Raw genomic sequence first — 161,930 nt, 5'->3', positions numbered from 1 at the left:
CGTCGCGGCGTCGTGGTCGCAGGGCCTGGACCCGGCGTACGAGCTGACGGCCTCCGTACCGAGGGCCGGACTCTATCTGGTGCTGCGCACCCTCACCGCCCCGGCGCCGCCCCGGCGCCGCCCCGGCACCGTCACCGGCACCGCCGGTGGCCCCGGTGCCGGTGCCGTGCGCACGGCGTCGCCAGGCCGGCGGTCGTCTTCCGGCTCGTCGCCGCTCGGCCGTCTTCAGGCGGCCGAGCCGCGGCCGGTGTCGCGCGCGGCGCCCGGGCGGCCCCGCGCCGCCGAGGACGGGCGGTGTTCGTGACGCGGGTGGCGCTGCGGCAGCGGTGCTCGTGACGCGGACGGCGCTGCGGCGGGTCCGCGGCGCGGGCGGCGCCGTGCGGGAACTCGGGTACCTGCACCGGGCCTTGCCGGTGCGCTAGTCCTTCCGGACGGCCCTCAGCACGACGAACTTCGGGTCGCCGGCGACCAGTTCGCAGTTCCCGAACAGCCGCTTGAGCCTGATGTGGTAGCCGAGGTGCCGGTTGCCGACCACCCACAGCTCGCCGCCCGGCCGCAGCGCCCGCTTCGCCCCGGTGAACATCCGCCAGGACGTCGCGTCGGTCGTCGCCTGGTGGGAGTGGAACGGCGGGTTGTTCAGGACCAGGTCCACACTGCCCGGCGCCACTCCGGCCAGCCCGTCCCCGACGCGGAACTCGGCGTGCCCGGGCACCCCGTTCGCCTTGTACGTCGCCTCCGCCGAGGCCACCGCCTGGAACGACTCGTCCACGAACAGCACCTCGGCCGCCGGATCGGCCAGCGCCACCGCCGTACCGACCACGCCGTTGCCGCACCCGAGGTCCACCACGCGGGCCGCGCCCGGCCCGGGCAGGTGCCGCAGGAAGAAGCGGGTGCCGATGTCGAGCCGGTCCGCGCAGAAGACCCCCGCGTGATTGACGACCGTGCTCCCCGACACCGCCCCGACGTCCTCCGGGAGGGCGTATCCGTACGGCCACGGATTGGCGGGCCGCTTCAGCGCCGGATCGGGGGTGCAGAAGATCAGCCGGGCCTTCTGCCGCGCCAGCGAGGTCCGGGTCGGACCGAGGATCCGCTCGAACAGCCGGAGCGTGGAGGTGTGGATCTCCTTCACCATTCCGGTGCCGACGACGACCGTGCCCGCGTGCACGGCGGGCGCCAGCCGCAGCAGCTGGTCCTCCAGCAGCGCCAGGCTCTTGGGCACCCGCACGAGCAGCACGTCCATGCGCTCAGGAGGCGGATCCTGCGTGGTGAGGAGCCGTACGGCACCGGGCTCGACGCCGGCCCGCGCCAGGTTGGCCCGCGTCGCCTCCTGCGTCAGGAAGGAGTCGGTGATCTGCGTCGGCCCGTGCTCCGCGAGCGCCGTGACCAGGGCGCCCCACCGGTCCCCGACCACCACGACCGTCCCCTCGAGCGGCACCTGCTCCTCGGCCAGGTGGCGCAGCAGATACGCGTCGGAGGCGTCCCAGGCACGCAGCCGGTCGCGCGGATCCTCGGGGAAGCGGGTCAGCTCGACCTCGCCCCACGGTGTCGTCATAGGGTCGCTCATCGTGCGTCCAGGCTAGCGGAGCCGCAGATCAGGGGCGGTGAGGGAGGATGGGGGTGTGGACGCGGAGCTGTTTCCCAGGGAGCGCGCGGAGGTCGTGCCGGGCGCCGTGCACGTCCCGGACTGGCTGACCCCCGACCGGCAGCGCGAGCTGCTGGCCGCCTGCCGGGAATGGGCCCTGCCACCGGCCGGCCTGCGCACGGTCCGCACCCCGGGCGGCGGCACGATGACCGCGCGCCAGGTCTGCCTGGGCCGGCACTGGTACCCGTACGGCTATGCCCCCTCGGCCGTCGACGGCGACGGAGCGCCCGTGAAGCCGTTCCCGGCCTGGCTCGACGAGCTGGGCCGGGCCGCGGTGGCCGACGCGCTCGGCCCGCGGTTCGTTCCCGCCGACGCCTACGACATCGGGCTGATCAACTTCTACGACGGCGACGCCCGCATGGGCATGCACCGCGACGCCGACGAGCAGGCGGACGCCCCGGTCGTCTCGCTGAGCCTCGGGGACCGTTGTGTGTTCCGCTTCGGCAACACCGAGACGCGCACGAAGCCGTACACCGACGTGGAGCTGCGCAGCGGGGACCTCTTCGTCTTCGGCGGACCTTCCCGGCTCGCCTACCACGGCGTACCGCGCGTGCACCCGGCCACGGCCCCGCCCTGGCTGGGTCTCGCCGGCCGGTTGAACATCACGTTGCGGGTGAGCGGCCTGTAGCGGGTGGCGTCGGCTGTCAGGGCGTGCCGCGCGTGCGTCTGGGGATGGTCCGGCCCTGGCTTCTGGCCGGCCGGTCGAACGCCGCGTCGCGGGTGAGTGGCCTGTAGCGGGTGGCGTCGGCGGTCGGGGCGTGCCGCGCGTGTGTCCGGGGATGGTCGGGCCCTGGCTTCTGGCCGGCCGGTCGAACGTCGCGTTGCGGGTGAGCGGCCTGTAGCGGGTGGCGTCGGCGGTCGGGGCGTGCCGCGCGTGCACCCGGCCACGGCCCCGCCCTGGCTGGGTCTCGCCGGCCGGTCGAACATCACCTTGCGGGTCAGCGGCTGGTAGCCGGCGGTGCCGGCCACTACTGGTGCGGATCATGGGAGACTCGCTCTCATGAGCGGCGACGCGGATCCCCGGACGGCGGGGGAGAGGACCACTTCGAGACCCCGGCTGGACCGGGGGCGTGGTGCACTCGGGCCCGCGCTGGAGCTGGTGCACACCGGGCGGGCGCCGACCCGGGCCGTCCTCACCGCCGAACTCGGAGTCACCCGTGCCACGGCCGGCGCGGTGGCCGCCGAGCTGGAGGCGCTGGGCCTGATCCGGGTGGACGCCCGGCCGGGAGCCGCGGCCGGTTCCCAGGGCCGCCCCTCGCACCGGCTGGAGATCGCCGAGGACGGACCGGTTGCCCTGGCGGCCCAGGTGCACGCCGACGGTTTCCGGGCCGCACTGGTCGGCCTCGGCGGGCGGATCGTCGCGACGGCGCCCGGCTGCGAGACCGTCGACGCCGACCCGGCGAAGGTGCTCGGCTCGGTCGTCGAGGCGGGCGCCGACCTGCTGCGCACGACCGGCCGCAGGTGTGTCGGCGCCGGACTCGCCGTGCCGTCCGCCGTCGCCGAACCCGACGGCCTCGCCCTCAACCCCCTGCACCTGGCCTGGCCCGTCGGCGCCCCGGTCCGGCGGATCTTCGCGGAGTGCGTGCGCGCGGCGGGCATCACCGGCCCGGCCTTCGCGGCCAACGACGTCAACCTCGCGGCTCTCGCCGAACACCGGCACGGCGCCGGCCGGGGAGCCCGGGACCTGCTGTGCGTGGCCACCGGGCACCGCGGCGTCGGCGGCGCCCTGGTGCTGGACGGCCGCCTGCACACCGGCAGTTCGGGCCTCGCCCTGGAGGTCGGCCATCTCACGGTGAATCCCGAGGGCCGTCCCTGCCACTGTGGAAGCCGGGGCTGCCTGGACGTCGAGGCCGATCCGCTCGCCCTGCTGGTGGAGGCGGGCCGGGCGCCGGGTCCCGAGGTGTCCCTGCTCCAGCAGGCCAACGACCTGCTGCGCACGCAGTACGCCGACCCGGCCGTCCGGATCGCCGCCGAAGCCCTGATCGACCGCCTCGGCCTCGGCCTCGCGGGGCTGGTCAACATCCTGAACCCCGACCGCATCATCCTCGGCGGCCTGCACCGCACGCTCCTGGACGCCGACCCCGCCCGACTGCGGGCCGTCGTCGCCGACCGCAGTCTGTGGGGGCAGAGCGGCGGCGTTCCGATCCTGCCGTGCACCCTGGACCACAACAGCCTGGTCGGCGCGGCGGAGCTGGCCTGGCAGCCGGTACTGGACGACCCTCTGGGCGCGCTGCGTTGACGGTCCCTCAGGAGCGCCCGGCGTCTTCGAAGGCCCGCGTCTGGGCCGAGCTGCACCGCCTGGTCCTCGCCGACCATTTTCTCGCCTTCACCAGCATCGCCCGCACCCTCGTCTGCCACCGCCGACTTGCCAGATGAGATGACCCCTCAGGGTCCGCCGGCTTCCCAAGGGCCCTCCGGCTTCTCAGGGCTCCGGGCTTCCCAAGGCCGCCCGGCTTCTCAGGGCCCCGGCTTCCAGTGGCTCCTCGGCTTCCGAGGCGTCCGACCGAGGGGCCGGTTCACCACTGCCGGCCCCGGGGAATCCGCTCTCGGCCCGGCGCGGACAGGTGCAGCACCTCGAAGACATCTCCCGCGGCCTCGGGGGCGTCGTCCTCCCACAGTGAGAACCGGACCAGCTCCCAGCAGTGCGTGTCCACGGCCGCCGCGGCGAGCACGGCCCCGTCCGCACCGGCCAGCCGCTCCGTGTCACCGGCCGCGTCCTCCATCAGCGCGGACAGCTCGATCCCGTCCGGCAGCGGCTCCCGCTGCCGGACGGCGAACGCGGCGCGCGACGCCGTGCCCTCGGCGTAGGCGAGCCCGGTCCACTGCCGTACCGCGGGCCTGCCGAAGTCGTCCACCGGCCGCTGGAAGCCACCTCCCCACAGGAAACGGTTCATGCCCGCCAACGAGTTCCACAGGTAGAACGGCGCGTACTGGTTGACCGGGGACCCGTACCGGCCGCGTTCGCGCACCAGGTACGACTTCAGGCCGAGGCCGTCCCAGTCGTCGAGCAGATGCCCGACGCGGGCCACCCGCTCACGGATGATGCCCATGTCGTAGTCGGCGGGCAGGGTCATCTCGTACTGCATGGCTTGCATGAGGCAGTCCATCCTCGGTGAGCGGTGAGCGGTGAGCGGTGAGCGGTGGGCGGTGAGCGGTGAGCCGCGACCGGTCGGATCTGGCCGGGCGCTCGGCGGCCGCCCGTGGGCGTCCCAGTCGGTGGCCGTGCCGCCTTCCCCGGCCTCCATGACCGCGAGAGGGGGCACGAAGGTGACTGGCCCGGCGCCGTGCCGGTGGTGGCGCCAGTGCGGCTGACTCAGTTCTCCTTCGTCGGAGTCGGAGTCGGAGTCGGAGTCGGAGTCGGAGGCGCGAGCAGGGAGAGCAGACCGCGGACACCGGCGTCGAAGTCGGCGGGCGAACCGGACGCCCTGGCGAGGACATAGCCACCCTGCAGGGTCGCGAGTACGGCCGCGCCGATCTCCTCCCCGTCCAGGCTCTCGGTGAACTGCCCCTCCCGCTTGCCCTCTTCGACGATGCCGGCGATCAGCTGCCGGATCCGCGCGATCGTCTCGTCCACCGGTGCCCGCAGCTCGTCGCTCGCGGTCACGTCCGGGTCCATGGTCAGCCGGCCGACAGGGCAGCCGCGGAGCACGTCACGCTCGCGCAGGAGATAGGCCTCGATCCGCTCGTACGGCGTGCCCGGCCCGCTCAGGACGTGCTCGGCGGTGGTCCGCAGTTCCTCGGCCGTCCGCCGGATCGCCGCCAGGGCCAGGTCCTGCTTACCCCTGAAGTGGTGGTACATGCTGCCCTGCCCGGCGCCCGAGCGCTCGAGGATCGCCTTGGGGCTGGTGCCGACGTATCCGCGCTCCCACAGCAGCTCGCGGGTGGACTCGATCAGTCGTTCCGAGGTGCTCATCCACCTACTGTACATACGAGTAGTTACAGTCTGCCAGCCATCAGCCATCAGCCATCAGCCATCAGGCCATCAGCCGTCAGCCGTCGGCTGCCAACTGCCAGCCGCCAATTGCCAACTGGCAACCGCCAGCCGCCAACTGCCAGCCGCCCACCTCAGCCACCAGCGACCAGCCACAGCCACGCCAGCAGCCACCAGCTGTCAGCGGCCCGCGGCCTTCGGCCCGCAACTCCCCGCCGACTTGCCCGCGACTCCCCGCCCCGCAGCCCGCGGCCTTCGACTCCCAGCTCTCGGCTCGCTTCCAAGCACCCGCCGCGCCCCGGGAAGCAGGCCGATGTGCCCCGCGTACTCCGGGGGACGTACGCACACTGCCGCCGGCCGCACGACGACCCGGACCCCCTGCCGACGGCAGTCTCGGGACATCACCCGAAGACCGGAACCGATGACGGAGATGATCCGAGATGCAGACCCTTGCCGACTGGGACGGCGGACCCGGCCCCTGGATCCTGTTCCTCCCGCTGATCTGGGCGGCCGCCGTGGCCGGCGCCGTCACCCTCCTGCGCCGCACCGGGCGGCGCGGCCCCGGCGGCCCGTGGCGGCACTCGGACGGTGGCCACCCGGCGGGCGACTCCCCACTCGCGGTCCTCGGCCGCCGCTTCGCCTCCGGTGAGATCGACGAGGACGAGTACTGGCGCCGCCTGTCCGTCCTGGAGGAGCGGTTCGGCCGCATCGGCAAGGGCGGTGCCGCATGACCGCGCCGCCCGCAGCACGTATTGCGGCCCGCTTCGCAGACGGAGCGACGATCACCGGGGCGACGGGATGAGGATCACCGGCACACGCTGGACCGCGCCACCGGCTGGGGCGGCGCGGCGTGGGCGGGCCGCGGGCTGGGCCCGGTCAGCGGCGAACTGCCGGCCGGGCCGGAATCTGGACCCGTGCGGCGGCCGAAGCGGCTGCCGCTGCCACCGCCACCACAGGCGTCGAAGGCCCTGCCCCTGACTGTGACACGGAAGGCACGGAAGGCACGGAAGGCAACGAAGCCCCGGTCGGAGCGGGCGCCGCCAGACCGCCTGGAGTCCGTGCGCCGACCGCCCTTACGGCGCCGACCGGAGCCGGGGCAGAGGGCGAGGCCGGAGCCCCGGCGGCGACCGGAGGCGGAGCACCGGCGTCGGCCGAACTCCCGGTACCGGCCGGAGCGCCGGCCCCGACCGGAGTGGGGGTTCCCGCCCCGACCGGAGTGGGGGTTCCCGCCCCGACCGGAGTGGGCGTTCCCGCGCCTCCCGGAGCCCAAGCCCCGACCGGAGCCGGCGCTCCCGTCCCGACCGGAGCCGGCGCTCCCGTCCCGACCGGAGTCTCCGCCCCGACCCTGACCGGAGCTCCTGCACCGACCCCGACCCGAGTCCCCACCCCGACCGGCGCGGGTGCCGGTGCCGGTGTCGGGCGGGCTTCGGCCGGGCGGGCCGCCGCCGGCTGTCGTCGCGCCGCTCGGCGCGGTGTGCCGGCCGCGGAGCCGCGTACCACCGCCGGGGCGGGCAGCGTGAACCAGACGACCTTGCCGTTCTCGCCGTCCGGCCGCGCGCCCCAGCTCTCGCTGACCGCGGCGACCATCGCGAGCCCCCGGCCGCAGGTGGCCAACGGGCCGGCGTCCGTCGAGTCCTCGGCATCGGCCGGTACCGGAAGACGCGGGTCGTGATCACGCACCGACACCGTGAGCCGGTCGGGCAGCAACTCGATCTCGACGGTGCACGACTTGTCGGGCCTGGCGTGCCGGTGGACGTTGCTGAGCAGCTCCGTCACACCGAGCGCGGCCCGGTCGATCAAGGGGTCCATATGCCAGTAGCGCAACTGCGCAGATACGATTCTGCGGACCTGGCCGATCCGCGACGGCAGGGCTTGGAGCTCCACCGTGCAGTGCCTGCTTGGGTGACTGATCACGGCTGCGACTCCCCGATGTGAGGTCCGGAGGAACCGGAAGAACACGGAGAACAACGGATCCAGCAGGGTGCTTGCGTCCAAACGGCCGCCTGCTGTGTGGCCGGCGGGCTGGTTCGCAGCGTTATCGCCGGTAAACCCAGAGTGACGTGAGACCAGCGTGCCGCAGCGGATGCGCTCCCGCAACTCGCCGCGACGGGCCGCTGCCCACAGTCACCGACCGTGGATACGGCGGCGGCCGCGTCCGGCACGACCGTCAGCCGCCGCGTCCGGCCGCCCGGCGCACCGCCTCGATGAACCGCCGCGCCGCGGGCGGCCCCGGCTCGCCCGGCGCGGGGTCCTGCTCGCCCAGGGTCAGCAGGTACCGCTCGCCGTTGAGGTCGGCCAGCGCCCGGTCCTCAGGCGCGAACCACGGCTTGGAGGCCCGTACCGCCTGCACCGGCGCGCTGTCGATCTCGCTCCCGTAGCTGGTGAGCAACTCCACCCTGCCGTCGCTGATCCGGACCTGCCCGGCGCGGGTGAGTGAACGCAGCCGCTTGCCGATCCGCACGCCCGTGGCCGTGAACTCCGGCTCCGCCATCCTTCGCCGCCCCCTTGCGGGTCTTCCCGAGGTTCCGTGTTCCCAGGGTCCCGTGTTCCCGAGGCCCCGTGGTCCTGTGGTTCGTGGTCCGTGTGCGCCCCCGTCCGGGACGACCGTCCCGACTCGTGCAGTCTGCCTCCATGCCGCGTGGAGCACCAGTACGCGAGGGACTCCTGCGACAGGCGCCCGGAGCACTCCCGCCAATGCGCCCCCCACTTGCCTCGTACGCCCGTTCCCCAGGGCGCCTTTGGGTGGCTCAAAGATGCGTTTATGCAGGTGGGAAGCGGTCTGAAAGATGCCTATGCTCAAGATGTCGAGCGCGCGCAGCGCCGTCGGCGTCCAGCGTAAGGAGCACCGCCGTGAGCACCATCCCCCAGGCCCGGACCGGCGCCACCCTCGATGTCGACCGCAGCGACGCCCAGTACCGCAACTGGCTGAAAGACGCCGTCCGCAAGGTGCAGGCCGATGCCAACCGCTCGGCGGACACCCACCTCTTGCGCTTTCCGCTGCCCGAGCGGTGGGGCATCGACCTCTATCTGAAGGACGAGTCGACCCACCCCACCGGCAGCCTCAAGCACCGGCTCGCGCGTTCCCTGTTCCTCTACGGCCTCTGCAATGGCTGGATCCGCCCGGGCCGGCCCGTGATCGAGGCGTCCAGCGGTTCGACGGCCGTCTCCGAGGCGTACTTCGCGAAGCTGATCGGCGTGCCTTTCATCGCGGTCATGCCGCGCACGACGAGCGCCGAGAAGTGCCGCCTCATCGAGTTCCACGGCGGCCGGTGTCACTTCGTGGACGACTCCCGGAAGATGTACGAGGAGTCCGCCCGCCTCGCGGTGGAGACCGGCGGCCACTACATGGACCAGTTCACCTACGCCGAGCGGGCGACCGACTGGCGCGGCAACAACAACATCGCCGAATCGATCTTCCGCCAGCTGGAGTTGGAGCGGTTCCCGGAGCCGACGTGGATCGTCGCCACGGCCGGCACCGGCGGCACCTCGGCGACGCTCGCGCGCTATGTGCACTACATGCAGTACGACACCCGCATCTGTGTGGCCGACCCGGAGAACTCCTGCTTCTACGAGGGCTGGACCACCGGCGACCCGGACGTCACCTGCGACTGCGGTTCCCGGATCGAAGGCATCGGCCGGCCGCGCATGGAGCCGAGCTTCGTGCCCGGCGCGATCGACCGGATGATGAAGGTGCCGGACGCCGCCAGCGTGGCCGGCGTACGCGCCCTGGAGCGGGCCATCGGCCGCAAGGCGGGCGGCTCGACGGGCACCGGGCTGTGGAGCGCGCTCAAGATCGTGTCGGAGATGGTGGCCGAGGGGCGCCAGGGCAGTGTGGTCACCCTGCTGTGCGACCCCGGCGACCGGTACCTCGACAAGTACTACTCGGACACGTGGCTCGCGGAACAGGGCCTGGACATCGCGCCGTACACGACGGCGATCGAGACCCTGCTGACGACGGGCGCCTGGCCCGACTGAAGCCGGAGCCCCGGCCGGCACCGAAAGCCGAGCGGCACGGAAAGTCGGCCCGTACGGAGGGCCCAACAGCACGGAAAGCCGGCCGGGACGGAGGGCCCAACAGCACGGAAAGCCGGCCGGGACGGAAGGCCCAACAGCACGGAAAGCCGGTCACCTCGGCGCCGGCGGCATCGCACCCCGGCCGCCGCGAAGGAGCCGGCTACCGCAGCCGCCGGTCCAGTGCCGTGACCGCGTCCCGGAAGGCGCGGCCGACGCCCGGCCGGATCAGGCGGCACACCAGCAGGAACGCGGCCGTACCGTCGAGCGCGAAGGTCATCCGCACCCGGGTCCCGGTGCCGGCCGGCGCCAGCCGCCACTCCTCGACCCAGGCGCGCGCCCCCGGCATGTTGGTCACGTCGACCCGGTAGGCGTACAGCTCGGGAGCCCTGCCCGCCAGTACCGTCTCCTGGAAGCGGGTGCCACCCCGCAGCCGTATGTCGCGCCCGCCTTCCGTCGGCCGGGCCGAGGTCACCGCCGTGAACCACTCCGGCCAGCCCGCCACGTCCTCGGCCAGGGCGTGGAAGACCGACTCCGGCGCGGCGGCCATGTGCTGTGCGAACACCAGCCGTACGGGTGCGGTCCCGACGAATTCCGGACCGACCGGACGCAGACGCTGAGCCATGGCGGCGAACTCCTCGTGAAGTCACCTGCGGGAGCAGGGCGTTGCCCGCCAGCCTAATTGACGCCCCGTCAGATGTCCTCGTCGGCAAGCGGCTCCGGCTCCGGTTCCGGCTCACCCGCCACGATCAGCCGCGGCAGGTGCTCGGAGATCTCCGAGCGGGCGTCGGCGGGCAGTCCCGCGTCGGTGACGAGCGTGTCCACCTGCTCCAGCGTGGCGAAGGAACTCAGGCCCACCGTGCCCCACTTGGTGTGGTCGGCGACCACCACGACCCGGCGCGCGGAGTGCACCAGCCGCCGGTTGGTCTCCGCCTCCGCGAGGTTCGGCGTGGACAGTCCGGCCTCCGCCGATATGCCGTGCACCCCGAGGAAGAGCAGATCGAAGTGGAGTGCGGCGATCGCCTGGTCGGCCACCGGGCCCACCAGCGAGTCCGACGGCGTGCGCACCCCACCGGTCAGCACGACCGTGGCCGCGCCCTGCCGCTGCCCCGAGCTCCGCTGCGCCGCGTGGAAGACGTCCGCGACCCGCACCGAGTTCGTCACCACGGTCAGGTCGGGCACCTCCAGCAGATGCTGCGCGAGCGCGTACGTCGTCGTACCGCCCGACAGGGCGATCGCCGTACCCGGGGTGACCAGCCGCGCGGCGGCGCGTGCGATGTCCTCCTTGGCGGTCGGCTCCAGACCCGACTTCGCCTCGAACCCGGGCTCGTGGGTGCTGGGCTCGACCACCGGCACCGCACCGCCGTGGACCTTCTCCAGCACCCCCTGGCGGGCGAGCGCGTCCAGGTCGCGGCGCACGGTCATGTCCGACACACCGAGCTTGCGGGTCAGCTCGTTGACCCGCACACCACCGCGGCGCCGGACCTCGTCCAGGATCAGGGCGCGGCGCTGCTCCGCGAGGAGGTTCTGATTCTCGCTCACGTACGCTCCGGTCCTTTCGCCGCCGTCCGACACGCTCGGCGCACCTGCTCCGACCAGGATGTTCCTGCCTCACCAGATGCGCGGGCGCCCATCTTTTCACGGGTCGCCACCGGTTGCGCCACCGCCTGACACGAGGCGCATCCGCCCCTGTCGGCGCGGGCCGTCCGCCGTCCCCCGGATCGGGGAGATTCCGTGACGACGGATGCGCCCCGGCGCGGAACCGGCGACCCTGGAGCGCGCGCCGTCCAAGGCCTTCGGAGCGTCACGGGGGAGTGCGGGAACAGTGGAACGTGCACAGCAACGCCCGGCCGGCCGGGAACCGGTCCGGCCGGGGAACGAGCCCGAGACCGACCTGGAACTTCTCGTGCACGGGGTCGGCGGCAGCACACCCGGGAAGATGCTCGGCGACCCGCGCACGGTCCGGATCACCGGCGACGACATCGCCGCCGTGTTCCGGCGCGCCGAGGACGCCGAGGCCGGGAGCCGCCACCGCCAGGGGCCCGTCCGGGAGGCGTACGTCTGGTGCAACCTGACCTCCGGCGACGGCAGCCGTGCCCTGTGGCTGTTGCTGCTGCCGTTCATGGTGGTCAACCTCGCCCACTGGATGCGCCCCGCCGCTCCGGGCCGGCAGCGCACCGTCCGGCTCTACGGCCTCCTCGTGCGCCTGGCCGCCCTCACCCTGACCGTCCTGCTGGTGGCCGCCGCCTGCGAGGTGGCCCTGGACCTGGTGGCCTGGCAGTGCGCCGGTGTGCGTGCCTGCGCCCGCCGCCACTCCTGGCTCGGGTTCCTGGCACCCGGCCCGGCCGCGCACGGCTGGTGGACCGCGCCCGGCCGCCGGCTCGCCCTCGCCGCCCTGGTCCCGGCCGCGCTCACCGGCCTGCTGTGGTACCTCTCCCACCGCACCTGGAGCGCGTACGAGTCACACCTGCCGATGACCCCCGAGCCCGCACCGGCCACCGACGACAGCGCCCTGGCCCGGCCCGGGTTCTGGTACGGGCGCCGCCTGGTGGCCCGGCTGCGCGCCGCGCACACGGCGGCCGGCCTGCTGACCGTGGCCGCCGCCGTCGCCACCCCCGCGGTCCGCTTCGACCACCGCCCCGGCGGCCCCGCCGCCCTGGACGCCGCGGGCTGGCTGCTGACCGCGGCCCTGACGGCCTGCGCGGGGGCGGTGGCAGGCGTGGTCTGCCGCCGAGGCCGCAGCGAGAACCGCCTCGACCTGCGGCTCGAACGGCTCCTGGTACGGCACCTGTCGCTCGGCGCGCTCGCCCTGCTGATCCTCACCCTGGTGTACACCGGCTGGGCCCGGCCCGGCTGGCGGTCCACCGGCCGGCTGCCCGGGGACCCGGCCTTCGGCGCCCTGATGCTGGGCCAGGGGCTGCTCGTGCTCGCCCTCGCCGCCGTGGCGGCGGACCTGTACCGCCGTCGACCCGACCCGCGCGCGGGAATGCGCGGCCTCGGCGGTCCGGCCGTCGCACTGCTCGCCTGCGCGCTGGGCGGGGTGATCTCCGGCGGGGTCGCGCAACGCGTCGCCGACTGGCTGGACGGCACCCGCGCACTCCTGCCGGGCCCGCCCGTCCTGCTCACCTGGCAGGCGTCCGCCATCCCTCCCCTTCTCGCCGTCCTGCTGCTCCTGGCCGCCCGGCTCGCCCTGAGCACCTCCCGGCTCGCCCGCGCCGAACGCGAACGGGTCCGCCACGAGCACCCCGGCGAGCCCGAGGACCCGACCCGTACCCGGGCCATCGCCCACGCCCGCGCCACGGCCACCCTCACCGACCGGGCCCCGCTCGTCCTCGCCGTGCTCACCGCCACCACCCTGGTGCTGGGAGCCGCCGCGCTGGCCGGCGCCCTCGGCACCGAAAGGACACCCGACGGCGCGGCCCGGCACACCTACCCGGCCGTACAGGCCGTGGCCGAGACCTCGCAGGCGGTCGGGTCCTGGCTGATCGGCCTCGGTTTCCTGTTGTTCGTCACCTGGGGCCGACGCGCCTACAAGGACGCCTCGGCCCGCCGCACCATCGGCATCCTCTGGGACGTCGGCACCTTCTGGCCGCGCGCCGCCCACCCCTTCGCCCCGCCCTGCTACGCCGAGCGCGCGGTGCCGGACCTGACCTGGCGGATGGCGACGTGGACCCAGCGCACCGGAGGCCGCCTGGTCCTCTCCGGGCACTCCCAGGGCAGCGTCCTGGCCGCCGCCGCGGCCTGGCAGCTGGCGCCGCCGGTGCGCGGGCGGGTCGCCCTGCTGACCTACGGCTCCCCGCTGGAGCGCCTGTACGGCCGCTGGTTCCCCGCGCACTTCGGCCCGCCCGCGCTCGCCGCGCTGCACCGCGACGTGGCCTGCTGGCGCAACCTGCACCGCCTGACCGACCCGATCGGCGGCCCCGTACGCGCCCCCGACGACGACACCCCGCCCGTGGACCACGAACCCCTGCGGGATCCCCTCGCCTACGGCCGCACCGCCGACCACCCACTGCCGGCGCCGATCCTCGGCCACTCCGACTACCAGGCCGACCCGGTCTTCACCCGCGAACGAGCCCTGCTGCTGGCCCGCCTGTGCCCGGACCCGGACGTGCCGGGACAGCGCCCGGACCCGGACCCGCCGTTACAGGGCTCCGACCAGACCCTGCCGGTGCAGCGCCCCGACCAGGAACCGCCGGGACGGCCGGATTCGGGCGGCCCGGGATGAGAACACCGCCGGGCCCTGTGCCCGGCGCGCTCCGGGACCCCTGCGCTCGCGCCGCGGAGCGGGAGCCGGCCAGGCCCTTCAGCTCCTGCGGGAGGAACGCGCACCCACGCGCCGGTGCGTGACCCACCGGGGCGGACACCGCCGCCGGGCAGCTCACGGCAGTTCCGGCAGGTCCTCCGCGTACAGCAGGGTCAGTTCGTCGGTGGTCGGGTCGGCGACCTGGGCGACACGGCTCGCGTGCCGCTCCACCATCGCCTCGAACGTCTGCCGGGCGGTACGGCCGTTGCCGAAGGCCGCTCCCTTGGGGATCTCGGCGAAGTACTTGAGCAGTCCCTCGGACGCGCCCGGCGTCAGCCGGTACTCGTGCTCGTCGGCCTGCTGCTCCACGATCCGCAGCAACTGCTCGGGGCCGTAGTCGCCGAAGGTGATGGTGCGGGAGAAGCGGGAGGCGACACCCGGGTTGACGGAGAGAAAGCGTTCCATCTCCGCCGTGTAGCCGGCGACGATCACCACCACCGCGTCCCGGTGGTCCTCCATCAGCTTCACCAGCGTGTCGATGGCCTCCTTGCCGAAGTCGCGCCCGGCGTCCTCCGGCGACAGCGCGTACGCCTCGTCGATGAACAGCACACCGCCGCGCGCCCGTTCGAAGGCCTCCTGGGTGCGGATCGCGGTGGATCCGATGTGCTCACCCACCAGGTCGACCCGGGAGACCTCGACCAGATGGCCCTTCTCCAGCACGCCGAGCGAGGCGAGGATCTCGCCGTAGAGCCGGGCGACCGTCGTCTTCCCGGTGCCGGGCGAACCGGTGAAGACCAGATGCCGCTTGACGGAGGCCGCCTTCAGACCCGCCCGCTGCCGGCGCCTGCCCACCTCGATCATGTCGGTCAGCGCCCGCACCTCGCGCTTGACGCTCTCCAGGCCCACCAGCGCGTCGAGTTCCCCGAGCACGTCCTTCGACGTCCGCACCGGCTGCCCCGGCTCCGCGTCGGCGGCCGGCGGCTCCTGCTCGGCGGTGCGCTGCCCGGGGATCGAACCGAGCAGGCCGGGCGAGTGCGGCACCGTCTCCACGGCCGTCGCGCGCAGTGCCGGCTGCCGCGGGCCACCGCTCTCGTCGCTGGTGCAGTCCTCCACGACCGGGCCCGCCGCCGTCCCGGCGTCCGGCCCCGCGTCGGCGAACTCGTAACCACCGCGCGCACACCGCTCCGTACGGCACTTGCGCAGCGTCGTACGGCAGCCGTCGATCACATGGAAGCCGTAGCCGCCGCTGCCGCTGACCCGGCAGTTCGAAAAGCTGCCGCGGCCGCCCGCCGATACGTAGAAACCGGCCTCCGCGGGGGACTCGACCGTGCAGCGCTCGATGGTCGGGTCGGCGCCCTTGGTGACGATCACACCGGTCTGGGTGGTGTCCAGCGTGCAGTTGCTGAGCGTGCCGCCGCTGCCGTGGTCGCGGAACCACGCGCCGGTGGCCGCCTCCCTGATCCGGCAGTCGTCGAGCTGGGCGGTCGCCCCGTCGCTCACCGACACGGCCGTGTTGCGCACCTGGAACAGGTCGCTGTCCACCACGTCCGCGCGGGACCCCCGGTCCAGTACGAACAGGGCGTCCGGCACGTCGTGAACCCGGCAGGAGTCGAGGACGGCGGTCGCCCCGTCGCTCACCCACACCGCCGGGTAGTCGCCGGTGCTGTCGAAGATCTCGCACTGGTTGGCGTCCACGCGGGTGCCCGGGTCCCAGACCGACAGGCCGTTGCGCCCGAACTGCCGGACCGTCGTCCGGGTCAGCGTCAGCACCGACCGGGACCTCAGGTCGACCGCGTTCTCCGGGATGTCGTGGATGCGGCAGTCGGCCAGCGTGAGCACCGCGTCGGTGTCCAGCGTGACGCCGTCGGCCGTGGTGCGGTGCACATCGCAGTCCGTCAGGTGCGCCGTCGCCCGCTGGGTGACCTGGACGCCGGAGCCGCGCACCTCGTAGATCTCGCACCCCACGGCCTCCAGCGCGGAGTTCTCACCGGTCGCGGTGAGGCCGGTGCCGGAGGCGTGGTGCACCCGGCACCGCTCCAGACGCGGATGGGCCCCGCCACGGACCGCGACGCCCGCCTGCCCGGCCGCGACGACCTCGCACTCCTCGAACACCCCGCCCGCCCCGTCGAGTACGGCGATGCCGATGCCCGCCGGGTTGTCCACGGTGCACCGGCGCACGGTCGGACGGGCGCCACCGCGCACCTCGATGCCGCTGGCCGACCGCGTGACGATCCGCACGTCCATCAGCTCGGGCGCGCCCTGCTCGACCAGCAGGGCCGGCGCGGCCGCGTCCTGGCCCTCCACATGCAGGTCCTGCACCACCGCCGAGGCCCGCACGGTCAGCGGCACCCCGTCCACCGGCGCGATCCGCACCGATCCCGAGGAGCCCTCGGGCCCGCGAAGCGTCACCGCCCGCTGCACGACGAGGTTCTCCCGGTAGGTACCGGGGGCGATGGTGAGGACGTCGCCGTCCGCGGCGGCCTCCAGGGCGGCGGCGAGCGAAGCGTACTCACCCGTGCGGCGCCGCCACCGCGAAGTACCGGTGTGCGTCACCTGGACCGTGCCCTGTGCCATGGTGTTGCCGTGCCCCCACCTTGTCGTACTGATGGCTCGCTGCCGTCGGAGCGTGGCCCCGGTGCCCGTGAGCGTGCGGAATCCCCGTGACCTGAGCGTGTTCGCGTTCACGAGAAGCCGCACGCCCCTGGGTCTCGCTCACCCGCGGGTCGTCGCCGAAAGCGCTTCGGCCGGTCCACCGTAGCGTGTGCGTGCGCGGTGGGTTGACCAGAGCCGGAAAGGGCGTCAGCAGCCGGTGCCCGCCTTGCCCCAGTCCGGGCCCGCCCGCTCCCAGGCCTGGTCCCAGCGCGCGTACCGGCGCCGGACCATGCGCCAGACGGCCAGCCGCCGAGCGCTCTCCACCAGCGCCACGAGCACGAGGGCCGCGCCGGTCCCGGCGAGCACCGCGTGGGTCGTCGCCGTGGGGGCGTCCAGCGGCCGGGTCGTTATTCGGCCGTGCGGGTCGGTCCAGATCCGGAAGGGGTCCCCCGGATGCGGGGACTTGAGGCCGGCGAGGGCCATGCCGTACCGGCGGGTGCCGTCCGGAGCGGTCCAGCGGGCCAGGACCCGGCTGCGGACCTCGCGACCGGGGGTGATGTCGGGGTCGGTGTCCAGCGGGGCTTCGCCCAGGTCGCGCACCACGGTGGCCGTGACGAGGCGTCGGGTGTGCTGCTGCTGCCGCACGGCCCGCTGCAGCGAGTCCTGAGCGGCGGCACCCACCAGACAGCCGGTCACCGGAGCCGCCAGGGTGATCAGCACCAGCGCCACGAGGGCCACCCACGCCTCCGCCAGATCGGTCGCACGGCGCAGCGCATTGTGCCGCCAGCGCCACAAACCGCTCACTGCCCGCATCCCCACACCCCCCTCTTCGCACCGTCACAGCCCCGGGCGCGGACGCTCGCTCCCGGTCCGGGGCCAAGGGAGAGCGGCATCGCGTCCGCCGCGGCCGGCGACGGACGCGGCCTCTCACCGCATTCTCACGCCCTCCCAACGGCCGGGCCCCGCCCCCGGGTTCCCCGTCGCCGACACCGGTCCGGCCGCGAACGACCGGGGCGTGCCGGGGCTCGCCTACCGGTCGTGCAGCCGGACCGGGTCCCCGACCCTGATCGTGCCGGGCGACAGGGGCACCAGGTTCTGGCCGAAGACCGGTTTGCCGTCGATCCTGTGATGCCGTGCCAGGGTGCGCAGCGGTTCCCGGCCGCGTTCGGCGGTGTCCTGGTCGGTGGTGGTCACCACGCACCGCCCGCTGGGCTTCGCGGCCCGGAACACCACGTCTCCGACGGAGATCCGCGACCAGTGGTCCTCGGCCCAGGCATCGGTGCCCGCCACCACGATGTTGGGCCGGAAGCGGTTCATGGGCAGCGGGCCCTCGTGTGCGTGGTCGCCCGCGGCGATCAGGGAGTTCAGCGCGTCGAGGGAGGCCACGGTGGTGGCCAGCAGCGGGAAGCCGTCGGCGAAGCTCACCGTTTCGCCGGGCAGCGCGTACCGGGGATCGACGGGGCGGCGGCCGGCCGGATCGTCCATGTGCACCAGGCGGACCGCGGCCCGCAGATAGGAGCTGCACCAGTCGTGCGCGGCCGCCGCCGCAGGGACCGCATCGACCTTGGTCCCGAAGACGTCCGCCGGCACGGTCGCCGCCGGCTCGGGCACCGGGACCGTGAGCGGCGCCTGACCGGGCGCCGACAGACGAAGGCCGCCGCCGGGCAGAGGCTCGGCGGCGGCCAGCGCGAGACGCGGCTGCTCCCGCTGCGTGACGACCTTTCCCCCGTCGTCGATCAGTGCCCAGCGCCGGTCGCCGGCCAGGCCCCAGGGCTCCACCTCGGCTGCCCGGGGCGACAGGCGCCGGAACGCCTTGACCGGGTGGACGTGGATCGACTGCACTTCGGCGTTTCCCATGACGCCATCGTGCCAGGAGGCACCGATGCGCGGGCGGCGCCGGTCAGTATCCCCGGTACTGCTGGTTGTTGTACGGGTCCTGGTAGGAGGGCTGCACGGGCCGCGGGGCGGCCGGGCGCATGGCCTCGTACCCCGAACCCGCCGCCATGGGGCGCTGCTGCTGCGGGGCCTGCGGACCGGGGTACCCGCGCGGGGCGCTCGCCTGCTGCGGGATGTACGCCGCGGGCGCGTGCTGGAGCGGGGCGGGCTGCTGCATGTGCGGATAGCCGTAGGCGGGGGCTTGCGGGGACGGGGCCGCCGGGAGGGCGGGCAGTGCCGACGGCAGGGCGGGCAGGCTGCTGCCCGTGTCGTAGGCGGCGGGGACCCGGATCGGGGCGATCTGCGGAGTGCCTCGCTCGGCCACGAGGGAGTCGTAGATCGGGGTGTCCGGGAAGGAGGCGGAGTAGTAGCCGCCACCATAAGTGGAGCGGGGGGAGGTCATGGCACATAAGTTAAGCCCACGATGTGCTGGTTGGGGAGACCGATAAGAGGGTTGTTTTCCGTGTCGGCAGTGACCTGGCATCCCTAATCCGAGCGAACTCGGCAAAAAAGGACGCCAATCGACGTTTGGATCGTGTAAAGGGCGAGTTTCTGTCGGGTTACCGGCGGTTGACCGGTGATCTTCCGGTGCCGCTCGTGGGAGTTCGCCGGGCCGGGAATAGGTTGTGCGGGTAGGGATCGACCGGGCCGCCGGGACGCCGGGAAAGCGACACAGGATGGGGGCGGACATGCCAATGCCGAAGGGATCGAACGTGCCGGTGCCGACCACGACGCTGCGCGTCGAATTGGGCTGGCGCCCCGGGCCCGGCGTACCCGACGCCGACGCCTCGGCGCTCCTCCTGACCGCCGGAAAGGTCCGCTCCGACGGGGACTTCGTCTTCTACAACCAGCCCGCCCATGCCTCCGGCGCGGTCCGCCACGAGGGCAAGCGCACAGCCGGCGGACGCGTCACGGACACCCTTGCCGTCGACCTCGCGCGCGTGGAGAGCGCGATCGAACGGATCGTCCTCGCCGCCTCGGCGGACGGCGGCACGTTCGGACAGGTCCCAGGCCTCTACATCGAGGTGACCGACCCCGCGACCGGCCAGGTGGCAGCCCGCTTCGACGACCCCGGCGCCACCGTGGAGACGGCCTTCGTGCTCGGCGAGCTCTACCGCCGTCAGGGCGGCTGGAAGTTCCGCGCGGTCGGCCAGGGCTACGACAGTGGACTGGAGGGACTGGCCGAGGACTTCGGCATCACCGTGGACGAACCGCAGCACACCGCGCCGCCCACGACGCCCGCCCGGGCGGACGTGCCACCGCCCACCCCGGCCGCCCCTCCGAACGCGCCACCGGCTCCGGCCACCGCCCCTGTGCCGCCGCCCGGTGCGGCGCCCGGGACGCCGCCGCCCCCACCCGCGGCCCCTCCCGCCCCCGCCGCCCCGCCGGTCCGTCTCTCCAAGGTCACCCTCACCAAGGCGGCCCCCGCCGTCTCACTGGCCAAGCAGGGCGGTACCTCCGGCATCATGCGGGTGAACCTCAACTGGCAGATGCGCAAACAGTCCACGGGCCGGACCGGCCTGTGGGGCACCCGGCAGAGCGACGTCGACCTCGACCTGTGCGCCCTGTACGAACTCGCCGACGGCCGCAAGGGAGTCGTACAGGCACTCGGCAACGCCTTCGGATCGCTGCACCGGCCGCCGTACATCCACCTCGACGGCGACGACCGCACAGGCGCCGTGGCCGCCGGCGAGAACCTGACCGTCAACCTCGACCACGTCCGGGACTTCCGCCGCATCCTCGTCTTCGTCACCGTCTACGAAGGCGCCCGCTCCTTCGCCGACCTGCACGCCACCGTCACCCTCCAGCCGCAGTACGGCGCCCCCGTCGACTTCTCGCTCGACGAGTGCACCGTGCCCTCCACCGTGTGCGCGCTCGCCCTCATCACCAACACGGGCGGCGACCTCGTCGTCCAGCGCGAGGCGCGGTATCTGGTGCCGGAGCGCGGAGTGAGCCCGCAGCGGACCATGGACCGCGCCTACGGCTGGGGCATGAACTGGACGCCCGGCCGCAAGTGACCCGGCTCAGCCCTCCTCGGGCACGGCACCGGGACGGGCGTAGGTACGGCCCTTCCAGGCCGCCCCGCGCCCCCGGTAGTGCTGCACGGCCGAATCGACCGTCATCAGCAGGTACAGGAACGCGGTGAACGGCAGCAGCGGGGCGAGCCACGGCGACCGGCGGTAGTAACGGAGCATCGGCAGATACGTGCCCGCCATCACCGCCCACGCCAGCCCACCGAGGACGGCCGTCGGCACGCTGCCCCCGGCCGCGCCCACGGCCAGCGCGGCGGGCGGCACCAGATACACCAACGCGAGCCCGGCGACCGTACCGAGAAGCAGCAGCGGGTTGTGCCGCAACTGCGCGTAGGCGCTGCGCGAGACCATCCGCCACAGGTCGCGCAGCCGCGGGTACGGCCGCACGCTGTCCACCCGGTCGGCCAGCCCCAGCCACACACGGCCGCCCGAAGCCTTCACCGCGCGCGCGAGCGCCACGTCGTCGATGACGGCGTGCCGGATGGCGTCGGGGATGCGGGCCCGCTCGGCCGTCTCGGAGCGCAGCAGGACACAGCCGCCCGCCGCGGCCGCCGTACGCGATCCCTTCCGGCCGATCCTGCGGAAGGGATACAGCTGCGCGAAGAAGTACACGAACGCCGGCACCACGAGCCGCTCCCACCCGCTCTCCACGCGCAGCCGCGCCATCTGCGACACCACGTCGAAGCCCCCGGTGCGGGCCGCCGCCACCAGCGAGCGCAGGCTGTCAGGCGCGTGCGCGATGTCCGCGTCCGTCAGCAGCAGGTACTCGGGCTCACGCGCGCGTGCCAGGCCGATGCCGTACCGCACGGCCCACAGCTTGCCCGTCCAGCCCGCCGGCGGCTCCCCGGGCGAGCCCACGGTCAACGGCAGCCCGCCGTGGCGCCGGGACAGCTCGCGGGCCAGCTCCCCGGTGCCGTCCGTACTCCCGTCGTCCACGAGGAAGACCTCCGCCCGCCCCGGATAGTCCTGCGCCAGCAGCGAGGGCAGGCCGGCCGGCAGCACGGCGGCCTCGTCGCGCGCCGGTACGACCACGCAGACGGACGGCCACTCGCCCGGCTCCCGGCGCGGCGGCAGCCGGACGTCCGTGCGCCAGAAGAAGCCCTGGCACAGCAGCAGCCAGCACCAGGCGGCAAGAGACACGGCGGTGATCCACATGACGGCGCTCACGGCCGCAGTCTGCCCCACCCGAGCCGCTCACAAGAGCGCATCGTCTATCGTGGCCGGGTGAAGATCGCGCTCATGGACTCCGGAATCGGTCTGCTGGCGGCCACCGCCGCGGTACGGCGCCTGCGGCCCGACGCGGATCTCGTGCTCTCCCTCGACCCGGACGGCATGCCCTGGGGACCGCGTACCCCCGAGGACCTCACCCGGCGCGCGCTGGCCGTCGCCGAGGCCGCCGCGGCCCGCCGGCCCGAAGCGCTGATCGTCGGCTGCAACACGGCCACCGTGCACGCCCTGCCGGCCCTGCGCGCCCGCCTGGAGCCCGGCATCCCCGTCATCGGCACCGTCCCGGCGATCAAGCCGGCCGCGGCGGGCGGCGGCCGGATCGCCATCTGGGCGACCCCGGCCACCACCGGCAGCGCCTACCAGCGCGGTCTCATCGACGACTTCGCCGACGGTGTGCCGGTCACCGAGGTGCCCTGCTGGGGTCTCGCCGAGGCGGTCGAGCACGCGGACGAGGCGGCCATCGACGCGGCCGTCGGCGCGGCGGCCGCACTCACACCGGACGACGTGACGACCGTGGTCCTGGGCTGCACCCACTACGAGCTGGTGGCGGACCGTATCCGCGCCGCCCTCCAGCGTCCCGGCACCGCCCCGCTCGTCCTGCACGGCTCGGCCGGAGCGGTGGCCGCGCAGGCCCTGCGCCGCATCGGGGAGCTGCCGGCGCCCGACGCCCCGGCGGAGGGAACGCTCACGGTGCTGCTGAGCGGCCGCGAGGGCGACCTGCCCGCACCCGCCCTGCACTACGCCGAAGGACGGCTGCTGCCCGCCACCGGCCCACTCGCCGACCGCAGGTGACAGGGGCGCCCGCCGGCCGAGGGGCGCCGGGGCCGGTCGCTGACGCAGGAGGATGAGGAAGCCCACCCGACGCGCATGCGCGCGGGGCGCCGAGCCGGCCGCACGAGCCGGTGGTCGTCTGGGCCGCACGGAGCAGTCACCGTCCGCGAGCGGGTACCCGCGCAGCGAAACCTGAGTAACCTCGTGAACATGAGGGACCACCCCCACGCGGACGGCACCCCGTACCCGGACGTCTGGACCGGACGCGCCACCAACCGGGTCCAGTGGCTGCTGGCACTGGTCGGAGCGGCCTGCCTGGCGCTCGGCATCGAGCTGGCCGTGGACTCGGCCTGGACCAACGGTGTCGCCGCCCTGGCGATGTCGGTCGTCGGCTGCATCGCGGCCGGCCTGCTGGTCATCTTCGGCACGCTCGCCTTCGTGCACGTCGACCTCAGACTCGACAAGGAATGCCTCGAGGTGCGCTGCGGCCACATGGGACTGCCACGCCGCCGTATCCCGCTCTCCCACGTGGCGGGCGCCGACTTCACCGCCCTCGTCACCCCCCGGCACTGGGGCGGGTGGGGTTACCGCTGGCGCCCCGAGAAGGGCACGGCGGTCGTCGTACGCCGGGGCGAGGGCGTCGTGCTGCGCCTGTGGGACGGCCACACCTTCACGATCACCGTGGACAACGCGGAGACCGCCGTCCACGTCATCAGGGACCGGCTGCGGACGATCACACCGGGCTCCGGCCGCTGACGCCCGCACAGCGCTTCGGCCCGCCGAGGCGCACGGCCGCCGTCCCCTTTCCCTTTTTCCCTTCCTGTTTCCTGCCGGGTGCGGTCATGAGCGCACGAGGTGCGAGCGGTGTGCGGTCATGGCGGCGTGGAGTGTGTGCCGGGCACGGCGATGGGGGGGCGTGAGTGTGCCCGGGCACGGTGGCGGCGGTGCGTGGAGTGTGGGGAGGCCCAGACGTGGTGGTGCGGAGGGTGTGCCGGGCACAGTGACGCGAGGTGTGCGTCGGGCACGGTGGTGGCGGCGTGGGGGTGTGGGCACGCAGAGGCATGGTGGCGCGGAGTGCGTGCCTGGCGCTGACGGACAGCCGACCGTCGAAGCGGCGCGTCCGTACCGTCCCGGCGCCCCGGCCGGGGCGCCGGTTCACCATTCCGGTTGCGTGCCGTCACCCGCCCACGGCCGGGCCGTCGCCCACCCGGCCAGTAGACCCGCGCCCACGGTCACGGCGGTGAAGCTCAGCGCGTTGCCCGACATGGCCAGGACGGCCACGGCCGTCAGGGCCGCGCCGGCGGTGAGGGCCACCGGGGTCGGGCGCGCGGAGCGCCACAGCGCGTGCAGCACCCAGCAGAACGCCGCCGCCAGCAGGGTCACCCCGAGGAAGCCCTGCTCCGCCGCCTGCTGCAACAGCGCCGAATGCGGCTTGCCGTCGGACGGCAAGGCCTGCGGCGTCATGCCGCTCACCTCGCCGAACCGGCCGGGGCCGACGCCCAGGCCGCCGTCCCGGCCGGCCAGCCGTAGTGCCTCCCGCCAAAGCTGGAGGCGCTGCGGGGTGAACCGGCCCGCGAGCGCCCCGGCCAGGGCGTCGGGCAGCCCGTCCGCCGCGATCGCCCAGGTCGTCCCCGCGACCAGGGCCGCAGCGGCGGCGAGAGCGGCGAGGCCCGCGCCCCGGCCGGGCGTCGAACCGGCGGCGAGCGAGCACAGCAGGACGGCCGCGCTGACCGCGCACCCGGCCGGCGACCCCAGCGCCGCTCCGGCCGGCACGATCACGGCGGCCAGCGCCCGCAGCCCGAGGCGCAGCGCCGGCACGGGCGTCGCCCAGGCGGCACAGCACGCGGCACCGGTGGCCAGCGCCAGCACGGCGGCGGTGGCCCCGGCGCGCCCGAGAGGGGCGGCGTACGGGGCGCCGGGGGAGACGTCGGGCAGCGCCACCGCGAGCGCCAGCCCGGCCACCGCACCGGCGCAGGGCGCGGCCACCGGCAGCAGCGTCCCGGAGACCCGGCCCACGGCGTAGCCGGCGGCCACGGCGAGCACCGCCAGCAGCATGCCCTCGGGCCGCCCGTCATGGGCCGCAGCGGTGATCAGCGACCACCCCGCGCAGGCCCCGAGCAGGACCATGCCCGCACCATCAGAAACGTTTCGCCTGGCGTTCTCCGCGTCCGCACCGGTCGCAGACCTCGTCACCGTCGACCCCACCCGCAGCCCCTCGCACCCAGTCCCCCGACCTGTGGCAGGCCAAGGCCGCGCGCCGGGTCCGGCCGCACCGCCGAGGCTGGGCACACCGTAACGGCTGATGACCCGTTTGTGGACAAGATGCGGAGAATCGTCGCCACCGCGTCCGTGTTTCCCGAGGCCGGCCTGGCGCGGCGGTGCGGCCGCCGGGCGTGCGGGGCCGAGGGCTGCTGATGCCGGGTTGCGCCGTCGGGTGGTGCTGGTGGCCGGTCTGTATCGGTGGTGGTCCGTGCCGGGTGGTGCTGGTGGCCGGTCCGTGCTGTCGGTTTGTGGTCGTGCCGATGACGTCCATTTCTGCCGGAAAACCCGGCCCCAGCTGCCGGGCGCTGCCGTCCGCCCGTGCTGCTGCCCGTGGCCTCCCCCCGCCGTCGGCCGCGCGAGGCGACAGGGAGCGGTCCCGTGTGCGGCGTGGAGACTTTGCGGGCGGGGCCCGCGACGAACGGGCGACGGTCGGCCGAAGCGGGCTCCGACCAGCGGCAACCGTGGTCGGCGGGGGCGGCGCCGGGGTCCGGCCGAGCTGTCGGCGGTCGGACCGGGCGCCGTACACTCGCCCGGTGACCGTCACCGCAACTTCCGTGGACCAGCCGGATCGGCTCCGTCCGTCTCGCGCGCCCGGCGCGCTCGGCGGCCGGCTGCCGCGCCTGGTCCCGGCCGCCGCCTCCGCCCTCTGCGGAGTGCTGCTCTACGTCAGCTTCCCGCCGCGCACCCTGTGGTGGCTGGCCCTGCCCGCCTTCGCCGGCCTCGGCTGGGTGCTGCGCGGCCGTGGCTGGAAGGCGGCTCTCGGGCTCGGCTACCTCTTCGGGCTCGGCTTCCTGCTGCCCCTGCTGGTGTGGACCGGTGTGGAGGTCGGTCCCGGGCCCTGGCTCGCCCTGGTCGCCATCGAGGCCGTGTTCATCGCCCTGGTCGGCGTGGGCGTCGCCGCCGTCTCCAGGCTGCCGGCCTGGCCGGTGTGGGCGGCCGCCGTGTGGATCGCGGGTGAGGCGGTACGCGCACGCATGCCCTTCAGCGGCTTCCCCTGGGGCAAGATCGCCTTCGGCCAGGCGGGCGGTGCCTTCCTGCCGCTGGCCGCGGTCGGCGGTACTCCGGTGCTCGGCTTCGCGGTCGTGCTGTGCGGTTTCGGCCTGTACGAGGCCGGGCGGCTGATCGCCGAGGGGCGCCGTACCCGGGACGTGCGGCGCGGGGCGGCGGTTGCCGCGCTGCTGAGTGTGGCCGTACCGGTGGGGGGCGCGCTCGCAGCCCGCGTGCTGGTCAGCGACAAGGCCGAGGACGGCACCGCGACGGTGGCGGTCATCCAGGGCAACGTGCCGCGCGCCGGACTGGAGTTCAGCGCCCAGCGGCGCGCCGTCCTCGACCACCACGTGCGTGAGACGCTCCGGCTCGCCGCCGACATCAGGGCGGGGAAGGCCACGAGGCCCGACTACGTGCTGTGGCCGGAGAACTCCTCCGACATCGACCCCTTCACCAACCCCGACGCGGCCGCCGTCATCAGCGGTGCCGCCAAGGCGGTCGGCGTACCCGTCTCGGTCGGCGCGGTCGTCGAGAGGGACGGCAAGCTGCTCAACGAGCAGGTCCTGTGGGACCCGGTCAAGGGGCCCACGCAGACGTACGACAAACGGCAGATCCAGCCCTTCGGCGAGTACCTTCCGCTGCGCGGCCTCGTCGGCGCGATCAACAAGGAGTGGACCGGCATGGTCCGCCAGGACTTCAGCCGGGGCGGCAAGCCGGGGGTGTTCGACTTCGCGGGCGTCAAGGTCGGCCTCGCCACCTGCTACGAGGCGGCCTTCGACTGGGCCGTGCGGGACACGGTCACGCACGGGGCGGAGATGATCTCCGTACCGAGCAACAACGCGACCTTCGACCGCAGCGAGATGACCTACCAGCAGCTCGCCATGTCCCGGGTGCGCGCCGTCGAGCACAGCCGCACCGTGACCGTGCCGGTGACCAGCGGCGTCAGCGCGTTCATCATGCCGGACGGGAAGATCACCCAGAAGACGGGCATGTTCGTGCCCGCCTACCTCGTCCAGAAGGTGCCGCTGCGCGCATCCGAGACCCCGGCGACGAAGCTGGGCATCGCGCCGGAGATCGCCCTGGTGCTGGTCGCCGCCGGCGGCATCGCCTGGGCGATCGGCTCCGGTCTGCGCGGCCGGCGGGAGCTGGGCGGTCTGCGCGCCGGTGACGTGTAGCCGTACGACCGCCGTACACCCCCCGAACCCGCCCGGGTGCCGCGGGCTCGCCGGTTAGGGTCGGGTCATGGCTACTCCCGAATTCATCCGTACGCTCCGGTCCTCCATCGGCCACCAGCTGCTCTGGCTCCCCGGGATCACCGCGATCGTCTTCGACGACGAGGGCCGGGTGCTGCTCGGGCGGCGGTCCGACACCCGCAAGTGGTCGGTCATCGGCGGGATTCCGGAGCCGGGCGAGCAGCCCGCCGCCTGCGCGGTGCGGGAGGTCTTCGAGGAGACGGCGGTGCACTGCGTCGCCGAGCGGATCGTCCTCGTCCAGGCCCTGGGACCGATGGTCTACCCCAACGGGGATGCCTGCCAGTACATGGACATCACCATCCGCTGCCGTGCGGTGGGCGGCGAGGCGCGGGTCAACGACGACGAGTCGCTGGAGGTGGGCTGGTTCGCGATCGACGCACTGCCCGACCTGAACGAGTTCGGTCTCTTTCGGATCAAGCAGGCCATGTCCGAGGCACCCACATGGTTCGACCCTATGGCTGCCAGCTGAAGTATGGGTGGTCACCACATGGGGTGAGGGGTGGGTTCCGCTTAGGGTCAGCACATGACCTCGTCCACCCCCCAGCCCGGCCCGGGCCCCGGCCGCGACGCCCAGCCCCTCGCTCTCGACCTCGGCGGCCGCACCGCCCTCGTCACCGGTGCCGCCGGCGGCATCGGCCGCGCCTGCGCCCTGCGGTTGGCCGCCGCGGGCGCCGAGGTGCGGGCCGTCGACCGGGACGCGGCGGGCCTCGCCGAACTGTCCCGGCAGGCGGAGCGGGTGGGCGAGCTGCCGGGCCGCGTCGTACCGCACGTCGTGGACCTCACCGATCTCGACGCCGCCGAGCGCGCCGCCGCCGGAACCGACGTGCTGGTCAACAACGCCGGGCTGCAACTCGTACGCCCCATCGAGGAGTTCCCGCCCGAGGTCTTCCACACCGTGCTCACCGTCATGCTGGAGGCACCGTTCCGCCTCATCCGCGGTGCCCTCCCGCACATGTACGCCCAAGGCTGGGGGCGCATCGTCAATGTGTCCTCCGTCCATGGGCTGCGGGCCTCTGCCTTCAAGTCCGCCTATGTGGCGGCCAAACACGGTCTGGAGGGCCTGTCCAAGACGGCGGCCCTTGAGGGCGCGCCCCACGGTGTGACCTCGAACTGTGTGAACCCGGCCTATGTGCGCACCCCCCTGGTCGAGAAGCAGATCGCCGACCAGGCGCAGGCGCACGGCATCCCCGAGGAGCGGGTGCTCTCCGAGGTGCTGCTCAAGGACAGCGCGCTCAAGCGCCTCATCGAACCGGAGGAGGTCGCCGAGGCCGTGGCCTACCTGTGCAGCCCGCAGGCGTCCTTCCTCACCGGTGCCTCCCTCGCCCTCGACGGCGGATGGACGGCCCACTGACCGGCCCGCCCGTGTCCGGCCGTCCCCCGGCGGTACCGGGACTTTTCCACAGGCCTGACGGGCCGGGTGGCCGATACGGAATCCTGTGACCATGTCCCGCGATCATGTTCAGCCGGCACCCTGTGACGGCGCCGAGGCCGAGTACCTCGGGCTGCTGGCCCGCGACGCCTCCGTGGAGGCCTATGAGCAGCCCGTGCTGCTGGCCCGCGCCGAGGGCCGGTCCGCCGAACGGATAGCGGCGCTGGAACAGGCCAAGCTGCTGGCCCTGCGCGTCCGCGCGGAGCTGGAGGGCCGCCGGCGCCGCGAGGCGGAGCTGTCCGCGCTCTTCGAGACCGCCCACGACCTGGCCGGCCTCAGGGACGTGGACGCCGTCCTGCAGGCCATCGTGCAGCGGGCCCGCTCCCTGCTCGGCACGGACGTCGCCTACCTCACCCTGAACGACCCGGCCAGGGGTGACACCTACATGCGGGTGACGGAGGGCTCCGTCTCCGCCCGCTTCCAGCAACTGCGCCTCGGCATGGGGGAGGGGCTCGGCGGACTGGTCGCCCAGACCACACGGCCGTACGTCACCGACGACTACTTCAAGGACGCCCGGTTCCAGCACACGCTCACCATCGACTCCGGTGTCCGGGACGAGGGCCTGGTCGCCATCCTCGGGGTTCCCCTGATGCTCGGCCCGCACGTCATCGGCGTGCTCTTCGCCGCCGACCGCCGGGCCCGCGTCTTCGAGCGCGAACAGATCGCCCTGCTGGGCTCCTTCGCCGCCCTCGCCGCGGCGGCCATCGACGCCGCCAACCTGCTCACCGAGACGCGCGAGGCACTGTCCGGGCTGGAGCGGGCCAACGAGATCATCCGGGACCGCAGCGCCGTCATCGAGCGCGCCTCCGAGGTCCACGACCGGCTCGCCGAACTCGTCCTGCGCGGCGGTGGGGTGCACGACGTGGCCGGCGCCGTGTCCGAAGTGCTCGCCGGCACCGTCGAGTTCGCGGAGGCCGAGGCGGTGCCGGCCGAGCCGCTGGAGTCGTCACGCGCCGAAGGACATGCCGTACCGCACGGCGACGACTGGATCGCCGCGGTCACCGGGGGCGGCGAACTCCTCGGCGCCCTCGTCCTGCGCGGGCACCCGGCCCTGGACCCCGTGGACCAGCGCACGCTGGAACGCGCCGCCATGGTGACCTCGCTGCTCCTGCTCGCCCGCCGTTCCGCCGCCGAGGCCGAGCGGCGCGTGCGCGGCGAGTTGCTGGACGACCTGCTCGACGCCCGCGACCGCGACCCTCGGCTGCTGCGCGAACGTGCCACCCGGCTCCGTGCCGATCTGGACGCCACCCATGTCGTGCTCGCCGCCCGGCTCGACGGCCCGGCGGCCGACGCGGACGAGGAGGCGGCGGCCCGCCGACGGCTGTGGTCGGCCGCCTCCCACCTCGCCGCCACCCGGCACGGACTGGCCGCCGCCCGCGACGGCGGTACCGTCCTGCTGCTGCCGCTCGGCGGCGACACCGCCACCCAGGCGGCCCGCCGCACCGCCCGCCATCTGGGCACAGCCGTCCATCAGCCGGTCACGGTCGGCGCCTCCGCCCCCGTCACCGACCTCGCCGCCCATCCGGAGGCGGTCGCCGCGGCCTACGCCGAGGGCCGTCGCTGCCTGGACGCGCTGCATCTGCTGGGCCGGGCCGGAGACGGCGCCGCCGCCGAGGACTTCGGCTTCCTCGGCCTGCTCCTGGCGGGCGAACGGGACGTGACCGGCTTCGTCGACCGGACCATCGGCCCGGTCGCCTCGTACGACGAACGGCGCGGCACCGAACTGCTGCGCACCATGGACGCGTACTTCGCCTGCGGGATGAGCCCGGCCCGCACCAAGGACGCGCTGCACGTGCATGTGAACACCGTCGCCCAACGGCTGGAGCGCGTGGGCCGGCTGCTCGGCGAGGACTGGCAGGTACCCACCCGCGCCCTGGAGATCCAACTGGCCCTGCGCCTGCACCGGTTGGCGGCACCGGACAGAGACAGGGGATGACACCGGTGTTTTCCGGCGACCGGTTCGCCTCGTACCACCGTTTCCCTTCGAGGCACCGCTTCGGTTCGCGCCGCCGTGTCTCCTTGAGCCACGGTTTCGCTTCGCGCCTTCGACTTCCTTCGGGCCGCCGGGCCGCCGGGCCGCCGGGCCACCGGGCTTTCGGGCTTTCGGGCCGCCAGGCCTCCACCGGATGCCCGGTCTCCGCGAGGCGCCGGCCCGGCCCGGCCCGGCCCAGGAGGCGGCCCGAAAGGGCGTGCCGGACGGGCGGGCCGGGCCTGGTGCGCCGCTGGGGCCGTCGCGTCGCCCCTCAGACCGTCCGCGCCTCGGCGGTCGCGGGCGCGTCAGAGGGTTCGCCGTCGCCGCCCTCGACCCGGGCGAGGTCCCGGTGCCGCGTCTCCCGGGAGACGCCCACCGCGATCAGGGTCAGCACGGCGGCGGCGATCACGTACAGGGCGATCGGGGTGGCGGTGCCGTAGTCGGAGAGCAGTGCGGTCGCGATGAGCGGCGCGGGGGCACCGGCCGCCACGGAGGCGAACTGGGCTCCGATGGAAGCGCCCGAGTACCGCATCCGGGTGGCGAACATCTCGGCGAAGAAGGCGGCCTGGGGCGCGTACATGGCACCGTGGAACACGAGCCCGACGGTCACGGCCAGCACGAGCCGGCCGAACGACCCGGTGTCCACGAGCGAGAAGAACGGGAACATCCACAGGCCGATACCGGCCGCGCCGAACAGGTACACCGGCCGCCGTCCGACCCGGTCGGAGAGCGCGCCCCAGGCGGGGATGACCGCGAAGTGCACGGCGGAGCCGATGAGGACCGCGTTGAGCGCGGTCTGCTTGGAGACGCCGGCCGAGGTGGTGGCGTAGACGAGGATGAAGGCGGTGATGACGTAGTAGCTGATGTTCTCGGCCATGCGGGCGCCCATCGCCACCAGCACGTCGCGCCAGTGGTGCCGCAGCACGGCGACGAGCGGCGGCTTCTCCGCCTCGTCGGCCCGCCGGGACTCGCCCCGCTCCAGCGCCTCCTTGAACACCGGGGATTCGTCGACGGAAAGCCGGATCCACAGACCGACGAGCACGAGGACCCCGGAGAGCAGGAACGGAATCCGCCAGCCCCAGGTGCCGAAGGCGTCGTCGGACAGGACGGCGGTGAGCAGCGAGAGCACGCCCGTCGCGAGCAACTGCCCCGCCGGTGCGCCGGTCTGCGGCCACGAGGCCCAGAATCCACGCCGTCGTGCGTCACCGTGCTCGGACACCAGCAGCACGGCACCGCCCCACTCACCACCGAGCGCGAAACCCTGGACGAGCCGCAGCGCGGTGAGCAGTACCGGCGCGGCGGAGCCGACGGTGGCGTGCGTGGGCAGCAGTCCGATGGCGAAGGTGGCGCCGCCCATCAGCACCAGGCTGAGCACCAGAAGCCGCTTCCGGCCCAGCCGGTCCCCGTAATGCCCGAACACCAGGGCCCCCAGCGGACGGGCAGCGAACCCCACGGCGTACGTCAGGAACGACAGCAACGTCCCGACGAGCGGGTCGGAGTCCGGGAAGAACAACTTGTTGAACACGAGCGCGGCCGCGGAGCCGTAGAGAAAGAAGTCGTACCACTCGATGGTGGTCCCGATGAGGCTGGCGGCGACGATTCTGGGGAGGCTGGCGGGGGGTGGGGGAGCGGTGGTTCCGGAGGCCATGTGCGCCACTTCCTCGTGTGCGGTGGGGACGGGTACGTGTCGGCACACCGTAGGAAGATGCAGGTCAGGGGCACATGTGGTGGGGCACCATAGTTCGGGGGTTGGCTATGCGTGCGGCCACCATGCCGGCTCACGGAAGGGCGGTTCAGGGGGCGCGAGTGGTCGAAACGAGTGCTGTCCGGGACGCCTGGTTCTGGGGTGATGTGACGGTGCGGTGTCGACTCCCGTGCTGGTTCGGCGCTGACCCGAAGCCCACGTCATCGGCCTGAAGCGGATATGACCCGGCGCCGTCCAGGGAACGGCGGCGGGAGCTGGTCAGGGGAGTGCGGCATCACGGCCGGCGGCGCTGCGGGCAGAAGCCGCAGCGCCGTCGACCGTTCAGCCCCGGGGCGTGCCCGGATGCGTCCGTGAAGGGCCACCGGGCGGGCGGCGGAGGAGGCGTGCCGGTGGGGGACGCGGTGCTCGCGGAAGTCCGGCAGCAGCGTGGGCACCGCCGAGGGCCGGCTTGGCTCGTCGGTGACCGTCGGGTCCGGACAGGGTAGAGAGCAGCAGGGGTGCATCGGCTGTCGGCAGCGAGCCGGAGAGCGGAACAGCGCCCGGTGGGGAGCGGGACGACGTGATGAGGCGGCTCGGCGACGAGCTTGAGGAGGGGACGCGATGACGGCACCCGACGCACCTGGCACGGTTGATGCCGAGCAGGTCAACGCCGCGATGTGGGACACCTACGGAGCGCATCACCTCAAGCGGGCCGCGCCTCTTCCCGAGGTGGACGAGATTGTCTGGGGACCGGCGGGAACAGGGCCGGGAGACGCTGTCTTCGGCGACCTGAGGGGCCTGCGCGTATGCGACCTTGGTTGCGGTCCGGGCCGGCACGCCGCCCACCTCGCCCGTACCCATGGCGCCGCCGTGGACGCCGTCGATCTGTCACCGACCCAGATCGAGCGCGCACGGGCGCGTTACGGCGATCTGCCGGGCTTGCGGTTGGTCCAGGCCGACGCCGTCGGGCATCTGCGCACTTCGGCGCCGTACGACGTGATCTACTCCCTGTCCGCCGTCCACTTCATCGACCCGCACCGGCTGCTGCCCGCCCTGGCGGCGGCGCTCAGGCCCGGCGGACGGCTCTACTTCACCGTGCTGCACACCAACTCGTCCGGGAGCGGCCCTTCGTCGGAGGTGAAGTCTCGCCCGGAGATCCTGCGCCTGGCCGGCGGCGGCGAACTGATCGTGCACATGTGGGTGCTCACCACAAAGCTGTGGGCGGACCTGCTCGCGCAGCACGGGCTGCTCACCGAGGAGGTCACCGTGCTGGACGCGCCCGAGGAGGGCAACCATGCCTCCTACCGGCTCTTCCAGGTCCGCAGGCCGACCCGGGTCGCCTCTCGTCCCCGTAGGGCCCAACCGCCCGTCGCACACGCCGCGGCCGGGGTCGGCGCGGTGCTGGCCGGCCCGCGCGGTCTGCTGCTCGGCAGCCACCGACGAGGGACCGTCGAGCTGCCCGGCGGCACGGTGGAGCCGGGCGAGTCTCTGGAGGAGGCGGTCGTGCGCGAACTGGCCGAGGAGACCGGACTGCACACGGACCCGGCCGACGTGCGCTTGCTGGGCATGCTCCTGGACCAGGCCGCCGGCGTCGTCCGGATCACGTTCGGCGCGCTCGTCACGCGGTGGCGCGGCGAGCCCGCCGACCAGCCGGGCGAGCCGGTCGGTGACTGGAGGTGGTGGCCGCTGGACGCGCTCCCGTCCGGCCTGTTCGAATGCAGCGCCCAGATCCTCACCGCCTGGCGCCCCGAGCTCCCCATCGACCATCCGCCCGCCCACTTCACCCCCTTCGCCAAGCGGCACAACACGGGTCAGGACATTGCCGGTCCGCGTCGTCCGGGCTCTGCTGGCGCTGCGCGATGAGCAGGTGGAGCGGCCCGTGTGGCGGTGGACACCGTGGTGACTCCGCACCGCTGGCCGCACCACCGTCACGGAGGTCACGGGGCACGCGATCGAAAGCGACGTCTGGTACATCGCCAAAGCCCGATGGCTGCTGTACGGCCTCGCGGTCGATGAGACAGAGGCTCTGGCCGGGAACGTCGCCTCCCTCTGGGAAATCAAGATCCTGTTTTCCACACGCGACCTACAGTCCCGCACCGCGTCACGCCCAGCAGATCGCGGCCTCGCTTCCCAGACTCGACATCGTCACCTCACTCCCCAAGATCGATCTGCCCGTCGTCGCGTACCGCCCAAGCGCTCGTGAGCAAGTGGTCGAGGAAGACGCCGAGCAGGCAAGGGCCTCGGATGCCCCAGAGGCTCCTGAGGCCGAGACGGAGGAAGCACGAGCAGACGGTGACAGCGCGAGCGAGTGACCGGGCGGTCGCCCACACCGGCCCCGAGGGGGCGGGCTCCCGTCCCGGCTCGGGGAAGTCACGGAACGGGAGCCCTACGTCCATCTTCCTCGCCGTGCGGCCGTTCGCGCTCATCGGCCGGCTTCCGACCCGCGGTGCGGTCCGGGCCGCTGCGGGCGGTGCGCCTGCTGGTCGTCCTGATGCCCGGGGTGCGCCGGGTGCGCCGGGTGTGCCGCGCCGGCATCGTCCCGGTCGGCGTACCGGTCCATGGTGGCGCGGAGTCGTCGGGCCGCCTTGATGAACGCGTCCTGGAGGTGGCGCAGCCGCTCGGCCGTGAGATCGAGGGCTGCCACGTCCGTGCGTGACTCCGCGAGGCCCACAGCGCCATCAGGCCGATCGTCGAGGCCGCGAGAGTAGGCGAGCTGTGCGCTGCCGTCGGCCAAGCGGTACGGAGGGCCCGCCACGGCGGTCTGACCGGCGGCGACCTTGTCGGCGAGTACGCGGAAGCTGTCCCGCAGCAGGTCGACGGTGTGCCCACGTGTTCGGCCAGGATCTCCTCGGGCATGCGGGGCACGGCCGGACGAGCGGCAGCGGCGGACGAGCGGCAGCGGGCCGCGGTGGACGGACGCCGCGGTGCATGGTCCCGTCGGCGGGTCCCAGCGCAGTGGCCGGACGCGGCCGTCGGCGGGCGACGGCCGCCTGTGTGCGAAGGACCAGCCACTGTCGGCTCCGGATACGCGGGATCCGCCGGCGCTTTCCGCCGTATACGCGTGGCGGACCCGCACGGCGCCGAGCAGCGCTCCGTCACCGGGTGTCGCGCGGGCGGGGGGCCTACCGTGGGAGATGGTCCCGGTGTCGGCCCCGCCGACCGGCCGGTCGTTCACGCCGGGGGCGGAAGGAGGCACGAGATGTCCGATGCGATACGGGACACCACGGCCCGGCGCGTACGACATTTCGTCGACGCCGGACATCCCGACGCCGGGCCCGTCGAGGCGGCGGTGGAGGGAGCCGTCTACCGACTCGGGGACGGAACGGTGGCCAAGGTGTGGGAGCGCCGACGGGGCTCCGAACTGCGACGGATGCAGAGTTTCTACGCCGATGCCGGGGCGCACCTGCCGTTCGGCGCCCCGGAGATCCTCGCCGTCGAGGACATCGACGGTGTCCCGATGACCGTGGAGCGGGAGCTGACCGGCGCGCCCCTGGCGGCCAGGATCCGCACCGACGACCCGGACGAGGTCCTGCCCGAAGCGGTCGACTGCCTGGTCGGCGTGCTGCGCGCCCTCGCGGACGCCCATGACGTCGACGAGGTCAAGCAGCTTCCCGTGCTGGACGAGGAACGCCCGCTGTGGGAAGGCCACACCACTTTCGGATCCGCCCTGGCGGACCTGGTGGACCGGCGGGTCAGCCGGTGCGCGGACCGGCTCTCCACGGATGTCCGCGACTTCGACGACACGCGCGCCCGGCTGCTTCGGAAGCTGCGCGCGTTGCCCCGTACCGACGAGGCGGTCGTCCACGGTGACGTCTTCCCGGAGACCGTGCTGGTGGACGACGACCTGCGGCCGCTCGCCCTCGTGGACTACGGCTTCCTGTCCACGGGCGGGGATCCCCGCTTCGACGCCGCCGTGGCCGCGGCCATCTTCCCGGCGGGCACCGAGCACGCCCCGGAGATCACCCGGCGGCTCACCACGCGGTTCGCCGACGAGTTCGGCTACGCGGTCGACGACCTCCTGCTGTACCGGGCCGCCTATGCGATGGCCACGAGCGACGCCTTCGCGCCGGGCGGCGGTGACGAGCACTTCGCCTGGTGCGTCACCGTGCTGGAGGACCCGGCCGTCACCGAGTCCCTGCACCGGTGACGCACCGCGGGCAGCCGGGCAGGAAGTTCCGGTGACGGTGTGTGCGGTGCCCTATAGCGGCAAGCGCAAGATCCACGTCCGGCGCGATGAGGACGGCCGGATTGTCGGGGCCGGCGGCCAGAGTGGGGCGAGGACCAGGAGGACGGCACGCAGGCCGGGGCCGAAGCGGCGCTGCCGCACTTCTCCGGCCCGCGCAACGCGGCGACCATCGCGGCGTTCCGGCGAACCCGTGTCCACCGGACCGAGTCCCCGGTGCGGCCAGAGGGCTGCCAGGCCCTGCTCCGCCGGCGGAAGAAGAACGAGATCACCGGCCTCCACGCCGTGCCCTACGACATCGAAGTCGGGGTCACGAACGACTTCCCACCGGGGCGCCGAGTCCACCGGCAAAGGAAGGCGCTGCGGGCCCGGGAGCCGGAGGAACGACGCAAGACCCTGCTCGGCGTGCCGGAAGCCGGGACGGTGTGGGAGCCGGGCGGGGAAGCCTGGGAGAACAAGCTCACCGCGCTCCGCTCCTACCGGCGGGCCACCGGGCACCTCGCCCCGCGCCACGACGCGGTGTGGGGCGAGGGTGAGGCGATGGTGCCGGTGGGTGCAGCGACGGTATCGGGGGAGCGCCTTGCCATCGGTACCGGGCGAACGGCTGCCCGGCTGCCCGGGACGCTGTGCGCTTGAGTGACCTGATGGTGCGTACGGTGCTCACAAATCGGAGCCCGGCTGCTTTCCCCGGTCTCAACCGACCGAGTCCGCGGGGAGCCAGTCCGCGAAGACCTCCGGGAGGCGGCCCAGGTCCTCGGCCGTGAGGGTGACGAGACGCAGGCCGTGGAAGCGGGCCAGTTCCCGCTTGCGCGCGACCTTCGCCGCGTACGCCTCCCTCGTCATGAGGCCCAGGGCTTCGACGAACGTGCCGTCCGCCAGACGCCAGTCCGCCCGCAGGCCGGTCGTGTTGAGTTCCGGATGGCGCGGGTAGGCGGGCTCCGGCTCATGGGCCACGCCCCAGTGATGAAGGAAGTCGTCCACGTGCCGCTCGAACAGGGAGCGGCACGGATGCCCGTCCGTGGCCGTGGTCGCCGTACCCATCGAGGTGCGAACCCCGTCCGTGAGGAGCCCTGCGTGTCCCAGCCACTCCGTCCAGGTGCGAGCCGGGCGCGCCGGCCGCGCACTCGGCAACGCGGAACCGGGACGCGGCACCAGGAAACGGCAGAGCATCACCTCGTCGACCAGAGCGTGGTCCTCGAACGGGACGCGGACGCGCTCCAGCTGGGCGAGGGACGGCGGTCCGGAGAACTCGATCTCCGCGAGCCTGCGCAGCGCGTACACGATCGCCTCCGTCCACGCTCCGTCCACTCCCGTGTCCCGCAGCACCCCGTTCCCCGCGAGGACACAGCAGCCGTGGCAGTAGAAGAGCCCCGGGCGTGCCGACTGGGAGGAGCGCCCGCAGAGCCGGCACGGCTCTCGCTCGGCCAGGTCCACGGGGGCACCGAAGAGCGCCTCCAAAGCTCGCCGGTAGTACGGGTTTTCCGCCGCGTCGTCGATGAGCGGCGGCAGCAGGCTTCCCGCCTTCGCGGCACGCGCCTCCTCGTTGACGGGGTTATCGGGGTTGTCGGGTTTCGCGTTGAGCCAGCGGCGGTGGGGCTCCGGGATCAGCAGCTGCCCGGTGGTCGTCACTCGGCTGGAGCGGCCGACCGGACTGATCGCGGCCGGCGCCACCGCGGCACGGAGGTTGTGCCGCTCCACCTCCTCGCCCGGTGTGCCCCATGTCACGAGCAGCGGCCGCACGCCGTGCCGGCGCAGCAGCACCGTCACCGGCTCGGCGAGCGACGCGGCGTAGACGGTGAGCGTGCCCGAGTCCGGGTCGAACCAGCCGGCCTCGGGAAGCCCGCCCCGTGGGACCCCCGGCTTCGAGAGCCGGATCGACCACCTGTCTCCACCCGCGACGACCACCGCGTCCGGGAAGCCGCTGAGAGCCACCAGGTCCTCGGGTGTGTCCACGTCCACCCCGTGCGCGCGCAGCGCGACGAGTGCCTCGGCGCGCACCCGCTCGTCGACCAGGGTGAGCGGCCCGTCCGGCTGGTGGTACTGCCCGACCTCCACGCCGGATCCGTCCAGGACGAGGATCCGGGTGTGGTGGAAGACGGACCGGGTGACGGCACGCAGGTCGCGGAAACCGTGTGGCGAGCTCCGGTACGTCTCCCAGGCGCGCAGGAGCGGCTGAGCCTCGGCGTCCCGGCGCCGCCGTGCGCGGTCACGCTCGGTCTCCCGGCCCCAGGCCCCGCCGGCGGCGCGATGGCTCAGACCGGTCCGCAGCCCGATGGCGAGCCGTTCGGCGAGCGCCCGGCGCAGGCCCTGCTCGACACCGGCCGGGGCCGGCCCCTCCTCCGTGCACCGGTCGGCCTCCTGCCGACGAGCGGCCAGGTACGCGTCCACGAGGGCGCGCACGGTCTGACGCTCGGGCAGCAGGACCCGTACGGAGCCGACCGCGTACCCGAAGGCTTTCTGCTCCGCCCACGACACCAGCTCGTGGCGGCCGGGTTCCCAGTCCGTGTTGTCCTCGTCCCCACCGCCCTCGCCGTCCTCGTCGTCGTAGAAGCGGCCGTCGTCCGCGAGGTCGTGGAGCTCTATCCAGCCGTGGCAGCCGACGGGCATCCCGGTCTCCTCGGTGAGGTCGCGGATGCTCTGGCTCGTGACGTGCAGCGCGCTGCTGTACAGATAGCCCATGTGCCGGTCGAGAACGGACCCGCCGTGGCAGGGCGGGGCGGTGACCGACACGGCACGCGTGTCGTAGTCGTTGTCGGGCCGGGGGACCAGACCCACGCGTACGGGTATGACGGCACCGTCCTTCGTCCTGGGCGCCGCCGGCCTGATGTCCTCCTTCCGCAGCCGGTCCAGGAGGAACGCGCGCAGAGCGGGGACGGAGTCGTCGAAGACCGCGAACCCCGCGGAGACGTCCTTCGACGGATCGCCCGGGATCATGAGGAGACCCACGTCGGGGGCGTACTGGATCGTCTCGCGGCTCGACATGCGCGAAGTATGGCAAGGGCATATGCGCTTCCGTGACCCGGGGCAGGCGGCCCTGGACGGACGGTGGGCCCGAGCCCGGCCGCCGAGTGGCGTTCTCCCGGGATCCATCTCGAGGCGTACGCCTGGGCTGCCGCGCCGTCTCCGTCGCCAACCGGCCTTCCCGCAGGGATACATACCTCACATGTCAGCCGGCGATTGAGTGCTCGTTCGACACGCCCCGTTGACCTCGGTGACCGGCGCAGCAGATCGGTGAGTGAGGTTCACACACGTCGAAGACAGGTCCGCCCCACCGCAGGTGGTGTCCCCTCCCACCGCTGACCGCTGCCCGGCTCAGCCTCTCCCTCCGTCAAGTCAAGCACTGAGAACGGTCGCTTCATGGACTACTGCATTCCGTGCAACCGCACGCTCAACGGCGCCGTAACCTGCCCCGAGTGCGGGGCATACGACTCCGGCATCACACAGCTGAGCGAGCGGAGAGACGGTGCTCCGGCCGTCGGCGCGGCGATGCCCGAGGTCCGCTTCGACGAGGGGCCGGGCTCCTCCGAGTCCCCCCTCCCCGAGTCCCCCCTTCTCGGGTCACCGACTCCCTCCCCGGACCTGCCGGCAGTGCGGCCTGACCGTCCGTCGCGGCTGAGGAAGTACGCGGTCCACTCCCTCGCCGCAGCCGCCTTCACCATCCTCGGAGGCATGGCCACCGCGTCGGTGCTTCACCAGCCGGCAGCCCCACGAGCGGCTTCGACCCCGGAGTCGTCTTCCGCGGAGCCCGAGGTCGTCGTCACCGATTCACCGGCCTCACCGGAGCGAGTGCCCACGCGCCCGGCGCGAGAAGGCGTGGCGGACCGGAACGGTGACGGGAACCGGCGTCCTCTGCCGACGCCACCTCGCAGCAAGCCACCGGTCTCCCGGCCCTCCGCCACCACCAGTGCGCCACCACCGGTGAGGGAGAAGCCGACTCCCCGGCCCCCCAGCAGCCGCCGCCCCAGCACGCCCTCGCGGACGGCGACCCCTTCCACGCGGCCCTCCGCCAGTCCCTCCGGCAGCATCAGCGCCTCCCCCACGGCTAGCAGCTCACCGAGCAGCACAGGGAAAACCGGTGGCTGACCGCCCCGCCGGCCGGCCCGGAACGCCCCGCACCGGTAGGTCAGCCGGGCAGTGCCGACGGCTGGAACGCCCCGCACCGGTGGTGTCAGCCGGGCGGCGCCGACAGATGGATCAGGATGCCGCACACCTCGTCCACGATCTCCCGGGCCTCCGCGTCGTCCCCGCAATCGGCCAGTTCGCGCGCCGCCCCACCGATGACGGTGGTCAGCACGCTCACCCGGACCCGGCCGGCCCGTCGCCGCTCGTCCACCTCCAGGAGCCGGGCATTGCGCCGTACCCATGCGCGGTCCCACTGGCGGCGCAGCGCGTCGAAGCCCGTGGGACCGTCGTCCTCCGCGAGGAGTCTGCCGAGCCGGCGGTTCTCCCAGGCACCCTCCAGATACGCCTTGGCTCCCGCCACGAAGAGGGCGATGGGGTCGTCCTCACCACGGCTGCGCTCGGTGGTCAGCGTCGCAGCGGTCCGGCGTTCCTGCTCCTCCCGGAACTCCTCCCACAGGGCGAGGTAAAGCCCTCCCTTCCCGCCGTAGTGCTGGAAGATGCTGCCCATCGGGACGCCGGAACGCGTCGCGATCTCGGTGAGGCCGGCGTCGGTGTAACCACGCTCGGTGAACACCTCCAGCGCGGCGCCCAGCAGCGCGCGCCGGACCGTTCGGTCCTGCCCCTCGTGCTCCTCCGGCAGGCCGAGACGCCCCTGCCCGTCCGGCCGCTGACGCGCCGCCTCGGTCCCGGCGGACCCCACGATGCCGCTCACCGGCAATCCCCACCTTCCACGGCCTCGTCGCGGATGGCGAGGGCGACCAGCAGTTCCAGGAGGTCGGCGATCCGTCGCGGATTGCGGCCGGTGCGTTCCTCGATCCGGCGCAACCTGTAGTGCGCCGTGTTGTGGTGCACCCGCAGCCGGTCGGCGGCCAGCCGCAGATTGAGGTCCGCCTCCGCGAACGCCCGTATGGTGGCCGCCAGCGTGTCGCCGCGTCTGCGGTCCTCCTCCAGCAGCCCGCGCACGCGGGGATCGACCAGCTGGCGGGCGAGGTCGTCGGCGCGCAGCGCCAGGTAGTCGAACGGGGACAGCCGTGGCAACGCCGCCACCCCGCCCCCGCCCGGCACCAGGTCGAGCGCGGCCCGCGCCTCCTCGTACGCACGCGGCAGTTCGGACGCGCCCCGGGCGACCGTGCTGATGCCCATCGAGAGCATGGCTCCCTCCCGCGCGAGCCGCTCCCGCACCGCCTCGAAGTGGGCGCACACGTCCTCTGCGTCCATGCCGGCCCGGAGCACGGGCACGGCCACCACCTCGCCGTGGCGTACGACGACCAGGGTCCTGCCGGCCCAGGGCCCGGCCACGCTGATCGACGCGCTGGTGGCGTACCCGTGCTCGGCCGTGGTGATGTCCCCGGTGCGGATGTCGCCGACGCACATCGCCACCACCGCCATCATCGGTGAGCGCGGTCCGATGCCGTACGCCTGCGCCGCGGCGAGCAGCGGACCGCGCGTCGGGGCCACGCCGGCCAGCAGCTGGTCCAGGAGATCCCGGCGCTCCCGGTCCGCGTCGGCCACCACGTGCTGTTGGTACTCGACGTATGCCTGCGCGGCGTGGGTGCTGGCGTAGTCGACGTACCGCATCAGCGGGGTGACGAGGGACAGCGCGGCCTGCTGGGCCTCGGCGGACGTGCCCGCGCAGTCCAGCAGCGCGTCCCACAGCACCTGCCGGCCGACCCGGAAGGCGCTGATCCAGTCCTCCAGGGCGAACCCCGCGCGTGCCCTGCGCATGGCTGCCGCGCGGCTGAAGACCAGGTCCTCGGCAGCGATGTCGCGGTCGCCGGCCAGCGCCGCCAACTGCATCCGGTAGTGCTCCAGCACCTGATCCCGTACGTCCTCGAAGAATCGTTCGTCCTGCAGCGCGTACGACGGGATCTCCGCACGCATCACCTCGATCGCGTCCTCCGCCACCTCCTCGACCCGGTCGTGGACGGCGTGCAGGATCCGTCGCCGCTCCCGGCGGAGCGGTTCGGAGAGTGGGGGAGGGCCCAGGGCGGGACCGCGAGGCATGGCGCCGATCGTCGCCGTACGACTGGTGCTCCGTCAACAGCCCCGGCGTGAGACATCTCCCGGCACCTGTGCGCGGCGCACAGTCCGGCCCCCGGGAAGTTGGGTGCTCGCACCCAATGTGCGGCCGGACCGCCCCCACCTACTGTGACGCTCGCCCACCCCCCAGCACGTCGGAAGGGGCGTCACTCATGCTCGCGGTCGACGGTATCACCGTGCGCTTCGGCGGGATCACGGCACTGGACGGTGTCGCGTTCACCGTCGAGCCGGGCACCGCCGTAGGGCTCATCGGGCCGAACGGAGCCGGCAAGACCACCTTGTTCAACTGCCTCACCAGGCGCTGCACCCCCGACGGGGGAGAGGTGCGGTTCGAGGGCGAGGACCTCCTCGCCCTCCCCCCGCACGCCGTGGCCGGGCGCGGCATCGCCCGCACCTTCCAGAACCTGGGCCTGTTCCCACGGCTCACGGTCCGGGAGAACGTCATGGTCGGCGCCCACCGCCGGGGGCGCGCCGGACACCTCGCCGCGGCGCTCCGGTTGCCCCGCGTCCGACAGGAGGAGAGGGAACTACGTGAGCAGGCGGACGACTTGCTACGGCGGCTCGACCTGGCGGAGGTCGCCGGCCACCCCGCCTCCGGGCTGCCGTTCGGCACGCTCAAACGCGTCGAACTCGCCCGGGCACTCGCGGCACGGCCCCGGCTGCTGCTGCTCGACGAACCCGTCAACGGGCTCAGCCACGGCGAGGTCGGCCAATTCGCGGATCTGGTCCGCTCGTTGCGCGCGGAATTCGACCTCACACTCGTGGTGGTCGAACACCACATGGGTTTCGTGATGGGCCTGTGCGACAAGGTCGTGTGTCTCGACTTCGGGCGCAAGATCGCCGAGGGCTCACCCGAGGAGATCCAGCAGGACCGGGCCGTCGTCGAGGCGTACCTGGGGGTGGCGGCATGAGCGAGGCCACCTCCGACCGCGCCGGGGCCGCGGCGAGTGCGGAGCCGGACTTCCTGAAGGTGTCCGGCCTGCACGCCGGATACGGCCAGGCCCGCGTGCTCCAGGGCCTCGACCTCCGCGTCGCCCGCGGTGAGGTGTGCGCGATCCTCGGACCCAACGGGGCGGGCAAGACCACGGCGCTGCGGGCGCTGTGCGGCATGGTCCGGGGCCGCGGCTCGATCACCCTGAACGGTACGGAACTGCTGGGCCGTTCGCCCGAGCAGGCCGCCAGGCTCGGCGTGGCGCATGTGCCCGAGGGCAGGGGCACCTTCAACGACCTGACCGTCGAGGAGAACCTGCGCGTCGGCGCCCACCTGCGCACCGCTCGCCGGCGCCGGGGCCGCGCCGAGCGCGCGGCCGTCGCGGCCGACCTGGAACGGATCTACGGCTACTTCCCCAAGCTGCGCCAGCGGCTCCGTCAGGCCGCGGGCAGCCTCAGCGGCGGGGAGCAGCAGATGCTCGCCATCGGCAGGGCGCTGATGCTGCGGCCCGCGCTGCTGCTCCTGGACGAGCCGTCCCTCGGGCTCGCCCCGCTGGTCACCCGCGAGCTCTTCGAGATCGTCCGGGCCGTCAACGAGGAGGAACGCACCACCGTGGTCGTCGTCGAGCAGAACGCCCAGCTGGCGCTGGACATCGCGCACCGGGCGCACGTACTGGAGGCCGGCCGCCTGGTGCTGTCCGGACCCGCCGCACGGATCCGCGAGGACGGGCAGGTCGCCGAGGTGTACCTCGGTGTCTCCCTCCGCTCACGGAAGGCCGGGTGAACACCGTGACCGATCTTCTCCAGCAACTGGTGGAGGGTTTGGGCTCCGGTGCGGTGTACGCCAGCCTGGCGCTGGCCCTCGTGCTGATCCACCGGTTCACCGGGATCGTCAACTTCGCCCAGGGCGAGCTGGCCATGCTGTCCACGTACGTCGCATGGCAGCTGGTGGCGTCCGGGATGCCGTTCTGGCTCGCGCTCCCCGTCACCCTCGCGGTGTCCTTCGCCGGCGGCATGCTGGTCGAGCGGATCGTCATCCGCCCCGTGCAGGGCGCACCCGAGCTGACGGTGGTCATCGTCACCGTCGGCCTGTTCATCTTCGTCAACGCGCTGGCCGGCCTCGTCTGGTCGTTCACCGTGAAGGACTTCCCGCAGCCGTTCCCCGACGGCGGACTCGACCTGGCCGGGGTGCGCATGGACTGGTCGACACTCGGGATCCTCGGCGTGGTGGCCGTCGTGATGGGCCTGCTGTACCTGCTGTTCCAGCACACCTCCGTCGGCCTGGTGATGCGGGCGGTCGCCTGCAACCCCTCCTCCGCCCGCCTGTCGGGCATCCGGGTCAGCCGGGTGCTGATGCTCGGCTGGGGGCTGGCCGCGACGGTCGGCGCCGTGTCGGGCGTGCTCGTCGCCCCGGTGCTGTTCCTGGAGCCGAACATGATGGGCGGGGTGCTGATCTACGCGTTCGCCGCGGCCACCCTCGGCGGCTTCGACAGCCCGCTGGGTGCGGTCGTCGGCGGCCTGTTCGTGGGCGTCGCCGAGACGCTGACCGGGGCGTACGTCGACGTCGTCGGTGCGGATCTGAAGGTGGGCGTACCCCTGGTGATCATCCTGGCGGTGCTGCTGGTACGGCCCCAGGGTCTGTTCGGACGGGCGGCGGTGGAACGCCCATGAGCACGATCACGACCGTACTCGGCACGGACCGCGCCCGACGCCTGCGGGCCGCGCTCACCGTGCTGCTCGCGACGGCGGCCGCCGTCGGCGCACCCTTCTACTTCGCCCCCTTCCAGGTCTTCCAGCTGACCATGGTGCTCCTGTACGCCGTCGCGCTGGCGGGGCTGAACCTGCTGGTCGGCTTCGGCGGGCAGATCTCGCTCGGGCACGGCGCGTTCTTCGCGGCAGGGGCCTACACGGCGGCGGTCATGCTCGACCGGTACGACACCGGCCACCCGGCCACTCTGCCGGTCGCGGCCGCCGGATGCTTCCTGCTGGGCCTCGGGTTCGGAGTGCCCGCCCTGCGGCTGCGCGGGCTGTACCTGGCCCTGGTCACCCTCTCGTCCGCGGTGTTCCTGCCCCCCTTGCTCAAGCGGCTCGAACCGGTGACGGGCGGCTCCATGGGCCTGACCGTGGAAAAGCTGCAGCCGCCCACGTGGAGCGGGCTGGCCGAGGACCAGTGGATGTACTTCGTGGTGCTCACCGTCACCGCGGTGGCCCTGCTCCTCGCCCGCAATCTGCTGCGGTCCCGGGTCGGCCGGGCACTGCTCGCCGTGCGGGACAACGAGAGCGCCGCCGAGGTCATGGGCGTACGGCTGTCGCTGCACAAGACCCTCGCCTTCGCGTGCAGCGCGTCCTTCGCGGGCGTCGCCGGTTGCCTGTACACCTGGGTGATCGGCTTCGTCTCGCCCGACTCGTTCAGCTTCGTTCTGTCCATCACCCTGCTGGCCGGCCTGGTGGTCGGGGGGCTCGGCTCGCTGTACGGACCCCTGCTGGGCGCGGCGTTCATGGTGTACGTGCCGAGCGTGTCCCAGGACGTCAGCGAGGCGGCACCGGGCATGGTGTTCGGCCTGCTGATCATCGTGGTGATGTTCGTGGCCCCGACGGGACTGGCCGGCCTGCCGAACCGTGTCCTCGGCGCAGTCGCCCGTCGCCTGCCCCGCGCCACAGCCGTACCCGGCCGGACACCCGACGCCGATTCCGCGCCTGCTGCGGAGCCGACGTCGCGAGCCGTGTCCCCGCCGGATGCGGACCCGAGGTCCCAGGCTCCGTCCGAACCCTCCGCACCCCTCGCCCCGGCGGCCCCGGCGCCTGCCGATGCCGAACCCGTGGGCGCACCGCCCCGCACGGAAAAGGAATGAACGACATGCGCAAGACCACCGCTCTGCGGACGGCCGCCGCCGCCACCGCCGTTCTGCTCACCGCGTCCGCCTGCGGCGGCCGGCGAGGGCAGGACACCCAGGACAGTGCCGCCGGTGGCGCCTGCAAGGGCCAGCAGACCACCGGCATCACCGACAAGACCATCAAGCTGGGCGGGATCTACCCACTGTCGGGACCTGCCTCCGCGTACGGCACGATCAGCAAGGGCGTGGCCGCCTACTTCAAGTACGTCAACGACAAGGGCGGCATAGACGGCCGCAAGGTCGAGTTCGTCGTCCGCGACGACGGCTACCAGCCGCCCAAGGCGGTCGAGGAGGCCCGCAGACTGGTCGAGCAGGAGAAGGTCTTCGCCGTGTTCCAGACCCTGGGCACCCCGTCCACGGCGGCTGTGTGGGACTACCTCGACAAGCAGAAGGTGCCGCAGCCCTTCGTCGCCACGGGAGCCTCCCTCTGGGGCACGGACGACCGGCACCCCTGGACCATCGGCTGGCAGCCCAACTACGTGGCCGAGGCGCGGGTGTACGCCAAGTACCTCAAGGACGAGAAGCCGCACGCCGAGGTCGCGGTCCTCTACCAGAACGACGACTTCGGCAAGGACCTGCTCGGCGGGTTCAAGAAGGCCGTCGCCGGCAGCGGCGTCAAGGTGGTGGCCGCGGAGAGCTACGAGGTCACCGACCCCTCCGTGTCGGCACAGATGGCGAGCCTCGCCCGCTCCAAGGCGGACGTGCTGCTCGACGTCACCACGCCCAAGTTCGGCAGCCAGGCCCTCGCCGCCGACGCCAGGAACACCGGGTGGAACCCGCTGCACATCGTGAACAACGTGGCCTCGTCCGCCGCCGTGCTCCGGCCCGTCGGCTTCAAGAACGTCCAGGGCGTGGTCTCGGCGACCTACTTCAAGGACCCTGCCGACCCGCAGTGGGCGGACGACCCCGAGGTGAGGACGTACACGAACGCTCTGCACAGGTACGCCCCCGACGCCGACCCGGCCAACCAGTTCAACGCCTACGGCTGGGCCGTCGCCTCCAGCCTGCACCGGGCCCTCGACGCGATGAAGTGCCCGACCAGGGAAGGGCTGCGGGACGCGGTGCGCAATCTGAAGGACGTGAAGGTGGGCATGCTGCTGCCCGGCGTCACCCTGTCCACGGGCCACGGCGACGACTTCCCGATCGAGACGATGCAGCTGATGCGCTTCAAGGGCGAGCGGTGGCAGCTGTTCGGCAAGCCGGTGGACACCCGCAAGGAGTTCGGCCCGTTGACCGACTGACCATCTCAGTCGAGCGGACCTTCGCCAGGAGCGTCGGCCGCGCGACGCCGGTCTCGGGCCGCACGGGTGGGAGGACCCTCTGCCGTACGACGGCATGGGCCTCCGACGCACCGGGGCACGGACCCACCACCGTCCTCGGTGCCCGTGCGGCCCGCGGTGCCGGGTGGCGGGCCCGTCAGGCCGGTGGGGGGAAGCGGACGGCGAGCAGCGCCCGGTCGTCGGGGAACGCCGCCTCGGGCTGGTGGTGCAGGAACCGGTCGCACAGCTCGGTGATGTCCAGGCCGCTGGTGGTGCGGGCCAACTCGGTGAGCCGTTCCATCCCCGTGGCGAGGTCTTCGCGACGGCGCTCGATGAGCCCGTCGGTGTACAGCAGCAGCGTGTCGCTCTCGGCCACAGGGGCGTCGGCCTGTCGGTAGCGGACGTTCCGGACGGGGCCGAGAGGCGGTGAGGTGGCGCGGTCGAGGTAGCCGCTGGTGCCGTCGGCGTGGATGAGCAGCGGCGGCGGATGGCCGGCGCGGGCGTAGGTCAGGGTGCGCATCCGGCGGTCGAAGACCAGGTAGCAGGCGGTGGCCATGTGGTTCGGATGGTAGCGGCCCAGGAAGGTGTTGAGCTCGTCCAGGACGGCGGCCGGGTCGGTGCCGCGGCGCGGCACGATGTTGCGCAGGGCGGCGGTGATCTGAGCCATGACGGTCGCTTCGTGCAGTCCGTGGCCCGCGACGTCGCCGATGCTCAGGCCGATGTGATCGGCGTCCACGTCATAGACGTCGTACCAGTCGCCGCCGACCGAGAGCAGGTCACCGCCCGGGGCGTAGCAGGTGGCCGTCTCCAGACCGGGCAGGTGCGGCAGTTGGGGCAGCAGGCTGAGCTGCAGGCGTTCGGCGACCCGGTGCTCGTGCTCGTGCAGCCCCGCCCGGCGCAGCGCCTGGGCGATCTGCTGGGCCACAGCCGTCACATGCTCGGGAGCGGTGGAGCTGTGTGAGCCGTACACGAGCAGCACGCCCAGCTGGACACTGTCCGCCTCCAGCGACAGGGCGAGGGGAATCGCGTCCGCGGCTTCACCGGGAAGCGAGCCGCCCGAGGAAGACGGCCGGTCCAGGTCGGTCCAGCCCCCCGCGTCCGCCGGCAGACCGTTGTCCTCCGGCTGCAGGGGCGGCACCAGCCGCGCCGAGTGCAGATAGAGTTCCGCCGCGGTGGCCCCCAGAGCCGCCGGCGCCACCTCGCTGACGACCCGGGACACCTCCGCGAGGGTGATCGCACCGGTCAGGGCGGCGGTCAGGTCGTACAGGTGCTGCAACTGGGCACGGGCGGCCTGTTCCGCGGCCAGCAACCGGGCCCGGTCCACTTCCGTGGCCCGGCGGAAGGCCACCTCCCGGTTCAGCGCCTCCACCTGCTGGCTGAGCACGACGAACCGGTCGGACGTCCCGGCCCCCACGAGATGCAGCTGCACGGCCGGCTGCGGGCCGTCCCACCATGTGACCCGCGCCCCGTGACAGCGGAACCGCCGCATACGGCCGTCGGCGTCCTTGATCACCAGTGCGCCGGGCACGGGGCTGCCGCTGCGCAGCCATACCGCCAGCTGCCGGCGCAGCCACGGTGTGTCGTCGGGCCGTAGGTCGAACAGGCTGGCACCCGGGCGCAGCCGGTCGTCACAGCGGCTCGCCGCCGGATTGGCGGCCAGCACGCGGCCGTCGGCCCCGCAGAGCAGCACCGGGTGGGGCAGCGGTTTGGTGATGGCCCGGAAGAGGCCAAGGGTCATGGAGCCACAACCGGGTCGCCGAAGTACTCACGGCCGCTCGCCGTCTCGATGCCCACGTCGGGGACCAGGTGCACCACCACGCGGCAGCCCGCGTCGCCGCGCGCGATGGTCTCCGCCAGCTCCACCCGCGCATAGCCGAGGTTGCGGGCGGCTATGATGCCGAAGACGTTGGACGTCATCATGCACATCGACTCCCGGCCCATCACTTTCTCCGCGAACGGGCACACCCGGTTGCCCAGCACGATCTTCTTCTCGTCGTGCTCGACGACGTAGAAGTCACCGTTGATGCGCCGCTTGAGATCCACCAGTGCCTCGGCGACCTGCTCACCTGTGAGCCGGTCGGTTCCCAGCGCCTTGAGGTACATCTCGTCGATCTGCGTGCCGACGGCCTGCCCCACGAGGCTGACGTAGCCGGACGCCTCCTCCAGACCGATCACCGACTCCAGCGACGTCGCCAGCTCACGCACCAGAGTCCGCAGGAACACATCACGGTCCAGTGGGATCTCCGCATCCGAGACCTGTTCCATGCCGGCTCCCTCGCCTTCGGGCCACGGTGGCGGCGCGACCGGCGTGGCCTCATTTCCTGTGACGGGAGGTGATTCTGCCAGCACCCTCCAGCCCGCCACCACCAGGCCTGTCGACCTCGCGGCGGACGACCCGTCCCGAACCGGCCGTTCTCCTCGAACGCCGCTCCCCACGCTGGGGCGTCACCGTACGCCACCCCGGCAGAACGGTCCGGGCCGGACTCGGCCTCGCCCCGTGAGCGCGCCCGGACCGGGAACCCTCGCAGGGGCGGCAGGCGCGGACCGTCAACCGCGGGAGGACCGCGGGCGGCGTTCCTTCGCCGGACCGGACCGGGGTCCGCGGTGCCCGACCGGGTATCGTGCAGGGTGATCGATGTGGGCCGCGGTGCGGCCGAGCCCGGGGAACTGGGGGGCACGAGCATGGATGTCGCACCTGGCGTGGGCGGGTCCCACGTCGTGCCGCCACATGGCGCGGTACTGCGGATCGATCCGTGGCCTGACAGTTCGGGGCTGGGGGCGATCGGGGAGATCAGCATGAACACACGGACCGTTTGGCAGCAGGCGCTGAAGCAGCTGGTCCAGCGTCGCACGGATGTGCTGCACGTGGACCTGTCCCGGGTGCGGTTCGTGGACGTGGCCGGGGCGACGGACCTGGCGGTCACCGCCCAGCGTCTCCCCGAAGGGCAGCGGATCGTGCTCCACCGACCTCCGGCGCAGTTGCCCCGCATGCTCGAGCTTTTCTGGCCCGGGCTTGCCGCGATCGAGGTAGTCGCATGATCAGCACAGCCACCTCGCACGAGCCGTTCGTGCACCCGGCGCTCTTCTACCGCGGCGCGGACCAGTACACGGCGGGAACGGTTCCCTTCCTGCGGGAAGGTCTGGACGCCGGTGAGCCGGCAGCCGTCGCCGCTCCGCCGGACCGCCTGGAGCTGATCCGCGAGGGGCTGGGTGAGCGAGCGGCGGAGGTCCGTTTTATCGACATGACCCAGGCCGGCCGCAACCCCGGCCGCATCATCCCCGGCGTGCTGCGCAAGTTCGCGGACACCCAGCCGAGCGGCCGCCGGGTCCGCATCATCGGCGAGCCGATCTGGCAGGGCCGTTCCGCCGTCGAGTACCCGGCGTGCGTCCAGCACGAGGCGCTGATCAACGCCGCTTTCACCGGGCGCACGGTGACCATCCTGTGTCCCTACGATGCCGGGCAGCTGGAGATGCAGGTCCTCAGTGACGCCCTGGCCACCCACCCGGTCGTCATCGACGCCGACGGCGAGACGCGATCCACCGCCTACAGCCCAGAGCAGATCATCGCCCGCTACAACGAGCCCCTGCTCGCCCCACTCGGCGCCGCGGCCTGTGCCTTCGTCGCCCGGACACTGCCCGACACCCGCGACTTCGCCGTGGCCCAGGCGCGGTCCCTGGGCGTGTCCGGTGTGAGCCTGGGAGATCTGGAACTGACGGTGGCGGAGCTGACCACCAACAGCGTCGTCCACGGCGCCGGCTCGGGGACACTGCGGATCTGGGCCGAGAGCGACCGGCTCGTCTGCGAGGTCCACGACGGCGGACAGCTGACCGATCCCCTGGCCGGCCGACGCCCGCCGCATCCCACACAGCCCGGCGGCCGTGGACTGCTGCTCGTCCACCAACTCGCCGACCTCGTCCGCGTCCACACCGGCCCCGACGGCACCACCATCCGCTGCTACCTCCCCGGCTGACCAGGACACGGAGCGGCCCCCTCGCTCTCCCGGTGGGCCGCACCCGTTCTCGTCCCCGAACTGCGGGGCGCCGGGGAACCGGGCGGGCGAGGCCCCCCTTCGCCAGGTGGCGGCTCGGGGCAGCCGGGACGCGCGGGCCCCGTGCCCGGGACCGGGCGGCCCACCGGATCGGCCGGAGGGTCCCGGGCCCGGCGGCGTCGCCGGCCGGCGGCCGCAACAGGCCGCAGCGCGTGGCCGGGACCTTCGGTGACGATCACGCGCGGCGGGTCACGGGGCGGCCGGCCGGGTTCGAGCGCGCGGCGCAGCGCGGCGACGAACGTACGCAAAGCGCCCACGGCGCGGGCCGGCGGATCGGTCCACAGGTCGTCGATCGCGGCGGCGATCCAGGACCTGCCGGCCCGCTGAGCCTCCCGTTCAGCGGACCGGACGATCACTGACCGGCACACGCGCCCGACCGCCGTGCCGTGCGTCAGGATCCGGGGCCAGGGCGGGCTGCAGGGGCGGCGCCATGGCCGCTCGCACAGCCCGCCCCGCTGCCGTGCTCACTCGGCCGCGGCCAGCAGCCTTGCCTCGTTCTCCTCGTACAACCGCCGGTTCTCGCGGCTGACGGCGGCGCGGCGGCGGTGGTCCACGCGGCTGCCCAGCCAGCCCGCCAGATACCCGAACGGGATGGAGACCAGGCCGGTGGACTGCAGGGGGAACCAGTGGAAGTCCGCGTTCGGGAAGACGGCGGCCGGCGTGCCCGACACCGCCTTGGAGAAGACCATCAGCACCAGCGCGCAGGCCGTGCCGCCGTAGAGGGCGGCGAGCAGGCCGGTGCGGGTGAACCCTCGCCAGAACAGGGAGTACGTCAACGCGGGGGCAACGGCCGACGCCCCGATGCAGATCGCCAGCGTGGTCAGTACTCCGACGTCCCAGTTCTGGACCAGGACGGCGAGCAGGACCGCAACGCTCCCCACCGCCACGCTCGTCCACGCCGCCACGGTCATCTCCGTACGCGGCGCCGCCCGGTCCCGCCGCAGCGCATGGGCGAACAGATCGTGGGCGAGTGACGACGCCGCGGCCAGGGTCATCCCCGCCACGGAGGACAGCAGGGTGATGAACACCGTGCCCGCCATGGCCGCGTAGAGCACGGTCGTGCTCGCGGAGCCGGGGCCGCCGCCGAGCGCACGGGACAGCATGAGCACCGACGTCCTTCCGTGCGGATCGGTCGCGGTGATGTACTGCGATCCCACGAGGGCCGCCGCGCCCGTACCCATGATGATCACGAGCAGGCAGAACGTGGTGACCGTACCGACCGCCCATGACATGGAGCGGCGCACGGCGGGCACGTCCCGCGCGGAGTACAGCCGCATCGTGATGTGCGGCAGGCAGGCCGCGCCGAGGATCACGGTGATCTGGAGACTGGCGAAGTCGAGCCGTTGAGCTGCCGAGGTACCCAGCTGGAGGCCCTGCTGAAGGAAGGCCGGGCCCGTTCCGCTGCCGCGCTCGGCGGCCCGGAGCATCCCGGTGGGGCTCCAGTCGAAGCGGTTGAGGACCAGGGCGGCGACGGTGATGCTGGTGCCGAGCAGGAGCACGATCTTGATCATCTGGACGAGCGCGGTGCCCCGCATGCCCCCGATCGCCGCATAGATGATCATCAGGCTGCCGACGAGGACGATGCATGCGGTCCTGACGCCGGCCTCGTGCGACATGCCCAGGATGAAGGTGAGCAGCGACCCGGCCCCCGAGAGCTGGACGACCAGGAACGGGAGCGTCGCCGAGAGCGTCACCACGCAGGAGGCGATGCGGACGGCCCGCCCGGGCATGTTGCGGGCCAGGACGTCGCCCATGGTGAAGCTGCCGGCGTTGCGCAGTGGCTCGGCCAGCAGGAACATCAGCAGCACCAGCGCCAGGGCGGTGCTGACCGCCAGGACGTAACCGTCGTATCCGGCGAGCGCGATGATGCCGGTGGTGCTCAGCACCGTGGCCGCGGAGATGTAGTCGCCCGCGATCGCCAGGCCGTTCTTGAGGGGCGTGAGCGAGAGGTAGCCGGTGTAGAAGTTCGTCAGGTCGTCGCGGTCCGGCCCCGCCATCACGCACATCAGCAGCGTGAGGGTCACCAGGGCGCTGAACAGGACCAGGACGATCGCCTGCGTCCCTGAGCCGTAGTCGTTCATCCCGCCGCCACCCCGGCATCCCGTCTCGGCCGGTCCGTTCGCTCCCTGACGGCCCGCGCCAGCGGGTCCACCGAGTGCTGTGCGCTGCGCCCGTACCAGAGGACCGCCGCGAAGGTGACGAGGAGTTGGAGGATCCCCAGAGCCATTCCCAGGCTCAGCTCCCCGGCGATCTTGGCACCCATCAGGTCCGGCGCACAGCAGGACAGCACCACGTACACCACGAAGGAGCCGAGCGCGGTGAGCGTGGAGACCCGGCGGAGCACTCGGTAGGCCGACCGGAGGGCGGCGAGGTCGGCGCCGTGCGGAGGGGAGTCGTGCACGTGCGGGGGGCGTTGCCCGGCCTGCCCGAACGGGTCGTACGCGGGGGCGTCGTATCCGTACGAGGTGTCCTGCGGGACGTCGTGTCCGTACGACGCCTGCCATGGATCCTGCCCGTACGGCCCGCGCCGAGGAGCGAGGCCGTAAGGATCGGCCCGCGGCTGCGTCCATCCCGCCGGTGCTGGCGGCGGGTACCGGTTGTCGTCGGGGTGTGTCATCGCATGGCCTTCCGGTGCGGCGCGGATCCGTGGGAGGTGGCGGTGGGGCATCGGTGGACGGCGCACGATACCGACTGGTTGGAATGTGCGATAAGCCTGCCGACGATCACGATTTCGGCTCGATGCGGCATCCGGTCGGCGGGGTGGTCCGGCGGTGGCCGGACGCCCGGGACCCTAGATCCCCGGATGCGCGGATGATCTGTGGGGAATATCACGAGCCTGGACGTACCTACTGGTCGGTATGGTCACTGGAGGCAGCAACGACAGGAGGCGTGATGTCCCCGACCAACCGTCAGATCCGTCTGGCAGCCCGTCCCGTGGGCGAAGTGAAGCCCGAGGACTGGAGGCACTGTTCCGAACCGTACGCGGAGCCGGGCCCGGGCGAGTTCGCGGGCCGGACGCGTGTCATCTCGCTGGATCCGGCCATGCGGGGCTGGCTGGACGACCGTCCTTCCTACCTGCCGCCGGTGGGCATCGGAGAGGTGATGCGCGCGGGATCGGTCGTCGAGGTCACCGCCTCGAACCACCCCGGCTTCCAGCCCGGCGACCACGTGGTCGGCACGTTCGGCGTCCAGGAGTACGTGGTCTCCGACGGCCGGGGCGCCATGAAGATCGACACCTCCCTCGCCCCGCCCTCGACGTATCTGGGAGCGCTGGGCATGCCCGGCATGACCGCCTACTTCGGCCTGCTGGACGTCGGCGCGCTGCAGGACGGCGAGACCGTCGTGGTGTCCGGGGCAGCCGGCGCGGTCGGCACCATCGCGGGTCAGATCGCGAAGGCCAAGGGCTGCCGAGTCGTGGGCATCGCCGGCGGCCCGGAGAAGTGCGCCATGCTCACCGGCGAACTCGGATTCGACGCGGCGATCGACTACCGGGCCGAAGACGTCAAGAAGGCACTGCGCGAGCACGCTCCCCACGGCATCGACGTCTACTTCGACAACGTCGGAGGGGACATACTCGACACCGCCCTGACCCGGCTGGCGATGCACGCGCGCGTCGTGATCTGCGGCGCGATCAGCCAGTACAACAACGCCACGCCGGTCAAGGGCCCCGCCAACTACCTCTCCCTTCTGGTGCGTCGCGCCCGCATGGAGGGCTTCGTCGTCTTCGACTACGCCAAGCGCTACGCGGAGGCCGCGCAGGAGATCTCGGCCTTGATCGGCGCCGGCCGCATCAAGGTCAAGGAACACGTGGTCAGGGGCACGGTCGACGACTTCCCCGCGACCTTGCGGATGCTCTTCGACGGTGAGAACGTCGGCAAGCTCGTGCTGGAACTGGCATGACCGCCGGTGAGCGCGGGGCCGTCGCCCCGCTCCGGGGAAAGGTGGCGATCGTCACCGGCGGTGCCAGCGGACTGGGCCGGGCCTCGGCGCTGGTTCTGGCGAGGGCGGGCGCGCGCGTGGTCGTCGCCGACCGCGACGTGCAGGGCGGTCGGCAGGTGGCCGACCTGGTCGACGGCCACTTCCTCGCCTGCGACGTGTCCGACCTCGACGCCAACCGCGCTCTGGTGGAGTTCACCCAGGAGCGGTACGGCGGTGTGGACATCGCGCTGCTCAATGCCGGGGTGGCCACCGGATGCGGCGTCGGCGACGACTTCGACCCGGAACGCTACCGACGGGCGATGGGCGCGAACCTCGACGGCGTGGTCTTCGGCACCCACGCGGTGCTGCCCGCGCTGCGGGCACGCGGCGGAGGGTCGATCGTGGCGACCGCCTCCCTGGCGGGCCTGGCGGCGGTGCCGTTCGATCCGCTGTACGCGGCCAACAAGCACGCGGTCGTGGGACTCGCACGCTCCCTGGGACCGGCGCTCGCACCGGAGAACGTGCGTTTCAACGCCGTCTGCCCAGGGTTCGCCGAGTCGCGCATCATCGATCATCTGCGCGGCATGCTCTCCGAGCAGGGTCTGCCGGTCATCCCGGCCGAGGCCGTCGCGGACACGGTGCTGCGGATCGTGACCGGCGACGGTACCGGGGAGTGCTGGTTCGTGCAGGCCGGCCGCGCACCGGAGCCGTTCCGCTTCCGCAACGTCCCCGGCCCGGCCACGCCCGCCGGCGTCTGAGACGCTCCCGGGGGTGGGTCTTCGCGAAGGACAGGGCCCGCCCCCACCGTCATGCGGAACCGGCGCGAAAGGTTCTCCGGCCACGAGGGTGAGCTGGGAGCCGCACCCGGCGATGCCGTAGAACTCGTCGAAGCACCAGCGCCAGGGCGGTGCTGACCGCCAGGACGTATCCGTTCGCCGCCCGCGCTGCTGCGAGCGCGGCCTCGATCATCGTCACCCCGCAGCCCACCAGGGGACGCTCGACCGGCCTGCCGTCCCGTCGGCATGCGTCGCGTACGAGCCGCGTTCTGAAGCGATCAGCAAGGCCGTCGCGTCGCGGGCGTCAGGCCCCGGGGATGTCGTGACCCGCCTCGTGTCACCGGCCAAGGCGGTGGCGCTGTCCCGGTCGTGGGAGCCGCCGTGGCTCGCGATGCGCGCACCGTGGTCGTAGTGGCGTACGAGGCCGCTGGGGTGGTCGGCGGACCGGAGCGAGAGGCCTTGGCCGTTGTGGCCGGTCGCGCCGAGGTACCCGGCCCGACGGGGCCGAACGGCACTCACGGGGACCGTGAGGCCCATACCCGGCGGGTCTGCGGCGCGGCACGGTGAAAAGGCAAACGCAACCGGCTACTCGGAAGCGGAGGGCCGAACCATGCGGACACCGCGTGTTCCCGGCGACCGGCCCGCCTCCGGCCCGCTCGGTAAGCGGGCTCCGCGCCGGCCCGACGGCGCCCGGAGTCCCCTGGAACGGCCGGTGGACCGGCTGGAGCGCAGACTGCGCGTCTTCCTGACGGCCGTCGCCCTCGTGGTGCTGCCGCTGGTGGCGTGGGGTGCCGGACAGGCGGTATACGGCCACTACGTGCATGCTCAGCAGACGCAGATGGCGCGGCTGCACCCTGTCACCGCGGGCCTGCTGTCGGATGCGCGGCTGGCCGGCGACCACCCCGGTGCGCGGCCCGGTTTCCACGCGCTCGTGCGCTGGAGCGACCGGGAAGGCAGCCATACGGGCGTCGCGCCGGTGCGGGCCTGGCTCCACCGCGGGGCCACCACGACCGTGTGGCTGGACGCACGCGGAGCCGTCGCGGCGCCGCCCGAGGGCCGGGACTTCGCGGTCACCGCAGGTACAGCGACGGCCTTCGCGGCCGCCTGCGGCGGCGTGGCAACCGCCTACGGCGTATGGCGGGCCGTCACCAAGAGCATCGACCGCCGCCGCCTGGCCCAGTGGAACCGTGAGTGGGAACGCGTGGAGCCGGGGTGGGCGACGCGCTACGCGCGCTGACGGCGGCACCGTCGATCACGCCGGTGGATGCTCTTCTCCGGCGGTGCGGCGATGCGCGAGGTGATCGCCGAGGCGACGAGCGGCACGACCGCGACGAGGTCCGCGAACTGCGCGAGCAGACGACGCCACCATCAGCCGTGGCTCACGCCGGGCAGTTCATGGGGGCCGTAGCCTGCCGCTCGTCCGGTCGGCCCGAGACCGCGCGGGCCGCTCCTCATGGCGGCGAAGACATCGGGAACCGGGGGACCGGACCGGGGGAGAAGGGAGGGAGGATGCGGCGACGTCCGGTTGATGCCGGGGCGGCGCCGGTGCCGGGTCTGTGACGCCCGTCGGTGGGCCGCCCTGGTGTGGAGCGGCGGTCCCTTGCCGGGCCGATTCAGGACGCATGCGGGGCCCAGGCCTGCGAAGTCGGCCCTGGCGGCTCCTGCAGGACGCTCCAGGCGACCGGACCCAGCAGGTCGGCGAGCTTCCGGAAGACGTCGAGAAACAGGTCGTCGATCGTCAGCATGCCCACCACCCGGCCTGCGTCGAGAACCGGAAGTCGGCGGACTCCCGTGCGACGGAACGTCTGGTAGGCCACCTGAAGCTCGTCGCCGGCCTCGACCGTGACGACCTGGGGCGACATGACCGCGTCCACCCGGGCCTCCGCGTCGAGACCGCCACCCATGCCGCGTACAGCGAGGTCGCGGTCGGTGACGATGCCGCGCAGTGCTCCTCCGTCCTCGACCACGAGGACGGACCCGACGGCGTACTCGGCCATCCGCCGGGTCGTCCCGACCAGGGAGACGTCTGGTGCGACGCACACCGGCGGGGCGGTCATCACCTCGGAGACCTTCATGGTCCTCTTCCTCCCTGTCCGCGGTGCCCGCCGCGGACCTGCGGTGGCGCGGACGAGTGCCGCCGCCGACTCCATGGAAGGCTCCGGCACCGCCGGCCGACCAGGGGCCGTTGGTCCCCACGGCGGGCCTGCCGACCCTCTGCCGCACCGGGACCGGTCACCGGGCCGAGAGGGCTGAGGAGCACGATGCTCGGGGTGCATGCGGGCGGCAGCCGGCCGGCCGGACCCGGAGATGCCACAACGGTCCCGCACCGGAGGGGCCGTCGCGCCGTTGCACCAGGGCCGTTCGGCTCTAGGCGGGGAGCGGCGGAGAGAAAGACTGGAACGGTAGGCAACCCGACGTGGTCCGGAGGCCGCCGTGAACCAGCACGAGAACTTCTCCATGGGGGCAGAGGCCCGCCGGTCCCAGCCGTCCCGGCCCTGGCGTCCCGGGGACACCGCACGGCAGGACATGCTGGTGCGTTACCTGGGAGCCGTGGCCGTCGCCGCGGCCCGACACACGGGCATGCGAGAACCGCCGCCCGCCCCGGTGAGCGGTACACCCGGTCGGACCTCGCAGGCCGCACCGTCCTCGCGACGGACCGGCTCGGCGTCCGACGCCGGGTCGCCGCAGGTGCGGGACGTGATGGAGGTACCCGCTGTCTCCCTACGGGACGACCTGCCCTACCGGGAGATCGCCCGACTGCTCGCACGCGAGCAGATCGGTACGGTCCCGGTCGTGGACGCGGAGGACCGTGTGGTGGGGGTCGTCTCGGAGTCGGATCTGCTGGCGAAGGTCGCGTTCGAAGTCTCCGGTCACCGTCCCGGCCGCGTCGGCAGGCTGGCGGAGCGACGCCTGCACGGCAAGGCCCGGGGCGAGACCGCGGCCGATCTGATGACCAGCCCCGCGATCACGGTCCTGCCGGGCGCGACCGTCGCCGAGGCCGCCTGGCTCGCCGCGCTGTCCCGGCTGAAGCGGATCCCGGTCACCGACCACGAGGGCCGGTTGGTCGGCGTCGTAGGCCGCGACGCCCTGCTGCAGACGCTGATCAGGGACGACGCCGGGATCCAGGCGGAGGTGGAGGACAGGATGCTGGCCGTCTGCTCCCCGGGTGACCGGAAGGCCGTCGAGGTGACCGTGCACGACGGCATCGTCGAACTGACGGGACGGGTTCCGCCGGAGACCGGAGCCCGACTGGTGGCCGAGGTCGAGGACATCGCCGACGTGGTCGAGGTGAAGAACCTCCTCACCGTGGCCTGACCTGAGGCATCCTCAGCGCTTCGGACGCTCGCCGGAGTCGCGCGGCTCGAGATGGGACGCGAGGACCGCCGCCTGGACCCGGCGCTGTACGCCCAGTTTGGCCAGCAGCCGGGAGATGTGGTTCTTGACGGTCTTCTCGGACAGGTACAGCTTCTTGCCGATCTCCCGGTTGGTCAGGCCGTCGCCGATGAGGGCGAGGATGTCCCGTTCCCGGGGGGACAGGCCGGCCAGTTCGGGCGGCAGTGAGGGGGCCGCGGCGGGGTCGGCCCGCAGGGACCGCATGAGGCGTGCGGTCGTCGCGGGGTCCAGCATCGACTGCCCCGAGGCGACGGTGCGCACCGCCGAGATCAGCTCGGAGCCCTTGATCTGCTTCAGGACGTAGCCGGAGGCGCCGGCCATGATGGCGTCGAGCAGGGCTTCCTCGTCGTCGAAGGAGGTCAGCATCAGGCACGCCAGTCCGGGCATCCGGTCGCGCAGCTCGCGGCAGACCGTGATGCCGTCGCCGTCGGGGAGGCGGACGTCGAGTACGGCGACGTGCGGGCGCAGAGCGGGGCCCCGGGTCAGTGCGTGCTCGGCGGTGTCCGCGTCACCGATGACGGAGATGTCCGGTTCGCTGTCGAGCAGGTCGGTGAGACCGCGTCGTACGACCTCGTGGTCGTCCAGCAGGAACACACGGATCGGGTCCTGCTCCGTGAAGGTGCGTGTCTCGGTCATGACGACCTCTCGTTCCCCGGCGACGGACGGCTGCGGACCGCCCGTGAGGCCGATCATGACCTGTCGGCTTCGTACGTACTAGGGCCGTCCGGCCCCACTCATCCCATGGTCGTCGTGCGCGAGGTCGAACTGCACGTCCACCACGCCTTCGACGGCCCGCACCAGGCGGGCGGCCAGGGGGACCAGGGCGGTGTCGCGGATGCGGCCCGTGAGCGTGGCGACTCCGTCGTGGACCTCCACCTGGAGGGCCGATGCCGGCGGCGGGAAGAGGTGGGACACGATCTCGCGCCGGACCTCTTCGGCGATGTCCTCGTCGTCCCGCAGGAAGACCTTGAGCAGGTCGGCACGGCTGACGACCCCCGCCAGCAGCCCCGTACCGTCGACGACGGGCAGCCGTTTGACCCCGCCTCGTGCCATGATCCGTGCGGCCTCCGCCAGGCCGGCGTTCGCCCGGACGGTGAGGGCGGGAGAGGACATCAGGTCGCCGGCGGTGGCCGCCGCGGCCTTCGCCACGTCGACCGGCTGACGCAGCTGGAGGTAGGCCGCGTCGGGGCCGTCCCGGAGTTCCTCCTTGGGCAGGAGGTCGGCCTCGGAGACCACGCCGACCACCCGGCCCTCACCCTCGATCACCGGCAGTGCGCTGACCTGCCAGTCCTGCATCAGCTGCACGATCTCCTTGAAGGGGGCCCGCCTGCCGACGGCGGCGACCGTGTCGGTCATGACATCGCTGACGATGTGCCGGGTGCCGTGCATGATGACTCTCCACGAGGTCTGGACCGGTCCTGCCACTCCCAGCCTGTGCCGGTGCGGAGGGGGTCGCCAGGGGCCACCCGGCCCTCGGGTGGGCCGTGCGGTTTTCCGGCCGTCTCACCAGGAGGCGGTTCAGGGCGCACGACGGCAACCGTCGGCCGTCGCGCGTCCCGTCACCGAGTAGTGCGGCGGGGCGTCCGGCGCGACGCTGGAACGTGCCGCGCGCGGGTCGTCGGCAGGGGAAACCGTCGATGGGCCGGTCGGCCCCGTACAGGGACCTGCGGCCCCTGACCCGGCGACAGCGGTGTCACCACGCTGGAAACGGATCCCTCGCCCCGGAGGCGGAGAGCATGACCCGAACCATCACCGTGGGACTCGACGACTCACCCGAAAGCCGGGCCGCCGCGTCCCTGGCGGCAGAAGTTTCCCCACGTCGACGTGATCGAGGCGAGCCGCTGTGGCAGTCCGGCGCAGGCCCTCGTCGAGGCTTCCCCGGCCGTCGCCGGTCGGCGTGTCCGCACCAGCCCTGCCGGTGCCCGCATCGGCCATGTCGCCATGCCGTTCTGCACCACGTCGTCGCGCCGGTGGCCGTGGTCCCGCACGACCGACCCACTCGAATCGAGGAGGAGGACACATGAAGGCGGTAGCCGCGCGGAGGTTCCGGGAACCCCTGCTCATCGAGAAGCCCTTCGGCCTCGGAGCGGGGCGGTGAGCACGGTGGACCTCCCGATCGTCGTCGGCGTCGACGGCTCCGAGCCGAGCCTGCGGGCCGTCGACTGGGCGGCCGACGATGCCGCGCTGCGCGGCGCGCCGCTCCGGCTTGTGTACGCCTCGCTCTGGGAACGCTACGAAGGCGCCCTGCTCGCCCAGGAACTCGGCAAGCCGGCCGAGGAGGTGATGGCACAGGACGTCGTCGGCACCGCACGGCACTGTGCCGAGCGCCGCCAACCCGACCTGAAGGTCACCACCGACGTGCTGCCCGAGGAGCCGCAGTACGGGCTGGTACGAGAGAGCCGCACCGCCCTCGCCGTGGTACTGGGCTGCCGGGGCCGCAGCGGCGTGGCCGAGGCACTCCTCGGCTCCGTCAGTCTCACGGTTGCCGGGCACGCGCACTGCCCGGTGATCGTGCTGCGCGGCGGTCAGGACGACCAGGCCCGCTCCGGGACGCACGGGTGGATCGTGCTCGGCGTGGGCGAGAAACCGGCCGGCTCGGCCGCCGTACGGTTCGCGACCGAGGAGGCCGTGCTGCGTGCGGTGCCCCTGGAAGCCGTACGGGCCTGGCGGCGCCCCGCGCACACGACCACCGGTTCCCCGCTGATCGTCGGCGGCCCGGCGCGCATCGACGAGCAGCGGGCCGTCGACGCACTGGAGGAAGCCCTGCGGGACGCGCCGGCCGGTCTCGACGTGCGCCGCCGCACCGCCGAGGGCCATTCCCGCGACGTCCTGATCGCCGCCTCCCACGATGCCGACCTGCTCGTCCTCGGCGCTCGACGCCGGCACGGTCACCACGGACTCCCGCTCGGCCGTGTCGCCCACGGCGTGCTGCACCGCGCGGCGTGCCCGGTGGCCGTCGTCCCCGAACCCTCCTGACGAACCCGGCAGACCTTGCCGACGACCGATGACGAATCCGAGGTTCCGATGCCCGAGGCCGCCCACCAGGACGCCACCGCACTCACCGACGAGGAACTGCGCACCCTGGACGCGCACTGGCGCGCCGCCACCTACTTGGCCGTGGGTCAGATCTACCTCATGGCCAACCCGCTGCTGACCGAACCGCTCAGGCCCGAGCACGTCAAGCCGCGCCTGCTCGGCCACTGGGGCACCTCGCCCGGCCTGACCCTCGTGTACACCCATCTCAACCGCGTCATCAAGGCACGCGGCCTCGATGCCCTCTGTGTGTGGGGCCCCGGCCACGGGGGACCGGCGGTCCTCGCGGGCTCCTGGCTGGACGGCAGTTACAGCGAGACCTACCCGGACGTCTCCCGGGACGCGGCCGGGATGGAACGCCTCGTCCGGCAGTTCTCCTTCCCCGGCGGGGTGCCCAGCCACGTGGCGCCGGAGACCCCTGGCTCGATCCACGAGGGCGGCGAACTCGGCTACTCGCTCGCGCACGCCTACGGGGCCGCCTTCGACAACCCGGACCTGCTGGTCGCCTGCGTCATCGGCGACGGCGAGGCGGAGACCGGACCGCTGGCCGCCTCCTGGCACTCCAACAAGTTCCTCGACCCGGTGCACGACGGTGCGGTGCTGCCGATCCTGCACCTCAACGGCTACAAGATCGCCAACCCCACCGTGCTGTCCCGGCTTCCGGAGCAGGAGTTGGACGCGCTGTTGCGGGGATACGGGCACGAACCCCTCCACGTCACCGGCGACGATCCGGCCGCCGTCCACCGAGCACTGGCCGCGGCCTTCGACGAGGTACTGGACCGGATCGCCCTGATGCAGCGCACCGCTCGCGAAGAGGGCGTCGCCGAACGCGTGCACTGGCCGGTGATCGTGCTGCGCACCCCGAAGGGCTGGACCGGCCCGGCCGAGGTCGACGGCGTACCGGTCGAGGGCACCTGGCGCGCCCACCAGGTCCCCCTGGCCGGCGTCCGTGAAGACCCGGCGCGTCTCAGGCGGTTGGAACAGTGGCTGCGCTCGTACCGGCCCGAGGAGCTCTTCGCCCCCGACGGCCGTCCCGTCGCCGACGTCCTGGCCTGCGTGCCCGAGGGGACCAGGCGACTCGGGGCCACCCCGCACGCCAACGGTGGCCTCCTGGTGCGCGAACTGCCCATCCCGGCTCTCGACGTTCTCGCCGTACCGGTCGACAAGCCCGGTTCCACCCTGCACGAGCCCACCCGGGTCCTCGGCTCCCTGCTTGAACGGGTCATGGACGACACCAGGTTGCGGCGCGAATTCCGTCTCGTCGGCCCGGACGAGACCGCCTCCAACAGGCTCCAGGCCGTCCTCGACGCAAGTGGCAAGGCCTGGCAGGCCGAGATGCTCCCGGTCGACGAACACCTCGACCGGCACGGCCGTGTGATGGAGATCCTCTCCGAACACCTCTGCCAGGGCTGGCTGGAGGGCTACCTGCTCACCGGCCGGCACGGACTGTTCTCCTGCTACGAGGCGTTCGTGCACATCGTCGACTCCATGGTCAACCAGCACATCAAGTGGCTGAAGACCTCGCGCGAACTGTCCTGGCGGGCTCCGGTCCCCTCCCTCAACTACCTCCTCACCTCGCATGTGTGGCGCCAGGACCACAACGGCTTCTCCCACCAGGACCCGGGGTTCGTGGATCACGTCCTCAACAAGAGCCCCGAGGTGGTCCGCGTCTATCTGCCGCCGGACGCCAACACCCTCCTCTCCGTGGCCGATCACGTGCTGCGCAGCCGGGACTACGTGAATGTCGTCGTGGCGGGCAAGCAGCCCTGCTTCGACTGGCTGACCATGGACCAGGCCGAGGCGCACTGCGCGCGGGGGGCCGGGATCTGGGACTGGGCGGGCAACGAGAACGGCGGCGAACCCGATGTCGTGCTGGCCTGCGCAGGCGACGTGCCCACCCAGGAGGTGCTGGCCGCCGCCCAGTTGCTGCGCCGGTATCTGCCCGGTCTGGCGGTGCGTGTGGTCAACGTGGTCGACATGACCCGGCTGCTGCCGCACGAGGAACACCCGCACGGGATGACCGACTTCGAGTACGACGGGCTCTTCACCACCGACAAGCCGGTGATCTTCGCGTACCACGGTTATCCGTGGCTGGTCCACCGCCTCGCCTATCGCCGCACCGGGCACAGGAACCTGCACGTGCGCGGTTACAAGGAGTCCGGAACCACGACCACGCCCTTCGACATGGTCGTCCGCAACGACCTCGACCGCTACCGGCTCGTCATGGACGTCATCGACCGGGTCCCGGGTCTGGCCGTGCGTGCGGCCGCCGCCCGCCAGGCCATGGCCGACGCCCGCACCCGCCACCACGCCTGGATCCTCGAACACGGCACCGACCTGCCCGAGGTCGCCGAATGGAGCTGGAACAACTGACCGTCGGGGGTGGGGCGACCACCCCGTAACCCGTGCGGCCGGCAGCATGACGCTCGCTCCCGGCGCCGGGCGCTCCCCGGCGCCGGGAGCCGGCCGGCCGGACTCGGCAGCGACCTGCGGCGGGTGCCGCAGCGTGGGTCAGGCGGAGGCCCTGCGACGCACCGCTCGCCGTGAGGTCGAAGGGAGCGAGGCGGACGCCCTGGCGGTGCTGCGGCAAGGCGTCGACAGGCGGTCGCGATCCCACTGGAAGGGAACGGATCGCTCAGCGCCGAGATCGCCGTCGGCTTGGACGCGGAGGCGCACCGGGGGCTGGTGCCGCCCCTGCACGGGACGCTCAGGTGCCTGGCGTTCTCCACCGCCGCCTCGGTCACCGGCGACGACGTCGTCCAAGACGAGTCCCGCTGCCGGCGAAGTAGGCGCCTCTCCCCTGAGGGGCGGGGCTGCGGGGGGTAGCGTCTCGGGCCCATTCGGCCCATGACTCGGACGGCCGGAGGCCGCAGCCTGATAGTGGCCGATGTCGGCAGCCGAGCTTGGAGGACGCTATGAACGGCACTCCGACCGTCGTGAAAGACGTGATGACCCGCCGGGTCCTCGCCCTGCGCATCGGCGCGGCCTTCAAGGACATCGTCAAGGCCATGCACGGTTGGCCCGCCAGCGCCCTTCCCGTGCTGGACGACGCCGGAGTGGTCGTCGGCGTCGTCTCCGAGGCCGATCTGCTGCCCAAGGAGGAGTACGGCGACGGAGACATCGGGCGATACGGGCAGGTGTCGCACCTCGCTGAGGTCCGCAAGGCGGACGCGGTGACCGCGGGCGAGCTCATGACCGCCCCGGCCGTCACCGTGACACCCGAGGCCAGCCTTGCCCACGCCGCGCGCATCATGGCGCGCAACAGGGTCAAGCGGCTCCCGGTCGTCGGCCGCGACGGCACGCTGAAGGGCATCGTCAGCCGCTCCGACCTGCTGAAGGTCTTCCTGCGGGACGACAAGGACATCGCCGAGGAGGTGCGGCGCGAGGTCGTCGTACGGCTTTTCGGCACGCACCCCCGGGCGATCCGCGTCGAGGTGCACGACGGTGTCGTCACACTCGCCGGCCGGGTGCACACGACCGCCCTGATCCCGCTGGCCGCCCGGCTCGCCCGGTCCGTAGCGGGGGTGGTCGACGTGCACTGCGAGCTGGCCGGCCCGCCCCGTCACCCGGACCTCGATCCCGACCTCCCGGATGCCGACCGTGCGCACGGCTTGAGCCGGAGCCGTCGGCACCAGACGTGAGGGGGCGACGATGGCAGGGAATCCCCGGACGGCCTTCGCCCCGGTGAGGCTGTGGCACTGGCGACGCAACCCGCTGCGGCGGCACAGCGATGTCGTCGAGGGCTGGCTGGTGCTCGCCACCTGGCTGCTCGCGGTTGTCGCCGGAGTTCTCGCGGGCGTGCTGGCGGCACAGGCCGTCGACGCCGGCTTCTCGGCGCAGGCGGCTCGCGTGCACGCCGTGTCCGCTGTCCTCACCGACGACGCGGTGGAGACGCCGGCCACCGCCGGCGGATACGACGACGGGCGGGTGTGGGCCGCCGTGCGCTGGACGGACGCGGACGGCTCGGTGCACACGGGCCGGACCAAGGTCTTCCCGGGCGCTCCGGCGGCCACCGGCATAACGGTGTGGGTGGATCGGACCGACCGGGTGGCGTCCGCACCCGTCGGCGGGACGATGGCGACGCTGCAGGCGGCCCTGACCGGTGTCCTCGTCGCCCCACCGGTCGGTGCGGCGGTCTGGGGTGCCGGATGGGTGGTCCGCGCCCGGCTCATCCGGCGGCGCCTGGGTGAATGGGAGGCGGAGTGGAAGCAGATCGGCCCACAGTGGGGGAACCTGAGCGGAGGCAGAGGCTGAACACTCGGCATGTGCCGCCCTCGGCTGTCGCCGGCCGCGGAACACCTTCAGCAGATCCCCCTGGTGATCATCGCCCTTTCTGGGCCCGCGCGGGTAGGAGGGTCAGGGCATGAGAGGCCCCCGACGTCGGCCCGAGCCGACGCGCCATCCGGCGAGCGAGCCTGACGGCCCGGTTCCGGGGTGGGCAGGTGGTGCGCTGATCCGGCCAACGGCGACATGGTCGTGGCCGGGGCGAGCGCCGCTGGTCGTGCGAAGCGTGTGCCTGGTGGCCGGGAGGACGCCATGAAGCCGACGGAAACGGCCCTACAGCTGACGATCTTCATCGAAGAGTGCGACACCTGGCATCACCGGCCTCTGTCCGCGGCGATCGTCCATCGCGCTCACGAGGCCGGGTTGGCCGGCGCGACGGTGCTTCGCGGGCTGGAGGGATTCGGAGCCTCGTCCGTCATGCATGGCTTGCGGCTGCTGTCGCTCGAGCAGGACCTGCCGCTGGCGATCGTGATCGTCGACGAGGAGGAACGAGTGCGTCGCTTCCTCTCGACCCTGCGCGGGATGATCGACGGCGGACTGATGATCGTCGAACATGTCGAGGTCATGAAGTGCGCGGACCCTGATCCGGCGCAGAGTCGTGAGCGTGCCTGAGTGAGGGCGTTGTCCGACGGCCGGTGGCGCGGCCTAGCCGAATGCGGCCTGTGTGAGGGTCAGGCCGATGAACACGGCGCCCAGTCCGGCGATCACAGAGGCCACCACGTTGGCCGCGGCCAGGAAGCGCGCTCCGGCCTCGGACAGGTTCAGTGTCTCGTAGGAGAACGTGGAGTAGGTGGTCAGGGCGCCGCACAAGCCTGTGCCCAGCAGGAGCTGGATGTTCTGTGAGACGGCTCCTGAGAGGGCTGCTCCGGTCAGAACGCCCAAGATCATCGATCCGGTGACGTTGGCCGCGAAGGTGCCCCAGGGGAAGGCGGTGTCGTGGCGAGCCTGGACCGTCCGGTCGATCACGTACCGCAGCGGGGCGCCGACGGCACCGCCGAGAATGACAAGCAGAAACCTCATGTGCCGGCGGTTTCCCGTCCTTTGTAGTGGACCACCTCGACCTCCTGCGTGGTGATCAGGCCACTGATCGGCAGCTCCTCGAGCTGCGACATGAAGGCTCTGATCCGGTCCTCTTCGTCGATGATGATGATCGTCACCGGCAGGTCGTCGGCCATGGACAACAGACGCGTGGTGTGCACGATCGATGTCGCCCCGTAGCCCTCCAGCCCCCGGAAGACCGTCGCTCCGGCCAGCCCGAAGGCGTGGGCACGGTGCACGATCTCCGTGAACAGGGGCTTGTGGTGCCAGGTGTCGGTGTCGTCGATGAAGATCGTCAGGCGGAGCGCGCGTCCATCTAGCCTCATGGTCACATTCCTCTCCTCGCCAGGATGCGGCGGGTGGCCACCATGCCGATCTTCGCGGCGGCCAGCGCCACCAGTACGGTCGACGCCAGGTAGACGAGTGCGGCGCCGGCTCTATCGGCCCGCGCCAGACGTTCGATGTCGACGCAGTACGTGGAAAAGGTCGTGAAGCCACCGAGGACGCCGGTACCGAAGAACGGCCGGAGCAACCGGTGCACGGTGAACCCCTCCGTGATGGCCACCAGGAACACGCCGATGATCAGGCAGCCGACCGCGTTGACGCCCAAGGTCGTCCAGGGAAACGCGTCCTTGCCGGTCGGCCAGAGCAACGTTGCCGCGTAACGGGCACAAGCCCCCAGCGCTCCACCCACGGCGATGACCGCAAGCGTCTCAAAGTGCCTGACGTGGACCTCTCGACGCCGGCGCGCCTGTTCCGCCGTGGACGCTTCGACGGCTGCGGTCGCCACGGAGTGCCGCGAAGACCCATCACTCACATTGCCTCGCCCCATAAGCTCCGAGGCTATCCAGCCCAGGATGAGCACGAACTGCCGGTGGCCTGATGTTCCCGCAGTCCCTTCACCAGGCCGCTTCACCTATGAACCAACCCTAAGCCTTGATCCGGGCAGTGCCAGCAGGGACGCCGATCCGGCTTCCGCCGGCCGTTGCGGGCCCGCGAGAACATCACCCTGGGCCGGCCGCGCACCCACGAAGACGAGCGGTGCGGGACGCCGTCGACGCCTTCGGCATGCGCGAGGAGATCGAGAGACTGCCCCGCCGGCTCGACACCCTGCCGGCCCGGGAGCTGGTCGGCGGCGCCGAACCGCCGGGCGGCCAGTGGCCGCGCCTCGTGTGCGGCCGTGTGCTGCCGCCCGCTGCTACGGCGTGGGTGGCAGCTGCGGGGAGCGGAGCACGAGCAGGGTGATCTCGCTGGGGGCGAAGACGCGGAACGGCGGGCCCCAGAAGCCGGTCCCGCGGCTGGTGTAGAGGAGGGTGCGGCTGCCGTGGTGGCTGAGGCCGGCGAGGGCCGGCTGGTCGATGCGGACCAGGTGGTGGAAGGGCCAGATCTGGCCGCCGTGGGTGTGGCCGGAGAGCTGGAGGTCGATGCCCGCGGCCGCCGCCCGGTCGACGAACTTGGGCTGGTGTGCCAGGAGCAGGACGGGCAGGTCGGGGTCGGCGCCGTCCAGGGCTCCGGCGAGGTGGGCGCGGTGGCCGGCCAGTCCGGAGGACTCGGCGGTGACGTCGTCCACGCCGGCGACCACGAGGGTGTCACCGCCGCGTTCGAGCAGCAGATGGCGGTTGCGCAGCGGCTCCCAGCCCAGCTCGTCCATCAGGTCGACCCAGCCCTGGGCCTCGCTGTAGTACTCGTGGTTGCCGGTCACGTAGACCCGGGCCCGGGTGGCCCGCACGGTACCGAGCGGGACGGCCTGGGCGCGGCGGCGTTCGGCCGTGCCGTCCGCGATGTCGCCGGTGTGGCAGACCAGGTCTGCTTCCAGGGTGTTCACCGTCTCGCACACCCGTGCCGACCAGCGGGCGCGGTCGAGCGGGCCGTAGTGGGTGTCGGTGATGAGGGCGACGCGGATGCCGTCCAACCCGGCACCCAGCCGGGGGAGTTGCACGTCGAGTCGGCGCACGCGTGGCACACGGCGGGCTTCGGCGTACCCCCAGGTGAGCAGTACGGCGGTCACGCCGAGGACGGCCCAGGTGACGATCCGGGCCCGGTCCTGACTCCCGCCGACGCCGGCCACGGTCAGGGCGAGCCGCAACAGGACGCCGAGCACGACGGACCAGGTGAACAGCACCCAGCTGGTGCCCAGCAGGGTGTCACCGATGATCGCCGCCCCGTCCTGCTGGCGCCTGCCGTGGCCGCGCGCCATCGCGAGCGGCATACCGAAGAGGCCGAGGGCGAACAGGGCGGTGCCGACCAGCGTGACGGGCAGGGGCCAGTGCTGGCCCGTGTACACAAGCACCCCGCAGGGCACGGCCCACAACAGGACCGGGGCGATCAGGGGGAGGTAGCGCATCAGGCGGTGCAGTCGGCTATGCCGCGGTGTCTGCGCCTCACCCTCGGCGGGCCGGGTGCTGCTGGTGTCGGTCACGCTGCCCCTCTCTGACCATGCTGCCGTCTCGCGCACTGTATCCGGTCGTCCTCGGGCCGGCCGGAGGGCGTTCACGGGGTGCGGCCCCCTCGCGGCGAAGGGTTCGCTGCGGGACGGCACGACCCCGCCGTGGGCGCCTCCACCGGCACGAGCTGCCATCAGGGCGTTGTCCCGCGGGAGTTGCGTCCAAGGGAACTGTCGGCAGGACGTCCTCGCCTGACCTCGCGCCCCCGGACGCCGGGAGGCGTGCGTCCCGTCCTGGCGCCCGCACGCCCCCCTCCCGGCCGCCACGCTGGTGCGGGAACGCCTGCCCGGGCGGCCGGCCCGCCGCACGAAGGCCCTCTCCGGTGCGACATACTCTCCCGATGAGTCCACGCACTTCCCCGGTCAGCCAGCCGATCACCATACGGCGGGCCGTCGCGCGGGATGCCAGACGGCTCACACGGCTCGTGCGTGGCTCGGGCGCCTACCAGGGGAAGTACGCAGCCGCAGTCGCGGGCTACCGGGTCGGTCCTGATTACATCGAGGCCCACCGCGCCTTCGTCGCCGTCGGCGAGCAAGAGGGCCGGGTCCTCGGGTTCTACTCGCTCGTCCTCGCTCCACCGGAGCTCGACCTGCTGTTCGTCGCCGACGAGGCGCAGGGACGGGGTATCGGACGGCTGCTCGTGGCGCACATGCGGTCCGAGGCCCGTGCCGCCGGGCTCGACCGGGTCAGGGTCGTGTCGCACCTTCCCGCCGAGGACTTCTACCACCGCGTCGGTGCGGTGCGGATCGGGACCGCGCTCGCGAACCCGCCCGCCGTGCCGTGGGACCGTCCCGAGATGGAGTTTCGCATCCCCACCCTTCAAGGCGCGTCGAAAGTGTCCGGTGAGGATGGTGGCGAGGCTGTGCGTGATCCAGAATGACCGGATGGTCACGCTCGAGACTCCCCGTCTGATCCTGCGCCGCTGGCGCGAGGAAGACGTTGCGCCCATGGCTGCCGTCAACGCCGACCCCGAGGTCATGCGGTGGATCCGCGACGGCAGTGTCCGTGACGAACAGCAGACCCGCCGCGGGATCCAGGCGTGGGAGAGGGAGTGGGAGACACAGCGCTTCGGCCTGTTCGCCGTGGAGATCCGGTCCACCGGCGAGCTGGCCGGGTTCACCGGCCTCTCGGTGCCCCATTTCCTGCCGGAGGTACTGCCGGCCGTCGAGGTCGGCTGGCGGCTGGGACGATCCCACTGGGGGCAGGGCCTGGCCACCGAGGCCGCAGCGGCCGCCGTACGGTTCGCGTTCGAGGAACGGGGGCTGGAGCGGATCGTCAGCATCGCTCAAGTGGGCAACGACGCCTCCGAACGGATCATGACCAAACTGGGGATGCGTCCGGTCCGTGAGACCGTCAATCCCACCTCCGGTCGGCGAGTGCGCGTGTTCGAGTTGTCGTCGGACCGGTACGTCGCCGGCACCCGTTGACGGCGGACACGAGGACGGCGGACACGAGGACCGCGGCCCCGGAGCGGAACGGGAGTGTGTCCCGCCGCGCCGGCTCACGCGGCGACGGCGCGTCGATGCCGTCCTCGCGCAAGGTCCGCTCCGCCTGGGCCGGCAGGGCGGCTCGCGTTCTCCGTGGACGGCCGTCGTAGCGGCTCGGTGACCGCGGAGGGTGGCTCGGCCGCACCTCGGCCACCGTCCCGCAGGCATCCACATGTGCCGTGGCGCGCCAGGCCGCGATGAGCGCCACCGGAGAACCTGCGGGCCGCGCGGCGTCCTGCCTCCGACGCGCGGGACGACCGCATTCGCGAGACGCTGGGGGGAGGAGCGCGCCCGGACGCGGCGCCGCATCTCCAGCTGGAACCCGCACCGAGCCAAGAAGGCGGGCCGCGATGAACGACTCCGATACGAGCGCCAGGGGATGGAGCCAGGGCGAGACGGCCGGACTGTCGATGATCGAACTATGCGTCAACGATCAGGTGCGGCAGCTCGAGGTGGATCCGCGGACCTCGCTGCTCGACGCGCTGCGCGAACACCTGCGCCTGGGCGGAACCAAGAAGGGGTGCGACCACGGGCAGTGCGGAGCGTGCACCGTCCTGGTCAACGGCCGGCGGGTCAACTCCTGCCTGACACTGGCCGTCATGCACGAGGACGACGAGATCGTGACGATCGAGGGCCTGGGCGATCCCGATGCCCTGCACCCCGTGCAACGCGCCTTCGTCGAGAGCGACGGCTTCCAGTGCGGCTACTGCACGCCCGGCCAGATCTGTTCGGCCGTCGGCATGCTCGCCGAGGTGGAGGCGGGCTGGCCCAGTCACGCCACGGCTGACGTGTCCGCGCCGCAGGTCGCGTTGACCGACGAGGAGATCCGCGAGCGGATGAGCGGCAACATCTGCCGGTGCGCCGCCTATCCGAACATCGTCGCGGCCATCCGCAACACCGTGCACGGAGGCCCGGGATGAGGCCGTTCACCTACGAGCGGGCGACGGACGCCCGGACCGCCGTCGCCGCGGTGTCCCGAACCGGCGCGAAGTTCATCAGCGGCGGGACCAATCTGCTCGACCTGATGAAGCTCGACATCGAGCGGCCCAGCCATCTGGTCGACATCAGCCGGCTTCCGTTGCGGGACGTCGAGGAACTCCCGGACGGCGGGCTGCGCATCGGCGCCCAGGCGGCGAACTCGGACGTGGCCGCCGATGCCCGGGTGCGCACCCGCTATCCGGTGCTGTCGGAGGCGGTGGTGGCCGGCGCCTCCGGACAGTTGCGCAACAAGGCGTCCACCGGTGGAAATCTGTTGCAGCGCACTCGGTGCCCCTACTTCTACGACACCGCGGCGGGCTGCAACAAGCGTGATCCCGGGTCCGGATGCTCGGCCATCGGCGGGTTCAACCGGATACACGCGATCCTCGGCGCCAGCGAGTCCTGCATCGCCACCCACCCCTCGGACATGGCCGTCGCGCTGACCGCGCTGGGAGCGGAGGTCGAGCTGCTCGACGCCGATCAGGCGGTACGCCGCGTCGCCATCACGGACTTCTACCGGCTGCCGGGCGACACCCCGCACATCGAGACCGTGCTGCGGCCCGGCGAGATGATCACGAGCGTCGTCCTGCCCCCGCCTCCGCCGGGCCGGCAGAAGTACCGCAAGGTGCGCGACCGGGCGTCGTACGAGTTCGCGCTGGTCTCGGTCGCGGCCGTCGTCTCGGCCGATCAGGGAACGATCGGTGAGGCGCGGGTGGCGTTCGGCGGTGTCGCGCACAAGCCGTGGCGGTCGGTCGAGGCCGAGGCCGCGTTGACCGGACGCCCGGCCACGATGGCCACCTACCGCGCCGCCGCCGAGGCGGCGCTGGCCGACGCGGTCGGGCAGGGGCACAACGACTTCAAGATCGAGCTGGCCAGGCGCACGCTGTGCCGGACGCTGGCGCAGGTGGCCCCGGCACACTGAGGAGGCGGCATGATCGGGCAATCTCTGAACCGTGTCGACGGCCCCTCGAAGGTCACCGGCCGGGCCACCTACGCCTACGAGCAGTGGGAGGCCGGTCAGCCGCTCTACGGTTTCATCGTCGGCGCGACGATCGGCAAGGGCCGCATCACCCGGATCGACACGGAGAACGCCGAACACACGCCCGGCGTGTACATGGTGATGACCCATCTCAACGCCCCCGCGCAAGGCCTTCGCGACGAGTCCATCTTCTTCGAGTACTGGCGAGCCCAGCCGGTGCTGACGGGCCCCGACATCCACCATTACGGCGAGCCGGTGGCGCTCGTCGTCGCCACGGCCCTCGAGCAGGCTCGTGCGGCCGCCGATCTCGTCGAGGTCGAATACGTCGCCGGGCGGGGGCGTTTCGACTTCGCCGAGCAGCAAGACGAGGTGTACATCCCGAAGGTGGTCAACGCCGGCCTCCCCACCGACACCGCGGTGGGCGACTTCGATGCCGGGTTCGACGGCGCGGACGTCAGGATCGACCAGTACTACACGACGCCGTACGAGTTCTCCATGCCGATGGAACCCCACGCATGTCTGGTGGAACCGCGCGGCGAGGACCTCTTCGTCTACGTCAGCTGCCAGATCGTCGACGCGGCGCGGGCCTCGGTCGCCGGCACGCTGGGGATCGATCCGGCGCGGGTGCACATCGTCACGCCCTTCGTCGGCGGGGGATTCGGGTCCAAGCTGGGCATCCATGCCGAGACGATCCTGGCAGCGCTCGCCGCTCGCGCGCTGCGCCGACCGGTCAAGGTCGCCATGACCCGGCAGCAGATCTTCCAGCTCGTCGGCATGCGCCCCACGTCCAGCCAGCGGGTCCGGCTGGGAGCGGGGCAGGACGGACGGCTGGCCGCGATCGCCCATGACGTCACCATGCACACCAACCCCGACATGGAGTACGCCGAGCAGACCGCCGCCACCACCCGCAGCCTGTACGCGGCTCCCCACCGGCTGACCAGCCACCGGCTGGCGCCGCTCGACCTGCCGCGCGGGACGGACGTCCGCGCACCGGGCGAGGCGCCGGGCATGCTGGCGGTCGAGTCGGCGATGGACGAGCTGGCGCACACGCTCGACATGGACCCGGTCGAGCTGCGGATCCGCAACGAGCCCGCCGTCGACCCCGAGCGGGACGTGCCCTACAGCGACCGGCACCTGGTCGACTGTCTGCGCGAAGGTGCGCGCCGGTTCGGCTGGGAGCACCGTCACGCCACCCCGGCGAGCGTGCGCGACGGGCGATGGCTGGTCGGCTACGGCATGTCGGCCGCCATCCGCGGGCACTTCCAGGGGCCCACCGCGGTGCGCGTGCGGTGGGAGGCGGACGGCACCGCCGTCGTCCGTACGGACATGACGGACCTCGGTACCGGTACCTACACCATCCTGACCCAGGCCGCCGCAGACGGCCTCGGGCTCGCGCCGGATCAGGTGCGGATCGAGCTGGGACGGTCGGATTATCCGCCCAGCTGGGGGTCCGGGGGCTCGTGGGGCGCCACCAATTCGTGCACCGCGGTGGACCGGGCGTGTCTGGCCCTGCGCGAGAAGGTGCTGGTCGCGGCGGTCGGCGACAAGCGCTCTCCGCTGCACGGCCGCGACCCGGCGGACGCGGTGTTCTCCGACGGCACCGTGCGGATCGGCGGCGCGTCCGAGGCAGTGAGCCGGATCGTCGCACGCAACCACCCCGAAGGGGTGGAGGCGGAGGGCGTGACCCGCTTCATGGGCGACGACCCGAACTACACGGCCTACTCGATCAACACCTACGGGGCCCATTTCGCCGAGGTGGGGGTCGACGCGGACACCGCCGAGATCCGTCTGAGGCGGATGCTCGGCGTCTTCTCGGTGGGCCGCGTGCTCAACCCGAAGACGACCCGCTCGCAGCTGATCGGCGGCATGATCTGGGGAGTCGGCGCGGCCCTCGAGGAAGAGGCCGTCGTCGACCCGCGATCCGGTGCCTTCGTCAACCGCGACTTCGCGCAGTACCTGGTGCCGGTCCACGCCGACGTCCCCGATGTCGAGGCCGTCGTCCTCGACGGGTTCGACGACAAGGCCAACGTCCTCGGCGCGAAGGGCGTAGGTGAGCTGGGAATCTGCGGGGCCGGAGCGGCGGTCGCGAACGCGGTGTTCAACGCCACCGGTGTGCGGGTGCGCGACTTCCCCATCACCATCGAGAAGGTGCTGCCCGGGCTGCCACTGCTGGAGGCGTGAACCCGTGGCGAGCCCCTGACGGCGATGCCGACGCCGCCAGGCCGCCGCGGTCGGGGCGGACGGGTGACGGCATCAACTCGCGTGGTGGGCCAGGGGATCGCGCGGGTGGACGTCTGCTGGCCATGAGCGCGACCTGCCCCGCACAGGCCGCGGGACCCGGACCGGCACGCCGGACGTCACAGCAACGGACGCGGACCGGCACGCTGGAGGACACCGCAGCGGACCCGGACCGGCGGGTACGAGGTCAGAGCAACGGACCCGGACCGGCGGGTACGAGGTCAGAGCAACGGACCCGGACCGGCACGCCGGACGTCACAGCAGCGGACCCGGACCGGCACGCCGGAGGGCGCAGCAGCGGACGCGACCGGCACGCCCGAGGTCAGAGCATACGGCCGATCCTCTCGGCGTGTTCCCGGAGCACCGGCAGGAACTGCTCGCGCATGTCCTCCAGCGTGATGCGGGCCGTGAAGGCGCTGACGCTCAGCGCGGCCCGGGTGTTGCCCTGGGCGTCCTGCACGGGCGTGGCCATGGAACGCATACCGAGCTCCAGCTCCTCATCGGTGAAGGCGACCTGCTCGGTGCGTGCGTCGACGATGCGCCGCCGGATCTCCTCGAGGTCGACGACCGACTTCTCCGTGCGGCGCTCGGGCCGGCAGCCGTCCAGGTAGGCGTCCAACTCCGCGTCGGACAGCGCCGCGAGCAGGACGCGGCCCGTGGCGGTGCTGTAGGCGGGGAGCCGGACCCCGATGCGCACCCCCGCGGACACGATGCGCTCGGTCTCCGCGCGGGCCACGAACACCGCGTTCCCCTCGTCCAGAACGGCCAGCGAGATGGATTCCCCCAACTCCTGGCGTGCGGCGGCCAGTTGCGGCTGGGCGAGCCTGGGCAGCGGATCGGTACGGGTGTAGGAGCCGCCGAGGCGCGCCATGCGGGGAGTGGGGCGGAAGTACTTCCCGTCGTGTGTCAGGTAGCCGAGCTCGGTCAGGGTGAGCAGGCAGCGACGGGCCGTGGCCCGGGTCAGCCCGGTGGCCTGGGCCGCTTCCGAGACCGTGAGCTGCGGGTATGCCTGCCCGAACGTCTCGATCACCGCCAGTCCCTTGGCGAGCCCGGCCATGCCTTCCGGCGCCCGCGGGCGTGCGTCACTTCCGCCCGAAGTCTTGACACCTGTCTCCGGGCTCGGCTTATCTGTTCGCGTATCAGCCACTCGTTCGTTATACGAACAAATCGCGGATGTGTCAAGCCCCCGGCCTGAACTCCGCACCGAGCAGGACCGGCCCGCCGACGGCACCCGTCTGTCGCGGGACCGGGACGAAGGAGGAACCTTGCCGAGCATCCAGTCAGCGCGCTCCGCGGCGCCGCGGCAGAGCCACCCGGAGTGGCCCGAGGAGCTGACCCGCGTCCCGTACTGGGTCTTCCAGCGCAAGGACGTCTACCGCGGCGAGCAGGAGAACCTGTTCCGCGGTCCCTACTGGAGCTACCTCTGCCTGGAGGCGGAGGTCCCGGAACCCGGTGACTACCGCACCACGTTCGTGGGTGACACCCCGGTCGTCGTCACCCGCGACGAGGACGGCGAGCTGTACGGCTTCGAGAACCGCTGCGCCCACCGCGGCGCGCTGCTCGCCCTCGACGACGCCGGCAGCAACGCCAAGGACTTCACCTGCGTCTACCACGCCTGGAGCTACAGCCTCCAGGGAGACCTGACCGGCGTCGCCTTCAAGGACGGCATCAAGGGCCAGGGCGGCATGCCGAAGTACTTCTGCCTGGAGGACCACGGCCCGCGCAAACTGCGCCTGGCCGCCGTGCACGGCCTGGTCTTCGGCTCCTTCGACGAGGACGTGCCGGACATCGACGAGTACCTCGGCGAGGAGATCCTCGGCCGCATCGAGCGGGTCCTCGGCGGCCGCACCCCCGTCGTCCTCGGCCGCTTCACCCAGCTGCTTCCCAACAACTGGAAGCTCTACATGGAGAACGTGAAGGACTCCTACCACGCGAGCATCCTGCACCTGTTCTTCACGACGTTCGGCATCAACCGGCTGGGCCAGCGCGGCGGGATCATCGTGAGCGAGAGCGGTGCCCACCACGTCAGCTACTCCGCGATCGACCGTGCGGCGGAGCAGGAGGCCGGCTACTCGGAGCAGAACATCCGCTCCGACAGCGCCTACACGCTGGCCGACCCGTCCCTCCTGGAGGGGTTCGGCGAGTTCGGCGACGACATCACCCTGCAGATCCTCTCGGTGTTCCCCGGCTTCGTCCTGCAGCAGATCCAGAACTCGGTGGCGGTGCGTCAGATCCTGCCCAGGGGCGTCGAATCGACGCGGCTGAACTGGACGTACCTCGGCTTCGAGGAGGACACCCCGCAGCAGCGGACCGTCCGGCTCAAGCAGGCCAACCTGGTCGGCCCGGCCGGCTACATCTCGATGGAGGACGGCTGCGTCGGCGGGTTCGTGCAGCGCGGCATCGCGGGCGCCGGCGAGGAGGAAGCGGTCCTGGAGATGGGCGGCTCCTCCGCCGAGTCCGGCGACAGCCGCGTGACCGAGGCCTCGGTCCGGGGCTTCTGGAAGGCCTACCGCGAAGGCATGAACCTGCGACAGGAGAAGGACAAGTGACCGTGACAGTGGACGCCTTCCGGCTCATCAGCCGTGCCCAGGGCGAGTACGCCCGCTGCATCGACGGCGACCGGATCGAGGAGTGGCCCGACTTCTTCGAGGAGGACTGCCACTACCGCATCACCACGGCCGCCAATCACCGCGAGGGACTCGCCGCGGGTGTGGTCTGGGCCGACAACCGGCGCATGCTCGCCGACCGGGTCTCGGCCCTGCGGGAGGCCAACATCTACGAGGCGCACACCTACCGGCACATCCTCGGCCAGCCCGCCGTTCTGGAGGAGTCGGACGAGGGGGCGCGCAGCGAGACCGGCTTCCTGGTGGTGCGCGTGATGCGCGACGGCACGACGGACATCTTCGCCAGCGGGCGCTACCTCGACCGCTACCGGTTCACCGGCGACAGGGCGAGCATCGTCGAACGGATCGTGGTCTGTGACAGCTCGACGATCGACACCCTGCTGGCGCTGCCCCTATGAACGCATCCGGGAACCCGTCCCGGGCGGCCTCCCAAGGCCGCATCCTGCTGACCATCGGCGATCCCAACGGGGTGGGGCCGGAGGTCGCGGTGAAGGCGGTGGCCGTCCTGCACGACGAGCCGGATCTCCAGCCGGTGCTCGTCGGCGATCCCCTGGTCGTCCGGCACTACGCCGAGCGCGCCGGGCTCGCGGTCCGGGAGACCGACGGCACCGACGGTCCCCTGGCCGGCGCGGTCGACCTGCTCCCCGTCACGGCACTGAACCCCGGCGCCTTCCGGCCGGGTGCGGTGCACGCCGCCGCGGGCGCGGCGACCGTCGCCTACCTGGGCGAGGCGGTGCGCGCGGTGAAGCAGGGCCGGGCCCGCGGCATCGTCGGCTGCCCGCACTCGGAGACGGCGATCAACGCCGCCGGCATCGCCTTCTCGGGGTACCCCTCGCTCCTGGCGGGGCTCAGTGGCACCGAAGCGGACAAGGTGTTCCTGCTGCTGGTCGGCGGCGGCCTGCGGATCGTCCATGTGACGCTGCACGAGGCCCTGTCACACGCCCTCGCCCGGCTGACACCGGAACTGGTGGAGTCCGCGGTGCTGGCCGCCGCCGGCTTCCTCCGGGCCACGGGCGTCGGCTCACCGCGCATCGGCGTGTTCGGGATCAACCCGCACGCCGGTGAGGGCGGCCTGTTCGGCGACGACGACGCACGGATCACCGTCCCGGCCGTACGCCGACTGCGCGCGGCGGGCGTCGACGCCGACGGCCCGGTCGGCGCGGACGTACTGCTCGGCGACCGGGAAGGAACGACGCGGTACGACGCTTTCGCGGCGATGTACCACGACCAGGGCCACCTCCCGGTGAAACTGCTCGCCGGGCGTACCGCCGCGGCGCTGTCGGTCGGCGCGGGCCTGGCGTTCTCCAGCGTGGGGCACGGCACGGCCTTCGACATCGCGGGGCGGGGGATCGCCGACCCGGCCGCCGTGATCCAGGCCGTACGCGCCATCGGCTCGGCGACCGTCCACGCCCCCCACACCCCTCTCGCGGAGGAACGCTCATGACCTATCAGGTGGATGTCACGGGCACCGGCATCAGCTTCCCCTGTGAACCCGGCGAGACCGTGCTCGACGCCGCCGAACGGGCCGGGTACGCCATCCCGTACTCGTGCCGCAAGGGAGTCTGCTCGACCTGTGAAGGCGCGCTCACGTCCGGGCGTGCCGAGACACGCGGGCAGGGGACCGCCGAAGGCCCGGCCGAGGCCGTGCTGCTGTGCCAGGCGCGCCCCCGCTCCGACCTCGGCATCGCGCCCCGGCGCATCGCCCGGCGAGGCGCCCCCGAACGCCGGACGGTGACGGCGAAGGTCCAGCGCGTCACCCGTCCCGCCGCGGACGTGGTGGCGCTCCAGCTGCGGCTGCCGACCGGCCTGCGCGCGAAGTTCACGGCCGGCCAGTACCTGAAGGTGCTTCTGCCCGACGGCGACAGCCGCAACTACTCGATGGCCAACCCCCCGCACCAGAACGACAGCGTGCACCTGCACATCCGGGTCGTGCCGGGCGGCCGGTTCTCCGAAGGGGTGCTCGCGGCCCTCGGCAAGGGCGACCGGCTCACCGTCGAACTGCCCTACGGGGAGTTCTCCGTCGACCCCGCGTCCGACGTGCCCGCGATCCTGGTGGCCACCGGCACGGGCTTCGCCCCGGTCAAGTCGATCGTGGAGGACCAGGTGCGCAGGCGTCTCGACAGACCCGTGCACCTGTACTGGGGAGGCCGCCGCGAGGAGGACCTGTACCTGCGCGACCTCGCCGCGGGCTGGGCCGACCGCCTGCCGTGGTTCGGTTTCACGCCCGTCCTGTCGGAGCCCGGTCCCGGCTGGGCCGGGCGCACGGGCTGGGTCCACCGGGCCGTCCTGGAGGACCACCCCGACCTCACCCGGCACGAGGTGTACGCCTGCGGCAGTCCGATGATGACGGACGCGGCACGGAAGGACTTCGTGGACCTCGGGGGCCTGGCCCCGGAACGCTTCCACTGCGACGCCTTCGTGCCCTCGGGCGAGCCCGCTCCGGTGGCCTGACCGGCCGCCCCTCCCGCGACCTGCGCTGCGCCGACCCGCGCCGCAGCGCCCCGCATCGCATCGCACCCGCATTGCATCGCACCATCGCACCCGCACCGCCCGCCGCGCGGGCGGTCATGGCCGAAACGAGGCACCCATGTCTCAGCAACCCCTGCGACTGCATCTCCCGGACTTCGTAGACCAACGCCGCGTCTCCCCCTATCAGTTCGGGGTGGTCGCGCTGTGCGGTCTCGTCATGTTCATCGACGGCTTCGACACCCAGGCCATCAGTTACATGGCCCCCCACATCGCGGACGAGTGGGGGCTCTCCCAGAAAATGCTCGGACCGGTCTTCTCGGCCGCACTGGTCGGCCTCATGGTCGGCTACCTGGTCCTCTCTCCGCTGTCGGACCGGTTCGGGCACAGGCGCGTCGTCATCGCGGCCACGGCCGTCTTCGGCGTCACGACGCTGGCGGCCGTGTGGGCCGGCGACGTCGGCGAACTCGTCGTCCTGCGCTGCGTCACCGGCATGGGACTGGGGGCGGCCGCGCCGAGCGCGGTGGCTCTCACCGGCGAGTTCAGCCCCAAGCGGCTGCGGGCCACCTTCGTGCTGGCCATCTACTGCGGCTTCTCGGTCGGCTTCGTGGTGGCCGGCCTGGCCGCCGGCTGGCTGATTCCCGACCACGGCTGGCGTTCGCTGCTGTGGGTCGGCGCCGCCGTCCCCGTGCTCCTGATCCCCTTCCTCGTGCGCAGCCTGCCGGAGTCGCCGGCCTTCATGATCCGGCGGAACACGGACCCGCACCGCATCTACGCGGTGTTCCGCCGGATCGACGGCGAGCTGCCCCCGTCCGTGCCCGGCCACGGCGAACCCGTCTTCAGCGTCGAGGAGAACGACGGCGGCAACCGCGCCGCGCTCACCAGCCTGTTCACGCGCAGGTGGCTGTGGGGCACCGTCCTGCTGTGGTTCGTGTTCATGATCAACCTGGCCGAGTTCTACGCCCTGCAGAGCTGGCTCCCCACCATCGTGACCGACCTGGGTCACTCGATGAGCGTGGTCGTCGCCGCGACCACGCTGACCACGGTGGGCGGTATCGCCGCCGCCTTCGTCACCGGCCCGTCCATGGACCGGCTGGGCCCGTACCGGACACTGGCCGTCCTCTACCTGGTGGGGTGCGTCTGCGTGGCCCTGACCGGCACCGCGCTGCACGCGCCGTTGTGGGTGCTGATGACGGCGAACTTCCTCGCGGGCTGCTGCGTCAGCGGCGGCCAGAAGAGCCTGATCGCACTGGCCGCCGTCTTCTATCCGGCTCCGATGCGCTCCACCGGGGTGGGCTGGGCCCTGGGCATCGGCCGCGTGGGCGGCATCCTCGGACCGATCGTGGTGGGAACGGCGCTCGCCGCCGGCTGGTCACCGAGCACCGTGTTCTACGCGATGTCCGTGCCCATGCTCGCCGCCGGCCTGGCGGTCGTGCTGCTGGGCATGCGCTACGGCCGCTCGGCGGACGACTCGGCCCCCTCCGCCGGACCGCCGGACGCGCAGACGCCGGCGCCCGCCCTCGGCAACGGGCGGGCGGTGGGGCCGGACACCGTGATCTGATGCGCACGGGCGTGATCCGGGACGACGTACGGGCCCGGCGCGTCCCGTCGCCGGCAGCCGGACGTCCAGCGAGTGCGCGGACTCCGTGGTCGCCGACGACGCGAAGGCGGTCCACCGCGGATGCCGCTCGCCGCCCTCCGGCTCGGTGCCCCATAGCCGATGGCGCGGTCCGGCGGGCACGTGGTGCGGGTGCCGCGCGGGGTGTTGCGCAGTCCGGGATGTGCCACGGACGCAGGGCTTCCCCGGGCACCGGGACGAGGCCCGCGCCCGCGCTCCGGTGCCGGCCGCGCGGTTCGGGAAGTGGCTTCGGATCCCGGAGCCTGGATCCGCGGCAGCTGTCCTAGTCTCGTTCCGTGCCACTGCGACGGTGGTCCGGGCGTCCGGTCTCGGGTCTGTCGCAGTGGCCACGGTGCGCGCAAGGGAGCTCTGCGCACCAGCGGCCCGGCTCACTCCTCCGCCTGAGAGCCGGGCCGCTACCCCCGGTGAGATGCCCCGCTTGCCGGTGGCGGTCAGCCGGTGTGTTCCGCGGGACGCACGGACCGGTAGTACAGGTCCAGGCACATGAGCAGTTCGGTGCGTTCGACGCCCGGCAGGCTCCTGATCTCGGAGTCGATCAGCCGCATCACGTCGTGGGGACCGCGGCAGACGGCCTCGGCGAAGATGTCGAAGCGGCCCGCGCAGGCGACGACATAGGTGATGGACGGGATGCCGGTCAACGTCGTGGCCAGGTCCTCGATGCCCTGACCGGGCCGGCACCGGACGGCCACCCACACCTGTGTCTCGAAGCCGAGGCTGGCCGGGTCGGCGATGGCGGTGATGCGGATGTCGCGGTCGCCGACCATCCGCGTGACGCGCTTGCGGACCTGGGACTCCGAGATGCCGACGGTCTCCGCGACGGCGGCGAAGGGCAGTCGCCCGTCCCGGCTGAGTTCGGCGACGATTCTCCGGTCGACGGGGTCCAGCAGGGCGGTCCGGCCGGAGCGGGCCCCGGGGTTCTCGGGCGCCGGCCCGGCCACGGGCGCGGCCGCCTTGTACTGGGCCGAGTCCCAGGCCGGCTCCTGGTAGTGCAGCTGGAGGTAGGGGTGGATCTCGGCCGAGCCGACTCCGGGCATCCGGACCAGCGTGTCGTGCACGACGGACAGGAGCTCCGCCGGGTCCCGGCAGAGCACCTCGACGAGGGCGTCGTACCGTCCCGTCGTGATCACGGCGTAGTCGACGGCCGGTACCTCGGCGAGCGAGGCCATGAGCGGCCGTACCGGCTGCGTCCCGTCGAAGTGCAGGCCGACCAGGGCGACGACGGGGAAGCCCAGCAGGGCCGGATCCGTCACGGCGGTGATCTGGATGACGTTGTCGTCCAGCAACTGGTTGACCCGGCGGCGGATCGTCTTCTCGGGTACGCCGAGGTCGCGGGCCAGCGCGGCGAAGGACTGCCGGCCGTCGGCCTGGAGCATCCGGATGAGGTCACGGTCGAGCTCGGTCAGCTTCGGGTCCGTGTCGTCCTGGCCGCGGGCCGGCAGCAGGCCGTCGAGGAAGCCGGGGACGAGGTGGGCGGGTCCGCGCATGGGGATCATCGTATCCGCGCCGACTCGTGCACCAGACGGCCTGCCAGGTACACCTCGTCCACCCGCACGTCGAGCAGTTCGTCGGCCGTGCAGGCATAGGGGTCGCGGTCCAGGACGATGACGTCGGCGAGCTTGCCCGCTTCCAGCGAGCCGTACCGATCGCCCTCGCCGAGCGTGCGGGCGGCGTTGATGGTGTGCATGCGCAGGGCCTCGGTGAGGGTGACGCTCTGCCCGGGGTCGATGACGTCACCCTGGAAGGAGCGCCGGGCCAGGGCGCACCAGATGCCGAAGAACGGGTTGGTCGCGCCTTCCTCCGAACCGATCCACACGTCGGAACTGCCGGTGAGCGGCCAGCCCTCGTCGAGTAGGTCACGCAGGGGGAAGCGGCCCCGGAGTCCGTAGTCGCCGAGGTAGGCGGGGAAGAAGTCGCCGAAGGTGTACAGGAACACCGGTTGCGGGACGGGGATGATCCCGGCCTTGCGCCACAGCGCGGTCGCCTCCGGGTCGGGCAGGAAGTTCCCGGCGTGCTCGACCCGCGGGGCCGGGGCGCCCACGGGGGCGCCGCCCGCCGCGGCGATGGCCTCGCAGACCTCCTCCTGGGCGCGGTCGCCGTTGGCGTGGACCGCGAGCTGCAGCCCGGCGGCGGCCGTCGCGTGCAGTGCCTGGGCTATCCGGTCGGGGCTGAGCGCGACCGCGCCGCAGTGTCCGTGGCCGTGTACGGCGTCGTCGGTGACGTACGGCTGCTTCATCGCGGCGCTCGCCGCCGAATAGCCGCCGTCGGCGAACATCTTGACGCCGTGGACACGGATCAGGTCCTCGGACGCGCCCAGACCGAGCCAGTCGCGGTGCGTGCAGGCCTCCTCCAGCGAGGTCGTGCCGGGGACCCACAGGTACACGCGCAGCCGGGTGCCGAGCCGGCCGTCGCGATGCAGCCGGTCCAGGGCGCGCAGACCGTCCGGAGTCTCGGAGATCTCGCCCACGGTGGTGACGCCGTGCGCCGTGAAGAGGTCGTGCACCCCTTCCCGGAGAGCTTGCTCCAGGGCCTCTCCGCCGAGTTCGGGCAGGGGCAGGAGATTGTCCATCTCCTTGACCACGCCCGTGGGTTCGCCGGAGGCGTCCCGCAGCACGGTGGGCAGTCCGGTGATGCTGAAGTCGGCCTCCCGGTAGTCCCGGTCGATTCCGGCGAGTTCGAGGCCGCGGCTGTTGAGGACGGTGATGTGGCCGCCGGCCCGGACGGCGATGGCGACCTGCGTGCTCACCGAGTCCAGCTCGGCCCGCGTCGGCAGCCGCCGGTCGAGCAGCTTCTGGTCGAAGAAGAGGTTGGCCTGGCCGACCAGCCAGCCGTCGACGGCCTCGTCCAGGTGCTCGCGCAGGGTGTGCAGCACGTCGGCGACGGTGCGACAGCGCGGGGCCCGGCAGTCGACCGTCTGGTAGTGGGTCCGGGCGGCGACCTCCAGGTGGGCGTGGACGTCGACGAAGCCCGGCAGCACGGGGCGGCCGCCCACGTCGTGCACCCGGGTGCCGGGTCCCGTCCAGGCGGCGGCGTCCTCCTTGGGGCCGGTGGCGACGACGGTTCCACCACGGATGGCGACGAAACCGGGGGCCCCGGGCTCCGTCTCGTCGTCGGTCATCCGGATCAGCCGGTCGGTGACGAGGACCAGGTCGGCGCTGCCTTCGCTCATGTGCGTCTTCTCCTTGTCTCCGGCCGCAGGCGCGGCGTCTCCGGCCCGCAGGCGCGGCTTGGCGCGACTGAACGTATCCAGCCCGTTCGTGCCTAGTCAATGACCGATTCATTCCCTCTAGGCGGGCTGGCTAATGAAATCTGCCCCTCACGAAGTCTTGCAAGACTGATTCCGGTCGTGCACCGTGGTGGCAGATCGCGGCCGTCACCGTCTGTCGGGCCGCCGCCGCGGCACCGTTCGAGAGCGCCGCCCGCCCGGTCGGACACCTCTCGCCCCCGTCACCAGCACTTCATGGAGGCATCCATGTCATCGCAGACCCGTCACGCGGAGATCGCCGGCGCCGGACTGGCCGGTCTGGCCACCGCGGCGGCCCTCGCCCAGCGCGGCTGGAGCGTCCGGGTGCACGAACGCGGCCGCGAGCTGCGCGACATCGGCGCGGGCATCTTCATGTGGGAGAACGCCCTGCGGGTCCTGGAGGGCGTCGGCGCCTTCGACGAGGCCGTCCGCCGTGCCGAGCGCATCGAGAGCTGGCAGCTGTACGACGAGCGTGGCCGCCTCCTGCAGTCGGACTGGATGAAGGGCGGCGGCACCCGCCTCTACACCGTGCTCCGCCCCGACCTGCACAAGGCCCTGGAGCACGCCGCCATCGAGGCCGGTGTCGAGATCGTCACCGGCTCGCTGGTCGCGGGAGCCTCCCCGGAGGGCGAGCTGGTGCTGGAGTCCGGCGAGGTCCTCAAGGCGGACCTCGTCGTGGGTGCCGACGGCGTCGGCTCGCCCGTGCGCAACTCGGTCGGCCTCAACCTCGTCGTCCGCGACCTCCAGGACGGATGCATGCGCAGCCTGATCCCGAGGCTCCCGCACGACCCCGTCGACAGGGCCCTCGAGTACTGGAACGGCGGCCGGCGGGTGGGCGTCGTGCCCGTCACTCCGGAGCTGACCTATGTGTACACCTGCTGCCCGTCCGACGACCTGGCCGGCCGCCGGCGGCCGTTCGACAAGGAGTCGTGGACCGCGTCGTTCCCGCAGCTGCGCAGCGTCTTCGACCGCATCCCCGACGTCTCCCGCTGGGCGTCGTTCTCCGACGTGCGCTGCCACAGCTGGGTCAACGGCCGGGTCGCGGTCGTCGGCGATGCCGCCAGCGCCATGTCGCCGAACCTCGGACAGGCGGCCTGCCTGGCCATGACCAACGGCTACGCGCTCGCCCTGATGCTGGAGGGCCAGTCCGACGTGCGCAGCGGACTCCTCGCCTGGGAGGCGCGGCAGCGGCCGGTCACGGACGCCACCCAGCGCTACTCCCGGCTGTACGGCCGCGTCGGCACCCGGTGGCCGCGGCCCTTCGCCGACGTCCGCTCCGCCCTGGTCTGGGCCGCCGGCCGCTCCCGGCGCTGGCAGGAGCGGGTCAACGTCGCGGCGCACAAGGGGGCGCAGTCGGTGCGGCCGGACGGTACCGCCGCCGCCTGAGCCGCACCGAGCCCGTCCCGCACACCCCCGAAGAACAAGGATTGCTTTCGCGTCATGCGCAGACCTGGAGGACACACCCGTGGCACACATGGCTCCGCACGCCCTGATAGACGGCGTGGAAAGACGCTCCATCGACCACGTCCCCGCCACTGAGCGCCACGGCAAGGCCTGGCACCAGGGCCCGTTCTGGCTGACCGGCGGCTTCATGCTGCCGTCCCTGCTGGTGGGATTCCTCGGCCCGTCCATGGGCCTGGGCCTGGGCTGGTCGCTCACCGCCGTCATCTCGGGGATGGCGTTCGGCACCGTTTTCATGGCCCTGCACGCCAACCAGGGCCCGCGGCTCGGACTGCCCCAGATGATCCAGTCCCGGGCCCAGTTCGGCTCGCGCGGCGCCATCTTCCCGCTGGCCATGGCCGTCTTCATCTACGTCGGCTACAACGTCTTCCAGATGGTGCTGGCGGGCGACGCCCTGTCGATGTTCCTGCCGGGGCGCAAGATCTGGTACGTCGTCCTGGCGGTGCTCGCGGTCGTCATCGCGGTCGTCGGACACGACCTGCTGCACACCGTCCAGCGCTACTTCAGCTACGTCACCATGGCCGTCTTCGCGGTGGTCACGGTCGCCGCCGTCCTCCACTACCCGCTGGGGCACGTGGCGCCGGTGGCCACCGGTTTCTCCGGGGCCGCCTTCCTCGCGCAGTTCGCCGCGGCCGGCGGCTACCAGATCAGCTACAGCATCTACGTCTCGGACTACTCCCGTTACCTTCCCGAGGACGTCCCCGACGGCAAGCTCATCGGCTGGACCTTCCTCGGCGGGTTCACCGGAGCCGCCTGGCTCGGCAGTCTCGGCGCGATCTTCGCGTCGTACGTCCCGGCGCCGGACGCACTGCGCCAGCTGCACACCGTCGGTGACACCGTCTTCCCCGGTTTCGGCGCGGTGGCGGTCCTGGCGACGCTGCCCGCGCTGATCGGCACCTCGGGCGTCAACGCGTACGGGGCCATGCTCAGCGCCACCACGGTCATGGACGGCCTCCGGCGCGTCACCCCGACCCTGCGGCTGCGGGTCGCCGGTGTGCTGGTGACGGGCACGACGGGACTGGTCATCACGCTGGTGATGCCGGCCGACTACATGCACAGCTTCTCCACGTTCATCGCCGTCATGTGCTACCTGCTGGTGCCGTGGACGGCCGTCAACCTCGTGGACTTCTACGTGGTGCGGCGCGGCCACTACTCCATCGCCGACATCACCGACCCGCACGGGCGCTACGGCCACTGGGCCTGGCGCGGACTCACGGCCTACTTCGGCGGTTTCCTCGCCATGGTCCCGTTCGTCACGCTCAGCTTCTACGTGGGTCCGGTGACGAAGGCACTGGGCGGCGCCGACCTCGCGTTCGTCGTCGGACTGCTGGTCTCCGGCCTGCTCTACCACTTCCTCGCGCGCACCGGCCAGGACGGCTCCGTCCCGGCCGCCCGGAGGAGGGAGCACGCCGGGATGTCGTAGGCACTGTGCCGTACCCGCACGGAAGCCCCTGGCCCACCCCTCCGGGGGATGGGGCCAGGGGCTTCCACGCACCTGCGACGACAGGTGGCCGCACCGCGACCGGGCCCGGCAGGCGGGCTCTAGAGCTGGCCGCCGATCTCGCACGCCTGGCACGGCGGCCGGCCGCAGGTGCACTGCATGAGGGCATCGACGACGTCGAAGTCGTGGTAGAGGCACTTGTCCCGGCAGGTGTGGCGCGGAATGAACCCCGCGGGAATCTCGCCGGGCCACGGCTCGTGGCCGTCCCGGCAGCGGGCGAACCGGTCGGGATCGGCGGCGTGCAGGTCGTGCATCTTCGACCGCGCCTCGTCCTCGAGCCGGCGCACGCGCTCCGACAGACCCTTGAGCTCGGCCGCTATGTCGGAGTAGTGGTCGGTACCGGTCCGCACGTGTGCGGCCCGCAGTGCCATCGCGGCGTTGCCGAGAAACCTGCCGGCGTCCTGGAGGTCGGTCACGTGATGCATCTGGATGCCATTCACGCCTCGTACCCATACGGCGTCCATGCTGCTCACTGATCCACCTTTCCGGCGTACACCTTGGTCGTGTGCGAGACAGTATGCGCGGCGCCGGTGCCTGCGCACATAAGGAAAATCAAACTATTTCTCGACGCTAAACGGCGCGGATGTGCCCGTCCAGTGTTCTCGGGGTGAACCGGCTCACAGGCGGCGAACCGTCCGGCGGGTGAGCAATACGGTGGCGACCATTATCCATTTCCGGGAACGACCATGAACTTTCCGGGGGATGACCATGAATTCACCATGGGTGACGCGCCGGCCCGCCGGCTGCCGGGCCGCCCCGCGTCGGCGGATTTCGGCCCCCGGGGCGCCGGTGACATTCGTCGTCCGGTGATCGTGCGGAGTCCCTGCCGGCCGATCACGGCCTGGGCGAGTGCCAGTCCGGCGAAGACGGCACCGAGTCCGGCGATGACCGAGGCGATCACGTTCACCGCCGCGAGGAAGCGCACCCCGGCCCCGGCCGGTCTCGACGTCTCGCAGGAGAACGTGGAGTACGTGGTCGCCCGGCCGACCCGGCGGCCGGCGAGGACGCCGAGCGTCACGGCGGCGATCGCCCCTCCCGCGGTCGGCGCCAGGTACGCCAGGGCGACGCCGGCCACGCCCTCCCGCACCAGGACCGAGCCCTCGAGGCGGGATCAGTCCCCGGATTCCGGCCCGGGTTGCCGCGCCCCGGCCCGCGCGACCGAGCAGGACGGCGGACGTGCCCCGAATGCGTCCGACGGCCGCGGAGCACTCCCCTTATCGGCGGCCCTTTACGGGCGCGGGCGCTGCCCTGGAACGACCCTGATCCACTTGACATGAAGATTTCCCAGACGTCTCCTGGAAGAGAGGGGAAAACGTCGGAGGCCGTGATGGCAACCTATGAATACCGATGCGTTCGCTGCGGGACCTTCGATGTGAAGTTGCCGATCGGTACGGCACCCGAAGCCCGGGATTGCCCGGTGTGCGCGGGCGCCGCGAGGCGTGTGTTCTCCGCTCCGGGTATTGCGCGGACCTCGACGGCGGCGGCTGCTCTCCGTTCCCGGGAGGAGCAGTCCCGTGAGGCACCGGAAGTCGTCTCCCAGGTGCCGCCCGGCAGGACGGCGCCCAGGCAACCGCACCCCGCGCTCTCCCGGTTGCCGCGTCTTTGAGGGCGGTGGTCGGCACAGCTAGATCGTCTCTTGCGTCGACATCCGGACACGGACGTCCGCCCCATGCGGACTTAGGAGGTGCGTCCCGGTGGCAAACGCGGGATTGCTCTTCGTCGGTGCGGTCCTCTTCATGAACGGGCTGGTCCTCCTCAACAAGGTTGACGCCCGGTCAGGAGGAGTGTTCAACATCTTCATCGGTCTCCTCCAGGTGATCACGCCGACCTACCTCATCTTCACTGCGGACAACGACCCCACAAAGATTCTGGCGGCGTCCGGAATCTATCTTTTCGGCTTCACCTATCTTTACGTGGGCGTCTGCCTCCTCACCGGCATCGAAACCGACGGTGTAGGTTATTACTCGCTTTTCGTGGCAATAGCCGCCCTGGGGTATTCGTTCGCCAATTTCCACCTTCTGAAGGATTACCCGTTCGGAGTCATCTGGCTCTACTGGGCATTCCTGTGGTTCCTGTTCTTCCTGCTGCTCGGCCTCAGGATGGACAGGCTCCGCCCCTACGTCGGCTGGGTCACGGCGATCGAGGGCTGGGTCACCGGCGTGATACCCGCCGGTCTGCTGCTCTCCGGTTACTGGAAACACCCCGACGAGACCGCCATCGCACTGGGCGCCTTCGCCGTGGTGGTGTTCGGGGCGCTGTGGCCGCTCACCCGGGCAGCGCGAGATCGAGTCACCCCCACCCCCACCGCCCCGGCCGCACCGACGGCAGGCCCGGCCGCGTCCACGTGACCGAATCAGAACCAACGAGGTAGCTGTCATGCCTGAAGTGATCTTCAAAGTGGACCAGACCAAGTCCATGCGTGATCAGGACACCCCTGGACACAACAGGTGGCATCCGGACGTCCCCACCGCTGCCATGGTGAAGCCCGGGTCGGAGTTCCGCGTGGAGTGCCGTGACTGGACCGACTGCCAGATAGGCGACAACGACTCCGCCAACGACGTGCGCGACATCGACCTGACCATCCCCCACATGCTCAGCGGTCCGATCGGCGTGGAGGGCGCCGAACCGGGCGACCTGCTCGTCGTCGACATCCTCGACCTCGGCCCCGTGCCCCAGCAGACCGGCGACGCGGCCGGCCAGGGCTGGGGCTACACGGGCATCTTCGCCAAGGCCAACGGCGGAGGGTTCCTGACCGACTATTTCCCGGACGCCTACAAGGCGATATGGAACTTCCACGGCCAGCAGGCCGTCTCCCGTCACCTCCCCGGCATCCGGTTCACCGGAATCACCCACCCCGGACTGTTCGGAACCGCCCCTTCGGCCGAGATGCTCGCCCGCTGGAACGCCCGCGAGAAGGCTCTGATCGACACCGATCCGAACAGGGTCCCACCGCTCGCCGTACCGCCGGACGCCAGCCACGCGCTGGCCGGCACGGCCACCGGGGACCTCGCGCGGCACATCGGCGAGGAAGGCGCCCGCACGGTGCCGGCCCGTGAGAACGGGGGCAACCACGACATCAAGAACTTCACCCGGGGTTCCAGGGTCTTCTACCCCGTACATGTCAAGGACGCCAAGCTCTCCGGCGGCGACCTGCACTTCAGCCAGGGCGACGGGGAGATCACCTTCTGCGGTGCGATCGAGATGGGCGGCTTCATCGACTTCCACGTCGACCTCATCAAGGGCGGCATGGAGAAGTACGGCATCTCCACCAACCCGGTGTTCGTCCCGGGCAATGTCGAGCCGAGGTACACGGAGTTCCTCACCTTCATCGGAATCTCCGTCGACCACGACACCGACACGAACTACTACCTGGACGCGACGCTGGCGTACCGCAGGGCCTGCCTCAACGCCGTCGAGTACTTCAAGAAGTTCGGCTACAGCGGTGAGCAGGCCTACCTGTTGATCGGCGCCGCCCCGATAGAGGGGCGTATCAGCGGCATCGTCGACATCCCCAACGCGTGCTGCTCGCTGTACGTACCCACCGCCATCTTCGATTTCGACGTCCGCCCGAGCGACGCCGGGCCCATGATGGCCGAGCGCGGCAAGTGCGCGGTCTCCACCTGACCGGCACCGGTCGACCAGGACGACCAGGACGAGGAAGGCAGGTCGGTGGGGTCGGGGGCGCCGCGACGGGCGCCCCCGACCGCTGCGTGGGCACCGTCCCCGGCGCTGTCAGACCTCCGGGAGCCGCTGACGAATCGGGTCGGGTCCTCCGTCGACGGCTACGGCGGCCATGCCGAGCCGCACGTCCTCAGGACCCGTGCGCCGATTTCCGCGTCGCCGCGGGGGAGAGGTAGATCCGCCAGCCTTCCCGCCGGACCGAGGTCCAGGCGCGGGCGTAGGAGGGCGGTGCGCCCGTGCCGTCGGTGAGGACCACGACCGGTGTTCGCTGTGCCGTCCGGGCGAGGGCGGCAACCGTGGTGTTCGCGTTGTGGCCGCTGACATCGACGGAGGCGCAGCCGGCGTAGAAGGCGACCGGCACGTTGTAGTGACCGGTGACCAGGCACGGCGCCCGTACGCCCAGGCGGTGCAGCGTCTGCGCCGTACGCGTCCAGTCGCGGTGCCCGGCGTCGGCCCGGTCGACCGTGCGCTCCAGCACCACGAATTGGACGGCCAGATGGCCGGCGAGCCCGAGCGCCACCAGCGTCACGGTCACCGGGCGCCAGGTACGAGGCGCCGCGCCGACCAGGTTCGCCAGGGCGTCGGCGACCGGGATCGCCAGCATCGCGTAGGCCGGTAGCAGGAACCGGGGCGCGGCATAGCCGATCAGGAAGAGGTACGGGAAGGCGGCCGTGGCGGCGCAGGCGAGCGGCAGCAGCGTTCGGGCCGTACGCTCCGCCCGGATCGCGAACACCAGCGCGAGCGCCGCGAGCACCGGCAGTACGAACCACCAGGCGAACACCGCCGGCTGCGGCAGCGTACCGTCGCACGGGCGGCACAGCGTACGGCCGACCAGGCTCCGCAACTGGTCGTCCACCGCCAGGTGCCAGCCCAGGCCGCCCTCGATGGCGGAACCGTCGGCCAGCCGCTGTAGCGGACCGCCGTAACCGACGTACGCCTCGGCGACCCACTCGGCCGCCCCGGCGGCCAGCCCTCCCGCGAGCGCGGCGAGCAGCGGCCAGTGCCGCCACCGGCGCACGACGACCAGTGGGACCAGCAGCGGCACGCACACCCAGACCGCGTCCGTCGGCCGCGTCAGCGCCATCAGCGCCGCGCCCGCCGCCACGCCCCACACGGGAGCGCGGAGCGTCCGGTCCTCCTGGGCCCGCAGGAAACAGCCGACCGCGGCGAGCGCCGCGACCGCCACCCAGAGGTTGGGCATGGCCTGGGGGCCGTAGTAGAGCGTCACCCACAGCGAGGCGAACAGCGCGCCGCCGAGGGCGAGGACGCGGGCCGGGAACAGGCCGCGCCAGGCGCGCAGGGCGACGAACAACGCCAGGCCGGACAGCAGCGCCAGGTAGACGCGCAGCAGCGCGGTGGACGACGACCAGAGGGAGACCGGTGCCACCAGCAGCGAGACGCCGCGTGCCCGCGGTGCGCTGAAGAAGGCCGCCGGGGCGTGGGCGCTGACCTGGCTGACGTACACTGTCTCGTCCCAGCCCAGCCCCAAACCGGGCCGCACGAGCACGAGTTGGGCGACGGTGAAGGCTCCCGCCACCGCCGCCGGCCAGACGTCCCGCCGCCGGTCCCACCAGGGGTCTGCGACGGGCCGCGGCCCGCTCCCGGCTGTGCGTGCACGCTCCGCGTTCACGGTCCTGGTCATGTACGCCCCTCCGTCCCCACGGGCTGTAGGACACTGGTGAACCCTACAGCTTGTAGTGCATGAGTGAGCTGGGAGTTCAGATCATGGTCAAGCTAACCTCCGGCTCGCCGACGTGCAGCGCGGCGGAAGTGGACGAGGCCTCACTCCCCGTCGGCCGGTTACGGCCGCACGCCGCTCGTGCGCGTGGAGTCGTGTGGCTCGTACGGAGCGAGCGCGGTGGGTGCCGCACGGTGGCGGTCAGGATGCGTTCAGGTTCCCCCGGGCACGGTCGGCAAGCATGACCCGCGAAGCCTTCGGCCGACCGGCAGGGGCCACGCGACCGAAGTCGCCCCGCCGTGGGCTCCGGCTTTCGCCTCGCCGTGGGTCCCGGCTTCGCCCCGGCCGTGGGTTCCGGCTTTCGCCTCGCCGTGGGTCCCGGCTTCGCCCCGGCCGTGGGCTCCGGCTTTCGCCTCGGCCGGCCCCTCGTCGCCGCGCGGCGCCGGCGCCGTAGTACCCCGGTACCACCCGCCTGGCGGGGTTCAGCCCCTGGTACCACCGGATCCGGGGGCTCGCGGGCCTAGCGTTTCCCAGGAGGCGTCGGGCTGCCGGACGCCGCGGTCCGAGAGAGAGAAAGCGAATGATCGACGCACAGCAGCTCACCAAGAGGTACGGGGAGAAGACGGCCGTCGACGGTCTGGACTTCACCGTGAAGCCGGGCACGGTGACCGGTTTCCTCGGGCCGAACGGGGCCGGCAAGTCCACCACGATGCGCATGATCGTCGGGCTGGACGCGCCGACCAGCGGCTCCGTCACGGTGAACGGCCACCACTACGCCCGCCACCGGGCCCCGCTGCAGGAGGTCGGGGCGCTCCTGGAGGCCAAGTCGATCCACCCGGGCCGCTCGGCCTTCAACCACCTGCGGGCGCTCGCGCTCACCCACGGCATCCCGCGCCGCCGGGTCGACGAGGTCATCGAACTCGCCGGTCTCGGCACCGTCGCGAAGAAGCGGGCCGGCGCCTTCTCCCTCGGCATGGGGCAGCGGCTCGGCATAGCGGCCGCGCTGCTGGGCGATCCGCAGACCGTGATGCTGGACGAGCCGGTGAACGGACTGGACCCCGAGGGCGTGCTCTGGATCCGCAACCTGCTGACGTCGCTCGCGGCCGAGGGGCGGACCGTGTTCGTCTCCTCGCACCTGATGAGCGAGGTCGCGCTGGTGGCGGACCACCTGATCATCGTCGGCCGGGGCCGGCTGCTGGCCGACACCACCGTCCAGGAGCTGGTCCGGGAGGCGGGCGGCGACACCGTGCAGGTCGCGACGCAGGATCCCGCCCGGCTGCGGGACGTACTGGCCGGTCCGGGCGTGGAGGTCACCGGCCGGGTCGGCTCCGAGGAGCTGCAGGTGACCGGGATGTCCGCCCGCGAGATCGGGCTGAAGGCGGCCGAGCACGGCATCCCGCTGTTCGAGCTGAGCACGAAGGCGGTCTCCCTGGAGGACGCCTTCATGGAACTGACCAGGGACGCCGTGGAGTACCACGGCACCACGACCGGCACCGAGACCTCCGGGAGCGCGGCATGAGCACCCTCACGGCAGCACCCGAGACCCCCGAGGCCGCCCAGGCCGCTCCCGCCCGGCCTGCCTACCGGGTGACCGGACGGCGCGTGCTGGCCTCGGAGTGGGCCAAACTCTGGTCGCTGCGCTCCACCTGGATCACCCTCGGCCTGGCCCTGCTGTTCCTCGTGGCCTTCGGCGTCATCGCCGCGAGCCACTACCGGTCAGGTCTGGACTCCGGCCGCCACCTGGACCACGACTTCGCCTCCGCGACGGCCGTGAGCCTGTCCCTCTTCGGCACGCACTTCGCCCAGCTGGCCCTCGGCGTCCTCGGCGTACTGGTCACGGCGGGCGAGTACTCCACCGGCATGATCCGCTCCACCCTGGCCGCCGTGCCGCGCCGGCTCCCCGTGCTCTGGTCCAAGGCGGCGGTGTACGGGCTGGTCGCCCTGGTGGTCGCCACCGTCGGCGCGTTCGTCGCGTTCCTCGTCGGGAGCCGGATCGTGTCCGGGACGCCCGCCGCCATGGGGCTCGGCCACGCCGGCGTCATCCGCAGCCTGCTGGGAGCCGGGCTCTACCTCGGCCTCGTCGGCGTGATCGGCACCGCCCTCGGCGCGCTGCTGCGGTCCGTGGCCGGCGGCATCTCCGTCCTGGTCGCCGCCCTCATGCTCGTCCCCGGCCTGATCTCCCTGCTGCCCACGTCGTGGCAGGGCGACATCAGCCCCTACCTGCCGAGCAACGCGGGGGAGTCGGTCTTCGCGCTGACCCACGACGCCGCCACCCTGTCACCCGCCGCCGGGCTCCTGGTCTTCCTCGGCTGGACGGCGCTGGCGCTGGCCGGAGCGGCGTACCGGCTGCTGCGCAGCGACGTCTGAGCGGCGGCACCCGCATCATGGGCCGGTGAACTCCGTGACCACCGAAGACCTCGGCGCGATGGGCCCGCTGGTCGCCCGGCTCGGCCGGGCCGGCCAGCGGCTCCGGCATGCCGACCGGGCCCACCCCTGGGTGCTCGACACCGCCGTGGTGGTGCTGGTCTCCCTGCTGTTCTGCCTGCCCGACCTGCTGCACGCGGTCGGCGCGGGAGACGGCGACGGCCCGCGGCGCTTCCGGCTGGTGTTCACCCGGCTGCCCGCGGCGGCCGTGCTAGCCCTGCAGGCCGGGCTGGTGCTGCCGCTGCTGTGGCGGCGGCGGGCGCCCGCGGTGGCCTTCGGCACCATCGCGGCCGTGTTCGTCCTGCAGTGGTCCCTCGGTGCCGCGCTCCGGGCCGACGTCGCCCTCTTCGTCGCCCTGTACAGCCTGACCCTGCACGGGCGGCTACGGCAGCTGCCGTGGGCCTGTGCGGCCATGGTGGGCGCGCTCGGCCTGGTCGCGGCGCGGATCTCGGCGGCCGTGCCGGTCTGGGACGCGCTGTTCTTCCTGCTCAGCACGGCGACCGCGGCGCTCGCGCTCGGCCTGATGATCCGCATCCGGCGGGCCCAGCTGGCCGGGCTGCGGGATCGTGCGGCCCGGCTGGAGATCGAGCGCGACCAGCGTGGCAGGCTCGCGGTCGCCGCCGAACGCACACGGGTGGCCCGCGAGATGCACGACATCGTCGGCCACAACCTGTCCGTCATCATCACCCTCGCCGACGCCGGCGCCTATGCCACGGCCGTCGCTCCGGAACGCGGCGCGGAGGCCCTGAACCTCATCGGCGACACCGGCCGCCAGGCCCTGAGCGAACTGCGGCGCGTGCTCGGCGTGCTCCGTGAGGCGGACGGCCCGCGGGGCGCACCCGAGCTGAGCCCGCAGCCCGGTCTCGCGGACATCGACGCGCTGTGCGAGGGAGTGCGCGCCGCGGGGATGGAGGTCGTCTACCGTACCGGCGGTGACATCGACGCCCTCGACAGCGGGGTGCAGCTGACGGTCTACCGCATCGTGCAGGAGGCGCTGACGAACACCCTGAAACACGCGGGCGCCGGCGCCCGCGCGAATCTGGCGGTCATGGTCGAGGACACACGGCTGACCATCACGGTCCAGGACTCCGGCCCGGCCACCCCGGCCGGCCGTCCAGGCCCGGCGAACGAGGAAGGACACGGCCTGGTGGGCATGCGGGAACGAGCCGCTCTCTACGGCGGACAGGTCAGTGCCGGCCCCGCGGGCGCGGGATGGACCGTGCGCGCCGCACTCGACCTCGCTCCCCGGGACGGTGTCAGGTGACCACCGTCCTCGTCGTGGACGACCAGCCGCTCCAGCGGTACGGCTTCCGCATGCTCCTCGATTCCGTGCCCGGGACGGACGTGGTCGGCGAGGCGGCGCACGGGGCCGAAGCCGTGCGCAGGGCCGCCGAACTGCGCCCCGACGTCGTCCTGATGGACGTACGCATGCCGGGGATGGACGGCATCGAGGCCACGCGCCGGATCGTCGCCGCCGGCGACCGCTCCCGCGTCCTCGTCCTGACCACTTTCGATCTCGACGAGTACGTGCACGCGGCCCTGCGCGCGGGGGCCAGCGGCTTCCTCCTCAAGGACGCCCGCCCCGAGGAACTCCTGGCCGGCATCCGCGCGGTGGCCGTCGGCGACGCGGTGATCGCGCCCGCCCTCACCCGCCGTCTGCTGCACGAGTTCGCCCGGCTGGTGCCGCCGCGGGCCGACGGCAGCGCCGAGGACCCGAGGCTGAGCAGCCTCACCGAGCGCGAACGCGAGATCCTCGTCGCCATCGGCAAGGGCTGGACCAACGGCGAGATCGCCACCCGTTTCGTCGTGTCGGAGTCCACGGTGAAGACCCACGTCGGCCGCGTCCTCGCCAAGATCGGTGCCCGCGACCGCATCCAGGCGGTGATCTTCGCCTACGACCAGGGCCTCGCCCGGCCCCGGGCGGGGTGAGCCGCGGGGCGCGGCCGTGGCCGGCGCGGGCGGGGCGGCCGCCGCGGCGGGCGGAGGGTACTCGCCGGGGGAACCGTCGCGCCGGGGATCCCGTGGCACAGGAGCCGTAGCGCAGGGTTCCCGTGGCACAGGGGGCCGTAGCGCAGGGGAGCCCGTCGCACAGGGGGCCAGGGCAGGGGACCGGACCGCACGGCGCGGGCGGGGAGCCGCCGCCCGGGACGCCGTCACCTCTCCAGGCGGTAGCCGTGCCCCCTCAGCGTGGTGATGCGGGGCAGCCGGCTGGGGCCGGGGGCCGTCTCGGCGGCTTCGGCGAGACGGCGGCGCAGGGCGGCCATGGTGACGTCGAGCGTCTTGGTGGAACCGAACCAGTTCTCGTCCCAGACCTCCGCCATCAGCGTCTCGCGGGAGACGGCCTCGTCCGCGTGCCGCGCGAGCAGGGCGAGGAGTTCGAACTCCTTCGGCCGCAGCGGGACTTCCACGCCGTGCAGGTGGCAGCGGCGCGCCGCGGGGTCGATGACGAGGTCGCCGAGGGGGATCGGCTGCCTCTGGGCGGGTGCGGTGAGGGTCCGGCGGCGCAGGTGGGCGCGCAGGCGGGCCAGCAGGACGGTGAGGCTGAAGGGTTTGACCAGGTAGTCGTCGGCACCGGCGTCCAGGCCGGCGATGATGTCGATGTCGTCGGTGCGGGCTGTGAGGACCACGATCAGGAGGTCGCGGAAACGGCCGCGCAGGTTCCGGGCGACGTCGAGGCCGTCCATGTCGGGCAGACCGAGGTCCAGCAGCAGCGCGTCGTACGGGGTGGCGCGGGTGGCCTCGGTGAGGGCGGCGGCGCCGGTGCGTCTCCACGCCGTCGAGTAGCCGTTGCCGCGCAGGCCGGTCTCCAGGTGGTGGCCGATGACGTCGTCGTCCTCCACCACGAGGACACGGAAACGGCTGCTGTCCGGTGCGGCGGATGTGCCCATGGCCGACAGGGTAGAAGAGTCCCCGCCCGCGTGCCGGTTCACAGGTCGCGCAGTTCCTCGACGGCCGGGCGCCGGGCCCGGCGGATGCCGTTGAGGGCCGCCGCCAGCACGGCGATCAGGGCGGCCAGCGCGGTGAGCGCCAGATAGGAGCCGGGTACCGCCAGGGCGTCGGGCGGCGGATCGAAGACGCCGGTGAGGACCTTGACCAGCATCTCCGACAGGGCCCAGCCGATGAGGGCGCCGCCGGCCAGACCGGCGAAGGCCAGCAGAAGGGCCTCGGTGAGGACCATGCCGCGCAGCCGGCGGGGCCGGGCGCCGAGGACGGAGGCCAGGGCGAAGGTGCGGCGGCGCTCGGCCAGTCCGAGGGCGAGCAGGAGGCCGCCGGCCCCGGCGGCCAGCAGCACGGCGAAGGCCAGCTCGATACGGGTCAGGCCGGCCAGGTCGACGGAGGTCAGGCTGGTGCCGACGGTGCCACGGGTCTGGGTGAGGTCGCTGACCGTGGCGCCGGTGCCCACCTGCGCCCGCACCCGTGCGGCGATCTGCTGCTGGTCGGTCCCGCCGGTGTCGAGGAGGAAGGCGCCCACCGCGTCGCTGCCGGTCGCCCTGGCGATGTACGAGGCGTTGGCGACGAAGAAGCTGTCCTTGGGGGCGGTGGGGAACTCCTTGGCGATGCCGGCGTAGTGGAAGGGGACCGTGCGCAGCGCCTTGGTCCGGGCGTCCTGGATGCGCAGGTTGACGGTGTCGCCGGGGGAGAGCTGGAAGTCGCTGACGGTCTCCGCGCTGACCAGCAGGCTGTCGGGGCGCTGGGCGAGGCGCCGCATGAGCTGCTCGGCGGTGCCGCCCGCGAAGTAGGCGTCCTGCAGGGAGGTGGCCCGCGCGAGGGTGGCGGGGCGGACGCCGTACAGGTCCTGGAGGTCGGAGCCGACATAGGCGAAGCGGTGCTGGAGCGGTTCGACGTGCCGGACGCCGGAGACCCGCAGCGATGCTCCGGCGCCGGGCGGAACGCGGGCGCCGGGCGGTTCGGTGACGGTGACGTCGGCGCCGTTGGTCAGCCGGGCGTCGACCTCGGCCTGTTGCCGGTAGGTGGCGTTGAAGACGGCGGTCGACACCGCGAACGACACGGCGAGGGCGAGCAGGACCACCGAGCGGGCGAGCGGGCGGCGCCGCCGGGACAGGGTGGCGGCGGTGGTGCCGGCGAGGTTCGCGGTCAGCGGCCGGGCCAGCCGGGTGAGAGCGGGGCGGCCGTGGGCGAGGGCCAGCAGTGTGACCCGCCACAGGAGCAGGGCGGCGCCGATCCACAGCAGGGCGGGGCCGAGGAAGGCCCAGTACGACACCGAGATGCTGGGCACCCCTTCCGGGGCGAGGACCAGGGCGTACTGGTTGCCGGACGAGGCGCGGAAGACCAGCCACGAGCCGATCAGCAGGGCGAAGTCCAGGCCGTACCGCAGCCACCAGGGGTTGCGGGCGCCGCGCGCGCCGGACTCCTTGCGGGTCTCGGCGACGGTCACCGTGCGTAGATCGCGCAGCGCGGGGACGAGGACGGCGCCGGTGGCCACGGCCGCTCCGAGGACGAAGGCGACGCCGTACCAGACCGCCCAGCCGCCGGCGCTCGTCCCGAAGGACGCCGTACCGAAGGCGAGACGCCCGGTGAGCGCGGCGATGCCGAGTCCGGCCAGCCCGCCCAGCAGGCCGGTCAGCGCCGCCTCCGCACCGGCGAGGCCGATGATCTGGCCGGGACGCAGTCCGCGCAGCCGCAGCAGCCCCTGCTCCTGCCGGCGCCGTTCACCACCGGCGGAGGAGACCGCGACGGTCAGCGCGGCGGCCAGGACCGCGCCGGGGACACCGAGGAAGAGGAAGAGGATCTGGGCGTACAGCGCGTCCTGACGGGCGGAGTCGAGGGCGGCTCCGACGTTGTCGCCGACCAGCGCGGTACCGGCGGAGCGGGCCTCCAGGTTGTGGGCGGCACGGGTGACGGAGGTGAAGGCGGCCGCCGGATCGGAGGGCAGACGCGAGGTGTCGCGGGCCACGTGGATCTGCGTGGTCACTCCCGCGGCGCCGTGCGTGAGCGCGGCGAACCGGGCGGCGGGCAGCAGGACGACGTTGTCCGGGGGCGCGGCCGGCTGGGACTGGCTGGGGGCGCCCACCGTCTGGAAGAGGGAGTCGGCCTGCGGCAGGTCCACCACACCGTCCACCCTCACCTGCCGGACTCCGGCCCCCGGCAGCCGGACGCCGATGGTGTCGCCGGGGGCGGCATGCAGGTTGGAGGCGGTCTGCTGGGCCAGCAGGACGCCGGTCGGGGAGCCGGACAGCGTGCGGATCGCGTCGGGGAACCGGTCGCGGTAGCCGTCGGGCAGGCCGAGGGCCACGCCGGGGCCGGTGGTCTGGGTGGTGCCCTGCACCCGGGCGGTGAAACCGGTGGTGCGGGCGAAGCCGACGGGCACGGCGGCCGCGCTGCCGGTGGCCTTGCGCACCAGCGACAGCACGCTGTGCGGGTCGGCGCCGGGCTGCACCTGGACCTGCCAGTCGACGGCGACCGAGCGCAGGGCGCGCTGCGTCATGGTCGCCTTCGAGGCGGTGAGGAAGGACCCGAGCGCGGCGACGAGCGCGACCGCGAGCGCGATGCCGGCCAGTGCGGCCAGCAGCCGTCCGGCGCGGTGGCGGACCAGTCCGCGTGACCATGCGGTGATCACGACGCCTCCTCGGGGGCGAGCAGCCGGCCGTCGCGCATGGTGCGCCGGGTGGTGAGGCGCGCGGCGACGGCGGGATCGTGGCTGGTGACGACGAGGGCGGCACCGGTGTGGTCGGCGGCGGTCAGCAGGGCGTCCAGCACCCGGGCGCCCGTCGCGTGGTCCAGGCGGCCGGTCGGCTCGTCGGCGAGGATCAGGCGCGGCGCCTGGGCCAGGACCCGGGCGGCGGCCGCGCGCTGGGCCTGGCCGCCGGAGATCTCCTCGGGCAACCGGTCGGCCAGGTCGGTGGCGTCCACCAGGGCGAGCGCCGCGAGCGCGGCGGCCCGGGCCTCGGCCTCGGGCCGGTCGGCGAGGATCAGGGGCAGCGCGGTGTTCTCGGCCACGCTCAGGGCGGGGATCAGGCTGTCGCCCTGGAAGACCAGGCCGATGTCGTAGGGGCCGAGGGAGGCGGCCCGGGTGACGGTGCCGCTGGTGGGTTGCTCCAGCCCGGCCAGCAGGTGCAGCAGCGAGCTCTTGCCCGACCCGGAGGGGCCGACGACGGCGAGCCGGTCGCCCGCATGGATGTCCAGGTCGGCTCCGTGCACGGCCACGACCGCCTGCGGGCCCCGCCCGAAGGTGAGTGCCGCGTCGCGGCAGGCGACGAGGGTGTCACCGGGTGGCATCTCGCTCCTCCTGCCGTTCCGCCGCGGCGGCTACCGTCCTTCCGTCCGCCAGGCCGATCACCCGGTCGGCGACGCGGACGGCCGCCGCACTGTGCGTGACGACCAGCACCGCACAGCCCCGGGCGGCGTGCTCGCGCAGCAGGCCGAGCACGACCTGCTCCGTCTCGCCGTCGAGTTCGCCGGTCGGTTCGTCGGCCAGCAGCAGGCCGGGGGAGTTGGCCAGTGCCACCGCCAGCCCGGCCCGGGCCAGTTCCCCGCCGGACAGCTGCCGCGGCAGGGCCCGGGCCCGCTCGGCGAGTCCCACCTGGCCGAGCAGTTCCCGGGCGGAGACGGCGGCCCTGCCCCTGACGGCCCGCTGGGCCAGCCGGACATTGTCGCGGACGCTCACGTGCGGCAGCAGGTTGCGGCTCTGCAGCAGCACCCCGATGTGCCGGGCCCGCAACCGGGACCGCTCGGTCTCCGGCCGGTGGCTGATCCGCACCCCGTCCACGCGCACCTCACCGCCGGAGGGTTCGTCGAGCCCGGCCAGGCAGGCCAGCAGGGTCGACTTGCCCGACCCGGACGGCCCGACCACCGCGAGCGTCTCGCCGCGCCGCACCCGCAGGGACACCCCGCGCAGTGCGAGCGTCTCCTCCTCACCGGCCCGGTAGAAGCGGTACAGCTCCCGGGCGGCGAGGACGGTCTCGTCCGCCATGGCCGTCACCGCCACGCGAAGGAGTCGCTGATCGTGCGCCAGGGGTCCACGTTGTCGGCGCCGGCCGGCCCGGACAGGGTCAGGTCCACCTCGTGCCCGGAGCGCTGGAAGGCGTACCGCTCGAACGCGTCGCGCACCACCTTCCCGGTGACCGGGTCCTTCGACGAGTCCCCCCGGTAGGTCAGCAGGACGACGCGGCCGGCGTGCCGGGTCACCTCGGACACCCGGGGCGCGGCGAACTTCGGGACCTGTGACCGCAGCCGGGGCACGACGGTGTTCGTCACCGAGCCGACGGTGGGTGCGGCGGACGCGGCGGCCGTCTCGATCCGCACCGTGTTCAGCTTGTCCGTGAACACCGTCGCGCCGGCCCGCTGGGTGCGGGCCCACCCCTCGGGCACCTTCACCGTGAAGCCGGACCCGTGGAAGGCGACGTACGCCTGGTTGTCGGGGATGTCACCGGGCGGATTGGACTCGGTGGGCACCGCCTTGTCCTGCGCCACGCCCGACGAGGACGACCCCGCGGGCGCGGACCTCTCGGCGGCCGGTGAGCCGGTCCCCGAGCAGCCGGCGGTCACCGCCGCGGCGACCGCCATGCCCATGATCACGGACGTTCGTATGCGCGTTGCCATGTCCACTGCCCTCCAGCGAGCGCCGCACCGTTGTGCCGTCGACGCTACGAGCGGCCCGGTTAGCGCCCTGCTCGCCGAGGGTTAGACGACGGCAAAACGTGTGGCGCGCGCGGCCGGGGCCGCCGCCGGGACCGCATGATGAGGACATGAGACAGCGCGTGGTGCGAGTCGCCGTCGTCGCCGCCCTGGTCGCCGTCGTCCTCCTCGCCGTCCCCCTGGCCCTCGCCATCCGCTCGGCCCTGTACGCCGATCAGCGCGACACCCTGGAGCGGGCTGCCCTGGCCGGGGCCGTCCGCGTGAGCCCCGACTACGCGACCGGCGACCCCGTGGAACTGCCCGCGCCCCCGGCCGGCGGGCGTCTCGGCCTGTACGACCCCCAGGCGCGGCTGCGCGGGGGAGGCGGCCCCGCGACCGCCGACGCCCCGGTCCGCCGGGCACTCGGCGGTGCGGCCGTCCGGGGCCGGTCGGGCGGCGACCTGGTCGTCGCCGTGCCCGTCTCGCACGCCGAGCACGTGATCGGCGTCGTACGAGCGTCCTCTCCGGCCGCCGCCCTACGGGACCGGACCCTCATGGCATGGGCGGCCCTGCTGGGGGTGGCCGTGGTCGCGCTGGCCGTCGCCGTCCTCGTCGCCCGCCGGCAGGCACGGGCGCTGGCCGCGCCGCTGGAGGACCTCTCCCGCCACTGCCGAGCCGTCACCGAAGGACACCTGAGCGCCCGGGCCGCCCCCAGCAGCATCGCCGAGATCGACCAGGTCTCCCGCACCCACAACGAGATGCTGCACAGCCTGTCCGAACTCCTGCGCCGGGAGCACGACTTCGCCGCCAACGCCTCGCACCAGCTGCGTACGCCCCTGGCCGGCCTCCAGCTCACGCTGGAGTCCGGTCTGGAGCAGGGCGGCGACGTCCGGCTGCGCCCCGTCCTCGTCGAGGCCCTGGCGGCCACCCGCCGGCTGCACCGGACGGTGGAGGAGGTCCTGCGGCTGTCCACGACCGGCGCTCCGCCCGTGACCGGCACGGACGGCCGCCCCCTGGGCCGGGTGCTGCGGGCCACGGAGGAGCGCTGGCACGGCCCCTTCGCCCGGGTCGGCCGGCGTCTGGAGTGTTCCGCCCGGGGCGTGCCGGACGACGTCCCCGTCCCCGGGGGACCGGTCACGGAGATCCTCGACATCCTGCTGGACAACGCCCGGGTCCACGGACGCGGTACCGCCCGGCTGGCCGTACGCGACCTCGGCGACGCACTCGCCTTCGACGTCACCGACGAGGGCCGGGTGGACGGCCCGGCGGAGCGGCTCTTCGAGCGCGGGCACAGCGGCGGCGACCGCGGAACCGGCATCGGTCTCGCCCTCGCCCGGGATCTGGCGGTCTCCCTCGGCGGCCGGCTCTCCCTGACCGGTGGAGCTCCGACCGCCTTCACCCTGCTCGTCCCGGTCCACCACGAGGGCACGCCGGAGGAAACGGCCTGAGGACGCGGCCCCCGCGCAGCGCACGCTTACGCCGTGGCAGGCGGCCCGGCTCACGGACGGGGGCCGCGGCCACAGCCGGGTGGCGAGACGGATTTCCTCGGCGCCCGCGCCCGGGCGCCGAGGGACCGGCTCCCGGCCCGTCCGCGGGCGGCGCCCCCGGGCACCCCGGACGTCCCGCCGTCCGAAAGGGCAGGCACTCGCGACCTTCGGTACGTTTTGCGTATGGACGTCGACGTCGACGATTTCCTTCGGGGTCTGGCCCAGGAGCTCAGACCCCGGGCGGGCCCCTCGGCAGAACTGCTCTGGCAGCGGCTCCGCGGCGTCCTGCCCGACCTCTCGCAGTACCCGGACATCGCCGTCCTGGCACCACGGGAGACGGCGGCGCACGTCCTGACCTTCCTGGACGTGCTCGAGGGCCGGCTCGACGTGGCCGAGGTCGAAGCGCCTCCCGAGGCACTGGAGGTCGCGCGCGGGTTCGCCCGGCACGGCATACCGATCAGCACACTCCTGCGCGCCCACGGCCTGGGCCACATGATCATGCTTCAGCTGGTCCAGGGCGAGGCCGCGCAGCTCACCGGCGGCTCGGAACTGAACGGCGCCGTGGCGACGCGACTGGTCGCGGAGGCGTTCGAGTACGCCGACCGTGGTTCGCACCAGGTCGTCGCCGCCTACCAGGAGGAGCGGGAGAGCCGACTGCGCCGGTGCCCCCTGCCGACCGACGAGGCGGGTCGACGCATCGGAGCGACACTCGACGTCGCCGGCACCGCGCAGGAACTGGCCGACGTCGGCACCGACGACTTCGCCGACCTCGTCACCGTCGACCTCTTCGAGTCCCTCCTCCCGGACGGCGACCCGTGTCCGCCGACGTCGCAGACGGGTGGGCGCGTGCTGCGCCGGGTCGCCCAGCGGTCAGTCGCGGAGGACGGCCCCGGCGCCCCGGTCGCCACCGGCAGCACGCACACCTACCCGGCCGGCTCCGCACCGGACCGGGCACTGACGGCGGGTCAGCCACGCCTGCACCACATCACACCCACGGACGCGCACACGTGGCCGGAGGTGCACCCGGGGCCCGGCGGCGGCCCGCCGGTCGCCCGGTTCCAGACGGCCCTCCTGCTCCCCCTGAACGCCCGCGGAAACGCTCTCGGCCTCGCCCAGTTCTTCCGCCGCAGCGGCGCGCGCCCCTTCGACGAAGACGATCTGGCGCTGGCCCAGGAGATCACCGCCATAGCGGCGGTGCACATCGACAACGCCCGCCGGTACACGTGGGAGCGCGAAACGGCCCTCGCCCTCCAGCGGAGCCTGTTGCCGCAGCGCGTGGTGGAGCAGCCCGCCGTCGAGACGGCTTCGCGCTACCTGCCCAGCAGCGACCGGGCCGGCGTGGGCGGCGACTGGTACGACGTGATCGTGCTGTCGGGGGCGCGGGTCGCCCTCGTCGTCGGGGACGTCGTCGGCCGCGGCCTCGGGGCGGCGGTCACCATGGGCCGCCTGCGGACGGCCGTCCGCGCCTTCGCCGACATCGATCTGATGCCCGATGAACTTCTGACCCGTCTGGACGACGTCGTCATCCGCCTGCAGCGTGAGGAGACCACGGACGAGGGCGAGCTCAGCGCCACATGCCTGTACGCGGTCTACGACCCGGTGTCCCGCCGGTGTTCGGTGGCCAGTGCCGGCCATGTGCTGCCGGCGGTGGCGACTCCCTCGACCGTCGACGGCAGCCGCCCCGACGCCCGGTCCGCCGACTTCCTGGACATGCCGATCGGGCCGCCCCTGGGCCTGGGAGGGCTGCCTTTCGAGACGGCCCAGTTCGAGCCGGCCGAAGGCAGCCTGCTGGTCCTGTGGACCGACGGCCTCGTCCGGAGCCGTACCCGTGACGTGGACGACGGGCGCGCCGTGCTGCGCACCGTCCTCACCCAGGCGCCGGACGCACCGGAGCAGATCTGCGACCGGCTGCTGGCGGCCCTGCTGCCCGGCCGGCCCGACGACGACGTCGCCCTGCTGGTGGCACGCACCCTGGTACTCGGCCCCGAGCACGTCGCCACGCTCGACCTCCCGTCCGACCCGGCGGCCGTCGCCCGGGCCCGCCGCTTCACGACCGAGACCCTGGCCGCCTGGGGGCTGGAACACCTGTCCTTCGGCGCGGAGCTCATCGTCAGCGAACTGGTCACGAACGCGATCCGCTACGGCAAGGGTCCCATCCAGCTGCGGCTGATCCGTCATCACAGGCTCACCTGCGAGGTCTTCGACGCCGGCAGTGCCGCTCCGCACCTGCGCCGCGCCCGCACCTTCGACGAGGGCGGCCGTGGCCTGCTGCTGGTCGCGCAGCTTGCCGAGCGCTGGGGCACGCGCCCCACCCGCGAGGGCAAGGTCATCTGGGCGGAACTGACCCTCCCCACCGAGCGGAACCGGTGAGGCCCGCCCGGCGACCGCGCCGGCAGCGAGGCGTCGCCGAGCCCTCCACCGCGCCGATCTCCCGGGCCCGCTCCGCGCGAGCGCCGCCGGCGGCCGGCTCCACGCCGGAGGCGAGGGCCGCGAGCGCCAGGGGCGGCCGCCGCCACGACGGATGTGAGGGACCCGGTGTGCGCTGAAGCGTGAGGTGCGGCTCACCCGCAGCAACCGGCCGGCGCGCCGCCGGCACCCGGCGGCGCATGCTGGTACGACGGGACCTGCCGGAACCGCGGGACGCGACGTGGAGGACGTCATGACGAGGACACGCAGGCCCGGCTCCCCTGGGGGAGCGGGGGCGCGACTGCTCGCACGCTGTGCCGTGCTGGCAGTGATCGGAGTCGTGGCCGTGCCGCTGTTCGCGCTGGGCGGTGGCGGACTGCTGGTCCTCGCCGCCGGATTCCTCGGGGTGATCGTCGGCAGCGCGGGGATCTGGTGGTTCCTGGCGCACCACGGAGCCGTCCGGCTGCTCGGCGCACTGGTCGCGGTCGCCGCGCCCGTCGGCGTGCTCGTGTTCTACACGCAGGGCGGCCTGTGGCAGGACGCGCTGGTCCTCGGCGTGTGCTGGGGCACGGCTGTGCTGTGTGCCCGCGCCGCGCTGCGCAGGTCCCACCCCCGGCAGCCCATGCGGGCGGTGCCCGCGCCCCGGCCGCGGCGGCCCGTGCTCATCATGAACCCCAGGTCGGGCGGCGGAAAGGTGGGGCGCTTCGGGCTGGTCGAGCGGGCGGAGAAGCTCGGCGCGCGGGTGATCCTGCTCGACCCCTCCGTCCGGCTCGACGTGGCCACGCTGGCCCGGCAGGCGGTCGCCGAGGGCGCGGATCTGCTCGGCGTGGCGGGCGGCGACGGCACCCAGGCACAGGTCGCGATGGTCGCCGCCGAGCACGGTCTGCCGTTCCTGGTGGTCAGCGCCGGGACCCGCAACCACTTCGCCATGGATCTCGGCCTCGACCGGGCCGACCCGAGCCGCTGTCTCGACGCCCTGACCGACGGCGAGGAACTGACGGTCGATCTGGGCGAGGTGGCGGACCGGGTGTTCGTCAACACGGTGTCCTTCGGGGTGTACGCGGACGTCGTGCAGAGCCCCGAGTACCGCGACGACAAGGCCGGCACGACGCTGGACCTGATGCCCGATCTGTTGGTGGGGGAGGGGGCTCGACGCCCGGGTCGACGGCACCGCGCTCTCCTCCCAGCAGGCGCTCCTCGTGAGCAACAACCCGTACGTCTCGCCGGAGGAGTTCGGCGGCGCAGGTCGCCGCCCCCGGCTGGACGGCGGAGAGCTGGGCGTGCTGGGCATCCGGGTGGAGAGCGCCGCCCAGGCCGCGGATCTGGCCGTGCGTGGCCCGCAGTCCACCGGACTGACCGTCATGACCGCACGGTCGGTCGAGGTGACCGCGGACGCCGACGAGATCCCCGTCGCGGTGGACGGCGAGGCGCTGCACCTGCCCACCCCGGTGGTCTGCACGGTGCGGCCCGGCGCGCTGCGGGTCCTGGTGCCGCGAGAGCGTCCGGGCGTGGTGACCCCTCCCCCGCGCGTCGACTGGCGCCTGCTCCTCGCTCTCGCGCTCGGCCGCACCGAGCCCGACCCGGAAGGAGAGCCCCGTGCCTGACTCGCCCGAGGCCGAGACCATCGCGCCGGTGCGCCGGATCACGGCCGCCGTCCTCGGCGACCTGCGCGCGATCGACGGCGCCCTCTACGCGGCCGTGGCAGCGACCTCCACCCCCACGCTGGACCGTGTGCTGCGGCGGTTGTCGCGGGCGGCCGACCACTCGAAGATCTCGTTGACCGTGGCCGTGGCGCTCGCCGTCGTGCCGGGCCGTCCCCGCAACGCGGCGCTTGCCGGGGCCGGTTCGGTGGCGCTCGCCTCGGCGCTGGCGAACCTGGTGGGTAAGCGCGTGGTGCGCCGCAGGCGGCCCGACAGGGAGCAGGTGGTCGCCGGACGGTACGTACCCATGCCCCGGTCGGCGTCGTTCCCGTCCGGCCACACCGCGTCGGCCACCGCGTTCGCCACCGCCGTCGGCGTCGTACTGCCTCCTGCGGCGATTCCGCTCGGGGCGCTGGCGGTCGCCGTCGGCTACTCGCGCGTGCACACGGGTGTGCACTACCCCGGCGACGTGGTGGCGGGCGCGGTCCTCGGCTTCGCGGCCGCGGCGGCGTCCCTCGCGGTCGCGCACGTTCCGCCGACCTCCCTGCCACGGAGGTGAAGCGGTCGCCGGCCCGTATGCGGCGCCCGGCGACGACGCGGCTCCCGACGCGGACCCGGCTCCCGACGCGGACCCGGTGCCCGACGCGGACCCGGTGCCCGACGCGGACCCGGTGCCCGACGCGGGGGCGGACACCGGCGCACTGATCGACGGTCGGGCCGCCGGGCACTGCCGGACCGTACCGGCCCTCGGGAGCGTGCACGTCGGCTTCAGGTGCCGTGGCGTTCGGTGAGCGGACCGACGCCGAGGTCCTCGCGCATGAGCCTGCGCATCGTGGCGGCTGCCTTGCCGCGTTCCTCCCAGCGCGTGTGGTCGGCGGCACTCCTGACGGCAGTGCCGTCGATGTAGCCGTCGCGGATGCGTCGCAGGCAGTGGAAGACGTCGTCGGAGGCCTTGACGACGGGTTCGGGTGCGATGAGCCACATCCGTTCGGATGCGATGGCGATGCCCGATTCCCGGAAGGCTTCGCGCAGCGCGAGCGCCCGCTCGTCGTCGGAAGGGTGCTCTCGCGAGGCCAGGGCCCGCAGCGTCTCACCGAGGAGCTTCACCGCGGTGGTGTACTGCGTGTAGACGTCGAGCCGCAGCCGGAGGGCCTCTTTGTCGTCCTCGCGCTTCCACCGGTTCCGGTCCGCTATGAGCGTGGCGACGATGCCGATCGCGGCACCGGCCAGGGTGGACAGCAGTGACAACCAGTTCATGCGGGCCAGCTTGGGCCATCCCGTGGCGGCGGCACCAGGAGGACTTCGGGGCCGGGCTGTGCGGCCCGGCCGCGGCATGTGTCGACCTCGGCAACCGACCCGGGAAAGAGGGGGGAGCGGCCGGCCGGCCGGTTCCGGGATCCCCGGGCGGGGTGTGTGGTCGCACCGTCGCGCGGCCGTAGCAGGCGCAGCGGGGCGGTGCCGTCCCGGTGGTCCAGTCCCGCGACGGCACGCAGGAAGTCGAGATCCAGAACCGTAATGTCGGTGCGGATGTTCTCCACGTCGGTGCGGTAAGGAAGTCCCGGCGGAGCCGGCACCAGGACGCTGCCCGCGGGATACTCCGAGCCGCCGTGCCCGTACCGGACACCGAGGCATCCGTCCAGCACCTCCTGCACCAGGATCCGGTCGAGCGGCTCGACGTCCACCGCCACCGTCATGGGCAGGGCGACCCTGTCCAGGCACAGGCGACTCGCCGTCCGCCGTTCGTGCCGGAACGCCGAGTGGGGCGCCGACGGCCGGCCCATGCGCATCCCGGTGCCGTACATGGAGGCCAGGTAGGCGCCGCTTCGGTCCGGATCCGAGGTGCAGAACAGGGTCCGGTCCGTCTCGTTCCGCTGGTTGCTGGCTCTGACCACAACGCCTCGCACTCGTATTCGATTCCGTGGTGGCCGGGAGTGCCAGGAGACGCCGCTACGCCCGTGGACGGCCCCTCGCCCGTTCAGCCGTACGCCGGCGGCCGGCCCGGCAGGCCGGGGCCGGTCACCGTGGGCAAGGCGCTGACGGCCTCCGTGGGGGCGTCTCCGCGGTCGACGCCGCTCAGGTCCTGGTTTGAGCGCATGAGCCCGGTGGCACAGGGAAGGTCATGAATGCCGTGCCGAGCGCGGGCCGTCCCTCCCCTGGATCGACGACGCAGCCGGCGGACACCGCTGCGTCCGCGTGTGCCGTCGGCTCCCTGCCGCGGTCGAGACGCGCACGGGCGGCTCCGCCCGTCCGGTGTGCGGGACGATGACGTCGCCGCCGTCCGGTACGCAACGCCTGGTCCTGGTCGCCGATCCGGGCGTGCCCTCGGAGATCGCCCGGGCTCTGGCCCCGCGTCTGCCCTCCTACCTCAGCCGGGCCGTGGGCGGCCGGACACAGTGGGTGGTGGACAGCTTCACCGCTCCACTGGCCGGGGCCGAGCAGGCGGACGTCTCCGACATCGCGGAAGCGGTCAACCGCCACCTGCACGGCATCGAGTGGGACATCGCCGTCTTCATCACGGACCTCCCGCGGCGGGCGAGGCTGTATCCGATCAGCGTGGAAGTCGACAGCCAACACCGCGCCGCGGTGATCTCCCTGCCCGCCCTGGGGGTCCCCCGACTCCGCCGCCGGGTCCGGCAGGCGATCGTGGACATCGTCCGGCAGCTCGTCACGCAGGAAGACGTCCTGGAGCACCCGGAGGTCATCGGCCGCCGGCCTCACGAGGCGGGCGCCGGCGCCGATGCCGCTTCCGGCATGCCGAGGCGCTATGTGGTGCCTGGTCTGCGCGGACACGTGCGCCTCGTCGCCGGGATGGTGCACGCCAACCGTCCCTGGCGGCTGTTCGGCTCCCTGTCACGCGGGATGGCGGGTGTGTTCGCCACCGCGACGGTGCTGTTCATGAACACCGCCACCTGGAATCTCGCCACGGCGCTGGACTCCTGGCACCACGCGGTCATCACGGTGGTGGCGGCGTCGGCGCTGACCGCGTGGGTCATCATCGACCATGAACTGTGGGAGAGGGGCGGTGACCTGCCCGCCCGCCATCATCCGTTCTACCCCTACAACCTGGTCACCCTCATCACGGTCGCTCTCGCGGTCCTGGTTCTCGCCGTCGTTCTGTTCGGGGTTCTGGTCGCCGTCTCGTTCCTGTTGCTGGCCCCGTCCGTGCTGCACAAGTTCATCGGGCGCCCGGTGGGTGCCGACGACTACGCCTACCTGGCCTGGTTCATCACCGCCATCGCACTGGTCGGTGGTGCCTTCGGCAGCAGTCTGGAGACGGACGACCAGGTACGTGACGCGGCCTACGGACGACGCCAGCGCGCACGTCAGCGCCAGCTCAAGGAGACGCCGGCACGGTCGGACCAGGACACCTGCGGGCCACGGGCAGGCCCCGGCGGCCAGGCAGCCCCTGCCGCGGCCGGCGGCGCCGGCGCCGAAGGCCCGGGCCACGACGGCAGCGTCACGCGGTGAGGCCCGGTCGGCTTCCGGTGCTCTCTTCCGCGGCACGCGAAGCCGCTTCCCGCGGCCGGTGGGAAGCCGCTTCGCCCGGCCGGTGCGCCGGCGAACCGCCCGGCGGGGCGCCGCAGGCGAGGTGGGTCAGGAGGCCAGTGTCTGTGAGGGGAGTTCACCGAAACGGGCGCGGTAGTGCTGGGCGAACCGTCCCAGATGGCTGAAGCCCCACCGGTAGGCGATGTCGCCGACGGTCGTGTGGGCGGGGTCCGCCTCGGTCAGCTCCGCACGCACCCGTTCCATGCGGACCTCGCGCAGATACGCCATCGGTGACATGCCGACCTGCCTGCGGAAGCACTCCTGCAGCCAGCGCTCGCTGACCTGCGCGACACGGGCCAGCTCGGCGGCGGTGAACGGATGCTCCGGCCTGGCACGCACGGCGTCCATCACCTGCCGGACCGGCCGCTGCGCCTCGCCCCGCGCAGGCGGCCGGTCGAGTGCGTGCCGGTAGGGGTGGTCCGTGGCCAGAAGCAGACCGGTCAGCAGGGCTTCCTGCATCTGGACGGCGAGCAGCGGCTGCCGCAGCAGACTGCCCGCGTCACCCGCCTCGCTCATGACCATCTTGACCAGGCGTGCCCAGCTCCGGCCCGCCCCGGATGCCACGTCCATGCTGGGGCCCAGGTGGAACCCCGCGCGTACCGGCGTGCCCAGCATCCCTTCCAGATGGCGTGCGAGCAGTCGCGGCTCGATCTTCACCGCCAGCATCCGGCCCCGCTCCAGCCGCTCCAGTACCGTGCGCCCGTGGGGCCGGAACACCGCCGCGCGACCCGGTGCGGTCACCACGGGAACCATGCCGCTCTGGCGCCACGCCATGCCCCCCGACAAGGGGATGTCGACCTGATGGGCCCCGAGGTCCCCGAACCGCACTCGCACATCGGCCCCGAACCCGACTTCCCCGACCGTCAACGGCCCGAGTCTGACGACGTCGAAGGCGGCGCTGAAGGCCTGGCCCGAATCGAGCCGGTCGATGGAGTTGTCGTAGTACGTCTTGCCGAGGACGGACCGGGCCTCGTCGGGATCGACGGTGCTGAAAGAGACTTCATCGGAAGTCCCGGCCTTCTGCCCTTGCGCGCGGGCGTCAACGAGTGCCTTCATGCAAAGCATCTTGAGGTGCGCGGGGTCCGGTCAGTGGGAGAGCCTGCCGGAACTACTCCGCGAGGAGCTGGAGCGGGACAACAGTTCTATCGCACAGGTGATCCATAGTGCGCGAGTGCGACGGCGGGGCCCGGGCCACAGGTGCGCCGGGTACCGCGCCGCGCGCACCGCCTCACAGGGGGCTCCGCCCGTCCAGCAGGATCCCCCAGACGCGTGTCGCCACCTGGAGATTGAGCCGGGTGTCCACGTCCCCGAGGTCGCGGTCACTGATCTCGCGGATCCGCTGGAGCCGGTAGCGCAGCGTGCTGCGGTGGACGGCCAGTGCGCCGGCGGTCTCGTCGTAGTTGCCCCCGCAGTCGAAGTACAGCGCCAGCGTCTGCACCATGTCCGTGCCGTGCACCGCGTCGTACTCGAGGAGCGGGCCGAGCCATTCGCGCACGTACCCCTCCAGTTCCTCGCGGTCCTGCCCCGGCCCGAGCAGCCGGAACAGGCCCAGGTCGTCGTAGAAGGTCGTGCCGTGCTGCTGACGCGAGTGCCGGCGCACTTCCAGGGCCCGCTGCGCCTCCTCGTAGCAGCGGGGTATGGAGCGCGGCGTGGGGCAGCGGGTGCTCACGCCGATCGCCCCGCCGGACGTTCCCAGTTCCCGGACCAGTGCCGCATGCAGGGCCTCGCCATGAGGCTGCTCCTCGGTCAGCAGCACCATCCGGTCGCCGCGACGGGTCACCAGCGGCCGCATGCCGAGCGTCGCGGCCGCTCGTAGCAGGGCGCGGGCGAAGAAGTCGTCCGCCGGTCTCCCCGGCCAGTGCACGACGATGACGTGGTGGGGACGGTGCAGGTCATGGCCGACGGCCTCCGACCGGGCGTAGGCGCTGGCCTCGTCCGTGCCCTCCAGCAGGTCGTCGACCAGCTGGCGGCGCAGCCGCAGCTCGACCTCGGCGAGACGGCGCAGGTGCATCAGCTCCAGGGTGAGCGACTGCACCGCGTGCTCCAGGGCGAACACGTCACGCTCCTCGGCCCGACCGTCGGGGTCCACCAGGGCCAGCACGCCGAGGACCTCGCCGCGGGGCCGGGCCAGGGCGATCACCCGCTCCTTGATGCGTACCGGTTCGCCCGCGAGGGCCACCTGACGCAGCATGTCTCCCTGCCGTGTGGGCGCCGGCGCCGGATAGGGGTCCGGCCGGCCCGGACCCGCCCACGAGCGGAGGTTGCCGAAACGGTCCTCCACCAGCACCGGCAGTCCCGTGAGCTCGTAAAGCGCGTGGGTGATGCCGTCCTCGCCGCCACCCGAGGCCGCCACCTCGTCGAACACTCCGCACACGCGCCGCTGGTGGTCCAGCTCCGAACTCAGAGCACGCAACTCCCGGTACGTCGTGTCCTGTTCGCTGCGCAGCCGCTTCAGCTCATCGATGTCGGCGTGCCGGTGGCGCTGTGCCGAGGCCAGGGACAGGGCCGTCGAGGTGAACCCGACGAGTGTCATGAGCAGCGACTGGTCGTCCTCGGTGGGCACGGACGCGGACGACACCGCCAGCGCGCCCAGCAGGGTGCCGAACAGGCGCAGGCCGAACACCTCGCTCCACACCCGCCCGGTCAGGGCCACGGCACCCTCCGCCCCGTCGAGCTCCCGGACCTGGAGGTCCAGGTAGGCGCCGCTGCCGTCGGTGGCCTCCGGCGACGCCCGGGTGAGACGGTCCCCGACCATGAGGTAGCCGCCTTCGGCCCGGTACGGTCCCAGCCCGTCGAGGTGTGACATGGACAGGCGAAGGATCTCCTTCTCGTCCTCGGTGCCGAACAGGGTGCGGGACAGGGCCAGCAGCCCGGACGGATCCGCCGCGGTCCGGGCCGGAGCCGGTCCCGGACGGCAGCGGAGCTGCTGGCGGTGGTCGGGCGCGCCTCCCGCGTGACGGGCGCCTGCCTGATCGGGCAGGCAGCGGGACATCCGCCGCTTCGGACTGTCGGCCATGCGATCACTCCGTTTTCCACGGCCTTGGAGTGGCGATCGAGCGCGCCCTGGATACCCACACGGGAACGGGTCCCAAGTACCCATCCGGCCCCATCCGATTTACACGTTATGCCTCCTTTGTTCTGTCGGACCCATAGGGACTGACTCTTTTCGCCCCGCCAGGCGCAGACGGTGGGCCCGCGCGATCGCAAGGCTTGGGGATACAGGCATCGCTGGGCGCACCGCCGCATGGGAGGACTGGGCGATGAACGAGGAGCACCGCAGAACCATCGCTTCGTATCCGACCTACCAGGAGGCCGAACGCGTCGTCGACCACCTGGCGGACAAGGGTTTCCCGGTCGAGAAGGTCGCCATCATCGGTCAGGACGTCCAGCTCGTCGAACAGGTGATCGGGCGGATGGGATTCGGTGACGCCGCGTTGCGCGGCGCGGCGAGCGGCGCGCTGCCCGGCGTACTCATCGGGTGGGTCTTCGGGCTGCTGAACTGGGTGGACCCGCTGGTCTCCAGTCTGCTCCTCGCACTGTACGGACTGATCTTCGGAGCGATCGTCGGGGCCCTGCTCGGCCTGCTGCTGCACGCGGCGCAGGGCGGTCGCCGGGACTTCGCCTCGGTCCGATCCATGCAGCCCAGCCGGTACGACGTCGTCGTGGACGAGGACGTCGCCGAGGAGGCGGCCCGGCTGCTCTCGGAACTGGCCGGCGACGGCGCCGACGCGCGTACGCGAGACACCGCACGGCCGAGCGGCCCACCGCCCCACCACGGTCCGGCCTCCACCTGAAGGCGCGGGACCGGGCGGACGCGGGCCCGGAAGGCAAAGGGACGCCGACGGATGCGGATCGGCGGGATGGAAGGAGTTCCTCATCATGGCGAAGGCAGTCGGAATAGACCTGGGCACCACCAACTCGGTGATCGCCGCATGGGAAGGCGGTGAGCCGACGGTCGTGCCCAACAGCGAGGGCGCCCGCACCACACCGTCCGTGGTGGCCTTCACCGACACCGGCGAACGCCTGGTGGGTCAGCTGGCCCGGCGCCAGGCGATCCTCAACCCCAAGGGCACCATCTACTCGGCCAAACGGTTCATCGGCCGGCGCTTCGACGAGGTCTCCGAGGAGGCCAAGGCCGTCGCGTACGACGTCGTCGAGGGAGAGGGCGGCGCCGCCCGCTTCAAGGTCCGCGACAAGCTGTACTCGCCGGAGGAGATCAGCGCCCTGGTGCTGCGCAAGCTCGCCGACGACGCCGGCAAGCAACTGGGGGAGCGGGTCACGGAGGCCGTCATCACCGTGCCCGCCTACTTCAACGACGCTCAGCGCACCGCCACGAAGGACGCCGGCCGGATCGCGGGCCTGGAAGTGCTGCGCATCATCAACGAGCCGACGGCGGCCGCCCTGGCCTACGGCATGGACAAGAAGGAACACGAGACCGTGCTGGTCTTCGACCTCGGCGGCGGCACCTTCGACGTGAGCATCCTCGACGTCGGCGACGGCGTGGTCGAGGTGCGCTCCACGGCGGGCGACAGCCACCTCGGCGGCGACGACTTCGACCGCCGGCTGGTGGACCACCTGGCGGACGGCTTCCAGAAGGAGAACGGCATCGACCTGCGCAAGGACCCGCAGGCCCTGCAGCGCCTGTTCGAGGCCGCCGAGAAGGCGAAGACGGAACTGAGCTCGGTGACCCAGACGCAGGTGAGCCTGCCGTTCATCACCGCCGACGCCTCCGGGCCCAAGCACCTGACCACGACGATCATGCGCTCCACCTTCGAGCAGATCACTGCCGACCTGGTGGAACGCTGCCTCGGCCCGGTCCGGCAGGCCATGGGCGACGCCAAGGTCGGCGAGAACGACATCGACGAGGTCATCCTCGTCGGCGGCTCCACCCGCATCCCCGCCGTACAGGCCCTGGTACGCCGCCTGACCGGCGGCAAGGACCCCAACATGAGCGTCAACCCGGACGAGGTCGTGGCGATGGGCGCCGCGATCCAGGCCGGGGTCCTCAAGGGCGAGGTCAAGGACGTCCTGCTGCTCGACGTCATCCCGCTGTCGCTGGGCGTGGAGACCGCCGGCGGCGTGATGACGAAGATCATCGAGCGGAACACCACCATTCCGGTGCGCCGTACCGAGACCTTCACCACGGCCACCGACAACCAGCCCGCCGTCGACGTCGTCGTGCTCCAGGGCGAGCGGGAACTCGCCGCGGACAACCGCGTCCTCGGCCGCTTCCAGCTCACCGACATCCGCCCCGCGCCGCGTGGCGAACCCCAGATCGAGGTCACCTTCGACGTCGACGCCAACGGCATCCTCAACGTCACCGCTCGTGACAAGGACACCGGCAAGGAGCAGGGCATCACCATCAGTGACACCTCCAACCTCGACCGCAGCGAGGTCGAGCGCATGATCGAGGAGGCCGAGCGCAACCGCAACCAGGACCAGGCGATGCGCGAGGCCATCGACGCCCGCAACGAACTCGACGCCATCGCGTACCAGGTCGAGAAGCGCCTGAACGAGCTGGGCGACGACGCGCCCGCGCACGAGAAGGCCCGCGCCGAGATGCTGGTGGGCGAGGCCCGCGAGGCGGTCAAGAACGAGGCCGGGGTCGACAAGGTCCGGCCGCTCATCTCCGAGCTGCAGCAGGTCTACGCCGGTCTCGCCGCCCAGCGGCCCGGAGCGGCGGCGGGCGAGGAGGCGGACACCGGGACGTCGGACGGAACGGGTCCGGGCGGTGCCGCGCCGGGCGGTACGGGCGGTGACGACGACGTGATCGACGCCGAGTTCGACAAGAGCTGAGGAGTCCGTCATGCCGATCCCTCCCCAGGACCGCTCGCCGGATCCGCCGCCGGAAGGCGCCGTGACTCCACCGCGCGGGGGCATGCCCCAGGACGGTCCTCCGCGCGGGGACGCCCCCCAGCCCGGGCCCCCGCGCGGGGACCTGCCCCAGCCCGGACCGCCGACCGACCGGGCCGACCCGGGGCCCGACGCGGCGAGCGGCCCGGCCGCGGCCGACGACGAGTACGCGACCGCGCTCAAGGAGGTCGAGGACCGCTGGCGCCGTGCCCTGGCCGACCTCGACAACCTGCGCAAACGTCACGCCAAGGAACTCGACCGGGAGCGCGTGGCCGAACGCGCGCGTACGGTCACGGCCCTGCTGCCCGTCGTCGACAACCTGGAACTGGCCCTGAGCCACGCCGGCGCGGAGCCGGACGCGATCGTCGAGGGCGTGCGGGCGGTTCGGGACCAGGCGGTCATGATCCTCGACCGCCTCGGCTTCGAGCGCCACGCCGAGACCGGCGCCCCGTTCGACCCCGCCCGGCACGAGGTCGTCGGCGTGGTCCAGGACGCCGACGCCGAACCGAACACCGTGGTCCAGGTGCTGCGCCCCGGCTACGGATCGGGTGAACGTCAGTTGCGGCCGGCCGCCGTGACCGTGGCCAAGCGGGAGTGACCGTCGATGGCAACCGACTTCTACAAGGTCCTCGGCGTCCCGCGCACCGCCGACCGGGACGAGATCCAGCGGGCGTACCGCACCCTGGCCCGCAAGTACCACCCCGACGTCAACAAGGACCCCAGCGCCGAGGACCGCTTCAAGGAGATCAACGAGGCCTTCAGCGTCCTGTCCGACCCCGAGCAGCGGGCCAAGTACGACCGGTTCGGCGAGGACTTCCGGAAGGTCCCCGACGACTGGGAGGAGCGCGTCGGCGCCGGAGTGGGCCCCGGCGGCGGATTCCGCGGCGGCGGCGGTCCCCGGGTGCGGTACGCCAGCTCCGGATTCGGCGGCGAGGGCGTCGACATCGAGGACCTGTTCGGCTCCTTCTTCGGCGGCGCGGGACGGATGCGCACCCCCGGAGCCGACCAGGAGGCGGAACTGCCGCTCACCGTCGAGGAGGCCTACCGCGGGGGTCGTCGGACCGTCACCCTCACGGGGCCCTCCGGACAGCGCAGCTACGACGTCGACGTGCCGCCCGGCGTCGTCGACGGCCAGCGCATCCGGCTGGCGGGCGAAGGCGGCCGCGGCAGCGGCGATGCGCCGGCCGGAGACCTGTACCTGCGGGTGCGGATCCTGCCGCACCCGCAGTTCCGGCTCGAGGGCCGGGACGTCTACGTCCAGCTCCCGGTCACCCCCTGGGAAGCCGCGCTAGGCGCGACCGTGCCCGTGTCCACCCCCAGCGGCGCCACGGCGAAGGTCAACGTGCCCGCAGGCTCCTCCAGCGGCCGGCGGCTCCGGCTGCGCGGCGAGGGCATGCCCAACCCGCGCGGGAAGAACGGCGACCTGTACGCCGAGATCCGGATCATGACGCCGCCCCGGCTGACCGACCGGGAGCGCGAACTGTTCGAGGAACTCGCAGCCGTCTCCTCGTTCGACCCCAGGAGGACCCGATGACCGACCGACCGGCCGCTGCGCGACGCGCGCGTACTCAGACGGCTCCGGCGGGCATGCACGTCCAGTACGCCATCGTGCCCGTGCCGAGGCTGTCCCTGGACACCGTGGCGCGCCGCTCCGGCCTCCACCCGGACCTGGTCCGCCGGTTCGTGGCCCTCGGCCTGGTGGACGCCGACCGCGACCCCGCCGGGCGGCTCTCGTTCGCCCCCACGGCCCCGGCCGCACTCGCCCGCGTCCAGCGGCTGCGCACCGGGTTGTGCCTCAACTACGCATCCATCGGACTGGTGCTCGACCTGCTCGACCGCATCAGCCTGCTCGAAGCCGCGCTGCGCCGCACCGGTACGAGGAGTGATCTCCCACCATGGACATGAACCGCCTGACCCAGAAGTCCCAGGAAGCCCTACAGGAGGCCCAGAGCGCCGCCACCCGCATGGGGCAGACCGAGGTCGACGGCGAACACCTGCTGCTCGCCCTCCTCGACCAGGAGGACGGCCTGGTGCCTCGACTGGTGCAAATGGCCGGAGGCGAGCCCAAGGAACTGCGCGCCGCCGTGAAGGAGGAGCTCTCCCGGCGACCCAGGGTCACCGGACCCGGCGCGTCGCCCGGGCAGGTCTTCGTCACCCAGCGCCTGTCCCGTCTGCTGGACGCGGCCGAACGTGAGGCCAAACGCCTCAAGGACGAGTACGTGTCCGTGGAGCACCTGCTGCTCGCCCTCGCCGAGGAGGGCACGTCGACCGCCGCCGGACGGCTGCTCAAGGAGTTCGGCATCACCCGGGAGTCGTTCCTCGGCGCGCTCACCCAGGTCCGCGGCAACCAGCGCGTCACCTCCGCCAACCCCGAGGTCGCCTACGAGGCCCTGGAGAAGTACGGCCGGGACCTGGTGACCGAGGCGCGGACCGGACGGCTGGACCCCGTGATCGGCCGGGACTCCGAGATCCGCCGCGTCACCCAGATCCTCAGCCGCAAGACCAAGAACAACCCCGTCCTCATCGGCGACCCCGGCGTCGGCAAGACCGCCATCGTCGAGGGCCTGGCCCAGCGCATCGTGCGCGGGGACGTACCCGAAGGGCTGCGCGACAAGACCGTGTTCGCCCTCGACATGGGCTCGCTCGTGGCCGGCGCCAAGTACCGCGGCGAGTTCGAGGAGCGGCTCAAGGCCGTCCTGACCGAGGTCAAGGGCGCCCAGGGCCGGATCCTGCTCTTCGTCGACGAGTTGCACACCGTCGTCGGTGCCGGTGCCGCCGAGGGAGCGATGGACGCGGGCAACATGCTCAAGCCCATGCTGGCCCGCGGCGAGCTCCACATGATCGGCGCGACCACCCTGGACGAGTACCGGCTGCACATCGAGAAGGACGCCGCCCTCGAACGCCGCTTCCAGCAGGTGCTGGTCGACGAGCCCAGCGTGGAGGACACCATCTCCATCCTGCGCGGCCTGCGCGAACGCCTGGAGGTCTTCCACGGCGTGAAGATCCAGGACACCGCGCTGGTCGCCGCGGCCACCCTCTCCCACCGCTACATCACCGACCGGTTCCTGCCGGACAAGGCCATCGACCTCGTCGACGAGGCCTGCGCCCGGCTGCGCACCGAGATCGACTCCATGCCCGCCGAACTCGACGAGATCACCCGCCGGGTGACCCGTCTGGAGATCGAGGAAGCGGCCCTGTCCAAGGAGACGGACGCGGCCAGCAAGGCGCGTCTGGAGGAACTGCGCAAGGAACTGGCCGACCTGCGTGCCGAGGCCGACGCCAAACACGCCCAGTGGGAGGCCGAACGGCAGGCCATCCGCCGGGTGCAGCAACTGCGCCAGGAACTGGAGCAGGTCCGGCAGCAGGCGGAGGAGGCCGAGCGCGCCTACGACCTCAACCGGGCCGCCGAACTGCGGTACGGCAAGCTCCAGGAGCTGGAGCGCCGGCTGAAGGCGGAGGAGGAGCAACTGGCCGCCAAGCAGGGCCAGAACCGGCTGCTGCGCGAGGTGGTCACCGAGGAGGAGATCGCCGAGATCGTCGCCGCCTGGACCGGCATCCCCGTCGCCCGCCTCCAGGAGGGCGAGCGGGAGAAGCTGCTGCGGCTGGACGAGATCCTGCGCGAGCGGGTCATCGGCCAGGACGAGGCCGTCAAGCTCGTCGCCGACGCCATCATCCGGGCCCGCTCCGGCATCCGCGACCCCCGCAGGCCCATCGGCTCGTTCATCTTCCTCGGCCCCACCGGCGTCGGGAAGACCGAGCTGGCCAAGACCCTCGCGGCGGCTCTGTTCGACTCCGAGGAGAACATGATCCGCCTCGACATGAGCGAGTACCAGGAGCGGCACACCGTCAGCCGGCTGGTCGGCGCGCCGCCCGGATACGTCGGCTACGAGGAGGGCGGCCAGCTCACCGAGGCGGTGCGTCGCAAGCCGTACTCGGTGGTCCTGTTCGACGAGATCGAGAAGGCGCACACCGACGTCTTCAACACCCTGCTGCAGGTCCTCGACGACGGCCGGATCACCGACGCCCAGGGCCGCACGGTCGACTTCCGCAACACCGTGATCATCATGACGTCCAACATCGGCTCGCAGTACCTCCTCGACGGCGTCACCGCCGACGGCGAGATCAAGCCGGACGCCCGGGCGCTGGTGATGGGCGATCTGCGGGGCCACTTCCGGCCGGAGTTCCTCAACCGGGTCGACGACATCGTGCTGTTCAAGCCGCTCGGTGAGGCCCAGATCGAGAAGATCGTGGAGCTGCAGTTCGACGAGCTGCGCCGCCGGCTCGCCGAGCGCCGTATCAGCGTCGAACTCACGGAAGCGGCGAGGGAGTTCATCGCCCACCAGGGCTACGACCCGGTGTACGGGGCGCGGCCGCTGCGCCGCTACATCTCCCACGAGGTGGAGACCCTCATCGGGCGGGCCCTGCTGCGCGGCGACGTCCAGGACGGCGCCACCATCCGGGTCGACGCCCGGGACGGTGAACTGGTGGTCAGCTACGAACAGCCGCCGGCCACCGAGGAAGCGAGGGCGGCATGAGCACCATGCAGGCCACAACCGTCCGCTGCCCGCACTGCGGACGCGTCAACCGGGTGCCCGCGGCCGCCGAGGGCAGCCCGAGGTGCGGCAACTGCAAGAAGCCGCTGCCCTGGGTGGTCGACGCGGGCGACGACGACTTCTCCGAGGTGGTCGAGCAGTCGACCGTGCCCGTCGTGGTCGACCTGTGGGCGACCTGGTGCGGCCCCTGCCGCATGGTCAGCCCCGCCCTGGAGGAGGTCGCCACCGAGATGGCCGGACGGATCAAACTGGCCAAGGTCGACGTGGACAGCAACCCGCGGCTGGCCCGCCGGTTCGAGGTGCAGGCAGTGCCGACGCTGCTGGTCCTGGACCACGGCAAGACCGTCGCCCGGCAGGCGGGCGCCGCACCCGCACCCGCGCTGCGCCAGTGGGTGGAGCGGTCGATCGCCGGCCACGCACCGGCTCCGGAAGGATGATCAGCGATGACCCTACCCGCCGACCCCCACCTCGCCCTCGTACGGCCCGTCGCGCCACGCACTCCCGAGGGCTGTGAGGAGTGCCTGCAGCTCGGTTCCCCGTGGGTCCATCTCCGCCTCTGCCTGACCTGCGGTCACGTCGGCTGCTGCGACTCCTCGCCGAACCGGCACGCCCGGCGGCACGCCGCCGCCGACGCCCATCCCATCGCGGCTTCCCTGGAGCCCGGCGAGGACTGGCGCTGGTGCTTCGTCCACGAGGCGTTCGTGTGATGTCCGGCGACGAAGCCCGGCCGGACCCGGCACCCGCGATCGACGACGCGGACGAGGCCGTCCCGTTCGAGACCCCGGACGTCTACGGCGCGTATCCCCGCCTGAGCGACGACCAGATCGCCCGCCTCGCGGAACACGGCGAGCGCCGCTCCGTGAACGCCGGCGACGTGCTGATCCAGGAGGGGGAGCGCTGCGAGGCGTTCTACGTCGTTCTCAGCGGCTCCGTCGCCATCATCGAGGACTACGGGACACCGGAGGAACACCTGCTGCGCGTCCACGGCCCCGGCCGCTTCATCGGCGAACTCGGGCTTCTGCACGACCAGGTGGCCTTCTACACCGCCGTGGTCCGCGACCCCGGCGAGATCCTCGCCCTGTCCATGGACCAACTGCGCCGCCTGATCAACCGGGACTCCTCGCTCGGCGACGTGGTGCTGCGCGCCTGCCTGGGCCGCCGCGCCCTGCTGGTCGGACAGGGCGCGGGCTTCCGCATCATCGGCTCGCGCTACTCGCCGGACACCCGGCGGCTGCGCGAGTTCGCCACCCGCAACCGGCTGCCGCACCGCTGGATCGACCTGGAGACGGACCAGGAGGCCGAGGAACTGCTGCGCCGCTTCGGCGTCAGCCCGCAGGAGACGCCGCTGGTCATCTGGCGCGACACCACCCTGCTGCGCAACCCCAGCAACGCCGAACTGGCCCGGCTCATCGGCCTGCCGCCGCTGCCTGCCGAGAACGGCCGCGGCGACCTGCTGATCGTCGGTGCCGGCCCGGCCGGCCTCGCCGCCGCCGTGAACGCCGCCTCCGAGGGCCTGAACACGACCGTGGTCGAGTCCCTGGCCACCGGCGGCCAGGCCGGGACCACCTCCAGGATCGACAACTGCTTCGGCTTCCCCTCCGGGATCTCGGGCGCCGAACTCACCGAGCGCGGAGTGCTCCAGGCGAGCAAGTTCGGTGCCCGCTTCGGCGTTCCGGCGGAGGCCACCGGCATCGAGCCGCGTGACGACCACTACGCCGTCGCGTTCGCCGACGGCAGCGAGATCACCGCCCGTTCCGTCCTGCTGGCCACCGGCGCCCGCTACCGCCGCCTCCAGGTACCCGGCATCGAGCGCCTGGAGGGCACCAGCGTCCACTACTCGGCCACCGTCTACGAGGCCCAGCAGTGCCGCACCGATCCCGTGGCCGTGATCGGCGGCGGCAACTCCGCCGGCCAGGCGGTGCTGTTCCTCGCCGGCTACGCACCTCAGGTCAACCTCCTCGTGCGCGGCTCCTCCCTGGACGCGCACATGTCCCGCTACCTGATCGACCAGGTGGAACGCCATCCGAAGGTACGGGTGCTGCTGCACACCGAGGTGACGGAGGTGATCGGCGACGAGGTGCTGCAGGCGGTGGAGGTGGTCGACCACCGCACCGGCGAACACCACCGCATCGCCGTGCGGGCCCTGTTCGTCTTCACCGGAGCCGACCCGTACACCCAGTGGCTGTCGGGCACGCTCGCCCTCGACGCACGCGGATTCATCCTCACCGGAGCCGATGCCCAGGCCCGCTCGGGCCCCGGTCTCTGGCAGAGCCAGGGACGCGGCTGCATGACCCTGGAGACCAGCCTGCCCGGGGTCTTCGCGGCCGGCGACGTCCGCAGCGGCTCGGTCAAACGCGTGGCCTCCGCCGTCGGTGAGGGAGCGATGGCCGTCCACTTCATCCACCGCTACCTGGGCCACTCGGCCGCGCCCGGCGGCACGGACACCTCACCGCACACCCGGGCCAGGGAATCCGCATGGCTCGCCTGACGACCTGACAGAAGGAGGCCGATCCCAACCGAGCGATCACAACGCGAGCGATCACATCCGGGTAAGCACCAGGAGAAGGAGGCGATGGGCATGGCGATGCCCGTCGTGCGCCACCACGGTGGCGGAATGCAGCAGAAGCCCGTCGGCTGGGCACACAATCCGCTGGTCGAGTTCGACCAACTGCTCAACGAGATGAGCGGCTTGCTCGAATCCACCGTCGGCGGTGCGGCGCCCGCAGTCGCGTGGACCCCTCTCGCGGACGTCACGGAGTCCGACGACGCGTTCCACGTGGAGATCGAACTACCCGGCGTCAAGGCCAAGGACATCGACGTCGAGGCCGAAGGCCAGGAACTGGTCGTCACGGGAGAGATCAAGGAGAGGGAACGCAAGGGCGTCCTGCGCCGCAGCACCCGCCGGACCGGAGCCTTCGAGTACCGGCTGCGGTTGCCCGGAGACCTGGACACCGACAGGATCTCGGCCGACATGAAGAACGGCGTGCTCTCGATCACCGTCCCCAAGGCCGAGGCGGCGAGGCCCCACCGCATCCAGATCAGCGAGACGAGTGAAGGCGGCAGGAGCACCGACAGCGGCGCCGGCTGACACCGCCCGACCCCGGTGGGCCGGACGACGCCCGTCCGGCCCACCGGGTCCCCACGCGGCCCTGCGTGCCGTACCGCACCCGCGCCGGGACCGTCTCCCGGTCGTCGGCCCTCGCTCCGGGGCCGGGCTGTCGCGCCGGCTCCGCGCGGTGCGCGAAGTGGCTTCGGATTCCGGAGCGTTGTTCTCCGGACGTCGCCGTAGTCTCGTTCCATGCCGCTGAGATGGCGTTCCGGGCGTCAGGTCCCGGGGCCGTCGCCGGCGGCACGGTGCGCGCGGGAGCTCTGCGCACCTGGGGCCCGGCTCACTCCCACAGCCGAGCCGGGCCCCTTCATCTTCATCCCGGCGGACGGATCGCCAGAGCTGTTCTCCTCCCCAGCAATGCGAACAGTCGCTCCGGCAGGCGTGCGCCACTCGACCCCCTGAGGGCCGCGACAAGGCCGAGGGGCATGACCGGTCACCTCGTCCGTCGCCCGGCGCTATCCCGGGGACTCGGACAGGCGTACGGCGAGGGCGGCGATGTCGTCGTCCAGGCGGCCTCTGCTGAAGTGCAGGAGGTCGCGGTGGAGGGCCTCGAGCAGGTCGCGGGGTGGGACCGGAGGTACTCGGCGCATCCAGGCCGCCAGCGGGAAGAACTCACCGTCGCGGGCGCGGGCCTCCGCGACCCCGTCGGTGTACAGGAGCAGCAGGTCGCCCGGGGCGAACTCGAAGGAATCGATGCTGTACCGATCGCCGATCAGCTCCGCGAGGTTGAGCAGCGGCGACGGAGCGCTGGGCTCGAGGACACGCAGTTCCCCGCGGTTCAGCAGCAGCGGCGGCGGATGTCCGCAGTTGAGGATCCTGATAGAACCGCCCCCGTGCGGGATCTCGACCAGAAGGGCACTGGCGAAGCGCTCCATCGGCCCCTCGGGGGGGAACGCGGCGTTGTAACGGGTGCTGCTGGCCTCCAGTCGGCGTGCCAGGCTGACCATGTCGGCCTCGCCGTAGGCCGCCTCCCGGAAGGAGTTGACGATCGCCGCGGCAGCCCCCACCGCGGGCAGGCCCTTGCCCCGCACGTCGCCGATGAGCAGCCTCACTCCGTACCGGGTGTCGGCGACCTCGTAGAAGTCCCCGCCGATCCGGGCCTCCGCCGCGGCCGCGAGGTACAGCGACTCGATCTCGACGGCCCCGAAGCGGCGCGGCATCGGACTCAGCACCACCTGCTGCGCCGCGTCGGCGACCAGCCGCACCTGAAACAGGGTCCGTTCCCGCTGGAGCCGGACATGACTTCCGTAAGCGGCCGCGACGGTCACGGCGATGATCCCCGCAGCCGTCCACCACGTGCCCAGACCGGGGAACACCATGCTGAGGCCGATCATCAGGAAGAGGCAGACCGTCCCCAGCAGGATGGTGGGGAGCACCGGCCACATGGCGGCGGCGAGGGCCGGCGCCGCGGGAAGGAGGCGGCTGAAGGCCAGTTCCGGGGGAGTGGCGTAGGCCAGGCCGGCGATGACGACGGTCAGGATCACCGGCGACGACAGCACAAGCGGCCGCCTGCCGTGGCGACGAGGCAGCCGCAACCGTCCAGAATCGATCACATTTTACAGAATATCTACGCGGAGTGGACATGGCGCTCTGGCGGCTCCGACGCGGCCGCCCGCCCTGGACCGGCTCGCCGGCCTTGACGACGTACCGCACACGCTCCGCCTCCCCGCTGAGGAGGCCCGCCGCATCGAGGAACGGCGCCTCCGCACGCCGTGGCGTGCGGAGGCGCCGCCTTTCCTCGCTGCCTCACAGGCGGACCCGCAGGTGACGGGGGCCGCGCAGCATGGCGTTCTGCCGGTAGGGAGGGGGGTCCTCGAGCAGGTGTGCGGAGCCGAGGAGGGGGAGCAGTGCGCCCAGTGCGGCGTAGGCCTCCACGCGGGCCAGGGGCGCGCCGAAGCAGTAGTGGATGCCGCTGCAGAACCCCAGGTGTTCGTTGTCCGGACGGGTGGGGTCGAACCGGTCGGGTTCGTGGAAGCGCCGTGGGTCGCGGTTGCCCGAGGCGAGCGCCAGGATGACGGAGGTGCCCTTGGCGACCGGGACGCCGGCGATGTCCATGTCTTCGCGCGGGATGCGTTCGCGCATGTGCACCGGGGGTTCGAAGCGCAGGAGTTCCTCCACCGCCCGTGGCAGCAGGCCGGGCTCGCGGCGCAGGTGGTCCAGCTGCTCGGGTCGGCGCAGCAGGGTGAGCACGCCGTTGGTGATCAGGTTGACCGTGGTCTCGTGACCGGCGATGAGGAGGAGGATGGCGGTTTCCGCGAGTTCCTCCTGGGAGAGCCGCAGGTCCGGGTCCGGCTCGTTGACGAACGCGGAGAGCATGTCGTCGGCCGGCTTGCCGCGGCGCTGTTCGGCGAGGTTCAGCAGATAGCCGCCCATCTCCGTGCGCGCCCGGTCGGCGGACTCGTCGGGTTCGGTGGCGTCCGCGTCGGGCCTGACGTCGGCGGCCGCGACGAGAGCGTCGGACCAGGTCCGGAAGAGCGGCTCGTCCTGGCGTGGCACGCCGAGCAGGCGGCAGATCACGGTGACGGGCAGCGGGTAGGCGAAGTCGTCCACGACGTCGATCTCCCGGCCGGCCTCGAAGGAGCTCAGCAACTCCTTGGTGATCTGCTCGATCTCGCCGCGCATGCCGTCGACGCGCCCGGGGCAGTGCGGAGGGCCGAACGGCCGCATGGCCAGGGTGCGCAGCCGGTGGTGTTCCGGGTCGTCGAGCCGCAGGAACGGCGGCTTGCGGGTGACCGCCCCACCGGTGCGCGGATCGGCACTCATCCGTGGGTCGTGGAGCAGGGCGGCGACCTGGTGGTAGCCGCCGACGAGGTGACTTCCGTCGGCCTGCCGGACCACCGGACCGGCCTCGCGCAGTTCCGCGTACAGGGGGTAGGGGTCGGGGCGGCTGGCGTAGTCGGTGATCCGGGCCAGCAGGGTCTCGGAGTCCATGATGGCTCCTGGGGGAGTCGGGGGCGGGTCGCGGGTCAGCGCGTGGGCTGCGACACGGCCAGCCGGCGGTCGGGCAGATACCCGGTGAGCGCCACGGTGGGGCCGTGGGACAGCAGGGCCGGATCCGGCACGGCGGAGGGGACCGGGACGTCGGCCGCGAGCGCCCGGTCCTGCGCGCCGGGTGGGGGCGGGAACGCGGCGGCCGTCTCGATCAGGTGCCGGTAGTAGTCGGTCGCCTTGGCCATGTCGACGGTCACCGCGGCGGTGATCCGCCCCTGGTAGCCGTAGACCATGGCCAGCCGGCGGGCCTCCAGGGAGCCCTGGGCGATGACGACGTGGTCGGAGTAGGTGGGGACGCCCACCGACTTGATGTTGAGCCCGAACTGGGTCGACCAGAAGGACGGGACGGCCAGGTGCGGGCGACGCAACGGTCCCGGGTTGACCATGTTGTGGGCGGCCACCTCCGCCTGCTCCACGGCGTTGCCCCAGTGCTCGAGGGAGAGCATCTGGTAGCCGAACAGCGGGTGCGGGAAGCGGGAGACGTCCCCGGCCACGAAGATGTCGTCGGTGACGATCCCGTACATGGTGAAGGCCCGGCACCCGGCGTCGCAGGCGATGCCGCGCGGGCCCGCCGCGAGCCCGGAGTCCGCCAGCCACTCCACGTTGCGGATCGCGCCCAGCGCCACGACGCAGACGTCGGCGTCGACGCGGCTGCCGTCGGACAGCTGCGCACCGGTGAAACTCCCGTCGCCGTTCAGGGCGGTGACCGTCACCCCGGTGCGCAGGTCGACACCGTGGTTGCGCTGCATGACGGCCGCGAGCTTGGCCAGTGTGCCGCCCAGCGCGCCCACCAGGGGGGCGGGGCCCCGTTCGGCCACCGTGACCTCCAGCCCCCGCTCCCGGCACGCCGAGGCGATCTCCGAGCCGGTGAAACCGCCGCCGATCACCAGCACCCGCTCCGGCCCGGCGGCCAGCCGCTCGGCCAGCCCTGCGCCGTCCTCCCGGGTGCGCAGCGTGAACACCCCGTCCCGGGCGCCCTCTTCCGGGTCGGGCCAGGGCCGTGCCCGGGTCCCGGTGGCGATCAGCAGCCGGTCGTACGGCAGCGACTCGCCGTCCTCCAGCAGCACGCGCTTCGCCATCGGGTCCAGGCCGGTGGCGCGTACGCCGAGCCGCCAGTCGGCGTCCGGATCGCGGCGCATCGGCAGGTCGGTGGTGTCGGCCGTCGCCTGCCCGAGCAGCACCTGCTTGGACAGCGGTGGCCGGTCGTAGGGCGGATGGGGTTCGTCCCCGACCACGGTCAGCGAGCCGGTGAAGCCCTCGTCGCGCAGCGCCTCCGCGGCCCGCAGCCCGGCCAGTGACGCACCGACGATGACGATGCGGCCGTCCTTGAACTCACCGGACACCGGTGCTCACCTCTTCTCCGAGGAGGATGGCCTGGACCGGGCACGCGGCCGCTGCCTGCCGTACGCGTTCCTCCTGGTCTTCGGGGACGGACGTGGCGTACAGCAGTCCCTCCTCGCCGTGCAGCTCGAACATCTCCGGCGCCAGGAACACACACTGCGCGTAGCCCTCGCAGCGGGTGAGGTCGACAACGGTTCGCATGTTCACCACTTCCTCCGCCGTCACACCCCCCTCGTCTCCAGCATGAGGGGGGTTCCGGACCCGCGCACGGCCACGGTGAGGCGGGTGGCCCGTCCCACGGAGCGGCGTCGGCCGGGCCGGGGCACCGGCGGGGGCGGATGCCGGGACGAAGACAGCGATGGGGGGTGAACGCCCGGGTGGAACAAGCCAGTTGACCGCGCGGCCGCGGCGACCTTCCAGGCGCGGAGCACCGGCCGGCGGGACCGCTTCGAGGCGCCCTCCTCATTGTCGTACATCGTACGGCATAGCTGAGCCGCGCTTTCCCGTACGTCGCACGGCAACAGATGCGTCGGCAGCAGACGGGTGCACCTGGGGCATGGAGAAAATCTGCTCTCGGGAAGGTAGACATTGGCTCGTCGCAGGGCTACTGTTTCTTGCGTACTCAGGAAGTCGAAGTGGGTGCGGCAGACACGAACTGCCGTGCGAGCAGCACGAGAAGGACACGGCCTCTGGGGGCCGTGAGCAGAACCAGCGGTACCCAGCAGTACAACCGAGTAATCGAAGGTGAGGAGCAGAACGCCATCAGGATCGCCCGGGTGAACGCATTCCGCCCGGGTGCCGCAGGCCCCGGATTGGAAGGTGGTCCCCGGTCACGCATTCGCGATCCCCGCAACCCCGCCCCGCCCGGGCGGCACCGCGGAAGCAGTAGGTCGGCGCAGTAGGCCGGCAGATGGTGTTGCAAGCTCGGGGCCCGGGTGCCGACAGGCACCCGGGCCCCCCGACGCGTCCCCGAAAGAAGAGGTCTATGCCCCCTGCCGGTCCCCGTCCCGTCGACAACCTCGACGATGACGACTACCCCGCCTACACCATGGGCCGGGCCGCCGAGATGCTCGGCACCACCCCCGCGTTCCTGCGCGCACTCGGCGAGCACCGCCTGATAACGCCCCTACGCTCGCAGGGTGGCCACCGCCGCTACTCCCGCTACCAGCTGCGCATCGCGGCACGCGCCCGCGAACTCGTCGACCACGGCACCCCCATCGAGGCCGCCTGCCGCATCGTCATCCTCGAGGACCAGCTCGAAGAAGCCCAGCGCATCAACGAGCGGCTGCGCGTCCAAGGCGACCAGCCTCATCCCAGGACCTCGGCCTGATCACGGAGCCGGTCCACGGCTGGCCCTGACCACGAGCAGGCGAGAGCGACGCCCGGCCACGCCGCGGGACGAGGACGACGCCGCCGTGATGTGCCTGGGGCGGTACGGCCCGGTCGCGGCCACGCCGCCGGGCGAAGACGAGGCCGTTGTGACGTCCCTGCACCGGCACGGCCCCCAGCTGAATCGGCGACACGTCGGCTCCGGCGCGGACACGCGGCAAGCCTCGGCGCCCGCCACGAAGCGAGCCGCTGACCACGGACGCTCCGAAGAGAAACGGGCCTTCCCGCACCGCGTGCGGGAAGGCCCGTCGAGCAAGGCGGCGGGAGTGACCTCGGCGCCTCAGTGCTTGAACGCGTCCTTGGCCTTCTCCTTGGCCTCGCGGGCATCGCCGCTGCTCTTCTCCGCCTGGCCATCGACGGCCATGCGGTCGTTGCCGACGGCGTTTCCCGCGGCCTCCTTGACCTTGCCCTCGGCCTGTTCGGTCTTCGCCTTGGCCTTCTCGCCGGCAGTCATGGAATGCGCCTCCTCATAAGCGTGGATGCCACTTTCGCGGTAGCCCCCTCGTGCCCCGGCATCCCCTGTACAAACAAGGCAGAGTCAGGGAGTGAAGGAGTAATTGCGGGGCACACGGCGGCTCAGGAGGTAATAACCATGGTTCCCTTGCTGCTCGTTCTTCTTCTGGCCCTGATACTTTTCGGTGCCGGGTTCGCCCTCAAGATCCTGTGGTGGGTCGCGGTCGTCGTCCTGGTGGTGTGGCTGCTCGGCTTCGTCATGCGCTCCACCAACGCCGGTGGCGGCCGCGGCCGCTGGTACCGATGGTGACCTGACCCGCACCCGTCCAGCCACCTGTGCAGGGCCCGGCCGTCGTCTCGGCCGGGCCCTGCACGCATGGCACCCCCCGTGTGCGGCCGGCGCAGGCCCGGCGATCTGCCCCGCGATGCCGTCGTTCACCTCGTGTTATTCTCACTTGTTCGCGTGCGCGTGGCGGCCGGTGACACCGCCCTCGCGATGCCCCTGTCCCATCGGTCGCCGTTCCTGCCGGGCCTTCCTCGGTACGTTCCTCTGCGGAAGGCTCTTCATGAACCACCCCGGCCGCCCCGGCACCTCGGCCGACCCGGCCCAGCCGGTGACCGCCACCGCCACGATCCCCCCGGCCGCTTCCTTCGCCGCCCTGGACCTGCCGGCCGCGGTGTTGCGAACGCTCACCGAACTCGGCGTGCGCGAGCCCTTCCCGATCCAGGCGGCCACACTGCCCAGCGCCCTCGCGGGACGCGACGTCCTGGGGCGCGGGCGCACCGGATCGGGCAAGACACTCGCCTTCGGCCTCCCGCTGCTCACACGGACAGCCGGGCGGCGCGCGGAACCGAAGCAGCCCCTCGCGCTGGTACTGGTGCCCACCCGCGAGCTGGCCCAGCAGGTCACCGAGGCGCTCGCGCCGTTTGCCGACGCGCTCGGACTGCGGATGGCCACCGTCGTCGGCGGCATGTCGATCGGCCGGCAGGCCACTGCGCTGCGCCAGGGTGCCGAGGTCGTCGTCGCCACCCCCGGCCGTCTGCAGGACCTCGTCGAGCGCAAGGACTGCCGTCTGGGACGGGTGCGGATCACCGTCCTCGACGAGGCCGACCAGATGTGCGACATGGGCTTCCTGCCGCAGGTCACCGAGGTGCTCGACCAGGTGCACCCCGACGGTCAGCGCATGCTCTTCTCGGCCACCCTGGACCGCGACGTCGACCAGCTGGTCCGCCGTTACCTCCACGACCCGGTCGTCCACTCGGTCGATCCCTCCGCGGGTTCGGTCACGACGATGAACCACCATGTCCTGGTCGTCCACGGCCCCGACCGGTACGCCGTCACCACGGAGATCGCCGCCCGCGACGGCCGGGTGCTGCTGTTCCTGGACACCAAGCACGCCGTCGACCAGCTCACCCGCCATCTGCGGGCCAGCGGGGTGCACGCGGCGGCCCTGCACAGCGGCAAGTCCCAGCCGCAGCGCACCCGCACCCTCGCGCAGTTCAAGAACGGTCAGGTCACCGTGCTGGTGGCGACCAACGTCGCGGCTCGTGGCCTGCACGTCGACGACCTCGACCTCGTGGTCAACGTCGACCCGCCCACCGACCCCAAGGACTACGTGCACCGCGCGGGCCGCACCGCCCGAGCGGGTGAGTCCGGCAGCGTCATCACCTTGGCGCTGTCGGGTCAGCGCCGCGAACTCGGCCGGCTGATGGCCGAAGCCGGCGTCGAGCCGACGATCACCAAGGTGCGCTCGGGCGAGGCGGAGCTGAGCCGGATCACCGGAGCCAGGACGCCCTCCGGTACCCCGCTCGACGGCGGCCCCGCCGCACCCCGGCCCAAGAACACCAACGCCCCCTTCCGCGGCCTGGGCACCCGCAAGGACACCTCCCGCGGTACCGGCGGCAAGTCCTCCCGGAAGGCCGGCGAGGCCCGCAAGCTCGCCGAGGCCCGCAAGGCGGCCCAGACGCGCCGCGGCGGCTGACCGACGACGACCGGCGCACCGGATCTCCGGCTTCGCCACGGCGCACGTCGAGGTCCAGCGGGCCGGTCCGCGAGGATGGGCGGCCCCGGCAGCTGAGCGGGCCGGCGTACGCCGAGCCGGCCGCGCTCAACTCCGCGCGGCCACCGGACGAGTTGGCGCGAGCGGCGGCCCGCGTCGACCTGATCATCGGCCGGCGTCGTCACGGAACGCCCCCCGGCGGCTTCTCGGCGGCCCGCTTCCCCGGGCGCGGCGGAGTGCGCGCCCGGGAACGGCGGCGTCGGACGATCCCGGACCTGCCGCGGCAGCGGCCGGGGCGGACCGTCACCGTGCGCCGGGCCGCCCCGGCTTGCGGAGCGCAGTGGGCGCAGCGGGAGCGCCTGCCCGTGTGGCACCGCCCCGCACCGGAGTCCTCCAGGCCGCTTCACGCAGGAGCCGCAGGCCGTTGAGGCCGACGATGACGGTGGAGCCCTCGTGCCCGGCGACGCCCAGCGGCAGCGGCAGGCTTGCCACGAGGTCACAGGCCACCAGGGTGGCGATGAAGACGCCCGCGATCACGAGGTTCTGGACGACCAGGCGCCGCGCGGTCCGGGAGAGGGAGACGGCCGCGGGGACGGCGGCGAGTTCGTCGCGGACCACGACTGCGTCGGCGGTCTCCAGCGCGAGGTCGGAACCCGCCTCGCCCATGGCGATCCCCGTGTGCGCGGCGGCCAGCGCAGGGGCGTCGTTGACCCCGTCGCCGATCACGAGCACCCGGCGGCCTTCGCTGTCCCACTGCCGTACCGCGGCGACTTTGTCCTGGGGCAGCAGCCCGGCGCGGACGTCGGTGATGCCCACCTGGCCGGCCAGGTGTTTGGCGGCGCGTGCGTTGTCCCCGGTCAGCAGGACCGGAGACCGGCCGGTCAGTGCGGTCAGGGCGGCGACGGTGGCGGCGGCGTCCGGCCGCGGCCGGTCCGCGAGGCCGATCACCCCGGCCGGGGCGCCGTCGCACAGAACCAGCACCGCGGTCCGCCCGGCGTCCTCCAGCTCCGCCACCACCTCCGACGCGGGGCCGGCGGCAGGGGTGAGGAGCCGGGCCGGGGACCCCACCTGGACGACGTGACCGTCGACGCCGGCGCTCACGCCCCGCCCCGGCGCGGAGGCGAAGTCGAGCGCCTCGGCCAACGGCAGCCGGTGTTCGCGGGCGGCGTCGACGACGGCACGGGCGAGGGGGTGCTCGCTGGGGCGCTCGGCCGCGGCGGCCAGGGCCAGCAGCGCGTCCCCGGTCAGTCCGCTGCCGTCCAGCGGGCGGATGTCGGTGACGCGGGGGGTGCCTTCGGTGAGGGTGCCGGTCTTGTCCAGGGCGACCGCGTCGACCTGACCCAGCCGTTCCATCACGACGGCCGACTTCGCGAGGACCCCGTGCCGGCCGGCGTTGGCGATCGCGGAGAGCAGCGGCGGCATCGTGGAGAGCACCACCGCGCACGGGGAGGCCACGATCATGAAGGTCATCGCCCGCAGCAGGGCGGACTCGGGCGCCGAACCGAAGGCCATCGGGATCGCGAAGACGGCGAGGGTCGCGACGACCATGCCGATGGAGTACCGCTGTTCGACCTTCTCGATGAACAGCTGCGTGGGGGCCTTGGTCCCGGAGGCCTCCTCGACCATCCTCACGATCCTGGCGATCACCGAGTCCGCCGGGTCGCGCTCGACGCGGACGCGCAGGGCGCCCGTGCCGTTGACCGTGCCGGCGAACACCTCGTCTCCGGCCTCCTTGACCACCGGCAGGGGCTCGCCGGTGACGGTGGCCTGGTCGACGTCGCTCGCCCCGTCGACGACCCGGCCGTCGGCGCCGACCCGCTCGCCGGGCCGCACCAGGATCACGTCACCGGCCTTCAGCTCCTCGGCGGGTACGGTCTCCTCGCTGCCGCCGGGCAGCAACCGGGTCGCGGTCGCCGGCGCAAGGTCCAGCAGGCCGCGTACGGAGTCCGCGGTGCGGGCGGTCGCGACGGCCTCCAGGGCACCCGACGTGGCGAAGATGACGATCAGCAGCGCCCCGTCGAGGACCTGGCCGAGGGCGGCGGCGCCGAGGGCGGCGACGACCATCAGGAGGTCCACGTCCAGCGTCCTGTGCCCGAGGGCCCTCACACCCTCCCGCCCCGGTTCCCAGCCGCCTGTGACGTAGACGGCGGCGTACAGCGGGGCCCACAGCCAGGCCGGGGCGCCGAGGAGGTCGAGTGGCAGGGCGACCAGGAACAGGACCAGCGCGGCCAGCGCCCACCGGGCCTCCGGCAGCGCCAGCACCCGCGTACGCCGCCGGGGAGGGGCCGGGCGCGGTGCGGCGGCGGCCGGTGCGGCCCGCTGGTCGAGGACAGGAGGCATGGGGGACAACCCTTCGCGGGCGGACGGGCAACACCTTCACGATACATGAATGTCTGAATAGGTCTTCAGGTGTCGCCGCTATGATGGCCGCATGGGCCACGGAACCGACGACGCCAGGAGCGCCACCACCCGCGAGCGCCTCGACGCGGTCGGCACGGCCGATGTCGCCGCGACCCTCCAGGCGCTGGCCACACCCTCGCGGCTGCACATACTGGCCCGCCTCCAGGAAGGCCCCTGCTCGGTCGGCGACCTCGCCGAGGCGGTCGGCATGGAGGCCTCGGCCTGCTCCCACCAGCTCCGCCTGCTGCGCAACCTCGGGCTCGTCACGGGCGAACGCCACGGGCGTTCGATCGTGTACGCCCTCTACGACAACCACGTCGCCGAACTCCTCGACCAGGCCCTCTACCACGTGGAACACCTGCGCCTGGGAGTCCGGGACACCCCGTCCGCACCGCGCGGGCCCATCGCGTCCGGCTGAACACGGCGACCAGGGGGCCGGGAAGCCCGCACCTCGGTCCTGGGTGAAGCCACCGCCGTCGCGACGTCGTCGAACCGCGGTCCGCCCGCCGAGAGGCCACGGGACCGGCCCGCCGGGCATGCCGGTGCCCTTGGGTCGGGCATGCCGGTGCCCTTGGCGTGCCTCGACCGGCAGTCCTGCGCGGGCGGTCGTCCGGAATCGTGCTCGGCCGCCCGGGGGACCTGTTCAGCTCGGGACGGCCGCAGTAGGATCCCCACCGTGGTCAGAGGGAATGATCCACCTTCGTCCGAAATCGTCGAGCACGCAGCGCGATTCCACCTGGAGGACCTGACACACGTCCGCGAACTTCTGTCCGATTTCGACGGCACATGTCTGGATCCGGCTCGGCCGAAGTCCGCGTTCGGACCGGCGGAACAGTTCGCCGGCAACAGCATGCTGTTCACCACCGGATCCGCTCCGCGGGACGTGTGGGCTCATTCCGGACTGGGTGCGACGGTCGAGGCGACAGTGGTGGCGACGGACACTCCACTTACGCTCATCGACCTGTGCTCCATGACGGCGAACACGATCCTGGGCATCAACGACCCGTGGGTGAAGCTGAAGCAGGCGTCGTTCCTGGTCTCCTCCCAGCCGCACTACCTGACCGCTCGGATGGGGCACGACCTCACCTACCGGATAGCACGACGGATCCTCGGCTGCTTCGAAGGCCTCGGCGGCACCGACGACTACGTGGTCAACCTGCGGCAGTGCAACGGCTCCGACGCCGTCGAGCTCGCGCTCCACGCTGCGTGGAAGTCTGCCGCCCCGGCCCCCCATCGCCGCAAACTGGCGACCTTCCGAGGCTCGTACCACGGGGAGAGTCTGACCGCGAACTGGGTGAGCGAGCACCAGCCCGGCCGCCTGCTCGCCGACGCGCCCGACAACGTGGTCTTCTTCCCCACCCCCGAAACGGACGACGGCCAGGAGCTGAGCGCACGTACCCTGTCGACCCTCGAAACCCTCGAACGGGACGGCGACTCCTACTTCGCCGTGATCATCGAGCCCATCCAGTGGCGCAACTCGGTGCACACCGTGCCGCCGGAGTTTCTTCGCCGGCTGCGGGAGGTCTGCACACGGAAGTCGATCTGCCTGATCTTCGACGAGATGCAGACCGCGTTCGGATACACCGGTGCCATCAGCTATGCGCGGACATCCGGCGTCAGCCCCGACATCACCGCGATCAGCAAGGCCCTGACCTCGGGCCACGGCTCACTCGCCATCATCGTCGCGAGGCGCAGGTACCGGCAGGTGGAGACTCCGTTCGGGGCCAAGTCCAACTCCGGCAACATGCTGGCTCTCGTGGCTGTGGACGCCGTGCTGGACCGGCTGCTGGGCCTGGAGCAGCCGGAGGAGCGGACGCTGCCCGCCTGGCTGCCGTCGGGGCTGGCGGCCGAACTGAGGGTCGGCCTGCTCGCCTCCGCGTACCCGCGTGCCGTGGCCCTGGTCGACGAGTTGTTCGCCGAACTCCGCCGTCGCTTCCCGACTCTCCTCGGCCCGCCCCGCGGCGTGGGCCTCGTGCGAGGCCTGGTCCTGTTGGAGGCGGACGGTCAGCCGTCCACACGTCTCGCCGTGGCAACGGCCAAGCTCTGTCTGGCGCACGGGGTGTACGTCCGCCAGGCCGACACCGCCGTTCTCCTCAAGCCGTGCCTCGTGCTGACCCGCGCCGAGACGACGGTCGCCCTGGACGCACTGACGAAGACCTTCGACGACGTCCTGCGGCTTCGCGATGAAGGCTGACGCCGAACGACGCCCCGGCAACCCGGCCCCGTCGACCGTCACGGCGGCATATCCGTCGGAGACGCCGACGGTGAACTGCCTGGACCAGGTCCGCGTCTGGATCAGCTCCGACGGTCTCCCGGCGAAGCACCGCGCCCGGCTCACTCGCCTACGTGCGATGAACGGCGGCGGCCGGATCCTGCTCGTCGTCGCCGGCTCCGTCCTCGTGCCGGAGGCGAGGAGGGACGTGTACGCGTTCGCAGGTCGACTCGGCATCGACGTGTGCGACGTGAGGACGATCCCGGCCGCCGACGCGGACGAACGCGTCATCCTGGACCACATCCACGCCGAGATCGACGCCCACTTCTCCAGGCCCGAGGAGGCCAAGGGCAACCTTTCGGTGGTGTCGGACTACGCGCGGCTGCTCCGCTTCGTGATCGAGCGGGGCATGTGCACGGACATGGACGTCGAGTTCGCGCAGTCTCTCGGCTCGGCGGCGGCGCGTACGCCGTGCCCGCTGGGTATCCTCGCGCGGTTCAAGGACAACGGTTGCCTCAGCAATGACGTGACGGCCGGGTTCGCCGGGGCGGAACCGTTCCGGAGAGCCCGGCACCGGGCCGCGGCCCTGGTGACCACCTATCGCGAGGCCGCTTGCCGATACCTCGCCGCCGTCCACGGGGTGGTCGTCGATCCCGGCGAGGTCAGCGGTCATCCACGCTTCTTCGAGCTGCGCAACCTCCGGCATGATCCGTCGCTGATGGGAACCGCGCGGTTCAGCCTCGCCGGGGGACCCGACAACCTCGCGATCGCGTTCCACGAGGCAGGGCTGGTCTGCGGATACGAGGCCGGAGTCGAGCGTGGCATCGAAGCAGGCGAGCTCACGTCCGGCCACGTGCCGCACACCCTGGTGGGCGGCACCCCCGCCACCGGCCTCACCTACGAGCCGTTCGAGTTCGGGGCGCCCCCGTCCGCGCGTACGGAGGCGGAACAACGAGCGCGGCTGTGGCCCGACTCGTTGCCGGAGGTCGTCTGCCACTGGGACCACAGCTGGATCACCGGCCTCCACGACTGGCAACCGCTGACCTACCGCGAGCGGCTGCTGCTGGCCACGCTGGACGGAGAAGCGTGGCGTCGTGACGAGGCCGCGTCGATCGCCGGCAACCGTCCGCTCCGCCGCTGCCTCGTGGCCCCGACGGCCGCCACCGCCCATGAGCCCCCGGCGTTCCGGAGTCGTTCGGTGCTCTCCGCTCTCGCGCACGACCAGCCGCCCGCCCGACGGCAGGCTCGCGGGACTCCGCGGGGCGAGCCCACGGTGAGGCACCCGGGAGAGTCCGAGAAGGACCCTTTCCGGGACAACGGGATCGTCGCGGTCGACGGCCTCGTGGACGAACCCACCCTCCTCGGACTGCGTGACGGTTTCGAAGCCGAGGTCAGCAGGAAGGGCGGGACGACCTCTCTTCAGCAGCTCTCGTTCAACCTGGCCGTCGACGCATGTGCGCGTCGCACCGTCGAGATGATCAGGAATCTCGCCCACCTCCCGGAACTGACGGAGATCCTGGAGCGGTACTTCGACGGCCCGTCACGGTTCGTCTCGGCGCGGGGATACCGACAGGGCCCGTGCAAGCCGCTCCGGTACCGTGCCTGGGACTACCACCAGGACATGAAGACCAGAGGGCCGTTCGAGGAGCTGAAGGTCATGGTCCTGCTGACCGACGTGACGCCCGACGGCCAGGCCATGCGGTATGTGTGCGGGAGCCAGAAGGTCCCATGGAGGTTTCAGACGCAACGCGAGACGAAGTTCACGCTCGACGAAGCCCTCAGGTTCGGCAACGGCGGTCTGTTCCTCGGCCACGGAACGTCCGGGACCTGCGTCGTGTTCGACACGAACGGCATCCACTCGGGCCACCGCAACCTCTCGGAGACCCGGGACGTGTTCACCCTCAACTTCGCGCGTGAGTCGACCGGTTCCTTCTTCATGTTCTCCGATCCGGTCCTGGTGGGGCCGGCGCCCGGCGGCGCCGCCGGGCGCCGTGCCCGCTCCCTCTCCTGGCGCACTTCGGTCGTGGAAGAGGATCGCCTGGCCGCGATGCGTGCGCAGTACAGGTCGACTCCGGACCTGGCCGCGACGAAGCCCCGATGGTCCGGCGACGCGCTGGACCTGGTCGACGTCATGGCGGCAGATCTCAACGCGGACCTCGACCTGCGTCTGTCCGCACGGTTCGAGGACGACCGCGAGCGCGACATCGCCCTGGTGAAGATCCGTGACGCGGCCCTGGACGACGAGCAGTACACCGAAGTCATGTCGCGGCTCGACGTGGCGGAGGAGATCGGCACGTGCCTGTGGACGAACAGCAGTCCGCTGGCCGCCGCCGGTGAGATCGCCGAACACGCACACGGTGCGCTCTCTTCCGGCGGACGGGGGGAGGCGGCGGCGAACTGCTCCGCCCTGCTCGGCGACCTGTGCGACGCTCTCGGGCGCTGCGACGGAGTGCAGCGCCTCCGCACCACGGCGGCCTACCTGTACTTCACGTGCGCATGGGCTCACCGGCTGCTCGTGGCCTCGGGGGGCGAAGGCCTGGACGAGGGCTGCCGGCAGCTCCTCGACCTGTTCGCGCACGTGGTGGCCGAGGACAACCCACCGGAAGCAGGGGAGGCGATCGGGCGAGATGCATGACGCGCAGACGGCTGAGCAGTTCACGCCACCCGGCGACGCGCCGTTCCATCTTTCGAGCATCGCGTCGATCCGTCGGGCCGTCGCGGCACTTGAAGGCAGTTGCCTCGACCCCGCAGGGCGGCTGACCGACCTCACACCTCAGGAGCACCTGGCCGCCAACGCCACGCTCTTCACCGCGGGCGGCTCACTCGCGCGCGAGTTCTGGGCGGACACGGCGCTCGGCTCCCGGATCCAAGGCACCCTGGCCCGTACCGCGACACCCACGGAAATGGTCGATCTGTGCTCGATGACCTGCAACACGGTCCTGGGCGTCAACGATCCGTGGGTGAAGCTCAGGCAGGCGTCCTTCCTGCTCTCCGAGCAGCCCCACTACCTCCCGGCACGGATCGGCAGCGACCTGTTCTACCGCGTCGCTCATCGCATCCTGAACCGGCTGAGCCGCTTCGGGGCGCCCGACGACTTCGTCATCAACCTGCGCCAGTGCAACGGCTCGGACGCGGTGGAGCTCGCACTCCACGCTGCGTGGCTCGCAGCCCGTGGCGCACCGCGCCGACGCAGACTCGCGGCATTCCGGGGCTCGTACCACGGGGAGAGCGTCCTGGCCAGCCTCGTGTGCGAGGACGATCCCGCGTACGGCGCCGGGCGCGCACTGGTCGATCACGCCGACAACGTGGTGCACTTCCCCTCGCCCAGGTGTGAGGACGGCGTCGGCCTGAGTGCCGAGGCGCTGGCCACGCTCGACGCCCTGGAGCGCGACGGTGAGGAGTACTTCGCCGTGCTCATCGAGCCGATCCAGTGGCGCAACTCGGTGCACGCGGTGCCGCTGGAGTTTCTCCGACGGTTGCGCGACGTGTGCACGCGGAAGTCGATCTGTCTGGTCTTCGACGAGGTGCAGAACGCCTTCGGCTACACGGGGACCGTCTTCTTCGCGGAGAGCAGTGGGGTCTGCCCGGACGTCGTGGCCACGGGCAAGGCGCTGACCTCGGGGCACGGTGCGCTGGCCATCGTCGTCGCCCGGCGGCGATTCGCCGAGGTGGAGGCCCCGTTCGGTAGCAAGACCAACTCGGGGGACATGCTGTCGTTCGTCGCTGTCGACGCCGTGCTGGACCGCCTCACAGGTATGTTCCCGGAGGAGTTCGCGACCTTGCCCGCCTGGCTCCCGCCCGGTCTGGTCGCGGACTTGGGCGGCGGTCTTCTCGAGTCCGCCTACCCACGTGTGGTCGGGCTGCTGGAGGACTTCCTGGTCGATCTGCGGCACCGGTTCCCCTCGCTCGTCGGCCCCACGAGTGGCCTCGGGCTGGTGCGCGGAGTCGCCATGCTGGGCCCGGACGGCCGGCCGTCCGGGCACGTGGCCGGCAGCGTCGCGGATCTCTGCCTGAAGCACGGCGTCTACGTCCGCCGGGCGGGCCACTGCCTGTACGTCAAGCCCAGTCTGTCGACGAGCGAGAAGGACTTCGAACAGGCTGGGACCCGGTTGGCGGCCACCTTCCACGAGGTTCTGCACCGTAGCGCTCGCGAGGAGGCGAAATGAGTGGTGCCGCCGAGGACACGACGTCCGCGCCGGCCGCCGTGCGGGACCTCGAGCCGCTGACGACGGCGTTCCGGGGAACCGTGCTCGACCCCGCACGCCCACAGTACCGGCGGCCGGACGGACGTCCGTACGACCCGGAACCCGCGATGTTCACGCGCGGGTCGGCGCCGCGGCCCCTCAGCGCCGTCGCCGGTCGCGGAGCCACCCTCGAACTGGCCGACGGCTCCGAGCTCGTCGACCTGTGCTCGATGACCGAGAACACCGTGCTGGGTCTCAACGACCCGTGGGTGAAGCTCCGTCAGGTCTCGCACGTCCTGTCGGAACGACCGCATTACGTGACCGTCCGCTTCGGCAACGATCTCTACTACCGGGTGGCGAACAGGCTCTCAAGGCACTTCAACGAGACCGGGGGAGGCAAGGACTACGTCCTGAACCTGCGCGAGTGCACGGGGTCGGGGGCGGTCGAGCTGGCGCTCCACGCCGCGTGGAGGGCGGCGCGTACGTCCCCCGGGCGCCGCAAGGTGGCCTCCTTCGTGGGCGCGTTCCACGGGTCGAACCTCGGCGGTGTCCTCGTGAGCGACCACCAGCCCGAACGCGGCTCCGGCCGAGTCCTCCTGGACCGGGCCGACAACACCGAGCAGTTCCCGGTCCCCGAAACGGGCCCGGACGGACGGCTCAGTGCGGGCACCCTGGACGCGCTCGCGACCCTCGAACGTGACGGTGAGCAGTACTTCGCCGTGATCCTCGAACCGATTCCGTGGCGCAACGCCGTCCACGTCGTTCCGGTCGAGTTCCTCCGAAGGCTTCGGGAGATCTGCACCGCGAAGTCGATCTGCCTGATCTTCGACGAGGTGCAGAACGGGTTCGGATTCACGGGGAGCATCTGGTACGGGGAGGTGTCGGGTGTCCACCCCGACATTTCGGTGCTGGGAAAGGGGCTGACCTCCGGACACGGAGCGCTCTCCCTCATCGTCGCCGACCGTGCGTTCGGCACCGTCGAGTCACCCTTCGGGTTCAAGTCGAACTCGGCGAACATGCTGTCGCTCGTGGCGGTCGACGCGGTGCTCGACCGGTTGCTCGGCGTGGCAGGGCCCGATGCGGAGGCGCTTCCGCACTGGCTCCCCACCGGAATGGAACAGGACCTCAGAGCGGGCCTGCTGTCCACCACCTACGCCCGTACGGTCCGATTGGTCGACGAGATGCTCACCGTGCTGCGCCACCGCTTCCCGGCCATGGTGGGTCGGGCGGCGGGGACGGGACTGATGCGCGGGCTGGTGATGCTCGACGGCGACGGGGCTCCGTCCCCGGCGGTTGCGGGCGAGGTGGCGAGAGTGTGCACGGGTTACGGAGCCCATGTCAGGCAGGCCGGCACAGCCCTCTTCGTCAAGCCCTGCCTGGTGATCACTCGGCGGGAGGTGGAGCGGGCACTGGACGCACTGAGCAGGACGTTCGAGGCGGTGGCCGGCTCACGAGCCGGGTGAGGCCGGCGCACGCCCGTCGTTCCGGCTCTTGCCGGCCCGGCCGCGACGACTCGTGTCTACGGGCGTCCGGCGTCCAGCCGGACGGTTATGTGGCGGTGCAGTTCTTGCGCCACCTCCAGGGGACTCTTTTGGCAGTCGAGCACGAGCTTGTCCGGGCCCAGGGCCGGATCCCGACCGAAGTATTCGACGTGGGCGGACACATCTCGCTCGGCCTCGGCGATCGAGACCGGCCGGTCCGCCCTGCTGGAGTCGCAGGTGCGTCGGGCCAGGAGCACGTCTGCGGGCGCGACGAGAAGGACGTGCAGGTCGAACCGTGCGAGGACCTCTGGACGCTGTATGCGCGGATCAACTTCTCGGAGGTCGAGGTAGTGGAGATCGACGATGACGACGGTGTCGCGGTTCGCGAGCAGCCGTGACTCCAGCCGGTCGCTTGCCCGCGCACGGATCCGGGCCCGGTCCGCGGCGGGCAGCGACCGGAAGTCGGGAGGAAACCGGTCGCCGACGGAGAGGGTCTCGTAGTCGGGCCGTCGGTCCGCCAGCAGGCGCAGGGCCGTCGACTTTCCGATGCCCTGAGGGCCGCCGATCGCAACGCTCAGCCCGGACAACTGCTCGGCCTGCCCGGGCTCACGCGGATCTCGCCTCTTCACCGCGGCCCTGCGCCACCTGGGCCAGGGTGCGGGCAAGGCCGTCGAGCGCGAGGTCCGCCTCGGCCTGGCTGAGGACGAGGCTGGGTTTCACGAACAGGGCGGTGCCCGCCTGCCGCACGTAGACACCGTTGGTGAGGCAATTCCTGGCCACCATGGACGCGACCGCCTCGGACGGCCTGCCGTGTTCGTCCAGCATCACCAGCCCGCGCACCAGCCCCGTTCCGGTCGACGCACCGACAACACCGGGGAAACGGCGGCGCAGTTCGAGGAACAGCGATTCGACCAGAGCCACGGTGCGGTCGTAGGCGGTGTCCAGCAGGCCCACGCGAAGCTCCGTGGCCAGTTCGTCCGGCAACCACTCGGGCAGGGCGCCCACATCCTCGGGCTCCACTCCCAGGAGCCGGTCGAGCACCGCGTCGATCGCGACGAGGGACATCATGTCCGCGGCATTGGACTTCCCCGCGAACGGCCCGTCGACCGCACTGAAATTCCTCCTGGCCACCATGATCGCGAGGGATCCGTGGCCGGAGGTCAGTCCCTTGCTCATCGTGGCGATGTCCGGGCACACCCCGCTGTTCTCCGCGAAGCTGATGGTCCCTGTGTATCCGAAGCCGTTGTGGATCTCGTCGAAGATGAGGCAGATCGATTTGCGCGTACAGACGTCGCGCAGCCGCCGGAGGAATTCGAGCGGAACGGCGTGCACGGAATTGCGCCACTGGATCGGTTCGATGATCACGGCGAAGTACTCCTCGCCGTCACGCTCCAGGGCATCGAGCGTGGCCAGCGACTCGGCACTCGGAGAGCCGCCCTCCTCGCCTCCGGGGGAGGGGAAGAAGGTCACGTTGTCCGCGCTTTCGACAAGCAGCCGTCCGGAGCCGTGCTGAGGTTGGTGCTCGCTGATGAGGCTCGCCGTCAGGTTCTCGCCATGGTATGAACCCAGGAACGTCCCCAGCCTGCGTCGACCGGGCGACTCGCGTGCCGCGTTCCACGCCGCGTGCAGAGCCAGCTCGACCGCGTCCGACCCGTTGCACTGCCGCATGTTGACGACGTAGTCACCGGGTTCGCCCAGTTTGTCGAAGCACTTCAGAATCCGGCGGGCGACTCTGTAGTACATGTCGCATCCCAGACGGATCGTGACGTGGTGCGGGCTTCGGGACAACACGTAGGTCAACTGCTTGAGTTTCACCCACGGATCGTTGATCCCCAGCACGGTGAGAATGGTGCAGAGATCGATCAGCTTCTGCCCGTCCCCGGTGTCCACGAGGGTCGTGTCGAGCGTGGCCCCGAGTCCACCGGTGACCCACACGTCTCGTGGCCAGGAGCCGCCCTCGGTGAAGAGATCGGCGTTTCTCGCGATCAGTTCCCGGGGATTTCCCTCAGCATTCGGCAGATGGGGGTCAAGACAAGAGCCGCTGAATGCCTCGGCGAACCTGCGGATCGGGTTCAACGTCTCGAGATGGAACAACGAGCTCTCGTTGTCGGGCATGTGACGGTTCTAGCACATGCCCGCAGAACCGGCGAGAGGACTGGAAGCGCCACTCAGGTGTGCGCGGTACGGTACGGCCCGGCCCGGCACGTGGCGAGGTGTTCCGCCGTGTCCGGAGGTCTACCGGCCCTGGGTCGGTGGACGCAGGACCGCGGCGCTCGCCCGCAGGAGTGCGGACACGGGCTGCCCGATCCACCGGGAGAGGTCGCTCGGCAGCGCGGGGCCCACTTCGATGACCACCTTGACGTACCGGGTGTCCAGCGGCGTGACCTTGGTGGGGGTGGGTGTCGTGGTGTCCGGACGGCGCTGGAGCGCGGCCCGGTAGGTGTCCTTGCGCTGGTTCACACCGTGTCCTGACGTTTGATGAGTTCCTCCGCGAGGTCCATGTAGGCCGTGCCCCTCACCTCGACGGGACTTCCGAACGACTGGGCGTACAGGTCGAGCCGCGGGATGTGCGTGGACAGCACGTCGAAGCCCCGCTCGGTGAGCGCCTCACGGGCATCGGCGTCGGGGCCGGTACGCGTGGCGTCGGGACGGTTCGTGCGGTTCAGCAGGACGGCGGCGCGGGCGGGCTGGGCGCGCAGGGACTGCATGTCGCCCATCTCGCGGTCGATGGGCGCCATGCGGTCCAACTCGATCGGGGCCGGTGTCACCGGCACGATCCACTCGCTCGCGTACCGCATGATGCTCCGGGCGATGTGGGCGTGGTCCTCCAGTTGCGGGGCGTCGAAGACCACGGACTGCCGGTTGTCGAGGAAGTCGTTCACCCGCAGGTGCACGTCGCCGACCGGCAGGGCGAAGACGGGGAACGGGAATCCGCCCGCCAGTTCGCTCCAGCGCAGCGCGGAGGACGCGGGATCACTGTCCACGAGCAACGGAGAGAAGCCCGATGCGTGCAGTGCGTGGGCCAACCAGACGGCGCTGGTCGTCTTTCCCACTCCGGGTTTGAGGTTCACGAAGGCATAGCTCAGCGGCACAGGAGCCGACGCTAACGGTCGCGAGCCGATGCCTGCCGTCGGCGCGGAGCCGTCGTGTGTGGTTCACCCGGGGGCACCAGTGAATCAGTCCCTTGGGCTAGTCGGCCCGGCGTACCCGACCGCCCCGGCCGGCCATCGTGACCACGACGACCGGGGCCGTCGCCGGCCGTGGGTCTGTCCGTGTTGCGCGCGCCCGTCCACTCCACGTCCTCCGGCCTCCTCGCCGTCGGGGTCTGTGGCCGCCGGGGCTTCTCCACAAGACTTATCTGTCCGGATGTGGCCGGGGGCACGGCGCTGTCGGCGGATGGCGCCCCACGCACGGGTCGGCGAAATCCTTCCCTCCGCACGCCTCACGCACCGCAGAATGGCAACCACCGGTGATCTGCGGACAAGAGGACGTGGCAGCCATGAGTGAGGACCACGCGTACCGCTGGGAGCCGCGTTGCCCCGAAGAGGCGCAACTGAGGGACCTGCGGGCATCGGAGTTCTGGCGGCTGCCCGAACTCGAGGAGGAGGCGCGGCGGATCTGGGAGGAGCTCCTGCACCAGGAGGACCTGGACGCCGCCGGCTTCCTGATGCGGTACCTGGACGTGCTCGCCGAGTACGCGGGAGCCATGGCCGTACAGGAACGGTACCTGAGTGCTCGGCGGGACGGGCTGCGCGACGCCGTGGCGCGTCCCGTGCCGGGCGCGGCGCTGGAGCTCGATCATCGCAGCCCCCCACCGTCCACGACGGCGCCTGACGGTCCGGAGCCGACCTCGCAGCGCTTCCTCAACGTCGCCGTCGTATGGCCGCTCTCCCGGTCGACGGTGCCCGACGACCGGGTGCTCGCCCCGGGGCAGGTCTACGAACTCCGGGTGGACGTCGGCGCGCTGGCGGCCGACAGCCTGCTCGCTCCGCAGGCCACGCCCTTCCCCGACGGCCTGCTCGACCACAGCGACGACGGCGGGCGCGGCGACTGGCTCGAAGTCACCGTGCTCAGCGACGACTTCACGGTCGGCTCCCGGCGGCACGCGGTCTTCCTGCCCCGCGTCGGGAACAGCTGGGTCTGCCCCTGCGACCCGGCGGACCGGCACACCTGTGAGTGGGTGCACCGGGGCCGGCACCTGTACATCCCCTTCACCACGCCGGACGAACAGGGGCCGGCCCGGCTGCGGATGTTCGTGTCCCACCGCGGCAACCAGGTGCAGACGGCCACCCTCACCGCGCGCGTCGGCGCCCGGGAGGGCTCGGGCGGATTCACCACGGCGGCGGTCGACTACACGCTGACGGCCGGTTTCGCCGAACTCGGCGACCTGCCCGAGCGGACGGCGGCGATCTGTGTCGGCCGGGGACCGCACGAGATGATGAGCGTCGACGTCCACGGTCAGGGCGCGGTCACCACCTTCTGGCTGAGCGAGCACCAGGTGCTCGGCGCGCTGCGGCGCGCCCGCGACGCTCTGCTCGGCCTCCACGTCGTCCGGACCGGAAAGGCCGTACTGAACCGGCTCGACGGGAACAACGGCAAGCCCACCGGCGAACTCCTCGATGATCTGGCGACGCTCGCCCTGCTGGGCTGGGACCTCTTCCTCCTGCTCGCCCGCAGCCGGCCGGAACGCGAGGCGCTCAGACGCGTGCTGAGCAGGCCGGCCGAGATCCAGGTCTGCCGGCAGGAACTGCAGAACCTCGTCTACCCCTGGGGGCTGCTGTACGACATCCCCCTGGACAGCCAGGAACGACCGAGGCCCTGCCGCGCCGGCTGGGCAGAGGTCCAGCGCGACCCCATGGCCCGCTCCTGCCCCGCGGAGGACGGCCACACCCTCAACTCACTGTGCCCCTTCGGCTTCTGGGGGTTCCGCCACTTCATCGAGCAGCCTCCGTCGGTCAGGCCCGGGAAGCGCCTGCGGCTGTGGGCGGGCCGCAGGGGAGAGGCCCCCGCACTCACCGTGGGCCGCAGCCATTCCCTCGACCGTCCCCTGATGGACCGCCATCTGACGGCCCTGCGGGGCCACTTCGGGCACGGCGGGGTGCTCGAGTGCGACCGGCGCGACACTCTGCGCAAGGCCCTGACCGACACCGCCGGGGCCTGTGTGTACTTCTACGGCCATGGGCGCCGCCCGGATCCCGCGACGGAGGCCCCCGGCACCACCGTGCTGGAGATCGGCCACGGCGACCGCATCGCACCACGCGACCTCGCCGCCTGGGCCGACGACTGCGCCTGGGAGCGGCTGGAGAGTGCGGCCCCCCTCGTCTTCCTCAACGGGTGCCACACAGTGGACAGCGACCCCGCGTCCTGGCTGACGCTCGTCGAAGCCTTCAGCGGGTTCAGCGCCAGCGGGGTCGTCGGCACGGAGATCAGCGTCGACCAGGAACTGGCGAACGAGATCGGCGAGCGGTTCTGGGCACTCCTCCTGGCCGGGGAGGCGGTCGGCCCGGCCCTGCACCGGGTCAGGATGGCACTGCTGCGCAAGGGGAACGCCCTCGGTCTGGCGTACACGGCCTACTGCTCCGCGGCGTTGAGACTGCGCGCGGCGCCCTGAGCCGGGGGCGGGAGGCCGACGCTCACACGTCGCCCATCCAGTTCGCCGTCCGGTGCGTGGGGTTGCCGTCCGCCGCGGCCTCGGCGGGCGTCGCCGCGGCCTCTGCCTGGGCCGCGCTCTTCTTCCGCTCCGAGCGCTCCAACACGTAGGCCACGAGGAGATAGGCGAAGAACCCGGCCGCCAGTCCGATGCCGTAGGCGGCGAAGAGGTCCGGTTCGGCGAACCGGGCATTGACGACCGCGCCCCCGCCCAAGGCCGCGATCACCGTCACGAGATCGGCGAGCCGGGGCTTGTCGGCGGTCCGCCGCAACGTCCGGTAGGCGATCCATCCGATGACCAGACCGAACGCCCCTGAGCCCCAGAGACTGAGCGTCGTGACCGGCTGCATTCCCGCTCCCTCCCACCCCACCGCCGCCGCCTGAGACGGCACGCGACTCAAGGTACCGCCGATCGCGGGCCGGTCCGGGCCGCGCGGCGGATCCGTGCCGGCTTGCCCGCCGGAGTCGTGCCTGTGTGTCGGGGAGGCGCCGTACGTGCCCCGGGACTTCCGCCGCACACCGAACGAGGTGCGTTCGCCCTGCACGCTGCCGGTCCTCGCACCCGCCCGCCCGTCTGGAGAGCGCCCCGGCCCCCGCCCCGGTGGCGTGAGCCGGGGCCGGGCTCAGGACCGGAGCGCCGCCAGGACCCGGTCCCGGACGTCCGCGGTCAGGACCTCGTGCATCCCGCCGAGGTAGAAGTGCCCGCCGGGAAAGGAGCGGACCTCCGCCGTCGCCCGGGTGCACCGCTGCCACTCGTGCACGGCCGCCGCGGTGACCGCCGGGTCCTCCCGCCCGTAGTAGGCGACGATCGGGCAGTCCAGCGCTTCGTCACCGGCCAGCGGACGGTAGGTGTCGATGAGCCGGTAGTCCGCGCGGACGGCGGGCATGACGAGGGCGCGCAGCTCCTCGTCGGCCAGCACCTCCGGGTCGGTACCGCCCTGTTCGAGGAGGTGCGCCACCAGATCGGGCTCCTCCAGCAGGTGCCGGGTCCGCGCCGGAACGCGGTGCGGAGCCACCATGCCCGAGACGAACAGGCACACCGGCCGGACCCCGTACCGCGCATGGAGCAGGCGAGCGGCCTCGTAACCCACCACCGCGCCCATGCTGTGCCCGAACACCGCCAGCGGCCGGCCGGCCAGGGGCGCGAGGGCCGCACTCACCTCTTCGGCCAGCTCGGCCATGTCGGTCGCGGGAGGTTCGCCCAGCCGGTCCTGACGCCCCGGGTAGCACACCGACACCACGTCGAGCGTGGGAGACAGCAACCCGGGCCAGTCCCGGTAGAAGGCCGGCGCGCCGCCCGCGTGCGGAAGGCAGACCAACGTGGCCTCGGCCGCCGGCGGTTCCGGGCCGAGACGGCGCAGCCAGGCGCCCCGCCCCGCCGGCCTGGACGTAGGCCCGCTCACGAGGGACTCCCGCCGGTGCACGAGGGCCGCGCCCGGCGGTCGCCCGGCGGACTCGCCGCTTCCGGTCGGGTCCGCCGGCGGGCGAAGTGCACGAGCGGCGCCCCGCCGTCGTCCGTCCGCGCGTGGAGGACCCGGCCGACCGCCGGCGGGTGGTCGGCGAGGGGCACGTACCGGGTGACCTCGCACACGGCCCCGGCGACCGCCCCGGCGAGCGGCGGCGCACCGCATCGTCCGTCGTGGGCCACGCCGGCGAACCGCCGCGCCGCGGGCAGCCGCGCGAACCGGTCGGCCGGTGACCGCGGTTCCCGGGGCAGCACGCTGACGCCGAACCGGCCCGCGGTGCGGACACGGGCCGGCGTCCCGCCGTTTCCGGCCGGCGAGACGAGCAGGGCCGGCGGCCGGTCGGTCAGGGACGGCACGGCCGTGGCTGTACAGCCCACCGGGTCGCCGTCGGCGCAGGCGACGACCGTGACGCTGCCGGCGTAGCGGGTCGTCGTCTCGCGGAACACATCGGGAGGCACCGGATCGGCGGTCCCGGCCGCGGCGGCCGGGGGACCGTGGGTGATGGCTGTCATGAGTGGGTCTTCCTCCATACGGGTGGCGGCCTCATCGAGGGTGCCGGACGGACACCCCGGAAGATACGGGAGGCGGAAGCGGGACGGGCGCCGGCGGGGAGCGGCCGGGCGCAACGGAAGTGTCGGGGTGTCAGTGGGCGCGGTGGTCCGCTGTGCGGGCGGGCCGTTCCCCGGCGCCCCCACTCGGCGGTGGTCGCGCCGGCCGTCTCGCCCCCGTCGATGACCGGTTCCCGACCCGTGAGCCTGTCAAGTGGGAGACGGGTGGGAGGAGTTCGGACGGCGGGATCAGTGTGGGAGCCGGGCGCCGGCGGGGGAGGCGCGCGGGGTGGTCCCGCGCGGGTCGCTGCCGACGATCGCGCGCTTGAGTCGGCGGGTGGCCCCGTCGTGGGCGGCCCGCCGTTGCCGGGACGGCTGTGGGGCGGGCCTTCCGGGGCGCCTCGCACCTCGCGCACGTGTCAGGACGGGTGCGTGCCCACTCTCCACGTGGGGTCAGCCGGCGTGCACGTTCTCGCGCTCAAGCGCCCGGATGACACCGTAGTCCGCCTCGACGGCCGCGGGCTCCTCGCTGCTGAGGACGACCTCGGCGCACCCGGCCGCATCGGCGGTCCGGGCGTGGGCCGCCGGCTCCGGGCCGACCGCGACCACCGTCGGCAGCCGGCGCAGGACGTGCCCGAGACGCGGGTCCGCGGCGTCGCCGCTCCGGCGCAGGTGCACCCGGACGATCCGGTGACGGGCCGCGTCGGCGGCGAGCGGAACGGGCAGGGGCGGAAGCGAGGTGTCCAGCACGTCCGCCACGCGGTCGTAGCCGGTCGCCACGCGCAGCGCCTCGTCGGCCGCCGAGATCCCGGGCACCGCCAGCGCCGAGACGAGGAGCGGACCCCGGCGCTCGTCGTGGGCGACGCGAGCGGTCACGGGACCGCGGATCACCCCGAGAGAGTCGAGCACCCGCGACATGTACGCCGACAGGGCGCGCACCACCGGATTGTGACGGTTCATCAGATCCGTGCGGTCGAGCGACCGGTCGCCGGAGCGCGTCTCGGCCCACACGTCGGTGACGACGTGCTCCGGCTGCCCGTCCGGCCCCGGACGGCTGACACTGTTGACGACGAACTGCCGGGCGGGCAGCTGCTCGGTGAGGACCAGGTGGGCGTCGCCGGAGTGCCGGGCGGCCGCTTCCCTCATGACCGGCCAGGTGGTGTTGATCTGTCTCTCGCCGGCGCAGGCCACCGGCTCGACCGGTATGCCGGCCGCGGCGGGTGCCAGCAGATAGCCGGGGAGGGGGCAGGCCTCGGCCCAGGCCAGGACCTCGGCGAGATCCGTGCTGCGAACACCACGCGGTGCCGGTACGCCGACACGCGCCAGGGTGGCCGCCTGTGCCCCACGGTCGCTGCGCAACCGGGAGGTCTCGGGATCACCTTGGGGCAGGCCCAGATGCCAGGCGATCCGGTCCGCCAGCCCGACGCCCGCCGCGCTCCCGGCGACGACGGCCGACACGCCCAGCCCACGCAGCGCTTTCACCGTCTGCCGCAGCGATCCGCGATGCTCCACCGACTCCGCGGGGCCGCCGGCCCCGCGCCTCGGAGCGAACACCGAGGGATGGCGCCCGGCCTCCGGCTCGACGGTCACGGTGCGCCGGCCGTGCCGTGCGAAGGCTTCCGCCTGGGCGCGGCTGCCGGAGGGGGCGACGATCGCCACGGCACCGGCGTCGGCAGCCGGCCGGTGCGCGACGACGGGTGCGGCGGAGGTGAAGGCCATGAGAACGGGCTCCGGGGCGGGAAGAAGGGGCAGGGCGATGGATGGCCGTGGGTCCGGGCGTCGACCGGCTACGACCAGATGCGCGCTCTTCCCCGCCAGTCGGCCTGGGGGTCGGCCGGCCTGCCGGGTGGTGCCGTGAGTGGCGGCTTCGCGGGCGCAGCGGGAAGGCAGGGATCGGGCCACGGCGTGTGCCGCGTACCGGGCGCCGGTGCCGGGGGTGCCGTGAGCTCGTCCGGGCAGAGGCCGCCGGGGTGACCGGGCCGGCGCACGGCCGTGGCGGTCGACGCGGCGGAGGTGCCCCGGTCGACGAGTGCCGGCATGGCCGCCGGGGCGCCGACGCCTCCACCGAGGAGCACCGGCACGGCCGTCGTGGCGGGTGACGGGGTCTGGTTGCGTACGCACCGACGGCGGGAAGGAGGGGAAAGCGCCACGACGGCCTCCGGCATGAGGTGCTGGGAACTCCGGCGCGGGGCGTGCCGGCCCGGGCCCGCGAGAGCGGACGACGAGCGGCCCGTCCCGCGCCCGGCGTGCCGCTGCACGCTCTGGGAGCACCCGAGGGCTGGTTGTTCGGACTGTGGTGGTGCGGCGCCGGCCGCCGGCGCGAGGTGCGCGGAGACCGTCACACGGCGAGGGCTCCCGCCGTCCGGGGCGTCGCAGGGTCCGGCAGGCCCGTGCGGGCCCGGCTCGGCACCGACTTCGGCACGTGGTCGTTCATCCGCTGTCCTCCGCCCGTCCCCGTACGCCTCCCGGAGCACCCGAGTGCCCCCTCCCGGGGCCGGCCCCCGGTTCCCCGCGGGTGCCGCGGGGAAAGTGTCCGGCCGGGTGAGGCGGCATCACTATGTCTCTCTGAAAAGACAATTGCAACCCATGGATTCCCCTTCTCATCTCGCGAGAAGTTCTGGGTTGAACCTTCTCGCCGAGTGAGAAAAGGGCGGCCGTTTCTCACCTCGTGAGAAAGGTGTAGGAGGCAAGATGCCCAGGTCGGAGCCGTTGCGGGGATGCCCTAGCCTGTCGTCGTACACACACCCGTATCGATAGGAGCACCGTGCGCGCCATTGTCATGAGGGAATTCGGCGGCCCCGAGGTTCTGGAACTCGAGGACATTCCCGACCCCGAGCCCGGGCCCGGCCAGACTCTGCTGGACGTGCGGCTGGCGGGCGTCAACTACGCGGATGTCCATGTTCGCGGAAACACCTACCTCGCACCCGTCGAGCTGCCGTACGTCCCCGGCAACGAGGTCGTCGGCACCACCCCGGACGGCAGGCGTGTCGTCGCGCTGACCCAGGGTGGCGGCTACGCCCAGAAGGCGGCCGTCCACCGCAGACTGCAGTGGGAGGTCCCCGACGAGATCACCGACGAACAGGCGGTCCCGCTGGCCCTGCAGGGGAACAGCGCGTACCACCTGCTCTTCACGGTCGCCCACGTCACCAAGGGCCAGAGTGTCGTGATTCCCGCGGCGGCCGGCGGCGTCGGCTCGCTGGCCGTCCAACTGGCGCACCGGGCGGGCGCCCGGGTCATCGCGCTCGCCGGTACGGCCGAGAAGCGCCGGCTCGCCCTGGACCTCGGGGCGGCGGCGGCCGTCGACTCCTCCGACGAGGACGGTCTGACGGAGCGGATCCTCGACGCGGCGGGCGGACCCGTGGACGCCGCCCTGGAGATGACCGGCGGCAGGACACTGCTGCAGACCCTCGACGCGGTGGGCCCGCGCGGCCGCCTCGTCGTGTACGGGTTCGCCGGCGGGCACCTGGCCGACATCCCCGTGCACACCCTGCTCCAGAGGTCCGTCACCGTCTCCGGTTTCTGGCTCCCGCACCTGTACACCGACCGGACGCTCCCGCTGGCCGCCTCCATGAGGCAGCTCTTCGACGCCGTCGGCAACGGCTCGCTGAAGATCGTGACGGGCGGGACCTATCCGCTCGCCGACGCCGCAAAGGTGCACCATGTGCTCAACAGCCGTACGGGCATGGGCAAGTTCAGCCTCGATACCGCCACGTAATAATCTGACGCCTGACCGTACGCGGTGAGGCCAGCGCCGTGTACCCCCGTGCTCCAGGAGGAGACGCGGACACAGTGGAGGGGATACGGCTGATGAGTGGACAGCGTGGAACCGGGACCAGCTACGCAGACCGCTTCATGCGGGTGCAGCAGGCGTTCATCACGCTGGGCCCCGGTGCCCATCGGCTGTCCGAGATCGCCAAGACCGCAGACCTCGACGACTCCACCACCGGCCGCATGCTCACCGCCGGCACCTACAACAGCACCTTCGTCCGCGTCGACCGGGGCCTGTACCAACTCGGCAGTACCGTCGCCGACCTGGGCCTGCACGCCCTGTCCGAGGACAACCTCTCCGGCGGGGAGGCCGCCCACGTCCTGCAGGACCTGCGCACGGCGACCGACAGCGGCCTGGTCTTCCTGTACATGAGGGCCCCGTTCGGTACAGCGGGCAGGCAGTGCCTGGACATGGCGGTGGGGGATTCCGATCTCGTCGAGCTCGGGATGACGCCGCGCGACGTCCTCTCGGTCACCCGGTCGCTGCGCACCGGCGCCTCGGGCCGGACGATCCTCGCCTACCTTCCGGAACAGATCCAGCGGCGGGTGGCCGCCGATCCGGTCCCGGAGGAAGCCGGTCCCGGCGTGATGCGCGACGGCGACGAACTGCTCGCCTCCCTCGCCGACATCCGTGACCAGGGCTACGCCCTGGGCTACGAGGAGTGCATGGCGAAGTGGAACTCCATCGCCGCGCCCGTCATCTGGGACGGCGCGATATGGGGCGCGGTGCTGCTCCTCAAGCCCATGGACATCATGCCGGAGGCTCCCCGGCACTACGTCCACGCCACCATCACGGCGGCCGCCCGGCTGAGCCGGCTCGGCGGGGCCTGGCCCGCCGACTGACCGCGCACGGGGTGAGACGCACGGCGCGCTGATGGACGGCGGTTCTCGGCGGGCGGGAGTCCCCTGAGCGGGTGGCTTTGCACCGGCAGGCGGCGCCCCTCCGACAAGTGGCGCCTCCCGGTGGGGCGGTGACTGTGGGTCAGATCCGGTCGGCCCGGCCCGAGCGGCGTGTCAGGTGGCCGGCCGCTGCCGGTGACCAGCCCTTGTCGGGGGCCCTGTCGGGTGGGGAACTCCCGTCGGGTGGCGAGCCGCGGCGGCCGCAGCTCCCGGACAGCCGTACGTGCCGCGGCTCCGGCCGGCCCGCGACCGGCGTCCCGGCAGGCAGAAGGGTGGGCGCCCCCCTCCGCAGGAGCGCCCACCCGTGTTTCGCTTCGCGGGTATCAGTGCCCGGCGGACTCCTCGGGACGCGCGTGGCGTGGCAGGAGGAACGCGAGCAGGAAGGTCAGCGCGAGCATGCCGTCGACGGCCCACAGCACGGTCTTCATCACGGAGCCGAAACCGCTCCGGAAGGCCGACGACGCGGTGGCCCGCAGTGCGGCGGGAACCCGGGCCGCGTCCTCGGGCGAGGTCACGGCCGACCGTGTGTCCTTCTCCAGGCGTGTGCAGGAGGGCGGGGTCGCGGCGGGGTCCTTGGCGACGGCGCGGTCCGAGGTGCACGTGCGCAGGTCCGCCACGATCCGGTCCCGGGCGGCCGGCGCGACGTGCGCGGCGGCCAGCTTCCCCCGCAGGCCGCCCGCCTGGTGGTCGACGGCCGTGGCGATGCCGCCGCCCAGCAGACCGAAGAACACCGTGCCGAGGACGGCCACGCCGAAGGCACCGCCGAGCTGCTGTATCGCCGTCATCGTGCCGGAGGCCGAACCCGTCTCGTGCTGCTCGACGCTGGCGAGGACGATGTCGAAGAACGGCGCCATGAGCAGGCCCATCCCGACGCCGGTGACGAGCAGTGACGGCAGCAGCTGCCAGGGGCCGACGCCGCCCCCCACCGTGTCCAGGGTCAGCCACACACCGAACACCCCGACCGCCATGACCACGGCGCCCGTCTGCAGTACCGCCCGGCCGAACCTGGCGACTCCCTGAGCGATCCCGAACCCGACGATCATGCCGCCCGACCAGGGCACCATGACCAGTCCCGCCTTCAACGGCGAATAACCGAGGCCGATCTGGGTGTAGAGGTTGAAGACCAGCATGAAGCCCTGCATGGCCGAGAAGAAGACGAGTCCGAGGGTCATGCCGCCGCTGAATCCACGCTTGCGGAAGAGGCTGGGGACGACCAGCGGGTCCAGGCCCGCCTTGCTGCGGCGCGACTCGTAGGTGCCGAAGGCGACGAAGACCACCACCGAGGCGGCCATCATCACGAACGTCCACGCGGGCCAGTCGTACTCACGGCCCTGGACCAGCGGGAAGATGATGAGCAGCGCGGCCAGCGACACCATGAGCATGCCGGGGATGTCGAGGCGCGGCCTGGTGCCCGACCGGCCCCTCGGCAGGTAGCGCAGGGCGCCGAGGATGGCGGCCGCGCCCAGGGGCAGGTTGATCAGGAAGATCATCCGCCAGCCGGTGCCGAAGTAGTCGGCGTCCACGAGCCAGCCCGCGAGGATCGGACCGCACACCGCGGACAGTCCCATGACCGGACCGAACAGTCCGAAGGCCTTCTGCGACTCCTTCGGCGGGAACATCTCCTTGATCATGCCGAGGCCCTGAGGCAGCATCACCGCGCCGAACAGCCCCTGTACGACACGTGCGCCGATCAGCATCCCGGGCGACACGGATATCGCGCACAGCAGCGAACCCATGGTGAAGCCGGCGGCCCCTGTCAGGAACATCCGGCGGCGCCCGTGGATGTCCCCGAGCCGCCCGCCGGTCACCAGCCCGACGGCCATGGCGAGGGTGTAGGCGGCCGCGAGCCACTGCAGCGTGGAGGCGCCGCCGCCGAGGTCGGCCCGCATGGCCGGGCCGGCGATGTTCGTGACGACCGCGTCGAGGAGGTCCATCACCTCGGCCGCGAGGATCACGAAGAGCGCAGCCCAGCGCCACCGGTAGGGCGCTGGCGAGTCGGTGGGCGTCTCGGTGGACGCGACACCTGTGGTGGACATCGGAACTCCTCGCGAAGTGGCGCGCCGCGGTGCGACCCGGCGCGGTGGGACGGATGGATACGACGGCCCGGCCGGCCGGCCGGCCCGGGCATGGGCGGAACCGCGTGCCGGACGGCCGGACAGGAGAACAGTGTTCACCTTAACAGAACAGTGCTCACCGAGAGAACGACGTTCATCAAGATATAGCGCAAGGCGAACGCTTGGACAAGATATATCGCGAGTCGCGGCTGAACGCCGCTCGCTCGAGAAGAACGCTGTTCTTCCGCTGCCTAGACTGTCGGCATGACCGACGCGGCCGCCGACACCCCCACGCCCTCTCCGCCGTCCACCCCCGCCTCTCCTCCGCCGTCCCCCTGGGAGCGGGAGCGTCCTGCTCGCGGCCGCCTCGCGCCCACGCGCGAGCCGCTCTCACGGGAGCGTGTCGTGGAGGCCGCCTTCACCGTTCTGGATCAGCAGGGTCTCGACGGGCTGTCGATGCGCCGGGTCGCGGCCGAGCTGGGAGTCGCGGTCTCCGCCCTCTACGCCCACGTCCGTTCCAAGGACGACCTGCTGGAGCTGATGTACACCCGGCTGTTCGCCGGCTTCGAGAAGCCCGAACCCGATCCCGAGCGGTGGCGCGAGCAGGTGGGGGACTACGCCCGCTCCTGGCGGCAATGCCTGCGGGCCCACCGTGACATGGCACGGATCTCCATGGCCCACGTCCCCTTCACCGCGGAACTGCTGCCGCACGTCGAGGCGTTGCTCGCCGTCTTCCGAACCGCCGGGCTGCCCGACCGCATCGCGGCGGAGGCCGGCGACCTCATCTCCACGTACATCGACGGCTTCGTCCTGGAGGAGGGTATGTGGCTCGACCGGGCGGCTCGCCACGACAGCGACAGCTCCTCCCTCGCCCGCCCCGACTGGCGCGAGATGGCCGGTGAGATGCAGGACTACTTCGCGTCCCTGCCCGCGGCGGAATTCCCCCATCTGCGCGCCCTGGCCGGTGTGATGGTGTCGGACTCCTCCGACGAGAGGTTCGACATCGGTCTGGAGATCATCCTGCGCGGCCTGGCGAGCTACCTGCCGGACCCGGCACCCGGCACGCGTCCCGAGACCGGTCCGACTCCGGGCACCCCCTGATCCCCGGGACGTCCACCGCCTGGGAGCGCCCCCCACCCTCGGCCTTCGTGCCGGTCGGGTGTGTCCTCGGCCGGAGCGCCGATCAGCCGGAGGGCCGACGAGGGCGTTCCGGACCGTTGACGCGCAGCGGAGACGGGCTCTGCCTGCCGTCGCGCCGTACGACACGGAGGAGTCCTAGGTCCGACGACTGATCACAAAGTTTCGTACTTGCTGTTAGCGTGCAGCTGCATGCAACTCGCAATAACGTCGGAGGACGTTGGACATGGCGCTTTACACGCTCCCGGAGCTTCCCTACGACTACGCGGCGCTCGCCCCCGTGATCAGCCCCGAGATCATCGAGCTGCACCACGACAAGCACCACGCGGCGTACGTGAAGGGCGCGAACGACACCCTGGAGCAGCTCGCCGGGGCACGCGACAAGGGATCGTGGGGCTCGGTCAACGGCCTGGAGAAGAACCTGGCCTTCCACCTCTCCGGGCACATCCTGCACTCGATCTACTGGCAGAACATGACCGGCCCGAAGGACGGTGGCGGCGAGCCGCTGGCCGCCGACGGCGTGGGCGACCTGGCCGACGCGATCACCGAGTCCTTCGGCACCTTCGCCGGTTTCAAGGCCCAGCTGTCCAAGGCCGCGGCCACCACCCAGGGTTCGGGCTGGGGCGTCCTCGCCTACGAGCCGCTCAGCGGCCGCCTGATCGTGGAGCAGGTCTACGACCACCAGGGCAACGTGGGCCAGGGCTCCACCCCGATCCTGGTCTTCGACGCCTGGGAGCACGCCTTCTACCTGCAGTACAAGAACCAGAAGGTGGACTTCGTCGAGGCCATGTGGGGGGTCGTCAACTGGCAGGACGTGGCCAGGCGTTACGCCGCCGCCAAGGAGCGCGGCGACAGCCTCCTCCTGCGCCCCTGACGGCACGGTGACCCGGACGTCCTGCTCGTGACCGTCTTCCCACCCTTCGCGGCAGGTGCACGACGAGGGGCTCCCGACCGCGACCCGCCGTCGGGAGCCCCTCGTCGTGCGCCGGAGGCGAGGACCGGCGGCCGGCCCGGGCGCCGGGGGCCGGGCGGGCGGGCGCGGGGTTCCCGGGGGCG

Annotated in this window: 136 protein-coding genes and 6 pseudogenes; 83 read left to right on the top strand and 59 right to left on the bottom strand. The window is 72.4% G+C overall.

Features of this window, described 5'->3' with window-relative positions; all coding sequences use genetic code 11:
- Nucleotides 1–304, top strand: a pseudogene (locus ABVB68_RS17545) (hypothetical protein); the annotation flags it as partial.
- A 114-nt stretch (nt 305–418) separates the two neighbouring features.
- Here the strand turns inward: ABVB68_RS17545 and ABVB68_RS17540 are convergent.
- Nucleotides 419–1,552 (bottom strand): methyltransferase, encoded by a 1,134-nt coding sequence (locus tag ABVB68_RS17540; RefSeq protein WP_353601967.1) that lies wholly within the window; start codon nt 1,550–1,552, stop codon nt 419–421.
- A gap of 67 nt (nt 1,553–1,619) precedes the next feature.
- On the opposite strand from ABVB68_RS17540, the gene ABVB68_RS17535 reads away from it, so the two are divergent.
- From ABVB68_RS17535 to ABVB68_RS17520, 4 genes and pseudogenes are all read left to right on the top strand, one after another.
- A complete protein-coding gene (locus ABVB68_RS17535) occupies nt 1,620–2,270 on the top strand; it encodes an alpha-ketoglutarate-dependent dioxygenase AlkB family protein (protein WP_353601965.1) in 651 nt (216 codons plus the stop codon).
- Nucleotides 2,271–2,501: 231 nt separating this feature from the next.
- Nucleotides 2,502–2,594 (top strand): annotated as a pseudogene (locus ABVB68_RS17530) (alpha-ketoglutarate-dependent dioxygenase AlkB); the annotation flags it as partial.
- 48 nt (nt 2,595–2,642) lie between these two features.
- Complete coding sequence (locus tag ABVB68_RS17525; protein WP_353601964.1) at nt 2,643–3,881, top strand: ROK family protein; 1,239 nt, start codon at nt 2,643–2,645, stop codon at nt 3,879–3,881.
- Nucleotides 3,878–4,018, top strand: coding sequence for a hypothetical protein (locus ABVB68_RS17520; RefSeq protein WP_353601963.1), 141 nt, complete (start codon nt 3,878–3,880; stop codon nt 4,016–4,018). The genes ABVB68_RS17525 and ABVB68_RS17520 overlap by 4 nt, the downstream gene beginning before the upstream one ends.
- A gap of 140 nt (nt 4,019–4,158) precedes the next feature.
- On the opposite strand, the gene ABVB68_RS17515 is transcribed toward ABVB68_RS17520, so the two are convergent.
- Both ABVB68_RS17515 and ABVB68_RS17510 read right to left on the bottom strand, forming a co-directional pair.
- Nucleotides 4,159–4,737, bottom strand: a complete 579-nt coding sequence (locus ABVB68_RS17515) for a DUF4865 family protein (protein WP_353601962.1) — start codon at nt 4,735–4,737, stop codon at nt 4,159–4,161.
- A gap of 218 nt (nt 4,738–4,955) precedes the next feature.
- Nucleotides 4,956–5,555 carry a TetR/AcrR family transcriptional regulator gene (locus ABVB68_RS17510; RefSeq protein WP_353601961.1) on the bottom strand — a complete coding sequence of 200 codons (600 nt, stop codon included), beginning with the start codon at nt 5,553–5,555 and terminating at the stop codon, nt 4,956–4,958.
- Between the two features lie 458 nt (nt 5,556–6,013).
- Between ABVB68_RS17510 and ABVB68_RS17505 the strand changes: the two genes are divergently transcribed.
- Nucleotides 6,014–6,304, top strand: a complete 291-nt coding sequence (locus ABVB68_RS17505; protein WP_353601960.1) for an SHOCT domain-containing protein — start codon at nt 6,014–6,016, stop codon at nt 6,302–6,304.
- Nucleotides 6,305–6,965: 661 nt separating this feature from the next.
- Here the strand turns inward: ABVB68_RS17505 and ABVB68_RS17500 are convergent.
- Together ABVB68_RS17500 and ABVB68_RS17495 are read right to left on the bottom strand one after the other, a co-directional pair.
- A pseudogene (locus ABVB68_RS17500) lies at nt 6,966–7,487 on the bottom strand (ATP-binding protein); the annotation flags it as partial.
- Between the two features lie 253 nt (nt 7,488–7,740).
- On the bottom strand, nt 7,741–8,064 hold the full coding sequence (locus tag ABVB68_RS17495) for a hypothetical protein (RefSeq protein ID WP_353601958.1): 324 nt from the start codon (nt 8,062–8,064) through the stop codon (nt 7,741–7,743).
- A gap of 359 nt (nt 8,065–8,423) precedes the next feature.
- Between ABVB68_RS17495 and cds1 the strand changes: the two genes are divergently transcribed.
- A complete protein-coding gene (cds1, locus tag ABVB68_RS17490; RefSeq protein WP_353601957.1) occupies nt 8,424–9,548 on the top strand; it encodes an L-cysteine desulfhydrase Cds1 in 1,125 nt (374 codons plus the stop codon).
- Between the two features lie 199 nt (nt 9,549–9,747).
- On the opposite strand, the gene ABVB68_RS17485 is transcribed toward cds1, so the two are convergent.
- Together ABVB68_RS17485 and ABVB68_RS17480 are read right to left on the bottom strand one after the other, a co-directional pair.
- Nucleotides 9,748–10,209, bottom strand: coding sequence for an SRPBCC family protein (locus tag ABVB68_RS17485; RefSeq protein ID WP_353601956.1), 462 nt, complete (start codon nt 10,207–10,209; stop codon nt 9,748–9,750).
- A gap of 68 nt (nt 10,210–10,277) precedes the next feature.
- Nucleotides 10,278–11,126: a DeoR/GlpR family DNA-binding transcription regulator gene (locus ABVB68_RS17480; RefSeq protein ID WP_353601955.1), complete on the bottom strand. Its 849-nt coding sequence runs from the start codon at nt 11,124–11,126 to the stop codon at nt 10,278–10,280.
- 283 nt (nt 11,127–11,409) lie between these two features.
- Between ABVB68_RS17480 and ABVB68_RS17475 the strand changes: the two genes are divergently transcribed.
- Nucleotides 11,410–13,809, top strand: a complete 2,400-nt coding sequence (locus tag ABVB68_RS17475) for a hypothetical protein (RefSeq protein ID WP_503006149.1) — start codon at nt 11,410–11,412, stop codon at nt 13,807–13,809.
- 153 nt (nt 13,810–13,962) lie between these two features.
- On the opposite strand, the gene ABVB68_RS17470 is transcribed toward ABVB68_RS17475, so the two are convergent.
- From ABVB68_RS17470 to ABVB68_RS17455, 4 genes are all read right to left on the bottom strand, one after another.
- Entirely contained in the window at nt 13,963–16,401 is a 2,439-nt protein-coding gene (locus ABVB68_RS17470; protein ID WP_353601954.1) for a right-handed parallel beta-helix repeat-containing protein, read from the bottom strand.
- 225 nt (nt 16,402–16,626) lie between these two features.
- Complete coding sequence (locus ABVB68_RS17465; protein ID WP_353601953.1) at nt 16,627–17,232, bottom strand: Rv1733c family protein; 606 nt, start codon at nt 17,230–17,232, stop codon at nt 16,627–16,629.
- A gap of 216 nt (nt 17,233–17,448) precedes the next feature.
- Entirely contained in the window at nt 17,449–18,276 is an 828-nt protein-coding gene (locus tag ABVB68_RS17460; RefSeq protein ID WP_353601952.1) for an MOSC domain-containing protein, read from the bottom strand.
- 43 nt (nt 18,277–18,319) lie between these two features.
- Nucleotides 18,320–18,757, bottom strand: a complete 438-nt coding sequence (locus ABVB68_RS17455) for a DUF6643 family protein (RefSeq protein WP_353601951.1) — start codon at nt 18,755–18,757, stop codon at nt 18,320–18,322.
- A 292-nt stretch (nt 18,758–19,049) separates the two neighbouring features.
- On the opposite strand from ABVB68_RS17455, the gene ABVB68_RS17450 reads away from it, so the two are divergent.
- Nucleotides 19,050–20,372 (top strand): TerD family protein, encoded by a 1,323-nt coding sequence (locus ABVB68_RS17450; protein WP_353601978.1) that lies wholly within the window; start codon nt 19,050–19,052, stop codon nt 20,370–20,372.
- A gap of 6 nt (nt 20,373–20,378) precedes the next feature.
- Here ABVB68_RS17450 and ABVB68_RS17445 read toward each other — a convergent pair whose 3' ends face one another.
- Nucleotides 20,379–21,542 carry a glycosyltransferase gene (locus tag ABVB68_RS17445; RefSeq protein WP_353601977.1) on the bottom strand — a complete coding sequence of 388 codons (1,164 nt, stop codon included), beginning with the start codon at nt 21,540–21,542 and terminating at the stop codon, nt 20,379–20,381.
- Nucleotides 21,543–21,611: 69 nt separating this feature from the next.
- On the opposite strand from ABVB68_RS17445, the gene ABVB68_RS17440 reads away from it, so the two are divergent.
- Together ABVB68_RS17440 and ABVB68_RS17435 are read left to right on the top strand one after the other, a co-directional pair.
- A complete protein-coding gene (locus ABVB68_RS17440; RefSeq protein ID WP_503006148.1) occupies nt 21,612–22,406 on the top strand; it encodes a glutamate racemase in 795 nt (264 codons plus the stop codon).
- A 189-nt stretch (nt 22,407–22,595) separates the two neighbouring features.
- Nucleotides 22,596–23,141, top strand: a complete 546-nt coding sequence (locus tag ABVB68_RS17435) for a hypothetical protein (protein WP_353601950.1) — start codon at nt 22,596–22,598, stop codon at nt 23,139–23,141.
- Between the two features lie 399 nt (nt 23,142–23,540).
- Here ABVB68_RS17435 and ABVB68_RS17430 read toward each other — a convergent pair whose 3' ends face one another.
- Complete coding sequence (locus ABVB68_RS17430) at nt 23,541–24,512, bottom strand: O-antigen ligase family protein (RefSeq protein ID WP_353601949.1); 972 nt, start codon at nt 24,510–24,512, stop codon at nt 23,541–23,543.
- A gap of 668 nt (nt 24,513–25,180) precedes the next feature.
- Between ABVB68_RS17430 and lnt the strand changes: the two genes are divergently transcribed.
- From lnt to ABVB68_RS17410, 4 genes are all read left to right on the top strand, one after another.
- Nucleotides 25,181–26,809 carry an apolipoprotein N-acyltransferase gene (gene lnt / locus ABVB68_RS17425; RefSeq protein ID WP_353601948.1) on the top strand — a complete coding sequence of 543 codons (1,629 nt, stop codon included), beginning with the start codon at nt 25,181–25,183 and terminating at the stop codon, nt 26,807–26,809.
- A gap of 67 nt (nt 26,810–26,876) precedes the next feature.
- Nucleotides 26,877–27,356 (top strand): NUDIX hydrolase, encoded by a 480-nt coding sequence (locus ABVB68_RS17420; protein ID WP_353601947.1) that lies wholly within the window; start codon nt 26,877–26,879, stop codon nt 27,354–27,356.
- Nucleotides 27,357–27,410: 54 nt separating this feature from the next.
- Nucleotides 27,411–28,238 (top strand): 3-hydroxybutyrate dehydrogenase, encoded by an 828-nt coding sequence (locus ABVB68_RS17415; protein WP_353601946.1) that lies wholly within the window; start codon nt 27,411–27,413, stop codon nt 28,236–28,238.
- A gap of 91 nt (nt 28,239–28,329) precedes the next feature.
- Nucleotides 28,330–30,252 (top strand): helix-turn-helix domain-containing protein, encoded by a 1,923-nt coding sequence (locus ABVB68_RS17410; protein WP_353601945.1) that lies wholly within the window; start codon nt 28,330–28,332, stop codon nt 30,250–30,252.
- Between the two features lie 307 nt (nt 30,253–30,559).
- Here the strand turns inward: ABVB68_RS17410 and ABVB68_RS17405 are convergent, their stop codons facing one another.
- Nucleotides 30,560–31,936, bottom strand: a complete 1,377-nt coding sequence (locus ABVB68_RS17405; protein ID WP_353601944.1) for an MFS transporter — start codon at nt 31,934–31,936, stop codon at nt 30,560–30,562.
- A 657-nt stretch (nt 31,937–32,593) separates the two neighbouring features.
- Between ABVB68_RS17405 and ABVB68_RS17400 the strand changes: the two genes are divergently transcribed.
- The 4 genes and pseudogenes from ABVB68_RS17400 to ABVB68_RS17380 all read left to right on the top strand — a co-directional run.
- Nucleotides 32,594–33,835, top strand: a complete 1,242-nt coding sequence (locus ABVB68_RS17400) for a bifunctional class I SAM-dependent methyltransferase/NUDIX hydrolase (protein ID WP_353601943.1) — start codon at nt 32,594–32,596, stop codon at nt 33,833–33,835.
- A 583-nt stretch (nt 33,836–34,418) separates the two neighbouring features.
- A complete protein-coding gene (locus ABVB68_RS17395; protein WP_353601980.1) occupies nt 34,419–34,628 on the top strand; it encodes a hypothetical protein in 210 nt (69 codons plus the stop codon).
- A 543-nt stretch (nt 34,629–35,171) separates the two neighbouring features.
- Nucleotides 35,172–36,119, top strand: coding sequence for a phosphotransferase family protein (locus ABVB68_RS17385; RefSeq protein WP_353601942.1), 948 nt, complete (start codon nt 35,172–35,174; stop codon nt 36,117–36,119).
- A 55-nt stretch (nt 36,120–36,174) separates the two neighbouring features.
- Nucleotides 36,175–36,710, top strand: a pseudogene (locus ABVB68_RS17380) (DEAD/DEAH box helicase); the annotation flags it as partial.
- A gap of 138 nt (nt 36,711–36,848) precedes the next feature.
- On the opposite strand, the gene ABVB68_RS17375 reads toward ABVB68_RS17380, so the two are convergent.
- Nucleotides 36,849–39,137, bottom strand: a complete 2,289-nt coding sequence (locus ABVB68_RS17375; RefSeq protein WP_353601941.1) for a hypothetical protein — start codon at nt 39,135–39,137, stop codon at nt 36,849–36,851.
- Between the two features lie 375 nt (nt 39,138–39,512).
- Here ABVB68_RS17375 and ABVB68_RS36935 point away from each other — a divergent pair, with 375 nt between their 5' ends.
- Entirely contained in the window at nt 39,513–40,238 is a 726-nt protein-coding gene (locus ABVB68_RS36935; RefSeq protein WP_503006147.1) for an SCO2400 family protein, read from the top strand.
- An 85-nt stretch (nt 40,239–40,323) separates the two neighbouring features.
- Here ABVB68_RS36935 and ABVB68_RS17370 read toward each other — a convergent pair whose 3' ends face one another.
- Together ABVB68_RS17370 and ABVB68_RS17365 are read right to left on the bottom strand one after the other, a co-directional pair.
- Entirely contained in the window at nt 40,324–40,989 is a 666-nt protein-coding gene (locus ABVB68_RS17370) for a TetR/AcrR family transcriptional regulator (RefSeq protein ID WP_353601940.1), read from the bottom strand.
- A complete protein-coding gene (locus ABVB68_RS17365) occupies nt 40,986–42,281 on the bottom strand; it encodes a PucR family transcriptional regulator (RefSeq protein ID WP_353601939.1) in 1,296 nt (431 codons plus the stop codon). The genes ABVB68_RS17370 and ABVB68_RS17365 overlap by 4 nt, the downstream gene beginning before the upstream one ends.
- 188 nt (nt 42,282–42,469) lie before the next feature.
- On the opposite strand from ABVB68_RS17365, the gene ABVB68_RS17360 reads away from it, so the two are divergent.
- From ABVB68_RS17360 to ABVB68_RS17340, 5 genes are read left to right on the top strand one after another with little or no spacing between them, the layout of a single operon-like run.
- Nucleotides 42,470–43,228, top strand: a complete 759-nt coding sequence (locus ABVB68_RS17360) for an ABC transporter ATP-binding protein (protein WP_353601938.1) — start codon at nt 42,470–42,472, stop codon at nt 43,226–43,228.
- Nucleotides 43,225–44,031, top strand: a complete 807-nt coding sequence (locus tag ABVB68_RS17355) for an ABC transporter ATP-binding protein (RefSeq protein WP_353601937.1) — start codon at nt 43,225–43,227, stop codon at nt 44,029–44,031. Before ABVB68_RS17360 ends, ABVB68_RS17355 begins: the two co-directional genes overlap by 4 nt.
- A gap of 5 nt (nt 44,032–44,036) precedes the next feature.
- Nucleotides 44,037–44,918 carry a branched-chain amino acid ABC transporter permease gene (locus ABVB68_RS17350; protein WP_353601936.1) on the top strand — a complete coding sequence of 294 codons (882 nt, stop codon included), beginning with the start codon at nt 44,037–44,039 and terminating at the stop codon, nt 44,916–44,918.
- Nucleotides 44,915–46,099: a branched-chain amino acid ABC transporter permease gene (locus tag ABVB68_RS17345; RefSeq protein ID WP_353601935.1), complete on the top strand. Its 1,185-nt coding sequence runs from the start codon at nt 44,915–44,917 to the stop codon at nt 46,097–46,099. Before ABVB68_RS17350 ends, ABVB68_RS17345 begins: the two co-directional genes overlap by 4 nt.
- Nucleotides 46,100–46,104: 5 nt before the next feature.
- Nucleotides 46,105–47,382 (top strand): ABC transporter substrate-binding protein, encoded by a 1,278-nt coding sequence (locus ABVB68_RS17340; RefSeq protein WP_353601934.1) that lies wholly within the window; start codon nt 46,105–46,107, stop codon nt 47,380–47,382.
- Nucleotides 47,383–47,557: 175 nt separating this feature from the next.
- On the opposite strand, the gene ABVB68_RS17335 is transcribed toward ABVB68_RS17340, so the two are convergent.
- Complete coding sequence (locus ABVB68_RS17335) at nt 47,558–49,138, bottom strand: SpoIIE family protein phosphatase (protein WP_353601933.1); 1,581 nt, start codon at nt 49,136–49,138, stop codon at nt 47,558–47,560.
- On the bottom strand, nt 49,135–49,665 hold the full coding sequence (locus tag ABVB68_RS17330) for a methanogen output domain 1-containing protein (protein WP_353601932.1): 531 nt from the start codon (nt 49,663–49,665) through the stop codon (nt 49,135–49,137). Before ABVB68_RS17330 ends, ABVB68_RS17335 begins: the two co-directional genes overlap by 4 nt.
- A 417-nt stretch (nt 49,666–50,082) precedes the next feature.
- On the opposite strand from ABVB68_RS17330, the gene ABVB68_RS17325 reads away from it, so the two are divergent.
- Nucleotides 50,083–50,439 carry an STAS domain-containing protein gene (locus tag ABVB68_RS17325; protein ID WP_503006151.1) on the top strand — a complete coding sequence of 119 codons (357 nt, stop codon included), beginning with the start codon at nt 50,083–50,085 and terminating at the stop codon, nt 50,437–50,439.
- Complete coding sequence (locus ABVB68_RS17320; RefSeq protein WP_353601975.1) at nt 50,439–51,371, top strand: anti-sigma factor RsbA family regulatory protein; 933 nt, start codon at nt 50,439–50,441, stop codon at nt 51,369–51,371. The genes ABVB68_RS17325 and ABVB68_RS17320 overlap by 1 nt, the downstream gene beginning before the upstream one ends.
- Nucleotides 51,372–51,592: 221 nt before the next feature.
- Here ABVB68_RS17320 and ABVB68_RS36930 read toward each other — a convergent pair.
- The 3 genes and pseudogenes from ABVB68_RS36930 to ABVB68_RS17310 all read right to left on the bottom strand — a co-directional run.
- A pseudogene (locus tag ABVB68_RS36930) lies at nt 51,593–51,802 on the bottom strand (hypothetical protein); the annotation flags it as partial.
- A gap of 111 nt (nt 51,803–51,913) precedes the next feature.
- Nucleotides 51,914–53,530, bottom strand: a complete 1,617-nt coding sequence (locus tag ABVB68_RS17315; RefSeq protein WP_353601930.1) for a sodium/solute symporter — start codon at nt 53,528–53,530, stop codon at nt 51,914–51,916.
- The gene (locus ABVB68_RS17310; RefSeq protein WP_353601929.1) at nt 53,527–54,066 is read right to left on the bottom strand and encodes a DUF485 domain-containing protein; all 540 of its coding nucleotides are present in this window, start codon (nt 54,064–54,066) and stop codon (nt 53,527–53,529) included. The genes ABVB68_RS17315 and ABVB68_RS17310 overlap by 4 nt, the downstream gene beginning before the upstream one ends.
- A gap of 275 nt (nt 54,067–54,341) precedes the next feature.
- On the opposite strand from ABVB68_RS17310, the gene ABVB68_RS17305 reads away from it, so the two are divergent.
- From ABVB68_RS17305 to ABVB68_RS17295, 3 genes are all read left to right on the top strand, one after another.
- Nucleotides 54,342–55,349 carry an NADP-dependent oxidoreductase gene (locus ABVB68_RS17305; RefSeq protein ID WP_353601928.1) on the top strand — a complete coding sequence of 336 codons (1,008 nt, stop codon included), beginning with the start codon at nt 54,342–54,344 and terminating at the stop codon, nt 55,347–55,349.
- Entirely contained in the window at nt 55,346–56,125 is a 780-nt protein-coding gene (locus tag ABVB68_RS17300) for an SDR family oxidoreductase (RefSeq protein ID WP_353601927.1), read from the top strand. The genes ABVB68_RS17305 and ABVB68_RS17300 overlap by 4 nt, the downstream gene beginning before the upstream one ends.
- A 628-nt stretch (nt 56,126–56,753) precedes the next feature.
- Entirely contained in the window at nt 56,754–57,380 is a 627-nt protein-coding gene (locus ABVB68_RS17295) for an Rv1733c family protein (protein WP_353601926.1), read from the top strand.
- Between the two features lie 376 nt (nt 57,381–57,756).
- Here ABVB68_RS17295 and ABVB68_RS17290 read toward each other — a convergent pair whose 3' ends face one another.
- Entirely contained in the window at nt 57,757–58,218 is a 462-nt protein-coding gene (locus tag ABVB68_RS17290; RefSeq protein ID WP_353601925.1) for a CBS domain-containing protein, read from the bottom strand.
- Nucleotides 58,219–58,576: 358 nt separating this feature from the next.
- On the opposite strand from ABVB68_RS17290, the gene ABVB68_RS17285 reads away from it, so the two are divergent.
- Nucleotides 58,577–59,458 carry a CBS domain-containing protein gene (locus ABVB68_RS17285; RefSeq protein WP_353601924.1) on the top strand — a complete coding sequence of 294 codons (882 nt, stop codon included), beginning with the start codon at nt 58,577–58,579 and terminating at the stop codon, nt 59,456–59,458.
- A 12-nt stretch (nt 59,459–59,470) separates the two neighbouring features.
- On the opposite strand, the gene ABVB68_RS17280 is transcribed toward ABVB68_RS17285, so the two are convergent.
- Together ABVB68_RS17280 and ABVB68_RS17275 are read right to left on the bottom strand one after the other, a co-directional pair.
- The gene (locus tag ABVB68_RS17280) at nt 59,471–60,172 is read right to left on the bottom strand and encodes a response regulator (protein WP_353601923.1); all 702 of its coding nucleotides are present in this window, start codon (nt 60,170–60,172) and stop codon (nt 59,471–59,473) included.
- Between the two features lie 78 nt (nt 60,173–60,250).
- Complete coding sequence (locus ABVB68_RS17275; protein WP_353601922.1) at nt 60,251–60,925, bottom strand: CBS domain-containing protein; 675 nt, start codon at nt 60,923–60,925, stop codon at nt 60,251–60,253.
- A 714-nt stretch (nt 60,926–61,639) separates the two neighbouring features.
- Here ABVB68_RS17275 and ABVB68_RS17270 point away from each other — a divergent pair.
- From ABVB68_RS17270 to ABVB68_RS17250, 5 genes are all read left to right on the top strand, one after another.
- Complete coding sequence (locus ABVB68_RS17270; RefSeq protein WP_353601974.1) at nt 61,640–62,512, top strand: universal stress protein; 873 nt, start codon at nt 61,640–61,642, stop codon at nt 62,510–62,512.
- Between the two features lie 48 nt (nt 62,513–62,560).
- On the top strand, nt 62,561–64,942 hold the full coding sequence (locus ABVB68_RS17265) for a phosphoketolase family protein (protein ID WP_353601921.1): 2,382 nt from the start codon (nt 62,561–62,563) through the stop codon (nt 64,940–64,942).
- 542 nt (nt 64,943–65,484) lie between these two features.
- A complete protein-coding gene (locus ABVB68_RS17260; protein WP_353601920.1) occupies nt 65,485–66,210 on the top strand; it encodes a CBS domain-containing protein in 726 nt (241 codons plus the stop codon).
- A gap of 10 nt (nt 66,211–66,220) precedes the next feature.
- Entirely contained in the window at nt 66,221–66,823 is a 603-nt protein-coding gene (locus ABVB68_RS17255) for an Rv1733c family protein (protein WP_353601919.1), read from the top strand.
- A 282-nt stretch (nt 66,824–67,105) separates the two neighbouring features.
- Nucleotides 67,106–67,465, top strand: a complete 360-nt coding sequence (locus ABVB68_RS17250; protein WP_353601918.1) for a DUF190 domain-containing protein — start codon at nt 67,106–67,108, stop codon at nt 67,463–67,465.
- Between the two features lie 33 nt (nt 67,466–67,498).
- On the opposite strand, the gene crcB (ABVB68_RS17245) is transcribed toward ABVB68_RS17250, so the two are convergent.
- From crcB (ABVB68_RS17245) to ABVB68_RS17230, 4 genes are all read right to left on the bottom strand, one after another.
- Entirely contained in the window at nt 67,499–67,873 is a 375-nt protein-coding gene (crcB, locus tag ABVB68_RS17245; RefSeq protein WP_353601917.1) for a fluoride efflux transporter CrcB, read from the bottom strand.
- Nucleotides 67,870–68,217, bottom strand: a complete 348-nt coding sequence (locus tag ABVB68_RS17240; RefSeq protein WP_353601916.1) for a DUF190 domain-containing protein — start codon at nt 68,215–68,217, stop codon at nt 67,870–67,872. Before ABVB68_RS17240 ends, crcB (ABVB68_RS17245) begins: the two co-directional genes overlap by 4 nt.
- 2 nt (nt 68,218–68,219) lie before the next feature.
- Nucleotides 68,220–68,681, bottom strand: a complete 462-nt coding sequence (crcB, locus tag ABVB68_RS17235) for a fluoride efflux transporter CrcB (protein ID WP_503006144.1) — start codon at nt 68,679–68,681, stop codon at nt 68,220–68,222.
- Between the two features lie 408 nt (nt 68,682–69,089).
- Entirely contained in the window at nt 69,090–70,310 is a 1,221-nt protein-coding gene (locus tag ABVB68_RS17230; protein ID WP_353601915.1) for a metallophosphoesterase, read from the bottom strand.
- A gap of 365 nt (nt 70,311–70,675) precedes the next feature.
- Between ABVB68_RS17230 and ABVB68_RS17225 the strand changes: the two genes are divergently transcribed.
- The 5 genes from ABVB68_RS17225 to ABVB68_RS17205 all read left to right on the top strand — a co-directional run bounded on the left by ABVB68_RS17225 (nt 70,676) and on the right by ABVB68_RS17205 (nt 75,960).
- The gene (locus ABVB68_RS17225) at nt 70,676–71,215 is read left to right on the top strand and encodes a GNAT family N-acetyltransferase (RefSeq protein WP_353601914.1); all 540 of its coding nucleotides are present in this window, start codon (nt 70,676–70,678) and stop codon (nt 71,213–71,215) included.
- Between the two features lie 4 nt (nt 71,216–71,219).
- Nucleotides 71,220–71,762: a GNAT family N-acetyltransferase gene (locus ABVB68_RS17220; protein WP_353601913.1), complete on the top strand. Its 543-nt coding sequence runs from the start codon at nt 71,220–71,222 to the stop codon at nt 71,760–71,762.
- A 410-nt stretch (nt 71,763–72,172) separates the two neighbouring features.
- A complete protein-coding gene (locus ABVB68_RS17215) occupies nt 72,173–72,742 on the top strand; it encodes a 2Fe-2S iron-sulfur cluster-binding protein (RefSeq protein WP_503006143.1) in 570 nt (189 codons plus the stop codon).
- Nucleotides 72,739–73,722 (top strand): FAD binding domain-containing protein, encoded by a 984-nt coding sequence (locus tag ABVB68_RS17210; RefSeq protein WP_353601912.1) that lies wholly within the window; start codon nt 72,739–72,741, stop codon nt 73,720–73,722. The genes ABVB68_RS17215 and ABVB68_RS17210 overlap by 4 nt, the downstream gene beginning before the upstream one ends.
- A 9-nt stretch (nt 73,723–73,731) precedes the next feature.
- On the top strand, nt 73,732–75,960 hold the full coding sequence (locus ABVB68_RS17205) for a molybdopterin cofactor-binding domain-containing protein (protein ID WP_353601911.1): 2,229 nt from the start codon (nt 73,732–73,734) through the stop codon (nt 75,958–75,960).
- A 379-nt stretch (nt 75,961–76,339) separates the two neighbouring features.
- On the opposite strand, the gene ABVB68_RS17200 is transcribed toward ABVB68_RS17205, so the two are convergent.
- Nucleotides 76,340–77,074: an IclR family transcriptional regulator domain-containing protein gene (locus ABVB68_RS17200; protein ID WP_353601910.1), complete on the bottom strand. Its 735-nt coding sequence runs from the start codon at nt 77,072–77,074 to the stop codon at nt 76,340–76,342.
- A gap of 208 nt (nt 77,075–77,282) precedes the next feature.
- Here ABVB68_RS17200 and ABVB68_RS17195 point away from each other — a divergent pair, with 208 nt between their 5' ends.
- The 5 genes from ABVB68_RS17195 to ABVB68_RS17175 all read left to right on the top strand — a co-directional run bounded on the left by ABVB68_RS17195 (nt 77,283) and on the right by ABVB68_RS17175 (nt 82,668).
- The gene (locus ABVB68_RS17195) at nt 77,283–78,566 is read left to right on the top strand and encodes an aromatic ring-hydroxylating dioxygenase subunit alpha (protein ID WP_353601909.1); all 1,284 of its coding nucleotides are present in this window, start codon (nt 77,283–77,285) and stop codon (nt 78,564–78,566) included.
- On the top strand, nt 78,563–79,039 hold the full coding sequence (locus ABVB68_RS17190; protein ID WP_353601908.1) for an aromatic-ring-hydroxylating dioxygenase subunit beta: 477 nt from the start codon (nt 78,563–78,565) through the stop codon (nt 79,037–79,039). Before ABVB68_RS17195 ends, ABVB68_RS17190 begins: the two co-directional genes overlap by 4 nt.
- Nucleotides 79,036–80,085, top strand: coding sequence for a PdxA family dehydrogenase (locus ABVB68_RS17185; RefSeq protein WP_353601907.1), 1,050 nt, complete (start codon nt 79,036–79,038; stop codon nt 80,083–80,085). Before ABVB68_RS17190 ends, ABVB68_RS17185 begins: the two co-directional genes overlap by 4 nt.
- Nucleotides 80,082–81,092: a 2Fe-2S iron-sulfur cluster-binding protein gene (locus ABVB68_RS17180; protein WP_353601906.1), complete on the top strand. Its 1,011-nt coding sequence runs from the start codon at nt 80,082–80,084 to the stop codon at nt 81,090–81,092. Before ABVB68_RS17185 ends, ABVB68_RS17180 begins: the two co-directional genes overlap by 4 nt.
- A 136-nt stretch (nt 81,093–81,228) precedes the next feature.
- Complete coding sequence (locus ABVB68_RS17175) at nt 81,229–82,668, top strand: MFS transporter (protein ID WP_353601905.1); 1,440 nt, start codon at nt 81,229–81,231, stop codon at nt 82,666–82,668.
- Nucleotides 82,669–83,177: 509 nt separating this feature from the next.
- On the opposite strand, the gene ABVB68_RS17170 is transcribed toward ABVB68_RS17175, so the two are convergent.
- A complete protein-coding gene (locus tag ABVB68_RS17170; protein WP_353601904.1) occupies nt 83,178–84,230 on the bottom strand; it encodes an Lrp/AsnC family transcriptional regulator in 1,053 nt (350 codons plus the stop codon).
- Between the two features lie 5 nt (nt 84,231–84,235).
- The gene (locus ABVB68_RS17165) at nt 84,236–85,912 is read right to left on the bottom strand and encodes an amidohydrolase (RefSeq protein ID WP_353601903.1); all 1,677 of its coding nucleotides are present in this window, start codon (nt 85,910–85,912) and stop codon (nt 84,236–84,238) included.
- Between the two features lie 303 nt (nt 85,913–86,215).
- Here ABVB68_RS17165 and ABVB68_RS17160 point away from each other — a divergent pair, with 303 nt between their 5' ends.
- Together ABVB68_RS17160 and ABVB68_RS17155 are read left to right on the top strand one after the other, a co-directional pair.
- Nucleotides 86,216–87,373, top strand: coding sequence for an FAD-dependent oxidoreductase (locus ABVB68_RS17160; RefSeq protein WP_353601902.1), 1,158 nt, complete (start codon nt 86,216–86,218; stop codon nt 87,371–87,373).
- A gap of 88 nt (nt 87,374–87,461) precedes the next feature.
- Nucleotides 87,462–88,871: a purine-cytosine permease family protein gene (locus ABVB68_RS17155; RefSeq protein ID WP_353601971.1), complete on the top strand. Its 1,410-nt coding sequence runs from the start codon at nt 87,462–87,464 to the stop codon at nt 88,869–88,871.
- 119 nt (nt 88,872–88,990) lie between these two features.
- On the opposite strand, the gene ABVB68_RS17150 is transcribed toward ABVB68_RS17155, so the two are convergent.
- Together ABVB68_RS17150 and ABVB68_RS36925 are read right to left on the bottom strand one after the other, a co-directional pair.
- Entirely contained in the window at nt 88,991–89,413 is a 423-nt protein-coding gene (locus ABVB68_RS17150) for a hypothetical protein (protein WP_353601970.1), read from the bottom strand.
- Nucleotides 89,414–89,613: 200 nt separating this feature from the next.
- On the bottom strand, nt 89,614–90,024 hold the full coding sequence (locus ABVB68_RS36925) for a fluoride efflux transporter FluC (RefSeq protein WP_503006142.1): 411 nt from the start codon (nt 90,022–90,024) through the stop codon (nt 89,614–89,616).
- 198 nt (nt 90,025–90,222) lie between these two features.
- On the opposite strand from ABVB68_RS36925, the gene ABVB68_RS17140 reads away from it, so the two are divergent.
- From ABVB68_RS17140 to fmdA, 3 genes are all read left to right on the top strand, one after another.
- Nucleotides 90,223–90,555 carry an FmdB family zinc ribbon protein gene (locus ABVB68_RS17140; protein ID WP_353601901.1) on the top strand — a complete coding sequence of 111 codons (333 nt, stop codon included), beginning with the start codon at nt 90,223–90,225 and terminating at the stop codon, nt 90,553–90,555.
- Between the two features lie 88 nt (nt 90,556–90,643).
- Nucleotides 90,644–91,297 carry an AmiS/UreI family transporter gene (locus tag ABVB68_RS17135; RefSeq protein ID WP_353601900.1) on the top strand — a complete coding sequence of 218 codons (654 nt, stop codon included), beginning with the start codon at nt 90,644–90,646 and terminating at the stop codon, nt 91,295–91,297.
- A 28-nt stretch (nt 91,298–91,325) separates the two neighbouring features.
- Nucleotides 91,326–92,573 (top strand): formamidase, encoded by a 1,248-nt coding sequence (gene fmdA / locus ABVB68_RS17130; protein WP_353601899.1) that lies wholly within the window; start codon nt 91,326–91,328, stop codon nt 92,571–92,573.
- Nucleotides 92,574–92,760: 187 nt separating this feature from the next.
- On the opposite strand, the gene ABVB68_RS17125 is transcribed toward fmdA, so the two are convergent.
- Nucleotides 92,761–94,272, bottom strand: a complete 1,512-nt coding sequence (locus ABVB68_RS17125) for a hypothetical protein (RefSeq protein ID WP_353601898.1) — start codon at nt 94,270–94,272, stop codon at nt 92,761–92,763.
- A gap of 616 nt (nt 94,273–94,888) precedes the next feature.
- On the opposite strand from ABVB68_RS17125, the gene ABVB68_RS17120 reads away from it, so the two are divergent.
- From ABVB68_RS17120 to ABVB68_RS17105, 4 genes are read left to right on the top strand one after another with little or no spacing between them, the layout of a single operon-like run.
- Entirely contained in the window at nt 94,889–95,827 is a 939-nt protein-coding gene (locus ABVB68_RS17120; protein WP_353601897.1) for an ABC transporter ATP-binding protein, read from the top strand.
- Nucleotides 95,824–96,675 (top strand): ABC transporter permease, encoded by an 852-nt coding sequence (locus ABVB68_RS17115; protein ID WP_353601896.1) that lies wholly within the window; start codon nt 95,824–95,826, stop codon nt 96,673–96,675. The genes ABVB68_RS17120 and ABVB68_RS17115 overlap by 4 nt, the downstream gene beginning before the upstream one ends.
- Before the next feature lie 58 nt (nt 96,676–96,733).
- A complete protein-coding gene (locus tag ABVB68_RS17110) occupies nt 96,734–97,996 on the top strand; it encodes a sensor histidine kinase (protein ID WP_503006150.1) in 1,263 nt (420 codons plus the stop codon).
- Nucleotides 97,993–98,661, top strand: coding sequence for a response regulator (locus ABVB68_RS17105; protein WP_353601895.1), 669 nt, complete (start codon nt 97,993–97,995; stop codon nt 98,659–98,661). The genes ABVB68_RS17110 and ABVB68_RS17105 overlap by 4 nt, the downstream gene beginning before the upstream one ends.
- A 224-nt stretch (nt 98,662–98,885) precedes the next feature.
- Here the strand turns inward: ABVB68_RS17105 and ABVB68_RS17100 are convergent, their stop codons facing one another.
- Genes ABVB68_RS17100 through ABVB68_RS17080 form a run of 5 tightly spaced genes read right to left on the bottom strand, consistent with a single transcriptional unit; the run spans nt 98,886 to nt 104,292 of the window.
- Nucleotides 98,886–99,620 carry a response regulator transcription factor gene (locus ABVB68_RS17100; RefSeq protein WP_353601894.1) on the bottom strand — a complete coding sequence of 245 codons (735 nt, stop codon included), beginning with the start codon at nt 99,618–99,620 and terminating at the stop codon, nt 98,886–98,888.
- 38 nt (nt 99,621–99,658) lie between these two features.
- The gene (locus ABVB68_RS17095) at nt 99,659–102,310 is read right to left on the bottom strand and encodes an FtsX-like permease family protein (protein ID WP_353601893.1); all 2,652 of its coding nucleotides are present in this window, start codon (nt 102,308–102,310) and stop codon (nt 99,659–99,661) included.
- Complete coding sequence (locus ABVB68_RS17090) at nt 102,307–102,969, bottom strand: ABC transporter ATP-binding protein (protein WP_353601892.1); 663 nt, start codon at nt 102,967–102,969, stop codon at nt 102,307–102,309. The genes ABVB68_RS17095 and ABVB68_RS17090 overlap by 4 nt, the downstream gene beginning before the upstream one ends.
- Nucleotides 102,956–103,663, bottom strand: coding sequence for an ABC transporter ATP-binding protein (locus ABVB68_RS17085; RefSeq protein WP_353601891.1), 708 nt, complete (start codon nt 103,661–103,663; stop codon nt 102,956–102,958). The genes ABVB68_RS17090 and ABVB68_RS17085 overlap by 14 nt, the downstream gene beginning before the upstream one ends.
- Before the next feature lie 5 nt (nt 103,664–103,668).
- Nucleotides 103,669–104,292, bottom strand: a complete 624-nt coding sequence (locus tag ABVB68_RS17080) for a hypothetical protein (protein ID WP_353601890.1) — start codon at nt 104,290–104,292, stop codon at nt 103,669–103,671.
- Nucleotides 104,293–104,438: 146 nt separating this feature from the next.
- Between ABVB68_RS17080 and ABVB68_RS17075 the strand changes: the two genes are divergently transcribed.
- From ABVB68_RS17075 to ABVB68_RS17060, 4 genes and pseudogenes are all read left to right on the top strand, one after another.
- On the top strand, nt 104,439–105,755 hold the full coding sequence (locus ABVB68_RS17075; RefSeq protein ID WP_353601889.1) for a HAMP domain-containing sensor histidine kinase: 1,317 nt from the start codon (nt 104,439–104,441) through the stop codon (nt 105,753–105,755).
- Between the two features lie 222 nt (nt 105,756–105,977).
- Nucleotides 105,978–108,164 carry an ATP-binding SpoIIE family protein phosphatase gene (locus tag ABVB68_RS17070; RefSeq protein WP_353601888.1) on the top strand — a complete coding sequence of 729 codons (2,187 nt, stop codon included), beginning with the start codon at nt 105,978–105,980 and terminating at the stop codon, nt 108,162–108,164.
- Between the two features lie 289 nt (nt 108,165–108,453).
- Nucleotides 108,454–109,804 (top strand): annotated as a pseudogene (locus ABVB68_RS17065) (diacylglycerol/lipid kinase family protein).
- Nucleotides 109,797–110,399, top strand: coding sequence for a phosphatase PAP2 family protein (locus ABVB68_RS17060; protein WP_353601887.1), 603 nt, complete (start codon nt 109,797–109,799; stop codon nt 110,397–110,399). The pseudogene ABVB68_RS17065 and the gene ABVB68_RS17060 overlap by 8 nt, the downstream one beginning before the upstream one ends.
- Before the next feature lie 209 nt (nt 110,400–110,608).
- Here ABVB68_RS17060 and ABVB68_RS17055 read toward each other — a convergent pair whose 3' ends face one another.
- Complete coding sequence (locus ABVB68_RS17055; RefSeq protein ID WP_353601886.1) at nt 110,609–111,097, bottom strand: hypothetical protein; 489 nt, start codon at nt 111,095–111,097, stop codon at nt 110,609–110,611.
- The gene (locus ABVB68_RS17050) at nt 111,094–111,732 is read right to left on the bottom strand and encodes a hypothetical protein (protein ID WP_353601885.1); all 639 of its coding nucleotides are present in this window, start codon (nt 111,730–111,732) and stop codon (nt 111,094–111,096) included. The genes ABVB68_RS17055 and ABVB68_RS17050 overlap by 4 nt, the downstream gene beginning before the upstream one ends.
- Nucleotides 111,733–112,102: 370 nt before the next feature.
- Here ABVB68_RS17050 and ABVB68_RS17045 point away from each other — a divergent pair, with 370 nt between their 5' ends.
- The gene (locus ABVB68_RS17045) at nt 112,103–113,308 is read left to right on the top strand and encodes a hypothetical protein (protein WP_353601884.1); all 1,206 of its coding nucleotides are present in this window, start codon (nt 112,103–112,105) and stop codon (nt 113,306–113,308) included.
- Between the two features lie 126 nt (nt 113,309–113,434).
- Here ABVB68_RS17045 and ABVB68_RS17040 read toward each other — a convergent pair whose 3' ends face one another.
- On the bottom strand, nt 113,435–114,442 hold the full coding sequence (locus ABVB68_RS17040; RefSeq protein ID WP_353601883.1) for an AraC family transcriptional regulator: 1,008 nt from the start codon (nt 114,440–114,442) through the stop codon (nt 113,435–113,437).
- Nucleotides 114,443–114,614: 172 nt separating this feature from the next.
- Nucleotides 114,615–116,402, bottom strand: a complete 1,788-nt coding sequence (locus ABVB68_RS17035; RefSeq protein ID WP_353601882.1) for a PucR family transcriptional regulator — start codon at nt 116,400–116,402, stop codon at nt 114,615–114,617.
- A 244-nt stretch (nt 116,403–116,646) separates the two neighbouring features.
- On the opposite strand from ABVB68_RS17035, the gene ABVB68_RS17030 reads away from it, so the two are divergent.
- From ABVB68_RS17030 to ABVB68_RS16985, 10 genes are all read left to right on the top strand, one after another.
- Complete coding sequence (locus ABVB68_RS17030) at nt 116,647–117,180, top strand: YflT domain-containing protein (protein WP_353601881.1); 534 nt, start codon at nt 116,647–116,649, stop codon at nt 117,178–117,180.
- 85 nt (nt 117,181–117,265) lie between these two features.
- On the top strand, nt 117,266–119,182 hold the full coding sequence (dnaK, locus tag ABVB68_RS17025) for a molecular chaperone DnaK (RefSeq protein ID WP_353601880.1): 1,917 nt from the start codon (nt 117,266–117,268) through the stop codon (nt 119,180–119,182).
- A 10-nt stretch (nt 119,183–119,192) separates the two neighbouring features.
- Nucleotides 119,193–119,837: a nucleotide exchange factor GrpE gene (locus tag ABVB68_RS17020; RefSeq protein ID WP_353601879.1), complete on the top strand. Its 645-nt coding sequence runs from the start codon at nt 119,193–119,195 to the stop codon at nt 119,835–119,837.
- 6 nt (nt 119,838–119,843) lie between these two features.
- Nucleotides 119,844–120,773 carry a DnaJ C-terminal domain-containing protein gene (locus ABVB68_RS17015; protein ID WP_353601878.1) on the top strand — a complete coding sequence of 310 codons (930 nt, stop codon included), beginning with the start codon at nt 119,844–119,846 and terminating at the stop codon, nt 120,771–120,773.
- The gene (locus tag ABVB68_RS17010; protein WP_353601877.1) at nt 120,770–121,144 is read left to right on the top strand and encodes a chaperone modulator CbpM; all 375 of its coding nucleotides are present in this window, start codon (nt 120,770–120,772) and stop codon (nt 121,142–121,144) included. The genes ABVB68_RS17015 and ABVB68_RS17010 overlap by 4 nt, the downstream gene beginning before the upstream one ends.
- On the top strand, nt 121,135–123,774 hold the full coding sequence (gene clpB / locus ABVB68_RS17005) for an ATP-dependent chaperone ClpB (RefSeq protein WP_353601876.1): 2,640 nt from the start codon (nt 121,135–121,137) through the stop codon (nt 123,772–123,774). The genes ABVB68_RS17010 and clpB overlap by 10 nt, the downstream gene beginning before the upstream one ends.
- Nucleotides 123,771–124,229 (top strand): thioredoxin, encoded by a 459-nt coding sequence (gene trxA, locus ABVB68_RS17000; protein WP_353601875.1) that lies wholly within the window; start codon nt 123,771–123,773, stop codon nt 124,227–124,229. Before clpB ends, trxA begins: the two co-directional genes overlap by 4 nt.
- Nucleotides 124,230–124,235: 6 nt before the next feature.
- Entirely contained in the window at nt 124,236–124,499 is a 264-nt protein-coding gene (locus ABVB68_RS16995; RefSeq protein WP_353601874.1) for a UBP-type zinc finger domain-containing protein, read from the top strand.
- Nucleotides 124,499–126,280: an FAD-dependent oxidoreductase gene (locus tag ABVB68_RS16990; RefSeq protein WP_353601873.1), complete on the top strand. Its 1,782-nt coding sequence runs from the start codon at nt 124,499–124,501 to the stop codon at nt 126,278–126,280. The genes ABVB68_RS16995 and ABVB68_RS16990 overlap by 1 nt, the downstream gene beginning before the upstream one ends.
- Before the next feature lie 90 nt (nt 126,281–126,370).
- Nucleotides 126,371–126,880: an Hsp20/alpha crystallin family protein gene (locus ABVB68_RS16985; RefSeq protein WP_353601872.1), complete on the top strand. Its 510-nt coding sequence runs from the start codon at nt 126,371–126,373 to the stop codon at nt 126,878–126,880.
- 476 nt (nt 126,881–127,356) lie between these two features.
- On the opposite strand, the gene ABVB68_RS16980 is transcribed toward ABVB68_RS16985, so the two are convergent.
- From ABVB68_RS16980 to ABVB68_RS16965, 4 genes are all read right to left on the bottom strand, one after another.
- The gene (locus ABVB68_RS16980; protein ID WP_353601871.1) at nt 127,357–128,454 is read right to left on the bottom strand and encodes a PP2C family protein-serine/threonine phosphatase; all 1,098 of its coding nucleotides are present in this window, start codon (nt 128,452–128,454) and stop codon (nt 127,357–127,359) included.
- 193 nt (nt 128,455–128,647) lie between these two features.
- On the bottom strand, nt 128,648–129,832 hold the full coding sequence (locus tag ABVB68_RS16975) for a cytochrome P450 (protein ID WP_353601870.1): 1,185 nt from the start codon (nt 129,830–129,832) through the stop codon (nt 128,648–128,650).
- A 35-nt stretch (nt 129,833–129,867) separates the two neighbouring features.
- Nucleotides 129,868–131,235 carry an NAD(P)/FAD-dependent oxidoreductase gene (locus tag ABVB68_RS16970; protein WP_353601869.1) on the bottom strand — a complete coding sequence of 456 codons (1,368 nt, stop codon included), beginning with the start codon at nt 131,233–131,235 and terminating at the stop codon, nt 129,868–129,870.
- The gene (locus ABVB68_RS16965) at nt 131,225–131,434 is read right to left on the bottom strand and encodes a ferredoxin (RefSeq protein WP_353601868.1); all 210 of its coding nucleotides are present in this window, start codon (nt 131,432–131,434) and stop codon (nt 131,225–131,227) included. The genes ABVB68_RS16970 and ABVB68_RS16965 overlap by 11 nt, the downstream gene beginning before the upstream one ends.
- Nucleotides 131,435–132,218: 784 nt before the next feature.
- On the opposite strand from ABVB68_RS16965, the gene ABVB68_RS16960 reads away from it, so the two are divergent.
- The gene (locus ABVB68_RS16960) at nt 132,219–132,563 is read left to right on the top strand and encodes a MerR family transcriptional regulator (protein WP_353601867.1); all 345 of its coding nucleotides are present in this window, start codon (nt 132,219–132,221) and stop codon (nt 132,561–132,563) included.
- 339 nt (nt 132,564–132,902) lie between these two features.
- On the opposite strand, the gene ABVB68_RS16955 is transcribed toward ABVB68_RS16960, so the two are convergent.
- Entirely contained in the window at nt 132,903–133,076 is a 174-nt protein-coding gene (locus ABVB68_RS16955) for a CsbD family protein (RefSeq protein ID WP_353601866.1), read from the bottom strand.
- Between the two features lie 138 nt (nt 133,077–133,214).
- On the opposite strand from ABVB68_RS16955, the gene ABVB68_RS16950 reads away from it, so the two are divergent.
- Both ABVB68_RS16950 and ABVB68_RS16945 read left to right on the top strand, forming a co-directional pair.
- Entirely contained in the window at nt 133,215–133,385 is a 171-nt protein-coding gene (locus ABVB68_RS16950; RefSeq protein ID WP_353601865.1) for a hydrophobic protein, read from the top strand.
- A 256-nt stretch (nt 133,386–133,641) separates the two neighbouring features.
- Entirely contained in the window at nt 133,642–135,057 is a 1,416-nt protein-coding gene (locus ABVB68_RS16945; protein WP_353601864.1) for a DEAD/DEAH box helicase, read from the top strand.
- A 321-nt stretch (nt 135,058–135,378) separates the two neighbouring features.
- On the opposite strand, the gene ABVB68_RS16940 is transcribed toward ABVB68_RS16945, so the two are convergent.
- Entirely contained in the window at nt 135,379–137,415 is a 2,037-nt protein-coding gene (locus ABVB68_RS16940; protein WP_353601863.1) for a heavy metal translocating P-type ATPase, read from the bottom strand.
- 91 nt (nt 137,416–137,506) lie between these two features.
- On the opposite strand from ABVB68_RS16940, the gene ABVB68_RS16935 reads away from it, so the two are divergent.
- From ABVB68_RS16935 to ABVB68_RS16915, 5 genes are all read left to right on the top strand, one after another.
- Complete coding sequence (locus tag ABVB68_RS16935) at nt 137,507–137,893, top strand: ArsR/SmtB family transcription factor (protein ID WP_353601862.1); 387 nt, start codon at nt 137,507–137,509, stop codon at nt 137,891–137,893.
- Between the two features lie 258 nt (nt 137,894–138,151).
- Complete coding sequence (locus ABVB68_RS16930) at nt 138,152–139,669, top strand: aminotransferase class III-fold pyridoxal phosphate-dependent enzyme (protein ID WP_353601861.1); 1,518 nt, start codon at nt 138,152–138,154, stop codon at nt 139,667–139,669.
- A complete protein-coding gene (locus tag ABVB68_RS16925; protein ID WP_353601860.1) occupies nt 139,659–142,322 on the top strand; it encodes a phytanoyl-CoA dioxygenase family protein in 2,664 nt (887 codons plus the stop codon). The genes ABVB68_RS16930 and ABVB68_RS16925 overlap by 11 nt, the downstream gene beginning before the upstream one ends.
- On the top strand, nt 142,315–143,853 hold the full coding sequence (locus tag ABVB68_RS16920; protein WP_353601859.1) for an aminotransferase class III-fold pyridoxal phosphate-dependent enzyme: 1,539 nt from the start codon (nt 142,315–142,317) through the stop codon (nt 143,851–143,853). Before ABVB68_RS16925 ends, ABVB68_RS16920 begins: the two co-directional genes overlap by 8 nt.
- Nucleotides 143,850–145,334 (top strand): aminotransferase class III-fold pyridoxal phosphate-dependent enzyme, encoded by a 1,485-nt coding sequence (locus ABVB68_RS16915; protein WP_353601858.1) that lies wholly within the window; start codon nt 143,850–143,852, stop codon nt 145,332–145,334. Before ABVB68_RS16920 ends, ABVB68_RS16915 begins: the two co-directional genes overlap by 4 nt.
- A 56-nt stretch (nt 145,335–145,390) precedes the next feature.
- Here the strand turns inward: ABVB68_RS16915 and ABVB68_RS16910 are convergent, their stop codons facing one another.
- From ABVB68_RS16910 to ABVB68_RS16895, 4 genes are all read right to left on the bottom strand, one after another.
- Nucleotides 145,391–145,981 (bottom strand): hypothetical protein, encoded by a 591-nt coding sequence (locus tag ABVB68_RS16910; protein WP_353601857.1) that lies wholly within the window; start codon nt 145,979–145,981, stop codon nt 145,391–145,393.
- On the bottom strand, nt 145,959–147,467 hold the full coding sequence (locus ABVB68_RS16905; protein WP_353601856.1) for an aminotransferase class III-fold pyridoxal phosphate-dependent enzyme: 1,509 nt from the start codon (nt 147,465–147,467) through the stop codon (nt 145,959–145,961). Before ABVB68_RS16905 ends, ABVB68_RS16910 begins: the two co-directional genes overlap by 23 nt.
- A gap of 120 nt (nt 147,468–147,587) precedes the next feature.
- The gene (locus ABVB68_RS16900; protein WP_353601855.1) at nt 147,588–147,812 is read right to left on the bottom strand and encodes a hypothetical protein; all 225 of its coding nucleotides are present in this window, start codon (nt 147,810–147,812) and stop codon (nt 147,588–147,590) included.
- Entirely contained in the window at nt 147,809–148,444 is a 636-nt protein-coding gene (locus ABVB68_RS16895; RefSeq protein WP_353601854.1) for a nucleotide-binding protein, read from the bottom strand. The genes ABVB68_RS16900 and ABVB68_RS16895 overlap by 4 nt, the downstream gene beginning before the upstream one ends.
- Before the next feature lie 407 nt (nt 148,445–148,851).
- Here ABVB68_RS16895 and ABVB68_RS16890 point away from each other — a divergent pair, with 407 nt between their 5' ends.
- Complete coding sequence (locus ABVB68_RS16890; protein ID WP_353601853.1) at nt 148,852–150,963, top strand: CHAT domain-containing protein; 2,112 nt, start codon at nt 148,852–148,854, stop codon at nt 150,961–150,963.
- Between the two features lie 22 nt (nt 150,964–150,985).
- Here ABVB68_RS16890 and ABVB68_RS16885 read toward each other — a convergent pair whose 3' ends face one another.
- From ABVB68_RS16885 to ABVB68_RS16870, 4 genes are all read right to left on the bottom strand, one after another.
- A complete protein-coding gene (locus ABVB68_RS16885; protein WP_353601852.1) occupies nt 150,986–151,351 on the bottom strand; it encodes a hypothetical protein in 366 nt (121 codons plus the stop codon).
- Nucleotides 151,352–151,624: 273 nt separating this feature from the next.
- A complete protein-coding gene (locus ABVB68_RS16880) occupies nt 151,625–152,404 on the bottom strand; it encodes a thioesterase II family protein (protein ID WP_353601851.1) in 780 nt (259 codons plus the stop codon).
- Nucleotides 152,401–152,979 (bottom strand): flavin reductase family protein, encoded by a 579-nt coding sequence (locus ABVB68_RS16875; protein ID WP_353601850.1) that lies wholly within the window; start codon nt 152,977–152,979, stop codon nt 152,401–152,403. Before ABVB68_RS16875 ends, ABVB68_RS16880 begins: the two co-directional genes overlap by 4 nt.
- A gap of 489 nt (nt 152,980–153,468) precedes the next feature.
- Nucleotides 153,469–154,734 carry a hypothetical protein gene (locus tag ABVB68_RS16870; RefSeq protein ID WP_353601849.1) on the bottom strand — a complete coding sequence of 422 codons (1,266 nt, stop codon included), beginning with the start codon at nt 154,732–154,734 and terminating at the stop codon, nt 153,469–153,471.
- 1,045 nt (nt 154,735–155,779) lie between these two features.
- Here ABVB68_RS16870 and ABVB68_RS16865 point away from each other — a divergent pair.
- Together ABVB68_RS16865 and ABVB68_RS16860 are read left to right on the top strand one after the other, a co-directional pair.
- Nucleotides 155,780–156,730, top strand: coding sequence for a quinone oxidoreductase family protein (locus ABVB68_RS16865; RefSeq protein WP_353601848.1), 951 nt, complete (start codon nt 155,780–155,782; stop codon nt 156,728–156,730).
- 92 nt (nt 156,731–156,822) lie between these two features.
- The gene (locus tag ABVB68_RS16860) at nt 156,823–157,626 is read left to right on the top strand and encodes an IclR family transcriptional regulator domain-containing protein (protein WP_353601847.1); all 804 of its coding nucleotides are present in this window, start codon (nt 156,823–156,825) and stop codon (nt 157,624–157,626) included.
- Nucleotides 157,627–158,006: 380 nt separating this feature from the next.
- Here the strand turns inward: ABVB68_RS16860 and ABVB68_RS16855 are convergent, their stop codons facing one another.
- Entirely contained in the window at nt 158,007–159,719 is a 1,713-nt protein-coding gene (locus tag ABVB68_RS16855) for an MFS transporter (protein ID WP_353601846.1), read from the bottom strand.
- A gap of 282 nt (nt 159,720–160,001) precedes the next feature.
- On the opposite strand from ABVB68_RS16855, the gene ABVB68_RS16850 reads away from it, so the two are divergent.
- Both ABVB68_RS16850 and ABVB68_RS16845 read left to right on the top strand, forming a co-directional pair.
- The gene (locus ABVB68_RS16850; protein ID WP_353601845.1) at nt 160,002–160,838 is read left to right on the top strand and encodes a TetR/AcrR family transcriptional regulator; all 837 of its coding nucleotides are present in this window, start codon (nt 160,002–160,004) and stop codon (nt 160,836–160,838) included.
- Between the two features lie 262 nt (nt 160,839–161,100).
- Nucleotides 161,101–161,748, top strand: coding sequence for a superoxide dismutase (locus ABVB68_RS16845; RefSeq protein ID WP_353601844.1), 648 nt, complete (start codon nt 161,101–161,103; stop codon nt 161,746–161,748).
- The last annotated feature ends 182 nt before the right edge of the window (nt 161,749–161,930 follow it).

Origin of the sequence: Streptomyces sp. NPDC096012 (assembly GCF_040426375.1) — a bacterium.
In the GTDB taxonomy this organism is placed as follows: domain Bacteria; phylum Actinomycetota; class Actinomycetes; order Streptomycetales; family Streptomycetaceae; genus Streptomyces.
The sequence above is the reverse complement of the archived record's forward strand: the minus strand, read 5'-3'. Positions and strand labels throughout refer to the sequence as shown.

Excerpts from the sequence above, each read along its gene's own strand:
- ABVB68_RS17455 (WP_353601951.1), bottom strand. The coding sequence starts at position 18,757 with ATGACCTCCCCCCGCTCCACTTATGGTGGCGGCTACTACTCCGCCTCC.
- ABVB68_RS16950 (WP_353601865.1), top strand. The coding sequence starts at position 133,215 with ATGGTTCCCTTGCTGCTCGTTCTTCTTCTGGCCCTGATACTTTTCGGT.
- ABVB68_RS17020 (WP_353601879.1), top strand. The coding sequence starts at position 119,193 with ATGCCGATCCCTCCCCAGGACCGCTCGCCGGATCCGCCGCCGGAAGGC.
- ABVB68_RS17175 (WP_353601905.1), top strand. The coding sequence starts at position 81,229 with ATGTCTCAGCAACCCCTGCGACTGCATCTCCCGGACTTCGTAGACCAA.
- ABVB68_RS17385 (WP_353601942.1), top strand. The coding sequence starts at position 35,172 with ATGTCCGATGCGATACGGGACACCACGGCCCGGCGCGTACGACATTTC.
- ABVB68_RS17405 (WP_353601944.1), bottom strand. The coding sequence starts at position 31,936 with ATGGCCTCCGGAACCACCGCTCCCCCACCCCCCGCCAGCCTCCCCAGA.
- ABVB68_RS16960 (WP_353601867.1), top strand. The coding sequence starts at position 132,219 with ATGCCCCCTGCCGGTCCCCGTCCCGTCGACAACCTCGACGATGACGAC.
- ABVB68_RS17540 (WP_353601967.1), bottom strand. The coding sequence starts at position 1,552 with ATGACGACACCGTGGGGCGAGGTCGAGCTGACCCGCTTCCCCGAGGAT.
- ABVB68_RS17165 (WP_353601903.1), bottom strand. The coding sequence starts at position 85,912 with ATGAGCGAAGGCAGCGCCGACCTGGTCCTCGTCACCGACCGGCTGATC.
- ABVB68_RS17330 (WP_353601932.1), bottom strand. The coding sequence starts at position 49,665 with ATGGAACAGGTCTCGGATGCGGAGATCCCACTGGACCGTGATGTGTTC.
- ABVB68_RS17340 (WP_353601934.1), top strand. The coding sequence starts at position 46,105 with ATGCGCAAGACCACCGCTCTGCGGACGGCCGCCGCCGCCACCGCCGTT.
- ABVB68_RS17345 (WP_353601935.1), top strand. The coding sequence starts at position 44,915 with ATGAGCACGATCACGACCGTACTCGGCACGGACCGCGCCCGACGCCTG.
- ABVB68_RS17250 (WP_353601918.1), top strand. The coding sequence starts at position 67,106 with ATGAAGCCGACGGAAACGGCCCTACAGCTGACGATCTTCATCGAAGAG.
- ABVB68_RS17140 (WP_353601901.1), top strand. The coding sequence starts at position 90,223 with ATGAAGATTTCCCAGACGTCTCCTGGAAGAGAGGGGAAAACGTCGGAG.
- ABVB68_RS16885 (WP_353601852.1), bottom strand. The coding sequence starts at position 151,351 with ATGCAGCCGGTCACGACGCTCAGTCTCTGGGGCTCAGGGGCGTTCGGT.
- ABVB68_RS16965 (WP_353601868.1), bottom strand. The coding sequence starts at position 131,434 with ATGCGAACCGTTGTCGACCTCACCCGCTGCGAGGGCTACGCGCAGTGT.
- ABVB68_RS17260 (WP_353601920.1), top strand. The coding sequence starts at position 65,485 with ATGAACGGCACTCCGACCGTCGTGAAAGACGTGATGACCCGCCGGGTC.
- ABVB68_RS17170 (WP_353601904.1), bottom strand. The coding sequence starts at position 84,230 with ATGCGCGGACCCGCCCACCTCGTCCCCGGCTTCCTCGACGGCCTGCTG.
- ABVB68_RS17415 (WP_353601946.1), top strand. The coding sequence starts at position 27,411 with ATGACCTCGTCCACCCCCCAGCCCGGCCCGGGCCCCGGCCGCGACGCC.
- ABVB68_RS16850 (WP_353601845.1), top strand. The coding sequence starts at position 160,002 with ATGACCGACGCGGCCGCCGACACCCCCACGCCCTCTCCGCCGTCCACC.
- ABVB68_RS16920 (WP_353601859.1), top strand. The coding sequence starts at position 142,315 with ATGCATGACGCGCAGACGGCTGAGCAGTTCACGCCACCCGGCGACGCG.
- ABVB68_RS16945 (WP_353601864.1), top strand. The coding sequence starts at position 133,642 with ATGAACCACCCCGGCCGCCCCGGCACCTCGGCCGACCCGGCCCAGCCG.
- ABVB68_RS17090 (WP_353601892.1), bottom strand. The coding sequence starts at position 102,969 with ATGCCACCCGGTGACACCCTCGTCGCCTGCCGCGACGCGGCACTCACC.
- ABVB68_RS17495 (WP_353601958.1), bottom strand. The coding sequence starts at position 8,064 with ATGGCGGAGCCGGAGTTCACGGCCACGGGCGTGCGGATCGGCAAGCGG.
- ABVB68_RS16975 (WP_353601870.1), bottom strand. The coding sequence starts at position 129,832 with ATGGACTCCGAGACCCTGCTGGCCCGGATCACCGACTACGCCAGCCGC.
- ABVB68_RS17225 (WP_353601914.1), top strand. The coding sequence starts at position 70,676 with ATGAGTCCACGCACTTCCCCGGTCAGCCAGCCGATCACCATACGGCGG.
- ABVB68_RS17220 (WP_353601913.1), top strand. The coding sequence starts at position 71,220 with ATGGTCACGCTCGAGACTCCCCGTCTGATCCTGCGCCGCTGGCGCGAG.
- ABVB68_RS17290 (WP_353601925.1), bottom strand. The coding sequence starts at position 58,218 with ATGAAGGTCTCCGAGGTGATGACCGCCCCGCCGGTGTGCGTCGCACCA.
- ABVB68_RS16955 (WP_353601866.1), bottom strand. The coding sequence starts at position 133,076 with ATGACTGCCGGCGAGAAGGCCAAGGCGAAGACCGAACAGGCCGAGGGC.
- trxA (WP_353601875.1), top strand. The coding sequence starts at position 123,771 with ATGAGCACCATGCAGGCCACAACCGTCCGCTGCCCGCACTGCGGACGC.
- ABVB68_RS17460 (WP_353601952.1), bottom strand. The coding sequence starts at position 18,276 with ATGGGAAACGCCGAAGTGCAGTCGATCCACGTCCACCCGGTCAAGGCG.
- ABVB68_RS16940 (WP_353601863.1), bottom strand. The coding sequence starts at position 137,415 with ATGCCTCCTGTCCTCGACCAGCGGGCCGCACCGGCCGCCGCCGCACCG.
- ABVB68_RS17045 (WP_353601884.1), top strand. The coding sequence starts at position 112,103 with ATGACGTCGCCGCCGTCCGGTACGCAACGCCTGGTCCTGGTCGCCGAT.
- ABVB68_RS17525 (WP_353601964.1), top strand. The coding sequence starts at position 2,643 with ATGAGCGGCGACGCGGATCCCCGGACGGCGGGGGAGAGGACCACTTCG.
- ABVB68_RS17515 (WP_353601962.1), bottom strand. The coding sequence starts at position 4,737 with ATGCAAGCCATGCAGTACGAGATGACCCTGCCCGCCGACTACGACATG.
- ABVB68_RS16855 (WP_353601846.1), bottom strand. The coding sequence starts at position 159,719 with ATGTCCACCACAGGTGTCGCGTCCACCGAGACGCCCACCGACTCGCCA.
- ABVB68_RS17450 (WP_353601978.1), top strand. The coding sequence starts at position 19,050 with ATGCCGAAGGGATCGAACGTGCCGGTGCCGACCACGACGCTGCGCGTC.
- ABVB68_RS17510 (WP_353601961.1), bottom strand. The coding sequence starts at position 5,555 with ATGAGCACCTCGGAACGACTGATCGAGTCCACCCGCGAGCTGCTGTGG.
- ABVB68_RS16860 (WP_353601847.1), top strand. The coding sequence starts at position 156,823 with ATGAGTGGACAGCGTGGAACCGGGACCAGCTACGCAGACCGCTTCATG.
- ABVB68_RS17150 (WP_353601970.1), bottom strand. The coding sequence starts at position 89,413 with ATGGACGCCGTATGGGTACGAGGCGTGAATGGCATCCAGATGCATCAC.
- ABVB68_RS17075 (WP_353601889.1), top strand. The coding sequence starts at position 104,439 with ATGAGACAGCGCGTGGTGCGAGTCGCCGTCGTCGCCGCCCTGGTCGCC.
- ABVB68_RS17485 (WP_353601956.1), bottom strand. The coding sequence starts at position 10,209 with ATGGCTCAGCGTCTGCGTCCGGTCGGTCCGGAATTCGTCGGGACCGCA.
- ABVB68_RS16935 (WP_353601862.1), top strand. The coding sequence starts at position 137,507 with ATGGGCCACGGAACCGACGACGCCAGGAGCGCCACCACCCGCGAGCGC.
- clpB (WP_353601876.1), top strand. The coding sequence starts at position 121,135 with ATGGACATGAACCGCCTGACCCAGAAGTCCCAGGAAGCCCTACAGGAG.
- ABVB68_RS16905 (WP_353601856.1), bottom strand. The coding sequence starts at position 147,467 with ATGCCCGACAACGAGAGCTCGTTGTTCCATCTCGAGACGTTGAACCCG.
- ABVB68_RS17010 (WP_353601877.1), top strand. The coding sequence starts at position 120,770 with ATGACCGACCGACCGGCCGCTGCGCGACGCGCGCGTACTCAGACGGCT.
- ABVB68_RS17360 (WP_353601938.1), top strand. The coding sequence starts at position 42,470 with ATGCTCGCGGTCGACGGTATCACCGTGCGCTTCGGCGGGATCACGGCA.
- ABVB68_RS17420 (WP_353601947.1), top strand. The coding sequence starts at position 26,877 with ATGGCTACTCCCGAATTCATCCGTACGCTCCGGTCCTCCATCGGCCAC.
- ABVB68_RS17355 (WP_353601937.1), top strand. The coding sequence starts at position 43,225 with ATGAGCGAGGCCACCTCCGACCGCGCCGGGGCCGCGGCGAGTGCGGAG.
- ABVB68_RS16915 (WP_353601858.1), top strand. The coding sequence starts at position 143,850 with ATGAGTGGTGCCGCCGAGGACACGACGTCCGCGCCGGCCGCCGTGCGG.
- ABVB68_RS17030 (WP_353601881.1), top strand. The coding sequence starts at position 116,647 with ATGAACGAGGAGCACCGCAGAACCATCGCTTCGTATCCGACCTACCAG.
- ABVB68_RS16870 (WP_353601849.1), bottom strand. The coding sequence starts at position 154,734 with ATGGCCTTCACCTCCGCCGCACCCGTCGTCGCGCACCGGCCGGCTGCC.
- ABVB68_RS17375 (WP_353601941.1), bottom strand. The coding sequence starts at position 39,137 with ATGTCGAGCCGCGAGACGATCCAGTACGCCCCCGACGTGGGTCTCCTC.
- ABVB68_RS17180 (WP_353601906.1), top strand. The coding sequence starts at position 80,082 with ATGACCTATCAGGTGGATGTCACGGGCACCGGCATCAGCTTCCCCTGT.
- ABVB68_RS17280 (WP_353601923.1), bottom strand. The coding sequence starts at position 60,172 with ATGACCGAGACACGCACCTTCACGGAGCAGGACCCGATCCGTGTGTTC.
- ABVB68_RS17335 (WP_353601933.1), bottom strand. The coding sequence starts at position 49,138 with ATGACCCTTGGCCTCTTCCGGGCCATCACCAAACCGCTGCCCCACCCG.
- ABVB68_RS17015 (WP_353601878.1), top strand. The coding sequence starts at position 119,844 with ATGGCAACCGACTTCTACAAGGTCCTCGGCGTCCCGCGCACCGCCGAC.
- ABVB68_RS17125 (WP_353601898.1), bottom strand. The coding sequence starts at position 94,272 with ATGACCAGGACCGTGAACGCGGAGCGTGCACGCACAGCCGGGAGCGGG.
- ABVB68_RS16990 (WP_353601873.1), top strand. The coding sequence starts at position 124,499 with ATGTCCGGCGACGAAGCCCGGCCGGACCCGGCACCCGCGATCGACGAC.
- ABVB68_RS16890 (WP_353601853.1), top strand. The coding sequence starts at position 148,852 with ATGAGTGAGGACCACGCGTACCGCTGGGAGCCGCGTTGCCCCGAAGAG.
- ABVB68_RS17040 (WP_353601883.1), bottom strand. The coding sequence starts at position 114,442 with ATGAAGGCACTCGTTGACGCCCGCGCGCAAGGGCAGAAGGCCGGGACT.
- ABVB68_RS17310 (WP_353601929.1), bottom strand. The coding sequence starts at position 54,066 with ATGACACACCCCGACGACAACCGGTACCCGCCGCCAGCACCGGCGGGA.
- ABVB68_RS17400 (WP_353601943.1), top strand. The coding sequence starts at position 32,594 with ATGACGGCACCCGACGCACCTGGCACGGTTGATGCCGAGCAGGTCAAC.
- ABVB68_RS16845 (WP_353601844.1), top strand. The coding sequence starts at position 161,101 with ATGGCGCTTTACACGCTCCCGGAGCTTCCCTACGACTACGCGGCGCTC.
- ABVB68_RS17120 (WP_353601897.1), top strand. The coding sequence starts at position 94,889 with ATGATCGACGCACAGCAGCTCACCAAGAGGTACGGGGAGAAGACGGCC.
- ABVB68_RS17255 (WP_353601919.1), top strand. The coding sequence starts at position 66,221 with ATGGCAGGGAATCCCCGGACGGCCTTCGCCCCGGTGAGGCTGTGGCAC.
- ABVB68_RS17210 (WP_353601912.1), top strand. The coding sequence starts at position 72,739 with ATGAGGCCGTTCACCTACGAGCGGGCGACGGACGCCCGGACCGCCGTC.
- fmdA (WP_353601899.1), top strand. The coding sequence starts at position 91,326 with ATGCCTGAAGTGATCTTCAAAGTGGACCAGACCAAGTCCATGCGTGAT.
- ABVB68_RS36935 (WP_503006147.1), top strand. The coding sequence starts at position 39,513 with ATGGACTACTGCATTCCGTGCAACCGCACGCTCAACGGCGCCGTAACC.
- ABVB68_RS17215 (WP_503006143.1), top strand. The coding sequence starts at position 72,173 with ATGAACGACTCCGATACGAGCGCCAGGGGATGGAGCCAGGGCGAGACG.
- ABVB68_RS17185 (WP_353601907.1), top strand. The coding sequence starts at position 79,036 with ATGAACGCATCCGGGAACCCGTCCCGGGCGGCCTCCCAAGGCCGCATC.
- ABVB68_RS17085 (WP_353601891.1), bottom strand. The coding sequence starts at position 103,663 with ATGGCGGACGAGACCGTCCTCGCCGCCCGGGAGCTGTACCGCTTCTAC.
- ABVB68_RS17265 (WP_353601921.1), top strand. The coding sequence starts at position 62,561 with ATGCCCGAGGCCGCCCACCAGGACGCCACCGCACTCACCGACGAGGAA.
- ABVB68_RS17110 (WP_503006150.1), top strand. The coding sequence starts at position 96,734 with ATGGGCCCGCTGGTCGCCCGGCTCGGCCGGGCCGGCCAGCGGCTCCGG.
- ABVB68_RS17055 (WP_353601886.1), bottom strand. The coding sequence starts at position 111,097 with ATGAACTGGTTGTCACTGCTGTCCACCCTGGCCGGTGCCGCGATCGGC.
- ABVB68_RS16995 (WP_353601874.1), top strand. The coding sequence starts at position 124,236 with ATGACCCTACCCGCCGACCCCCACCTCGCCCTCGTACGGCCCGTCGCG.
- ABVB68_RS16925 (WP_353601860.1), top strand. The coding sequence starts at position 139,659 with ATGAAGGCTGACGCCGAACGACGCCCCGGCAACCCGGCCCCGTCGACC.
- ABVB68_RS17240 (WP_353601916.1), bottom strand. The coding sequence starts at position 68,217 with ATGAGGCTAGATGGACGCGCGCTCCGCCTGACGATCTTCATCGACGAC.
- ABVB68_RS17505 (WP_353601960.1), top strand. The coding sequence starts at position 6,014 with ATGCAGACCCTTGCCGACTGGGACGGCGGACCCGGCCCCTGGATCCTG.
- ABVB68_RS17295 (WP_353601926.1), top strand. The coding sequence starts at position 56,754 with ATGCGGACACCGCGTGTTCCCGGCGACCGGCCCGCCTCCGGCCCGCTC.
- ABVB68_RS17160 (WP_353601902.1), top strand. The coding sequence starts at position 86,216 with ATGTCATCGCAGACCCGTCACGCGGAGATCGCCGGCGCCGGACTGGCC.
- ABVB68_RS17070 (WP_353601888.1), top strand. The coding sequence starts at position 105,978 with ATGGACGTCGACGTCGACGATTTCCTTCGGGGTCTGGCCCAGGAGCTC.
- ABVB68_RS17115 (WP_353601896.1), top strand. The coding sequence starts at position 95,824 with ATGAGCACCCTCACGGCAGCACCCGAGACCCCCGAGGCCGCCCAGGCC.
- ABVB68_RS17325 (WP_503006151.1), top strand. The coding sequence starts at position 50,083 with ATGGATGTCGCACCTGGCGTGGGCGGGTCCCACGTCGTGCCGCCACAT.
- ABVB68_RS17315 (WP_353601930.1), bottom strand. The coding sequence starts at position 53,530 with ATGAACGACTACGGCTCAGGGACGCAGGCGATCGTCCTGGTCCTGTTC.
- ABVB68_RS17035 (WP_353601882.1), bottom strand. The coding sequence starts at position 116,402 with ATGGCCGACAGTCCGAAGCGGCGGATGTCCCGCTGCCTGCCCGATCAG.
- ABVB68_RS16985 (WP_353601872.1), top strand. The coding sequence starts at position 126,371 with ATGGCGATGCCCGTCGTGCGCCACCACGGTGGCGGAATGCAGCAGAAG.
- ABVB68_RS17365 (WP_353601939.1), bottom strand. The coding sequence starts at position 42,281 with ATGCCTCGCGGTCCCGCCCTGGGCCCTCCCCCACTCTCCGAACCGCTC.
- ABVB68_RS17465 (WP_353601953.1), bottom strand. The coding sequence starts at position 17,232 with ATGCGGGCAGTGAGCGGTTTGTGGCGCTGGCGGCACAATGCGCTGCGC.
- dnaK (WP_353601880.1), top strand. The coding sequence starts at position 117,266 with ATGGCGAAGGCAGTCGGAATAGACCTGGGCACCACCAACTCGGTGATC.
- ABVB68_RS17300 (WP_353601927.1), top strand. The coding sequence starts at position 55,346 with ATGACCGCCGGTGAGCGCGGGGCCGTCGCCCCGCTCCGGGGAAAGGTG.
- ABVB68_RS17200 (WP_353601910.1), bottom strand. The coding sequence starts at position 77,074 with ATGGCCGGGCTCGCCAAGGGACTGGCGGTGATCGAGACGTTCGGGCAG.
- ABVB68_RS17445 (WP_353601977.1), bottom strand. The coding sequence starts at position 21,542 with ATGTGGATCACCGCCGTGTCTCTTGCCGCCTGGTGCTGGCTGCTGCTG.
- ABVB68_RS17080 (WP_353601890.1), bottom strand. The coding sequence starts at position 104,292 with ATGGCAACGCGCATACGAACGTCCGTGATCATGGGCATGGCGGTCGCC.
- ABVB68_RS17435 (WP_353601950.1), top strand. The coding sequence starts at position 22,596 with ATGAGGGACCACCCCCACGCGGACGGCACCCCGTACCCGGACGTCTGG.
- ABVB68_RS16875 (WP_353601850.1), bottom strand. The coding sequence starts at position 152,979 with ATGACAGCCATCACCCACGGTCCCCCGGCCGCCGCGGCCGGGACCGCC.
- ABVB68_RS17470 (WP_353601954.1), bottom strand. The coding sequence starts at position 16,401 with ATGGCACAGGGCACGGTCCAGGTGACGCACACCGGTACTTCGCGGTGG.
- crcB (WP_353601917.1), bottom strand. The coding sequence starts at position 67,873 with ATGAGGTTTCTGCTTGTCATTCTCGGCGGTGCCGTCGGCGCCCCGCTG.
- ABVB68_RS17205 (WP_353601911.1), top strand. The coding sequence starts at position 73,732 with ATGATCGGGCAATCTCTGAACCGTGTCGACGGCCCCTCGAAGGTCACC.
- ABVB68_RS17100 (WP_353601894.1), bottom strand. The coding sequence starts at position 99,620 with ATGGGCACATCCGCCGCACCGGACAGCAGCCGTTTCCGTGTCCTCGTG.
- ABVB68_RS17305 (WP_353601928.1), top strand. The coding sequence starts at position 54,342 with ATGTCCCCGACCAACCGTCAGATCCGTCTGGCAGCCCGTCCCGTGGGC.
- ABVB68_RS17410 (WP_353601945.1), top strand. The coding sequence starts at position 28,330 with ATGTCCCGCGATCATGTTCAGCCGGCACCCTGTGACGGCGCCGAGGCC.
- ABVB68_RS17275 (WP_353601922.1), bottom strand. The coding sequence starts at position 60,925 with ATGCACGGCACCCGGCACATCGTCAGCGATGTCATGACCGACACGGTC.
- ABVB68_RS17430 (WP_353601949.1), bottom strand. The coding sequence starts at position 24,512 with ATGGTCCTGCTCGGGGCCTGCGCGGGGTGGTCGCTGATCACCGCTGCG.
- ABVB68_RS17155 (WP_353601971.1), top strand. The coding sequence starts at position 87,462 with ATGGCTCCGCACGCCCTGATAGACGGCGTGGAAAGACGCTCCATCGAC.